Raw genomic sequence first — 230,686 nt, 5'->3', positions numbered from 1 at the left:
TTCCACCGTGTCCTTCATCAGCTTCAGCCCGACCCAGACCCCGGCGTGGCGCGACAGCCCGTAGCCGTAGGCGCCCAGGTCCAGGATCTCCTGCACCCCGGCGGGGCTGAGCACGGGCATACCGGCATCGATGGCGGCAAATTCGCTTTGATGCAGCACGGTGGAGCTTTCGCCGGTGTGATCGTCGCCCATCGCCATCAGCACGCCGCCGAAGGGCGCGGTGCCGGCGGAATTGGCGTGGCGCATCACGTCGCCGGAGCGGTCCACACCCGGCCCCTTGCCGTACCACAGGCCGAAAACGCCGTCGAAACGCCCCTCGCCGCGCAGTTCGGCCTGCTGGCTGCCCCAGAGCGCGGTGGCTGCCAGATCCTCGTTCAGCCCCTCCTGAAAGCGGATGTCCGCCGCCTCCAGCAGGGCGCCGGCGCGGTGCATCTGCATGTCCACAGCACCAAGCGGCGATCCGCGGTAGCCGGTGACATAGCCGGCGGTGTGCCGCCCTGCGGCACGATCGCGCGCCTTCTGCATCAGCATCAGACGCACCAATGCCTGGGTCCCGCTCAGCAGGACCTGGGGTTTCTCCAAATCGAACCTGTCATTTAAGCTGATCCGAGGTTGGGTCATGACTGGCCTCCTCTCGTCTTCATAAAGTCACAGGTGGCGCCGGATCGGGCGCAGGCCGCAGAAAATTCCCGCAACCACCTGTCCTTCCGCTATCATGCCCATTAAGAGACCTGCGACAAACCTCGGTGCAGTATAAATCCGAATTTTCGCGAATAGATCGGCAGATTGCTCAAAGATGGACTGGGACAAGCTTAGAATTTTCCACGCTGTCGCCGATGCGGGCAGCCTGACTCACGCCGGGGACGCCCTGCACCTGTCGCAATCCGCCGTCTCTCGGCAGATCCGCGGGCTGGAGGAAAGCCTCAACACCACGCTCTTCCACCGCCATGCGCGGGGCCTGATCCTGACGGAACAGGGAGAGCTGCTGTTCGACGCCACCCGCGCCATGGCCAAGCGCCTGGAAACCGCCACCGCGCGGATCCGCGACAGCGAAGAGGAAGTCTTCGGCGAACTGCGCGTGACCACCGCCATCGGCTTCGGCACCCTGTGGCTGGCCCCGCGCCTGCCCAAGCTCTACGAACAGTATCCCGATCTGAAGATCGACCTGATGCTGGAAGAGCGCGTGCTGGACCTGCCGATGCGCGAGGCCGACGTGGCCGTGCGCATGAAGGAGCCCAGCCAGGCCGACCTGATCCGCAAGAAGATCATGTCGATCCGGATGCGCTGCTATGCCTCCACCGGCTATATCGAGCGTTACGGCCGCCCCGAGAAGCCCGAGGATCTGAACCAGCACCGGCTGATCTGCCAGACCCCCGCCTCTCCGCAGGTGACGGGGGGCGCGATGCTGGTCAGCCAGCTGATGTCGCATGACGTGCGTTCGACCCTGACGGTGAACAACTACTTCGGCGTGCTGCAGGCGGTGGTCCATGACCTTGGCATCGGCGTGCTGCCCGACTACCTGATCGAGGAATTCCCGACCCTTCAGCGGATCTTCCCCGATGTGGAAAGCACCGAAGTGCCGGTCTTCCTCGCCTATCCCGAAGAGCTGCGCCATTCCAAGCGCGTGGCGGCCTTCCGCGACTTCGTGCAGGAGGAAATCCTGCTGCACCGCCGCACCATCCGCGAACTGCGCGAGCGCGACGAGACGGAGTGATCCGTCCGCGCGCCGGCAGGCCGCGAATCAAATCCCCCTTCCGAAAACGCGATTCGCTGCCCCGATTCGGGCGCGATTGCAACGAATGCATAGCTGCAATGCGGCTCTTGCGGGAAATTGGGACTTGATCGTTCACAGTCCGGCGCATATTTCAGCACTCGACGGTGATGCTGCCTTGCGGCACATCATCTTCATACCTCCCTGTTGGACCTGGCCGGACCTTGTGTCCGGCCTTTTTTTTGGCCCCGGGCGCTCCCCCCGCACTTTCTCCTGCACCAAGGCGGCAGCGCCCCCGACACGGGGCCGCATGTCGGCGGCTCCCGAAAAAATTCGCGGATCGCGGGGAACCAGGCGGCGCTCCCGATCATTGTCCTTTCGAAGCACTTAACGGCCACATGAAAGGAAAGACTATGAAAACCTTCGGTAAAATCGTCTCCGGTGTGACCCTTGCCACCGTTCTGCCGCTGTCCGCCATGGCACTGGATGCCCAGTCGAGCGAAGACATCGCTTCGGGCCGCATGGACACCGAGGAATCCATCGTTGCCTCCAAGCCGGCGATGGAGCCCGCCAAGATCCAGACCGAGGAAGCCAACTTCGATACCTTCCTGGCCGGCGCCACGAAGATCGAGTCCCCGCTTGACCGCACCAACGTCATGAGCACCGACAACCAGGTCGTCGGCTTCGTCTCCGACGTCTACAAGATGCCGGTCGGCCCCGACTACGCCCTGGTGAAGACCTATGCCAACGGCGACACGGTCGAACAGAAGATGCTGGTCCCGGTCGAGCACATGACCGCCGACGGCAAGCTGATGATGGAAGGCAACCGGGACGAGATTCGCCAGGCCCTGATCCCCAACGGCGACGAATCCTCGGACGCGGCCACCGATCCCAGCTGATCGCCACACCGGTCGCAGATCCTGGAGAGGGTGCGGAGCAATCCGCACCCTTTTCGCGTGACCCCGGGACGGCAGCGCTCTTTTTCCGTCGCCAGCCCCTTCCCCACCGGGCGGCAGTCGCGTAAATCGGGCCGCATCCAGCCATAGGGGATCCATATGCAAGAACCCGCCATCACCGAAGACCTGATCGCGAGCCACGGGATCAAGCCCGAGGAATATGCCGAGATCCTCAAGATCCTGAACCGGGAACCGACGTTCACCGAACTCGGCATCTTCTCGGCCATGTGGAACGAGCACTGCTCGTACAAATCGTCCAAGCGCTGGCTGCGCACCCTGCCGACCTCGGGTCCGCAGGTCATCTGCGGCCCCGGCGAAAACGCGGGCGTCGTCGATATCGGCGATGGCCAGGCCGTCGTCTTCAAGATGGAAAGCCACAACCACCCCTCCTACATCGAGCCCTACCAGGGCGCGGCGACGGGCGTCGGCGGCATCCTGCGGGACGTCTTCACCATGGGCGCACGGCCCATCGCGGCGATGAACTCGCTCTCGTTCGGGGATCCGGCGCTGGCGAAGACGAAACAGCTGGTGCACGGCGTCGTCGAAGGTGTCGGCGGCTACGGCAACTGCTTCGGCGTGCCGACCGTGGGCGGCGAAGTGCGCTTTGACTCGGCCTACAACGGCAACTGCCTGGTCAACGCCTTCGCGGCGGGCCTCGCGGATGCGGACAAGATCTTCTACTCGGCCGCCAGCGGCGTCGGTATGCCGGTGGTCTACCTGGGTGCGAAAACCGGGCGCGACGGCGTCGGCGGTGCCACCATGGCCTCGGCGGAATTCGATGATACCATCGAAGAGAAACGCCCCACCGTCCAGGTCGGCGACCCGTTCACCGAAAAGCGCCTGATGGAAGCCACGCTGGAGCTGATGCAGACCGGCGCCGTGATCTCGATCCAGGACATGGGCGCTGCGGGTCTGACCTGCTCGGCCGTGGAAATGGGCGACAAGGGTGGCCTGGGCGTGCATCTGCGCCTCGACGACGTGCCGCAGCGCGAAGTCGGCATGACCGCCTACGAGATGATGCTCTCGGAATCCCAGGAACGGATGCTGATGGTCCTCAAGCCCGAGCTTGAAGCCGAAGCCCGCGCCGTCTTCGAGAAATGGGACCTCGACTTTGCCATCGTCGGCAAGACCATCGCCGAGGACCGCTTCATCATCGAACATGCCGGCAAGGTCTGGGCGGATCTGCCGCTGTCGAAACTCTCGTCCTCGGCGCCCGAATACGACCGTCCCTTCGTGGACACCCCCGCGGTCGAGGCCCTGGCCGATGCCGACATCCCCTCGGTCGATCCGATCGACGGGCTGAAGGCGCTGATCGCTTCGCCGAACTACGCCTCCAAGCAGTGGGTCTACGAACAGTACGACTCCATGGTGATGGCCGACACCACCACCGGCCCCGGCCTGGGCGCGGGCATCCTGCGCGTGCACGGCACCGGCAAGGCGCTGGCCTTCACCAGCGACGTGACCCCCCGCTACGTCAAGGCGAACCCGTTCGAGGGCGGCAAGCAGGCCGTGGCCGAAGCCTACCGCAACCTGATCGCCAAGGGCGCGCTGCCGCTGGCGACCACCGACAACCTGAACTTCGGCAACCCCGAGAAGCCCGAGATCATGGGCCAGTTCGTCGGTGCGATCAAAGGTATCGGCGAGGCGGTTGCCGCGCTCGACATGCCGATCGTCTCGGGCAACGTCTCGCTTTACAACGAGACCGACGGCCGCGCGATCCTGCCGACCCCGACCATCGGCGCCGTCGGCCTGATCGCGGATGCAGAGCAGGCGATCACCGGCTCCGTGCGCGACGGCCATGTCGCCCTGCTGGTCGGTGCGCCCGGCACCCACCTGGGCCAGTCGGCCCTGCTGGCCGAGGTGTTCAACCGCACCGAGGGCGATGCCCCCGCCGTGGATCTGGCCACCGAGAAGCTGCATGGCGAGTTCATTCGCGCCAATGCCGCCTTCATCAAGGCCTGCACCGACCTGGGCGATGGCGGCCTTGCGCTGGCGGCCTTCGAGATGGCGGAAGCCGCGGGCGTGGGCGTCAGCCTCGACTCCGCGGACCAGCAGCAGCTCTTCGGCGAGGATCAGGCGCGTTACCTCGTGGCCTGCAACTTCGACGAGGCCGAAGCGCTGATGGTCGCCGCTGGCAAGGCGGGCGTTCCGGTCACCGCCGTCGGCAAGTTCGGCGGTTCGGACGTCAGCTTCGGCGGCGTCTCGGCCCCGCTTGCGGAGCTGTCGCAGACCTTCCGTTCGGCCTTCGGCGCCACTTTCGCCTGACCCGGTGATCCCGATTTCTGCAACGCGCGGAGCCCCATGGCTTCGCGCGTTGTCATGCGGGACGCTTGCGGGGCGATCCGCCCTGACCTACATTCAAAGAAAACGACGGAGACCCCCATGTCCCTTGAGGCCCAAGACATCGCCGCCCTGATCCGCGCAAGCTTCCCCGATGCAAAGATCGAGGTCCAGGGCGACGACGGCCAGCATTTCTCGGCGATGGTCGAGGACGAGAGCTTCCGTGGCAAGAACCGGGTCCAGCAGCAGCGCGCCGTCTATGCCGCCCTCAAGGGCAAGATGGACGGGCCCAACGGCGAACTGCACGCCCTGGCGCTGACCACCCGCGCGCCGGACTGATCCGCAGGGATCCCAGCCCGATCAACCTGTTGCGGAACGATCCCCGTTCCGCGCTGCGCAGTTTCATATCCGGCTGTGCAGCTGTTGCATCCCATGGCACACGCCTGCCACTGGATTCTTTGACGCTGTCATAGTATCCAGCGGTTCAAGGGATATTCCGATGACCGCCGCAAGGAGGCGACGATGACCACCGACGCAAAGAGCCGTATCGAAGACACCGTGAAAGCCAATGACGTGGTGCTCTACATGAAGGGCACCAAGGAAATGCCGCAATGCGGCTTCTCTTCCCGCGTGGCCGGCGTGCTGAACTACATGGGCGTCGATTTCGTCGACGTGAACGTTCTGGCAGACCCCGACATCCGCCAGGGCATCAAGGACTACTCGGACTGGCCGACCATTCCCCAGCTCTACGTGAAGGGTGAATTCGTCGGCGGCTGCGACATCATCACCGAGATGACCCTCTCGGGCGAGCTGGACACGCTGTTCGACACTTCGGGCGTGGCCTATTCGAAGGATGCCGCCGACAAGATCCGCGCCGCCAACGCCTGATCCGGCTCCGGGGTCTGCCCCCCGGCACCGGAACGCGCCTAGGGTGACGTCTTGCAGAAGGCGAAGAGGGTGACCTCTTCGCCTTTTTCCTTGTCCGTCACCGCCGGATCGAACCACGACAGCCGCGCGGTGTCGCCCTTGGACCACCACTGGTAGCCCGCATTCCCGCCGTAGCGCGCCCCCGAGGCCGACAGGACCTGCGGCAGCGCGATCTGGCGCCCTTCGGCCTGCAGCACCACGACCGAAGCCTCGCCCGCGTTGACATAGGTTGCCGGGATCTCGACGCCGCGCTCGCAGTGGTAGATCACCTGGATCAGCGCCGGGTCCCCGGCCAGCGCCGCGCCGCCGGAGGCCGACAGGGCCAGCCCCGCCGCCAGCAGGAGGCGCCGCGCGCTCATTCCGCCGTACCGGCCTTGGCGGCGATCTGGTGCGCCAGGTATTCCGCGCGCTCCGCCAGGTCCGCCAGCGCCTGCTGGACCGAGGGCGGCACCACTTCGCGCACCACCTCGACCTCGACCTCCTTGACCACCTCGACCTTCTCGGGCGCGGGGGCCGGCTGGTTGCGCAGGTTCGTCACCTCTTCCTTCAGCGCCTCGATCTCGTGCTGGAGGGTGGTGATGCGCTCCTCGGCGCGCCCGGTCCGGTCGGCCAGCATCAGCCCCGCCATCAGCAGCATCGTCGCCTCGGGAATGCGACCGGTCTGGCCCAGCAGCGCCTGGGCCTCCTGATCCAGCTGGTCCGCCGCATAGCGCAGGAAGCTTTCCTGCCCGGCTTCGCAGGCCACGTCGAAGCTGCGTCCACCGATCGTTACCGTCACATTGGGCATCATGCGTCCCCTTTCGCGACTTCCTCGGCCATCAGCGGCCGCAACACCGCCATGATCGAGGCCGCCTCGGCCCGTGCCGCGGCGTGATCGGCGCGCAGCGATTCCATCTCGGCCATCAGCCCCTCCGCCATCAGCTCGGCGCCGGCAGCCTCATGGGCCTCGCGCAGGGCACGGTTGTTGGACCGCAGCTGGTCGTTGACCGCCCGCAGCCGCTGCATTTCCTCTTCCATCTGCGCCAGCGCCTCCAGTGCCTCCGGCGCGACCGAGGTCTCGGGCTCGGTCGCGGCCTCGGGGCTGGCGGCAATGGCGGCCTCCAGCTCGGCGATGCGCTCCTGCTGGGTCGCGAGGCGCGCCTCGGCGGTCTCCAGGCCGGCACCCCGGGCCTCGGCGGCTTCCAGCGCGGCCTCCAGCGTCTGGACCCGGGCCTCAGCCGCGCTCAGCGCGGCGGCCTGGCCCGCGGTACCGGCCAGTTCGGCCTCAAGCGCGGCAATGCGGTCCCGCGCCTCGGTCAGCTCGGGCGGATCCTCGGGGGTGGTCGCCGCCTCCATGGCAGCCTCCAGCTCGGCCTTCTCGCCTTCCAGCGCCGCCAGCGTCTCCTCGAGGGCGGTGATCCGGTCGCGGGCGGCCTGCAGCGCCCCCTCCTGATCCGCCTGCCCCTCGTGCAGCTTCGCCAGCTCGGCCTTCAGCGCCGCCTTGCTGTCCTGGGCCTTCGCCAGCTCGGCCTCCAGGGCCGTGCGGCTGTCCTGCACCCGCGAAAGCTCGGCCCGGAGCGCCGCCTCGGCCTCCGGATCGGGCGTGGCCTGCGGCGCGGCAACCGGCCAGGCGTCAAAGCCGGTCTCAATCCGGTCCAACGCCGCCAGGATGCGTCCCTGCAATTCATCCAGCTCTGTCATCTGCTCTCTTCACTGCGGTTCAATCTTTACCTTTCGGGCACCTTATAGGGATCCTGTCCGGCCCGGAACGGCCCTTGTGGCTTCTCCCCGGGTCAGGGCGCGAATCGCGGCACCCCTGCCTGAAGACAGATCCTAGCGGAAACCCCTGAGAATTCCCAAACCGGCGCTATTTTCAGCCAATCGACGCCGGAACGCGCCTTGCTGCGCTTGCGTTTCACGTCTTGGCTGGTATGAGCGCTAACACTGCGGGCAGCCCGCCCGCCGCATCTTTTTGCCACCCCCGAAGGGAGACCCAAGTGGATATCGAGGCCCTGCGCAACGCACATCCCGAACACTGGTCCAAGGCCGCCGCGATCCGCGTGCTGACGCTCGACGCCGTCGCCGCCGCGAATTCCGGCCATTCCGGCATGCCGATCGGCATGGCCGACGTCGCCACCGTGCTGTTCGAAAAGCACCTCAAGTTCGACGCCTCCGCGCCCAACTGGTTCGACCGCGACCGCTTCATCCTGTCGGCGGGCCATGGCTCGATGCTGCTTTACTCCCTGCTGCACCTCACCGGCTACGAGCAGTTCCCGATCGAGGAAGTGAAGAACTTCCGCCAGTGGGGCGCCCGCACCGCCGGCCACCCGGAAAACTTCCTTGCCAACGGCATCGAGACGACGACCGGCCCGCTTGGCCAGGGCATCGCCATGTCGGTGGGCTTCGCCATGGCCGAAGCCATGCTGCGCGGCCAGCTGGGCAAGCGCCTGGTGGATCACTACACCTACGTCATCGCCGGCGACGGCTGCCTGATGGAAGGTGTCTCCGAGGAAGCGATCTCCCTCGCCGGTCGCCACGAGCTGGAAAAGCTGGTCGTCTTCTGGGACAACAACAACATCACCATCGACGGCACGGTCGACCTGGCCTCGCGCACCGACCAGGTCGCGCGTTTCAAGGCGAACGGCTGGCACGTCCAGGAAATCGACGGCCATGACCCGGAGGCCATCGACGCGGCGATCACCGCGGCGAAGAAGTCCGGCAAGCCCTCGATGATCGCCTGCAAGACGCATATCGCGCTTGGTCACGCGGCCCAGGACACCTCCAAGGGCCATGGCGCGCTGACCAACCCCGATCAGATGGCCGCCGCCAAGGCCGCCTACGGCTGGACCGCCCCCGCCTTCGAGATCCCGGCCGAGATCAAGTCCGCCTGGGAAGAGATCGGCCGTCGCGGCGCCGCCGAGCGTTTCGCCTGGGAAGAGCGCTTCGCCGCCCTCTCCGAGCGCAAGCAGGCCGAGATCACCCGCCGCATCAACGGTGAAGTGCCCCCCAAGCTGGCCTCGGTCGTGCGCGCCCTGAAAAAGCAGCATGCCGAAGCCCTGCCCAAGGTCGCGACCCGCAAGGCGTCGGAACTGGCGCTGGAAGTCATCAACCCGGTGCTGCCGGAAACCATCGGCGGCTCGGCCGACCTGACGGGCTCCAACAACACCAAGACCGCCGACCTGGGCATCTTCGACACCGACAACCTCAAGGGCCGTTTCGTGCACTGGGGCATCCGTGAACACGGCATGGCGGCGGCGATGAACGGCATGGCGCTGCACGGCGGCCTCAAGCCCTACTCCGGCACCTTCTTCTGCTTCACCGACTACGCCCGCCCCGCGATGCGCCTGTCGGCCCTGATGCAGGTCGCGCCGGTCTACGTCATGACGCACGACTCGATCGGCCTTGGTGAAGATGGCCCGACCCACCAGCCGGTCGAACATCTGGCGATGTGCCGCGCGACCCCCAACACCCTGGTGTTCCGCCCCGCCGATGCCGTGGAAACCGCCGAAGCCTGGGAAATCGCGCTGACGCAGACCTCGACCCCCTCGGTGCTGTCGCTGACCCGGCAGAACCTGCCGACCCTGCGGACCGAGTTCAAGGCCAAGAACATGGTCGCCCAGGGCGCCTACGTGCTGGCCGAAGCCGAGGGCAAGCGCCAGGCGATCCTGATGGCGACCGGCTCCGAAGTCGCCATCGCCATGGAAGCCAAGGCCCTGCTGGAAGCAGAAGGCATCGGGACCCGCGTCGTCTCCATGCCCTGCTTCGAGCTTTTCGCGCAGCAGGAAGAGAGCCTGCGCAAGCGCGTCCTGCCGGCTGGCCCGGTCCGGGTCGCCATCGAGGCCGGCGCCCGCATGGGCTGGGACCAGTGGCTGCTGGGCGAACGTGGCCGCGAGGCCAAGGCCGGCTTCGTCGGCATGGAGGGCTTCGGCGCCTCCGCCCCGGCGGAAGTGCTTTACGAGAAGTTCGGCATCACCGCTGCGGCCGTGGCCGACAAGGTCAAGTCGCTGCTCTGAGGCCTCCCGTAAGATCGACAAGGGCCGGCCATGCGCCGGCCCTTTTGCCCTTCGGGCAAAGCCTCCGGCGGGGATATTTGTGGCCAGATGAAAGAGCCGGGTCCCGTCCTGGACATTTTCTTGTTCCAAATACCTCGGGGGAGGCTCCGCAGGAGCCGGGGGCGGAGCCCCCTGACTCGCTTTCGGACAGGCGATTCTCAGGGTCCGAGACACCCGATGCTGCTGCGCAGCACAAGTTAGCGCCACCGGCAGCGCCAAGGTTAGCGCAACCATGGGCAGCGCCGTGATGTTTTCGCTAACATACTGGCAGAAAACAGAATTCCCCCTTACCCCGGGTCCCTCTTTGCCCTATCTAACCGACAGGTTCGTTAGCAGGAGACACGGGACATGACGGTCACTCTGGCAATCAACGGTTTCGGCCGCATCGGTCGCTGCACGCTTGCGCATATCGCCGAGGCGGCGCGCAACGACGTGCAGGTCGTCAAGATCAACGCCACCGGCCCGATCGAGACCAATGCCCACCTGCTGAAATACGACAGCGTGCACGGCCGCTTCGGCAACGAGGTGAAGATCGCCGGCAACACGATGGATATCGGTCGCGGCCCGATGGAGGTCTTCTCGACCTACAACCCCGACGAGCTGGACTGGGAGGGCATCGACGTCGTGCTGGAATGCACCGGCGTGTTCAACGACGGCAACAAGGCCAAGGTCCACATGGAGCGCGGCGCCAAGTCGGTCCTGATCTCTGCCCCCGCCAAGAACGTCCAGAAGACCATCGTCTACGGCGTCAACCACCGCGACCTGGTGGAAGGCGACACGATGATCTCGAACGGGTCCTGCACCACGAACTGCCTGGCGCCGCTTGCGAAGGTCCTCAACGATGCCATCGGCATCGAGAGCGGGATCATGACCACCATCCACTCCTACACCGGCGACCAGCCCACCCTGGACCGTCGTCACAAGGATCTTTACCGCGCCCGCGCCGCCGCCATGAGCCAGGTGCCGACCTCGACCGGGGCCGCAAAGGCTCTGGGGCTGGTGCTGCCGGAACTGGCCGGCAAGCTGGACGGTTCGGCGATCCGCGTGCCGACCCCGAACGTCTCCTGCGTCGACCTGACCTTCATGGCCGGCAAGGACGTCACCGTGGACGACGTGAACGAGGTCGTGCGCGAAGCCGCCGCCGGTCACATGGGTCATGTGCTGGGCTACGATCCCGAGCCCAAGGTCTCGATCGACTTCACCCATACCGAGCAATCCTCGATCTTCGCGCCCGACCAGACCAAGGTCATGGGCAAGCGCCTGGTCCGCGTGCTGGCCTGGTACGACAACGAATGGGGCTTCTCCTGCCGCATGGCGGATGTCGCTGCCGCCCTCGGCCGCCTTCAGAAATAAGATCCCGGCCCGTCAGCGGGCCGCCCCCCGACGAACCAACCTGCCCCGGAGCGTGCCCCGCACCTCCGGGGTTTTCACGTTTCACCCGATCCCGGGTCGGAGACGGGACGAGACACTGGACAAACTGTTAGCGCTAGCGGTATCAAGTGGTCAAATTTCCGGGCCACCGGAAGGGACTGCAACTGCAAGCGCACCGCGGGCGCGGTGCCGGGAGGATCACCATGGCTACCACTGTCGCGATCAACGGATTCGGACGCATCGGGCGCAACGTGCTGCGCGCCATCGCCGAGAGCGGGCGCACCGATGTCGAGGTCGTCGCCGTCAACGACCTGGCCCCGGTGGACACCAATGCCCACCTGTTCCGCTACGACAGCGTGCATGGCCGCTTCGCCGGAGAGGTCACCACCGGCGAGGACTGGATGGATGTCGGCACCGGCAACAAGATCAAGGTCACCGCGATCCGCAACCCCGAGGAACTGCCCTGGGGCGACGTGGACATCGCGCTGGAATGCACCGGCCTCTTCGTCAAGCGAGAGGCCGCCGCGCGTCACCTTGCCAATGGCTCCAAGCGCGTGCTGGTTTCCGCCCCCTGCTCCGAGGCCGATGCAACCGCCGTCTTCGGCGTCAACCACCTGAGCCTCAAGCCCGAGCATACCGTCGTCTCGAACGCCTCCTGCACGACCAACTGCCTCAGCCCCGTTGCCAAGGTGCTGAACGACCTGGTGGGCATCAAGACCGGCTTCATGACCACGATCCACTCCTACACCGGGGACCAGCCGACGCTGGACCGCACCCACAAGGACCTTTACCGCGCCCGCGCCGCGGCCATGTCGATGATCCCGACCTCGACCGGGGCCGCCAAGGCCGTGGGCCTGGTGCTGCCCGAGCTGAAGGGCAAGCTGGACGGCGTGGCGATCCGGGTGCCAACGCCCAATGTCTCCTGCGTGGACCTGACCTTCACCGCCGCGCGCGAAACCACCGCCGAAGAGATCAACGCCGCCATCATCGCCGCCGCCGACGGCCCGCTGAAGGGCATCCTGGGCTATACCGCAGAGCCCCTGGTTTCGGTCGACCTGAACCATGATGCCCACAGCTCCACCCTGGCGCTGGACCAGACCAAGGTTCTGGACGGAACCATGGTGCGGATCCTCAGCTGGTACGACAACGAATGGGGCTTCTCCAACCGCATGGCCGACATGGCCGCGCACATGGGATCCCTGATCTAAAGATACAGGTTCGTTTCCAAATAATCGGGGGCCGTTCAGGAGTTGTTCTTGAACGGCCCCTTATGCTTTGGCAGGATCGCGGTGGAGGGCATGGATGTCGAACAGGCTGGCACTGGTGCTGGGAAGCGGCAACGCCGCCTTCCTGGTCTGGGATCATCTGGCCCGGGAGGGCACCACCACGCTGTTTCTTCTGCGCAAGGGCGTGGATTTCATCACGTGGATCGCCTTCTGGCACTGAGGGGCCTGGCACGAAGGGAGACCGGGGCAGCATGAACGTCATTGAGATCGCGGGGATCGTCGCCGTCCTCTGCCTCGCGGCCCTGGGTCTCTACAGCCTGCTTTGGAAGCGCCGGGCAGAGGCGCTGGTGCCGCCACGCGGCCAGTTCACGACCCTGTCGACGGGCCGGCTGCATTATGTCGAGCGCGGCACCGGACCGGCAATCCTGATGCTGCACGGGCTGGGCGGCCAGCTGGGCAACTTCGACCTCGGGCTGATCGATGCGCTGGCCCGCGATCACCGGGTCATCGTGCCGGACCGCCCCGGCATGGGCTGGTCCGAACGGCCCCGCAAGGATCCCGCCGCCCCCGCCGACAATGCCGCCCGGATGCTGGAGCTGATGGAGGTCCTCGGGCTGGAAAAACCGCTGGTGGTGGGCCATTCGCTGGGCGGGGCGATCGCCCTGGCCATGGCCGCCGCCGCGCCGGAGCGGTTGCGGGGCCTGGCGCTGCTGTCGCCGCTGACCACGCCGGGTCAGCCGCCCTCTCCGATGTTCGAGCCGCTCGATATCCGCAGCGACCTGCTGCGCCGGCTCTACAGCTGGACACTGGCCACCCCGGGGGCGCTGCGCGCCACGCCGCAGATCCTGGCCGCGCTCTACGGTCCCGAGGCCCCGCCCGCCGAGGCGGCCCTGCGCGGCGGCGCGCTGCTGGGGCTGCGCCCGGGGCATTTCTATCACACCAGCCGGGAATACCGGGCCTCGACCACCGGGCTGACGGAGATCGCCGAGGCCAGCCGCCGCCTGACCCTGCCCGCCGGCATCCTGTTCGGCACCGGCGACCTGATCCTGGAAGCCCGGGTGCATGGCACGGCCTTCTGCGCCGAACGGCCCGGGATCACGCTGCAGATGGTGCCGGGCGGGCACATGCTGCCGATGACCCAGCCCGAGACCTGCGCCGCCTTCATCCGCGGCATCGGCGCGGCGGCCTGAGGGCGGCGCCCGCTCTCAGCGCTTGTCCAGCTTGGCGCGCAGCCGTTCGGCCACCGATTGGGTGACAAAATTCGACACCTCGCCGTCCAGCCGGGCAATTTCCTTCACCAGCTTGGAGGCAATGGCCTGATGATGGGTATCGGCCATCAGGAAAACCGTCTCGATCGAACTGTCGAGCATCCGGTTCATCCCGACCATCTGGAATTCGTATTCGAAATCCGTGACCGCCCGCAGCCCGCGCACGATGATCGAGGCACCGACATCATGGGCGCAGTGGATCAGCAGGTTCTCGAACGGATGGGCGACGATCTCGATCCCCATTTCCTCCGAGAGACGGGCGCATTCGGCCTCGATCATCTCGACCCGCTCCTCGAGCGAGAACAGGGGCCCCTTGTCGCGGTTGATCGCGACACCGATCACCAGCCGGTCCACCAGGGCCGAGGCCCGCCGGATGATGTCCAGGTGGCCAAGCGTGATCGGATCGAAAGTGCCGGGGTAAAGACCGATGCGCATGGGGGCCTCCTCGGGTTGCGTCCGGGCGGAAGCAACAATATCGCGCAAGGGTTTGCAACCCCCGGACGCCCGATTGCGGGCATTCGCCCCACCCTTTTGGCCGGGCGGCGCCCCGGCGGAAGGCGGATGGAAACCGCCCCGACCGGCGAAGAACATTGGATGCGTCTTCATGATGCCGGTCGAGGCGCCGGACGGGACGGTCCCGCATCCATCTCAGATGGCTCCCCAGCGTGAAATGACCGTCCCTCCCCTCCGGAAGCCACATCCGGTCACGGCTTCCGAACCTCGGGCCCGAGACCCGGACCCGTCAATGGCGAGGGCCCTAGTAGCCCATGATCATGCCTTCCAGCGCATCCTTCTCCATTGCCAGCTGGTCCAGCCGCGCCTTCACCGCGTCGCCGATGGTGACGATGCCCACCAGCTCTCCGTCCTCGGTGATCGGCATGTGGCGGAAACGCCCCTCCGTCATCCGGCTCAGCACTTCCAGCACCGGCATGTCCGGCGTGCCGCATTGCGGCGTGCGCGTCATCAGCGCCTCTGCCGGCAGATCCAGGATCGCCGCCCCGCGCGAGGCCAGGCCCCGCACCAGGTCACGCTCCGACAGGATCCCGTCGGCATGTTTTCCGGTATAGCTGATGACGACACCGCCGATACGATGCGCCTTCAGCAACTCCGCGACCTCGCGGATCGGCGTGTCCGGTGTCACCGTGATGACCCGCGCCTCCCCCTTGGCCTTGAGTATCTGCTGCACAAGCATCCGATTCCTCCCTCAAGATCTCCAGTCCTCCACCCTCAGCGTCGGTGACGGACCCCTGATCTGTCAAGGGATGGCTTCACGGCGCTGGATCTCTCCGCGCAGCCGGTCCGACAGCAGGGTGGCAAAACGGTTCATCCGCTCCAGCCGCGTGTCGTCGGCATGGCGCACCAGATAGAAGCTGCGCCGGAGCGAGATCCGCTCGGGCAGGACGCGCACCAGATCCGGCTGATGCGGCAGGGAAAAATCGTGGATGATGCCAACCCCCGCACCGGCGGCGATCCAGTTGAACTGCACCGAGACAGAGTTCGAAGCCAGCGGCACGCGCTCTGCGCCGACCTCTCCCAGGTAGTCCAGTTCCTTGTCGAAGATCATGTCGGGGATATAGCCCACGAGGCGATGATGTCGCAGGTCCATCAGCTCGCGGATCGGCGGGGTCCGGGCCAGGTAGTCCCGCGTCGCCGCCAGATGCAGGTGGTAATCCGAGATCTTCTTGACCATCAGCCGCCCCGCCGTCGGGGCCGAGACGGTGATCGCCACGTCGGCCTCGCGCTTGGTCAGGTTGAACAGCCGCGGCAGCGCGACGATCTGGATCTCAAGCTCGGGGTTCTCCTCCGAGATCGAGGCGCAGACCTGCGGCAGCAGGAAGTTCGCCACCCCGTCCGGCGCGCCGATGCGGATCTGCCCCGACAGGCCCGCCGCGCCCTGCCCGGCCACCTCGGCCTCGCCGGCGGCCAGCGCCGCCTCGGCGCGCGTCGCGTGGCCCATCAGCCGCTGGCCCGCCTCGGTCAGCGCATAGCCCTGCGGAGACTTGGCAAACAGCGCCGCACCCATGCTTTCTTCCAGCCGCGCGATGCGCCGACCCACCGTCGCCGGGTCGATGCGCAGCTGCCGGGCCGCCGCCGACAGGCTTTCCAGCCGGCCCACGGACAGGAAACATCTCAGGTCATCCCAGTTCATCTTGCATCCCTGCAAAGCCTATTTGTGGAATTTCCTGTTTATCGGGCAAATTTGCAAGGTTACAGTCTCTCCAAGTCCAAAGGAGGGTTTCCCATGCAGGAACTGACGCATTTCATCAACGGCCAGCACGTCAAGGGCACGTCCGGCAAGTTCACCGATGTCTCGAACCCCGCGACCGGCGAAGTCATCGCCAAGGTGCCGCTGGCCTCGGTCGAGGAAGTCGAAGCCGCCATCGCCGCCGCCGCCGAAGCGCAGGTCAAGTGGGCCGCCACCAACCCGCAGCGTCGCGCCCGCGTGATGATGAAGTTCGGCGCCCTGATCAACGAGCACATGGAAGAGCTGGCCGAGCTGATCTCGAAAGAGCACGGCAAGACCATCCCCGACGCCAAGGGCGACGTCCAGCGCGGTCTGGAAGTGGTCGAGGTCTGCATGGGCGCCCCGCACATGATGAAGGGCGAGTTCATGGACAACGGCGGTCCGGGCATCGACCTTTATTCGATGCGTCAGCCGCTGGGCGTCGTGGCCGGCATCACGCCGTTCAACTTCCCCGCCATGATCCCGCTCTGGAAGATGGCCCCCGCCATCGTCTGCGGCAACGCCATGGTGCTGAAACCCTCCGAGCGCACCCCCTCCTGCGCCCTGCGTCTGGCAGAGCTGCTGCAGGAAGCCGGCCTGCCCGACGGCGTGCTGCAGGTCGTCAACGGCGACAAGCTGGCCGTGGACACGCTGCTTGACAGCGAAACCATCCAGGCCGTCGGCTTTGTCGGCTCGACCCCGATCGCGCAGTACATCTACGGTCGTGCCGCCACCAACGGCAAGCGCGCCCAGTGCTTCGGCGGTGCCAAGAACCACATGATCATCATGCCCGATGCGGACATGGACAAGGCCGCAGATGCGCTGGTCGGTGCGGGCTTCGGCGCTGCCGGCGAACGCTGCATGGCGATCTCGGTCGCGGTGCCGGTCGGCAAGAAGACCGCCGACACGCTGATCGAAAAGCTGATCCCGCGCATCGAGAAGCTGAAGGTCGGCCCCTACACCGCCGGCGACGATGTCGACTACGGCCCCGTCATCACCAAGGCGGCTCAGGACAAGATCAAGGGTCTGATCACCTCGGGTGTGGACCAGGGCGCAACGCTGGTGCGTGACGGCCGCGACTTCACCCTGCAGGGCTATGAGGAAGGCTTCTTCGTCGGCCCGACGCTGTTCGACAACGTCACCCCCGACATGGACATCTACCAGCAGGAGATCTTCGGCCCGGTCCTGAGCCAGGTGCGCGCCGAGACCTATGAGGAAGCCCTCAAGCTGACGATGGACAACCAGTACGGCAACGGCACGGCGATCTACACCGCCGATGGCGACGTCGCCCGCGACTTCGCCTCCCGCGTCAACGTCGGCATGGTCGGCATCAACTTCCCGATCCCGGTGCCGCTGTCCTACTTCACCTTCGGCGGCTGGAAGAAATCGGCTTTCGGCGACCTGAACCAGTACGGCCCCGACGCCTTCCGCTTCTACACCCGCACCAAGACCGTCACCTCGCGCTGGTTCTCTGGCATCAAGGACGGCGGCGAATTCAACTTCAAGGCCATGGACTGATCCTTCAGGGATCCGTCGCAACATCGCGAAAGGCGGCCCCCCGGGGTCGCCTTTTTGCGTGCGGGGCCCACGCTTTTCTTGATCCCTCAGAGGTTCAGAGAAAGACGTGCTGCCGCGACGTCAAAAATAGCCTATCCAGTTCAGTCACTTGCGAATTTTCCCGCCATTTATCTCCAGTCCCGGGTGTGCAGAAAATTTTTGGAACGGAATCTACGGCCCCGTGCGTTCTATACCTGAACACAGCAAGAGACACCTTCCTGGAGGAAACGACATGACCATCAATCGCACCCGCCGCCCGCTGAGCGCCGCCCTGATCGCCTCCATGGTTCTGGGTCTGGCCGCCGTCCCCGGCATCGCCTCTGCCCAGGGGCATGACGGCCCGGGCAACTGCGCCCCCGGCCAGAACTGCGCCGGCCCGAAGAAATCGGATGACCACGGCAACCAGAAGGGCCATGCGCCGCAAAAACATGACGAGCGCCGCGCCGAGGCCCCCAAGGGCCATCAGGACAACGGGCGGGGTCCGGGCCGCGACCTGCCGCGCGTCGATGCCTCGAAATACAAGAAGCTGCCGCCGCTGCCGAAGGGCGAAAGCTACCGTCGCGACGGCGACCGCATCGTGAAGGTCAACGACAACTCGGGCGAGATCATCGCGGCCATCGGCCTGTTCGCTGCCCTGACGGCACTGGCCAGCCACTGATTGCCAGCCCCGCAGGCTGACGAAAACTTGAACCGCCCCGGAACCTTCCGGGGCGTTTCTTCGTTTTATCGGCAAGAAACAGCCGCCAGGACCCACACCGGTCCCAGCCCGGAGAAAGACAGATGACCCGCAAGATCGCGTTCGCCCTGCCCCTCGCACTGGCCGCCCTGCTGCCCCTCGCTGCCACGGCCAACACTCCCGAATCCGCTTTCCAGGCCGAACTTCTGAAGGTCGGCGCCCAGGGCTGCCCGCCCGGGCTGGCGAAGAAATCGCCCTCCTGCGTGCCGCCGGGGCTGGCCAAGAAGATGGCGCCCTATGCCGTCGGAGACCGCCTGGATCCGCGCCGCGACGGCATCTACCTGCTGCGCGACCCCTCGGTCTACGGGCTGGACCGTCACCGCACCTATTACCGCGTCGGCGACCACCGCATCGCGCTGGTCGACAACGACACGATGAAGATCCTGCGCCTGATCGACGCGGTGAACGACGTCCTGAACTGATCCAGACGGCCCGGGTGGAAACGCCCGGGCCTTTTTCAAACCGCCAGCCGAAGGAAGACCCCATGACACGCCTGTCACTGGGCCTGGTTCTTGCAGCCAGCGCCAGCCTGCTCTCTGCCCCCGTCGTCGCGCAGGACGCCCCCCTGGTCTCGATCAACACCGGTCCGGCACGGTTGACCGGCCCGAAGATCATCCAGGGCGTCGCGCCCGGCGATGTGCTGCCGATGAACTACATGGTGCTGCTGGGCACCGAGCGGCGCGGCCTCCCCGCACCCGCGAACGGCTGGGTATATTTCGATGTCGACGGCCAGGTGGTGAAGGCCGATCTTGCCACCCGCGAGGTCATCGGGAAGGTGATGCTCGAGGATGGCAAGACGATGATGATCCGCTGACCCCTTGGGGCCGGATCACTCGGCGGCGACGCGACCCGCCTTCAGCATGTCGACCAGGTAGCGGCCCGTGTGGCTGGCCGCGACCTTGGCGACCTCCTCGGGCGTGCCCTCGGCCACCACCTGACCACCGCCATCACCGCCCTCGGGGCCGATGTCGATGATCCAGTCGGCGGTCTTGATGACATCGAGGTTGTGTTCGATCACCACCACGGTGTTGCCCTGCTCGACCAGTTCATGCAGCACTTCAAGAAGCTTCCGCACATCCTCGAAATGCAGGCCCGTCGTCGGCTCGTCGAGGATATAGAGCGTCCGCCCGGTCGAGCGCCGCGCCAGTTCCTTCGACAGCTTCACCCGCTGCGCCTCGCCGCCCGAAAGCGTCGTCGCCTGCTGGCCGACCTTGATATAGCCCAGCCCCACCTGCATCAGCGCATCCATCTTCTCGCGGATGGAGGGCACGGCCTGGAAGAAGTCCTGCGCCTCTTCCACCGTCATATCAAGGACATCGGCGATGGACTTGCCCTTGAACTTCACCTCCAGCGTCTCGCGGTTGTAGCGTTTGCCCTTGCAGGTCTCGCATTCCACGTAAACGTCGGAAAGGAAGTGCATCTCGATCTTGATGACACCATCGCCCTGACAGGCCTCGCAGCGACCACCCTTGATGTTGAAGCTGAAGCGCCCGGGCTTGTAGCCCCGCGCCTTGGATTCCGGCAGCCCCGCGAACCAGTCACGGATCGGGGTGAAGGCCCCGGTATAGGTCGCCGGGTTCGACCGCGGCGTGCGCCCGATCGGACGCTGGTCGATGTCGATCACCTTGTCGAGGTGCTCCAGCCCCTTGATCGTCTCGCAGGGGGCGGGCGTCTGGCGGGCGCCGTTCAGCCGCATGGAGGCGGTCTTGAACAGCGTCTCGATGGTCAGGGTGGACTTGCCACCGCCCGACACGCCGCTGACGCAGACGAACTTGCCCAGCGGGAAATCGACGCTGATGTCGCGCAGGTTGTTGCCGCTGGCCTTCTCGATCCGCACCACCTTGCCGTTGCCGGCCCGCCGGGTCTGGGGCACTTCGATGGCACGCTTGCCCGAAAGATACTGCCCGGTCAGGCTGGCGCTGTCGGCCGCGATCTCCTCGGGCGTGCCCTTGGCGACGACATTGCCACCGTGCACCCCGGCGCCGGGACCGATGTCGAAGACGTAATCCGCCTCGCGGATCGCCTCCTCGTCATGTTCCACCACCAGGACCGAGTTGCCCTGATCGCGCAGGTTCTTCAGCGTGGTCAGCAGCCGCCCGTTGTCGCGCTGGTGCAGCCCGATGGAGGGTTCATCCAGAACATAAAGAACCCCCGTCAAACCCGAGCCGATCTGGCTGGCCAGACGGATCCGCTGGCTTTCGCCGCCACTTAGCGTACCACTTGAACGGGCGAGCGTAAGGTATTCAAGACCCACGTTATTCAGGAATCCAAGGCGCTCCCGGATCTCCTTGACGATGGTCCGCGCGATGGTCGCTTTCTGGGTCGAAAGCTGCTCCATCACGGTGTCGATCCAGGCGTAGCTCTCGCGGATCGACATGGCCGTGACCTCGCCGATATGCAGATGCGCGATCTTCACCGCCAGCGCCTCGGGCTTCAGGCGGTAGCCCTCGCAATGGCCGCAGGGACGGTTGTTCTGGTAGTTCTCGAACTCCTCGCGCACCCAGTTGCTGTCGGTCTCGCGATAGCGGCGCTCCATGTTGGGGATGACGCCTTCGAAGGTGCGGGTGACGTTGTAGATCCGCCCGCCCTCGTCATAGCGGAACGGGATTTCCTCGGTGCCGGAGCCATACAGGAAGACCTTCTGCACCTTCTTCGGCAGGTCCTTCCAGCGGGTGTCGGGATCGAAACCGTAATGGCGGCCAAGCGCCTCGATGGTCTGCAGGAAATAGGGGCTCTTGCCCTTGCGCCAGGGCGCCAGCGCGCCGTCGGCGATCTTCAGCTGGGCATCGGGCACCACCAGACGCTCATCGAAGAACAGCTCCATCCCCAGCCCGTCGCAATGCGGGCAGGCGCCGTCCGGCGCGTTGAAGGAAAATAGCCGCGGCTCGATCTCGGGAATGGAAAACCCGCTGACCGGGCAGGAGAATTTCTCGGAGAAGGTGGTGCGCTCGGGATCGCCCTCCTTCGGCGCGGTCTCCAGCACGGCGATGCCGTCGGCCAGATCCAGCGCGGTGCGGAAACTGTCGGCCAGCCGCGTCTCCATCCCGGCGCGCACGACGATCCGGTCGACCACCACGTCGATATTGTGGCGGAACTTCTTGTCGAGGCTCGGTACGGCGTCGACCTCGTAGAACTCTCCGTCCACCTTGATGCGCTGGAAGCCCTGCTTCTGAAGCTCCTGGAATTCCTTGCGGTATTCGCCCTTGCGGTCGCGCACGATGGGGGCCAGCAGGTAGGCACGCGTGCCCTCCTCCATGCCCATCACCCGGTCCACCATGTCCTGCACCTGCTGCGCCTCGATGGGCAGGCCGGTCGCCGGGCTGTAGGGCGTGCCGGAACGCGCGAAGAGCAGGCGCAGGTAATCGTAGATCTCGGTCACCGTGCCGACGGTCGAGCGCGGGTTCTTCGAGGTGGTCTTCTGCTCGATGGAAATCGCCGGAGACAGGCCGCTGATGTGATCCACATCGGGCTTTTCCATCATGTCGAGGAACTGGCGCGCATAGGCCGACAGGCTTTCGACATAGCGCCGCTGCCCCTCGGCATAGATCGTGTCGAAGGCGAGGCTCGACTTGCCGGACCCCGAGAGGCCGGTGATCACGACGAACTGGTCGCGCGGGATCTCCACGTCGATCCCCTTGAGGTTATGTTCGCGCGCGCCGCGCACCTCGATAAACTTCTGCTCAGCCATGACGCACCTCTGGGAGAAACCACTCCGCGAAGACATAGAGGAGCCATCGGCGCCGTCCAAGCGGAATGAGAGAACATTACGGAAACATTAACACCAGTGCGGAGGAATGCCCAGAGGCAACCGCCACGCCGGCCCGGAAGGAGGCATCCATGGTGCCCCTGACCGGTGCCGCCTGCAAGGGCGCCCCTGAAGCACCCGGGCCGCGGGCGCCCCCCCCTCGGATGCAAAAAGGGCGCCCCGCAGGACGCCCCTTCGCTTCAGCCTGCGCCGCGATCAGATGTGGATCGCGCGGCCATAGGCGTTCAGCACGGATTCGTGCAGCATCTCCGACAGGGTCGGGTGCGGGAAGACGGTGTTCATCAGGTCTTCCTCGGTGGTTTCCAGCTGGCGGCCCACCACATAGCCCTGGATCAGTTCGGTCACCTCGGCGCCGACCATGTGCGCACCCAGCAGTTCGCCCGTCTCGGCATCGAAGACGGTCTTGACCAGCCCTTCGGGTTCGCCCAGGGCCACGGCCTTGCCATTGCCGATGAAGGGGAACTTGCCGACCTTGACCTTGTAGCCGGCTTCCTTGGCCTTCGCCTCGGTCATGCCGACGGAAGCCACCTGCGGATGGCAGTAGGTGCAGCCCGCGATGGAGCCCGGCTTGATCGGATGGGCATGCAGACCGGCGGCATGTTCGGCGACCATGACGCCCTCGTGGCTGGCCTTGTGCGCCAGCCAGGGCGCGCCGGCGATATCGCCGATGGCATAGAGCCCTTCAATCCCGGTGCGGCAGAATTCGTCCACCACCACATGGGTGCGGTCGACCGTCACGCCCAGCTCTTCCAGGCCCAGGCCTTCGACATTGCCGACGATGCCGACCGCGGAAATCACGGTGTCGAACTCGGCCGTGGTGACCTTGCCGTCATGCTCCAGATGCGCCGTGACCTTGCCCTTGGCGCGGTCCAGCTTCTTGACCATGGTCTTTTCCAGGATCTTCATGCCCTGCTTCTCGAACTGCTTCTTGGCGAAGGCCGAGATCTCGGCATCTTCCACCGGCAGCACGCGGTCCATCACCTCGACCACCGTCGTGTCGGCGCCCAGCGTGTTGTAGAAGTTGGCAAATTCGATGCCGATCGCGCCGGATCCGATGACCAGCAGCTTCTTCGGCATCCGCACCGGCTTCAGCGCATGGCGGTAGGTCCAGACCAGATCGCCATCGGCCTCAAGCCCCGGCAGTTCCCGCGCCCGCGCGCCGGTCGCCAGCACGATGGTCTTGGCGGTCAGCTCCTCGGTGCCCTTGTCGGTCTTCACCGCCACCTTGCCCTTCGCAGCCAGAGAGGCGGTGCCCATGATCACCTCGACCTTGTTCTTCTTCAGAAGGTGCTTCACGCCGCCTTCCATCTGCTTGGCCACCCCGCGCGAACGGTTGACCACGGCATCCAGATCAAAGCCGATCTTCTCGGCGCTCAGGCCGTAATCCTTGGCGCGCTCCATGAAATGGAAGATCTCGGACGAGCGCAGCAGCGCCTTGGTCGGAATGCAGCCCCAGTTCAGGCAGATCCCGCCCAGGTGCTCACGCTCGACCACGGCCACCTTGAGGCCAAGCTGGGCCGCACGAATCGCAGCCACGTAGCCGCCGGGACCGGCCCCGATGACGATGAAATCGAAAGACTTGGCAGACATATGCCCCTCCGCCGGACGCTGAATTGCAAGTTAGTTTGACGTTAAACTACTTTTCGGAAGGCTTCAACAAAAGCAATCGGCCTGCCGCGCGATGTCGCGGTCGCCCCGCCGCTCCCCCTCCGGCCGCAGTTCCGTCTCCGATCCGCAGCATGCCCGCTCGCTGCGCCATTGTAAAACGGCGAAGGCCGGCGCCCTGCGGCCCCGGCCCCTCATTTTCTTGTCCCAAGTACCTCGGGGGTGAACCGGGCCGCGGGCCCGGGAGGGGGCAGCGCCCCCTGCTCACCCCTGCCGCCGGATCACTCCGCCGGGGTCAGCTTGCGCACGGTGGCGCCATAGCCGCCGTCGGCCATGTAGCGCTGCTCGGGCGCGCTGGCGCGTCGCGCCAGCGCCTCGTTGCGGTAGGGGAAGCGACCGAAGCGGCGGATCACCTCGCGATGGGCCTTGGCATGCAGCATGTTCGGCGCCCCGTGCTCCGGCATCCGCTCGGCCATCAGGCGCACGCAGCGGTCCTGATCGCAGAGGTTTTCCGAATGCATCAGCGGCAGGTAGAAGAACTGCCGTGCGGGCTCGTCGATGCGCATGTCCCACCCCTGGGAGATCGACATCTTCGCCGCCGCCAGCGCCACGCGGTCGCTGTCGAAGGCGCGGCCCTGGCCGCGGAACATGTTGCGCGGGAACTGGTCCATCAGGATGATGTAGGCCAGCGCGCCACTGGGGTAGGTCAGCCAGAGGCCGTAGGCCCCGTCGCAGGCATGTTCCCATGCCGATGCAAACCTGTCGCGGATCTCCTGGTCGAGCGCCTCGCTCGACTGGTACCAGCCGGCAGGCCCCACGTCATCCAGCCAGAACTTCAGCAGTTCGTCGGGGGCAATCATGGCGGTCTCCTCTCTGAAGCCAATGCGCCTGTCTCCCAGCCTGCCAGAGGTTGGGGATTGAGGGAATGATGGTGTCGCTAACGTCATGCGTTACCTGGTCGTTACATCCTGAGTGTCATCATTTGTCGCATCTTCGACACTGTCCTGTGCCCATTCCTGCGCCGCTTCCACGGCCACGGGGGTGGAGGACATCAGGATCGGGGCGAAGGGCCCGGTCTCGTCGACCGGCACCGCGGCCTTGCGACGGGTCATCCGGTAGATGGCGTAGAGAGCCATCAGGAACAGCAGTGCGGCGATGAAGGTGAAGAAGCCGCCCGAGCCGGTGGCGGTCATCACCCAGCCGGTGACCAGCGGCCCGCCGATGGACCCCAGCCCGTTGACGAAGAGCATCCCCGAGCTGCCGGCGGCCATCTGCTCGCTGTCCAGATAGTCGTTCAGATAGGCCAGCAGCAGCGAATAGAGCGGGTTGGTCATGCCGCCGACGATCAGCGCCGAGATCAGCAGCGCCACGTAGCTGCCGCCGAACATCAGCCCCAGCAGGGCCCCGGCCCCGCCGATGGCGGATTCCAGCGCGATCAGCACCCGCCGGTCCACCCGGTCAGACAGCCAGCCCAGCGGATAAAGCGTGATCACCGCGCCGACATAGAACATGGAGATGAAGAGCGAGATCTGCGGCAGGGTCAGCCCGGCCTTGGCCCCGAAGACCGCCGCCATGCCGAACTGCGCCGAATAGGCGCCCCCGATCAGGAAGACCCCGACGATGGAGAGCGGCGAGGCGCGGTAAAGCGCCACCAGCGACATTGGCTTGGTACTGGCAAAGGCCGGTGTCGGCGACACCGACAGCAGGATCGGCGCGAAGGAGATCGAGACCAGCACCGAGGGCACGATGAACAGCACGAAGCCCGCCGGATCGCCCAGCAGCAGGATGCCCTGCGCCGCCATGATGCCGATCACCTGCACGAACATGTAAAGCGCCAGCGCCTGGCCGCGGGTTTCGTTGGTGGCGGAGTTGTTCAGCCAGCTTTCCGCGGTCACGTAGACGCCCGAGAAGCAGAAGCCGATGATCATCCGCTCGACCGTCCAGGCCCAGGGCGCGGTATAGGCCGGATACAGGATCAGCACCGCCGAGATGAAGCTGGCCAGCGCGGCGAAGACCCGCACATGGCCGACCCGGCGGATCATCTCGGGGGCCAGCCGCGAACCGCCCAGGAAGCCGGCGAAATAGGCCGACATCACCAGCGACATCTGGAAGGTCGAAAAGCCCTCGATCTCGCCGCGCACGCCCAGCAGCGTGCCTTGAAGGCCGTTGCCCAGCATGAGCAGCATCAGGCCCAGAAGAAGGGCCCAGGAGGTTCCGAGAACCTGCATCATCCGCGTGTCTCCCGCTTTCTGCAATTCAGGTCAGAATTTGGTGTCAGATAGCGCGCGCGGCGCCGGTTTCTTCCTGCCTCTCATGTCCCGCTCAGGGGATCAACAGGGACGCATCTCCGTAGGAGAAAAAGCGGTAATCATGCTGAATGGCATGGGCATAGACCTGCCGGATGCGCTCGGGCCCAAGCAGCGCGCTGACCAGCATCATCAGCGTCGATTTCGGCAGGTGGAAATTGGTCATCAGCGCGTCGGTCACGCGGAACGCGAAGCCCGGATAGATGAAGATATCCGTCTCGCCCTGCCAGGGGGCGATGGCGCCGGTCGCGCGCGCGGCGCTCTCGATCAGGCGCAGCGCGGTGGTGCCCACCGGGATCACCCGGCCACCGGCAGCCTTGGTGGCCGCGATCTCGGCCGCGGCCTCCTCGCTGACCCGGCCCCATTCGGCATGCATCTTGTGGGTCGTCACGTCCTCGACCTTGACGGGCAGGAAGGTGCCCGCGCCGACGTGCAGCGTCACCTTGGTGAAGGTAACGCCCATCTCTTCCAGCCGCGCCAGCAGTTCTTCGTCGAAATGCAGCGAGGCGGTGGGGGCGGCGACGGCGCCGGTATTCTCGGCCCAGACGGTCTGGTAATCCTGCTTGTCCTGCGCATCGGGGGCGCGCAGCGCGGCGATATAGGGGGGCAGCGGCATGTTGCCAGCCTCGGCCAGGGCGGCGTCGAAATCGCCCACCGCCTCGAAGCGCAGCAGGCCCTGCCCGTCTTCCTTCGCCTCAAGCGTCGCCCAGAGCCGGTCCGAGAAGCGGATGACCTCGCCTTCCTTCACCTTCTTCAGCGGCTTCAGCAGCGCCGCCCAGCAACCCTCGGCGCGCGGTTCCAGCAGCGTGACCTCGATATGCGCCTCGGTCTCGCCCTGGGCAGAGGACCGGGCCCGGGTGCCCGACAGCCGCGCCGGGATCACCTTGGTGTCGTTCAGCACCAGACGGTCGCCCGGGCGCAGGAAATCGCCCAGATCGCGCACGATGGCGTCGCTCAGCGTGTCGGGGGTCGCCACCAGCAGCTTGGCCGAGGAGCGCGGCTTTGCCGGTCGCGTCGCAATCAGCCCCTCGGGCAGGTCGAAATCGAAATCGGACAGCTGCATCGCCCGCTCCTTCCAGTTCAAGGCCCCGCCGCTACACCCCATGCCCGCAAGACGCAATGGTCACTCTTCGACACCTTTGCGTGTATCCGGGGTTGCCTGTTCCTGCGCCCCGCTGGCGGGGGCCGTGCCGGGAGCGGGGGCCGTGCTGGGAGCGGGCTTGCGGAAAATCTCGCGCAGGAAGCCCGGCATCAGCAGCGACAGCGGGTTCACCTTCAGCTTCGGATTGTCCGAGGTGCCCCCCAGCGTGAAGGTCACTCCCATCAGCCCCTCGCCCTTGCGGGTCAGCACGCTGCCCACCCCGTTGATCAGGTAGAGCGGAGAGAACACCCCCTGCATGTCGAGCACCTTGCTGTCCATCCCGAAGGTGCCATCCAGAGAGATCCCCATGGAGGCCCCGGTGGCGCTGGCACTGCGCAGGGTCAGCAGGTCGGGGGTCAGGCGGAAATCGGCATCCACCTCGCCGAAATGCAGGCCCTGCCCGGCCATCTGCTCGAACAGGCCGACGACCGAGACCGCACTCAGCAGGTCGGCCAGCACCGGCGCATCCATGACCGAAATGTCGCGCACCTGCGCACGACCATCGTAGCTGCCCTTCGGCCCCAGCGGCTCCAGCGTCAGGCCCAGGGTGCCGCCCTTCGCCTTGCGGAAGATCCCCGCCGCCGCCAGCACGCCGCCGGCATCCTGCGACTGCAGCGCGACCCGCGTCCCCTTGGCCACCGTCGTCATCTGACCGGTGATTACCGGTCCGCCATTCAGCTTGCCGCTGAACGGGCCGCCCAGGCCGCCGTTGTCGGCGAATTCGCCCCGGAAGCCGGTCAGCTTCAGCGTCGGGCTGATGCGCACCTCGTCCAGCGCCACAGAGACCGGACCGTTGTCACCGCCGCCCTGCTTCTCGGGCAGCTTGGAAACATCGACCCAGCCGCCCTTCACCGCCACCCCCGGCGGCACGCCCTTGCCGCGCCCCACCAGATCGACCTTCGCATCCATCCAGTCGCCGGCCCGGATGCGATCAAACCGCGCCAGCTTCAGCCCGCCATCCGCGGCCAGCGAAATCGCCCCCTCGGCATCCAGCCCCGGGGCCTTCAGGGTCAGGCTGCGGATCTCGGCCGGAGTGGAGAGCGTGCCCGAAAGCGCCAGCGTGCCGGTGCTTGCCTCCGGCAGACGCCAGCCCAGGCTGTCAAGCCGCAGCCCCAGCCCCGCCAGATCCGAGGTCAGCGTGAATTCGGGCGCCGCGCCCTTGGGCAGGGTCACCTTCAGATCCGCCTGGGTCTGCCCGGACAGCGCATTGTCGGGCAGCGCCAGCCCGAAGGTCTGCGCCGCCTGCGGGCTGAGCGTCAGCCTGGCCTGCAACGTCGCCGGATCGGTCTCGGCGGCGGCGCCAAAGCCCATGTGGAAACGCCCGTCGAAGGGCACGCCATCGACATCGCCCTGCCCGCTCAGGCGCATGCCGGTCTTGTCGCCCTCTAGCCGCAACAGCGGTGCGGAAAGGTGCCGGTTCGCCACCAGATCGTCGCTTTGCACATCGCTCACATCGGCAGCGAAAGCGACCTTCAGCGCCTCCGGGTCCACCGGCTTTTCCATCGGCCAGGAGATCCGGGCGCGGGCGCGGATGTTGCCCTGCGCCAGGTCGGGGCTGCGCCCGGCCTTGCTGAGGAAATTCCAGGGATCGCTGTCAAGCGCCGCCAGCAGATCGGGCACCGCGCCGTTCACGTGCAGGTCAAGCTTCGCGGTGGCGGGCTTTTGGTGGATGTCGGGCACCGAGAACACGGTCCCCGCCACATCGAGCGCACCACCATCGGGCATGTGCACCTCTCCGGCGCTGGCGCGGATGGTGAAGCGGTTGTCCATCAGCGTCGCGGCGCCGCTGGCATGGACGGCGGGCGGCAGGTTCTGCAGCAGCCGCGCGGTCATCCCGGCAAAGCCGAAGGACAGGTAGACATCGGGCGCCGCCCCCTCATGGGCGCGCAGCGCGAATTGCAGGTCGTTCAGATCGGCGGCGCTGACATTCTGGCTGACCCAGTCGCGGGTCTTCTCGGCCATGCTGGCGGGCCAGTAGGTCAGCAGCGTGTCGGCACTCATGTCGCTGGCGCCCCCGGCGAGGCTCAGGTTCCAGCCGCCCGCATCGGTGCGCAGCTGACCCTGCAGGTGCAGGTTCTGCGCCCCGTCGCGCAGCGTCAGGCTGCCCAGCGTCAGGCGGAAGGGGTCCAGTTCCAGCTTCATGTCCAGCTCGGCACCGTCCAGCTTCAGCTTCTGCGGGAACAGCGCGCTCGGATTGGCTTCCAGCGCGGTCAGGCGCAGCTGGCCGACCATGGCCAGCGGCCCCCGGCCCAGATCGCTCAGCTGGGCCTTGCCCTCGGCGGTGGCGCGCAGCGCCGGGCTGTCGACCGAGAGATCCGAGAAGGTCAGCTGGCCGGCCTGCGGATCGTAGTCGAAATAGGCCGAAGCGGCGCTGAACGGAATCGGGCTGGCACTGTCTGAGGGGCGCAGCTCTCCGGCGCCGCTGCGCAGCGTCGCATGAAGCGGCCCAAGCCCGCCCTGGCTGTCCAGCGACATTCTGAGCGCCCCCGAAAGTGGCGCATCAAGCAGCCCCAGCCAGGCCAGCGCCGGGCTCTGGGTTGCCAGATCGCGCGACGGAGCGTCCTCGATGGTCAGCTGGAACTGCGCCGCCGGATTGTCGAGCGTGGTGACGTAGCTGGTCTGTACGGTGGTGGCATAGGAATGCGCCCCCAGCAGGGCGAAATTGCCCGCGAAGGTCAGGTTGCGGCCCCGCCGCTCCATCTCCAGCCGCCCGCCGTCGACCGTCCAGTGCCGCCCGGCGCGCAGGTCGTCATAGGTGACGGTCAGGTCTGTGGTCACAACGTCGCGCAACCGGTCGAGGCCATGCGACTGCAGGAGCGCCTTGAATTCCGCCATGGCGGCATTGGCCTCGCGGCCCGCCGCCTGAGGGCTGGGCGTGTCGCCCGGACGCTGCGAGAGCAGGTCGAAACTGCCGTCGGCCAGCCGCCGCAGCCGGATCCGCACCCCGGAAACCACGACCTGGCTGGGCTCTACCCGACCGCTCAGCAGCGGCCGGCGGGAGAAGCGGGCGCCGAGCCGGTCCACCGAGAGCTGCATCTTGCCGTCGGCAGCCGCCAGGTGCACGCCGCCGAGGCTGAGCCGGGGATGCCAGGAATGGCTGAAGGTCAGGGTCAGCCGGTCGAAGCCGATGGACAGGTCCGGCAGCTGGGCATCGAGGCGCGCCTCGATCCGGTCGCGCAGCCAGGGCGGGGCCTCGAAGCTGCGGTCGCGGGTCAGGAAGGCGCCGGCACCGCCCAGCACCGCCAGGAAGACCAGGAACAGGCAGAGCCGCAGCGCCGACATCAGGCAGGTCCGGCCAAGGCCGTGGCGGCGCCGGGGCATGCAGGATCCGGCCCCGGTCCCCCGGGGGCCCGCGCCGGACGCCTCGCTGTCCTGCCTCCGCGTGTTCTCGCGGCTGTGCTCGCTCTCGGCCATCCGGTCCCGTCGTACTTGCTGCCCCGGGCGGCGGCCTTGCGTTGCGGCAGCCCGGCCTCCCGAGGGTGCATTCTGTTACGAGGCTTCGTAAGATGGAAGACGGAGTTCCACATCGGAGACGCAAGATCATGCTGACTGAAGGCGACATCGCCCCGGATTTCACCCTGCCCGCGACCTCGGGCGGCACGCTGAGCCTGTCGGAGCTGCGGCCCGCACCGGTGGTCGTGTTCTTCTACCCCAAGGACGACACCCCCGGCTGCACCACGGAAAACAAGGATTTCACCGCGCTCGCCGCCCGGTTCGAGGCCGCCGGGGCGAAGGTTCTGGGCATCTCCAAGGACACGATCGCCAAGCACGGCAAGTTCCGCGACAAGCACGGGCTTGCGGTCGAGCTGCTTTCGGATGCCGAAGGTGACGTCTGCGAGAGCTGGGGCGTGTGGAAGGAAAAGAAGATGTACGGCAAGACCTTCATGGGGATCGAGCGTGCGACCTTCCTGATCGGCGCCGACGGTACGGTCGTGAAGGCCTGGCCCAAGGTCAAGGTCGCCGGCCATGCCGAAGAGGTTCTGGCGGTGGTCGAGGCCCTTTAAGGCGGGCGGGGGCCGGTGGCTGCCGGAGCCGGGGGGCTCTGCCCCCGCCGGCGCAGGGCGCCGGCCCCCCCGAGGTATTTGGAACAAGAAAAGGAAGATGGCGCATGGGCCCGAGTTTGAGCGAAATGGCCGTGGAGGTGCTGACCTGTGCCGACGGGCGCGAGAAGACGGCGCTGAGCCATGCCCATGCGGCGCGCTGGTTCGCCGCGCGCGCGGCCGGGGAGGAGATCGCCATCGGACGGGCCGCGCCGCCGCTGCGCCCCGCCCGCCCGGCCCTGCCCGAGCTGAAGGACCCGCGCGAGATGCCCAAGCGGCGCCCCGGCAGCCCGCACGGGCGCATCGCGCTGCTACACGCGGTCGCCCATATCGAGCTGAATGCCGTCGACCTGCACTGGGACATCATCGCGCGCTTCGCCCATGTACCGATGCCGATGGGCTTTTACGATGACTGGGTGAAGGCCGCCGACGAGGAGAGCAAGCATTTCAACCTGGTCTGCGACTGCCTGGAGAGCCTGGGCAGCTTCTACGGCGCCCTGCCCGCCCATGCCGGGATGTGGCGCGCCGCCGAGGACACGGTGGAGGATTTCTTCGGCCGCCTGGCCGTGGTGCCGATGGTGCTGGAGGCGCGCGGCCTCGACGTGACCCCGGGCATGATCGAGGTCTTCCGCAAGGCCGGCGAGGCGCAGGTGATCGCGGCGCTGGAGACCATCTATGCCGAGGAGGTGGGCCATGTCGCCTATGGCTCCAAGTGGTTCCATTTCCTCTGCGGGCGCGAGGGGCAGGATCCCAAGCCGCTGTTCCACGAGCTGGTGCGGCGCTATTTCCACGGCAAGCTGAAGCCGCCCTTCAACGAGGAAAAGCGCGCCGATGCCGGGCTGCCACCGGATTTCTACTGGCCGCTTGCCGAGGAGACGCCGGAGCGGGCGCGCTGAAAACGGGCGCTCCTGCCCGGTGCGGGGCAGCGTGGTGGCGGCAAACCGCGCATTTTCGCCGGGCTTCCGCGATCCGCCGCCGGTCGGGGGCGAAACTGTTGCCCCCTTGCATCGCGCTCGCTAACAGAACCGGGGGCGTGCCGGTGTGGGGACAGCGGGCGCCCGGGTAGACCGGGACGACAAGGACAAGACTGACGTGAGACGACGGAGCACGAGCCGCCTGCATCACCTGCTGGAGCGGTACTTTCCCGAGCGCCGCCTCTTCCTGAGATCCGAGACCGAGACACGCTTCATCCGGCTGAAGCCGGGGGTGCAGGTGCTTGGCCTTGCGGGAGGGGCTGCGGTCTTTGCCTGGACGATCATCGCCACGGCCATCCTGATGATGGATTCCCTGGGCGCGGGCAGCTACCGCGACCAGGCGGTGCGCGACCAGGCCAGCTACCAGCAGAGCCTCGATTCCATGGCCCAGGAACGCGACAGCCGCGAGGTCGAGGCGCTGGCGGCGCAGAAGCGCTTTTCCACCGCCCTGGCACGGGTGTCGGACATGCAGACCGAACTGCTGACCTCGGAGGCACGCCGGCGCGAGCTGGAGACCGGCATCGACGTCATCCAGTCCACCCTGCGCAAGACCCTGAAGGAACGCGACAGTGCCCGCGCCGCCCTGGCCGCCGCCCGGGACAGCGCCCCGGCGGAGGATGCCAGGGCCCTGCCGCCCTATGCCGACGAGACGCTCGACTACCTCAGCCAGGCGCTGACGCAGACCGCCGCCGAGCGTGACGACACGCGCTCTGATGCCGCGCGCGCCGAGGCCCAGGCCGACCAGCTGGAGAACCGCCTGGCCCTGATGCAGGACCAGAACGACGCGATCTTCCGGCAGCTCGAGGATGCGATGAGCCTGTCGATCAAGCCGCTGAACAAGATGTTCCGCGCCGCCGGGCTGAACCCCGACACGCTGCTGAAGAAGGTCAAGCGCGGCTATTCCGGCCAGGGTGGCCCGCTGCAGCCCATCGCCTACACCACCTCCGGGCAGTTCGCCTCTCCGGATATCGCGCGCGCCAACAGCATCCTGGCGCAGCTGGACGAGCTGAACCTCTACCGCATCGCCGCCACCGAGGCGCCCTTTGCCATCCCGGTCACCGCGCATTTCCGCTATTCCTCGCCCTTCGGGGTGCGCCACGATCCGAAGAACGGCAGCCTGCGGCATCATTACGGCGTCGATCTGGCCGCGCCCATCGGCACGCCGCTTTATGCCACCGGCGACGGGGTGATCACCTTCGCGGGCTGGTCCACCGGCTATGGCCGGCTGATCAAGATCCGCCATGCCTTCGGAATCGAAACCCGCTACGGGCACCTGTCTCGCATTCGGGTGAAGGTGGGACAAAGAGTCTCGCGCGGGGACCGTATCGGTGATATTGGCGTGAGTGGACGAGTGACCGGCCCGCATGTGCATTACGAAGTGCGCGTGAACGGCAAACCCGTGGATCCGATGACTTACATTAAGGCGGCAAAAGATGTTTTCTAAGAGCAAAATCAACGACTCCGGCAAGCAGACCTCGGAAAGCAGCAGCACCCCGGCACCGAAGACCGAAGCGCCCAAGGCGGCGGCTCCGGCGGATTACAAGCCGGTGGCACCCAAGGCGAAGCCGCCCGCGTCGGTGCTGTCCTCGGACCTGCACATCACCGGCAACATCAAGACCACCGGCGACATCCAGATCGAAGGCACCGTGGAGGGCGACATCCGTGCCCATCTGCTGACCGTCGGCGAAAGCGCCACCATCCGCGGCGAACTGACCGCCGATGACGTGGTGATCAACGGTCGCATCATCGGTCGCGTGCGTGGCCTGAAGGTGCGCCTGACCTCGACCGCGAAGGTCGAAGGCGACATCATCCACAAGACCATCGCCATCGAGAGCGGCGCGCATTTCGAAGGCTCCGTGCAGCGCCAGGAGGACCCGCTGTCCTCTGCCGGCAAGGCCGCCAAGCCGGCGACGCCCGCCACCTCGGCGCCGGCGCCCGTGGACACCCCCACCGGTTTCTGAGGCCCCGGCCTTTTTCCAGGGCCCGGCCTTCCTTGCCAGAATGCGAAAGCCCCGCCGGACCGGCGGGGCTTTTCCATGTCCGCCGACCCGTCGCCCCCCGGTCTTAGCCCTGGCCCTTCAGGCTGCGCCGTCCGGCCTCGATCCGGTCCAGGATCTGCTGCGGCAGCTGGCCGCCGGTCTTGTTCAGCTCCAGCGCCAGGGTCAGCAGGCGCCGCCCGCTGGCGGCCTCCCAGGCCTCGGGCGGGGCACCGCGGCGCTGCAGCGCCGACAGATCGCGCTGCAAGGCCGCCTCGGCGCGCCGCAGGGTTCCGGCACCGGGGCGCGGCAGCAGCAGGAAGCTCAGCACCATCAGCGCCGTGCCAAGCGCCATGCAGACCGAGATCACCGCCACCCCGCCCGCCGGGATCGCCGGTTCTCCGGCCTGGCTGGCCAGCATGAAGCACATGTTGGCATCCAGCGCGAAGACCGCCGTGCGCCGGTGCACCCGGGCCAGCGCCCCCAGGGCCACGAAGGGCGCCAGCGTCAGCACCAGCGATCCCCAGTCGCCGACATGGGGCTGCACCCCCAGCCGGTAGAGCGCGCCGAACAGCACGCCGCTGACCGCCCCCACCACCAGCTTTGGCGCCATCGCCTGCGGCAGCGGCACGGAGCCCAGCACCAGCGCGAAGATCGCCATGGAAAAGGCCGTCAGCTCGGCCGCGATGCTGTCGGTCAGCAGGATTGCAACCGAGCCGGCCAGGCTGGCCAGAACGGCCATCAGCGCCATCGCCGCCGCGCGCTCGGGGTTGCGCGGCGGCGGGATGTGCCGCGACAGCCGGCCCGGTCGGGGGTCGCGCAGGGCGGCGCAGGCTTCCTCCAGCCGGGCCTCGGCCCGCATCAGCCGCGCCCGGTCGCCCGAGGCCGGCTGCGGGCGCGCGGCCCCGGCCTGCAGCAGCGCGAGGCCGGCGGCGACCAGAGCATCGATACGCTGCAACTGGCGATAGCCATGGCGCGTGCCGGCGGCCATCAGCCGCGCGCGGCCTTCAAGATCGGCCAGGGCATGGAGGTCTTCCCCCAGGGCCGCAGGTGCGCCCGCCTGCAGCGCCCGGGCGGTCTGCGCCACCCGGGCCGCCAGGGCCAGCGCCTCGTCGCGGAACCCCGCCCCATCGGCGGGCGGCGTGAACAGCCCGACGATCACCGCAACCGAGAGCCCGCCGATCAGCGTACACCACAGCCGATCCACCGCCAGCCCAAGGCCCGCGCCGGGATCGTTCATCGCAGGGATCACCACCACGGCGATTGTGATCGCACTCATCAGCGGCAGGTAGCTGCGCACCCCCTGCCACAGGTGCAGCGCCGCCGCGAAACCGCCCAGCAGCGCCGCCATCACCAGCGCCGTCACCAGCGGCGCCGGCGACAGGGCCAGCAGCGCCAGCCCCAGCCCGCCCCCGGCAATGGTACCCAGCACCCGCCAGAGCGCGCGTTCCAGCAGCACGCCGCGCCAGGGCTGGGCCACCACCCAGACCGGCATGGAGGCCCAGAAGGCATGGTCGATCCCCAGCCCCGAAGCGACGGCGAAGGCGGTCCAGGCCGCCAGGCCCAGCCGCAGCGCATTCCACAGCGACGAACGTGACATCGCGGATCCTCCGGCCTAGCCCTGCGCGGCGCGCAGCGCGCCCAGGCTGTCTTCAAACCGGGTCAGCAGGCGCAGGGTGGCCTCGACCTCCTCCGCCGGGGTGCCTGCAAAGATCCGGGCCCGCAGCCGATCCAGATGGGCCGCGAAATCGCGCTGGAGCGCCAGCCCCCGGGGGGTGACCCGGACCTGCTTGGCACGCCGGTCCTGCGGATCCTCGACCCGCGCCACCAGCCCCATCGTCACCAGCTGGTCGAGCACCCGCACCAGGGTCGGCCCCTCGATGTCCAGCCGCTCGGCCAGGTCCTTCTGGCGCAGCCCCTCGGGATGGCGCACCAGCACCCGCAGCGGCATCGCCGCCGCATCGGTCAGCCCGAAATCGGCCAGCGCCCCATCCATGATCCGCCGGTAGCGCCGCGCCACCGTGATGAGCTGGAAGCCAAGCTCTTCCTGCCGGGAAGGTTCGTCCATCGCATCGCCCCTATTAGATAGTCAGGCTATCTAATAGGTCAGCTAATTCATGGCAAGACGGGTCCGGAACCGCAACAGGCCCGGCGGGGCCGGGCCTGTCGGGTAGTGCGACGCGGCGCGTCAGGCCGTGGGCAGCACCGAAAGCTCGGTCATCATGCCGTTGGCGAGGTGGCCCATGTGGTGGCAGTGCATCATCCAGCGCGCCGCCTGCCCGGCATCCAGCGCGACGGTCACCGTGCTCATGGCCGGGACCAGGACGGTATCGCGCAACGCCCCCCGCAGCCGCTGCGATCCAAGCGCCACGACCTGGAAGACATGGCCGTGCAGATGCATCGGATGGGCCATCATCGACATGTTGTGGAAGGTCAGCTCCACCCGGTCGCCATGGCTGGCCAGGATCGGCTGGTGATCGTCCCAGACCTGGTTGTTGATGGTCCAGCGATAGGGCTGCATCGTGCCGTTCAGCATCACCATGATCCGTCGCGTCACCGCGCGGTCAGGCAGCGGCACCTGAGCCCGCAGCGCCGCCTCAAGGCGCATGTCGTTGGCCACCGGCGCCGCCGCCTGTGCCGCCTCGAGCGGCAGTTTCGCCACGCGCGCCCCCGGCGGGGCCAGCACCAGGCCGGTCTGCGCCCGGCTGCCCTCGCGCAGGGCCAGCACCGGCAGGGCGGCTCCGTCCTTTGGCAGATCAAGCTCGATCTCCAGGCGCTGCGCCTGGGCCAGCGGGAAGCGGCGACCGGTGACCGGCTGCACCGGATCGCCGTCGACGGCCACCAGCCGGGCCTGTTCGCTGCCGGTGTCGATCCAGTAGGCCGTCATCGAAGAGGCGTTGACGATGCGCAGCAGCACCCGCCCGCCGCGCTCCACCGCCACGACCTCGGGGTCGTCGAGGGTGCGGTCGTTGGCCAGGTAGGCGTCGAACTCGTAATCATTGAGGTCCATGGTCATGCCCTGGCCCATCGCCATGGCGCCAGATCCCATGCCCGAGGCCATGCCCATGCCCGACCCCATGCCGCCAGAGCCGGAGGGCGCCATCTTCATGGTGCCGTGGTCCATGGCCATGCCGCCCCTCATGCCCCCCGACATTTCTCCGCTCATGCCGCCGCCAGAGCCGGCGTGATCGCCTTCGGGGGCCTGCAGCGCTGCCAGCACCGCCTCGGGCGGGGCGAAGGCGAAGTCGTGCAGGAACATCGTCACCTCCTGGCGGTCGCGGGTCAGGTCCTCGGGGCGGCGCACGATCAGCGGCGCCGCCAGCAGGGCGATTTCCTGCTGGGGAACGTGGCTGTGCATCCAGAAGGTGCCCGGGCGCGGTGCGAAATCATAGGCGCGGGTCTCGCCCGGGGTCAGCATGGGGTTGGTGTTGGGGGCCCCGTCCTGATCATTGGGCGGGATCTGCCCATGCCAGTGGACGATGGTGTTCTCGGACAGGCCATTGGTCAGGGCGACCTGGAAACGCTGGCCGGGATCCAGGGTCAGGCCCTGGCCACCGGCGCCATTGCGCAGGCCCATCACGGTGGCGGCGCGGCCACCGATATCAAGGGTGCGGGTCTCGGCCCGCAGGGTCATCCCGGGCTGGGCCGCACGCAGCGGCAGCGGGGAGATGAGACCGGCACACAGGCCGGCGGACGCGCCAAGGAACTGGCGACGCGACAGGGAAGTCATGGGAGGAAACTCCGATCAGATGCAGGAAAAGCGCGGCGGGGCGAAGGCCCGACGGCTCAGGCCCGCGGCGGCGGGTTCTCCGGTGCAACGGATCGGGAAGGCAGCCGGTCTCCGGCGGGCCAGGAAGGTGCCCTTCCGGACAGACGCCCGTCCAGGCTCAGCGGCGGGGCCGGCTGGCTGGCAGGGGTCGAATGGGCGCAGAAGACGGCACAAAGATCGGCGGCATGGCCGGCATCGCCCGGATCCGAGGGCAGATGGATCATGCCGCCCCCCGGGGCATCCGCCCCCTCGGACGGTGCCATCATCATCCCCTCGCAGTCCTGGGCCACCGCCATGGCGGCGGCATGGCCCGGCCCGGCCCCTGCCCAGGACAGGAGCGCCAGAGCCAGCAGCAGGCGCAGGGAGAGCACAAACGATCTCATCCCGTAATGTTATGCCCCGCCCCCGGGGCCCACACTTCACGTTTCCGTCATCGGGCCAGCCGGGACCAGCCCGGGGATCCCCGCCAGGTGGCCCCCCAAATGCTCACAGCACCCACCTTCTGTCACCGGGAGGGCACAGCCCGCCCGCGCCTCCGGCGTGAAAATTGACCCGGGCGCTGGCCCGGCGGAAGATTGGGCATCGAAACCTCTGGCGATCCTGCTCCCGTGCTGACCCATCACGACATTTACGACGCCGCGCTGGACGAAGCGCTGTTCAACAGCCTGCCCGGCCGCCTCGCCGCCGAGATCGACGCGCCCTCGGCGCTGTTCTTCTGGCTGCATCCCGGCAGTTTCCAGGAGATCGCCGCCGGCACCCAACCCGAAAGCAATCCCTATTACGACGAGGTGATGCAGCAGGATCCCTGGATGGCCCAGGTCAGCGACGACAAGATCGGCGCCGGTGCCTTCCGGCTGACCCGATACGTCGCCCCCGAGGCCTTCGAGGCGGGGGTCATGTACAACGAGTTCATCGTGAAGAACCGGCTGGACCGCTACTGGTGCATGGGGCTGGTGCAGGCGACCCGCGACGGCCAGGTGGTGACGGCGTTTCACAAGGGCAAGCGGGCGGGCGATTTCACCGACGAGGAACTGGGACGCATCAACCGCCATGCCCGCGACCTGGGCCGGCTGCACGCCGTGCGCCGGGAGCTGCTGCGCAACAGCATCCACGCCATGGCCGCTGCCGACCGCAGCCTGCTGAACGAGGTCCCGATGTACGAGCTGGACCACGAGGGCCGGCTGCTGCGCATGAACGGGCTGGCCGAGACGCTGCTGCACCTGCATCCGCTGCTGCTGCTGCGCTTCAACCGGCACCTGGCGGTGGCGGGCGCGCCGATGCAGGCCTTCCGCCGCGCCGTGGCGGCGGCCACCGATGCCTCCGAAAGCCGGGCCGGTGCGCTGGACCTGCCGCCGGGACGCGCCCGCGATGGCCGGCTGCTGCCCGACCTGCGGCTGAACCTGCTGCCCCGGAGCGAGGGCGGGCGGCGCGTGCTGGTCTTCGTCACCTCCGAGACGCCGGCGATGCTGCAGGGCCTGTTCGCCGCCCCAGCAGAGCAGATCCGGCTGACCCCGCGCGAACGGGAGGTGCTGGCCGGGCTGATCCGGGGCCGCCGGCGCGACCAGCTGGCCTATGATCTGGATGTCGCGGTGCCGACAGTGGATCTGCACAGCGCCAGCATCCGCCGCAAGCTGGGCGCGCGCACCCTGCCCCAGGCCATTGCCCTGGCGCTGAAACTGGGCGTGGCCTAGCCCCCGGTCCGCTCTGCCAGCGCCGCGAGGAAACCCTCCAGCTCGGCGCGCGGGGCGCCGGTTTCGAAATGGCGGGCAATCTCGGCCGGGGTCATCTTCATCAGCGGGAAGCGGGCGAAGGGCGTGTCCAGGAACTGCTGGCTGAGCGTGCCCAGCACCTGGCGCAGCTGGGCCAGCATGTCGTCGCCCCGGTGCGAGGCATGCAGCAGCGCCACCGGCTTGTCGATGATCTCGGGGCGCGAGACCAGCCAGTCGATGGCATTCTTCAGCCCGCCCGGCAGTGTCCGGACATATTCCGGGCTGGAGATCACCAGCACGTCGCAGGCCGCGACGGCGGCGGCGAATTCGGCCACAGCGCGCGGCAGCGGCTCCGCTTCCAGATCCGGGGAAAAGACCGGCAGCCCTGCCAGGGCGTCGAAGACCCGGACCTGGTGCGTGGGGGCCGCGACCCCGGCCAGGGCCCGCAGCAGGGCGCTGTTGGTCGACGCCGCGCGGGCGCTGCCGGAAAGGGCCAGGATGCGCATCGGGCGATGCTCCTCAGCCGGTCAGATCGGCAAGGGTGGCCTGAAGGACGCGGATTGCATCCTCCGGGGCAAGCTCCACCATCAGGCCGCGCCGCCCGCCGTTCAGGATCACCTGCGCATGGGCCCGCAGGCTGCTGTCGAAGACCACCGGAACCCGCTTCTTCTGGCCGAAGGGGCTGATGCCACCGACATGGAATCCGGTCAGCCGCTCGGCCTTGGCCGGGTCCATCATCTGGGCGCTCTTGCCGCCAAGCGCGGCGGCGGCCTGCTTCAGCTTGACGCTGAGCGCGACGGGGATCACCACGCAGCCGGGCTTGCCGTCGACCTCCAGCATCAGGGTCTTGAAGACCCGCACCGGGTCGGCGCCGATGGCGGCGGCGGCGTGCTCGCCGATGTGATGGCCGGATTCGTAGCCGTATTCGTGCAGCCCGAAGGCCACGCCCGCCGCCGTCAGGCGCTTGGTTGCCGGGGTCGTGCTGCTGGCCATGTCGGTCTCCGTTCTGATCGCCAAGGTTCTGGCGCGTCGCGGGCCCGGGGTCAACGCCCCGACCGCCCGACCGGCAGGCAGGCGGCGGCGGAAAAACCGGTTGCCGGAAGGGCCGACGGGAAATCCGACAAAAATCGTTTGCACCTGCGGCTGGCCATTGCCTAGCATCGCCGGCAACGCGGCCGCGCCCGGATCTGAGGCGCGACCGCAGGACCGCCCTGAAGACCTGCCCAGATACGCCATGCCCCTGCCCGAGACCCCGGAACTGATCGAGGCGCTGGTGCGCGCCCGGTTGCCCTCGAACGAAAGCGACCTGCTGATCCGCAGCATCATCGGCGTCTTCGCCCGCCCCGAGGCCCGGGCGCGCGGGCTGCTGCGCGCCGACCTGGAGGCGCTGCTGTCGCTGCTGCGCCCAGACAAGCGGACCCCGATGCGTGCGGCCCCGCCGGCGCCAAGGCCGCCGGGCAAGATCGGCACCGCCGAACCGCCCCCGCCCCGCGCGCCCTAGTGGGCCGATGCGCCCCCCGGACCCGGTCCGGAGGGCATCGCGCCCCGCGTCAGTCGCGGAACAGGTACATGGGCGAGGTCCAGGCCTGGTTTCCGTCCTCGAAGTTGACGCAGAGCCAGACCGGCGTGTCCCCGGTTTCGGCAATCGCGACCTCGGCCTCGAAGGCGGCGCTGCGGGGCAGCGGGCCATCGGGCAGGCGTTGCGCCACCAGCTTGCGGGCCAGGCCGCCGGCCTCCATCACCACCGGCGCGACCCCCATGTCGGAGGGCGAAAGGGTCAGTGCGCCGTGGTTGGTGGTCAGCGCCAGCGTGGCCGTGCTGCCCTCCAGCCACATGTCGCAGCCCATGCGGTTGCCGGTGGTGATGGTGTTGAAGATCGCGCTGTCAGAGCCGACCTGCTGCAGCGGCTGTTCCGGGTTCAGCCGGTTGACCGGCGCGAACCTTGCGATCTTTCCGTCCGAGACCTGCACCCGGCCCTGCCAGCGCGTGTTGCGGCCCCGGCCCCGGTATTCCGCCCCCGACCACATCAGCCGCAAACGATCCCCTAGGTCCTTGTCTTCATAGCCCCGCCACAGCGTGACCACCTCGTTGGCCGAGCGCAGCTCGATGCTCTCGATGCCCACGGGCGCCTCGACGGCGACGGACACCATGGCCTTGTCCCCCGCGCTGCGCACGATATCGCCCATGGTGCAGCGGGTGACCGTTTCGTGCTGACAGTCGGGCTGCGCCGCGGGGTTGCGGTGAAACAGCGTGCCGCCTTCGGGCAGCGTCGCCGTCACGTCGATGGCGACGCGCGGCCCCGAGGTGCCGTAGGTATGGCGACGGCGGATCGCCTCGAAGACGCTGTCGCGGGTGTTCTCTTCCATCAGGAAGCAGGTCAGCCCGCCATAGGCGCCGAAGAAGGACGCCCCGGGATAGGAGGCGCCGGGCCGCCCCTTGTGGCCGTCGGAATTCGCCACCACGCCGACGCGGCGGCGGATCGGGAAGCCGTCGGTCAGCACCCATTCGAAACTGCCCCAGGCCGAGTGCACCTCGACCGCGGCTTCCAGCTTCGGATCGTGGTCGTAGAAGATGTTGGCGTATCGGCCGCCGACATGGGCATACATCACCGCATCCACGGGTTCGGCATGCAGCTTCGCGTAGAGGTCGGTCAGGGTGTGCGCATCGGCATCCAGGTCGTCGTGCTCTTCCACCAGCGCGTGGGAGCAACGGTAGATGTTCGCCCCCTCCTCGCGGAAGAAGACGTTGTGATCGCCGCCGACTGCGGTGTTGCCGGACCATTCGTAGCCCGGCAGCACGGTGAAGACGCCGGGTTCGTTCACCTCAGCGGTCAGCCTGTTCAGCTTGTCCCAGAAGGCCGGCTTGATCTGGAAGTCGTTCGCCTGGTGGGATGTCACGTCCAGGAAGGACTTGTTGCGGGCAAAGTCGAAGTAATGCTCGATGGAGTTGGTGCCCACCGTCTCTCCGGTCTGGCCATGCAGATCGCCCCAGTAATGCGCCGCACCGTCGCGGATCTGGAGCGGACCGGCCTCGACCAGATGGCCCTGCTCGGAGGTCAGCCTGAGGGTCAGCAGGCCCTTCTCTGCAACGCTCAGCCCATCAAGCCGCAGCGCACCGCTTTCCGGGGCAAAGTCGATCACCTCGGGCAGCCCCGCCACCGGAACGGAGCTTTCGACGCGGAACCGGGTCGGGCCCTGGCTGGTCGGGTTGCCCCAGAGATCCTCGGCCTTCAGGCCCAGGCAGAAGGCCTCGCCCGGGCGGCGGCGGGTCGGCAGCACCCCCAGGTAGCGGTGCAGCGGGCCGGCGCCCACGGTGAATTCCAGCCGGGTGTCGGGCAGCGGGATGAAGTTGCCGGTGGCCTGCACGTCGGCCAGCACCCGGAACACCCGCGCGCCTTCGAAGAAGGTCGACATCAGCAGGCCCGGAGACCCCTGGGAAGTGTCGCCGAGGATGATCTCGATGGTTTCGCCCGGCTTCAGGTAGCCGCCGCGCTGGTAGATCGTCAGGGTCTCGTTCCAGGGACGCTGACCACCGTTGCGATCATATTTCAGCATCAGCTGCCCCTCGCCCGACGCGCGCGCGGTGACGTAGTTCGGCGCGGTCGGATCGCTGGTCTGCAGCGCCCCGGCATCCGAGATCAGCCGCAGCGCCACGCGGATCGCGCCGGTGTCGTCCAGGCCCAGCTTGCCGGTGGTATAGGTGATCCGGAAGGTCTGGTAGCTGCGCACCTCCACATGGGAAGGGCCATCCATGACCGCCGTGCCGAAAAGGGCGGGATCGGTGCCGGGAATCGTCCGCAGACGGGATTCGCCGATCAGTTCGGGGTCGACATCACGCTTGATGGTCATGGGGGCTCCTTGGGTGTTCCTGTCGCCTCCCTGACAAAACTGCATAGCAATGAACATCTGAAATCCGCACATCAGGGCCGGATTCGGGGTTTCGCGCCCTTCGACCGCTCAAAACACCATAGTTTTGATGAAAATATACGCAGCAGAGCTGACATTTTCGGGAATTTCGCCGATTTTTACCCCGAAACCACTGCGAGTCGTTGTCCGGATCCGCCAAACCCGCCCTAAAACTCCGAAGTAACTTCAGACACCAACAGGAGACCCCATGCTGTCGAAGCTCATCAAGGGCACCTGCGCCGCCCTGGCCCTGGTCCTTCCGGGGGCCGCCCTGGCCGCCGACTACCCGACTCATCCCATCACCCTGATCGTGCCCTACCAGGCCGGCGGCTCCATCGAGACGATGGGCCGCGTCTTCGCCGACGAACTGGGCCAGGCCCTGGGCGGCAAGGTGCTGGTCAAGACCCAGCCCGGTGCCGGCGGCAAGATCGGCACCACGGCGGCCGCCAAGGCCAAGGCCGACGGCTACACCCTGCTCTTTGCCCCGGACAGCACGGTCATGTGGCCGGCTATCGCCGAGGATGTCGACTATTCCCTCGACAGCTTCGAACCCCTGGCCGAGGTCGCGGTGCTCCAGCAGGCCCTGGTCACCTCCAAGGCCTCCGGCATCGCCACCTTCGAAGACCTGATCGCGGCCTCGAAGAAGGGCAAGCTGTCCTATGCCGACCAGAATGCGATCTCTCGGGCCTACGTGAACTACATCGCCAAGAAGGAAGGCCTGGACTGGGTCGCCGTGCCCACCAAGGGCGGCGGCGAGATGGTGCCCTTCCTGCTGGGCGGCAAGGTCGATTTCGCCTGGTCCGGCGGGTCGCACAACCGCTACCTCGACCAGATGAACGTCATCCTGGCGATGACGGCAGAGCCGCTGCAGACCACCCCCGACGTGCCGACGATCCAGTCGAAATACGGCGTTGCCATGCCGACCGGCGCCACCGTCTGGGCCCCCAAGGGCATCCCCGCCGAGATCCTGGCCAAGCTGACCGAAGCCTCCGTGACCGCAGCCAAATCCGAAGCCTTCACCAGCCTTCTGAACGACAAGCTGGGCTTCCCGGCCGTCGCCGTCAGCGGTGACCAGCTGCGCCAGGAACTGGATCAGGTCAACGCCGGCCTCAAATCCGTCTACGAGACCACCTCCAAATGAGTGGATCTTCCCCTCAGGATCGGGGCGCCCAGGGGCGCCTCGATTTCCTCATCGGGGCCCTGGCCGTGGCCGGCGCGCTGCTGAGCGTCTTCTGGATGATCCCGGCGCAGATCGCCCCGACCGCGGATGCCGGGCAGCTTTCGCCGCGCTTCTTCCCGACCCTGACCGCCACCGTCGTCGGCCTGTTCGGACTGGCCATGATGATCCGCAACCGGGCCTGGGCGCTGCGCCGCGTGCCCCATGCCGGCCCCCGCCTGCTGCGCGAGACCCTGGCCTGGACCGTCTGGGCCACGGCCACCCTGCTGCTGCTGACCTACGCCGGCTTCATCGTCACCGGGGCCCTGTCCTGCTTTGCCGCCATGCTTCTGGCCGGCCAGCGTCGCCACCTGCTGCTCTGCGCCCTGGGCTCGATCCTGCTTGCGGTCGCGATCCAGCAGCTGTCCTGGCACGCCTTCTACATCCAGCTTCCCTGAGGCCCCCATGTTCGATGTGATCCTTCACGCGCTTGCCGCCGCCGCCGCCCCGATGAACCTGGTGTTCATCGCCTTCGGCATCACCCTCGGCATCGTCATCGGCGTCCTGCCGGGACTGGGCAGCGTCACCGCCATGGCCGTGCTGATCCCGCTGACCTTCTACATGTCGCCGCTGGCCGCCATCGCCTTCCTCGTCGGCGTCAACAAGGGCGGCACCTCGGGCGGGGCCATCCCCGCCATCCTGCTGAATGCCCCCGGCTCTCCGGAAGCCGCCGCCACCGCCTGGGACGGCCATCCCATGGCGCGCAGGGGCCAGGCCTTCCGGGCCATGAAATTCGCGCTCTTCTCCTCGGTCACCGGCGACACGCTCTCGGATCTGCTGCTGATCGTCCTCGTGGTGCCCTTCGCCAGCTTCGCGCTGCAGTTCGGCCCCGTAGAATACACCGCCGTCCTGCTGTTCTCCTTCGCGCTGATCGCCGGGATCGCCGGTGACAGCCCGCTGAAAAGCGGCCTGGCGATCTTCTTCGGCCTCTTCCTGGCGACCATCGGCCTTGACCCGGTCTCTTCCACGCCGCGGATGACCTTCGGCCATATCGAGCTTTACGACGGCCTTTCGCTTTCGGCGCTGGCCATCGGCGCTCTGGCCCTCGGAGCCGTGGTCATGCAGGTTTCGGACCTCGCCAGCGGCCGGGCCGAGGACGATTTTGCCGCCAATCAGGCCGACACACCGGAGGGCCGCCGCCTGCCCGCGCGCGAATTCTTCTCGTACTGGAAGACCCTGCTGCGCGGCGCGCTTACCGGATCCCTCGTCGGGATGCTGCCGGGCCTCGGGGTGACGCTGGCCTCCTTCCTGTCCTACTCGGCCACCAAGCGCGCCTCGAAGACGCCCGAAAAGTTCGGCACCGGCATCCCCGAGGGCATCGTCGCCACCGAAAGCGCCAACAGCGCGGTCGTGGGCTCGAACCTGATCCCCACCATCGCCCTTGGCATTCCGGGCAACATCGCCGCCGCCCTGCTGATCGGCGCGCTGGTGATGCATGGCGTCGTCCCCGGCCCCTTCATGCTGCAGATGCATGGCGACCTGATCTACGGGCTCTTCGCCTCGATGATCCTGGCCAACCTGCTGCACCTGATCATCGGGCGCGCCGGCCTGTCGCTCTGGGTCCAGTTCGCCCGCATCCCGCGCCGCCTGATCCTGCCGCCCGTGCTGATGTTCTGCATCTTCGGGATCTACCTGCCCAACCAGTCGCTCTGGGACGTCGGCATCATGCTGGCCTGCGCCGGCCTCGGCATCCTGTTCACCCGCGCCGGCATCTCGGTGGTCTGCACCGTGATCGGCTTCCTGCTGGGCAGCATGTTCGAGACCTCGCTGCGCCAGGCGCTGCTGCTTTACCAGGTGGACGGCCTGAAGATCCTGCAAAGCCCCGTCGCCGCGATCTTCCTGCTGCTGGCCATCGCCGTGGTCCTGCGGGCCATCCGCAACGGTCGGAAGAAGGACAGCGCCGCGTGACAGCCCCCCCGAGCGAAGCCCCGGATCTTTGCGACGCGCTGCGCGAGCGGATGGAGCGCGAACGCGAACGCAACCCGCGCGAGACCAAGCGCAGCGCCCTGCGCCAGGCCCTGCTTTCGGCGCTGCGGGACCGCCTGGTCGGTCCCGGGGATCGCCTGCCCCCCGAGGCCGAGCTGGCCCGCCGCCTGCAGGTCTCGCTCGGCACGGTGCAAAGCGCCCTCGGCCAGCTTCAGGACCTTGGCCTGATCCTGCGGCGGCGCGGGGACGGCACCCGCGTTGCCGATGGCGAACCGATCGGCCCCAATATCTGGCACTTCCGCTTCCGGCTGCGCGCGACCGACCGACCGCTGCGGATCACCGACACGCGGCTGGAGATTTTGCGCACGAACGACACCGGCCCCTGGAGCACGCATCTGGGGCCCGGAACCCATACCGTGATCCGCCGCAGATTGTCCGGAGATGGCGTCAGCCTGGGCGCCGAGATGTACCTCAGGGCGGACCTGCTTCACATTGACGATATCGAGCTTTCCGAACTCGAGGGTGTCAATCTCAGGCGCTACCTGGAGGGCGTGCTGGGCCGTCAGGCCCAGAAGCCCGAAACCCGGGTCTCGGCGGCGGCCCTGTCGCTGCGCCAGGCGGCGATGTTCGACATGACGCCGGACATGCCGGTGCTGCGGATCGAGGCCAGCACCCGCTTCCAGGACGGCAGCCCCTTCTATCACCAGACCATCCACGCCCCCGCGCAACAGCTGATCCTGGAGTTCTGAAACGGCGTCCGGAGCGATCCCCCCGGGCGCCCTTCCTCAGGGCGTCACCAGCCAGAGCACCTCGGCATCCTCGGGGCCGACCGAGGTCCAGCAATGCTCTCCGCTGGCGTCGTAGTAGACGGAATCCCCCGGCCCCAGCTCCAGCGGCTCGTAGATCCGGGTGTGCAGCTGCATCCGCCCCGAAAGCACGAAGACGAAGATCTCGGCGTCAGAGCTGGGCCAGTCGGGATATTCGTCGGTGCTGCGCGCGGTGACCCGGGTGCGCGCCGGCACCATGCGCTTGTCGCGCAGGTCGTTGCACAGCAGGATGTTCTCGCAGGTGCGCGACAGCAGTTCCCGGGTGCTGGACTGATCCGCCGCCCGCGACACCGCCCGGCGCCCCTGCGAGGGCACGTTGGGCCGGCTCGAGGACAACAGCTCGGCGAGGTCGATCTCCAGACCCGAGGCGATCTTCTGCAGCGTCGTCAGGGTCGGCGACAGGTCGCGCCGCTCGATCTTCGACAAAGCCGAGGTCGAGACGCCGGTGATCTTGGCACAGTCCTGAAGCGTCAGCCCGCGGGCCTTTCGGATCGCGACGATTCGATCAGCGACATCGTCCGTGGAGACTGTCGTGCGGGCGGGCGCGAAAAGCTCCGACTGGCTGATAAGTGCTGAATTGGCCCCGGCCATCTGCTGCTCCTGACAGGTTTGCTTAAATTTGCGACATCCCCGCCGCGAGCGGCGGTTTTTACGGATCATGCCAACATTCCACTATGCGATAAAATCTACAAGACGTTGCGATGCCGCAGCGCGCGAAAGCGCCTGTACCGCCGAAATTTCACCTTTGTTTTGCAGGTTCATCGCTTCGCCGACTGCGGTCCGGAACAGGATGAGGGAAAAATATCGGATACGATAAAAGAATTGACGATAGGGGATTCTTCGGAAAGCTTGGCCCCAGTCACGGGCCGCACGCAGCGCCGTGAACCAACAAAAATGACCAACAGGACCCAGAATGACAAAGCTTTCCACGTTCGGCCGCCGCGCCGTCGCCGCCCTTCTCCTGTCCGCCCTGCCGGTCTTGGCACAAGCCGACGTGGTGCGTTTCGCCCATGTCGACGGCGAAGGGGACCTGCTCAAGAACCCCTACTGGACCTATACGGAGGTCTTCTCGAACGCGCTGGAAACCGCGACCGCCGGCAAGTACGAGGTCCAGGTCTTCCCCAACGGCCAGCTGGGCGACCTGGAATCCCTGGCCGAGCAGAACGCCCGCGGTTCGCTGCAGATGGTGGGCGGCCTCGGGGCCGGGCACCTCGCGGCCTATGCGCCGGTCGCCTCGGTGCTGGAACTGCCCTACAGCTTCCCCTCGCTCGCCGTGGCGCGCAAGGTGATGAACGGTCCCTTCGGCCAGAAACTGGCCGACCAGATCGCCGAGCAGTCGGGCATCCGCATCCTGTCCTACCTGCCCACCGCCTTCCGCAACTTCTCGTCCTCGACCAAGCAGATCAAGACGCCCGAGGACATGAAGGGCATGAAGATCCGCACCCAGCAGGTGCCGATCCACGTCAAGATGGTTGAATCCCTTGGCGCCTCGCCGACGCCCATCGCCTGGAGCGAACTTTACAGCGCCCTGCAGACCGGCGTCGTCGATGGCCAGGAAAACGCGCCCTACACGATGCTGATGGCGAACCTCCAGGAAGTGCAGAAGTACTACACGCTGGACCACCACCTGGTGAACATGGTGCTGATCACCATCAACGAGGATTACTGGCAGTCTCTGTCGGACGAGGACAAGGCCGCCTTCAAGGCCGCCAACGAGGAAGCCACCTTCGCCATGCTGGGGGTAATCACCGCCAAGGAAAGCCAGGACCTGGCGCAGATGCGCAAGGCCGGCGTGGAAATCTACCAGCCGACCCCGGCCGAGTTCCAGCAATTCGTCGATGCCGCCCAGAAGCCTGTTGCCGACCTGCTGGCCGAGAAGGTCGGCGAGGACGTCATCGACGAGCTGAAGGCCGCCGTCGCCGAAGCCCAGGCACAGTGAGACCGCACCGGGACGCGGGCCCAGCCCGCGTCCCGGTCGCCCCCTTTCCGGAGACCTCATGCTCATTTTCGTCGAACGCATCGCCGGCCTGCTCGGGGCCGTGGCATCCGTGCTGGCGCGGCTCTGCCTGATCGCCATCGCCCTTGTCCTCTTCGTGCAGGTGGTCCTGCGCTACGGCTTCAGCAGCACCCTGCCCTGGCCCGAGGAAATGTCCCGCTACCTGATGATCTGGGTGGTCATGCTGGCTGGCAGCCTGCTGGTGAAGGATGACCAGCTGGTCCGGGTCGACTTCTTCGACCGGTTCTGGCCGGAACGCCTGCTGCTGTGGCGCAACATTCTGTTCCGGGTCCTGCTGGCCATGCTGCTGGGGGTGATGGTCTGGAAGGGATACGAGAACGCGCTGTTCGGTGCCCGCCGCCAGGCGGTGACGCTGGGGATCTCCTTCTACTGGATCTACCTCGCCGTGCCGGTCGGCGCGGGGCTGATGATGTTCCACATGCTGGTGGCCGCCCTGCAGGACATCCTGCGCGGCCCCCGGCGCGCAGACCCCTCCATCCTCAACGCGGAGATCTGATCTTGGATCACCCCCTTCTCATCATCATCGGGCTCCTGCTGCTGCTGATGTTCCTCGGCAGCCCGGTCATCTTCGCCATCGGCTTTGCCGGCCTGGCCTACTTCTTCGTCAAGCCGGGCATGACCGCCATGCTCGACATCTACGCCCACAAGTTCTTCACCGGGATGGACGTCTTCATCTGGCTGTCGATCCCGCTGTTCATCGTCGCCGGAGAGATCATGAGCGCGGTGGGCATGACGGACCGGCTGGTCAACCTGTCCCGGCTGATGGTCGGAAGGCTGCGCGGCGGCCTGGCCTATGTGAACGTCGTGGGATCCATGATGTTCTCGGGCGTCTCGGGATCGGCGCTGGCCGATATCTCCGCCCTCGGTCCGGTCGAGATCGAGATGATGGAGAAGGACGGCTACCGCAAGGACTTCTCGGCCGCGCTCACCGTCAGCTCGGCGATCCAGGGGCCGATCATCCCGCCCTCGATCCCGCTGATCATCTTCTCGGCGCTGACCAACACCTCGGTCGCGGCGCTGTTCCTGGCGGGCGCGGTGCCCGGCCTGATGCTGGGCCTCGGCCAGATGGCGGTCGTCTTCGTGCTGGCCCGCAAGCACGGCTACAACGCCAACCCGATCAGGAACCTGACCTTCGCCAAGGCGCTCGGCATCTTCTACAACGCCTTCTTCGCGATCTTCATGCCGCTGATCATCATCGGCGGGATCATCTCGGGCATCTTCACCGCCACCGAGGCCGCCTCCGTCGCGGTGATCTACGCGATGCTGGTGGGGTTCTGCGCCTACCGCACCCTGACCCTGAAGAAGCTGTGGGAAATCCTGGACCGCTCGGCGCGGACCTCGGCCTCGGTCTACCTGATCGTCGGCTTCGCCACGATCATCTCGTGGATCCTGGCCAACGAACGGCTGCCGGTGCAGCTTCAGGAGCTGGTGACGCATTACGACCTGGCGCCCTGGGCCCTGCTGCTGGCGCTGAACCTCTTCTTCCTGATCAACGGGCTGTGGATCGGCGACTCGGTGCAGCTGCTGCTCTTTGCGCCGCTGTTCACGCCGCTGCTGGCCTCCATGGGCGTCGATCCGGTGCATTTCGGCGTGATCATGGTGATGAACGTGATGATCGGTCTGATGACACCGCCCTACGGGCTGGCGCTCTATCTCGGCTCCTCGATCTCGGGGGTGTCGCTTGCCGCCATCGTGCGCGCCAGCATCCCCTTCCTGCTGTCGAACCTCGTGGTGCTGCTGCTGGTCACCTACGTGCCGGCGATCTCTCTGACGCTGCCGAAACTGTTCGGCTTCCACTGACCCCTCCCCCTCCTGAACTCCGTCAAGGACAATACCCATGACTATCGACAAATCCTCCCTCGAAGGCCTGTTCACCGCCATCGTGACCCCCTTCGACGCCGACGGTGCCGTGGACTACCCGGCGCTGCAGGCGCTGGTCGGGCGCCAGATCGCCGCCGGGGCCTCCGGCATCGTGCCGATCGGCGGCACCGGGGAATACCCGACGCTGACCCGCGGCGAACGCGCCGGCATCGTCTCGGCCTGCGTCGAGGCCGCCGGGGGCAAACCGGTGCTGCCCGGCGTGCTGGCCACCGGCTACGGCGACGCGCTGGAGGCGGGGCGCGATTTCACCGCCGCAGGTGCTGCCGGCCTGATGCTGGTGACCCCGTTCTACGCCGTCGGTCCCCAGGAGGGGATGCGCGCCTATTTCGCCCGCTACCGCGAGGCGATCGACGTGCCGCTGATGGCCTACGAGATCCCGCGCCGCACCAATGCCGCCCTGACCGCCGAAACCTATGCCGGCATGGCCGAAGACGGCTCCATCATCGGCATGAAGTATTCCAGCTACGACATGCCCACCTTCCTGGCCGTGCTGCGCGAGGTCGGCGACAAGCTGGCCGTGCTCTCGGGCGAGGAGCCGCTGTTTGCCACCCATGTCGCTGCCGGGGCGACGGGGGGCGTGCTGGCCTCGGCCTCGCTGTTCCCGACCTTCTGGCTGGAGGTCTTCCGCAAGGCCCGTTCCGGCGATCTGCGCGGCGCGCTGGAGATGCAGTACCGGGTCGACGCCGCGCTGGCCGCCATCTACCGTGAGACCAACCCCGGTCCGCTGAAGCAGATCATGAAGATGGCCGGTCACGACATGGGCGGCGTGCGCCTGCCCCTGACCGAACCCTCGGCGGAAACCATGGCGATGCTGAGCGCGGTGCTGCCCGACCTGCCGCTGGAAACCGAACTGGCCTGAGGCGGAACGCACAGCATGTCCGACGCACTTCTTTCGACGCTTCTGGGGATCCTCGGGCCGCGCGGCCTGCTGACCGAGCCCTCCGAGATCGCCCCCTTCGTCACCGATTTCCGCGACCGGCGCACCGGCACGGCCCTGGCCGTGGCCCTGCCCGCCACGGTCGAGGAAGCCGCCGCCACCGTGCGCGCGGTGACCGGGGCGGGCCTGCCGGTCTTTCCCCAGGGCGGCAACACCGGGCTGTGTTACGGCGCGGTGCCGCGCAGGGGCGTCGTCATCGCGCTGCGCCGGCTGAACCGGATGCGCGAGGCGGATGCGGGCTCGGGCCTGCTGAGCGTCGATGCCGGCATGACCCTGACCGAGGTCCACGCCGCCGCCGAGGCGCTCGGGCTGCAGTTCCCGCTGCACCTGGGTGCCGAGGGCACGGCCCAGATCGGCGGCCTGATCTCCACCAATGCGGGCGGCACGGCGGTGTTCCGCTATGGCGCGATGCGCGATCTGGTGGCCGGGGTCGAAGTGGTTCTGGCCGATGGGCAGGTGTTCTCGGACATGAAGGGGCTGCGCAAGGACAACACCGGCTATCCCCTGTCGCAGCTTTTCTGCGGCGCCGAGGGCACGCTGGGCCTGGTGACCGGCGCCGTGCTGCGCCTGCACCCCCGGATGAATGCGCGCGCCCATGCCTGGCTGGCACTCGACACCCCCGAGGCGGCACTGGAGGCCGGCGCCCGCATCCGCGCCGCCTTCGGCACCACCGTCGAGGCGCTGGAACTGATCGACCGCAACGAGGCGCTTTACGTGCTGGCCCATGTCCCCGGCAACCGGCTGCCCTTCGACACCGCCCCGGCCTATTCGCTGATGGTCGAGATCGCCGGCAACGGCAGCGACAGCGCCCTGAGCGGACAGCTGGAAGAGGTGCTGGCCGGGATCTTCGAGGACGGGCTGGTCCGCGATGCAATCATCGCCCAGAACGAGAAGCAGGGCGCCGAGATCTGGCATTTCCGCCATTCGGTGACCGAGGCGAACAAGCTGAACGGCATCGGCGTGGTGCTGGACACCTCGGTGCGGCCCTCGGCCATCCCGGGTTTCATCGCCGCCGCCGATGCCGTCACCGCCGAACGCTTCCCCGAGGCCGAGCGCTGCATCGTGTGCCACATGGCCGACGGCAACGTGCATTACATCGTGATGTTCCCCTTCGAGGCCTGGGCCCGCTTTCCCGATGCCGAGGCCAAGGAGATCGAGGTCGAGGAGGCGATCCACGACGTCGCCGCGCGTTTCGGCGGCAGCTTCTCGGCCGAGCATGGCATCGGGCGCAAGCTGACCTCCGAGATGGCAAGGCTGGTCGACCCGCTGAAGATCGAGATGATGCAGCGCCTGCGCCTGGCCTTCGACCCCGAGGGGCTGATGAACCCCGGCGCGCTGCTGCCCCGCTGAACCTGCGCGGGGCGCCGGCGCCATACCTGCCGGTGCCCCGCCCTGCCCTGCCCCGACGCGCGATAACGTGTGCGTGAACGCACAAGGCGAGGGCTTGCCCGCCGACGCCCGCACTGGCAGCACGGAGGGGTAGTTCCGGATCGACCCTCTTGCGTTACCTGACCGTCCTTCTGACCCTCGCGCTTCTGGCGCTGCCCTTCGCCCTGCCGCTGCAGGTGAAGGCATCGGGCGGCTGCGCGTCCCAGGTCCACGCCCCCGAGGTCTGCCATGCCCCCGGCATGACACCCCGGGCAGAGCCCCCCGCAGGCTGTGTCGCCTACACCCTGCCCGAAGCCGGTCCGCAGCCGGATCTCCGGATCCTGCCGATGGCCCTCACGTTCCCGGATCCCGCCAACACTGTGCAAGGCCGCACGATCCAGCCGGACCGCCGCCCGCCACGGGCCTGATCTTCCTCTCCGACAATCCGGACGCCTGCGCGTCCCCCCTTTCCGCGGCGCCCTGAGGGCGACCGCATTCGATGGAGATCGAAGATCATGACCACCCAAACCAACCGTCCCGCCCTGCTCATCCCCGCGCTTGCCCCGGTCTATGCCGTGGCCGCACCGCTGGCCCAGCTCTGGATGCGCGTGATGTGCGGCGCCGCCCTGATGATGCACGGCTGGCCCAAGATCACCAACCCGCTCGGCGCCACCGACATGGTCGCGGGCATCGGCTTTGCCCCGGCCTGGGCCTGGTCCGTGGCCCTGTCCGTTACCGAGTTCGGCGGCGGCCTGCTGCTGCTGCTGGGCCTTGCGACCCGCTTTGCCGCCGCCGGCGTCACCGTCATCCTGCTGACCACGGTGCTGTTCCACTGGAGCCTTCTGGGCCAGGGCTACAAGGGCGCCGAACTGTCGCTGATCTGGTCCGCCGTGACGATCTACTTCGTCGCCAACGGCGGCGGGCGCTTCGCCCTCGACCGGCTGCTGAAGCGCGAGCTGTGATGCAGCGGCGCACCCTTCTGGCCGGGGCGGGCGCGGTTGCGCTGGCCTCGGCCCTTCCGCAGGGGGCGGCCGCCGCCAATTCCCTGCCGATGGCGGCACCGGTCCATGTCGGCACCGTCGGCCTGCGGGCCCGGAATGCCGAAGTGCTGGCGCGCTGGTACGCCGCCGCGGTCGGCCTGCGCGAACTGTCGCGGGACGGCGACACGATCTGGATGGGCGCCGGGCGGACCCCGCTGCTGGCGCTGCGCCAGCAGGAGGGGCTGGCGCTGGCCGCGCCTTCCGAAGCCGGGCTGTTCCACACCGCCTTCCTGCTGCCCTCTCGCCAGGACCTGGCCTGCTGGATCGCCATGGCAGTGGATCGCGGCGTGCCGGTGGACGGCACTGCCGACCATCTGGTGAGCGAGGCGATCTACCTGACCGACCCCGAAGGCAACGGCGTGGAGATCTATGCCGACCGGCCCCAGGACAGCTGGACCTGGATCGACGGCCAGGTCGAGATGGGCACGGAGGCGATGGACTACGCGGCGATCATGGGCTCTCTGGGGCTGATGCCGCCGGTCTGGAACGGCGCTCCGGCCGGCACGCGGGTCGGCCATGTCCACCTCAAGGTCGGCGCCGCCCAAAGCGCGGCGCGCTGGTGGCAGGACCGGATGGGCTTCGATGCCGTGCGCGCCCGGGCCTCGGCGGTGTTCCTGTCGACGGGCCATTACCATCACCACATCGCGGTCAACGAATGGCTGAGCGCGGGGGCGGGACGGCGTTCGCCCCGCCGTACCGGGCTCGACTTCGTGGCGCTGGCCCGGCGCACCCCCGCCCCCCCCGCCGTCTTCGAGGACGACTGGGGCACCACCATCCGCCTGACCTGAGCCCGCCGAGCGGAACGCCGGCAGCGCCGCCCGTCCCGGGGGGCGCTGCCACACTCCCCCCCGGCCTGCCCGCCGCCCAAGGCAGCAGCCCTTCCCCGGCCCTCTTGGGGCGTTCAATCCATGCGGCGCCATCCGTCGCCCATCACCTGCAAGACGGGCGCCTGGGCGCGGTCGGTCACGGGCCGGGCGCCCCCCGCGCCAGCCGGTGGCCAGGTCATCGGGGCAAGCGGGCCACCCGCCAAGGGATGCACCGCGCCCTGGCAGACATGAAGCAGCGACTGGGCGCCATTCCGACATCAAACAACCGCCCCAATCCCCACCCGAGGTGATCGGACCGCCCGCCTTTCCCATGCGCGACGCAGTTTGCGAAGAACTCGCGGGGGATCGTGCCGGAGGTCGGCGCACTTCTCTGGCCCGAAGATCGCCCTCCAGCCGTTGCGCCCGACCGCTCAGTCAGGCCTCCCGGTCCCCTGGCGCGCGGGGCGCCGGACGACTGCCCCACGGCGCGCAGGCTCCGACCGGAGGAGCGTCCATCCGGCGATCTGACCAGGGTCGACGCCAGGCTGATGACAACTCCCCTTGCCGTGCCCCCTGCTGCGGCGTGGCCCGCCAACGACCAGAGGGAAGCGCATGCCACCCGGCGCCACGTCTTGCCGCCCTGACGGAGCGGGGGCCGCCGGCCCCGATCCTTTTGATGGTTTCGGCAGGCTCAGCCGTCGCGGGTGGGCGGTTCTCCGCCCCGGCGCCGTTGTCGGACAGGATCAGGGTCTGGTCGAACAGCTTGGGCCGGGGCAACCCGGGGATCGGCCTCTTCCGGCGCCGCCGCCCAAAGCAAATGCGTCTCGGCCCGAAGGTGATCGACGAAGGCCTGCACCCGCGCCGGCCTGTAGCCCGCATCCGGGAAAAGCGCATGGACCTCCAGCGCCGGATAGGCGACCCCGGGCAACACCCGCACCAGACGCCCCTCTGCCAGCGCCCTGCGCACCAGCGGCATCTGCGCGCCCCCCAGCCCCAGCCCGGCGATCAGCGCAAGGTTCAGCGCATGGGCATTGTTGGCCTTGAACACCGTCGGCACCGGCACCTCCACCAGGCCCTGCGGCCCCAGCAGAGGGATCATGTCGCCGCCCGGCGCGCCGTTGAAACGCACCTGACGGTGCCGGCCAAGCTCTCCGATATCCGCCGGAACCCCATGCCGCGCCAGATAGGACGGCGCCGCCACCAGAACCCGGGTCAGAGTCCCCAGCCGCCGCGCCACAAGGCTGGAGGCGGGCAGGCTGCCGAACCGGATAGCCACGTCGATCCCCTCGGCGGTCAGATCGGCGATCCGGTCGTCCAGGATCAGCTCGGGCACCACCTCCGGGTGGTGCTTCTGGAACGAGATCGCGGCTTCGGCAATCTGCGCCTGCCCCAGGCCGACCGGCGCATGGATGCGCAACGGCCCCCGCAAGGCCCCGGACTGCCCCGAGGCGGCCTCGCGCGCCTCTGCCACCGCCTCCAGAATGCGCCGGGCCCGCTGAAAGAAGGCCTCTCCGGCCTCCGTCAGGGTCATCTGGCGGGTGGTCCTGCGCAGCAGCCGAGCGTCCAGATGCCGTTCCAGCGCCGCGATCTGCTGGCTGACCGCCGATTGCGACAGCCCCAGATCGCGCCCCGCCGCCGAGAGGCTGCCGGCCTGCGCGACCCGGACGAAAGTGGTCATCACGTTCAGCATGTCCATGGAATTCACCGTCCCTTCTTATGGATGTTAGAAGAATGACCCAACTACTCAGCGTCTCTCTGATAGGTGAACTGTTGCCGCAGGACTTTCAACGGAAACGGAAGCTGCAATGGCACGAACGAACAAGGTGGCGCTGGTGATCGGCGCGAACGGGGTGATCGGGGGCAACCTGATCCGCCATCTTCAGACCCTGGAGGACTGGGAGGTCATCGGCGTGTCGCGCCGCGGCGGCGTGCCCGGCGCGCGCCTGCGCTACATCCGGGCGGACCTGCTGGATGCCGAAGACACCCGGCGCAAGCTGTCGGGGCTGCACGGGGTAACCCATGTCTTCTACGCCGCCTATCAGGACCGGCCCGGCTGGGCCGACCTGGTGCCGCCCAATCTGGCCATGCTGACCCATGTGATCGACGCCATCGAACCGGTGGCGCCCGCGCTGGAACATGTCAGCCTGATGCAGGGCTACAAGGTCTACGGCGCCCATCTGGGCCCCTTCAAGACACCGGCGCGGGAAAGCGACGCCCACCACATGCCCCCCGAATTCAACATCGACCAGCAGCAGTTCCTGGAACGGCGCCAGCAAGGCAAGCGCTGGTCCTGGTCGGCGCTGCGCCCCTCGGTCGTGGTGGGCTTTGGCCTGGGCAATCCGATGAACCTGACCATGGCGATTGCCGTCTATGCCACGATGTCGAAGGCGCTCGGGCTGCCGCTGCGCTTTCCCGGTCGGCCCGGCGCCTATCACAGCCTGCTGGAAATGACCGATGCCGATCTGCTGGCCCGGGCCACCGTCTGGGCCGCGACCGAACCCGCCTGCGCCAACCAGGCCTTCAACATCACCAATGGCGACCTGTTCCGCTGGTCAGAGATGTGGCCGAAGATCGCCCGCGCCTTCGACCTGGAGGTCGCGCCGCCGCTGCCCATGACCCTGGCGACGATCATGGCCGACAAGGCGCCGCTCTGGGCCGATCTGGTGGCCCGCCATGGCCTGGCGGAACCCGACTATGCCCGGGTCTCGTCCTGGGGGTTCGCCGATGCGGTCTTCGGCTGGGATTACGACTTCTTCGCCGATGGCAGCAAGGCGCGGCGCCTCGGCTTCCACGATTTCATCGACACCGAGGCGATGTTTCTGGGCGCCTTCGACGAGCTGCGCGCGCGCCGCATCATCCCGCCCGCCGCCTAGTCCTTCGGAAAGCGGCGCGGTGCGGGCTGACCGTGCACCTGTTCCCAGAAACTGTCGGCGCGTTTCTCGAACGTGCCGGCATCGCGGGCGTCGCTCTGGTAGAAGCGGCCCGGCTCAAGGCCCGTGACGTAATCCTGTTCGACCCAGCCGCGCGGGTCGTCGTGGGGGAAGCGATAGCCCTTGTGGCCAAGCGCCTCGGCGCCCTTGTAATGGGCATCGCGCAGGTGCTTGGGCACCAGCGCCGGGCGCTCCTGCGTCACTGCCGACAGCGCCAGCCCGATGCCCCGGCAGGCGGAATTGGATTTCGGCGCCCGCGCCACATGCAGCGCCGCATGGGCCAGGATGATGCGCGCCTCCGGATAGCCGATCTTCTCGACCGCCGTGGCGGCGGCCACCGCCGTTTGCAGCGCGGTATTGTCGGCCAGCCCGACGTCCTCCGATGCATGGATCATGATGCGGCGCGCGATATAGCGGGGATCCTCGCCGGCATGGATCATCCGCGCCAGCCAGTAGAGCGTCGCATCGGCATCCGAACCGCGCATCGACTTCACAAAGGCCGAGACGATGTCGTAATGCTGATCCCCGGAACGGTCATGGTTCACCGCCGCCGAGGCATAGGCCTCTTCCAGCATCTCCTCGGTGATCTCGACCGGGCCGTCATGGCCGACTGCCAGGCTTTCCAGCGTTGTCAGCGCCCGGCGCGCGTCGCCTCCGGAGCGCCCGGCGATCAGCCGGATCTGCTCGGGCGTCATGGTGACGCCGATCCCCTGCCCCTGAAGATGCGCAAGGCCCCGGCGCACCACCTCCTCCATCTCCTCCAGCGTGATCGGCTCAAGCTGCAGGATGGTCGAGCGCGACACCAGCGCGGGCGTCAGCGCGTGGTAGGGATTGCCGGTGGTGGCGCCGATGAAATCGGCGGTGCCGTTCTCGCAGATCGCCAGCAGGTCGTCGGCCTGGGTCGAGGAAAAGCGGTGGATCTCGTCCACGAAGATCAGCAGCGGGCGGATGCGCGCCTCGTCGGAAAGCTTCCTCAGCTCGGCCACGGTGGCGCGGGTGGCATGAAGCTGGCAGAATTCCTTGCCCAGCATGTTGCCCACCGCCCGCGCGATCGAGGTCTTGCCGACCCCCGGCGGGCCGTAAAGGATGATGCTGCCAAGCGCGCCCGCCGCGATCCGCCGCCGCAGGATCGAACCGGGCCGCACGATGGCGCTTTGCCCGATCACGTCATCCAGCGTCTTGGGCCGCAGCACGGAGGCCAGCGGTTCATGCCCCTCGCGGGGGGCCGCGTCGAACAGATCGCTCATCCCAGGTTCCTTCCCATGCCGGCGCATCCCGGCCCGCCCTTCCTAAGCCCTGGCGCGGGAAATGCGAACCCGTCTGATGCATGGCTCTGTTAACCCGCCATGCGCTGACAGCATGGCGGATCTGCCGCCAATGCGATTGTTCTGCACCGCAGCATCCGCTATATCTTTCTTGTGGCGCTGAGAAGCGCCGGAGAGTTTCCTGGGTCTCCTCCTCCTCCCTGAGACCCGGAAATTGGCGGCGGCCCCTCTCCTCCTCCCTGGGGTCGCCGCAATCCTCTCACCCTTCCCCGATGATGAACGGATCGACAGGCCGCTGGCCCGTGAAGACGCCTTTGCGCCGGGGCAGCCACCGCCGGGCCTTGCAATTGCACGGGCAGATATATTCTGTCGCGATCAACACCATTCTGACCTCCGGGACCCGTCATGCTGGACCAGCCGAAACAGCCGCGCATCGTTACCCACTGGGGCAGCTACAACGCTGTCATGGAAAAGGGCCGGCCCGTGCGGCTGGACCCGGTGGGCATCGACCCCGACCCCTCGCCGCTGGCCGAGGGGATGATCGCGGCGCTGGATGCCCCGGCGCGGATCTGCCGCCCCGCCGTGCGCGCCTCTTTCCTGGCGGCGCGCGAAGCCGGTCGGATCGAGACCGAGGGCGCGGGCCGCGGCTATGAACCCTTCGTGGAACTGCCCTGGGACGAGGCACTGGACCTTGCCGCCTCCGAGCTGGACCGGGTGCGCCAAAGCTACGGCAACGGCGCGATCTACGGCGGCTCCTACGGCTGGGGCTCGGCCGGGCGGTTCCACCATGCGCAAAGCCAGATCCACCGCTTTCTGAACTGCATCGGCGGCTATACCCGTTCGGTTCAGAACTACAGCTATGCCGCCGCCGACATGATCCTGCCCCATGTCATCGGCACCCGCCGGGGCCTGTCGACGCACCATACCTCCTGGCCGCGCATCGCCGAGCAGACCGAGACGCTGGTGATGTTCGGCGGCGTGCCCGCGCGCAACGCCCAGGTCGGATCGGGCGGCATCGCCCGCCATATCGTGAACGAGAACCTGGCCGCGCTGCGCGAGCGGGGCGCGCGAATGATCTCGGTCTCTCCGATCCGCGATGACACCATCGTCGAGGGGGTCGAATGGATCCCGCTGCGCCCGAACACCGATACCGCGCTGATGCTCGGGATGGCGCATGAGCTGCTGGCGACGGGGCGCGCGGACCGCGCCTTCCTGGCCAGCCACACCCATGGCGCCGACCGGCTGGAGGCCTATGTCACCGGCGCCTCCGACGGCACCGCGAAGACCCCCGAATGGGCCGCCGAAATCACCGGCGTGCCGGCGCAGACGATCCGCGATCTGGCCCGCGACATGGCCGGCACCCGCAGTTTCCTGATGATGGCCTGGTCGCTGCAACGCGCCGATGGCGGTGAACAGCCCTACTGGATGGCGATTGCCCTTGCGGCGATGCTGGGCCAGATCGGCCTGCCCGGCGGCGGCTTCGGCTTCGGCTATGCCTCGGTCAACGGCATCGGCAACCCCAAGGCCGCCTTCGCCTTCCCGGCGCTGCCGCAGCGGGTCAACCCGGTGAAGGACTACATCCCCGTCGCCCGCATCGCCGATGCGCTGCTGCATCCCGGCGCCCCCTACACCTTCGACGGAGAGGACCGGACCTATCCGGATCTGAAGCTGGTCTACTGGGCCGGCGGCAACCCGTTCCACCATCACCAGGACCTGAACCGCCTGCGCGACGCCTGGCAGCGCCCCGAGACGATCATCGTCCATGATCACTTCTGGAACGCGTTGGCGCGCCACGGCGATATCGTCTTCCCGGCGACCACCCAGCTTGAGCGCAACGACATCGCGTTTTCCTCGAACGACCGCTTCCTGTCGCCCTCGCATGCGATCAGCGCCCCCCATGCCGAGGCCCGCGACGATTTCGCGATCTTCACCGCCCTGGCCGAGCGCCTTGGCGCCGCCGAGCCCTTCACCGAGGGGCGCGACGTGGAAGGCTGGCTGCGTCACCTCTATGCCCAGGGCACCAGGACCGCCGCTGCCGCCGGTGTCACCCTGCCCGCCTTCGACGACTTCTGGACCGGCGATCTGATGATGCTGCCCGAGGTGCCCGAAGCGCGCGAGGCCGATCTGCTGAAGGCCTTCCGCGAGGATCCGGTGGCGGCCAGGCTGACCACCCCTTCGGGCAAGATCCAGCTGTATTCCGAGAAGATCGAGGGCTTCGGCTACGACGACTGCCCCCCGCACCCGAGCTGGCTGCCGCCGCAGGAATGGCTGGGGGCCGAGGCCGCGCGCCGCTTCCCGCTGCACCTGATGTCGAACCAGCCGAAAACCAAGCTGCACAGCCAGTACGACCACACCGGCACCTCGCGCGCGGCCAAGCGGCAGGGCCGCGAGGTGATGCGGATGCATCCCCAAGATGCCGCTGAACGCGGGCTGGCCGAGGGCGATATCGTGCGAGTCTTCAATGATCGGGGCGCCTGCCTGGCCTCGCTCGCACTGGAGGAGGGGCTGCTGCGGGGCGTCGTGCAGCTGGCCACCGGTGCCTGGTTCGACCCGGAGCCGGTCGGCGCCTCCAGCAATGGCGGGCCGCTTGACCGGCAGGGCAACCCCAACGTGCTGACCGCCGACCGGGGCACCTCGAAGCTGGGCCAGGGCCCCTCCGCGCATTCCTGCCTGGTCGAGGTCGAAGGTTTCGACGCCCCCCTGCCCGAAGTTTCCGTCTTCGATCCGCCGCCCTTCGTGGAGCGGGGCTGAGGCCGTGCCGCGCCCTCAGCGGCGCGGCAGCAGGAAGCCTTCGAAATAAGCGGCAAGGCCCGCGTGATCATCCAGCGGCAGCAGCCGGGCGATATACTGGTCGGGACGCACAACGACCAGCGCACCGCGTGCGCGGTCGATGCCACGCAGGCCGAAGATATCGTCGCCGAAGCGGGCGCAGAACACCTTCTCGTAGTCGCGCAGGCCGAAGCGGCCCTTGCGCGGCACCAGAAGCCCGGGCATCGCCGTGATCTCCAGCGTCTCCCAGCCCTGCTGGAACACCGCCCTTAGATCAAAGAGCGCATCCACATCCGCGCCATCCGGCGTGAACCGGTTCAGCGGCGAGGCCGGATCGTCTTCAAGGTAGCGGCAGAGCGCGGCGATCTGGCCGCCCGGCGCACCGTCATCGCCGCCCGGCGCGAAGGCCAGCAGACGCCAGCGTCCGTCGGCCTCGATGACCTCGCCCAGCTGCATCTCCCGGGCATCGCCCAGACGGATCACCGGGGCGGAATGCAGCCGCATCCCCGGTTCGAACCCGCGGGCCAGGGCCTGATGTGCCGCATCGCCGGTCAGCAGGCCGGGGGCGTATTTCACCGCCACCCCGGCGGTATAGCGCCCCTGCTTGATGAAGTACTTCTGGAACTGCGGCGCCCCGGCCCCGCTGTCCTCGGTGCGCTCGCTGATGATGCGGGCCCATTCGCGGTCAAAGTCGATCAGGTCCTGCGCCACGCCCTGACGTTCCGCCGAATAGCTGTGCAGCAGCGCCGGCGCGGCCTGCCCCCGGATCACCGCCGCCAGCTTCCAGCCCAGGTTGAAGCCATCCCCCATCGAGACATTCATCCCCTGCCCCGCCTTCGGGCTGTGGGTATGGCAGGCATCGCCGCAGATGAAGACCGAGGGCGCCGGGCCGTCTTCGGTCGCGGCATTGTCGAACCTGTCGGTCAGGCGCTGGCCGATCTGGTAGACCGACCACCAGACCACGTCCTTCACCTCCAGCGTATAGGGATGCAGGATACGCTGCGCCTTGGCGACCAGCTTTTCGAAGGTGATGTCGCGGTCGGCGATCCGTTCACCGGGCTGCATCTTCTCCTGCTCGACATAGAGGCGCACCAGATAGCCACCCTCGCGCGGGATGATCAGGATGGTGCCCTCGTCCTCGGACTGGATCAGGGTCTTCAGGCGGATATCCGGGAAATCGGTCACCGCGAGGATATCCATCACCCCCCAGGCCTGATTGGCCGACTCTCCACGAAGATCGCGCCCGATGGCCTGACGCACGGTGCTGCGCGCCCCGTCGCAGCCCACCACGTAACGCGCCCGCACGGTCTCCTGGCGGGAACCATCGGCACTGCGCAGCACCACCGTCGCCCCCTCGGGCGTCGCCTCAAGCGTCACGACCTCCCGGTCATAGAACGGGGCCATGCGGGCGGGAGCGTTGCGCATCACTTCCAGGTACATGTCATGCACCCGCGCCTGGTTGAGGATGACATGGGGCATCTCGGAAAGCCCCTCCTCGACATCGCGGACCCGGCCCGTGCGGATGATCCGCGCGGGGTCCCCCGGTGCAGGCTTCCAGAAGGTGGTCTGGTTCACCCAATAGGCCTCTTCCTTGACACGGTTGGCAAAGCCGAAGGCCTGGAACATCTCCATCGAGCGGCAGGACACGCCATCCGCCTGGCCCTTTTCCATCGGCCCGGTCTTCTTTTCCACGATGCAGCTGCGGATCTCGGGGAAGGCGGCCAGCTGGGCGGCAAGGGTCAGCCCTGCCGGACCGCAGCCGACGATCAGCACGTCGACCTCGGGCGGCAGCGCGCCGGCTTCGCCCGAAAGCGCGGGCTGCACCCGGGGATCGCCCGGCCGGAATCCGTTGAGGTGATAGTGCATGGGTCCCTCCTCCTCAGGTCGCCATTTAGAAAGTATGCATATCATTAGTATGCTTATCACCTGCAGTCAAGAAAAAGGTAAGTGTACTAATCATGAAGCATCCGCTATCCTGACAAGGATCGGACAGGCAGGAGGATCACTTGGAAATCAAAGGCATGGCGGGGCACCTGATCCGGCGGCTGCACCAGCGCTCGACCCAGGTGTTCCTGCGCGAGGCCCAGCGGGCCGGGCTGGAGCTGACCCAGGTGCAGTTCGCGGCGCTGGAAACCCTGAGCCGCAACGAGGGAATCGACCAGGCCCAGCTGGCCGCCTTGATCGCCTATGACCGCGCCACCATCGGCGGCGTGGTCGAACGGCTGGAACGCAAGGCCCTGTTGCGGCGCGAGGTCAGCCCCCGCGACCGCCGCGCCCGGGTGCTGACCCTGACGCCCGAGGGCCGCGCCCTGATCGAACGTTTCCTGCCGGTGGTGGCGGGCCTTCAGGACGAGATCCTGTCGGAGCTGACGCCAGAGGAACGCCGCCAGCTGCACGCCCTGATGGGCAAGGCGCTTGGCCCGGACGCGCCCTAGGCGTCCCGGGCCCGCATCAGCATCCCGAACAGATCGCGCGGATCATCGGGATCGGCCATCAGATCAAGCGGTTCGTGGAAGTCGGTGCCGCGCACCTGATCGGCGACGTAGCGCAGGGCGCTGAAATCCTCGGTCGCGAAGCCGACGCTGTCGAACAGGGTGATCTGGCGGGCATTGCGGCGCCCCTCGACCGTGCCGCGCATCACCTGCCACAGCTCGGTCACCGGGTGGTCGGGATCAAGCTGCTGGATCTCGCCCTCGATCCGGGTCTGCTCGGGGTATTCGACGAAGATGTCGGCGCGCAGCAGGATGTCGCGGTGCAGTTCCGTCTTGCCGGGGCAGTCGCCGCCGATGGCGTTGATATGCACCCCGGCGCCGACCATGTTGTCGGTCAGGATCGTCGCGTACTGCTTGTCGGCGGTGCAGGTGGTGATGATCTGCGCCCCCTCGACCGCCTGGATCGCATCGCGGCATTCGGTGACGTCAAAGCCCTGCGCCCGCAGGTTGCGCGCGGCCTTCGCGGTGGCGCCCGGATCGATATCGTAAAGCCGCAGCGTGCCAATCCCGCACAGCGCCCGGAAGGCCAGCGCCTGGAATTCGCATTGCGCGCCGTTGCCGATCAGCGCCATGACCCGCGCCCCCTCCGGCGCCAGGTAGCGCCCCACCAAGGCCGAGGTCGCCGCCGTGCGCAGCGCCGTCAGCAGCGTCATCTCGCTCAGCAGCAGCGGATAGCCTGTCGCGACAGAGGACAGCACCCCGAAGGCGGTCACCGTCTGGTGCCCGGTCCGGGTGTTCTTCGGATGGCCGTTGACGTATTTGAAGCCGTAGCTTTCGGCATCCGCCGTCGGCATCAGCTCGATCACGCCATCGCGGGAATGGCTGGCGATCCGCGGCGTCTTGTCGAAATCCGGCCAGCGGCGAAAGTCCTCCTCGATATAGGCCGCCAGTTCGCTCAGAAAGTGCTCCGGGCCCAGGGAATGGACCAGGCGCATCATGTTGGCGACGGACACGAAGGGCACATAGGCCAGCGCGGAGGGGGTCGGGATCATCAGTAACTCCGGGTGATGCGATCCAGAACGCGGCGCCCGAACAGGCTGGCGGTCAGGTCGCACATCAGCTTGGCCGTGCGCCCGCGTTCATCGAGGAAAGGATTGAGCTCGACCAGGTCGAGAGAGGTGACAAGCTCGCTGTCGCAGAGCTCTTCCATGATCAGATGCGCCTCGCGGAAGGAGGCGCCGCCGGGCACGGTGGTGCCGACCGCCGGCGCGATCTCGGGGTCCAGGAAATCCACGTCGAAGCTGACATGCAGCAGGCCGTTGGCCGCGCGCACCCGTTTCAGGAAGGCGCGCAGCGGGGCCAGCACCCCGGTTTCGTCGATGGCGCGCATGTCGTGCACCTCGATCCCGATCTGCGGGATCAGCGCGCGTTCGGCGGCATCGACCGAGCGGATGCCCATCATGCAGACGTTTTTCGGGTCGATGGCATGGGCCAGCGGCGGATAGGCATCACAGCCGGGCTGGCCGGTGACATAGGCCATGGGCGTGCCGTGCAGATTGCCGCTTTCCGTGGTCTCAAGCGTGTGGAGATCGGGATGGGCATCGAGCCAGAGCACGAAAAGCGGCCGCCCGACCGAAGCCGCGTGACTGGCCAGCCCCGACAGCGTGCCTGCCGCCATGGCGTGATCGCCGCCGAGGAAGACCGGCAGGTCATGGGCGGCCTTGGCCTGTGTGACCGCGGGCGTCAGCGCCTCGATCCAGGCGCGGGTCTCGGCCAGGTCGTGGACGGCGGGGTTGGGATGGGCCAGCGGGGCCTGCGGCGGAATCGCCAGGTCGCCCAGGTCGTGCACCTCCCAGCCCAGACCCGACAGGATCTTCGCCAGCCCCGCCGTGCGGAAGCTGGCCGGCCCCATCAGGCAGCCGGGTTGCGAGGCGCCGGTCTGGACGGGCACGCCGAGGATCGCGCAGGTTCGGGTCATCAGGAACTCCTTTTCGGTCAGGATGACGGTCTGATCTGAAAATTTCGCTTGCCAAATTGATCATACCGGCACCATTTTTCGCCAAAATGACGGCTATGGTATACACTTCGCACATGACCCCACCGCTTTCCGACACCGACCGTGCCATCATCGCCGCCCTGCGCGAGGATGCCCGCCTGTCGCTGACAGAGCTGGCCCAGCGGGCGGGCGTGTCGCGCACCACCGCCAAGGCGCGGCTGGAGGTGCTGAAGGCCACGGGCCGCATCCGGCGCTTCACGATCGAGACGGATGTCGATGTCGAAGGCGAGATCCGTGCGATCACCATGATAGAGCTGACGGGGCGGATGTCCCGTGCGGTCATTCGCGCGCTGACCCGGATGCCCGAGGTGCGCACCGTGCATTCCACCAACGGCGCCTGGGATCTGGTGGTGGAAATCCGCACCGACAGCCTGCCCGCTTTCGACCGCGCCCTGCGCGAACTGCGCGAGATCCCCGGCGTGGTGAATTCCGAAAGCTCCCTGCTGCTGAGCCATGTGTCGGGCTGAAACGGCAACGGGCGCGACCTGCGCCGCGCCCGCACGCCATCCCGGGGGAAGGGTTACTCTGCCGCTGCGGCCCGGTGCGCCAGGGCCTGACGACGCGCCAGCACCATGTAGAACAGCGCGCCCAGGATGGCGCCGCAGATCCAGGCATAGCCCGACAGGAACGCCAGCACCGGCACCCAGACCGTCGCGACCGAGAACACCGCCGCCACCGCGAAGGAGATCAGCGCCGCATCGTTCCAGCCATTGCCGTAGTGATAGCGGCTGCCCGAGGCTTCATAGAGTTCATCCCGGAACAGCTTCTGTTTCCGCAGCACGTAGTAGTCGGCGATCATGATGCCGTAGATCGGCGCCAGCATCGCACCCAGCGTGTTGACGAAGCCCGCGATGCCGAAGCTGCTGATGAAACTGGTCCAGAAGCCGCCGATCACCAGCGCGAAGACCGAGGTGATCATGCCGGCGGTGCGGAAACTGATCTTCTTCGGCGCCAGATTGGCGATGCCGTTCACCGCCGGAATGAAATTGGCCACCAGGTTGATCCCCACCGTCGCGGCAAAGAAGGTCACGGCGGCAATCAGGCTCAGGACCACGCTGTCGGTGCGCTCAACAATAGCGGTGGGGTTGATGATCGCCTCTCCGTAGACCACGGCGGCGCCTGCGGTGGTCAGCAGCGCCAGCGCCGAGAACAGCACCATGTTGAACGGCAGCCCGGCCAGGTTGCCCAGCACCATGGCCCGCCGGTCCTTCGCGAAGCGCGAGAAATCCGAGAAGTTGATCATCACCGCGGCGAAATAGGCCACCATCGTGCCGACGATGGCGACGAAGCCCTTGAACTCGGTCCCGAAGGTGGCGTCGGGATTGGCGAAGATGGTCTGCGCCGCCCCCCAGAGCTGGCCGTCGGACTTGACCCAGAGCACGATCAGCAGGCCGATCATCACCGCGTAGACGAAGGGCCCGGCGATGTTGAGGAAGGTCTCGACCCAGGCCATGCCGCGCCAGAAGATGAAGATGTGCAGCGCCCAGACGATCAGGAAGGACACCCAGCCCAGCAGCGGCATGCCCAGGATCACAGGGCCGTTTCCGACGCCGGTCAGCGCATGGAGGAACAGGGTCAGCGCGGTCGAGGCGAAATAGACCTGCACCCCGTACCAGAAAACCGCGACCACGGCGCGCAACACCGCCGGCAGCTTGGCCCCCGAGGTCCCGAGGCTGGCGCGCGCCAGCACCGGATAGGGGATGCCGTAGCGTTCCCCCGCCGCACCCGAGAGGTTGACCAGGAACATCACCAGCAGCGCGGCGACGATCAGCGCCGCGAAGGCCGTCCAGCCGCCCACCCCGTAAGAGATGAACAGCGAGGCGACCAGCGAATAGCCCGCCAGCGACTGGATGTCGTTGGCCCAGATGTTGAAGATGGCGAACCAGCCCCAGCTTTTCTCGTGTCCGAGGACCGGTTTCAGCGGATCGGTGTCGTCTCCGGCACCGGCGTTCAAGTCTGACATTTCCCTCTCCTTTGCCCTGAAAGCGGGGCGTGGCCCGCAGCGCGGTTCGGGTCGGACGGGAGGGGCCTGCGACCTGCCCCGCCAAGGCCCGGTCCGGTGCGCTCAGGCTAGGAGGCCGGGCCCGATGCGTCCCCGGTGCTTTGTCACGTCACGTTGAAAAATGCATCGGGCAGTCGTCTTTCCCGGAGGGGCCGCCGCTTTTTTCGGCAGCCCCCCGGGCGGGCGCTCAGCCCTGATGGATCGGCTCCGCGCAGAACTTGCCCCCCTGGAACCGGCTTTCGGGGGCATCGGGCGCGGGCCGGGGGGCGGCGGCCTCAATCTCGGCGCGGAAGTCTTCGGCATTGTCCTGCGGGCGCCAGCCGATCAGCCGCGCGGTCTCGGTGTTCCACCAGCCCTCGTCATTGTCGGAGACGCCCCAGATCACCGGGCAGCCCAGCATCGGCACCCGGAAGACGCATTCGACCAGGCGCACGAAGTCATCCGGGCTCATCCAGGTGGCGAGCATCCGGCGGTCGCGGGGCTTTTCGAAGCAGGACCCGATGCGGATCAGCGCGCTCTCCTGTCCGAACTTGTCGTGATAGAGCCGCGCCAGCCCCTCTCCGAAGCATTTTGACACGCCGTACAGGCCGTCGGGGCGCATCGGGTCGGTGACATCCAGCACCTGATCCTGTTCATAGAAACCGATGGTGTGGTTCGAGCTGGCAAAGAAGATCCGCGGCATGCCGTGGGCGCGCGCCGCCTCGTAAAGGTTGTAGACGCCGGTGATGTTGGCATTCTGGATCTCGTCCCAGGGCCGTTCGACCGAGACGCCGCCAAGATGCAGGATCCCGTCGCAGCCCGCCACCAGATCCGCCACCGCCGCCCGGTCGCCCAGATCGCAGGGGATGACCTCCTCTCCGGGGCCTGCCGGGCCCATCCCGGCGATGTCGGACAGGCGCAGGATCTCGGCCAGGTGGCCCAGCCGCGCCCGGGCGATGCGGCCCAGGTTCCCCCCTGCCCCGGTGATCAGAAGGCGTTTCATCGTCATGGAAATCTCCTATTGCAACAGTCCCGGCAGGAACATCGAGAAGGCGGGCACGTAGGTCACCAGCATCAGGGCCACCAGGATCGCCAGGTAGAAGGGCCAGATGGTCTTTACAGCCTGGTCGATGCGGATGCCGCCGACGACGCAGCCGACGAACAGGCAGGCCCCCACCGGCGGCGTGCACAGCCCAAGGCCGAGGTTCATCATCATGATCACCCCGAACTGCACCGGGTCCATGCCGATCTGGGTGACCACGGGCAGGAAGATCGGGGTGCAGATCAGGATCAGCGCCGCCATGTCCATGATCATCCCCAGCACCAGCAGCGTCAGGTTGAGCAGCAGCAGGATGACAATCGGGTTGTCCGAGATATGGGTCATCGTGGTCGCCAGCGTCTCCGGCACCCGGTAGAGCGCCAGCAGATAGGCGAAGGAGGAGGCCGTCGCGACCAGCAGCATCACCAGCGCCGTGGTGCGCACCGCGCCCGCCACCGCCCGGCAGAAGCGGATCCAGGTCAGCTCCCGGTAGACGAAAAGGGTCACGACCAGCGCCCAGATCGCCCCGAAGGCGCCGCTTTCGGTGACGGTCATCACGCCGGACAGCACGCCGCCCACGATGATCACCGCCGTCATCAGCCCCGGCAGCGCGGCAACGAAGCTGATCAGCAGGGCACGCCAGCCCGGAAAGGCCTCGGACGGGTAGCCGCGCCGCACCGCGATCAGCCAGGCGACGAAGCCCAGGCACAGGCACATCAGCACGCCCGGGATCACCCCGGCAACGAACAGCTGGCTGACCGAGACGCCGCCGGCGGCCACCGCGTAGAGGATCATGTTGTGGCTGGGCGGGATCACCACCCCCGCGACCGAGGACGTGACCGTGACGTTGACGGCATAATCCGCGTCATAGCCCTTTTCCTTCATCACCGGCATCAGGATGGAGCCAAGCGCCGAGGTATCCGCCACGGCCGAGCCCGAGATGCCGCCGAACAGCATCGAAGACGCCACGTTGACGACGCCCAGGCCCCCCTTGCTGCGCCCGACGGCGCTGGCGGCCAGCCGTACCAGCCGCGCGGCAATGCCCCCCTGCATCATCAGGTCGCCCGCGAAGATGAAGAAGGGGATCGCCAGCAGCGAGAAGACCGAGATGCCCGAAAGCACCCTCTGGAAACCGATGAACATCGGCAGCCCCTCGTGCAGGAAGCCCGCCACCGTCGCCAGCCCCAGGGCGAAGGCCACCGGCATCCCCGAGATCAGTGCGAGGAAGAAGGTGCCGAAAAGGATCGCAAGGCCCATTCACGCCTCCATGATGTCTTCGCCGCGCGCCAGCGCCGCGAGGTGATAGAGGGAAAACACGACGCTCAGCGCGCCGCAGATGGCCATCGGCACCGCACGCCAGCCCTCGGCAATGCCCAGCATCGGGATGCGGCGCGCCCAGGTCTTGTCGGCCAGCACCCAGCCCTGCCAGCCCAGGTAGCAGCCGAAAAGGATCACCCCCAGAACGGCCAGCCAGCGCAGCGGATTGCGGATCACCGGCGGCATCATCTCTCGTACGAAGTCGATCGAGAGATGGGCCTTGTTCCAGACCCCGGCGGCGCCCCCCAGGAAGGTGATCCAGACCACCAGCACAAGGGCCGCCTGTTCGACCCAGGTCGGCGTGTCGTTCAGCACGTAGCGCCCGAAGACCAGCCAGCCGAAGATCGCGATCAGCGTGACAAGCTGTACGCCCGCCACCAGCATGCAGGCCCGCGCCAGCAGGTCCAGCACCCGGAACACGGGCCCCCTGCCCTGCCCCGCCTGCAAAGTTTCCGTCATTGCGTCCCCTCCTCCCAGGGTAAACCCGGCCCGCCTCCCGCGGACCGGGCGCAGTTCACTCCGTGGTCTGGATCGCCTCGACCAGCGGCTTCAGCTCAGGGTTCTCGGCCAGGAAGTTGGCGTAGACCGGCTTCATCGCCGCCTGGAAGGCCGCCGGGTCCTTGACCTGGTTGACCTTCACGCCCGCCGCCTCGACCTCTTCCTTGCTGGCCTCCGAACGCTTGGCCCAGAGCGCGCGCTGCTCCTTCGCGGCATTGATCGCCGCGGTCTTCACGATCTCCTGGTCGGCCTCGGGCGTGGCATCCCAGGTCGCCTTGGAAATGCAGATGCATTCCGGGATGATCAGGTGGTTGGTGACGGAATAGTACTTGGCCACCTCGTAGTGGTTCGAGCTGTCGAAGGAGGGATAGTTGTTCTCGGCCCCATCGATCACCCCGGTCTTCAGGGACTGGTAGACCTCGGAATAGGCCATCGGGGTGGCGTTGCCGCCAAGCGCATCGACCATGTTCACGTAGAGATCGTTGTTCATCACCCGGAACTTCAGCCCTTTCATGTCGGCGGGCGTCTCGATCGGGTGCTTGGTGTTGTAGAAGCTGCGCGACCCGCTGTCGAACCAGCTGAGCGCCACCAGACCCGCACTCGAGAGCGCATCCGAGAACTCCTGCCCGATGGGGCCGTCCATGACGCGGTGCATGTGCTCGACATCCTTGAAGATGAAGGGCAGCGACAGCACGTTGGTCTCGGGGACGATCTGGCCCATCGGACCCATGTTGAAGTTGGCGAAATCGAGGCCGCCGTTGCGGACCTGCTCGATCGCGTCGGGCTGATCGCCCAGAACCGCGTTGTTGTAGACCGTGGGCTTGATGCGCCCGTCGGTCTTCTCTGCCACCTCCTTGGCAAAGTCCTCCAGCGCGATGGTGTTGGGATAGCCCTCGGGGTGGATGTTCCAGCCCCGCCAGTCCTTCGCGGCCACCGGGGCCGCGATCAGGGCCGCCAGCGCGCCACACAGCGCGACAGTTGCGATTTTCATTCCAGTCTCCTCCCTGGTTTGGCGGCGAACAGGGCCGCCGACGCGCCCCATATGATGAATCATCTTACACATTGTCAACCTGTCTGATATGTTGGAGACAGATTTGACATTCCCGCCGCGGCCCCGCTTATGGTCGGGACTGAAGGAGCAAGGCATGGCAGAGATGAAAACCGGCAAACTGGCGGCAGCGCCCAGACGCAACCTGGTGGCAAACCTCGTCTCCGCGCTTCGGGACCAGATCGACGGCGGCAGCTTCCAGCCCGGCGACAAGCTGCCTTCGGAGGCGCAGCTGACCGATGCCTTCTCGGTCTCGCGCACCGTGGTCCGCGAGGCCATCGCGACCCTGCGCGCCGACGGTCTGGTCGAGCCGCGACAGGGCGCCGGCGTCTTCGTTCTGGAAAAAAGCGCCGAAGCGCCCCGCCCCTTCCAGATCGTCGATACGGCCAAGGTTTCCTCTATTGTAGAGATGCTTGAGCTTCGGATCGCCGTGGAAACAGAGGCCGCCGCCCTGGCCGCGACCCGGGTTTCCCCGGCCCAGGAAGAAGAGATCTACGAGGCCGAACAGGAGGTCCGCCGCCGCGCCGAAGCCGGCGAAAGCACCACCGATGCCGACCTGCGCTTTCACCTCGCAGTGGCCGATGCCACCAACAACCCCCGGTTCCGGGAATTCCTGGAAGTGCTGGGGCTGAACATCATCCCCCGCAACATGCTGCGCGAAGGCGGCACGCAACGCAGCCCCGACAGCTACATCGCCCTGATCTCGGGGGAGCACCGCGCCATTGCCGATGCCATCAGCGCCCGCGATCCAGAGGCCGCCCGGGCCGCAATGCGCGATCATCTGCAAGGATCGCGCGAGCGTTACCGCAGCCTGCTGCGCAGCTGACCGGACCTTCCGCGCCAACTTATCATACAACTTATTGACACCTGTCGGTCAGGTCGGCTAACTCGGGCTACACGCAACAAGTGGAGCCCGGACATGGACCCGACCGCCCTGAAATCCGCCCTGGGATCAGGCCTGCTTTCCTTCCCCGTGACGCCCTTCGGCGCCGACGGCAGCTTCAACCGCGCGGTCTACGAAGACCACGTGGGCTGGCTGTCGGGCTTCCCGGCGGCGACGCTCTTCGCCGCCGGCGGCACCGGAGAGTTCTTTTCCCTGAAACCCTCGGAGATCCCCGAGATCGTCGCCGCCGCCAAGGCCGTCTCCGGCGACGTGCCCATCGTCTCGGGCTGCGGCTACGGCACCGAGATCGCCGTGGATATCGCCCGCGCCGCCGAGAAGGCCGGCGCCGACGGCATCCTGCTGATCCCGCATTACCTGATCGACGCACCGCAGGAAGGCCTTTACGCTCATGTGAAGAAGGTCTGCGACAGCATCGGCATCGGCGTGATGGTCTACAACCGCGACAACTCGATCCTGCAACCCGATACGCTGGCGCGCCTCTGCGACGCCTGCCCCAACCTGGTGGGTTTCAAGGACGGCTCGGGCGACATCGGTCTGGTGCGTCACGTCACCGCCAAGATGGGCGACCGGCTGACCTATCTGGGCGGCATGCCCACCGCCGAGCTTTTCGCCGAAGCCTACCTGGGCGCCGGTTTCACCACCTACAGCTCGGCCGTGTTCAACTTTGTCCCGGGCCTCGCGATCGAATTCTACGACGCCCTGCGCGGCGGCAACCGCGCCCGTTGCGAGGAAATCCTGCTGGACTTCTTCTATCCCTTCATGGCGATCCGCAACCGCTCCAAGGGCTACGCGGTCTCGGCCATCAAGGCCGGTGTCCGGCTGCAGGGCTTCGACGCGGGCCCCGTGCGCTCGCCCCTGACCGATCTGACCCCCGAGGAGATGGGCATGATGGAAGACCTGATCGCCCCCTACAAGCGATGAAGATCGCGCATATCCGCACCCACCTGCTGGAGCACCGCCTGGAGGTCCCCTTCCAGAGCGCCTCCATGCGCTTCGACCGCCGCCAGCATCTGCTGGTCGAGGTGATCTGCGACGACGGCACCACGGGCTGGGGCGAATGCCTCGGCCCGGCAAAGCCCAACCGCGCGGTGGTGGAGGCCTATGCCGGCTGGCTGGTCGGCATGGACCCTCTGGAGACCGAGAAGATCTGGGCGGTTCTCTACAATGCGCTGCGCGACCAAGGGCAGCGCGGGCTGACGATCACTGCGCTTTCGGGGATCGACGTCGCGCTCTGGGACATCAAGGGCAAGCATTTCGGCGTCCCGGTCTCTACCCTGCTCGGGGGGCGGTTCCGCGACAGCGTGAAGGCCTATGCCACCGGCGCCTTCAAGCGCGACGGCGTCGACCGGATCGAGGACAACGCGACCGAGGTCGCCGCCCATCGTGCCGCCGGGTTCCACGCCGCCAAGATCAAGATCGGCTTCGGCGTCGCCGAGGATCTGGAGGTGATCCGCGCGGTGCGCGACGCCATGGGTCCGCAGATGCGACTGATGATCGACGGCAACCACGGCTACGACACGCAGGAAGCGATCCGCCTGGGCCGCGCCGCGGCCGAGTATGACATCGACTGGTTCGAAGAGCCGGTGACACCCGAGCACCTCTCGGCCTACCGGGAGCTGCGCCGCGCCCAGCCCATCCCCATCGCCGGCGGCGAGACCTGGCAGGGTCGTTGGGCGATGCGCGAACCCGTCGAGACCCGCTGCGTCGACATCCTGCAACCCGATCTTTGCGGCACCGGCGGTTTCTCCGAGATGAAGCGGATCGCCGACATGGCCGCGCTGCACAACATCCGCCTGGTGCCCCATGTCTGGGGCACCGCGGTACAAATCGCGGCCTCGCTGCAGTTCATGGCGGCCCAGGTTCCGAACCCGGTCCGCGTGACTCCCATCGAGCCGATCCTGGAATTCGACCGCACCCACAACCCGTTCCGGCAGGCCGTGGTGACCCGCCCCATCGACCACGTGAACGGCGTGGTCGCCATTCCCGACGGTCCCGGCCTCGGGATCGAGATCGACCGCGACGCCCTTGCCGCCTTTGCTCCCCGCGACTGAAAGGACCTTTGATGCACCGTCCCGTCACCGGCCCGGCGCCCCGCATTGCCCTGCCGAAGGGCGCTGTGGACTGCCAGTGTCACGTCTACCTTCCGGGCTTCCCTGCCCTGCCCGGCGGCCCGTCGAACCCGGCCCCTCCCCTGCCCGACCCGGACATGTATCGCCAGCTCATGGGCTGGCTGGGCATCGCGCGCACGATCGTCACACAGGGTAATGCACAACAGGCAGACAACAGTAACCTTCTGGCATCCCTCAATAATCTTGGGGAAATTGCCCGGGGTGTCGCTGTTATCACCCCTGAAACCACGGACAGGGAGATGCTGCGGCTCTCCGATGCCGGCGTTGTCGGAGCGCGCCTCATGGACCTGCCCGGCGGGGCTATCGGCCTGTCTGCGCTGGAGGAGACCGATTCGCGGACGGCGGCCCATGGCTGGGTCCTGGCGGTGCAGTTCGACGGCTCGGACATCCTCGAGCACGAGGCCCGCCTGTCGCGGCTGAAGTCGCGCTGGATCCTCGATCACCATGGCAAGTTCTTTCGGGGCGCCCTGCCCGAAGGTCCGGAAATCGCCGCGGTCAAGCGCCTGGTGGACCGGGGGAGCTGCTGGTTCAAGCTTGCCGGCTGCTACGAGAGTTCCCTGTCCGGCGGTCCCGACTATGCTGATATTGCTGCCGTGACCCGCGAGATGGCAAGCCATGCACCGGAGCGCCTGATCTGGGGCACCAACTGGCCTCATAACCTGGCGAAGACCGAAGCGGACTATCCCGATGACCGGTCACTGACGGACACGGTCCTGGGATGGCTGGATGCGGATCAGCGGGAGCTGGCGCTGGTGCGAAACCCGGAAGCTCTTTTCGGACTGCCTCCCGTGTGATCTCGAACAGGTCCGAAGGCCCAGCCCTGCCGGTTTCGGCGGGGCTTTTTTGTACCGCGGACAATTTGAGGCTTGGAAATGCATAACCCTAGGCAACATGGCGCGTGAGCGTTCACGCCGCTGAATGCGATCTTGTACCCCGGTACAAAACTGGTCACAGCCTTGCACTTTGTACCGGGGTACAAGGTTCCGGCACCGGACCCTTTGCTAAACATTTTCCGCTTTGCCTAGACGGCCGCCAAAGCGGGTCTTCCGGAGGGGGTCGCCGAAGACACCATCTTTCTCAGATAGCCGTTGGGGTTGCGGATCTGGTCTGCCTTCTCGATGAGATATTCCAGCGCGACCAGGCATTTTCGCCAGCCCAGTGCACTCAGGCTGCTGACAAGCGTTTCTGTCCTCAAACCCATGAAGGACCCAATATTGAAAATCGTTTCGGTCAGTTCACTGTCGTTGGTTGGCGGTTGCGGATAGAAGCTGGCGATATTGGGACAGCTTTGCCAGCTGCGGTGAACATCGCGCGGCGTGATGGGCTGGTCTTTAAATGTATCTATTTTTTTGGTCTCAATGTGCCGGACATTCTGTCCGTCTGCGGCGGACTCTTTCTCCGTTTCGATGCTCTCCTTGGCCGTTGGGACCGAAGAGGTCATGGGGGCCGGTTGGCTGGCTGCCAATGTGCTCAGCCCGTCAAGGATGTCCCGCAGCGTGCCCAGATCAAGGCTGCTCCGGCGCAGGGTGTTGCGCAGCGCGTCCAGGTCCGAGAGCTGGTCGCAGGAAAGGCGCTCTGGCGTCTTCAGGAGGGCGGCCCGCAGGGCCAGAGCCTCGGCGCGCAGGGCGCGGATCTCGGCCTGTTCCGCGCGCCGCGTATCGGCCAGCTCGAGGATCTCGGCGCTGCGGCAGAGCAGGGGGGCCAGATCCAGCCCGAAGGCGCTGCGGATCCGGCCCTCGGCGCGCAGGGGAAAGCGCTTGCCGGTGGCGCTGTCCCGGCGAGAGAGCAGCCCCAGCGACACCAGCCGGGCCACGTGCCGGCGCAGGACACGTTCATCCATGCCGTTGGCGCGGGCGCAGAGTGTCGCGTTCGAGGCGTAGATGATCGTCATCAGTCCGGCATGGACGGGGCCGTCGCGACCGGTCGCGGGATCCTTGCAGGGCAGGAAGCTGAGCAGGGTATCGAGGACCAGGAGGTCCCCGGTCGAAAGGCCAAGGGGACGGCGCACGTCCCGCAGCGCGCAGAGAAGATCCCGGCGCAGGACCGGCGCAAAGCCTGCGGTCTGAGTTTGGACACGACTTTCCCGTGCCCCGGCCAGGCTGGCCGCAGTCATGATGGTTTTCATGCAATTTCAGACGGCAAAAAGGAACCGTTCACCGAAATCGGTGTTGAAAACGAGTTGATTTTCGGGTAACCATCAAGTTGCTAGACAAGAGGGACCCTTCGGAAACGCCGTTTTCGGGGGGTTTCTTTTTGCTCTGGCGTCTGCCTCCTTTGCTCTGCCTCGGTGGGGTCTGGCCCCGGTTTGTCCGGTGATCCGGCCCTGTACCACGGTACAAGACCAGCATTTCTCCGGGTCTTATTCTTTAAAATTCAGCTACTTATCCTGAGTCCCCTCGGATTTCCACTGCTGGTACAGGGCCTCTCCCTGATCCGCCAGCCAGTCCAGGAAACCGCGATCGGCCTTGGAAACCTTCATGTCGATATGCGAGCCGCGCCGCGTCACCTGCAGCCGTCCCTCGGCAAGGCTGCGCGCCTCGGGCGCGCGCGGCGCCGCGGGGCTGACCTTGGTCAGGCGCGCCAGCACGCGGGCAAAACGCTCGGCACTGGAGGGTATGTCCTCGATCTCCTTCAGGGCGGTCTGCACGCGGCGCTTGTCGATGCTCTTGACCACCGAGGCCAGGCTGACCCACTGCCGCCGCCCGACGCCATGGGCGGGGCCGATGGCCGTCACCAGGTCCTCGGGGATGTCGCGGATCACGCCGGTCATCCGGCTGATCTCCGCCGCAGGGATCGAGAGGGATCGCTCGATGACCCGGGGGGCGATCCCGGCCTCGCGCAGCTGCACGATGAAGGCGGATTTCTCGATAAAGCTGTTCTCCAGCCGCTCGGCGTTCTCAAGGCCCTGGGCGACGATCATCGCCTCGTCGTCGACATCCGAGACATGGGCGCGCACGGGGATGCCGATGCGCCGGCAGGCGGCGATCCGGCGCCGCCCGTAGACGGGTTCGAAATCGAAGCCCGAACCTGCGGGTGCGGCGCGCAGCAGCACCGGGATCTGCTGTCCGGATTCACGGATCGAGGCGACCAGCCCGTCGATCTCGGCGCCGGGGTCGAAACGGTCCTTGAAGCGACCGACGCCGATGCGCGCGGTATCGATCTCCTGCACGGTTTCCTTGCGCAGGTCCTCGAAGGTTTCCTTGAAGCGCTTGACCGTCGGGTTGCCGGAGCGCGGCTGGACGTTGCGTTCCGGGGCAGGGGAGGGGGCCTGAACGGCCTCCGGCTTTTCGCTGTGGCCGGCGCCGGAAAGCGTCCGGTCCAGGCTTCTTGAAAGGATACCCTTACGCGCCATCACTCACGTCCCCAGGCTTGGTGGATCAGCCCTTCAAGTTCCGCCGTCACCCGCGCCACGCTGTCCCAGGCGCGCTGGTAGGTCTGACGGTGGAAGGTCGAGGGGTCGACCTCGACGATCGAATCCGAGGAAACGGCAGCGTCAGAGATCGCGGTGGAAAGGTAGAATTCGTTGGTCATCACCGAATCCTCCAGGATCGAGCGCAGATAGCCCGCCACCTGGACCGAGGGCTGGTCGGTCGGATTGTACCGGGTTATCAGGTACTTGATCCAGTCGTAGGGGCGCTCCCCCTGGCGCTGTTCGATCACCGACATCATCTCGCCGGTCATGCCGAGGAAGGTGCCCAGGCTCATCACGTCGACGAAGCTGGCGGTCACCGTGACCAGCAACGAGGTGCAGGTGAACAGCGCTGCCATCACCGCGAAGGACATTTGCGGCGGGCAGTCGAACAGGATCACGTCGTAATCGTCGCGGATCGGCGCCAGGGCCTCCTCGATGCGGATGAAGAACGGGTGACGGCGCTGGTCGCGACCGGCGGTCTCGTGCTCGAACTCCATGATCTGCATCGAACAGGGGATCAGGTCGAGGTTCGGCATATGCGTGCCGCGCACCACGTTGCGGATATCGACGGGCGCGTCCTCGGCATCGTCGTCCTCATCATGGTAGCGGATCGCGTGGTAAAGCGTCAGCATGTCCGGCTCGCGCTCGGGGATGATCCCGAACAGCTGGGTCAGGCTGGCCTGGGCATCCAGGTCGATCACCAGAGTCTTGTAGCCCCGCATCGCCAGGCCTTGCGCAAGGTGCTGGGCCGACGTGCTTTTCCCGACCCCGCCCTTGAGGTTGATCGAGGCGATCACGACGGTCTGCTCATCGCCCATGCGGCGGGTGATGTTCTCGGGCTCCAGCCGGTCGTTGGCGATCAGGTGATCGCGGATCGCGTGGATTTCTTCCGCCGCGAAATGCCGCCGGGTGCCCCGGATCAGCGTGCCCTGGGGCAGCGATTCGTTGGTCCGCAGCGTGTGACGCAGGGAATTTTCCTTCACACCAAGGTAATGGCATGCTTCCTTGAAGGAAAAGGACCGCAGTTCCTTGACCTTCTTGGGTTCCAGAAGCCTGTCACGATGCTGGACCAGCTGTTCCGCGATCAGGTTCGCATGTCGGTCCAGCGTGGCTGATCCGCTGACTGCCATGAATACTGCCCTCGATGAATTATCTTTTGGCTTGTGTAACACGTTTTTCCCCTCAGACCACAAAAAATGCGTGACGGCAGCAGGAAGGTTCAAAGTTGTCTCTGCCATGATCTTGGCAAAAAAGGCGTTGACGTCGCGCCTGAGAGGGGCTTTCGGCAAATGAAAAAGCGTTTTGAATTCAATGGCTAAAGGCATTTTCATCTGATCGGTGACGAAATCTCTTGGGGTTGGAACATCCGGGGCCATCCCCGCCGCTGTGGCTTCGTGGCCACGACGGGCGGTCCGAGGGGGCCAGGGCCTCTTGCCGGTGCAGCGCCGGATTCGAATCCCGGTTGAGGGAAATAGCGGCCCCAATCCCATCATCAGATGTTGATTTTTGAGGGGATTGGGGAGATCAATCGCCTCATGCAGATCTGGAACAGTCCCGCCTGGCCCCGCTTTACCCACGATCCCCTGGCGACGGAGGATCTTCTGGCCCGGGTTTCCGCGCGCCTCGGGGCCATTGGCGGCCTGCAGGCCGCGCTCTCGGCCGAAGAACGCCAGGAGGCCTTTTTGCGCGCCGTCACCGGAGAAGCCATGGCGTCTTTCGCCATCGAGGGGGCCAGCCTGCCCGCCGACCAGATCGAGGCCTCGGTCGTCGCCTCGCTGGCCTACCGGGGGGCGGAGCGGCCGCTGCTCAGGCGCACCGATGCCATTGCCGAGCTGATGCTGGAGGCGCGTGCCGGGGCGGCGCCGCTGGACGGGGCCCTGCTGCTGCGCTGGCATGACCTGCTGTTTCACGGCATCGAGGTCGAGGATCGGGGCCGCTGGCGCACCTTCCCGATGGAGATCGTCCGCGGCGCCACGGGCCGGCGAGAGGATGTCCTCTATGTCGCGCCGCCGCCGATCCGCGTGGCACAGGAAATGACGCGGTTCCTGGACTGGCTGGCCCAGGATCGCCATCCGGCTCCGATCCGGGCCGCGCTGGCGCATCTGTGGTTCGAATCCATCCATCCCTTCTCGGACGGCAATGGCCGGATCGGGCGGGCGATCATCGAGCATGTCTTTGCCCGCAGCGGGGCCGGGGCAGGGGAGGGGGCCCTGCCGTTCTCGCTGTCGCGCCAGATCGAGGCCGACAAGCGGGGCTATTACGCGGCCCTCCAGGCCGGGCGGCGGATCGTCGGCGACCGGCTGGATGCCACGCCCTTCGTCTGCTGGCTGCTGGAACGGATCCTGGCCGGAGTCTCTCTGGCCGAGGCAGAGGCGCGATTCCTGGTGCGCCGCAATGCTTTCTTCAGCCGCCATGCGGATCTGCCGGTGCGCGCGGACCGGGTGTTGCGCCGGCTTTTCGCGGAAGGCGAGGAGCGGCTGGCGCAGGGACTGAGCGCCGGCCCCTACGGGCGGATCGCCGGGGTTTCGGCGGCGACGGCGACCCGGGACCTGGCCGATCTGGAACGCCGCGGCGTGCTGCGCCGAAGCGAGGCCGGGGGGCGTTCGACCCGCTATTTTCTGCAGGACGAGGCAAATCCCGCCCCTGGGTGACCTAGTCACCGTCGCGGCGGGGCGACTCGTGCCAGAACACCTCCGGACACGTTTTCAGGAGGACGCGACATGCACGCTCAGTCCCAGACCCCGATCGTCACCGGCTTCTTCGATGAGGCCACGAACACCATTTCCTATGTCGTGAAGGACCCGGACTCGGACGCCTGCGCGATCATCGATTCCGTCATGGATATCGATTACGCCGCCGGGCGGATCACCTATGATCACGCCGACCGGATGATCGCCCATGTCCGCGACAACGGGCTGAAGCTGGAATGGCTGATCGAGACCCATGTCCATGCCGATCACCTCTCTGCCGCGCCCTACATCCAGAAGAAGCTGGGCGGCAAGCTGGGCATCGGTGCGAAGATCACCGTGGTGCAGGACACTTTCGGCAAGGTCTTCAACGAGGGGACCGAGTTCCAGCGCGATGGCAGCCAGTTCGACCGGCTGTTCGAGGATGGCGATACCTATACCATCGGCGGGCTGCGGGCGCGGGCGATTCACACGCCGGGGCACACCCCCGCCTGCATGACCCATGTCATTGGCGATGCGGCCTTCGTCGGCGACACGCTGTTCATGCCCGATGGCGGATCGGCCCGCGCGGATTTCCCCGGCGGCGATGCGGCGGTGCTGTATGACTCGATCCAGAAGGTGTTGGCGCTGCCCGACGACACGCGGCTGTTCATGTGCCACGACTACGGCCCCAATGGCCGCGAGATCCGCTGGGAAACCACCGTGGCCGAGGAAAAGGCCCACAACATCCATGTCGGCGAAGGCAAGAGCAAGGAAGACTTCGTCAAGTTCCGCACCGAGCGGGACGGGACGCTCGACATGCCGAAGCTGATCATCCCCTCGCTTCAGGTGAACATGCGCGGCGGAGAGCTGCCCCCCGCCGAAGCCGATGGGAAACGCTATCTGAAAGTGCCGGTAAACGGCCTCTGAGCGATCCTGAACCGCCCCGGGCGGGCCCCTTGCGGACCCGCCCGACCTTTTCTTTCTGCCTGAGGGAGGAAACATCATGGAAAGACATGACATCGAGAGCGGCCTGAGCGTGGGGCCGCAGATCCGTGGCGAGGACGTGCGCGTTCTGGCGCAGGACGGGGTCCGGGCCATCATCTGCAACCGGCCCGATGCGGAAGGGGCGGATCAGCCCACCCACGAGGAAATCGCCCGGGAGGCCGAGGCCGCCGGGCTGGAATTCCTCTATCTGCCGGTGACACCGGGGCTGGTCAGCGATCAGACCGCGCAGGATTTCGGCGCCGCCCTTGAGCGTCTGCCGAAGCCGGTCTTCGCCTATTGCCGCACCGGCACGCGTTCGACGACCCTGTGGTCCCTCTCCCAGGCCGGGCGCCGCCCCTTGCCCGAGATCCTCTCGAAAGCCCGCGCCGCCGGCTACGACATGAGCGGCGTGGTCCGCCGCATCGCCAATGGCGGCAAGACCCCCACGGATACGGGCGATGCCCATTACGCGGTGGTGATCGTCGGCGCCGGGGCGGGGGGCATCGCCGTCGCGGCCAGCCTGAAGGCGCGCGCGCCCGATCTGGAGATCGCGCTGATCGACCCGGCCGACATCCACTATTACCAGCCCGGCTGGACCATGGTCGGCGGCGGCATCTTCGAGGCCCGCCAGACCGCCAAGACCATGGGCAGCCTGATCCCGCGCGGCGTCACCTGGATCAAGGCCGCCGTCGCGGCCTTCGAGCCGCAGAACAACGCCATCATCCTGGACGGCTGCCGGGTGGTGAAATACGGTCGCCTCGTGGTGGCGCCGGGGCTGAAGCTGGACTGGTCGGCAATCGAGGGGCTGGAAGAGACGCTGGGCCGCAACGGCGTGACCTCGAACTACCGCTACGACCTTGCGCCCTATACCTGGCAGCTGGTCTCGGGGATGCGTGGGGGGCGGGCGGTGTTCACCCAGCCGCCGATGCCCATCAAATGCGCCGGGGCGCCGCAGAAGGCGATGTATCTCTCGGGCGATGCCTGGCTGCGGCGCGGCGTGCTGAAGGATATCGACATCCAGTTCATGAACGCGGGCGGCGTGCTCTTCGGGGTGAAGGACTACGTGCCGGCGCTGATGGAATACGTGGAAAGATACGACGCCACGCTGAACTTCTTCCATACGCTGACCGCCATCGACGGGCCGGCGCGTAAGGCGACCTTCCGCGTCAGCCCCCCCAACGAGGAGGTGCACACCCTGACCACCGACTTCGACATGATCCATGTCGTACCGCCGCAGAGCGCGCCGGATTTCATCCGCGTCTCGCCGCTGGCGGATGCGGCGGGCTGGGTCGATGTGGATCAGGCCACCCTGCGCCACAGGCAGTTCGACAATATCTGGAGCCTCGGCGACGTGATGAATGCCCCCAATGCCAAGACGGCGGCGGCGGCGCGCAAGCAGGCGCCCACGGTGGCGGAAAACCTGCTGGCCGATATCGCCGGGCGGGGTGCCGTGGCGCAATATGACGGCTACGGCTCCTGTCCGCTGACGGTCGAGCGCGGCAAGATCGTGCTGGCGGAATTCGGCTATGGCGGGGTGCTGAAACCCTCCTTCCCGAAATGGCTGGTCGATGGCACCCGTCCGACCCGCGCCGCCTGGCTGCTGAAGGAGAAGCTGCTGCCGCCGATCTACTGGCAGGCCATGCTGCGCGGGAGGGAATGGATGGCCAGGCCCGAAAGCCTGCCCCCCGCTGCCGAATGAGGCGGGGGCCTTCGGGCCCCTCCCTCAGCCCGCCGCCCGGGGCCGGAACGACACCTGAGAGATCAGCCAGTCCCGGAACCCCGCCACCTTGTCCTCGCGCCCCTCGGGGATCGCGAGGTAATAGGCCATGTCGGTGGAATGTGGCACATCCATCACCACCTCCAACGCGCCCGAGGCGATCTCTCCCTCGATCAGGTAGAGCGGCAGCAGCGCATAGCCCATGCCGCCCTTCACCGCCTCGATCGCAAGCGAGAACTGATCGACCCAATGGCCCGCGCGCCCCTCGGGCAGGGGCTGACCGAGCCGGGCGAACCAGTCCGGCCAGAGGGTTGGTCGGGCGCTTAGGTGCAGCTTCGGGGCCTCGGCCAGCCGTGCGGCATCCATGGCACGCCCGCGCAGCGCGCCGCCCGCCACCGGCACGACGATCTCGGAACACAGGTAGGTGCATTGCGCGCCGGGCCAGATCGGCTGGCCGTAATGGATCGCGATGTCGCATTGCGTTTCGGCAAAGTCGAAGACCCCGGGCCGGGTCGAGATGTCGAAGCGCAGGCCCGGATCGCGGGCCTGGAAGGCCGGCAGGCGCGGCATCAGCCAGCGTTCGGCAAAGGTCGGGATGGCGTTCACCGCCAGCACCCCTTCGCTTTGCGCACCGGCGCTGGCATGGCGCATCGTCGTCTCGGCCATGCGCATCAGGCGCTGGACCTCGGGCAGCAGCGCCTCGGCGGCGCGGGTCAGCACGACGCGGGCGCGCACCCGTTCGAACAGCGGCTTGCCGATCTGGTCCTCCAGCTCGCGCACCTGGCGGCTGACCGCGCTCTGGGTCAGCGCCAGCTCCTCTCCGGCGCGGGTGAAATTGCCGTGCCGGGCGGCGGCCTCGAAGGTCTGAAGCAGCCGCATGTCGGGCAGGTGTCGGCGTTGCAGGGTCATCGCGGCTCCGGACAGGCATGTGTTGGGCGCATCGATCTTAGCAGGATCCATGCGAAACCGGAATGGGGTCAGTCCGAACCATCGTTGGGCAAGCCCGGGGCAGGGGGCTAGGGTTGCCGTCAGAATACCCCCGAGGAGGTTCCGATGTCCCACCTTGATCCGAATGCGATCCGCACGCTGTTCTCGCGCGCCATGTCGGCGATGTACCGCGACGAGGTGCCCGCCTACGGCACCCTGCTGGAGCTGGTGCAGGCGGTCAACGACGTGATGCTGGCCGCCGATCCCGCCGCCACCGCCCGGCTACGGGACCTGGGAGAGCTGGAGCGCATCAGCGAGGAACGCCATGGCGCGATCCGCCTCGGCACCGCGCAGGAGCTGGCGACGATGCGCCGCCTCTTTGCCGTGATGGGGATGCATCCGGTCGGCTATTACGACCTGTCGGTCGCGGGGGTGCCGGTGCATTCCACCGCCTTCCGCCCGCTGGACGATGCCGCGCTGCGCGCCAATCCGTTCCGCGTCTTCACCTCTCTGCTGCGGCTCGACCTGATCGAGGACGCGCAGCTGCGCGCCGAGGCTGCCGAGGTTTTGCAGGCCCGCCGGATCTTCACCGACGACTGCCTGGCGCTGATTGCCCGGGCCGAGGCGCAGGGCGGGCTGGATGCCGCCGGGGCCGAAGCCTTCGTGGCCGCCGCGCTGGAAACCTTCCGCTGGCACCCGCAGGCCAATGTCGGCCATGCGCTTTACCAGCGCCTCCATGCCGCGCACCGGCTGGTGGCGGATGTGGTGGCCTTCAAGGGGCCGCATATCAACCACCTGACGCCGCGCACCCTTGATATCGACGAGGTGCAGCGCCTGATGCCGGACTGGGGCATCGCCCCCAAGGCGGTGATCGAGGGGCCGCCGGCCCGCCGCGTGCCGATCCTGTTGCGCCAGACCTCCTTCAAGGCGCTGGAAGAGCCGGTTTCCTACACCGACGGGGTGACCACCGTCGCCGGCCACCACACCGCCCGCTTCGGCGAGATCGAGCAGCGCGGCCTGGCGCTGACCCCCAAGGGTCAGGCGCTCTATGACCGGCTGCTGGCCCGCACGCGCGAGATCGTGCGCCCCGCCGCCGATGGCTCCAACGCCGCCGCCTACCGGGAGACGCTCTCGGCCATCTTCGCCGATTTCCCCGATGATCCCGACACCCTGCGCACCGAGGGGCTGGGCTATTTCCGCTACAGCCCCACCGGCAAGGCCGCCTCGGCCAGCGACCTGTCCCGCGATGCCGCCGCTCTGGTGGCCGCCGGGGTCCTGCGCGCCGATCCGATCACCTACGAGGATTTCCTGCCGGTCTCCGCCGCCGGGATCTTCCAGTCGAACCTTGGCGACGAGGCCACCCAGGCCTTTGCCGCCAACCCCAACCGCGCCCGTTTCGAAGCCGATCTGGGCGCCCCTGTCATCGACCTGCACCAGCGTTACGCCGAGGCCGAAGCCGCCTCTCTGGCCCGGGCGCGTGCCGCCCTTGGCCATGCCCACGCCTGACTTCCCGAAAGGACACCCGATGCTGAGGAAACCCCTCTCTGCCGTCACCGCCGACACCATGGAAGCCTGTTCCTCTGCCATCGCCCTTGATGTGGCGGGCGGCATGGCGGTGATCTCTCCGGTCACCGGCGAAACCGTCGCGACACTGGCCGAACATTCCGTCGCCGACACCGAGGCGGCGATCGCCACCGCCCATGCCGCCTTCCGCACATGGCGCCTGGTGCCCGCCCCGCGCCGGGGCGAGCTGGTGCGCCTGTTCGCCGAAGAGCTGCGCAAGTCGAAGGAAGACCTGGGCCGCATGGTCTCGATCGAGGCGGGCAAGTCGCCCTCCGAAGGTCTGGGCGAAGTGCAGGAGATGATCGACATCTGCGATTTTGCCGTCGGCCTGTCGCGCCAGCTTTACGGCCTGACCATCGCCACCGAACGCCCCGGGCACCGGATGATGGAAACCTGGCACCCGCTGGGCGTGGTCGGCATCATCACCGCCTTCAACTTCCCCTGCGCGCCCTGGTGCTGGAACGCCGCGCTGGCGCTGGTCTGCGGCGACCCGGTGATCTGGAAACCCTCCGAGAAGACCCCGCTGACCGCGCTGGCCTGCCAGGCCGTGCTGGAGCGCGCCATTGCCCGCTTCGGCGCCGAGGCCCCCGAAGGCCTGAGCCAGGTGCTGGTCGGCGGCCCCGCCGTGGGCGAGGCGCTGGTCGAAAGCGAGAAGGTCGCGCTGATCTCGGCCACCGGATCGACCCGCATGGGCCGCATCGTCGGGCCCAAGGTCGCCGCACGCTTCGGCAAGTGCATCCTTGAGCTGGGCGGCAACAACGCCGGCATCGTCTGCCCCTCGGCGGATCTGGACATGGCCCTGCGCGCCATCGCCTTCGGCGCCATGGGCACCGCCGGGCAGCGCTGCACCACCATGCGCCGCCTCTTCGTGCACGAGGGGATCTATGACCAGATCGTGCCGGCGCTGAAGAAGGCCTATGCCTCCGTCTCGGTCGGCAACCCGCTGGAAACCCAGGCGCTGGTTGGTCCGCTGATCGACAAGGCGGCCTTCGAGGGGATGCAAGCAGCGTTGCAAGAGGCCGCGTCCCTGGGCGGCAGCGTCCATGGCGGCGCACGCGAGACGGTCGGCCCCGACACCTCCTATTACGTGAAGCCCGCTCTGGTCGAGATGCCGGAACAGGCCGGCCCGGTGCTGCGCGAAACCTTCGCGCCGATCCTCTACGTGATGAAGTACAGCGACTTCGACGAGGTGCTTGAGCTGCACAATGCCGTCGGCGGGGGCCTGTCGTCCTCGATCTTTACCACCGACCTGCGCGAGATGGAGACCTTCCTGTCCGCCCGTGGCTCCGACTGCGGCATCGCCAATGTCAACATCGGCACCTCGGGCGCCGAGATCGGCGGCGCCTTCGGCGGCGAGAAGGAGACCGGCGGTGGGCGCGAAAGCGGCTCGGATGCCTGGCGCGCCTACATGCGCCGCGCGACCAACACCATCAACTACTCGCGCGAGCTGCCGCTGGCCCAGGGCGTCGTCTTCGATATCGACTGAGGCCGGTTCCGGTGACTGTCACCAACGGCCCGGTGCGCCAGCGCCGGGCCGTTTGCCGTTCCTAGGCGGGGCGCAGGGCCACCCGGGCACCGCCGGCGCTGGCACCCTGCGACAGTTCCGAGGCCCCGGCATCGCGGGTCAGCGTGTTGGGGTTGCCGCCAAGGTCCAGCAACCGCCCGTCGGGCTGGTGTTCCGGGCGATACCAGCCGCCGGTGGGCAGCACCACATGGCCGGGCATGACGCGCCCATCGGCCCGGGCCACGACCAGCACCGCGCCCCGGGGGTTCTCCAGCAGGGCGCGGGTGCCATCGGCCACGCCGGCATGGGCCATGTCGCTCGGGTGCAGGCGGGCAACCTCGCAGCCCAGCTGCCGGCTGGCCTCGGCGGCGGGGGCGCCGTCCAGCTGGCTGTGCAACCGGGTTTCGGGTTGCGGCGACAGCAGTCGCAGCGGCAGGGCGGGATCCTCTTCCAGATCGCTGGGCCGGGGCTGGCTGAGCGCGGAACCCAGGCGCATGTCGGGCCGGGTGACAAGGGCGGGCATCAGCTCGATCCGGCCGCTGGGCGTGGCCAGCGGATGGGCTTCGGGATCCGACAGGAAGGCCTCGAGCGGCTGTGTCACCTCTGCGGGTGCCGGATCGGCAAGCTTGGCGTGACCGGTGGCGCAGAAAGTCTCCCAGTCGGGCAGTTCCGGGAAGGCGGTGCGGTAGCCTTCGTAAAGATGGGCGATCCACCCGGCCTCACTCCGGCCCTCGGTGAAGGCGTCCTTCAGGCCCAGCCGGGCCGCGATGCGGGACAGGATCGCATGGTCGGTCTCGATCCCCTCAGGCGGCGCCATCACCCGGGAGGAGCGGACGATCCAGTCATCGCGCGAGCTGGCGGCGATGTCGTCGCGCTCGAACGGCAGGGCCGAAGGGAAGACGATGTCGGCATGGCGCGCGGTGGCGGTCCAGACGCTGTCATGGACGATCACGGTTTCGGGGCGACGCCAGGCGCGGGCCAGTCGGTTCAGGTCCTGGTGGTGGTGGAACGGGTTGCCCCCGGCCCACCAGACCAGCCGGATGTCGGGCAGGCTTAGCGTTTCGCCGTTGTAGGGGATGGTGCCGCCCGGACGTTCCAGCATCTCGGTGATGCGGGCGACGGGGATGTAGTCGGGCACCGGGTTCGGCCCCTGTTCGAAGGCCGGTCCGCGCAGCCGCCGCAGCGGGTTGCCGACCGAGGAGACCGCCGAAAGCCCGCAGGCGATGCCGCAGCCCGCCCGGCCAATCTGCCCCGCCAGCGTCGCCAGCACCACGGCGGCCCAATAGGGCTGTTCGCCCGCCACCGCCCGTTGCAGCGACCAGGCCAGGTTGATCAGCGCCGGACCTTCCGACAGCCTGCGGGCCAGCGCGGTGATCCTCTCGGCGGGCAGCCCGGTCAGCGCCTCGGCCCAGGCGGGGGTCTTGGGCTGGCCGTCCCCATGGCCCAGCAGCAGCGCGCGGATCCCGTCATAGCCCGCCGCGATGCGGCGCACGGCAGGTTCGTCCACGCGGTTCTCGACCAGCAGGACATGGGCCATGGCCAGCAAGGCGATGGCATCGGTCCCGGCGTTGAGGGGCAGGTGATCGCCCATCGGCGCGTCGCGGCCATCGGGGGACAGCGTCGTCATCTCGCCACCGGCGGCGGCGAAGGCCTCGATCCAGCTGCGGGTGCGGTGGGCGCCGGTGCCGCCGGCCTCGACCTGGGCATTGGCCAGGCGCATCCCTCCGAAGGACAGCAGGAAGGGCCGGGTGGCGGTGATGCGGTCCCAGCTGGGATTGAAGGCGCCGGGATCGGAATAGGCCGCCCCGACCAGATGCGGGATCAGCACCTTGGCGGTGCCGTAGCTGTAGGTGTTGCGGGCCGAGACGAAGCCGCCCGCGAGGTTCAGCAGCTTCTTCAGCTGGCTTTGCGGATGGTGGAACCGCCCGGCCGAGCCCCAGCCATAGGCGCCGCCGAAGATCGCCCGGTTGCCGTGGGTCGCGCGCACGCGCATGAGTTCCCGCGCGGCCAGCCCGCAGGCGGCCTCCAGGTCGAGGGCGACGAAGTCGTCATTGCCGCGTCCCGCGCCGCCGTCGCCGGCCAGCCAGCCGCGCCGCACCATGGCGCCGCGGATCCGGGTCGGGTGGTCGGCCAGGGCCAGGAACCCCGCGCCCACCTCCGAGGGGGCCGGGTCCAGCCGGAAGGGCCGCAGCTCCGGGCCGCCGGCGTCGCGCGCGATCTCGTAGGTGCCGAAATGACTTGCGAACAGCTCCATCGGGGGCTCCGGAGGGTATCTTGAAAAAAAGAGGCGGCAGGGGTCCGAGGACACCCCGCCGCCAGTCGGGGAGGTAAACTTACTGCGCCGGGGTCATGTCGAAGGCGCGCATCCAGTCATCGCCGCGCGGCGTGTACTTGACGCGGTCCGAGTAGCCGTAGGTCGCGGGCTGGGCATAGAGGAAGACCACCGGGGCCTCGTCGCACATGATCTCGGTCGCCTTCTTGTAGGCTTCCTTGCGCTTGGCCTCGTCGGTGGTGCCGTTGCCGGCCACCAGCTGTTCGTCGAAGGCCTTGTCGTTCCAGTAGGAGTACTGGTTGCCCGGCTTGAACAGGGTCAGCAGGCCGTCGGCATCCATGGTCGGCCAGGCCTGGCCCAGCAGCGACAGGCGGCCCAGGTCATGCGCCTTGCGGTACTTGTCGAGGTAGGTGCCGAATTCCATCGACTGGATGTCGGTCTTGACGCCCACGTCCTGGAACATCTGCGCCACGGCCTGGGTGACTTCCTCGCCCTGGAGGTAGGTCGAGGTCGGCAGTTCGAACTCGATCGGCTGGGACAGGTCGACGCCCGACTCCTTGATCAGCTCCTTGGCCTTCGCGGGGTCGTAGGCATAGGGCTTGAGGTCCGGGTTGTAGCCGAAATAGTCCGGCGTCATCACCTGGCAGGTCGAGACGGTGGCCTTGCCGTCAAACAGCGCATCGGCGATCAGGTCCTTGTCGACGGCATAGTTCAGAGCCTGGCGGAACTTCTTGTTGTCCATCGGCGGCTTCTCGGTGTTGAACTTGATGAACACCGAGCGCGTGCTGTCGACCGAGCCCGCATGGGCCTTGCCGCTGTCGTCGATCCGCTTCAGCTCGTTGGTGGGGACCTTGTTGATCAGGTCGACCTCGCCGGCCATCAGGGCGGCGATGCGGCTGGCGGTCTCGGGGATGACGCGGAAGGTCACGTGGTCGAACTGGGCCTTCTTCTCGCCCCAGTACTTTTCGTTCGGGACCAGCGTGATGTGGTCACCCGGAACGTAGTCCGACACCTTGTAGAGGAAGCCCGACATGGTCTCGGTCACCGGGTTGTGGTCCGCGGTCCATTTCGGCGGCAGCAGCATGAACATCGACAGCTGCGCGGGCAGGGCGGGGTAGGGGGTCGAGGTCTTGATCTCGAATTCGGTCGGAGAGATCACGTTGACGCCCGAGACCTGAGAGAACCAGGAGGAGATCCGCGTCGGATGTTCCTTGTCGGTCACCCGCTTGATGTTCCAGGCGACGGTGTCGGCATCCAGGGGCTCGCCGTTCTCGAAGGTGGCGCCGGGATGCAGGGTGAACTTCCAGGTCAGGTCGTCCACAGCTTCCCACTTGGTCGCCAGCGACGGCTGCAGGCTGTAGTCCGGCGCGCGCAGGATCAGCGTCGGGTAGATATGGCTGAGCACCGAGAGGTCGAGGCCCACCGAGGCGGAGCCATGCGGGTCGAGCGTGTTGATCGCCGAGGTCTGGGCGATGGTGACATCCTCCGCGAAGGCGGGGACGGCGAAGGCCGTTGCCAGGGCGGCGGAAGCGAGCAGTCGGGACATGTAGGTCATGGTGTTTCCCTGTCGTGGTAAGTCGTTGAGGCTGGACCTTCGGCCCGGTCTTCTGGGGGCGGTCCTATTGGATCGGGTGATCGAGGACGAAGTGACCGGGGGCGACCTCGGCCATCTGGGCTTCGCGGGGCGGAATGTTCCGGCTCACGTCGAAGGGGGGACGCGGCGGGCGGCGACGGTCCGGATCGGGCACCGGGATCGCGGCCAGCAGCGACTGGGTATAGGGGTGGCGCGGATCGCTGAAGATCTGTTCGGTCGGCGCGATCTCGACGATGCGGCCGCGCAGCATCACGGCGACGCGCGAACACAGGTAGCGCACCATCGACAGGTCGTGGGCGATGAACAGATAGGCCAGGCCCAGCTGATCCTGCAGGTCCTGGAACAGGTTCACGATCTGCGCCTGGATCGACACGTCGAGCGCGGTGATCGGCTCGTCCGCGACGATGAAGGCGGGCTTCAGAGCGATGGCGCGGGCGATGTTGATGCGCTGCCGCTGCCCGCCCGAAAATTCATGCGGATAGCGCGACATGAAGGCGGGATCGAGGCCGACCAGCCGGAACAGTTCCGCCACGCGGTCCTGCAGCGCGCTGCCCGACTCGGTGCCGTGCACGACCATGGGTTCGGCGACGAAGCGGCCCACCTTCATGCGCGGGTTCAACGCCGAGTAGGGATCCTGGAAGATCATCTGCATCTCGCGCCGGTAGGGTTTCAGAGCCTTGCCGGCGAGCGTCGTCAGTTCCTGCCCGCGAAAGCGCACGGATCCGGCATCGGGGGTCTCGAGGTGCAGTACGGCGCGCCCCGTGGTGGACTTGCCCGAGCCGCTTTCGCCGACCAGGCCCAGGGTCTCGCCCTCGGCGATCTGGAAGGAGACGTCGTTGATCGCATGGATCACCGGTTTTTCCTTTCGAAACAGGGTCTTGCCGCCGCCGTAGCTGCGCATCAGCCCGTTGACTTCAAGCACGGGGGGGGAGGTGGTCATTGCGTCTCCTCCTTCTGGGCCGCAAGCAGCGCGGGCAGGTCGTACCAGGCCGCGACCTTGTGGCCGGGCACGTCGCCGACCTCGCGCAGCGGCGGAACTTCCGCGCGGCAGCGCTCGGTGGCGAAGGGGTTGCGGGGGGCAAACGGGTCGCCTGCCGGGGGCTTGGCCATGTTGGGCGGGCTGCCGGGGATCTGGTAGAGCCGCCGCTGGGTCCGCGCCCCCTCGTCGGGAAGCGAGTTCAGCAGGCCCCAGGTATAGGCCGAGCGCGGATCGTGGAAGACCGGGCGCACCGGCCCGCGTTCCATGATCCGGCCGCCGTACATGACCTGGATCGTGTCGGCCAGTTCCGCCACTACGCCCATGTCATGGGTGATCCAGATGACGGTGGTGCCGAAGTCTTCCTTCAGCTTGCGCACCAGGTCGAGGATCTGCGCCTGCACGGTGACGTCCAGCGCCGTCGTCGCCTCGTCGGCGATCAGCAGGCGGGGATTGCAGGCCATGCCGATGGCGATCATCACCCGCTGGCGCATACCCCCGGAAAACTCGTGCGGATATTGCGACAGGCGCGCCTCGGGGTGGGGGATGCCAACGATATCCAGCAGCTCCACCATGCGGTCCTTCAGGGCGCGCCCGCGCAGGTCGGTGTGGCGCACCAGCACTTCCTTCAGCTGGCGGCCCACTGTCAGCACCGGGTTGAGCGAGGACATCGGATCCTGGAAGACCATGCCGATCTGGCCGCCGCGCACCTCGCGCAGGGCGCGGTCGGACATCGCCATCAGGTTCTGGCCGTCAAACCACGCCTCGCCCGAAACGATCCGTCCGGGCGGGGTCGGCAGCAGGCCCAGCAGCGCCAGGATATGCACCGACTTGCCCGAGCCGCTTTCGCCGACGATGCCCAGGGTTTCCCCGGCCTCGACGCTGTAGCTCAGGTCGTTGACGGCATGGACGACACCCCCGGGGGTGTCGAACTGGACCGTCAGGTTCTTGATCTCCAGGAGCGCCACGTCAGACCTCGATATAGCCGCCGCGCGACTTGGTCAGGTATTCGTGGCCATCCTCGGTGATCAGGATCGTGTCGCTGATCTGGGTGGCCACGCCCTGGTCGGGGACGCGCAGGTTGGGTTCCAGGGTGAACAGCATCCCCGGTTCAAGGATCACATCGGTCTTGCCGTCGAGCGAGAAATGCTCGTGCGCGCCGATGCCGATGGTGTGGCCGATGCGGCCAGGGATGTTGGCGTCGTAACCGGCCCTGATCAGCCCGGCCTTGGTGATGTTGTAAAGCTCGGCCAGCGGGGTGCCGGGCTTCATCACCGGGGTGATCTCCTCGCGGATCGACAGGATCGTCTCGAGCGCGCGGCGGCGGGCGTCGGGCAGCGGGCCCATGGCGACGGTCCGCTCGTTCTCGGCATGGATGCCGTTGGCCACGGTCCAGATGAAGATCGCCACGGTCTCGCCGGGCAGCGGCTTGCGGGCGATGGAGTTGTCGCAGTTGCGGAACATCCGCTCGCCGGACAGCACCCAGGTCGCCAGACCGTTGACCATGCCGCCTTCCAGGCCGCCGAAATCGGCCACCTCGATGCTGTCGGGCAGCGCGTGGGTCCAGTGGGTGTTCATCGCGAGCAGCGAGGCGGTGTGGGCCTCGCGCTCGGTCCCGCCGTCGGCCAGCGCGGCGATTGCCGCATCCATGCCGCGGTCGGCCAGGTCGGCGGCGACGCGGGCCATCTCGATCTCGTCGGGGTCCTTGATCAGGCGGCACCGGTCGATCAGCTTGGAACTGTCGGCAAGCGTGGCGCCCGGCACCAGACCCTGCACCTGCTGCCAGCGCGCCATGGGGGTGCTGTCGGCCTCAAGCCCGATGGTGGCGCCTTCAAGGCCCTTTTCGCCCAGGATCTTCTGCAGCGCCTCGGGCCAGGTCGGGCCCATGGTCTTGGTGGTGGACCAGACGCCATAGGCACGGGTGTCCTCGACAAAGCCCTCGGCCCGGCCATGGGCATCGCGCAGCGCATGGACCAGCAGGGTGGGTTCGCCCTCGGCCGGCAGGATCATGACCACCGGGTGCGAATAGAGCACCGGGTTGAAGCCCGACATGTAGAAGGTGTGCTCGGGCTTGAAGGAGACCAGCGCGTCGATGCCCTTCTCGGCCATCGCGGCCTTCAGGCGGGCAATGCGGGGGCGGGGGGCAGTGGTATCGAGGCTCATTTGGCGCTCCGTGTCTTGGGGTCGAAGTAGTCGCGCAGCCAGTCCCCGAAAAGGTTCACCGACAGCACGGTCAGCACGATGGCGAGGCCCGGGAAGGTCACCGTCCACCAGGCGGAAGAGAGGTAGACGCGGCCATCCGCCAGCATCCGCCCCCAGGAGGGCGTGGGCGGTTGCACCCCCAGGCCCAGGAAGGACAGCGCGGCATCCATGATGATGACCCGCGCCAGTTCCAGCGTGCCGACGACCAGCGCCGGCGTCAGCACGTTGGGGAGGATGTGGAGGAACATGATCCGCAGGGTGGAAGCCCCGATGGCCCGGGCGGACTGGACGAATTCGCGTTCCCGCAGGGAGAGGACCTGCGCCCGGATGATCCGAGCATAGCGGATCCACGAGGTCAGCGCGAGCACCAGCACCACGTTGGTGATCGAGGGGCCAAGCGCCGCGACGACCAGCAGCGCCAGCAGCATCAGCGGGATGGCCAGCTGGATGTCGACGAGGCGCATCAGGATCCGGTCGACAAGGCCGCCCTTGTAGCCGGCGAGGATGCCCAGGAAGGTGCCGACGATGCCGCCCAGCACCACGGCGGTCGAGGCCACCATCAGCGTCATGCGCGAGCCGTGGATCAGCCGCGAGAGGATGTCGCGGCCCACCTCATCGGTGCCCAGCGGATGGGCGCCGGGGCTGAAAAGCCCGCTCCAGGTGGGGCCGGCAAGGCGCGCGCGCAGGTCGCCCCGGGTCGGATCGGGCAGGTGCAGCAGCGGCGCGAAGAGCGCCAGCAGGACGATGATCGCCAGCAGCACCGCGCCGAACAGGCCGGCCTTGGAGCGGCAGAGATCCCGGAAGAAATGTTTCATCTTGGGCTCCTCAGCGGCGGGCGCGGATGCGCGGGTCGAGGATGCCGTAGAGCAGGTCGACCAGGAAGTTGATGAGCACGAAGATCGTGGCGATCAGCGTGATGCCGGCCTGGATCACGGGAAAGTCCTTGGCCTCGATGGCCTGGATGATCAGCCGCCCGATCCCGGGCCAGGAGAACACGGTTTCCGTCACCACCGATCCGCCCAGCAGTTCGCCGGTCAGGATCGCGGTCATGGTGACCACCGGGATCAGCGCGTTGCGCGCGACATGCCAGAAGAACACGGTCGAGCGCAGCAGGCCCTTGGCCTTGGCGGTGCGGATGTAATCCTCCTTCAGGATTTCCAGCATGGAGGAGCGCAGCAGCCGCGCGATGGAGGCCGAGACGAAGACCGCCAGGGTGAAGGCCGGAAGCACCAGGTTCTGCCAGCTGCCGTAGCCGCCGGTGGGCAGCCAGCCCATGTTCACGCCGAAGAACAGGATCAGCATGATCCCCAGCCAGAAGACCGGGGTGGCCTGGCCCAGCAGGGCCACGGCCATGACGACAAGCTCGATCGCGCGGCCGCGCTTCAGGGCCGCGACCGATCCGGCGATGCCGCCGATGATCAGGCCGAAGGCGATGGCGGTGAAGGCCAGCAGGGCGGTCGCGGGCAGGCGCTCCAGCACCACCTGCATGGCGGGGCGGCTGTGCTGGAAGGACATGCCGAAATCGCCCTGCACCGCATGGAGCAGGAACTGGCCGTATTGCACGATCAGCGGCTGATCGAGGCCCAGCTGGCTGCGCAGCTGCGCGATGTCGGCGGGGCTGGCGCCGATGGGCAGCAGCAGCGCCGCCGGATCGCCGAGGACGCGGGTGACGAAGAAGACGATGGTCACCACGCCCCACACGGCCAGAAGGGATTCGCCCAGGCGGCGCAGGATGAAGCCGGTCATGGGGTGGTTCCCTGCAGGAAGCTGCGGATGCGCTCCAGCACGAGGGCGTTCTTCTCGTGGTGGCAGGCATGGTTGGCGCCGGGCACCAGCCAGCCGGTGGCGTTCGGGCACAGCTCGGCAATCAGATGCGTCTGGCTGGGCGGGCAGATCCAGTCCTTCTCGCCGCAGAAGGCCAGCGTGGGCACGGTCATGGTCCTCAGCGCCTCGCGCAGGTCGTGCTCCTTCTCGCGGAACATCTCGTTATGGGTTTCCGCGTGCAGGTGCATGGTCCGGGTGCGCTCCAGCGCGCCGTTCGGATCGAAGACCTCGTAATACAGCGGCTGCAGCGCGAACCAGATCAGCCGGAACTCGGTGTCGTCGGTGATCGTGGTGCCGAACAGCTTGTCGATCATCTCGGGGCTGGCCGAGGGCACCTTGTCGATGCGCGCCTTGAAGGTCTCGATCGCCTCGGCCTCGTGGTGGTGGCTGGGGGCGGTGCCGCGCAGGATCAGATGCGTCAGGTGCTGCTGGTAATGCACCGCGTAGGTCAGCGCGATCATGCCGCCGAAGCTGCCGCCCTGCAGGATGATCTTGCCGTCCTCGCCGCAGAAGTGGCGGCGGAAGGCATCGACGTCATCGGCATACTGGCGGAAGTTCATCGGGTAGGCGATCTCGCTCAGGCCGCAGCCGCGCTGATCGTAGGCGATGACGCGGTAGCGGTCGGCCAGCGCCGCATAGGCGCCCCATTCGCCCAGGTGGTCGCCCGCGCCGCGCCCGCCATGCAGCAGGATGATCGTCTGGGCGTGCTCCTCTCCGGCGATGCGGTAGCGGAAGCGGCAGCCGTTGAGGGTGATGTAGTCTTCGCGTCCGGTCATCTTGGCGCTCATTTGGTGGCCTCCAGAAGGCTCGGGGTGCTGTCGACCCACTCGTCGCCCTGAAGCTCGGGCGTGTCATAGGCCTGAAGACCGGCGAAATGGATCTCCACGTCGGCGGTGAAGATCTCGGAGACGATGCCGCGCATCAGCCGGTCCGCCCCGGCCGAGATCGCCGGGATATCGCCCGACAGCTTGCCGTGGCTCAGCATGGCGGCGTCGTTGAAGCAGTGGATGCGGGCCAGCATCGGGCAGGCGCCGGGGGTCTTTTCCAGGAACTGGTAATCGTCGCCCAGGTAGGGCGCATCCACCATGAAGGGCACGGCGCGGCCCATGTCGGGGGTATAGACGCCGTCCTTCCAGGTCCGGATCGCCCCCGAGAAGGCGGCGAATTCCGGACGCCCGGAGAAATCGTTGCGGAAGCCCGTGGCGGCGATGACGAAATCGACCTCGAAATCGGCATGGGGCGTCTTCACGGTGATATGGTCGCCTGCCTCGATCACGTCCTCGACCGGGCAGCCCAGGAAGGTGCGGGCATTCGGATGCTCGGTGACGCGCAGGGTCGAGCTGCGCGGCGGCGGCACCTGCTGGCTGTTGACGTAGTCGTTGAAGCGGAATTTCCAGGCGTCGGGCAGGGCCCGGATGCCGTGGACCACGCCCTGGCTGGAGATGCCGGTCATCTTGTTGACGCGCGGCATTTCCTTGCGGCGGATCAGCATGTCGACCTGCGCCGAACCGGCTTCCAGCGCGGTGGCGGCATTGTCCATCGCCGAAGCCCCGGCGCCGATCACGATCACCCGCTTGCCCTTCAGGGTGGTGAAATCGATGTCGTCGGCGCTGTGTGCCCAGTAGCGGCGGTCGATCTTCTGGAGGAAGCCCGGCACGGCGCCGCCGCCCAGACCCGAGCGGCCGGTGGCCAGCACCAGGTGGCGGCAATGCTCGACCCGGGTGCCCATGGCATCCTGAAGGGTCACGGCGATCAGCCCCTCGCCGGCATCCTCGACCCCGCTCACGCGGGTTTCGTTGACCACGGGCAGGGCCAGCACGTCACGGTACCAGCGCAGGTAGTCCATCCACTGGCTTTTCGGGATCTTGCCGAGCGCGGCAAAGGCCTCTTCGCCCCACTGCGCCTCGAACCAGGCGCGGAAGGTCAGGGCGGGCAGGCCCAGGCAGGGCCCGGAAAGGGTTTTCGGGGACCGCAGCGTCTTCATCCGCGCGAAGGTGTCCCAGGGCCCTTCCAGTCCCTTCGGCGCCGCGTCGTAAAGGACGATGTTGTCGACCCCGGCCAGTTGCAGCTTGGCCGCCCCCGCCAGGCCGCACATGCCCGCGCCCACGAAGATCACGTCCCGCACCCGCGCCCCGTCGCGCATCCGCGGCGGCACCCAGGATTTGGCGGGCAGCTCCAGCAGGCTCAGGTCCTTGGCGAGCCGGCTTTCAAGGGCGGAAAGGCCACTTTGGGTCTGTGTCATGGGTCAGTCTCTGATCTTGGAATGAGGAGATCCGTCGAGCGGGCGGACCTGGGGGACCAGGGCGAAGAGCGTCTCCTCGCAGAGGTCGAAGAAATCCTGGGTGTCGCGGGCGGTGGCGGCGCCCTCGGCGGCGAAGAAGCCGAAGGTGAAATCGACGGTCTCGACCAGCGGGCGCAGGATCACGCCGCGCGGCGCGGTGCCGTAGGCGGTGATCGGCTCGACGATGGCGGTGGCGCCGGTCAGCCGCACGAACTGCAACGCCGAGACCGAGGAATTGGCCCGGATCGCCCGGGCGGGATGCACGTTGGCGGCATCCAGCGCCTGGCGGATGCGGCCCTGAAGACGGGTCTGGTCCAGCATCGTGACCACGGTGTCCGAGGCGACCTGGGCCAGCGACACCGCGACCCCTTCGGGAAATTCGTCGGTGCGGGCCTCGGGCAGGGCGGCGACCAGCGGCGCGCGGAACAGCCGTTCCGCGTTCACGCCCGGCACGTCCAGCGGCAGCGAGGCCAGGCCGATGCGGGCATTGCCCGACAGCAGGTCCTGGGCCACGGCATTGGGCGCGGCCTGCATCAGGCGGATTTCCTTCGGGCGGTCGGCCTCGGGCCAACGGGCCAGCGCATGGGGCACCAGCCCGGTGCCAAGCGCATAGGTGGCCGAGATCGACATCGGCCGCGCGGTGCCCTTGGCGCGGGCCAGGGTGCGGGCGGGAAGATCCTCGAACAGCGCCAGCAGCCGGCGGGCTTCTTCCTCGAAGGCGACCCCCTCGGCGGTGAGCGAGATCCGCCGCCCGGCGCGTTCGAACAGCGAAAAGCCCAGCGAGGCCTCCAGATCCTGAAGGCAGCGCGACACCGAAGGCTGGGACCGGCCCAGCATCTCGGCGGCCAGGGTGACGGACCCGGCTTCGGCGACTCGAAGGAATGTGGCGAGGTCTCTCTGATGCATGTCCCCATGAATCCTGAATTGATCGCTCGAATCAATTCAGAAATGACATACATCAAGTTTCAGCGTGCTTTTTTCGCGTAAAAGCCGATTCATGATGCCCAAAATGGCATGATGAAAATATTATCATTCATTCGGCGAAAGATGAACGTGAACGACAAAGGCCGGCACGCCCTTCGGCGTACCGGCCTTCGCTTTCCGGGTCCCTTGGTCGGGATCAGTCGGAATGTCCCAGCGGATGCATCAGCCGGTTGGCCCAGCCGAAGATCGCGATGGAATGCACGAGATCCTGGATCTCGGGGTCGCTCATGCCGGCGGCGCGCAGGGCGGCGACATGGCTTTGATCGGCGCAGGGCGGCGTGGCGGTCAGGGCTTCGGCAAAATCCATGATGGCCGCGTCGCGGGCGTTCAGCGCATCGCGGCGCCCGGCAAACAGCGCCGAGGTCGCGGCGGTGCCGTTCAGCCGCGCGTGCTGGCGGGCGTGCACGTTGGCACAGTACTGGCAGCCGTTGACCAGCGAGGCGCCAAGCGCGCCCAGCTCTCGGTCGGCGCGCTCCAGCCCGCCCTCGGCATACATGATGGCGTTGAACAGCACGGTGCGCGCGACATAACTGTCGGGATCATGCGCCAGCGTCCGCACATAGGGAGAGACCTTCTTGGCCGAAGGCGTAACCTTCATCGCCTCGAGTTGTGCGGGCGTGGCCTCGGCGATCTCGACCGGCGGCAGGTGCGGGGTCCAGGTCAGTGGCTTCAGCGTGATCTGGGGGATGTGATCGTTCATGCCGCGTCTCCCTTCAGCAGGGACAGGCCGGCGACCACGCGGATCTGGTAGCAGACATAGGCCAGCAGTTCCGACAGGGCGATGATCTGCGGCACCGTGTAACCCGCCTCCTGCAGCGCCGCGAGATGCGCAGCCGACGCGGCCCTGGGCGTGCGGGCAATCATGTCGGCATGGCGGGCCAGCGCGGCCAGCGCCGGGTCCTCGGGCGTCTCGCCCTCGGCCAGGGCGGCCAGCGCGGGATCGGCGGGGGCGGGGTAGCCTGCCAGCAGGCGGGGCATCTCGGCGGTGGCGGCAACGCGGCGGGCCACGGCCATGCGCAGCGCCGGCGACAGCCCCAGATCGGCGGCGGGCGTCAGCACCGCAGCCCGGCAGTCCTCGCTGCCCGACACGAATTCGGGACGCAGCGCGCGCAGGGCGTGCAGGCTGTCGGTCGGGGACAGGCCGATGGCGCTGTCGATGGCATCCGGGGAACCGGTCATGGCAGTCTCTTCTCTCTTCCGCCGACGGGGCGGGCGGCACGTTGTGCAAACCCGATCCCGGCGACTATGATGCGCCAAGAAGATCATCGAGGCTCTACTATGTCAAATGGAAATAATCCGACCCCCAGTATGCGTGATCTGGAGGCCTTCGTGTCGGTGATGGCCACCGGCTCGATGACCGGAGCGGCGCGCCAGCTGGGGATCGGGCAACCGGCGGTGACGCGGATGATCCGCGACCTGGAGGCCCAGGTGGGCTTTGCGCTGTTCGAACGCAACGGGCCGCGGATTTCCCCGACCGCCAAGGGGCTGCTGTTCTTCGAGGATGCACGACAGCTTCTCAGTTCCTTCACGCGGCTGTCGCGGCGCGCGGTCAGCCTGCGGGACGAGACGGTGGGCGCGCTGGCGCTGGCCGCGACGCCGACCATGGCGGCGGGCCTGGCGCCGGTGCTGATGGATCATCTGGGCGCGGGCCTGCCGCCGGCGGTGACGCTGACCACCATGGATGCCGAACACCTGGCCCGGGCGCTGCAGTCAGGGGCCTGTGATTACGGTCTTTCGGCGCTGCCCTTTTCCCATGCCGGGGTGGAGTGCCTGGCGACGGCCGAGGCCAGTTTGGTCGCGGTGCTGCCCGAGGCGCAGGCCGAAGACGCCGACAGGCCTTTCGAGCTGGCGCAGCTGGCCGGGCAGCGGCTGCTGACGGTGGGCAATTCCTACCGGGTGCGCCATGCCATCAATGCCGCCTTGCTGGAGGCCGGCGTGACCCCTGGGGCCGAGATCACCACCAACAGTTCCCTCAACGCGATCCTGTCGGCCCGGGCCGGCCTGGGGATCGCGCTGGTCGATTGCGTCTCGGCGCGGGGGGTGCCGGTTCCGGGGGTGGCGGTGCGTCCGCTGGCCCGGCCGATCCCCTATGCCTGGGGCCTGTTCCGGCGCGGAGCCAGCGCGGTTGCCGACCTGGAGGCGCTGCTGTGCGACGGATTCCGCCGGGCGTCGGAGCAGGTGGGCGGGGTCTGCGCAGTGTCGCGCTAGGGCTGCGGGTCTTCGGCCCGGCTGCGCAGGAAGGCGATCAGCCGCTCAAGCTCGGGACCGGGGGCGGGGTCCTGGGGCCAGACCAGATGGTAGAAGTTGCCGGGATCCTCGAAGGCAGGGCCGATCTGGCACATCCGGCCCGCGCGGATCTCGCGCGTGGCCAGGAAATCCGGCAGCAGCGCCGCGCCGCGTCCCGCCGCCACCGCCTCCGACAGGGCCATGAACTGATCGAAGAGCGCGCCCCGCAGATGGCCGGGCGCGACTTCGTGCTGAAGGAACCAGCTTTCCCAGGCCCCGGGTCGGCTGGTCAGGTGCAGCAAGGGCATTTCCAGAAGCTGTCGCGGCGGTGTTTCGGCGCCCAGCCCCGTGCCGGGCCGGGCCACCGGCACCAGCCGGTTGCGCGCCAGCGGCAGGGTGTCCACCCCCGGCCAGTCCGGCACGCCGAAATGCACGGCTGCATCGAATTTCTCGGTCGCGAAATCGACGGGGCCGTCCCGGGTTGCCTGGTTGATGTGCACCTGCGGATGATCGCACAGGAAGGCCTGCAGGCGCGGCGCCATCCAGTAGAGGCCGAAGGTCAGCGGAATGGCCAGGCTCAGCCCGTTGCGCTCTCCGGCGGCGCGCAGTTGCAGGCTGGCCTGCGCCAGGTCGTCCAGGCAGTCGCGCACCGAACGGGCATAGCTGCGGCCCGCCGTGGTCAGCCGCAGCCCCTTGCCGGCGCGCAGGAACAGGGTCACGCCCAGCTGCTCTTCCAGGCTTTTCAGCTGCCGGCTGACGGCGGAATGCGTCAGATCCAGGTCCTGCGCCGCCGCGACCGCGCTGCCCAGCCGGTCCACGGCCTCCAGGGCACGCAGGCTGCTGATCGTCGGCAGGAAGCGTCTTGGGATCGACATGTGACAAAAGCTCCAACCTAGGTGCGGACAAATCGCTTTTCGCAACGCTTTTGCTGCGGCACTTCTTATGAAATCCCCATGGCAGAGTGGATGCAATGCCCGGGGCCCCGATCCTTCGATATCTGCGCCGAACCCGTTGGTTGGCGCTTTTTGAAAATCTTCGGGGTCCCGCCGCATCCCGCTCTGCCTTCCCCAGGAGGCAGCAAGATGACCGCATCGGCAAATCTGTGGACCCATACCAATACCGAGGCAGTGGATGCGCGGCCGCTGGACGCCGATGCGTCGGCGGACCTGGTGATCATCGGCGGCGGATTTACCGGCTGCGCCGCCGCGCTGGAAGCGGCCCGCAGTGGCGCATCGGTGGTGCTGCTGGAGGCGCAGAGCGTGGCCCATGGCGGGTCGGGGCGCAATGTCGGTCTGGTCAATGCCGGGCTCTGGCTGCCGCCCGAGGAGGTGGTGGCGATCATGGGAGAGGCCGCCGGTCCCCTCCTGATCGAGGCCCTTGGGCGCGGGCCCGAGACGGTCTTTGCGCTGATCCGTGACCATGGCATCGCCTGCGAAGCGGTGCAGAACGGCACGCTGCACCTGGCCCATGCGCCCAGCGGTTTCCGGGACCTGGAGGAACGCTATCGCCAGGGCAATCGTTTCGGCGCTCCGCTGCAGCTGCTGGACCGGGCCGAGACGGCGCGGCGCACCGGCAGCGAACGTTTCCACGGCGCGCTGCTGGATCCGCGTGCCGGCACCGTGCAGCCGCGCGCCTATTGCACCGGCCTGGCCCGGGCCGCCGCCGGTCTGGGCGCCGCGATCCACGAACAAAGCCCCGTCACCCGGGTCGCGCGCAGCAACGGCGCCTGGCAGGTCGAGGCCAATGGCCACCGGGTCCGGGCCCGGCGGCTGCTGGTCGCGACGAATGCCTATCATGCCGGGGCCGAGGGGGCGTATCGTCCGCAATATGTCGCCGTCAGCTACTGCCAGTTCGCCACCGCACCCCTGACGGCGGCACAGCGCGCCATGGTGCTGCCGGGGGGCGAGGGGTGCTGGGACACCGCGCTGGTCATGTCGTCGATCCGCACCGATGCGGCGGGGCGGCTGATCGTCGGCGGCATGGGCAATTCCGAAGGGGCGGCGGGCGCGATCCATGCCGGCTGGGCGCGGCGCAAGCTGAAGGCGCTTTACCCGGCGCTGGCCGATCTGCCCTTCGAACACCACTGGCGCGGGCGCATCGCCATGACCCGGGACCATATCCCGAAGGTCGTGGAATTCGCCCCCGAAGCCTATGCCGTCTTCGGCTATTCCGGGCGCGGCATCTGCCCGGGAACGGTGCTGGGCACGGCGGCGGCGCGGGCGCTGCTGGGCGCGGGGGCCGAGGCGCTGCCGCTGCCGGTGCTCCCGGCCTATGCGGAGCGATTCACCACCCTGCTGGGCGGCTACTACGAATTCGGGGCCGCGCTGAGCCATGCGGCGGCCCCGCGCCTGCCGGTCTGATCGCGCGGCCCGGGCGCGCCGGGCTAGAGGATGTCGGCGCGGGTGATATCCTCGGCGGCAAAGTCGATCAGGGCGCGGATCTTGCGCGGCAGGGCGCGCCCTTCCAGATAGACGGCGGACACCGGCCCGCTTTCGCCTTCGTGATCGCCCATCAGGGCGGTGACCGCCCCCTCGGCCAGCGCCGCGTGCAGCGCAAAGCGGGGCACGTAGGCCAGGCCCATGCCCCGGCGCGCCAGCTCGACCGCCGCGCGGGCCGAATTCACATGGAAGCGCCCCTGCACCTGCCGCACGATCTGTTGTCCGTCGCGTTCGAACACCCAGCGGCGGGGCTGCGCGCGGTTGGTATCCAGGATGCAGGCATGGCCTTCCAGATCCTCCGGGGTCTGCGGGGCGCCGTTGGCGGCGATGTAGTCGGGGCTGGCGACCAGCACCGCGCGCCAGGCCCCCATGCGCTTCATCTTGAGCGACAGCATCTCGCTCCGCCCCAGCCGGAACGCCAGGTCGATGCCGTCGCTTGCCAGATCGACGTAACGGTCATCCAGCCGCAGGTCGAAGCTGAGGTTGGGATTGGCGCGGGCGAAACGTTCCAGCATCCCGGTCACGTAGACCTCTCCGAAGGTGACGGGGGCCGAGACCCGGATCACCCCCGAGAACCCCCGCGACCCTTCCGAGACCTCGCCCAGAAGCGCATCCAGATCATCCAGCAGCGCCGGCGCCCGGGCCAGCAGATCCGCGCCCGAAGGCGTCAGCCCGACCCGCCGCGTGGTGCGCTGGAACAGCCGCACGCCCAGCCGCGTCTCCAGCTCGGCTACGTATTTCGAGGTCAACCGGTTCGACAGGCCCAGCTGTTCGCCGGCCGCGGTGAAGGAACCCGCCTGCGCGGTGGCCACGAAGGCCCTCAGTTGGTCGACCAGATCCATGGCAGCCCCATTCGGAATGAATTGAGGATAGTCATAAACCAACTTCGCCATTTTGTGGAAGCCCCGGTTTCCCTAAGTTGGCTGCAACACAGACAAGCCGCGGCCAAGGCCGCGCCCGCACCGGAGAGATGACATGAGCACCGCTTCTGCCCTGAAGAAACTGGCCGAACGTTTCCCGGCCTCCGACCGCATGCCCCTGGTTTTCCTGGGCCACGGCAGCCCGATGAACGCCATCGAGGACAGCGCCTACAGCCGCGCCTGGACCAAGCTGGGCCAGAGCCTGCCGCGCCCGAATGCCATCCTGGTGGTTTCGGCCCACTGGATGACGCGGGGCACGACGCTGGTCGATGTCTCGGCCATGCCGAAGACGATCCACGATTTCTACGGCTTCCCCAATGCGCTTTACGCCCAGCAGTATCCTGCCAAGGGCGATCCGAAACTGGCGCGCGAGGTGGTCAGCCTGCTGGCCAGCCACCACGCCGAGGAGGACCACAGCTGGGGCCTCGACCACGGCGCCTGGACGGTGCTGAAGTTCCTCTATCCCGAGGCCGACGTGCCGGTCTTCCAGGTCTCCGTCGACATGGGCCGGGGGCTGGATCACCAGCTGGAAGTCGGTCAGGCGCTGTCGGTGCTGCGTGATCGCGGCGTGCTGATCCTGGGGTCGGGCAACGTGGTGCACAACCTCTCGGCGCTCAGCTTCAACGGCAAGCCGCAGGATTTCGCCATCGAGTTCGACGCGCTCTTTGCCGACCGCCTGGAAGATCGCGACTTTGCCACGCTCGCCAACCCGAAGAAACTGGGCAACCTGCTGCGGATCGCCCATCCCAGCCCGGACCACTACCTGCCGGCGCTGACCATCGCCGGCGCGGCGGATGCCCGCGACGACCTGACCTTCATGACGGACGCGATCGACCTCGGCTCGGTCTCCATGCGCTCCTTCGTGTTCCACGCCTGAGGAAAAGACCATGCTTGTAGACGGAAAATGGACGGCCGACTGGCAGCCGGTGCAGAAGAAGGACGAGAAGGGGCGCTTCGTGCGGCAGGTCTCGGGCTTCCGCAACTGGATCACGCCCGACGGCAGCGCCGGCCCCACCGGGACCGGCGGCTTCAAGGCCGAACCGGGGCGCTACCGCCTCTATGTCGCCTATATCTGCCCCTGGGCCTCGCGCACGCTGATGGCGCGCGAGCTGAAGGGCCTGCAGGAGATGATCCCGGTCACCGTGGTCAACCCGACGCTGGGCAATCAGGGCTGGGCCTTCGGCGGCTATCCGGGCGCCGAGGAAGACCCGCTGTTCGCCGCCGGCCACCTGCATGAGCTTTATACCCGCGCCGATCCGCATTACACCGGCCGCGCCACCGTGCCGGTGCTGTGGGACGAGAAGCTGGGCGTCATGGTCAACAACGAAAGCGCCGACATCGTGCGCATGTTCGACACCGCCTTCGAACACCTCGTGCCCTCCGATCTGCGGCTTTACCCGCAGGATCTGGCCGAGGAGATCGACGTGCTGAATCCGCGGATCTACGACCTGCTGAACAACGGGGTCTACAAGGCCGGCTTCGCCTCCACCCAGGAGGCCTATGACGAGGCGGTCGAGGGTGTCTTCACCATGCTCGGGGAGCTGGAAGAGCGCCTTGGCAACCAGGGCCCCTACCTGTTCGGTGAACGCCTGACCGAGACCGACATCCGCACCTTCGTCACGCTGATCCGCTTCGATGCCGCCTACCACGGCATCTTCAAGACCAACCGGCGCCAGATCGCGGATTATCCCCGGCTCTCGGCCTACATGGCGCGCATCCTGCACCTGCCGGGGATCATCAAGACGGTGAACATGGATCACATCACCCGCGGCTACTATTCCATCAAGTCGCTGAACCCCACCGGGATCCGGCCCACCGGGCCGGCCCATGTCGCGGCGCTGCTCGCTTCTGCTGCCGGCTGAGCCGCCATCGACGCACCGGGTCCTTCGCCTATCTTGTCCGTCACGGACAACCAGAAGGACCCGGAGCCGATGCCTCAGATTCCCTCTCTTCCCCTCAATGACGGGTACGCCCTGCCGCAGCTTGGCCTTGGGGTCTGGCAGGTGCCCGGCGACCTCCTGCCGACGCTGATCCCGCAGGCCGTGGGCCAGGGCTGCCGGCTGATCGACGGCGCCTTCATCTACGGCAACGAAGAGGCGATGGGCGCGGGCCTGCGCGCCGCCCCCGTGCCCCGTGAAGAGCTTTTCGTCACCACCAAGATCTGGAACACCGACCAGGGGTTCGACGCCGCCCGCGCCGCGCTTGAAGGCAGCCTGCGGCGCATCGGCCTCGACTATCTTGATCTGGTGCTGATCCACTGGCCCTGCCCGGGCCAGGATCTTTACGCGGAGACCTGGAAGACCCTCGTGGCGCCGCAGACCGAGGGGCTGGTGCGCTCCATCGGGGTGTCGAACTTCGAACCCGCGCACCTTGACCGCATCACCGCCGAGACCGGCGTGGTGCCGGCCCTCAATCAGGTAGAGATCCATCCCGGCCTTCAGCAAAGCTTCCTGCGCGCCGAGAACGCCCGGCGCGGCATCGTCACCCAAAGCTGATCGCCGCTGGGGCAGGGGGCGTATTTCGACGCCCCGGTGATCCGCGATGCCGCCGCGCGCACCGGCAAGACGCCCGCCCAGGTGATCCTGCGCTGGCACCTGCAACTGGGCGTCTCGGTGCTGACCCGGACCACCCGTCCCGAGCGCCTTGAGATGAACTTTGACCTCTTCGACTTTTCCCTGACCGCCGGGGAAATGGCCGGCATTGCAGAGCTTGACGAGGGTCGCAGAACCGGGCCAAATCCATTAACCTTTGAAACACCTTAGGAACGGAACGTGCACAGCCCTAGGGGCAGCCTGTTTTGCAGGCATGTCAGGTCCGGGCCTTGCTACGTTGGCGCTGCGAGGAGTTATCCACCGCCCTGTCCCCAGAATGCGTGGACAATTGCACGGCTTGTCCGAGAACAACGCCTTCCCAGAGACAATTAACCTTCGGCGCCCAAAACCGTGCTAAGGCTGCGCGAACAGGGGCGCCGCGGCGCCGTGCGCCGGCGGAGGGCAGCGATGGCAGAAGGACGGGTCCGCGCGGCGGGCGCAGGGGCGATGTGGCGGCTGGCGATGCTGCTTGTGACGCTGACGGCGCTGCTTTCGGGACCGTTGCGGGCCCAGGACCGACCGCAGCTGACACTGCCCTGGACGCCCTTCCCCGGTCTCTACGATGTCCGCCCCGACGGATCGGTCAGCGGCTTCTTCGCCGAGCTGGCCCGCGCCGTCGCCGACCGTGCCGGGATCGATCTGGTCTGGCGCGACTACCCCAGCCTGCAGGCCAGCTACCAGGCGCTGGCCCGGGGGCAGGTCGACATGATGGCCGGTGTCGTCCGGCTGCCGGCGCTTGGGCCGGAGGTGCTTTATTCCGATCCGCTGGCCGAAACCGCCGTCTATCTGTTCCTGCGCCGCGACGCCCCCCTGTCAGAGCTGCCGGACACGATGCAGGACCGCCGCATCGGCATGATCCAGGGCACTGCGGGCAGTGGTCTGGCGATGCTGGGGGGCCATAACCGCGTCGCCTCCTTCATGACCCCCGCAGAGGCCTTCGGCGCATTGCTGATGGGGCAGGTCGATGGTGTGGTGGCGTTGCACAAGGCGGCGCTCGACACGCTCAGCCGCGCCGGGCTGGAGCAGGACGTGCGCATCGCCGGGGAGCCCTTGCAGCTGGTCTCGCATTACGTGGCACTGGCGCCGGGCCGGGCGGCGCTGTTGCCCCGGATCAATGCCGCGATCGCGGCGATGCAGGCCGACGGGACGCTGCAGAAGCTGCTGGTGACCTGGAACATGGTGCGCCCGGCGCCGGTGCCGCCGGTGCTTGAGGTCGGGGTGACGGATTTCCCGCCCTACCAGGTGATCGGCGAGGACGGCAGCTTTTCCGGCTACGGCGTCGAGGCGCTGCGCGACCTGGCGGCGCGGGCCGGGCTGAAACTGCATTTCCGCCAGATCACCTCGGATGCCTGGGCCGAGGGGCCCAACTTCGGCTCCTACGACGTGCTGCCGCCGCTCAGCGTGACGGTGGACCGGCGCGAGAAGATGGATTTCACCATTCCGATCCAGCGCTCTCCCTATGCCATCTTCACCCGGGCCGGAGAGGCCGCGGGCATTGCCGGTCTGGCCGATCTGCGCGGGCACCCGGTGGGCGTCGTGGCCCGCAACGCTGCCCGCACCGAGGCCGAGGCGCGCGGTGACCTGGAGCTGCGGGTCTACGACAGCGCCGAGGCGATGCTGGCGGGCCTGCTGGAGGGGCAGGTCGATGCCATGCTCTATCCCACGGTGACGATGCGCGCGCTGCTGGAGGCACAGGGCCGGCAGGGCCTGGTCGCCGAGGTGCCCCAGCCGTTCTTCACCTTCGAACGGGCCATCGGCCTGCGTCGTGGCCTGGGTGACATCCGGGAGCGTCTGGATGCGGTGATCCCGGGCTACCTGAGCTCTGAGGACTACCAGGCGCTGCGGACGCGCTGGCTGTCCCCGCCGGTGTTCTGGACCGAGGCGCGGCTGCGGCTGGCGCAGATCCTGGGTGCGGGGCTTGCGGGTCTGGTGCTGCTGGCCTTCTTCTTGCAGGCGCTGCGGGCGCGGCGCCGGGCGGAACGGCTGGCGCAGTCGCGCCGGGTGGTGGCCGACCGGCTGGGCGCGGTCCTGGATGCCGCACGCAGCGCGATCTTCGGACTGCGCGGCGACGGCCAGGTGATCCTGGCCAATCCCGGGGCGCTGACGCTGCTGGGGCGTGATCCGGCCCCCTCCTTCGCCTGGCCGCCCGAGGTCCGCTTTCTCGACCGCTCCACCATGGAGCCGCTGCCGCCGCAGGAGGATCCCGTGCACCGCGCGCTTGGCGGCGAGGTGCTGCGCGGAGAGCCGGCGCTGCTGCGCTGCGCGCCGGACGATCCGATGCGCTTCGTCAACGTCTCCAGCTCGGTTGTGGCGGGGGCCGGCCCGCAGGAGATCTCGACCGTGCTGGTGATGGATGACGTCACCGAGCAGGAGCAGACCCGCCAGCGGGCCGAACGCTCCAGCCGGCTGGATGCCCTGGGCCAGCTGACCGGCGGCGTGGCGCATGATTTCAACAATATCCTGGCCACCATCGACTATGCCGCGCAGCTGGCCATGGACCACACGGACGAGACCGGCGCGCGCTACCTGCGCACCGCCGCCGCCTCGGTCCGGCGCGGGGCGGCGCTGACCGCGCGGCTGCTGACCTTCGCCAAGCGCCGCGCCGGAGAGGAGAAGGCGCATTCCGTCGCCGTCGTGCTGGAGGAGTTCCGGGCCCTCGCCACGCCGCTGATCGAGGAGACGATCACGCTCGAGGTGATCGAACCTGCGGGCGATCTGGTGGTCTTCTGCGATCTGTCCCAGCTGGAGAACGCGCTGCTGAACCTGGTGCTGAACAGCCGCGACGCGATCCTGGGCACCGGGCAGGGCGGCTGCATCCGGGTCTCGGTGCGGCAGGTGCGCGATCTGCTTGAGGCCGGTCAGTCCGGCCAGCCCCCGGGGGGCGCGCACAGCCGGATCGAATTCTCGGTCTCCGACGATGGCCCGGGCATGAGCGCCGAGGTGCGCGCGCGGGCCACCGATCCCTTCTTCACCACCAAGGGGGAACGGCGCGGTTCCGGTCTGGGGCTGTCGATGGTCTACGGCTTTGCCGAGCAGGCCGCTGGCCGCATGAGCATCTATTCGGTGCCCGGGCACGGCACCACGGTCCGGCTGTATCTGCCGGTCGCGGAGGATGGGGCCGAGGCCGAGGAGGACTCCGCGCCCGAGCCCCCGAAGCCCGGCAACCGCCAGCGCATCCTGCTGGCCGAGGACGAGGCCGATCTGCTGGGCCTGACCCGGGACACGCTGGTCCGGGGCGGCTACCATGTGGTCACCGCGCCCTCCGGCGATGCCGCGCTGGCGCTGCTGGAGGCGGGCACCCCGGTCGACCTGCTGCTGAGCGACGTGGTGATGCCTGGGCGGCTGGACGGGTTCGCCCTGTCGAAGGCGGCCCGGGGGCTGCGCCCGGGCCTGCCGGTGGTGCTGATGTCGGGCTACACCGGGCCCGCGCACCGGCCCGGCCAGGACAGCCAGGCGGTGGTGCTGCAGAAACCCTGCACGCCGGGCGACCTGTTGCGGGCGATCCAGGCGGCCCTGCCGGCGCGGCGGCTCTGAACCGCCCGGGGGCGGGGCTCAGACCCTCTGGGCCGTCAGGAACCCTGATGCGGCGCCGGTGCCCGCCCCCGGCCAGCAGGCCGCGCCGACCAGGTGCAGACCCTTCACCGGGGTGCGCCCGCTGGCGTAGCCGGGCACCGGGCGCATGGCGAAGTTCTGGTTCAGATGCGCCGAGCCGCCGGCCTGATCCCCCCCGACGAGGTTGGGATTGCCGGCCTCCAGATCCAGCGGGGAAACCACCTTCTGCCCAAGGATCAGCCCGCGCAGCCCCGGCGCCTGTTCCTCGATCAGGTCGAGGACCCGATCGGCATAGGCGTCTGCGATCTCGGACCAGTCGGTGCCGGTGATCTGCTTCGCGGCATCGCCCTTCACCAGCGCCGGCACCATGCGGACCTGCACCCAGAGGACCTGCTTGCCTTCCGGCGCGCGCGTGGGGTCGAAGACGCTGGGCTGGCCGACCACCACCACCGGGCGTTCGGGCAGAAGACCGGCGCGGGCCTGCTGGTAGGCCAGCGCGCTGTCGTCCATGCTGCGCCCGATGGTGACGGAGGCAAAGCGCTTCAGCGCCCCGGCCTGCCACGGCACTGCGCCGTCCAGCGCAAGGTGGATCATCATCGTGCCCGGGGCATGGGCATAGCGCGCAAGGCCCCGGTCGTAGCGGGGATTGCCGGTGCCCCCGGTCAGCCGCGCCAGGTGCCGCGGCGCCAGGTTTGCCAGCACGTGCCCGGCCTCGATTTCTTCGCCGTTGACCACCACGGCGCTGACGCGGCCATGGCTGTGGCGGATCGCGCTGACCTCGGCGTTGCAGCGCACTTCGCTGCCGTGATCCTCGATCATCGCGACCAGCGCGCGGGTCACCGTGTCCGCGCCGCCGCGCCCGATCACCATGCCGTCCTTCTGGCCCCCCATCCCCTCAAGGTAGGGCAGCGCCGCCCCGCCCGAGATGTCGGGGGCGAAATCCATGTTGAGGCCCGCCGCCGCAAGCGTGGTGCGCAGGCGGGGATCCTCGAAACGCTCCTCGACCCAGGCGCGCGGCGAAGAGAACAGGAATTTCGCCAGATCCTGCGTGCCGCGCCGTCCCAGCCGGCGCCAGGAGGCAAGGCCCAGTTTTGCCAGTGCCGGCGCCGAGACCGGCGCGGTGAAAAGCTGCCGCAGCAGCCCCGCGCGGTCCGGGTAGTCCGAGAGCATCTCGCGCCAGGCGGTGCGGTCGGCGCGGCTTTCGAAACTGGCCAGAGTCTCGTCCAGGCTGGTCGAAATGCCGACATGATCGCCCGGTTCCAGCGCCTGGGCGAAGGGGCGGTCGACCCGGACCAGATCAAGGCCGTTGCGCGCCATCACCGCACCGTGGCGCTTCAGGAAGTCCGAGGCCGCGAAGGCCGAAAGGTTCATCGCCGCCACGTCATGGCGGAAGCCCGGCAGGGTCAGCGCTTCGGTGCGCACGGCGCCCCCGGGGGTCGGCCCGCGTTCCAGCACCAGCACATGCTTGCCATTGGCGGCCAGATCCGCCGCGGCCACTAGCCCGTTGATACCCGATCCGATGACGACGATCCGTTCGCTCATGCGCCTGTTCACTCCGCTGTGGGGCCGCGGCTTCGTGCCCTGGCCCTGTCTCCCTTGCTGCCGGTCGCCTTCGTGCGGACGCGGCTGGGATCTAGCTATGCCTCCGGGCGGGGTGGTCCAAGTGGCGGGGGGAAAGCCGTCCGGGATGCCCCTCGGGCAGGCGGGATTTCGCCTGAAAATCCGTCTGGATAGCAAGGGCCCGCCGGTGTTCGCGCGATGCGGTCAGAGGCGGATTCCGTAGCGGCTGATCTTGTCGTTGAGGGTCCGGCGCGCCACGCCAAGCGCCCGGGCCGCGCGTTCGGTATTGCCCCGGCAGCGCTCCAGCGTGGTGCGGATCTCCCGGGCCTCGAAGGCGGCGACGCGTTCCGCCAGGGTATCGGCCTCGGCGCCGGGGGCGGGGGCGGCATCGGGCAGGTCCAGCCCCAGGGCCAGCCGTTCGGCGGCCGCCTTCAGCTCGCGGACATTGCCGGGCCAGGGGCGGCGCAGCAGCTGCTGGCGCAGCGCATAGTTCAGATCGGGCACCGCGCGGCCATGACGGCTGGCGGCCAGGCCCGCGTAATGGCTGAACAGCAGCACGATATCCTCTCCGAGCGCGCGCAGCGGCTCCACCGCGATCTCGGCCCCGGCAAGGCGCCAGAACAGGTCGGCGCGGAAACTGCCGTCCAGCGTCAGCGGCTTCAGGTCGGTCTTCGAGGTGGCGATGATCCGCAGGTCGAGCGGGCGCAGCCGGTTTTCCCCCAGCCTCTCGACCGCGCGTTCCTGAAGCGCGCGCAGCAGCTTCGGTTGCAGCGCGGCGGGCATCGCCTCCACCTCGTCCAGCATCAGTGTCCCGCCCGAGGCCGCCTCAAGCTTGCCGGGCTTGTCCTGCGCGCCGGGAAAGGCGCCGGCGACGTGGCCGAAGACCTCGATCTCGAACAGGCTTTCGGGCAGGGCCGCGCAGTTTACCGCAATGAAGGGGCCCCGGGCGCGGGGGCTGGCGTCATGCAGGGCGCGGGCGACCAGCTCCTTGCCGGTGCCGGTCTCTCCGGTCACCACGATGTCCAGGTCCGTGGGCCCGAGCGCGCCGATGCGGGCGCGCAGCGCGCTCATGGCGGCGGACTGGCCCAGCAGCCCGCCCGCTTCGCTGCGCTGGATGCGGTCCTGAAGCCGCCCGACCTCGGCGCGGGTGGCACGGGCGCGCAGGGCGCGTTCGATCACCATCATCAGGTGCATGCCGTCATAGGGCTTTTCCAGGAAATCCTCGGCCCCCGCGCGCATCGCCGCCACCGCCTGCGGCAGGTCGCCATGCCCCGAGATCAGGATCACCGGGCAGTCGGGATCGCGGGCGCGGGCGGCGGCCAGCAGCGCCTGGCCATCCATGCCGGGCATCCGCAGGTCGCTCAGCACCAGATCGGGGCGGGTCTGTGCGGCCATGGCCTTCAGCCCGTCGGCAAAGCCCTCGGCCCGGTAGCCCGCCGCCTGCACCAGATCGCAGAGCGCGGCAAGGTGGTCGGCGTCATCCTCGACGACATGAATGAGCGCGCTCATGCGGCGGTCTCCTCCTCCTGGCCTGTCAGCAGGGGCAGGACCACCGCGATCTCGGCGCCCCCGCCCGGGGCCGCGCCGATCTCCAGCGCGCCGCCGAATTGCTGGACCACCTCGGAGGAGATCGCAAGACCCAGGCCCAGCCCCTCGCCACCGATCTTGGTCGAGAAGAAGGGTTCGGTCAGGCGCGGCAGGATCTCGGGGTCGATGCCGGGGCCGTTGTCGCGCACGGCAATGCGCAGGCGGTGGTCCTGCGGTTGCAGCAGCAGCGTCACCTCGCCCTGGCCCGGCTCCACCGCCTCGATGGCGTTGTGCAGCAGGTTCACCAGCACCTGTTCCAACCGCACCTGCCCGGCCAGGACCCTGAGGGGCCCTTCGGGGGCGACAAGGCGGGGCTGGATGCCGGCGCGGTCGGCGCGCGGCTGCGCCAGTTGCAACGCAGAGCGTGCGACGGATGTGACCGAGACAGGCGCCAGCGGTGCCACCTCCCGGCGGGAGAAATTCTTGAGGTGCTTCGTCATCCGCTGCATCCGCCGGATCAGCCCGCGCGCCGATTGCAGCCGGGCGGCGGTCTGTTCGGGCGCGCGCGACAGGCTGAATTCGGCGGCGGTCAGGGTCGCCTCCATGGCGGCCAGCGGCTGGCTGACCTCATGGACGATGGCGGCGGACATGCGTCCGAGCGCCGCCATCTTCTCGGATTGCACGAGGGTCGCCTGGGTGGCGCGCAGATCGGCCTCGGCGCGGGTGCGGGCCTCGACTTCGCGCTTGAGGGCGGCGGTGCGTTCGCTCACCTTGCGCTCCATCACCTCGGTCTGGCGCAGGCGCAGGGCGATCAGGCGGCGGCGGTGGCGGCGCATGTCCGCAAGGCCCAGGCCCAGGATGCCCGCCAGCACCACCAGGGCGAAGGTGATCCCGGCGCCGGTGCGCGCAGGCCAGAGGGGCGCGGCGGTCATCAGCTGCCAGCCGTCCTCGACCTTCGGGCCGATCAGCGTGGCGCCGGGGCCGGCGCCGGCGATCATCACCCGCGCGCCGGGTCCCAGCAGCGGATCGGCCCGCCCGGGATCGGCCCCGGGATAAAGACGCGAGGCCTCGATCCGGGCCAGTGCGGCGTCCTCCAGCGGATGCAGCGGGCGGTAGCGCCAGCCGGGCTGGCCGGTCAGGAAGACCACGCCATAGGCATCGGTCACGGCGACCTGCTGGCCGGTCTCGGCCCAGGCGCGCTCCAGCGGACGCAGGTCGATCTTGACCACCATCACCCCAAGGGGGCGCCCCGCCGCATCCTCGATCCGGGCCGAGATGAAGTAGCCGGGCTCTCCGGTGGTGATGCCGATGGCATAGAGGCTGCCGCGCCCGTCCCGCAGCGCGTCGCGGAAATAGGGCCGGAAGCTGTAATTATGGCCGACGTAGCTGTCGGGATCCTGCCAGTTCGAAGAGGCGATGGTGACCCCGGCAGTGTCGAGCAGGTAAAGCCGGTCCGACCCGGCATGGGCGGTGACGGTCTGGAGGTAGCGGTTGGCGGCAGCGACCGCGCCGGCATCCCCGGGACGGGTCAGCGCGGCATGGACGCGGGCGTCCTCTCCGGCGACGCGGGGCAGGTAGCGGAAGCGGTCGATCTCGGTCCTGAGGGCGCGGTGGCTCAGCAGCTGGGCCTGTTCCAGCGCCTCGTGCAGCTGCATCTGGCCCAGCTGCCAGGCCAGCGTCGCACAAAGCGCGGCGCCGACGACCACCGCCGCGAGGCGCCGCCGCCAGACCGTGCGAAGGCGGCGGGCAAGGGCATGGCGCCGGGGCGCGCGGCTCATGATCCCGGGCAGGGGCTTAGGTGGATGGGGGTCTGCGCGGTGGCGCCCAGATCGGTGCAGCCTGCCTCGCTGCACAGGTGCCAGGCCGAAGGCGTGTCGCCCGAGGCCGCCAGCACCAGCGCGGGCACGGGCCCCAGCGTCGGCGTCCAGACCCACCAGCCATCGGCGAAATGGCCGCCGGGGCCGGGTTCCATCCCGGCGCCCGATCCCTTCACCGCGGCTTCGACCAGGTGCAGGCGGTTGGCCGCGGTCACTTCCCAGGTCTCGCGCCAGTCTTCACGCTCGACCGAATGGGTCCATTCCAGCGTGAACTGCCCCGAGGCGCCGAGGGCGATCATCATCGCCCCCGCCATCAGGCAGCTGCTCATGCCGCCACCCGCGTCCGGCGCTGCCACCACAGCCAGCCGCCGAAGAGGATCGCCAGGGCAAAGCCCAGCTCGTCCGTGATCGGCAGGGCCGCGACCAGCGTGAAGGCCGCCACCATTGAGACCGCACGTTCCCAAAGCCGCAGCGGGCGGCCCAGCCAGCCGATCACCGCGACGCCCCAGAGGCCAAGCGCCACCAGCGCCTTCGCGATCACATAGGCGACGGCGGGCCAGTAGCCGATGTCCGCAGCCAGGGCGCCACCGTCCTGAAGCATCAGCGCCGGGGTGTAGACCGCCATGAAGGGCACGACGAAGCCGGCGGCGGCAACCTTGATCGCCTCGAAGCTGATCTTCAGACCGCTTTCCTTGGCGATGGGGGCGGCGGCGAAGCAGGCCAGCGCCACCGGCGGCGTCAGGTCCGCCAGGATGCCGAAGTAGAAGACGAACATGTGGCTGACGATCAGCGGCACGCCCAGATCCAGCAGCGCGGCCCCGGCGATGGAGGAGGTGATGATGTAGTTCGGGATCGTCGGGATCCCCATGCCCAGGATGATGCAGGTGATCATGGTCAGGATCAGCGACAGGAACAGGGAGTTCTGGCCGACGCTGACGATGAACTGCCCGAAGGTGTTGGCGGCCCCCGTCAGGGTCATAACGCCGATGATCACGCCGACCAGCGCGCAGGCGATGCCCACGGGCAGCGCGGTCTTGGCGCCGTCCGCCAGGCTGTCGCGACAGATCGCCAGCGTCTCGCGTCCGCCCTTGTTCAGCGCGTTGATCGCCACCAGCAGCGCCAGCAGCAGCAGAAGCGCGTTGATGCCGAACTTGAAGAAGGCCGAGGCGCAGAGGCCAAGCGCCACCCAGAAGACCACGCGGATCACGGTCGAGGACATGCCCATCGCGACCGCCGTGCCGAGGATCAGCAGACCCGTCAGCGCCAGGCCGATGGTGCCCGCGAAAAGCGGCGTGTAGCCCGAGAACAGCAGCCAGACCAGCACCGCCAGCGGCAGGACCAGATACCAGCCCTCCTTCAGCGCCTTGCGGGCCGAGGGCATCTCGTCGGCGGAGAGGCCGCGCAGGTCACGCTTGCCGGCTTCCAGATGCACCATCCAGAAGGTCGCGGCAAAGTAGAGGACGGCCGGAACAAGGGCGGCCTTGACGACCTCGACGTATTGCACGCCCAGCGTCTCGGCCATGATGAAGGCGACGGCGCCCATCACCGGCGGCATGATCTGGCCCCCCATGGAGGAGGTCGCCTCGACGCCCCCGGCGAAGGCCGGGCGGTAGCCGAAGCGCTTCATCAGCGGAATGGTGAACTGGCCGGTGGTCACCACATTGGCGACGCCCGAGCCCGAGATCGTGCCCATCAGCCCCGACGAGAGCACCGAGACCTTGGCGGCGCCGCCCATCCGGTGCCCGACCAGCCCCAGAGAGACATCGGTGAACAGCTTGATCATCCCGGCCTTCTCCAGGAAGGAGCCGAACAGGATGAAGAGGAAGATGTAGGTGGCTGAAACATAGGTCGGGATGCCGTAGATGCCTTCGGTGCCATAGGCGATCTGCTCGATCACCTGTTCGAAGGCATAGCCGCGCGTCTGCATGGCGCCGGGCGCATATTGGCCAAGAAAGGCATAGGCCAGGAAGACGCCGCAGATGATCGGCAGGGCCGGGCCCATCAGCATCCAGGCGGCGGTGAAGACGCAGAGGATGGCGACGCAGCCCGCGATCAGGTCCGGCAGGTTCGGATCGCCGGCCCGAAACAGCAGCGGCGTGTATTCGATCCACTGGTAGGCGGCAACGGCGACCCCGGCGGCGGCCAGCGTCCAGCACAGGGCGCGGCCCACCGGCCCCATCTTCTTGGCGATGGCCAGCAGCGGAAAGCCGAGCGCCATCAGGAAGCCCACGTGGACCGCTCGCATCACCTGGCTGGGCAGGTCGATCACATGCGCCGCGATGGAGATCTGGTAGGCGGAAAAGACGACGGCCAGCCAGAACAGGAAGCGCCCCACGGCCCCGGGCGGAAAGCTTTCGGCCAGCGGATCGTGCAGCTCGGCGGTTTCCGCCGTGGCGGTGTCATGCGAATGATCGGTCATGGTGTTCCTCCCCCCGGAAGCGGAGACGGCGCGGGGCCGCCTCCGCCGGGTCGCGCCTTACATCAGGCCCTTTTCCTTGTAGTACTTGATGGCGCCCGGATGCATCGGGATCGGAGAGTTCTTCACCGCATTCGCGATGTCGATCGCCCCGGCGGCGGCATGGGCCGCCTTCATCTGGTCCAGATGTTCGAACAGCAGCTTGGTCATCTGGTAGGCCAGATCATCCGAGACGTCCGAGGAGGTCACCAGGATATTGGTGATCGTCAGCGTCGGGATGTCGGCCTCCTGGCCCGGGTAGGTGCCTGCCGGAATGGTGCCGGCGGCATAGGGCGCGCCCAGCTTCTCGGCCACCTCGGGGGGGACGGAAACATAGGTCACGTCCTGGGTCGAGCTCAGGTCCTTCAGCGCCGCCGAGCCCAGCCCCGAGGATTGCAGCGTCGCATCCAGCTGGCGGTTCTTCATCAGCTCGACGGATTCCGCGAAGGGCAGGTATTCGACCTTCCCGAGGTCGTCATAGCTCATGCCAAGGGCGCCCAGGATCTTGCGGGCATTGACCTCGGTGCCGGATTTCGCCGCGCCGACGGACACTTTCATGCCCTTCAGGTCGGTCACGGTCTTGGCGCCCGAGGCGGCGGTGGCGGCGATCTGGATGTAGTTCGGATAGATCGCGGCAATGGCGCGCAGCTTGGTCAGCGGCTTGGTGAAGCCCACGTCGGCATTGCCCTCATAGGCGTCCTTGACCGAGTCCCCGAGTGCAAAGCCGATCTCTCCGCGGCCCTGCTGGAGCAGGTTCAGGTTCTCGACCGAGGCCTTGGTGGACTGGACCTGGGTCTTCGCGTCCGGAATGTTCTGTGCGTAGATGTCCGACAGCGCCACGCCCAGCGGGTAGTACACGCCCGAGGTGCCGCCCGTCAGGACGTTGATGAATTCGGTGGCCATGGCGGCAGGTGCGGACAGCGCAAGGCTGCCGGCGAGCAGAGCGCCGAGCCCAAGGGTCTTGATCATGATTTCCTCCCAGAAACGGGTGCGCAGGGCGCACGTCGTGCGGGCATTGTTGGGCGGCGAAGGGCCGGGCGCAATGGGTTAATTTCCCGTTTCGGGCGAATTCATCGCAACGTTTCGCCCCGCCCCTGGCAGAATTTCGCCCCGCGTTCAGGCCGGTTCCGGCGCGAGGCGGCGCAGCAGCATCCCGTGATGGGGCAGCTGGTTCAGCATCTGGCGGGTCAGCGTCTCCATCGGCGCGGGGCAGGGCAGCGGACCGGGCGGTAGCCCCTCGGGGCGCCAGCCCATGCCGAGCAGGATGAACTCCCATGCCGCATGGGAAAACGGCGAGAAGCGCTGCGAGAAATCGGCGAAGGAGGGGGGCCGAAGTTCCCACAGCTCCAGCAGATGGGCAAGGCGGTCGGAGCGGCGTGCGGCCAGCGGCGCGGCGCGCCAAAAGGACGTGTCGCGCCGCTGCGCAACGGCGTAGTGCAGCCCAAGGAAATCGGCCAGATCGTCGTGCATTTCGCCCAGCAGCTGGTTGTAGCGGCGCGCAAGCGGCGCCATCGGGTGGCCCGGGGCGGCGGGAAACATCTCGCACAGGACGCGGGCGGCGTAATCGGCCAGATAAAGCCCGGTGCTTTCCAGCGGTTCAAGGAAACCGGCGGCAAGCCCGATGGCCACCACGTTGCCCTGCCAGGGGGCGGCGCGGCGCCCCGGGTCGAAATGGATCACCCGGGCGTCCTGCCCCTTGGCCTTGGGACCTTCCTCGGCGCGCAGCTCGGCTTCGGCATCGTCGTCCGACAGGTGGGCAGAGGCATAGACATAGCCGCGCCCGCGCCGCTGGCGCAGGCCGATGTCCCAGCTCCAGCCGGCGGACAGCGCGCGGGCGCGGGTGAAGGGGGCGGGGGTGAAGCTGCGCTCGGGCTCGGGGATGCGCAGGGTGACGGCGCGGTCGCAAAGCAGCCGGTCGCGATAGGAGATCCAGCCGCCGTCGTGGTTCAGCAGGGCGCGAAAGCCGGTGCAGTCGATCCAGAGGTCGGCCTCCAGCCGGGTGCCGTCCGCGCCGCTCAGCGCGGTGACAAGGCCGTTTTCGTCGCGTTCGATCCCCTGCACATGCAGCGATATCCGGTGCACGCCCCGCCCGGCCAGGTGCCCGGCCAGGTGTTCGGCGAATTTCTCGGCATCAAGGTGATAGGCATAGGGGATCGGGCCCGAGAAATCCGGACCGCCGGCGGCGCGGGGCGCCCGTCCGGCGTCGATCAGCGCGGGTTGCGCGCTGACGATTTCTGCAAATGGGGTCCGCCCGTCGCTTTCCAGCCAGCGCGCGGCGATGTCGCGGGGCAGGGCGTGGCGGTGGAAGGGATGCAGGCAGCGCGTGCCCGGCCCCGACCAGTCATCGAAGCGGATGCCATGCTTGAAGCTGGCGTCGCAGGCCGACAGGAAGGCCCGTTCCGACAGGCCGAAGCGGCGCAGCATGTCGCGGAAGGTGGGGATCGTCGCCTCTCCGACGCCGATCCGGGGGGTGTCGGGGCTCTCGACCACGCTGATCGAGACCGGCCCGGGGCCGGTCCCGTTCAGATGCGCCTGCAGGGTGGCGGCGGCGATCCAGCCCGCCGATCCCCCGCCGACGATGACGACCCGCATCAGGCGTCTTCGGTGACCAGGGGCGCGCCTTCGGCCTCGGCGGCGGCGGCCTTGCGGGCCATCGGCGTCAGGTTGTTGAGCGATTGCAGGTGCACGTAGCACAGCTCCAGCTCATCGGTTTTCGCCATTTCCGCCAGGGTCTCGGCCGGCAGCGCCTTCAGCTTGTCCCGATCAATGGTGAAGAAGCCGCCCAGCTGCGCCGACTGGCCGCCGGGCAGGCTGAACTGCGCCTGGGCGGGTTTCAGAAGGTCGTGTTCTTTCAGGCGCTTGCAGAAAAGCTGCGTGCGTTCGAACAGGCCCTGGTATTCCCGGGTGAAGGTCAGCATGGTCTCAAGGTAGCGGGTGCGCGCCCCCTCGGCGTCGAACAGCCGCTCGCCCTTGCCGTCCTTGTTGAACCCCTCGTATTCCTCGTCGATGCACAGGGTGAAGGTCTTGCCGTCGGCCCCGCGCGAGAAGACGAAGGGATAGCGGCGCAGGAAGGCGGGAATGTAGCCGCCGGTCCAGTTGCCCGCTGCATCGACATTGGCGTTCTCGTTGGCGCGCATCCCCAGGATCACCGTGGGAAAGATCGCCTCGGCATCGCCGGCGAAGACGATGGCATGATCCGTGGCGGCGGCGATGAATTCCGCCGCCAGCAGCGGGACCGAGTTCACCTCCTTCGCAAAGCCGTAGGCCCGCCCGGTCTGAAGCGACCAGTCCCGGTGCCGCTCGGACGAGACGGGCACGGCACGTTCGTAGATCATCAACTGCTTGGCCACGGAATCTTCCTCCCTCGAAATTCGTCAGCGTCTGGTGATGTGACCCGAGGCTAACCGCGAAGCGTGCACATGACCAGTCAAATTCAACCTTTCGGATAGGGGCGTAACAGCGCAGCCTCGTTCCCGAATTCGGCGACATAGGCGCGGGTCAGCCCAAGGCATTCGGTGGCGCCGCAGGCGGTGCGGTGCGGGCACAGGTGAAAGCCGTTGCGGTCGAATTCGCGCCAGAAGGCCGGGTCGATCATCAGAAGCGGCTGGGCATTGACCAGCGCATCGCGCAGATCCCCCAGCAGGCATTCGGGGACGTTCTTGACCTCGACGAAACGGCCCAGGGCGCGGGCCTCCCGGATCGCCTGCAGAAGCGGCGGCATCAGCGCCTCAAGCGGGACGGCCAGGTCCTTTTCATCGGTTTCGGCCATCGGGAAATAGTTCCAGAATTCCATCTGTACGAGGCGCTTCAGATGGGCCAGTTCGGCGACGATCTGAGGCAGCTCCCGGTAGCACAGCCGGGTCACCACGGTATTGGTCAGCAGGCGGACATCCGGATGCGCGTCGAGGATTTCGAGCCCCTTCAGCATCTTGTCCCAGGCGCCGGGGACCTGGGTGATGGCATCGTGCTGCGCTGCCCCGGCCCCGGCGACCGAGACGAAGAAGTCGTTCACCCCGGCCTCCAGCAGCCGCTCGGCATAGCCCGGGCGCGACAGGTGCATCCCGTGGGTCTGGATGCGGACGCGTTCGAACCCGGCGGCGCGGGCGCGCGCGGCAAGCTCTGGCAGGTCGGCGCGCAGGGTGATCTCGGACCCGGTCAGCACAAGGCCCTTCCAGCGATGATGGGTGCGCTGCTCGTCCAGCACCTGATCGAACAGGCCCATCGGGGTCGGCTGAAGCCGCTCCATCGTGCCCTCGATCATGCAGTGCACGCATTTGAGGTTGCAGCGGAATTCCATCGTCAGGCTGACATGGTCGGCGTGATCGCGCAGCGACAGGCGGGGGCCGTCCGGGGCGCCGGGGGTCGTGACCCCGGCCCGCACCCCGGGAATGTCGAGCGCCCGGCGGGCCGCCAGCGCGGGATCGGGACGCTCAGAGGAGGCCATAGACGCTGCCTTTCGTCCAGGTGATGCCCTGCGGCCCCGCCTGCCAGTCGTAGCCGATGTCGAACAGCAGGTGATCGAAACGCGCCCGGTTGCTGCGGAAGAAGCCGGTGATCGCCTCCGGGTAGCCCAGCCGCTCCAGGCAGGTCAGCGTCTGATCGGCGGGGATGCGCGAGAAATAGACCCCGTCGGCGGCGCGCTTGTTGGCCACCACCAGCGTCTGCGGCGTGATCCCGCGCCAGAGCCAGGGGCTGAGATCGGGCAGCGGCTGGCCGGCATGGGCGGTCTCGGCCAGTTTCTGGCGGATCTGCGGGGCCTCTGTCAGGGCGTTGAAGAAGAAGTAGAAATTCCGCATCTCCCAGCCCCGCGGGCTGAGGCCGTAGCAGATCCCCGAAGACACCGTGCTGCCGGGATTGCCAAGGTAGAGATCCAGCTGGTCGACGGGCGCGCCCGCCAGCTGGTCGGCGCCGATCTCGATCGAGAACATGAAATAGGGCCGGTCATCCCCGCTGAGCGGCGCGGTGATCGTCACCAGCCCCTCCAGCGCGCGGGCCAGCGCGCGGGTGTCGAAGCGGCGTTCCAGCCGGGTGTAATCGTAGAAATAGAACTCCCAGCTGAGGCGCCCGCCCGCGTGTTTCAGCCCCCAGACGGTGTTGAAGGGGCCGTTGGCGGCGATCAGCGCGTCGCAGATTTCCAGCATCCGGTGCGACAGCCCGGCGGTGGCGAAGGAATGGTACAGAAGTGCTGCGCCCTGCCAGCTGTCCCGCCCCGGCAGTCGCGGCGGATCATAGGGCCAGAGGCAGAAGTCCAGCGCCGGATCGGCGCGGCGCGCCGGGGCAAGGCGCGCGTCTAGGCACCAGTCCATGCGGCCTCCTTCAGGGATCCGTGCACCCTGTGCACCCCGTGATAGAGCGTGGCAAAGGCCTGTCCGTCCCGCGCCGTGCCGGCGGCGACGTGATCCAGCCGTGCGGCGCCCAGCCGCTCCAGCAGCGCCCCGGCGCCGGGCCCCAGCAGCGGGCGCAGCAGCGCGGCGTGATCGGCCACCCGCGCCGAAAGCGGCGTCAGGTTCAGATCCAGAGAACGCCGCGCAGAGCCGGGCTCCGTCACCTCCAGCAGCGTCAGATCGGCGGGCAGCCCCGCAAGTGTCTGAAGCGCATCGGACACCGGGCCTTCAGGCAGCAAAGCGCGGATGCGGGCCCTGCGTTCAGCCGGGCCCAAGGGGCCGGGATCGCGATAATCGCTCAGCACATGGGCGCGGGGCGTCCATTTCAGCGCCAGGAAGGCCTGGCCGGGGGCTGGCCGGTCATCGGCGGGAAATTCGAGGTAGCATTTAAGCACCTCCGCCCGGGCTTCGGGCTCATAGCCGAAATGCAGCACGCTGGCGCGCGATTGCAGCGGATCAAGCGCGGCGATGCCGGCATCGGGCGCGCCAAGGCGGGCCAGCATCCCCCGCAGCACCCGCGAGGGGCCGGGGCCAAGGGCGGCGCGCGGAAAGCTGACCAGAAAGCGACCGTCGCGGATTTCATCCCCGATCACCTTGACGGAATGTTCACGCAGAAGCGGGCGGCCGACCGGCTCCAGCACGTCGCAAAGGGTGTCGCGCAGGCTCATTCCGCTTCCCCCGAAACCGCCAGAAGGGTGCCCAGCCCCCGGTCGGCGGCCAGCAGGTCGTGGCGCATCCGGGCATGCATCCGCTCGACCCGTTTCTGCCGGGCGCGGAAGGCCAGCGCAGCGGCGCCGGGGCCCAGAAGCCACAGCAGGGTGGCGGCGCGGCGGCTCCAGCGGGCGCCCCGGCTGGCCAGAAGCTCGTCCTCCAGCGACAGGAAACGTTCGACCTGGCCGGGATCGCCCTGCCGCCCGCAGCGCCCCTCGAGCTGGCGATCGACCCGGCGGCTGTCATGGCGTTCGCTCAGGATCACGTGCAGCCCGCCGGTGTGCGCAACCTCCGGGGCCAGCTTGATGTCGGTGCCGCGCCCGGCCATGTTGGTGGCCACCGTCACCATGCCGGGCTGACCGGCGCGGGCGATCACGGCGGCCTCGTCGGCATCCTGTACCGCGTTCAGCACCTGGTGGGGCAGGCCCGCGGCCTCTAGCGCCGCGCCGATCCGCGCCGAAGCGGCAACCGAACGCGTGCCCACCAGCACCGGAACCCCCGAGCCGTGCAGCGCCGCGACCCGCGCCGCCACCGCCTGCCACTTGGCGGCCTCGGTCGCGAAGACCCGGTCGGGGGCAAAGCGGCGACGGTCGCCCCGGTGCGGCGGGATGCGCACCACCCCCAGCCCGTAGACCGAATACAGCTCCCATGCGGCATCAAGCCCGGTGCCGGTCATCCCCGAAAGCCGCTGGTAGCGGCGGAAGAAGCGCTGGTAGGTGATGCGCGAAAGGGTCTCGCGCGGGTCGCTCGGCGCGACGCCCTCGACCAGCTCGATCATCTGGTGCAGCCCCTCGGACCAGCTGCGGTCCTCCTGGATGCGACCGGTGTTCTCGTCCACGATCTGCACCTTGCCGTCGCGGATCACGAAGTCATTGTCGCGCCGGAACAGGTGCAGCGCCGAGAGCGCCTGCACCACCGCATGATCGCGGATGACCCCGACGCGGAAGGCGCCGGTGGCGTACTGTCCCATGATTTCAAGGCGTTCGGCGCCCTCTTGCGTGATCTCGACCCGCCGTTCATTGGCGTGGATGCGGTAATCCGTGCCCTCGGCCAGCGCCCGGGCGGCTTTCAGGGCGCGTTCCAGGAAGGCCGGATCCTGGCTGCGCGCGCCGGCCACCTGACCCGAGATCACCAGCGGCGTGCGGGCCTCGTCGATCAGCACGGAATCCGCCTCGTCGATCAGGGCGAAATGCAGGCCGCGCATCCGCAGCACCCCCTGCGGTCCTTCGGCCGAGAGCCGTTCAAGCTTGCGGCGCAGGTTCCCGGGGGTGCGGCGCAGCAGCATCCGGTCGCGCAGGTAGTCGAAGGCGATCTCCTTGTTGGCGGCAAAGACGATGTCGGCGCGGTAGATCTGCGCGCGCTCGGCCTCGGACTGGCCGGCCTGCACCACCCCGCTCGAGAGCCCGAGGAAATCGTAGAGCGGGCGCATCAGGTCACGGTCGCGCAGCGCCAGGTAGTCGTTGACCGTGATCACATGCACCGGCACCCCGGCCAGCGCCATGGTGCAGGCGGGCAGGGTGGCGCAAAGCGTCTTGCCCTCGCCGGTGCGCATCTCGGCCAGGGTGCCGCGCAGCATGGCAAAGCCGCCCAGCAGCTGCACCGCATAGGGCCGCATCCCGAGGGTGCGATGCGCGGCCTCCTGCAACAGGGCGAAGGCGGGGCCGATGGCGGGGGCCTCGGGCACCCCGCGGGCGAGCGCCTGACGCAGGGCCGGGCGCAGGCTCCGGGCCATGGCCCGCAGCTCCGGATCCGAGAGCGCGGCCATGGCGGGGGCGTGGCGGGCGGTCTCGGTCAGGATCGGGCGCAGGGCGTGACGGCGCAGCCCGGTACTGCGCGCCATCGCAAGCCCCAGCAGGCGGCGCCCGGCGCGCTCCAGCCGGCCGTCCTCGCTGTCGGGGCGTTCGGCATAGGCCGCAAGGCGGGGCAGGGTCAGCCGCGCGGGCGGGCGGATCAGGCCCAGGTCAGACATGGAACCGCTTCAGGAACAGCTGGCGCAGGGCGCGGCCCATGCGGGGGCCGACGGGTTCGTCGCCATGATCGAAGCGCACCCGCACCCGTTCGCCGACGAAGGGCAGGCCGGTGGCGTCCAGGGGCGCGATGTCGAACAGGAACAGCCGCTGCACCGTGCGCCGCCCCTCCGGATCGGCGGGATCGGTGGCGAAGGGCCCCCCGGCATTGGTCGAAAGCGCGCCGGAGGGCAGCTGCATCGTCCCCTCGGGCGCAAAGGCCAGCAGGCGGGCCGGGATCTCCTGTCCCGGTGCGCGTTCCAGACGCAGGCTGATGCGGTCGCTGGCGCGCACCAGCTCTGCGGTCTGCTGGGGCACGGCGACGCGGTAGCGGCGGGCGCCCTGCGGGACCAGATAGCCCAGCACGGCGCCCTTGCGCAGCATCCGTCCGGGCAGGTCTTCTGCGCCGGGGATCATCGCCATCCCGTCCCGGGGCGCGGTGATCCGCAGGGCCTCGGCGCGGGTGCGCAGCAGGTCCAGCTGGCCTTCCAGATGCAGCACCTGTTCGCGCAACAGCCGCGCCTGCACCGCATCGCGCCCGGCCACGCCCGCCAGCTTCAGCCGCATTTCCGCCAGCCGCGCCTCGGCCAGGCGCCGCTCCGAGGACAGGATCGGATCTTCGAGGCGCAGCAGCAGCGTTCCGGCGCTGACCGCGGCCTCCGTGACCGGGGCCTCGGCGACGAAGCCGTCGGTGGCGGCGCGCAGGATCTGGTCGTCCTGCAGCCAGACAACGCCCGGGGCCAGCGTGCGGTGCGGCACCGGCAGGGCAAAGACCGCCGCGGCGACCAGCGCCAGCGCCGTGCCCGCGACGGCGAAGGCGCGCCCCCGCCGCCCACGGAGGGAGCCGGAGGTCACGAGGAATTTCAGCCCCTTCCAGGCCGGCACAAGGAAGACATTGGCCAGCGCCCAGACCGCCAGAAGCACCCCGATGAAGAAGAACTTCGACGCTACCACCAGCGCGATGGTGACCGAGATCGAGATCCGGTAGCAAAACGCCGCCACCGCGTAGAACAGGAACCATTTCGCCTCGCCCCGCGCGGTGACGGGGCTTTCGGCGCTGCGGATGCCCAGCAGATGGCGTTGCACGAGGTACCAGAAATGCCCCGAGGCGCGCTGCCCGAGGTTGGGAATTTCCACAATGTCGGTCAGCACGAAATAGCCATCGAAACGCAGCAGCGGATTGCCGTTGAACAACAGCGTTGAGACGCCGCCGATCAGCATGACGTTGAAGGTGAAGGCGCGCACCAGCCCGGGTTCGACATTGATCCAGACGATCATGGCGATGGCGGCCAGAGCGAGCTCGACCATGATGCCGGCGCCGCCCACCACCGCGCGGCGCCATTTCTCCGGGAAGGCAGCCGAGGCCGAGGCATCGACGTAAGGCACCGGCACGAAGACCAGGAACATGGTGCCGATCTCGTGCACCTCGCCGCCCCAGACCTTGGTGGCATAGGCATGGCCCATCTCGTGGATCGCCTTCACCAGCGGGAAGGCCAGCGCGATCAGAACCAGGTTCTCGGCCGAGAGCACCCGGTCGATGACCCCGCCCAGCAGTTCGGAGCCATGCAGCACCGCCAGCGTCACGCCCGTGATCACAAGCGCCGCCCAGGCCAGGAAACCCCAGAGCGTGAAGAGCGGGCGCACCAGAAACACCGTCCGGTCCAGGAAGACATCGGGATCAAACAGCGGCAACCGAAGCGCCAGGGGGTTGCGCAGCCGGGCCATCAGCGCGCTGCGGCTTTGGTCGTGGTGACGCCGGCCCATCTCGGCGATGTCGGGGGCCATGTCGCCGGCGATCAGGTCCGATCCGTGCAGCTGCGCCAGAAGGCGGATCACCTCGGCCTGGGTCGGGGGATCTTCGTCGAAACGGGCGCAGGCGGCCTCCCACAGGGACTGGACCGTGCGCCGCCCGTCCATCAGCGACAGCATCAGGTTGGCGGCGGGCGAGAGGCGGTGATAGCGCCCCGAATGGCTGTCTTGCACCACGAACCAGGTGGCGCCGCGAAAGCGCTGGCGGTGGATCTCCACATGGGGGCGCAGGCGCGGCTTCAGGGGGGCGACGCGGTACCAGTCCTGGCTGAGAAAGGCTTGGGCCATGGTCTACTCCGGCAGCCAGCGCCAGGCCCAGAGCCGCGCCCAGTCGGTCATCGGGCGGGTCCAGATGGCAATCAGGCGCTTCTCTCCGGCGTCGATCTTGGCCACCCCCTCCATCCCCGGCTGCAGCGCGGCCGTATCGCCGGTGAAGCTGGCCTCGACCCGGAAGGTGGTGGCGCCGTCGCCGTATTCGGCCACCGGGGTGATCTGCGTGACCTCGAAGGGGAAGCCGTGATCGGGCAGGGCGGTCGGCACCAGCGTGCCGCTCTGGCCCGGATGCACATCGGCAATGCGGCGTTCATCCACATCGAGCCCGAGGCGATATTCCCCCGTGGGCGCCACCGTCAGCAGCGCATCCCCCCGCGCGACCGAGGCGCCGATGCTCTGGCTCAGATCGCCCGAGATCACCAGCCCGTCGAAGGGTGCGCTCAGCCGCGCGCGTTCCAGCTGCTTGTCGATCAGCGCGATCTCGGCCTCGGCCTGGGCGATCTCGGCGCGGCGGGCCTGGGCCTCGGCCCGGTCGCGGGCGGCGAGCGCACGGTCGTATTCGATCTGCTGGCGCTGGCGTTCGGTGACCAGCCGCAGCCGTTCCAGCGCCATCTCGCGATCATCCAGCTGCACCAGAAGCTGGCCCTGCGTCACCGGATCGCCGGCGCGGGCCAGGGCGGCGGCGATGAAGCCGTCATAGGGCGCGGCAACCGTGCGCTGCACCCGCCCCGCCACCTGCCCCTCGGCCGAGATCCGGTCTGCCCCGGTGGCAAACCAGAAGAACAGCCCCAGGCCCAGCACCGCGATCAGAGCGATCTTGCGCCCCAGGTAGCCGGGCCCGAACAGGCGGACGAACTGGCGCGTCCCGGCCTCGCCCAGCTTGGTGATCAGCCAGCGGTCGTTGCGCCGCTTTTCGTCCAGCACCGGGGCCAGCACGGTGGTCACGGCCTCCAGGATCTCCAGGTCGTCCTGGGTGAAGGGCGCCTCGGCGGGCCGCTCAAACGTGATGGCGCCGATGAAATGGCCCAGGGCATACAGCGGCACGGTGACGATCTGGCCCGCGCCCTGCGCCCGCGCCAGCTTCTCGTGGCGGTGGCTGGCGACCGGATCGGCGCTGTCCTCGGCGGGCCAGAGCACCGGGCCGCGCTGGTCGATCGCCTCGTCCATGGCGGCGCCCAGAAGCCGCACCAGGTTCATCTGCCGGGCGAACTGCGCGGAATGCGAGATCGCCACCACCTTCGAAGACCCGAAGCGGCGGAACCCGACCGAGACCCGGTCGCAGCCAAAGCGCGTCGCCAGATCGGTGGCGGCGGCGCGGGCGGCGGTGGCGATGTCGTCCCGCTCGGCCACGGCGATGACGGCGTTCAGCGCGGCGATGGCGTGATCGTAGCGCTGCCGGTCAGAGGCCATCGCCTCGCGCCGCACCAGATCGCGCATCCAGGCGGCGCCCCATTGCAGGCGGCGCATCGCCTCGCGCAGCTCGGCGGCATCGCGCGGCAGAAGCTCCAGCCCCACGGCGCCCTGCACCTGTCCCTCGACCGTGAGCGGCGTGGCCAGGGCGACCAGACCGCCGCTTGGGCGCCCGTCATCTCCGACTGCGCCGCGCACGACGCCCCGGTCGCTGTCCATCGCGGCCTCGGCGGCGGCCAGCATCAGCCCCGAGGGCATCCGGGCCTCGGGCCAGTGGGCCACGGCCCGGGGGCGCCCGCCCTCGGGATCGCGCAGGAAGACGCTCGCGCCCTCGCCGGTTTCGGCCTGGGCCAGCATCACCGGCGCCCAGGCCCGCGCGGCCTCGCGCAGGTCCAGGGCCCGGCCCAGCTGCCGCCACGGATTGCCCGTGATCGCCACGGGTTCGCTGCCCTGCGGATCCTCGGCGCCCGGCGCTTCCAGCCGGCCCTCCATCAGTCTTCGACCTTCAGTATCCCGTGCCGGGCCTCGTATTCGCGCAGCACGCCGGTCAGGATCTGGTGCAGCCGCTTGGCCGCGAAGGGCGTCATGATCACCCGGTTGGTCAGATCGACCCGCAGCGGTCCGGCATCCGCCGGGTTCCAGCTGCGGTTGGTGCCAAAGAAGACCTCGACCTGTTCCCGCGTGCCCTGGACGTTGACGACATTGGCAAAGCTGGTCGCCATCGCCTCGTCATTCCAGATCACCATCGACTTGCGGTCGCTGTCCTTCGTTTCGGTTTCGTCCTTCGCCATGTGGCCCCTCCCCGGTCATGATGGCGGCGGCCCCTCCCACAGGGCCGCCGACGGTGGTCATGTCAGCGGCGCGCCTAGTAGGCGCTGTTGTAATCGCTGACGAAGATCCAGTCGTCGGGATCATCATCGGCAAATCCGCCGTCATTCTCAAGAAGATCGTCGATCACCCAGAGCCCGCCCTTGCTGTCGATGTAAGCGAACAGCGCGCCGTCCTGATCCAGCAGCGTGTAGGCGCTGTCCGAAGGCGTGCCCTCGGGGTCCTTGTAGCTGATATCCTTGACGAATTCTCCCAGCTCCGCGTCGTAGACATAGGAGGCGGTGCCCTCGTTCTTCGCGGCCTGCTTGGGATGGAAGCTGATCACGATTTCCGAGGCGGCGATGGCGTCCTGGATCTGCGTCACGCTGGAGCGCTGCGCCGTGGTGGGTGTCAGGGTCGGCGCGGGCGCGGGGTTTGCCACGGTCGTCGTCACCGTGCCGTAATCGGCGGTGGGCGAGGGCGCATCGTTGCCGTCGCCGCTGGCCGCCGTGACCCGCACGTCGCGCTGCGCCGGGCCATTGCCGGGCTGCGGATCGGCGGGGGCACCGTGGGTGTCGGACCAGTCGGCATCGGACTGGGTGACGATGCCCATCTCGCCCTCGGGTTCGCCATGACGCGCCGGATCACTGCCGGTATCCAGCGCCCGGGTCGGATCGGCCCCGTCGGAGGCGCCCAGAAGGTACCAGAACTCGATCGCGGAGGGCGCCATCAGGCGGTTCACCGTGGGCGCCCCGAAGGGTTTGAAGGGCACGATGAAGCTGTTGTATTCGCCGGTCCAGTCATGCAGCCGGTCGCCACCGGTATTGGCGATCAGCACGTCGCGCCCGGCGCCGCCCAGCACGTAATCCTCGTAGCTTTCGTCGGTATCGGTGTCGTCATTGCTGTCGCCGGCGGTCTCCAGCACGTCATCGGCATTCAGCCAGTCATCGCCGTAACCGCCATACATCCGGTCGCGCCCCGTGCCGCCGGTGATCGCGTCATTGCCCAGATCGCCAAAGATCACGTCGTCGCCGTCGGTGGTGACCCCGCTGCTGCTGCGGGCATCCACCGGGCCTTCCTCGGCGATGTGGTTGAGGAAGAAGGTGCCGCCGTTCGGGGTGATCTTGGCCCTCGGGTTGTTTTCATCGTAATGGGCGAATTCCTCGACCGTCGCGTCATAGGCCAGCAGGTCTCCGGGGTTCACCGGCGTCTCCCACGAGACGATGGTGCCATCCATCGCCTGCGGGGCCAGCGCCAGCGACAGGGCCTCGGCGCCGCTGATCGCGTCATCGCCCGCGCCGCCATGCAGGAAATCGTCGCCCCAGCCGCCAAAGATCACGTCATCGGCGTATTGCGGATCGAATTCCTTGTCCTGCGTGGCCGCGGGATCCAGGTTGAAGGGCGTCAGGTTCACCGTCTTCTTCAGTTGCTGATCGACGTTGATGATGTAGCGGAAGTTGAAGCTGTTGGGGGCGGTGATCAGGTCATTCACGCTGGAAAGCGCGGCAATGCCATACAGATCCTCTCCGTAGCTGGTGGAATTGCGGCTGGTCATGATCCGGCCATCGTCGCCCAGCACCCCGTCCGATCCCGTCCCGCCCGAGATCCAGTCATTGCCCCAGCCGCCGATCAGATCGTCGTTCTGACCATCGCCAAAGATCACGTCAGAGCCAGTCTGGGCATAGATCACGTCATCGCCGGCCTCGCCATGGATCTCGTCCCCCGCGCCGTTATCGCTCAGCGCGGCGGGGGCGTAATCCGGGCCCCCCTCGGTGTAATCCAGAAGTTCGACCGCGCGCGGAATGATCCGTTCGCCCCCGTAGCTGTCGTAGGCGAAGGTCAGGTAGGCGCCGCTGTCGGTGCCGTAAGTGCCCACAATCCGGTAGATATTGCCGTTGTCACCCAGGATCGTGTCGGCGTCGCGGGCATGGCCGTCGGCGCCTTCATCGCCCAGATCGTTACGGGTTGCCGCCGTGCCGGAGCCGCCAAAGATCAGGTCGGCGCCATCGGGCCGCAGGCTCTCGTCGCCCTCCAGGCTGAACAGGGTCGAGCTGCCGCCGACGATATCGTCCTGCCCGAGGTTGCCGAAAATCACGTCCTCGCCGCCGTTGCCCTCGATATAGTCGTCGCCATCGCGGCCCGTCCCGGCGAAATCATCGACCGAAGCACCGGTTTCCAGCAAGCCGTTGATCCTTGCGGCAAAGACCGCACCCGGATCGGCGATGCCGTCGCCATCCAGATCGATCGAGCCGTCGCCCTGGATCACGTCATTGCCCAGCTGGCCGAAGATCAGGTCATCCTCGGCGCCCCCGGCGATGTAATCGTCACCGTATTCGGCCGCATCCTCGGTGTCCGAATGATCGAACAGGGTGATGTCGCGTTGCTGGGTACCATCGGGCCTGGTCATCGCCTCGCCCGTGATCTGCGCCACGCCCTCGGTGTCGTAAAGGATCCCTTCGGCCAGGGCGCGCATCCTGGCATCGACCGACTGCCCCGAGCGGTAGATCCGCCCGTTGTCGCCCAGGATCACGTCATCGCCCGCGCCGCCGTCGAGGACATCACCCGCGTCGAAGGCCAGCGCGCCCTCGTTGTCGGTATCAACATTGTGGCCGCCGATCAGGTCATCGTCGCCCTCCTCGCCAAAGATCACGTCGGCGCCCTGCTGGCCCATGACCAGATCGTCGCCCGCGCCCGCATAGATCGTGTCGGCCCCGCCCATCCGGTCGCCGCCGGTGTAGGTGGCCCAGACATCGAAGGGCCTCAGACCGGTGACAAGGGGCAGGGCGGTCTCATTAATGTCGCCCGCAAGGGTGGCATGGTCGCCCATCACCAGATCGTTGCCCGCGCCCGCCCGGATCACATCCGCACCGGTGCCGCCGATCACCAGGTCATTGGCGTCGCCTGTGGCAATCACGTCATCGCCGCCATGGCGCCAGTCGGTGGTCTCGATCAGTTGCGCCAGATCGGTCGAGCCGTCCTGTGCGTTGATCCAAAGGATCCGGCCCACATCGCCCAGCACGATATCCGCCGCATCGGCGCCGTCGCCCGCATTGGTCGTGATCACATCGCCTGCGGTGCCGCCCAGAACGATATCCTCGCCCAGTCCGGTTGTGATCACATCCGCGCCGCCATGGGCCTCCTGCGTGGTGAGGGCGCTCAGCAGTTCCAGCGGCAGGGTGCCGAGGTTTGCCGCCCCGGCGCCCGTCGTCACCGCGCCATTGTCGCCGAAGACAAGGTTCGCACCCTGACCTGCGTCGATCTGATCGGCGCCGAGGCCACCCAGGATCACGTCGCTGCCCGTGCCGCTCAGGATCGTGTCGGCGCCGCCCAGAAGCGTCTCCTGGCTGCGGATCGCGGCGATGGTCATCGCGAAGCCGGTCAGTTGCGGGGCGTTCAGGGTGGCATGGGCCACGACCTCGCCCAGGTCGCCGAAGACGATGTTCGCGCCACTGCCCGCATCAATCACGTCATCGCCGAAGCCGCCCAGGATCACGTCGCTGCCGTCTGCCGCGGTGATCGAGTCATTCCCCGCATCCGAGGCATAAGTGGTTTCGATCACGTCGAAATCCCCCTCGCCCTCGTCCAGGATCACCTTGTCGATATTGCCGTTGTCGCCGAACAGGATGTTGGCGCCGCCGGTGTCGGTCAGGCTGTCATCGCCCATGCCGCCCAGCACGATATCGTCGCCCATCCCGGCGAAAACGGTATCATTGCCACCCTCGCCCGGGTTGGTGGTGTAGACCGCGGTGACGAAACCGGTGGTGGTGATGCGCTGCGTGCCCGCGACCTGTGTGATCACGCCCAGATCGGCCAATACGATGTCATCCCCCGAACCCGCATCGATCCAGTCGCTTCCGGGGGTGCGCGTGTCGGCACTGTCGAGCGCCGGATCCAGGATGATATCCTCCGAAACCACCAGATCCCGCGCCCCCAGATCGACGCTGAAGCCGTTGTCGCCATAGATGTGATCCCTGCCCGAGAGGCCATGGATCACGTCATCCCCGGCGCCGCCTGCGATATGGTCGTCGCCCATCGAGCCGATGATCGTGTCATTGCCGATGCCGCCATAGATCGCCAGGCCCAGCTGGCCGGCGGTGCCGATGGCCGAGGCGTCGATCGTGTCTCCATGCAGAGCGGGATTTTCATGGCCGTCAAAGACCAGACCGCCGCCGGTGGGCGCACCGCCCAGGTAATCATAGCGCGCGCCGTAGGTGTCGGTATCGCCGTAGATCACCAGCAGGCTGTCGGGCCCGCCGCCGCCCAGCACTGTGATCACATCCGCGCCGCCGCCGCCGTGGATCGCCGTGATCGGCAGATCGGTGGTGTTGTCGGACATGGTATTGGTCGACAGAACGGTGAAACTGTCATCGGCATTGCCCAACAGGACGTCGATGATCTCCATCCGGTTCATCGTGATGCCCTGGGCATAGCTGACGATCTGCGATCCGTCCTGGGCGAGACTTTCGTCGAAATCGACGGTGCCGGTGCCCATGCCTAGCCCGTTGACCAGCAGCCGCTCGGTGCCGTCGGGCAGGGTGGTGGTGGTCATGAAGCCCGCCTCGCCGGTCACATCCGTGTCGTTGAAGATGTTGACGCGGTCGTTCTGCGCGGTCTCGTCGATGACGATATCAAGGGCGATGGGGCCGGGATCGCTTTCGCTGGGCAGCATCACCGGGGCCAACAGGGTGCGGTCCTCGGTCGGGCCGCCCTCAAGGATCAGGGGGCCGTAGAGCTTGGCGGCTGTGTGCTCTTCCGCCGGGAAGACCTTGGTGATGTAGTCGGTCGCGGCGGGGGTATAGCCGGGGTCGGCCTCCAGCGTGACCTCGACCGCCTCGTACCAGTTGGCGGTGGTGAAGGTGATCTGCGCGGCAGTGACGGTCAGCGTGGCGGGGCAGGTGGCGTCGGTCAGGGATTTCCCGCCCGAGAGGTAAAGCCTTGTACCATCGGCGGAAACCGCGCCGATCATCACCGCGCCGTCATTGCTGCCCGAGCCCGAGATATCCAGCGTCTGACCCGAGGCAAAGCCCTGCGCCGCCCAGCTGATGCCATCCGAACGCTCGATGTAATCGGCGCCGTCGCTGACATGGACAAAGCTGACGGCCAGCGTCTGATCGGCCAGCGTCACCCGCGTCACGCGGGCGCTTTCCACGATGCGGGTCTGGCCGTCGTCGAAGATCGAGATCGTCACATCCGCCGTCGGCGCCTTGGTCAGCCTGACAGAGTAGCTGTCGGTCTGGTTATAGGCATCGTCGCTGCTGTCGATGACCACGGTGTCGCCATCGCTTTGCCGGATCACCACGCCCGCATCATCGCCATCGATGGCGGTCAGCGTCAGCTCCTGCGCGCTGGCGGTGGCATAGACCGGGCCGTCGCTGCTGATCGTATGGGTCAGGGTGATGCGCTCGGCGTTTTCGACCAGCCCATCGGCCAGGGCGGTGACGGTCACGGTCTGGACCTGATCCCAATTCGTGGCATCGAAGGTAAAGACCGTCTGGCTATAGGCCAGATCCCCGGAATTTGCGTTGTCCGTCAGGGTGATGGTCACGGTTTCGCCTGGCCCGGGCGCCCGCGACAGGACCAGATCGTAGGTATCGGAAATCCCCTGCGCGCCTTCCAGCACGAAGGTATCGGCGCCCGACTGGGTGATTTGCAGTTCGGCCAGGTCATTGTCGCGGACCTCGGCCATCAGGTTCTGCACCTGCGCGCCGTCGAAAGCCGCGTCGCTGGAGCGGACCGAATGGCTGATCACCACGTTGCGGGTGCCCTCGGCGGCGGCATCATCTTCGGCGCGGATCGTGACTGTCTGCGCCTGATCCCAGTTCGAGGCATCGAAGCTGAGGACGATGGCATCGGCGAAGGTGGTGCCATCGGCGCTGACGCGGACCGAATCCGCCTCCTGCCCGGTCAGGGTCAGGTCGGTGGCGCCGGTCTGGGTGATGGCAAAGGCCCCCTCGACCACGATCTGCGTCGCCGAGACCGAGACGATCTTGTAGATCCGGTCGGCATCGCCATCGGTGGTGCCGCCAAGGCGGATCGACTGGGTGACGTCGAACCCATCGTCGAGGAAGCTGCCGCTGGCGCGGGTGAGGGTGCTGCCCCCGGCGGCAAAGCTGATCGCCGTGCCCGCCGCCATCCCCGGCAGCGCCAGGTTCCGGTCGGCGCTGGAAGCGCGGTTGGCCGAGACGGTCACATAGACCACGCCGGTCGGGATATCGGTCAGCCGGATCGCATAGATATCCGTCCGATCCCCTTCATTTTCAGACAGTTGCGTGACCCCGGGGGTGGCGTCGCCCGCAGCTCCCTGGCTGATGATCACGGCGCCCTGGTTGCCATCGGCGACGGTGGTTCCCAACCCCTCGATGAAGGTCTGGTCATAGGCGTCATCGGCGCTGGCCGCCTGATGGTTGATCAGACCCGACCGTCCCGCCAGATCGGCCGAGATGATGGTCTCGGTCACATCCCCCGTCACGTCGAACGTGTCCGAGCCCAGCCCGCCGATGATCCGCGTCACCGCATTGGCGGCGGTCGAGAGGATGAAGAAGCTGTCGTCACCTTCCAGCCCGTCGACCTCCAGCAGCTCCTCGGTGTTGGACAGGCTGACGTTCAGACCGGCGCCAAAGACGCCATCCTCTGTGATCACAAAGGCATCGTCGCCCTCGGTCCCCAGCACGATCACCTTGTCAAAGCCCGCGCCTCCGTCGATATCGAGCGGCGCGTTGATGTTGTAGCGGATCAGGTCGTCGCCTTCGCCCGCGTTCAGCTGGGTGTCGTCCTGCAGCGACGAGGACCCGTCATCCGCCAGCAGGAAGGCCCGCACGGTGAACTCGTCATTGCCGGCCTCGCCCTCCAGCTTCAGCTGGGCCCGGTTGGCGTAGACGGTGAAGCTGTCCTGCCCCTCGCCGCCGAAGGCCACGGTGGCAAAGCTGATCCCGTCCGAGAGCCAGCCGCGGGTGGTCAGCACGGCGTTGATCTCATCCCCCGCCGCGATGCCGTTATCACCGCTTGCCACGTTGGGATCATTGCCGAACAGCTGGCCGAACTGGAAGGTATCGTCGCCGAGGCCCCCGTCCAGCGTCATGATCGCGGCATTGTCGTCGGCGATGAAGGTATCGTCGCCCGCCTGCCCCAACAGGGTGACGCGGCCATTGATGGCGCGGTCGTAGTTGATCCGCTCCAGCGTCTGGGGGCGGGTCGGATCCGCGCCGCGCATCTGGTCGATATCGCCATGCAGCAGGGCGAAGAAGGAGGTCCGGCTGAGGAAGACGTCATCCTCGGTCGTGCCCAGCACGATCATCGCATCCACATCGGTGGGCCCGCCGCTGTCCCGCACGTCGATCACGTAGTTCACCGCGATCCCGCCGATGGACCCATGGGTCTGCACCGAGAGGTCGTCGGAGCCCGCGCCGCCATCCACCAGCAGGCTGTCGAAGGCGCCCTGGCCATCCAGCCGGACGATCTCGATCAGGTCATCGCCAAGGTCGCCGTAGATCGCCGCCGTGCCGTCGAAGGCCTGCGGATCGAGGATGCGGATCCGGTCGGCGCCTGCATCGCCATGGATCACCAGCGTGGTACCGGCAAAGACATCGGCGCCGTCAAAGACCATCTGGTCATCGCCCGTGCCCAGCAGCACGGTCAGGTCGCTTCCGGCCTCCAGAAGCCCGGTGACGGTCAGGAAATCGCGCGTCTCTTCGGTGTCGATCAGCATCGAGGTGCCGGCGCGCATCTCGCCCGAGACGGCGATGCGGTCCTCTCCCTCGTCGGTGCGCAGGATCATCGAGCTGCCGGCCAGCAGGACGCCGGTGATCGCCACCAGGTCGATCCCCGTGCCGGTGTCGATCAGCAGCGCCTCGCCCGCGTCGATCTGCCCCGAGAGGTCGGCCGTGTCCTGCCCCTCTCCGGTGATCAGGGTGGCATCGCCGATGGTGCCGATCAGCCCGGTCAGGGTGAACAGGTCATCGGCATTGCCGGTGTCGATCAGCACCTCGATCATGCCTTCCAGGATGCCGGTGATCTCGATCTCGTCGGCATCCTCGCCGGTGTCGATGCTGATGCCGCCGTCGCTGTGGTGGCTGCCGTCCATGTGCAGCGTGTCGGCCCCGGCGCCGGTGTCGATCACCGTGTCACCGCCGACGAAGACCACCGAGAGGGTCTGGATCTGGTCGGCGCCCTCGCCGGTCAGCACCACCATGTCGCCGCCGACGATCATGTTGTCGGCAATCAGCAGCACATCCGCGCCTGTGCCGGTGTCGATCAGCAGATCGCCCCCGATGGTGATCGGCAGGGCAGGGGACGGCGGTTCACTGTCGATCCACAGCTGGTCGATGCCGCCCGCCATCAGCAGAACCGCATTGCCGCCCACGTCCAGCTGGCCCCGGATCAGCAGGCTGTCACTGCCATCTCCGGTCGCGATCCACAGATCGCCGCCGACCTCGGTGGTGCCGGTCAGGGCGATGTCGTCGCCCCCCGATCCGGAGGTCATCACCAGGTTCCCCCCGGCGCGGATCAGGCCCTGGTCCTGGGTGAAGCTGTTGGTTCCCTCGCCCAGGGTCACGGTCACATTGCCGCTCTGGGCCTCCAGATCGGCGGCCAGGGTCACGGCGTCATTGCCCGCGCCCATCGACAGGGTCACGGCCCCGAAGGCGGTGATCTGTCCGGTCTCGCTCAGCGTCAGGGTGTCGTTGTTGGCCCCCGTGGTGATCCAGAGGCTGCCGCCCGCCGTGATCACACCGTTGATCAGGATGGCGCTGCCCTCGCCGTCAAGGCTGGTCAGGTCGCCGCTGATCCTCACGTCGCCGCCTGCCTGCAGCAGGGCGCCGGTGCCAAGGGTCACGTGATCGCCGGCGGTGACGTAGATGCTGCCGCCCGCGGTGACGCTGATCCCGTCCAGCACGGTGAAATTGTCGTAATCGGCCAGCGCCGTCTCGGTGGACAGATAGGTGATGTCGCCACCCGCCGTGATCGTGTTGGCGACCGTGATCGGGCTGCTGGCGGTGGTCTCCACATCGCCGCCGGCGTACTGGCCGGCGCCCGCGCCGCCATCCATGGTTTCCACCGTCAGCGCGCCATCGTTGGTCACGAAGGTCGAGCCGGTGGTGGAGAGCGATTGCAGCGATCCGATCTGGGTATAAAGGCGGTTGTCGGCGCTTCCGATATTGCCCTGGGCGATCAGGTAGGCCCGGCCCCCCAGCACGTTCGAACTGCCGCCCGGCAGCAGCGCGTTCCAGATGCTGCCCACGGTCGCGGTCAGATAGGCGGTGGCCAGCGCCGGGTTGGGCTGGGTCACCTCGACGGTGTTCAGATAGAGATCCCCGGCCTGTTCGATCAGGAAGGTGTTCTCCTTCGAGGTCACCGTCACCACGCCGGTGCCGCCGCGATGGCTGTCGATGTCCAGCTCATTGCCGAAGGCGCCGATATAGCCGAACTCCGCCGTGAGGGTGATGCTGCCCGCCGCCAGCACGTCGGCGGCCAGACGCGCTCCGGTGGTGGTGCCATCGGCGCTGGTCTCAGGCGCGGTCGGATCGACCAGATCGAGGGCGTCGAAGATCGACAACTGCGCATAAAGCACCACATCCCCGCCGCGCGAGAGCACGTTGCGGATGTTCATGTCGCCTTCCTGCTCGTAGACGATGACGTCGCCTGCGGCGGTCAGGGTCACGAGGCCAAGCGCATCGGGATCGCTCAGCCCGTCGCCGCGCGCCTCGATCTCCATCGCGTTGGTCTTCGTCCCGATGGAGCCCGTCTGGGCGGTCAGGGTGATATCCCGGGCCTCGATATTCACGAACTCGGTCGCATTGGCATCGAGGATCGAGCCCTCGGCCACCAGAGACACGTCGCCCCCCGCCGAATAGATGGTCGAGACGTTCATGTCGCCGTCACGCTCGGTCACGTTGATGTCGCCGGTGCCCCGCGCGGTCAGCTTGTAGCCCGCATCCTGATCGACATAGATCGTGCCGCTGCCGCCGACGCCGCCATCCCCGGCCTCAAGCACGAGGTCCTGGGAGGTGATGTTGGTGGCGCTGCTGCCGCCGCCGTTGGTCAGGTCGCCCTGGGCACGCAGGCGCAGATCGCCCGCGACGTTCAGCACGCCCAGCTTGATCGCGGATTCCGAGCCGATATAGGCCTGCCCGCCCGCCGTCACGTCCAGCTGGCCGGTGACGGTGATATCCAGATCCTCGCGCAGCTGGACCTGCACCATGGTCAGCTCGACGAACTGGTTCACGTCGAGGGTCACGCCGGTCTCGGTCGTCAGAACCTGATCCAGCACCAGCGTCGTCGCGCTGGCCGAGATCACGGTGTAAAGGCTGTCGGCATCATTGGCATTGGCCGTGTCGCCCGCCAGCAGCAGCTTCATCCCCGCCCGGTAGCCCGAGAAATCGCCGACCCCGCCGACCAGCGTCAGCGTTCTGCCCGCAATGTCGACCTCCATGTCCGACAGGTCGAGGCCGCGCGGATCCAGCGCCAGACCCGAGACATGCACCGCCACGTTGACCTCCGACAGGGTGAGGGCGACACGGCTGGTGTCCAGCACCAGCGTCAGCCCGTCAGCCGAGATGTGATCGACGGTGTAGAAGGGGCCTTCCTCGGTGGCGTTGGCGGAATTGCCCTCCACCTGGATGATCTGACCGGACAGGCTGCTGTCCCAGCTGCCCGAAGTGCGGGTGATGGTGCCGGCAGCGGCGTCGAAGGTCACCGTGGCGGCAAAGCGGTCCGTGGTCAGGAAGAACAGGTCGTCGCGTTCCGCCGCCGAGAGCAGCACGCGCTGATCCGGGGTCAGCGGGGTATCGGGGTCGATGGCAATGATCTCGAACCCGTCGGTGGCGCCGATCTGGCCCGAGACATCCAGCGTCACGTCGGCGCCGATGATATTGGCCTCTTCGATCACCGTATCGGTGTCGGTCACCGGCACCAGCAGGCCCGCCCCGATGGCGTTGATCAGCTCTTCTTCCGTCCAGATCTTGATCGAGGCGTCGATGGCCGCCGCCTCCTCTGCCGTCAGCTGGTAGCTCCAGCCGGCATCGTAGACATCGGCGGTCAGCGGATTGCCGGGCGTGCCCGTGTAGCTGCCCCAGATGGCATCAAGGCCACGGTATTGCGCGGTGCGCGCGGCCCGCAGGGTCAGGATCGCATTGGCGACATAGGCGGTGACATCCGCCGCGCCCTCTGCGGTGGCCTGGGCGGTGTAGAAGGCCTCGTAGTAGCTTTCCTCATCCGCGCTCAGCCGCAGCAGGGCGGCGGGGTCGTATTCGGGGGCCGAGGCGCGGAAGGTCAGGTAGAAGGCCGCCGCCGCCGCGTCGATGCTGGCCTGATCCCAGTCGGGATGCAGATCGGCCAGCTCCAGCGCATAACCGGCCTCCTGGGCGATGCGGGTCTGCCAGTAGCTGCGGTATTCCTGCGTCTTGGCATTGGCCAGGGTGTCCTTGGCATCCTGCACCTTCTGGCTGGCGGCGCCGGTCCAGACCTGGTTGCCCGCCTCGTCGGTCTCGTAATCGGTGAGGCTGAGGGCGCCCCAGACGCCGTTCCTCAGCTCGGAGACGGCGCGTTCATCGGTTTCCTCGGTCTGGTTGCCATCGACCAGATCGCCGGAGGCGACGCCGACATAGACCTCGTCCCGGGCATGGATTTGGTACAGCCGCAGATCGCCGTCGGTTTCGCGCACGGCGATGCTGCCCGACAGCGCGGTGGCGCTCAGCAGCGACTGGTCGCGGGTGCCGGTGTCCATCAGGATCGGCCGCAGCGCGCTGCCGATATCGCCGTCCTCGGCGGTGAGCGTGATCGCATCGGCGGTGATGCCGTGGCCGGTGGCCGCAGCCAGGATGCTGCCCGCGGCGGTGATCACCGCATTGCGGTCCCCCCCGCCGGCCGAGATCGTGCCCAGCACCAGATCGCCCGAGGTCTCGTACAGATGCACGATCCCCGCCGAGGCTGTGGCATCCAGGCGCTGCCCGGTGACGCCGGCGGCCTCCGACAGGTTCACCCGCAGGGCCTCGTAATCCGTGCCCAGGGCGCGCGCGCTCAGCGTCACGGTGCGGCCGCCGATCTCTCCCAGGATGGCACCGGAATTGGTGGTGGTGATGACCCCGGTGGTGGTGATCGAGGTCGCGCCGTAGGCGTTCCTCAGCGGCCCGTCGATGGTGATGTCGGAGGCCCCGCCGTCGATCACGATGGAACCCGCGGCATGGCCGATGAAGCTGATCCCGATCGGGCGGTCGGCCTCGATCGTGTGGGTCACGTATTCGACGCTGTCGGTGACGGTGGTGTACTGGAACCAGCTGTAATTGGTGCCGTACCAGGTGGACCAGTGTTCGTAGCCGGTGCGATAGGGGCCGTTCACATTGTCGGTGACGGTCACGCTGTCGAAGGTATAGGCGTCGCCGTCATGCGCGACATCCAGGTAGAAATAGTTGGAATCCGGGACAAGTTCCCCCGCAAAGGTGGTGGTGTCGGTCTTGTCGGGGGCGCGGCTGTCGGGCGCGAAGGCGTCGATGCCCAGCCAGTCGCCCTCGGTCCATTCCTCGATCAGCACCTCGCGGCTGCCCTGGGCCAGCATCCAGCCGTAGCGGTAGCCGGACTGCGGATTGTAGGTGAAATCCTTCGCCGCACCCTGACCGACATAGCCGCCGCCATTGTCGCTGACCTCAACCTCTCCGGCGGCATTGACGCGGTAGATCGTGGTGTAGGGCACGCCGTTGGTGGCCTGTTTCGCCAGATCCTTGATGATCAGCTCACCGGTGCCGCGGGTGGTGGCGTCCAGCTCCTGCACGATGATCTCGGGGGTGTAGCCGGCATAGGCGCCGGTAAAGACCATGTTGTTGACGATCTCGATCTCGGGGTAGCCGCCGTAGACGATGATTTCGCCATTGCGGGTGTTCATCACCCGCGCGGTGATGTCCACGTAGCCGCCGCCCGGGGTCAGCGGGGTGACCAGCACGGCGCCCTGTCCGGCATTGGCGGTCGGATCGAAGTAGATCTGGAAGTCGGAATTCGTCGTCGGCAGCAGGATCACGGTCGAGGAGCCGCTGGCCTTGTGCGCCGCGATCTTGTCGCGGGTGGCGTCGTTCAGCGTGACCTGGAAGGTCTCTTCGCCCGACTGGATGATGCCGTTGATGTTGAGGTACTGGCTTTCGATGTAGATCCGGTCGCCGGTGATCGAGGGGGTGGTGGGCTGCACCGACAGGAAGGCGTCGATCGCCGCCTGAGAGATCCGCTCGGCGTTCAGCATCCCGGCGGTGCGGTCGGCGTAGTTGTTGCCCGTCAGGTCGGCGGTCTTCCACTTCGAATAGGGTTCGCCCGCGAGATGGTCCTGGGTGGCGCCGGTATCCAGAATCGTCGTCCCGTTCGAGCGGATATAGACGTTCTGGCCGTTCACATCGGCATAGACCAGCACCGACCCGTTCGAGGAGCCGTAGTTGGAATTGTTGTCGATGGTGATGTCGCCGCGCAGGTTCAGCACCGACCCGTTGATGATCAGGTCGGGCCAGACGGCGGTATTGGTGTTGGGATCGCCATCGTTCAGCACCGCGCCAAGGGCGTCGTAATCGATGGTGATATTGATCTCGGGCACCCCGCCCGAGGGGGTGGTGGAGGCCGCCGAGAAGGAGAATCCGGGCGTGATCGGGCTCCAGTAACCGCCATCCTTCGCAGTGACCTCGCCATTCTCGTCCAGGATCGCGGTGCCGGGATTGGCCGCCAGCGACACGTCGTTGCCGTTGAAATAGACCCCGCCGTTGACCTCGGGGATCTCGGCGCCGCCGATCACCAGATAGGCGGCGGTCTGGTTGGTGATGTTGATCGAGCTGTCGCGCGGCGTGTCGAAGGTGCCGGACCCATAGAGCTGATCGGCCAGAACCTCGACCAGGCCGGCCTGGGCGAAGACCGGATCGACCTCGATGATCTGGACGGTGGGCAGCAGCGGGATCAGTTCGCCCTGGTCGATGTCGACCACGCCGTCATTGTCGTAATCGTACCACTGGGCTTCGCCTGCGGCGAGCATCTCGTCCAGGATCCGTTCGATCTGGTCCTCGTAGAACTGCACCAGGTCGGGGTTCACGATGTTCCCGTCATCGTCGCGGACATTGTAGAGCGCAAGGTTCTCCCGCGCGATGTCCAGCTGCGCGGCACGGTTGCTTTCGACCTGCTCCAGCTTGACGGTGAAGGTGATGTCGCTGTCCTGGCCATTGGTGGTCAGCAGGAAGGTGCCCGGATCCGAGGGCCCCGAGACAGAGCTGGCATCGAAGGTCCAGGTCTGCACGCCCGCGCTGGTGGTCGAGGTGCCGATGAAGGCGCCGGTCGCGGCGTCGAAGCTGATCGTCAGATCCTTGTGACGCTCGGCCCCGGTGCGGATCAGCCCGTCGTTGACGACGCTGCCCCGCGCCAGCGCCCGCCCGAAGCCCGGCCCGAGGTTGGCATTGTTGCCGCCAAGGGCGCTGTCGATGGCATCTGTCACCGCCGAGGTCCAGTTCACCGCCTTGGCCTTCACGTCCAGGTTCGCCACCCCCAGCTCATCCGCGAAGAGGTTGATGTTGGCAAAGCCCTCCAGCAGGGCACCCGCGCCCACGGTGATCGTGTTGTCGGTGATCACCACCGCGCGGGTTTCCAGATCGTCGATCGGGATCAGGGAGCCGGCGAAATTGTCGACATAGGCTTTCAGCTCATGGGCATAGATCGTGCGGTCGGCATCGGTGCCGGCGGTCAGGTGGATGTCGCGCCCGGCGGTGACGCTGCCCGAAATGGTGATCAGGTTGTCCGGCGCCAGGTCGATCTTGGCATGGCCCACGGCGACGGTGCCCAGGCCGTAGGTCTCGGACTTGGAATGCAGATCGACATTGTGCTGGCCATTGGCCTCGAAGATCAACTCTCCGGCGGCGTCGATCACGGCGCCCGTGCCCACGGTGATCTCGGCCAGCAGGGTATTGGCGGTCAGGTCGGTGAAGGCGCCCGCGCCCGAAAGCGCCCCGGCAGTGAACAGCGCCACGTCGTCGCTGATGTCGAGCGCATTGAAGGCCCGGGCGGTAAAGCTTCCGGTCGCGTCGGTGGCGGTGATCGTGCTGTGATCGTCGATGTCGATCCGGGTGCGCAGCGCGATTTCCATGTCTGAGGACGACAGCGCGCCGCTGGCCAGCCCCCCCGCATCGCCATCAAGGTGATTGCCGCTGACGGCGGCCTTGATCACCGTGCTGGTGGCTGCGGCATAAAGGCTTTCGGCGATCACTTCGGCGCCGGTGCCATCGCCGTCCTGGCTGCCGAAGCGGACCACCACATCGGCATCGACGCCGATGTCGGAGTCCGCGCCATTGCCGGCAATCAGCCCGAAGCTGGAGGCGGTGACAAAGGCGTTGGGCCGCGCGGTGAAGGCGGCGGTGATGTTCAGGAAGCCCGGGATTTCGTCAATATTGCCCGCATAGTAGTCGATGATCGAAGCATTGTTGGTCGCCACCTCGATGCGCGCGCCATCGCTGATCTGAGCGCGGATATCGGCGTCGATCTGCACCGTGGGGGCGGCGCCCGCCCCGGCCACCGCCCCGCCCGAACCTGCGGTGGTGTCGGCCACCGCCTCGGCGGTGCCGCCGGCGCTGATGTTGACCAGCGCCGCCGTCACATCGGCATTGGTCCCGACCGTGGCATGAGAGGTCACATCCGCCGTCGCCTCGGCCACCGCGGCGCCGATGCCGACGATCCCCACCGCTGCCGCGAGGGCATCGGCATATTGCGAACTGTCGGCCACGGAGGCGATGTTCACATCGACCAGCGCATCGATCTGCGCGCCGCCGGCGATCTGCGCGGTCACGCTGTCGCCGACATGGGTCGTCGCCAGGGTCGAGGTCGCGCCGATCAACCCGCCCGCCGCCGCATAGGTGGTGGCCGTGGCATTGGTCTGGTTCTGGTATTCCGCCGTGCGCGCGGTGACATTCAGCGTGTCGACATCCATGGTGCCGCCCGCCGTGGCGGCAACGTCGCTGGCCAGCGTCACCTCGACCACGTTGGCCGAGGCCGCAAAGCCCGTCGCCAGCGACAGGCCCACCGCCAGGCCCGAGGCGCGGGCGCGGCCCGTGGCCTCGATGGTGACGTCATCGGCATTTGTGATCACGCCCGTGACCGAGGCCGTGACCTCGGGCAGGGCGGTGACCTCGACAGAACTGCCCGCCGCGCCGAAGGCGGCAAAGCCCACGGAGAGGGCGGCGGCGACGGTTTCGGCCTCCAGTCGGGGGCGGGCCTCTGCGGTGACGCTCAGGTCGCCGGAGAGTGTGATCACATCATTGTTGCCGGTGCCCGAAACCAGCGCCTGGGTGCGCGAACTGTTCGTGGCCAGCACCTGCGTTCCCGCCCCGGCCACCGAGAACCCGAGCGAGATCGAGGCCGAAACCGCGGCTGCGGCTGCTGCGGCATAGGTGTCGCTGTCATCTTCGGCATTCACCACCAGGGCCCCGGCGGTGATGTCGGAATTGTCGACCTGCGCGCGGATCGTGTTGTCGACGCTGTTCTCCGACAAGCCCACGGCGATGGCGACCGAGCCGCCCACCAGACCGGCAGAGCCCGCGACGCTGGCCGCGCCCACGAAGCTGTCGATGACCGAATGATCCGTTGCCTCGACCGTGACGGTATCGCCGGTTGCGGTTACCGCGCTGTCGTCGATCTGCGCGATCACCGCATAGTCGAGGATGTTCACCGCGTCCGAGCCGCTGCCCGCCGCCGCCCCTGCCACCGCGCCGCCGGCAATCGCCACCGAAAGCGCCACGACCGTCGCGTCGATCCGCGCCTCGTCCATGGTGGCCAGAACGTCGATAGCGCCGCCTGCCGTCACCGTGCTGTCGTCGATCGTGGCAAATACGCCCGTACTGTCGCCGTTTCCGATACGGTTCTCGGCCAGGCTGGCGCCGATGGAGGCGCCAAAGCCGCCCGCACCCACCCCAATGGCCGCCGAGGCCGCCAGCACGATGGCGTCGATCCGGGCCTCCCCCGTGGCCTCGACCCGCAGATCATCAGCCGCGGTGACACTGGCATCGGCGATGCGCGCGGTGGTGGCTCCGGTGATCTCGTTCTGGGCAGAGGCGCCGGCGCCGGCAAAGCTGACGCCCACCAGCCCGCCGGAAACCGCCAGCGCGGCGGCGGCGGTGGCGGCCCGGATCTGCGCGCTGTTGCTCGCCAGGACCGCGATGTCCCCGACCGTGCTGGCGACGCCGCTGTCAGCATTGCGGATCTCGGCCAGGACCTCGCTGCCGATGGCGTTGAAGCCGATGCCCACGCCTGCGGAAACCGCGACCCCCACCATGCCGAAGCCCGCCGCCACCGCGACCGATCCGCCGAAGGCGTCGATCCTCGAGGTATCGCTGGCCTCGACCGTGATCACATCGGCGCTGATGCCGGTGCCGTCGCCATCGATCCAGGCGCCCGTGGTGGCGTCGATGACGTTTTCCGCATAGGCCCCGGAGCCCGCGACGCCCACGCCGACCTGACCTGCCGCCACAGCTGCGGCGCCGGCGAAGGTCAGCGCCCGGATCCCCTGGGCGCTTTCGGCGGTAATCGTCAGATCGCCGGACAGATCCATGCTGCTGTCTTCGGCATAGGCCTGCACGACACCGCGTCCGGCCACCGGAGCGCCCGTCAGATCCCGCCCGATGACGTTGCGCGCCACCGAGACGCCGATGCCGACCCCCACGCCGACCTGGCCCGCTGCCACCGCCGCCGACACGGCAAGCACGGCGGCGTTGATCTCTGTGTCAGAGCGCGCGTCGATCACCAGATCGCCGCCGCCCGTGGTCGTCAGATCGGCATCCACGACCGAAGCCTCAACCGCGGACTGGATGGAGTTCAGCGCCACGGCGCCCGCGCCGGCAATGCCGACCCCCACCTGGCCCACCGCGACCGAAAGCGCCGCCGCCCCGGAGACCGCGTTGATCGCCGCCTTGGCCGCGCGGATCTGGCCGCCCTCCAGGCGCAGCGCGATGGAGGAGCCTTCGGCATCGACCACGGTCCAGCTCTGGCCCTCTTCCAGGGCTGCGACCTTGACCGTCCCCAGGACCTCGAAACCGGCGCTTTGAAGGGCGCTGGCCAGCGATGCGGCCAGCGCCGCATCGCCCGCAAGGTCCGTCGCATCGGGGGTGTCGCTGTCGATCATGTCGGCCACGGCCAGATCATCCAGCGTCCCGACCGAGACGGACACCACCGCATCCGAGGCGCTGCTGCCCAGCGGCAGCTCGGGCGTGGAGGCGCTGACGGTGATCCCCTGCGCGCCCATGGTCGTCACGCTGGCCTCGCTGATCGTGGCCCCGACATCGCCCGCGATCTCGTTCAGCGCGATGGATACGCCGAGCGAGACCGCGACCCCCGCCTGCCCGAAGGCGACAGAGACCGCCATCGCCGCCGAGACCGCGTCGATGGTGGAAATGTCGTCGGCATTGACCACTACGTGATCCGCCTGCACGTCGCTGCCCGCCCCGGCGATCCGGGCCGTAACATCCGTGTTGATGCGGTTTTCCACCGCCGAGCCGCTGCCCGAAACCGCAACGCCGGTCTGCCCGCCGGCGACCGCGACGGATCCCGCAAGGCTGGCCGCCTTGATGGCCTGAAGGCTGCGGGCATCCACCAGCACCCCGCCGCCAGCAGTCACGTCGCTGTCGGTGATGGCCGCGTCGATCACGGCGGCGCTGTCCGTCAGGTTCACCAGCTCCCACAGGTCGGTATTGCCGTAATCCTGCGCATTCAGGGCGAAGGGCGCGGTGGCGCCGCTCTCGTCGATCACGTTGTCGGCCTGGGTCACCGTGTCGCCGATGTAGCGATAGATGTCGCCCGCCCGGGCGCCGGCCTCGATCCGCACGGTGGTGGCGTTCTGCGTCAGCTGGGTGACGCTGTCGGCGGTGGTGTGACTGTAGGGCGTCGTGCCCTGGCCATAGCCGATCAGGTTGCGCGACACGGCCACGCCGATAGAGGCTCCGACGCCGGTCTGCCCCACGGCCACCGCCGCCGAAGCCGCCAGCACGATGGCATTGATATCGCCCGACGCTTGCGCCGTGACATCCACGTCGCCGGTGCTGCTGACGGTGCTGTCCTCGATCAGCGCCTGCGTCCGGGAGGTGATGCGGTTCGTCGCCTCGGCCCCCGCGCCGCTGACCGCGATCCCGGTGCGGCCGAAGCCCGCCGCGATCGAGGCGGCGCCCGCGAAGGCACTGATGGCGGCGGCATTGTCGGCGATGACCGAAAGGCTGCCGCTGGTGGTCGCCACATCGGCGCCGCTGAGCCGGGCGATGACGCTGCCGGCGATTTCGTTCTGGGCCAGGCCCAGCCCGATGGAGACCGCGACCCCGGTCGATCCGAAGGCCACCCCGACCGAGGCCGCCCCCGCGAAGGCTTCGACCTCCGAATTGTTCAGGGCGGTGACGGTGATGCTGTCCGCCGTGGTCTGGCCGGCGTCGCCGTCGATGGCCGCCAGCACGTCGACATTGATCAGGTTCTCGTTCCACACGCCCGAGCCCGAGACTGCGACGCCTGTCGAACCGCCTGCCACCGCGACCGACCCGGCAAAGGTCAGGGCGTGGATCTGCTGTGCGGCCTCGGCTGTGATCACAAGGTCGCCGCCGCTGGTGATCCGGCTGTCGGTCACGGTCGCCATGACCTCCATCGCGCCGTCATCGCCCAGCAGGTTGCGCGCGATGGCCGCCCCGATCGAGACGCCGACGCCGGTGGAGCCCGAGACCGCCACCGCCGCCGAGGCGACCAGGACCGCCGCGTTGATGGTGCTGTCGCCATAGGCCTCGATCACCACGTCACCGGGGGCGCTGACCGTCGTGCCCTCCAGCCAGGCCAGCGCCGAGGCGGTGACGCTGTTTTGCGAAAACGCCCCCGCGCCGCTGACTGCTATGGCACTGGAAGAGCTGACGGAAACGCTGACCGCTGCCGCCGCCGAGATCGCGTTGATGGTCGAGCGGTCGACCTTCAGCACATTCCCGTCGAAGGAAAGGGCAAAGCTGCGCCCCGATCCCTCTCCGTCGCCATTGCTGTCCTCGACCACCGCCAGCCACTGCCCGAAGCCCGCCTTCGAGACCCGCAGCGTATCCGTGGCCGAGATCTGGTCCTGCGGATCCAGCTGCCCGTTCAGGGCCGTGCGCAGCGCCGCCAGGATCGCCGCATCCGCTGCCGCATCGGTGGCGTCCGGCGTCACCTCGTCATCGGAGGGATCCTCGGTGCCCTTGTCGTCGTTCCCCATGTCGATCTGGGCCGCATCGTCCAGGTCATCGCCATCGAAGCCGGGGGAGGCGAGGGTAAAGCTGTCCCCCGCCGAGGTTTCCGCCGAAACGACCAGAGAGTTGCCCTGATCGCTGCCCGTGATCACAAGCGCGGCGTCCTCGACCCAGGCTTCGGTCCGGTTCGACACCTCGTTCAGCGAGGCAGCGATGCCGATGGCGACCGAGACGGCGGTCGAAGAGGTGCCGACCCCCACCGCGACCGAGGCCGCGCCGGTCACGCTGTCGATGGAGGAGCGGTCCAGCGCCACGATCCGGCCATGGGCCAGCTGCAGCGGCGTGCCGCCGTCGCCCAGCACATAGGCCGCCGCATCCGAGGCGATCCGGTTGCGCGCGAAACTGCCGGTGCCGCCCACGGCGATCCCCGACTTGCCCACCGCCACGGCCACCGCCCCCGCCAGCACGAGAGAGGTGATGGTCTGTTCGCTCAGCGCCTCAACCTCAAGCCCCGCATCGGCGCCGAGGCTGGTGGTGATGGTCGAATTGTCCAGATGCGCCGATGTCAGAGCACCTTCGCGCGACAGGCCGACTTCCTTCCAGGCCTGAAGGTCGCCGTAATCGGCGATGGAAAGATCCGTCGTGTCCGTGCGACTGGTTCCCACGTATTCGTAGAACCGTCCCCGATAGGCCCCTTCCGTCACCGCGACCACATCGCCGGTTGTCAGGATCACCGACTGGTCGCTGGCATGATCGGGGCTCACGGCGGCATCCTGCCAGCCGATCTGGTTGTCGGAGATCGAGGCACCGATGCCCACCGCCGTGCTGTCACCCGATGCCGAGACCGCGACGGAAACCGCCGCCGCCGCCACGGTCGCGTCTATGCGCGAGGTGGATTCTGCATGGATCTCAACTGCTTCGGCGACAAGGCTGCTGTCTTCAACGCTGGCCTCGGCGGCGCCGAAGAGGCGGTTCACGGCCACCGCGCCCCCGACCGAGACGCCCACCGCATTGCCATCCGCCGCGCCCGAGACGCTGGCGGCCACGGCGGCGGCGGTGCTTTCGATGACCCCGGCGCGGCTGGCGATGACGGCGATGGTGCCGGTGGTCGCCTCGGCGTCAGAGGCCAGGATGCCGGCATCGACGACGCTGCGCAGGGTGTTGCGCGCAATGGACGTGGCCACTGCGACCGACAGGGACTTGCCGGTGCCCACCGCGATGGAGGCGGAAGCGGCGATGTTCTCGGCATGGATCAGGCTGGTGTCGAGGGCCGCGACGGTGATGTCGCCGCTGGCGGTGGCAACGTCGGCATCGCGGATCTCGGCCGTGGCCCCGGCGCTGCCACGGTTCAGCGCCACGATGGGCGCCACGGTGATCGAGGTGTTGTCCTTCAGCGCAATGGAGGTCGCCAGCGCCGCATTGACGATATCGGCGTTCAGCACCATGGCATTGGTGGCCTGCACCGTGATCCCGCTCTGGGCATCGACATCCGAGCGCAGGATCACCGCCGTGGCCATCGCCGGATCCTCATCCGCCGGCAGCAGGCCGAACAAGGCGTCAATGGTGTTGAACAGCACGTTCTGGCTGCTGACGCCGACCGAGTTGAAGGCCAGCGTCACGCCGATGCCGTAGCTTTCGCCGCCGCCCTCGGCGGTGGTGGACATGTCGATATCGCTGTCGAGCGTCGCGGTATTGTCGGCCTGGACCACCACGGCACCGCCACTGCTGTCCAGGTCGCTGTCCTGCACCAGCGCCTGCGCCGTCGCCAGAACCACGTTGGTGGCGATCAGCGCATTGACGGCGAGGGTCGTTCCGCCCTCTCCGAAGGCGGAACCGCCATCGGCGGCCACGTCGCCGACATTATGCGCCTCGATCGAGGCATCCTCGGTCGCGGTGACGGCAATGTCGCCGCCCGTGCTCAGCTGCGCCTCGGCGATACGGGCGATCACGGCGCCGCGCACATCGTTCATCGCCACCATGCCGCCCCCGGCGGTGGCATCGGATTCCGAGAAGTTCAGGTTCACGCCCGGCGGCAGCAGGCTTTCGATATCCAGCGGGTCGATCTTCACCCAGTCGTCGGAGGCATCGTAATCCACCGCCCCCAGATCGACATCCTGCCCGACCCTGCTGTCGCCGACATAGAGGTAGAGCGCCCCGCGTTCCGCCTTCGCCGTGTCGTAATCATCGGCGATGTAGATCTTCTGGCCAAAGCTCAGCCCGCGCTGAACGCCGGATTTCGTCGTGTAGGCATAGTCGTTGGCGACATTCTCCAGCGTGGTGAAGATGATTCCGAGACCCGCGTCATTGGTGACGGTCGTCGTCACCGTCAGGGTGTTGTCGGCCCGGATCGCGTTGCTGTCCGTCGCGGCGACCCGCAGGCCACCGCCCGCCTGAAGATCGACCGGCAGCCCCGCATCATCGCCGACCAGCGTCCAGTCGGCCCCCGAGAAATCCTCTCCGGCCAGGGCGATCACCGCCTCGGCGCCGGAATATTCGTAGACATTGCCGGAGTTTGCCAGAACCCGGTCGCCGGTCTCGACCCGCTGGGTGCCGTCGGACTGGCGCAGCTTGGCGATATCGACATAGGCCCTGGCGGTGCCCGACAGCTTGTTGGTGGCAACGATGGCCCCAACGGCGGTGCCCGAGGCGTCCTGCAGCGCCGCCGCGGCCGAGGTGGTCTCGTTCGCGGTGCTGGCGCTGACCTCTGCGTCGTTGCTGGCCAGCACCTCGATCTTGCCGGTGGCGATCAGGGTGCTGTTCAGCACGAAGGCCTCGGCATCCACGGGCGCCTCGCCGTTGAAGGCGGAAGAGATCAGCGGATCGCCCAGGATCCCGTCGAGCGTGTTGAAGAGCACGTTCGAGGGCTCCCACCCGACCGAGTTGAAGGCCAGCAGGATGCCGACGCCGGTGTCGCCCGTCCCGACGAGGGAGGTGTTGTCGGCCAGCAGCTGCGCGCTGTTCGTCGCCTCGACCAGGATGTCGCCGGCGTGAAGGGTGCTGTCGATCACCCCGGCATCGGCGCCGCCCTGCAACACGTTGGTGGCAATGATGCCACCCACCGCGACCGAGGTGCCCTCGCCCAGGTTGGAGCCACCCGAGGAGGAGGTCGCGGCATCGGCCAGCGCCTCCATCACCGCCTCTTCCGTGGCTTCGACCGCGATGTCGCCCGCCGTCACATCGGCGCCCCGGATCACCGCCGCCACGTCCGAACGCAGGTCGTTCAGCACCACCAGGGCGCCGACGCCAACGGAATCGCTTTCCGAGACATTGCCGAAGCTGGGGATGCCCTGGGTGGTCAGAGTGGGGCGCCAGAGGTTCTTGTCCTCATAGTCCACATCATTGATATCAATGACATCTTCCGTTCCAAGGTATTCGTAGACCCCGCCCGCCGTGCCGCCGTTGCCATAGCTGTCGTCCAGCCGCACCAGATCGCCGAACTGCACCGTGACCGATTGCGTGCCCGCGCCCAGGGCCAGCCAGTCGGCCTGCTGGGCATCATTGGCGGTTTCGGCAGCGACGGCCTGACCGCCGTCATTGGTGGTGGTGGAAGAGCTGACCAGCTTGGAATTCGACCACAGGCCGATCTGGTCGCTGGCCCGCACCGCCAGCAGCCCGCCGGCGGTGATCGTGGCCGCCGGGGCGCCGCTGCTGTCGATCTCGGCATAGGCGCGGCCGCTGACCTTGTTGGAGGCCAGCACCACACCGACGCTCTTGCCGCTGGCATCGGTCTGGGCCGAGGCCGCCGAGACGGTGGAATTGGACACGGTGGCATTCAGTCGCTCGCGCGAGGTCGCCTCGACCGTCAGATCGCCGGTCGCCTCCAGGCTGCTGTCGATCACCGAGGCGCGCGCCATCGACGGAACTTCGCCGTTCATCGCCTCGGAGATCAGCGGATCGCCGAGCAGCGCATCGACGGCGTTGAACAGCAGGTTGGAGGCCTTCCAGCCCAAAGTGTTGAAGGCCAGCGTGACGCCGACGCCGACGCCGGTATCGCCGGTATTGGTCTCGGTCTGGGTGGTGGCATCCAGCACGGCGCTGTTGTCGGCGGTGACGCGGATCGCGTCGCCGGCGCTCAGGTCGCTGCCGGTGACCGTGCTCGTCGCGCTGGCGCGGACCATGTTGGTGGCGATGGTGGCATTGACGGCGAGCGACTCTCCGGTGCCCCAGGCGCTGCCACCGGAGGAGGTGACATTGGAGGCAAGCCGCGCCAGGATCGTCGCATCTGCCCGCGATTGCACGGCAATATCGCCCGAAGTCGCGGTGATCGCGATATTGGTGACCTCGGCCTGCGATTCGGAGCGCACGTCATTGGTGACGACGATCCCGCCCACCGCGCGGGCGTTGCTTTCCGCGAGGTTGCCGAAGTTGGGGAAGATGTCCTGCGGATCGACATCGCCGTTCAGCAGCGTCCAGGTGCTGTCATCCGCCAGCCCCAGCCCCGCCACATTGGTCAGGTCGAAACTGCCGCCTTCCCCCGCGTACTGGTAATATTTGCCCGCCTCGGCGCCCCCGTTGGAGCCGATGTAGATCACGTCGCCCTGCGCCAGATCCTGCGTGCCGGAGAAGGAGGTATAGGCATATTCGTTCTGCAGCGCCTGGTTCGCCAGCGCCGTGAAGGCATCCATGTTGTTGGTGACGACGGCCGAGATCTCGATATTGCTGTCGGCGCGGATATGGGCGGTGTCCGAGGCGCTGACCGTGACCGCGCCCCCGGCACTGACCGAACCCTGGGGCAGGGTGCCATCGCGCAGCTGCCAGGCGGCATTGTTGGCATAGTCCTGCACCGCATCGGAGAGGTCGATCGCCAGCGGCGCATTGCCCAGGGCGAAATCGCCCGGCTGGGCATCCAGCACGTCGAAAAGGCTGATCAGCGCGTAATCCACCGCCCGCGGATCGGTCTGCGCGGCTTCCAGCGTGGCGCCGGAATAGACCAGGATATCGCCCTCGGACCAGGCGCCGTGATCCTCATGCAGGCGAATGCGATCACCCGCCTCCAGCCGCTGCACCTCGGACCGGGTGGTGTAGAGGAAGCTTTCATCGGCCCCGAGATCGGCGCCGATGTATTCATATGTATCCGTAGCAACCGTGACCGTCTCCCCGGAGGTGAGGGTCGCGACGGTATCGGTCGCGGCGTGATCGGTCGTCGTGGTGTTGAGGATGCGCGCCGAGGTCTGGCTGGCGATCCGGTTGGTGGCCAGCAGCCCGCCCCCGGCGGTACCATCGGCGCCGTATTTCAGATCCTTCAGCCCCTTGCCGGCATTGTCCTCTTTCGAGCCCTCGACATAGGCATCGAAGAGCGCGCGGTTGTTGGTGGCGATGGCCGAGGCCTCGTTGCCGACGCGGGCGTCCAGCAGGTTGGCGACCAGCAGCACCAGCGTGCCGTCGCGGTTTTCGATGATCCAGGTGCGACCGATCTCGTCCGTGATGTACCAGCGGAACTGCACCTCCAGCGTCTCGACCGAAAGGCTGCCCTCATAGCTGATCCCGGCGGCTTCGAACTCGGCCTGAAGCGCGGCCAGGGCGGCGGCATCGCCGGTGGCGTCCACCTCGTCCAGGGGCTTGGCCTCGGCCATGTCGTCCAGCAGCTGGGCGGTGGTATCGGTGAAGGCGATGTCGGCGTTTTCTTCCGAGGTCTCGGCGGTGACGGTCACGTCGCCCGAGGCGACAATCACCGAATCCGCGATCAGCGCATCGGCGCCCACCGGCGCGGCCTCGATCAGGTAGTCAGAGCCCAGCAGCGCGTCGATGGTCTGGAACAGCACGTTCGATCCGTCGAAACCCACGCTGTTGAAGGCCACGACCACGTTGATCGCCTCCGACACGCCGGTCATCGCGGACAGCGTCGTCGCATCCATCACCGCAAGGTTCAGCGCCGAGACATCGACATCCCCGGCGGTGGCGGTGACGGCGCTGTCGGTGATGCGCGCCTCGGCCCGGGCGTTCAGCGCATTGGTCACCATCAGCCCGCCATAGGTGTTCACGGCGTTGATCGTGCTGGCATCCAGCGCATTCAATGTGGCCTGTTCGCGGGCCTCGACAACGATGCCCCGGGCGGTGACGGCGTAATCGTCGATATAGGCCTCGGCGCCGCCCTCGGCCTCGTTGCGGCTGACCATGACGTAATAGGCCTTGGCCGATCCGGTCTGGATCTGGGCGCCCTTGGCGGCGACGCCGATCAGGGCAGGGGGGATGATGTTGGTCTCGTCCAGCTCTTTCCAGAGATCCATGTCGGCATAGATCGCGCCGTTCAGCGCCACCGCCGCATCGGTGCCCATGTACTGGAAGACCTTGCCGTGCAGATCCGCATCGCCGTGGTTGGTGCCGATGAAGACGCGATCCCCGAAGCTCAGGGTCTGGGTGCCGGACTGGGTGGTGTACTGGTAGGTATCCATCAGCTCCTGCGCGAGGGCATTCAGCATCCCGAGGCCGAGGTCGTTGGTGCGCGAGGCACCGGTGTCGATCACGGTCTGGCTTTTCAGCACGGTTTCATCGCTGGCGCGCACCGCGACGATCCCCTCCGGCGCCTCGACGGTTTCATCCGAGGGCGTATCGTCACTCTCGTCGATCAGGGCAGAGGCCTTGCCGGCCAGCATGTTGGAGGCCAGAACCCCCTGCGCGGCCATGGCCGAGGCGCCCTGCATGGCGGCCGTATCGGTGCTGACGGCGGTGCCGATGCGGGCCTGAAGTTCGGCGGCATTGAGGGCGGTGACGCTGACGCCGGTCTGGCCGCTCACGTCGCTGTCGAGGATGCGCGCCACGGAATCCGAGGGGGTCTGCGCGCCGATATCGGTACCGATCAGCGCGTCGATGGTCTGGAACAGCAGGTTCTCGGCCGCGTAGCCCAGGGTGTTGAAGGCCACCACCACGCCGACGCTGTCGCCCGCCGCGCTGATCGCGGTATCAAGCTGCGCCTTCAGGCTGGCGATGTTGCGCGCCGCCAGGCTGACCTTGCCGGCGGTGGAGGCCACGTCCGAGCCCTGCTCGACCGAGGCCAGCGCCCCGGCATTGGCGGTATTGACCACGATCAGCGCCCCGACGGCCAGGCTGTCGCCCTTGTCGCCCTGCACCGATCCCCCGCCCGAGGACGAAACCGCCATGTCCCCGGTCGAGGTCAGCGTGGCATTTTCCAGCGCGGTGATGCTGACATCGCCGCCCGCTTCCAGGGCCGACCCGATCACCCGGGCAATGGCCTGGGCATCGAAGAGGTTGCGCACCGCCATGCCGCCGACGCCCACGCTGTCGCTCAGGTTGGTGCCGGTGGGCAGCAGCTCGGTCTCGGGGACGCGCTGCCAGAAGTCGGTATCCTCGAAATCGGTGTCCAGCAGGTCCAGGCTGACCGGGGTGCCGCCCATGTAGCGATAGATCGTCCCGGCCTCGCCATTGGCATTGCCCTGACCTTCCCAGTCGTGGTTCAGCGCGATGCGGTCCCCGAAGGCCACGGACCAGCTGGCCCCCGCGACCTCGGTGCCGGTGCCGTCATAGACCTTGTCGCCATCGGTGTTCAGATCCGAGGGCAGGATGGTGCCAAGCGCCGCATCCACCCCCGAAAGCCCGCCGTCATTGGTGGTCACCGAGGCAGAGGTGACCTTGGCGTTGGAGGCCAGAGTCGTGGTATCCTCGGCCGCGATCTCAAGCGCGGTGCCGCTGGTGACGGTGCCAAGGGCATTCACCACCTCGGCCACCGCATCCGAGGCGATCTTGTTGTTGGCCAGGATCAGCGCGAAGCCCATGCCGCGGGCATCGTAAAGCGGGTTCGCGGTCGCGGAATCCGAGGCATGGGAGGTCGCGGCATTGGTCACCGTGGCGTCGATCAGGCTCTGGTTCTTCGCGGTGACGCTCAGCGCGCCGGCCGCAGCGACCTCGGAGGCGGTGACATGGGCATGGGCGTTCGAAGGATCCTCGTTGCCAAGGTACTCGTTGATTCCGATCAGCGTATCTAGGCCAAGCGCGAAGGCATCCAGCACGTCGATGTCGAAGCCCACGAGGTTGAAGGAAATGCTGACGCCGACGGCGGAATTGTTTCCACTGGTGACCTTGGTCGAGGCTTCGGACAGGCTGTCGAGGATCGCCGCATTGGTGGCCCCCACCGTGATCGTGTCGCCCGAGACCTGGGCGCCGCCCCGGATCGCGGCCTCGGTCGTGCCGCGCATCTCGTTGAAGGCAAGGGTGCCGCCAAAGCCCACCGTCTTGGTGGAGGCGATCAGCGTCGCCGTGGAGGGCGTGCTGCGGGTGTCGCGCAGGCTGAGCGCGGCTGCGCGCGAGATCAGCTCCTGCTCGTTCGAGGCGGTGACAGTCACATCGCCCGCCGCGCTCAGGTCGGCGCCGTCGATGGCGGCCTCGACATCCTTGTCCATCTCGGACACGGCGGCGGCGACAGAGATCTTGCTGCCGTCGCTTTCGCTCAGCGTGATCTCGGTCAGCTCGTCCAGATAGGCGTCGAATTCGCCCGAGAGCGCCTGAAGCCGCGTCTGGTCCAGCGCCAGGACCGTCAGCCCGCCGGAAAGGGTCAGCGTGCCGCCCTCGACCAGCGCGCGGGTGCTGCCCGAGATCGTGTTGACCGCGATCTTCGCCATCACCTCGTAGCTGGAGGTATTGCGGGCGCTGACCGAAAGGTCGGTGCCGGTCACGTCGCCGGTGACCTTCGCCAGGACGGTATCGCTGGCGTTCAGGTAGGTGGCACCGATCAGCGAGGCGCTGACCTTGTTTTCAAACGTGCCGGTATTGCTGGCCTCGACCGCGAAGGCACCCTGGGCGTCGATCGTGCCGCCGACCAGGGCCTGGGTGTCGCGGGTCACGGTCAGAATGCCGATCGATACCTCGAAGCTTTCCAGGGCATTGCCAAGGATGCCGGTGGAATCCGCGCCCTCCGTCCCGTCTTCGTCCGGGGTTACGTCCAGGATCACCGAGGAGGCATCGCTGGCCCGCACCAGACCCGAGACGGTTTCCCCCTGCAGCGTGTCGCTGCCCACCGAAACCTCGGCCCCCGAGGCGATGCTGGCATGGGCGGTGATATCGGCCACGACCGCATTGGCGATGGAGCCCAGCACCGACTGGCTGCCGTCGATCTGCACATCAAGCAGCGTCGAGGCCTCAAGCCGGAAGGCCCCGCCCGAAATCACCGAAGCGCCCCCGACAGAGGCGGAGGCGTTCAGCGTGGGCATCTGCAAGGGATTGATCCCGCTGAAACTTTCCAGAGAGAAATCACCCGTGGCCGTAAGCACCCGTTCGGCATGGGCCGAAAGTTCCACCGCGCCGCTGGAATGGATGGCGCCCTGCACATCCAGCAGCGCCGAAACCGGGCCGATGCCCGTCAGCTGCACCAGGCTCAGCCCCAGTCCGGAGCCGCTGCTGGAAGCCTCCAGCGTCACCGACTTCACCGGGTTTGCCAGCGTCCCCACCGAGACGCCGGCATCCAGCATGATGGATTCCGTGCGCACGGTGAAATCCATTCCCGTGGTATCGCCCAGCACCCAGTCGGTGATCGTCAGGCCGACATCGGGATCGAGCAGCCCGTCGCTGTGGATCACAAGGCTGTCGGTGGGCACCAGGAAGTCTATGCTTTCGAAGCCCGGCCCGTCGACAATGAAGCGTTCGTTGCTGGCATTCCCCTTGTTGAGAACCGAAAGCGTCGCCTCATGGCTGCCCACCAGCCCGCCCAGATCGGCGGTATAGCTTGCAAGCGCCCCGGCGATGCTGACCGGCTCCAGCCCGGTGAAGCGCAGCGCGCTGCCGTCCAGGGTGATCAGGCCGCTGGTCTCGTCCTGGGCGGTATAGGTCAGGCTGTCGTGATCGCCCTCGATGATCAGGCTGTCATAGCCCCCCGCGCCGCCGTCCAGCCCGCCCGCAAGCGCGCCGCCCGCGCCCAAGGTAAAGGTGTCCCTGTTGTCATCGGCGCCGGTCAGCCATTCGACCCCGGCGAAATCAAGCCGCAGGAAACCATCATTGGCCAGACCGGCGTCAGGGGCACCGATGGTCCAGCCGGTGTCGCGGGCGGTGTCGAAGGTCACGCCATCCTCGCCCGCGCCGCCGTCGAAATGGAAGTTCAGCGGATGCGCATCGCCAAAGCTGCGCCCGTCGAAGGTGATCAGGTCGCGCCCCGCGCCGCCGGTGATCGAGACTCCGGTGATCTCGCTCAGGTCGCCGAAGCTCAGCACCGTGCCGCCCGCCCGGTCGAGGATCTGCACGCGCTGCACCTCGGTCGCGCTCTCGCCCTCGCCCTCGATCTGCTGATGCAGCTGGACCAGCAGGTCGGTGTCGCGGTTGTCCTGGTAATAGGCCGCCAGATCCAGCGCCAGCACGTCGGCGTTCAGCAGCACCCGCTGTTCCAGCGGATCCAGCATCAGCCGGCGGGCAGCGCGCTCCAGCGCGGCGAAACGTCGTTTGTCCCGTCCCCGCAGCCGCGACCGGGTGCGGCGGTTGTAGGGAATATGCGGCAGCTGGCCGCGGCTCTGATGAGCAAACGGAAACGACATGACAGACTTCCAATCTCTGGGGCGGAGGTCCCGGTCCTCCCGAAGACACGCGCTGGAAGTACGCGCCCGGGACAGCCGCCATATGCAAGAATTGCCAGATGACTATGGAAGGGGGATTCCCGTTCAAGCAACTGCTAATCACGCTTAAAGAGATAGTTTTTAGTTAATATAACAATTCAGGGTTTATCCCTGCATATCGCTGCAGGCCCGAATTAGGCTGTCCAGGCAGGCCGAGGCGGAGGCGGTGCCGTCGATCCGGATCGGGCAAAGCGGGGCCAGCCGTGCGGCCTGAACGCCACAGGCCGGGCGCACGATCTCCTCGTAGGCCGCCAGGTATCCGCCCAGCCAGCCCCGAAAGGCGGTCGCCTGGCCGGGCTGAACCGAATCGTTCAGTTGCCGCAGTTTCCGGGCCAGCGCCAGATCGGCGGGCAGGTCGATCCAGGCGGCGCGCACGGCCCGGCCGCGCAGCGCCGGGTCGAGCGGCCCGAGCGGCGTATCAAGCACCAGGCCCCGCCCACGGGCACATTCCGCGGCAATCGCCCCGGCCAGGCCCGGGGCCTCCATCTCGGCATAGGGGGCGCCGCGTGCCAGCCAGGCGGCAATGGCGGCGGGGGGCTGGCGGGTGAAGACCTCATGGTCATCGTAATGCACGACACCCAGGCCCAGATGCCGCGCCAGCCCCCGCGCCAGGGTGGTCTTGCCGCTGCCCGGCGGACCCGAGATCGTGATCACCGGCGGGGTCAAGACGGGGCCTCGGCGACCAGGACGTGAAAGGTCATGTCCAGCGTCACCTGGCGCGCGGGCCAAAGGCGCAACCCGGCGGCTTCCAGCACCGCCGCATAGGCGGCAGGCGCGCGGTAGAAGGGCGCGAAGACCAGGTTCGCCGCTGCCGACAGGCCCCGGGGCGGCGGGTCGTCCCGCAAGGCACCGCGTTCGCAGACCACGATCCGCCCGCCGGGGCGCAGCGCGGCAATGGCCCGCTGCAGGAGGGCGGTGGCCTCGGGCAGGGTCCAGTCATGCAGCACCGACTTGAACAGCACCGCATCGGCGGCGGGCCAGGGCAGGCTGCGGGCATCGCCGGGCAGGAAGTCCAGCCGGTCGGCCTGCGAACGGCCCCGCATCCGCGCCCGCCCCAGGTGGCAGACCGCCGGCAGGTCCAGCACGCAGGCCCGCATCCCGGGATGTGCCGCCAGCAGGGTTTCGGCCATGACGCCGGTATTGCCGCCGATCTCCAGCAGGTCGGCGCAGCCCGCGAGCGGCAGCAGCGGCGCCAGATGCGGCGCCTCGCGCCGGCTGAGCGCGGTGACATAGGCGACCCAGGGGGCGGTATCCTCGATCTGGGCGGCGCCGGTGCCCCGCGCCCGGTCGTAGCGGAAGAAGCGAAAGGTCTCGGCCCGGGCCAGAAAGGCGGCGGGATCGCGGCTCATCAGGGTACCATCGCGCAGCAGGTCGCTGGCGGCACGGGCGATGAAATCGGCCCGCACCGCCAGATCCCCCGGTGGATCGAGCAAGGCGCGCATGGCAAGGGTCGGCTGCCAGCCGGAAGCGCCGCGTTCCAGCGCCCCGAGCGCCAGAAGCGTGTCGGCGACCCAGCCCGCCTCCGGGGGCAGGGGGCCGCCCGCGAACAGGCCGCAGGCCAGCGCCGTGCGCAGCGCCACCAGCGCCGGCAGGTCATCCAGCAGCGCCGCTTCCAGCCGCGCGCCCGCGCGGATCCCCTCTGCCGTCATCCCGTCCCCTCCGTTGCTGCAAGCTTGCGCCAGACAACCGGGGCGTGCAACATGATCGCGCATCTTGAGGAGAGGAGACGGGATGCCCCCCTGCCGAACGATCTTTGCCCTGCTGCCGCTGCTGCTGGCCGCGCCGCTTTCGGCGGCCCCGCTCGACTGCGTGATCGAGCCGCGCGCCACCGTCTCCCTCACCTCGACCGAGCAGGGCCGGATCGAGGCGGTCCTGGTGCGCCGCGGCGATACCGTGAGCGCCGGACAACCGCTGCTGCGGCTGGAGGACCGGGTCCAGCAGCTTCAGCTGCGCATGGCCGAGGCCAAGGCCGGATCAGAGGCAGAGCTGGCCGCCGCCCGCGCCCGCCTGAAATTCCGCGAAGAGGAACTGGCCCGCGCCGAGGCGCTTTTCGAACGCAAGGCCGCCAGTTCGACCGCGGTCGAGGACAAGCGGATCGAGGTGACGCTGAGCCAGCTTGCCCTGGACGAGGCCGAAGCCGGGCGCCGCCGTGCCGCCCTGGAACGCGAGCTGGCCCAGGCCATGCTGGAGCGCCGGGTGATCCGCAGCCCCGCCGACGGCATCGTCCTGTCGGTCGAGGCGGCCGCAGGCGAATATGCCACCGATACCGCCGAAATGCTGGTCCTGGCCGAGATGGATCCCCTGCTGGTCGAGGTCTTCGTGCCGCTGGACTACCATGACCGGATCGCGGTGGGCGATACCTACGAGGTGGCGCAGGCCGCACCGCTGACAGGGCGCTTCAGCGCCAGGGTGCGCACGGTGGACCGGGTGTTCGACGCCGCCTCGGGCACTTTCGGCGTGCAGCTGGAACTGCCCAACCCCGGGGCGGCAATCCCCGCCGGCACCCGCTGCCAGGTCGATTTCGATGCGCCGGGCCAATGAAACGCCGACCTGCGACGCGCGGGCGCATGACGGCAGGATGTCTGGGGGGAAAGGGAATATGCCGACGCAGGGGCGGGACAGCCCTGGCGCCGGCATTCGGTACTCCTCCGCCGGGACATGGCGGCACTCGTCTTCCATCCGGGCCCTGTGGGGACTGTGGCGCCGGACGGCACTCTCAATTGGCGCACCATACCCAAGCTGCTGCGCCCCGCCTATGCGCGCCTCTGCCTAGGCAATATTGCCTATAGCTGCCCGATTCCGCCCCCGGTCGCCGCGTGGAGGTTGTGCCGGTGCGGCGGGTTTCCTACGACTGCGCAGGACGGGCGCGCTGAAGGGGCCGGATGGTGACGAAGACTTTGGGGGTGCCCCTGTTCCTGGGGCTGGCCGGGCTGCAGCTCGTGGCGGTGCTGGCCATCGTCTTTTCCTCCTATGTCACCTCCGAAAAGGTGCTGATGTTCCACGCCCGCAACCTGCTGCGCAACGTGGGCTTCAACACGATGGAGCATTCCCGCAGCTTCCTGAAGCCGGCCCATGACGGCGCCGAGCTGGCCGTGCGCCTGGCGCAGAACGACATCATCGCCAGCGACGACCCGGTGCTGATGGAGAAGCTGCTGTTCCAGCAGCTGCAACTGGCCAGCCAGGTCTCGGGGATGTATTTCGGCGCCACCGACGGCAGTTTCGTCTTTGTCATGCGCGACGGGACCACGGGGAATTTCCGCTCCAAGATCATCACGATGACCGGCGGGCAACGGAAGGTCCACCTGATCTGGCGGGACAGCAACTTTAACGCCCTGCACGAACTCTGGGACCCGGCTGACGATTTCGACCCGCGCAGCCGCAGCTGGTACCAGCGCGCCCGCGCCGCCTCCGGGGCGACCTGGGCCGATCCCTACATCTTCTTCTCCTCCCACGAACCTGGCATCACCCTGGCCGCCCCGGTGCAAGAGAAGGGCCGTTTCAGCGGCGTCGTCGGTGTCGACATCCAGATCGACGAGATCTCTCATTTCATGTCCCGGCTGGTGATCGGCAAGACCGGCCGTGCCATCATCATCAACCAGAACGGCGATGTCATCGCCGGCCAGAACGAAGGCCTTCTGAAGGCCAAGGACGCCTCCGGAAACCTGCATTTCTATCGGATCGACAGCTATGGCGACCCGATCGCCCGGGCCGCCTTCGCCAACCTGTTCGGCCCGGACACGGGCCCCCCCGCCCAGGAGGTCGACCGGCATTTCACCTACCAGGGACGCGACTACGTGGCCCTGGCCATGCCGATGTCCAGCGAGGACCTGCCCTGGACCATCGGCGTCTATGCCCCCGAGGATGACTTCATCTCGGAGATCAAGCACAACCGGACGACCAACATCTGGATCGCCGTCGCCGTGGCACTGTGCACCGGCCTGGCCGGGCTGGCGCTGGCCAACCGCATCCACCGTCCCGTGCGCGCCTTTGCCGTGCGCTCGGCGCTGGTCGCCCAGGGCGAAATCGACCCCGACGCCCCGCCGCCGCGCACCTACCGGGAGCTGGAGGCGGTCAATGCCGCGCTGACCCAGCAGATCCGCGCCCGCCGTGAGGCCGAGCGCCAGTACGGCCTGACCTTCGAGATGTCCTCGCGCGGGATGGCGCAGCTCGATCCGGTCTCGGGGCGCTTCCTTAGGGTCAACGCGCGGCTCTGCGACATTGCCGGACGCAGCGCCGAGGCGCTGTCGCGGATGACGCTGGCCGATCTGGTGCTGCCGGCGGATCGCCGCATCCTGCCCGCCGGACCGGAGCTGCCGGCCAGCGATTTCTCCACCAACCAGGAACTGCGCCTGGCCCGTCCGGACGGCACGGTGGTCTGGGTGCGCCTCAACGCCATCAGCATCAGGGACAGCGCCGGCAAGGCACTGCATGCGATGCTGACCCTGGAAGACGTGACCCACGCCCATGAACAGGAAAGCCAGCTGACCCAGCTGAGCCGGGACATGACCGCGCTGGTGCGCGACAACACCATGAGCCAGCTGGCCAACGGCCTGGCGCATGAACTGAACCAGCCGCTGGTGGCCATCGCCCAGAATGCCGGCACCGCGCTCTACCTGCTCCAGCAGCGCGGCGATCCGCCCGGCCCTCTGCAGGAAACCCTGGTCGAGATCGAGGGCCAGGCCCTGCGCGCCGGAGAGGTGATCAATGCCCTGCGCGCGCTGCTGCGCCCCGATGCCGGCACCAGCGCCCCGTTCCGCATCGACAGCCTGGCCGGGCAGGTGCTGTGCCTGATCCAGCACGAGGCCGACGATGCCGGCGTGGCGCTGCGGCTGGACTGCCCGGGGCCGCTGGCGGTGATGGGCAACCGGGTGCAGATCGCCCAGGTTCTGGTGAACCTTCTGCGCAATGCGGTGGAAGCCTTCGCCGGCACCGACATCCCCGAGCGCAGCGTCAGCCTCCAGCTGCGCTCGCTCGGCGGGCGGATCCGGATCGCCGTGCAGGACAACGGCCCCGGTGTGCCGCGCAACCTGACCCTGTTCAGCCAGTTCGAGACCAGCAAGCCCGAGGGGCTGGGGCTGGGCCTGTCGATCTGCCGGACACTGGTGCAGATGAACGGCGGCCTGCTGTGGCACGAAGGTCCCGCTGGCGGCGGCGCCCGTTTCTGCCTGACCCTGCCGGCGGCGGACCTGCCCGCCCCCGATGCCACGCAGACCGAGGACACAGCATGAGCGACGCCGATTTCACCGTGCACCTGGTCGATGACGACCGCGACGTGCGCCGCGCCCTGTCCCGGGCACTGCTTGCACGCGGAATGCCGGTGCAGGACCATGCCAGCGCCGAGGCCTTCCTGGCCGCCTATGATCCCGCCCGGCCGGCCTGCCTGATCCTCGACTACGGGTTGCCCGGCATGTCCGGCCTCGATCTCCAGGCCGAGATCGCCCGGCGCGAAGATATCCTGCCGATCATCTTCATCACCGGCCATGGCGGCGTTGCCGAAGCGGTGCGCGCGATGCGGGGCGGCGCCATAGATTTCCTGGAGAAGCCGTTCCGCCAGGCCGCCCTGATGGAGCGGATCGACACCGCCCGCAGCACCGCGCTGCGGCTGCGCGCGGCCCGGGATCACCAGGCCGCCATCGCGCAGCGCTTCGCCCGCCTGACCGAGCGCGAGGCCGAGATCGTCCGCCAGATCTTCGCCCATCCCGCCGAGACCTCCAGCAAGGAACTGGCGCGACGGCTGGACATCAGCCCGCGCACCGTCGACCACCACCGCGCCCGGATTCTGGAAAAGCTGAACGTCGCCTCGGTCAGCGGCCTGTTCGGGCTGGTGGCCGAGCTGAGCGGCCCCGGGCCGCTCGACCAGCTCATCGGAACGGCAGCGCAGGCCACGCCGGGGCAGGGGCAGGGCGAAAGCGCTTGAACTGCGCCCGGCCTGCCTCTACTTCGGAAATACATTAGAACGATTCCAAGGTTTGCGCCGTGCTCCGATTCCTCACCTCCAAACGACGCTTCTCCGAGCTTTCCGAACAGGAAGTCCTCGCGCTGGCGATTTCCTCGGAGGAGGATGACAGCCGGATCTACCGGGGCTTTGCCTCAAGGCTGCGGGCCGATTTCCCGGCGACCGCGCGGATCTTCGATGCCATGGCCGAGGAAGAAGAGACGCATATGCAGCGCCTCATCGACCGCCACAAGATCCGCTTCGGCGACACCATTCCGCTGATCCGGCGCGAACATGTCTCGGACTACTATTACCGCAAGCCGGACTGGCTGACCGCGAACCTCTCGCTTGAGGACATACGCGCTCAGGCCGAGATCATGGAACGCGATGCGCATCGCTACTACGTGACCGCCGCGCAGCGCAGCACCGATGCCGACACGCGCTCCCTTCTGCATGAACTGGCCGCCGCCGAGGCCGGCCATGAACGCCGCGCCGAGGAGCTGACGGAACACGAGCTGACCGGAGAGGTCCGCGCCAGCGAGGCAGAGACCGAGCATCGCCAGTTCGTGCTGACCTGGGTGCAGCCGGGTCTGGCCGGGCTGATGGACGGATCGGTCTCCACCCTGGCGCCGATCTTTGCCACCGCCTTCGCGACCCAGGATCCCTGGACGACCTTCCTGGTGGGCCTTGCGGCCTCGGTCGGGGCGGGGATCTCCATGGGCTTTACCGAGGCGGCCTCGGACGATGGCCAGATTTCGGGGCGGGGATCGCCGCTCAAGCGGGGCATCGCCTCGGGGGTGATGACGGCGCTCGGGGGGCTGGGCCATGCGCTGCCCTACCTGATCCCGCATTTCTGGGTCGCCACCTCGATCGCCTTCGTCGTCGTCTTCTGCGAGCTTTGGGCGATCGCCTGGATCCAGAAGCGCTACATGGACACGCCGTTCTTCCGCGCCGCATTGCAGGTGGTGCTGGGGGGGGCGCTGGTGCTGGGCGCGGGCATCCTGATCGGCTCGGGCTGAACTGTCGCTGCGGCAGCGCCCGGATCACCGGCGCGTGAGCCGAAATGAAGACATGTGAACCCCACGCATTCGCAGCCTAAATGCCTGCAATCACTGATCTTGATGGGTCCTGCCCCCCGGGCAGGGCCCGGCCCGCCCGGGGCCACCCCCTTGCCGTGCCCCAAGCCAGCTTTCAATGGAACCCGATACGAGTTCCAAACCGGAGGCTGCGCATGGCAGACACCACCTTCTCACAACAGGGCGACGGGGGGCTGCGGCGCGATGCCGGCAAGCTGGCCCTGCTCTTCGTCTCGACCACCTCGATGGTGGGGTCGGGCTGGCTGTTCGGGGCCTATCACGCCGCCAAGATCGCCGGCCCCTACGCGATCTGGAGCTGGATCGTCGGCGCCGCCATCGTGCTGCTGATCGCGCTGTGCTTCGCCGAGCTTGCGGCGCTGTTCCCGCGGTCCGGCGCGCTGGTGCACATGAGCCACGCCAGCCATGGCGCCGGTCTGGGACGGATCTGGAGCTGGCTTCTGTATCTGGCCTATGCGCCCGTGGCGGCGGTCGAGACCGAGGCGGTCGTGACCTATGCCAACAACTACCTGCCCTTCCTGCTGAAACCGGGGGGCGATGGCACGCTGACCATCACCGGCTTCGTGGTCTGCGCACTGCTGCTGCTGGTGATCGCGGCGCTGAACCTGCAGGCGGTCAGCGCGCTGATGAAGGTCAATACCGTGGTGACCTGGTGGAAGATCGCGGTGCCGCTGGTGACAGTGGTGGCGCTGATCGCGGGATCCCATCACTGGGGCGTCTGGCAGGCCGATCCCGAGCCCGGCCAGTTCGACGGCATCTTCACCGCGCTTCCGGCGGCGGGCATCGTCTTCAGCTTCCTGGGCTTCCGCAGCGCCATCGACATGGGCGGCGAGGCTGCGAACCCCGGTCGGGCGATCCCGCTGGCGGTGATCGGCTCCGTGCTGCTGGCGGCGGTGCTTTACGTGCTGCTGCAACTGGCCTTCATCCTGGCGCTGAGCCCCGGTGACCTGGCCAATGGCTGGGCCAGCCTGAGCTTTGCCGGCGATGCCGGTCCCTTCGCCGGGCTGGCGGCGGCGCTTGGCTTCGGCTGGGTGGCGGCGCTGCTTTACGTCGATGCCTATGTCTCTCCGGGCGGGACCGGGCTGATCTACCTGACCGGCGGGTCGCGCATCCTCTATGCGGTGGGCGAAACCGGCACCGGCCCCGCGGCCTTCGCGAAACTGTCGAAGAACGGCGTACCCTGGGTCGCCATCGCGGTGATGTGGGTGACCGGCGTGTTCTTCCTGCTGCCCTTCCCGGCCTGGCAGAAACTGGTGGGCTACATCACCTCGATCACGGTGATCACCTATGGTCTGGGCCCGATCGTGCTGCTGGTGCTGCGCCGCAACCAGCCCGAGGCGGAGCGCGCCTTCCGGCTGCCCTTCGCGGGCGTGCTGGCGCCGCTGGCCTTCATCTGCTCGAACCTGATCATCTACTGGACCGGGTTCCAGACCAACTCGGTGCTGTTCCTGCTGATGATCGTGCTCTTCGCGCTTTACGCGGGCCATCACCACCTGTTGCGGCGGCGGACGGCGGAAAGCTTTGGCTGGGGCCGGATCGGCTGGCTGCTGCCCTGGTTCGGCGGCATGTGGATCCTCTCGGCGCTTTCGGACGTGGGCGGCGGCCTTGGCCTGCTGCCGTTCTGGCCCGGGGTCGTGCTGACGGCGGTCTGGAGCCTGATCGTGGTGCGCCTCGCGCTGCGCGCGGCCCTTCCCGCGGAAGAGACCGCGCGGGTGCTGGCCGGCCCCGAAGAGGGCTTCCCGCAGGACCTCTAGGCGCGGGATGGAGACGGGGGCGGGGGCTCTGCCCCCGTCTCCTGCGGAGACTCCCCCGCCATATTTGTGGAAAGATGAAGGCCGCTCAGCTGCTCTTGGCCCGGGGCGCGCAGAAATCGATGAAGGCCTTCAGCGCCGCCGAGGCATTGCGCCGCGACGGGTAGACCACGCTGATCGGAATGTCGGGCAGGCTGTATTCGCACAGGAGCGCCTTCAGGCGGCCCTCCTGGATATGTTCGCGCACCAGGAAATCCGGCAGGAAGGCGATGCCCAGCCCATCCAGCGCGGCAGTCGCGATCAGCTCACCGTTGTTGGCCGAGAAGACCGGGTGGATCTTCTGGTAGAACAGCTCTTCGCCGCGCTTGAACGGCCAGGTGCCGGCGCCGCGCATGTTGGCGTAATAGAGCGTGCGGTGATGCGAGAGATCCGAGGGCACCTCGGGGGTGCCGTTTTCCTCAAGATATCCGGGCGAGGCCACCACATGGGTGCTGACATGGTGGAACTGGCGGGCATGCATCGAGGTATCCTCGAGCTCGCCCACGCGGATCACCGCGTCGTAACCTTCGGAGATCATGTCATGCAGCTTGTCGTCGAGCGAAACTTCCAGCTGGATCGCCGGGTAGTCGCGCATGAAGCGCACCAGGTGCGGGCGCAGGATCGACAGGGTGTAGGAGACCGGTGCGCCGATCTTCAGCCGGCCGGCGGCGGTGTTGGTCTCGGTCTTGACGCTCTCGTTGGCCTCGTCCAGCAGGTCGAGGATCTTGCGCACCTTGGCATAGTAATCCAGGCCAATGCCCGTGGGCTTGACGGAACGGGTCGTGCGGGTCAGCAGGCGGGCGCCGAGATTGGCTTCTATGTCGTTGATATGCTTGGAGCACATGCTCCGGGAAATGCCGAGGCGGTCGGCAGCGGCCGAGAAGGAGCCTTCCTCGACGATGAGGGCGTAGGTGCGCAGCGCGATCGTATCCATCGAAACCGTCTCACTGGTATGACGACCGCGTGACGGCCGTGTGAAGGGACTGCTTAGATAGGATAGTCCGGCGTCGGTTTGAACTCTTTCTTTGCGCACAATTCCTTGCGCCCCTGCGCCCAGATCGCAGGGCGGGCGCGGGGTCCCGGAAGGCCCCCCGAACAAAAACAGGCCCCGACCTTCACCCGTGCCCCCCCGGGTTGGGGGCGGCACGGGGAAGGACCGGGGCCTTGTGCCGGAACCGGCGTCAGGGCGTATGCGCCGGTCGGCTCAGGCGGTCGGGATTACCGGCCCGAGCTGGCCAGCAGCGGCACGTCGGCGCGCGGGAAGCTGGTCACCGTGACGGTGTCGTTCGAGGCCAGGCTCTGCGAGCGCTGCATCGAGACCGGCAGGCGGGTTGCGGGAATGTCGCGGTTGGTACCCGAGGTCAGTTCGACCTGGCTGGTGACGATGCCGGTGTCATCGCCTGCGGCGTAGACGGCGTCGGTCGGCACCAGGACAGTGGTCGATTCCGGGGCGGCGGTGTTTGCGAAAGCGGCGCCGGCGGAGGTTGCGACGAGAAGTGCGGTGAGGGCAGTTGCTGCGAGTTTCATTATTATTCTCCTTCGTACGTTCGGGTGACGCGTCTGTCTGCGTCTTGTGACGGGGAGATAGTTCCCGAACGCCAGGAACATTAGGTGTCATTTTCCGTTTACACTTTTCGCTCTGAATGCACAATTGAGCGGCGCTCTGCTGACGGATCACATGCCCAAAAGGATACATGACCTTAGGTCATCATTGACGCGAATGTGGCGGCCCCGGCAGGGACGGCGCCTTGCTGTGCAGGGGTCTGCGTTCGTTCCGGATGCTGCGACGCGGCGGTGCGGGACGGGCCCCGGAGCCGGGATCCGCCCGCGGCGAGCGGACCGGCGGGCCCGGGACCCGCGCCGCCTCAGTCCTCCTTCAGGATCAGCTGAGAGACCACCGTCAGCGCCTGCCAGGCCTCTTCGAAGGCCAGATCCAGCGGCCTGTCGGTCTCCAGCCAGTGCTGGATCGCCGTCCAGGACATCGACAGCAGGCTGTGCGCCAGGATCGCCAGGAAGATCGGCGTGCTGTCGCGGAAGCGCTGCGACAGCAGCTCTGCCAGGGCGCCGCCGATGATCTCGCGCTGCGCCATGTAGATTTCCATCATGCGCGGCTGGGTCTGCACCAGCGACACGATCAGCTTCAGCTCGTCGCGCCGCTCTCCCGCCTTCAGGGTATGGGCCCGCATCAGCCGGTAGAGATCGCCGCGCTCGGGGCCACTGCCGCTCAGGAAGGCCTGGATATCGGCGTCCGGCAGGCTCGGCACCTCGCCGAAGATCGCCGCTTCCTTGTTGGGGAAGTAGTTGAAGAAGGTGCGCGGACTGACCCCGGCATGGCGGCTGATGGCCTCCGAGGTGACGGCATCGAAGCCCTGTTCGTTGACCAGCTCAATGGTGGCCTTCTGGATCATCCGTGCCGTCTCGGCACGGCGGCGCGCCCTCAGATTCGACATCTGCCCTCCCGTTTCGCGCGGTTCTACACCGGGACACGCCCGGGTTGAACCGCGACTTGACAGCCTTCCGCGCAGGGGGCAGCGCGCGCGGCAAACGCCCAAACCGGAATTTTCAATACAGAAAAACCGCTTCTTAACGCCCCCTCAAGTGAATGTCAGACATAACACGATTTACACTGACCGCAAACTTTGCACACTCTGCAAGGATTCGCTATACATGCCACATGGCACGATGCGATGTGTTGCCGGAAAACACGATCAGGAACGGATTTTTGATGACAAGTACACACGGGCAGGGGCTCCGGACGCTAGCTCTGACGCTGGCCCTGGTGACCCCCTCGGCCCTGCTGGCGCAGCAGGGCGGGATGATGACTCCGCAAGTCGGCTACGTGACCCTGCACGCAGGCCAGGTTGATCAGACGGTCGAGCTGCCGGGGCGCGCGGTGGCCTATGAACAGGCCGATATCCGTCCGCGCGTGGACGGGATCGTGATCAAGAAACTTTACAAGCCGGGCTCGGACGTCAAGGAAGGCGATCCGCTGTTCCAGCTTGACGATGCCAGCTACCAGGCAACCGTCGAGGCCGATGCCGCCTCGGTTGCCGAGGCCGAGGCGGACCTGCCGGTGAAACAGGCCGCCTATGACCGCGCCGTCAAGCTGGAGGGCTCGGGCTATACCGCCGCCGATGTCGATACCGCGAAGTCGGACCTGGCCTCGGCCAAGGCGACGCTGCAATCCGCGCAGGCGGCGCTGAAATATGCCCGCATCCAGCTGGGCTGGACCACCATCCGTTCGCCCATCGACGGGGTGGTCGATGTGGCCGACGTTTCGACCGGGGATCTTGTCACCTCGGGCCAGAGCGACGCGCTGACCACCGTGACCACGCTTGATCCGATCGACGTGGAGCTGCTGGAGCCTGCCGCCGACATCCTGTCGATCCGCAAGAAGGTCCAGAGCGGCGATCTGAAGCTGTCCGATCAGCTGCAGGCCAGCCTGATCGTCGAGGGCGGCGAAACCTACGAAACCAAGGGCGAACTGGTGACCCCCTCGCCGACGGTGTCGACCACCACCGGTTCTGTCACCGTGCGCTTCCGCTTCGACAACCCCGACCACGTGATCCTGCCGGGCATGTTCCTGCGCGGCACCGTCACCCTGGGCAGCCGCGAGGCCTTCCTGGTGCCGCAGCGCGCCGGCGAACATGATGCCAACGGCAATTTCAGCTTCTTCATCGTCGGGGACGACGGCAAGGCCAAGAAGGTCAGCGTGCCCACTGATGGCAGCCAGGACAATGCCTGGATCGTCACCTCGGGGCTGGAGGACGGCGTCAAGGTGATCGTCGACGGCCAGAAGAACCTCCAGGACGGGGCCGAGGTCAAGGCCGTGCCGGTGACCATCACCGAGGACGGTACGACCCAGGACGCAGCTGGCGCCAAGGGAACGGAATAACCGCTCATGGCCCAGTTCTTTATCCGTCGCCCAGTCTTCGCCTGGGTCCTCGCGATCCTGCTGATGATCGCCGGGGCCTTCGGTCTGAAGTCGCTCGCCATTTCGCAATATCCCGAAGTGGCGCCCACGACCGTGCGCATCTCGGCCACCTATACCGGGGCCTCGGCCCAGATCGTGGCCGACAGCGTGACCTCGGTCATCGAGGACGGCATGACCGGCCTCGACGGCCTGCTCTACATGACCTCGAACTCCAGCGAGGGGTCCTCCCAGATCTCGCTGGTCTTCAACTCCAGCACCGATGCCGACATGGCCCAGGTGCAGGTGCAGAACAAGCTCCAGCTCGTCCAGAGCTCTCTGCCCACCGCGGTCACCCAGACCGGGGTGTCGGTCACCCGTTCGACCAGCTCCATCCTGATGGTGGGCGCGCTGGTCTCGGATGACAACTCCATGTCCAACGTCGAGCTGGGGAACTACTTCTCCAACTCCATGGAGGACACCGTGCAGCGTCTGGAGGGCGTCGGCTCCATCCAGATGTTCGGCTCCGAATATGCCATGCGGATCTGGCTCGATCCGGCCAAGCTCTACAAGTACGGGCTGACGCCGTCGGATGTGACCAGCGCCGTTTCCGAACAGAACACCAACGTCACCGTCGGCTCGCTCGGCGATCTGCCCAGTGCCCAGGGCCAGCAGGTCACCATCTCTCTCAAGGCGCAGTCGCAGCTTTCCACCGTGGACGACTTCCGCAAGATCGTCCTGACCACCACCGATGACGGGTCCTCGGTCTATCTGGGCGATGTCGCCCGCATCGAACTGGCCGACGATTCCTATTCCGTCCTCGGCCAGTACGACGGCAAGAACGCCGTCGGCTTCGGCGTCAACCTTCAGAACGGCGCCAACGCGGTCGCCACCTCCGAACGCGTGCATGCCGCCATCGACAAGCTGAAATCGGCCCTGCCCGAAGGCGTGTCGGTGGTCTATCCCTACGACACGACCCCCTTCATCCAGGAGTCGATCAACCAGATCTACCATACCCTGATCGAAGCCATCATCCTGGTCTTCGTTGTGATCCTGGTCTTCCTGCAAAGCTGGCGGGCCACGATCATCCCCTGCATCGCGGTGCCGGTGGTTCTGCTGGGCACCTTCGGGGTACTGGCGGCAACCGGATTGTCGATCAACACGCTGACCATGTTCGCCCTGGTGCTGGCGATCGGCCTGCTGGTCGATGACGCCATCGTCGTGGTGGAAAACGTCGAGCGGGTGATGGAAGAGGAACACCTCGACGCCGTTGCCGCCACCGAGAAATCCATGAAGGAGATCTCCTCGGCGCTGGTCGGCATCGTGGTGGTGCTGTCCTCGGTGTTCCTGCCCATGGCCTTCATGTCGGGATCGACCGGCATCATCTACCGCCAGTTCTCGGTCACCATCATCTCGGCGATGGTGCTCTCGCTGCTGGTGGCACTGATCCTGACGCCTGCGATGTGCGCCAGCCTGCTGAAGAACCAGCACGGCAAGAAGAAGATCTGGCCCGCCCGCAAGTTCAACAGCGGCATGGACCGGCTCAACACCGGCTACACCGGCACCGTGGCGCGGCTGATGAAGCGTCCCTTCCGGATGCTGATCGTGGTCGCCGCCGTCGGCTTCGGCATCTATTCGGTCTACGAAAAGCTGCCCTCCAGCTTCGTGCCGACCGAGGATCAGGGCGTGCTGATGTCCTCGATCTCCCTGCCGCAGAACGCCACCCGGGCCCAGACCAAGAAGACGGTCGAAGCCATCACCGACTTCATGGAGACCAACTACAAGGACCAGATCAAGGGCGTCTTCTCGGCCATCGGCTTCGGCTTTGACGGTGAGGGGCAGAACAACGCCATGCTCTTCGTCAAGCTGAGCGACCTGGAAGAGCGTCCCGGTGTCACCGCGGCCTCCATCGCGATGGCGGCGAACATCCACTTCGCTTCCGGGCGCTATGGCCAGGTGTTCTTCTTGCAACCGCCGCCGATCCAGGGCATGGGCTCCTCCGAGGGCTTCTCCATGTACCTGATCGACCAGGGCAACCACGGGCTTGACGCGCTGCGCGAGACCGCCGCCAAGGTCGCACAGCAGGCGCAGGCCTCGGGTCTGGTGACCTCGGTGCGCGGCTACGAGGCGAATGCCAAGACGCAGCTCTCGATCGACCTCGATCCGCAGAAGGCCCAGGCGCTTGGCCTGACCATCTCGGACATCAACGACAACCTCTCGACGATCTTCGCCGGCAGCTACGTCAACGACTTCACCCTTGATGGCAAGCTGCGCGACGTGCGGGTCATGGGCGATCAGCCCTACCGGATGCAGCCCGGCGACATCAACGACTGGTACATGCGCAACTCCGATGACGAGATGGTGCCGCTTTCGGCCTTCTCGACGCAGACCTGGGGCAAGACCTACACCAAGATCGCCCGCTACGGCGGCGTCAACGCGCTGGAGCTTCAGGGCTCTGCCGCTTCCGGTGTCAGTTCCGGCGATGCCATGAACGAGATGCAGAAGGTCGTCGATGAGATGGGCAACGGCTACCAGCTGGCCTGGACCGGCCTCAGCTATCAGGAACAGCTTTCGGGCAACCAGGAGCCGATGCTTTATACCCTGTCGGCCGTGGTGGTGTTCCTGGCGCTGGCGGCGCTTTACGAAAGCTGGTCGGTGCCCTTCGCGGTCATGCTGGCGGTGCCGGTGGGCCTGCTGGGTGCGCTGGTCACGGCGCTGTGGTTCGGCCAGTCGAACGATGTCTACTTCAAGGTGGGCATGCTTACGACCATCGGCCTGGCGGCGCGCAACGCGATCCTGATCGTGGAATTCGCCGAGAAGCTGAGGGAAGAGGGCATGGAGCTACTGGAGGCGGTCAAGACCGCGGCCCGGATGCGTCTGCGTCCGATCCTGATGACCACCTTCGCCTTCGGTCTGGGCGTGCTGCCCCTTGCCACCGCCAGCGGCACGGGGGCAAATGCCCAGAACTCGATCGGGATCGGGATGCTCGGGGGGATCGCCTTCTCGGCTGTCTTCGGCATCGTCATGGTTCCGGTTCTCTACGTTGCAGTCCGCCGCATGGTCGGCAGGTCCAAGGGCGGCAAGGGCCGCAAGGAGACGACAGCATGATGCAATTGATGAAACTGGCCCCGCTGGTGCTGGTGGCGGGCTGCGCTGCGGTCGGGCCGAACTACAAGGCGCCGGACGTCGCGGTGACGCGCCAGTTCGTCGGCGGCGACAGCGGGCCTCTGGCCCAGGTCGCCTACCGGCCCTGGTGGCGCGACTACAAGGACCCGATGCTGAACGAGCTGGTCGAGACCGGCATGAAGCAGTCCCTGTCGATCCTCCAGGCCCAGGAGCGGATCCGCCAGGCGCGCGCGCAGCTGCGTCAGACCGGAATCAACTCCGCGCTCAGCGGCTCGGCCGAGGTCGACAAGACCCGTGCCGGGACCGATGGCGGCACCGCCAGCTGGAGCACGACCTCCTCTCTGGGGGCAAGCTTCGTGATCGACCTCTTCGGGGGCGTGCGGCGGGAACAGGAGGCCGCAAAGGCCAACCTGGCGGCCTCTCAGGCCAATGTCGGCACCGAGCGGCTGGCCTGGCTGGCCGAGCTGGTCGCCGATTACGCCGATGCGCGCTACTACCAGCAGGCACTGGAGCTGACCCGCAAGACCATCGAGACCCGCAAGGGCACGCTGGACATCACCCAGCAGGAGCTGAACGCGGGCGCGGCCACCGATTACGAGGTGGCCGAGGCCCAGGCGGCGCTGCAGTCGGCCCAGGCCGATCTGCCCAGCTACCTGGCGCAGTTCCGCGCCCAGGTCTTCGCCATCGCGACGCTGCTGAACGTGCCCGCCGGGCCGCTGATGCAGAAGATGGAGAAGGGCGCGCCGCAGCTCTCGATCCCGGGCACCATCGCCACCGGCGTGCCGGCGGATCTGCTGCGCAACCGTCCCGACGTGCGCTACTACGAGGCGGTGCTGCATCAGCAGGTCGCCGATGTGGGCGTCGCGCAGGCCGATCTCTATCCGTCGCTGACGCTCTCGGGGACGGTGTCGGGCACCAGCTCCACCACCAGCTGGAGCTTCGGACCCTCGATCACCCAGGCGATCTTCAACCAGGGATCGCTGCGGGCGGCGCGCGATGCGCAGGTCTCGGCCGCAAAGCAGGCCGAGATCGACTACCGCTCCACGATCTCCGGCGCGGTCGAGGATGTTCAGGTCGCGCAGTCGAACCTGAAGCAGTACCGGGCCCAGGCGGCCCAGCTGCAACAGGCCGCCGACAGCTACTCGCGCGCGCTTGGACTGGCACAGACCACCTACCGCAACGGTGCGATGACGCTGCTTGACCTGCTCGATACCGACCGTTCCGAGGCTTCGGCGCGGATCTCGGCGGCTTCGGCGCGCAATCAGGCGGCCCAGCAATGGGCGACGCTGCAGATCGCCATCGGCGCGGGCGCCGGCTATGCCGAAAGCCCCGAAGAGCAGCCGCTGCCGCCCAAGGCCCCGGCCAAGTAAGCGGCGGCCCGCAAGATGCAGAAAGCCCCGGACGGTCGCACCGTCCGGGGCTTTTTCGTTCCGGGTGCGTTGTCTCAGCCCAGAACCTCGCTCACCGCGCCCTTCAGCTTGCCGACGATCTCGTCCGCCTCGGCCTCGCTCAGGCAAAGCGGCGGGGCAAAGCCCAGGATGTCGCCCTGCGGCATGGCCCGGCTGATCACGCCGCGCGCCAGCAGCGCCGTGTTGATCGCAGCCCCGACGCCCTTGGCGGGAGCAAAGAAGGTGCGGCTGTCGCGATCCTCGACGAATTCCACCGCGCAAAGCAGCCCCTCGCCGCGGATGTCCCCGACCATCGGGTGATCGCCAAGCGCATCCTTGAGCGCTGCCTTCAGGTAGGCGCCGGTGTCGCGCGCATTGTCGACCAGCTTCAGGCTGTCCACCAGCTTCAGGTTGGCCACCCCGGCGGCGGCCCCGATCGGATGCGCCGAATAGGTCCAGCCATGGCCGATCGGGCCGAACCGGTCGGTGCCCTCTTCCAGCACCTTCCACATCCTGTCCCCCACGATGGAGCCCGACAGCGGCGCATAGGCCGAGGTCAGCCCCTTGGCGATGGTGATCAGGTCGGGCCGCATCCCGTAGTGATCGGAGCCGAACATGGAGCCGAGCCGCCCGAAGCCCGTCACCACCTCATCCGCGACCAGCAGGATGTCGTGCTTGTCGAGCACCGCCTGGATCGCGGGCCAGTAGCCCTCGGGCGGGGGCACCAGGCCGCCGGTGCCAAGGGCGGGTTCGCCGATGAAGGCGGCGATGGTATCGGCCCCCTCACGCGCGATCAGCGCCTCAAGTTCGGACACGCAATGGGCGACGAAATCGGCTTCGGACATGTTCAGGTCGGGACGGCGGTAGTAATAGGGTGCCTCGGTGTGGATCACCCGGTCCAGCGGCAGGTCGAATTTCTGCTGGAAGGCCGCCAGCCCCGTGAGCGAGCCGGTCATCAGCCCGGACCCGTGGTAGCCGCGCCAGCGCGAGATGATCTTCTTCTTCTCGGGACGGCCGAGGATGTTGTTGTAGTACCAGATCAGCTTGACGTTGGTCTCGTTCGCATCGGACCCGGAAAGGCCGAAGTAGACCTTGCTCATGCCCTTCGGCGCGCGGTCCAGCACCATCTTCGCCAGCGTGATCGAGGCCTCGGTGCCATGGCCCACATAGGCGTGGTAATAGGCCAGCTCCTTCGCCTGCTCGGCGATGGCCTCGGCGATCTCGGGGCGACCGTAGCCGACGTTTACGCAGTAGAGACCGGCGAAAGCATCCAGCAGACGGTTGCCGGCGCTGTCCTCGATATGGACTCCCTTGCCGCCGGTCACGACCCGCTGGGGCAGGTTGCCGCGCGCGAATTCCGCAAGATGGGTCGAGGGGTGGAAGAAGTTCGCGCGGTCCCACTCTTCCAGATTGGTGTTCTTCAGCATGATCCGTCCTTTCGTTATGCTTTGGCCGCGGCGGCAGGGTCCTCAGGACCAGTCGCGGCAGAGATACTTGACCTCGGTGAAGGCCTCCATTCCGAGCCGGGCACCCTCGCGGCCCAGACCCGATTGCTTCATCCCCCCGAAGGGGATCGGTGCGCCGGTGACCTTGGTGCGGTTGACCGCCACCATGCCGAAGCCGAGCGCGCGCGAGGCGCGGTAGATCCGGCGGGGATCGGCGGTGTGCAGATAGGCGATCAGCCCGTATTCGGTGGCATTGGCGCGGCTGATCGCCTCGTCCTCGGTGTCGAAGGGGGCCAGGGCCGCGACCGGGCCGAAGGTTTCCTCGGACATGATCCGGGCCTCCTGCGGCACCCCGGCCAGCACCGTGGGGCGGTAGAACAGCGGCCCTTGCGGATCGCGGCTGCCGCCGGCCAAAAGCGTCGCGCCCCGGGCCAGCGCATCGGCAACGTGCTCCTCCTGCTTGGCCACGGCGGCCTCGTTCATCAGCGGGCCAAGGTCGCGGTCCTCCATCCCCGGGCCCAGGGTCAGCTTTTCGACCGCGGCGGTGAACCTGGCGCAAAAGGCCTCGTAGAGCGGGCGTTCGATCAGGAAGCGGTTGGCGCCCAGGCAATCCTGGCCGGTGGTGGCGAACTTGGCCTTCACCGCCTCGGCAACCGCGCGGTCCAGGTCGGCATCGGCGAAGACCAGGAAGGGGGCATGGCCGCCCAGCTCCAGCACCAGCCGCTTCACCGTGTCGGCGCTCTGGCGGTACAGCAGCTTGCCCACCTGCGTGGAGCCGGTGAAGGACAGGGCGCGCACCCGGGCATCGACGGTCCAGGCGCCGACGATCTCCGGCGCCTCGCCGGTCACGACGTTGAAGACCCCCGGCGGCAGGCCCGCCCGCTGCGCCAGTTCCGCCAGCGCCAGCGCCGACAGCGGGGTTTCCGCCGAGGGATGCGCGACCACCGTGCAGCCCGCCGCCAGCGCCGCCCCGGCCTTGCGCGTCAGCATGGCCGAGGGGAAGTTCCAGGGCGTCACCAGCGCCGCAACCCCCACGGGTTCGCGCCACAGCTCGACTTCGGCGTCGGGCAGATGGCTGGTCACCCCCTCGATATTCGGGCGGCGGGCCTCCTCGGCGTAGAATTCCAGGAAGGCGGCGGCATAGTCGATCTCTCCGCGCGCCTCCGACAGCGGCTTGCCCTGTTCCAGGACCATCAGCCGGGCCAGGTCTTCCCGGTGGGCGATCATCAGCGCGTACCAGCGGCGCAGGACCTGCGCGCGCTCCTGGGGCAGCAGGCCGGACCAGCCCGCGAAGGCAGCCTGGGCGGCATCCACGGCCCCGCGCGCCTGGCTGGCCGACAGCGCGGCGACACGCGCCAGCAGCGTGCCGTCGGCCGGGTTCGTCACGGCGATCCGGCGGTCGCCCTTGCCGCTGACCCATTGGCCGTCGATATGGGACGCATCGCGAAACAGCGCGGCGTCAGAGCAGATGCGGGATCGGATGTCGGTCAGTTGCATGGCGCAGGCTCCCTCTCGGTTGGTCCCATGCTGGCATCTCTGCACAGCAGGGTTGGTCCGAAGAAGGCGCCGGAACAGCCGGTCCGGTCTGCCCGAGGGGGGCGGAACAGTCCGGGCGGACTGTCAGCGCATCAGCAGGTCCAGCGGCGGCAATGCCGGTCCCTTCACCGGCTTGGTCACCACGTAGGTAAAGTAGCGCGCCAGCCCGATCCGCGCCTCCAGCATCTCGTCGATCAGGATCTGGTAGCTTTCGATGTCGCGGGTGACGACCTGCAGCAGGTAGTCGAAGCCGCCGCCAAGCGCCCAGCAGGCGGTGATCTCGTCGAAGCGGGTCATGGCCTCCTCGAAGATGCGGAAGCTGGCGGCGTTGTGCTCGGCCAGCTCGACCGAGACGAAGACGGTGACATGCGGGGCGATCTTGCGCAGGCTGATCCGGGCGCCGTAGCTTTCGATGATGCCCGCGCTCTCCAGCCGCTTCAGCCGGGTCCAGCAGGGTGTCGCCGACAGGCCCACCTGCGCGGCAAGTTCGGTCTTGGTCAGGCGGCCATTGGCGGAAACGGCCTTGAGGATGGCAAGATCTCGCGCATCGAGGGGGTGCATGGGAGGCGGGGTTCCTTGGCCGGGGCAGGGGCCCGCCCTTCCTGCCACAGTTCCCGCCCCGAGAGTAGACCCGGCGCCTGCCGAACGGGCCGGGACGCGGAGCGGGGCGGAAATTCCGCGCGAAACGGCGGGGCCCGGCGCCAAGAGGCTTGGCCCGGGGCGATATTCAGATGTACTCAAACAAAAACGCCGGCAGGCGGCGGCAAGGAGAGAGCGATGGAAATCAAGGTGCGCAAGATCATGTGCCGGGTGGACGAGATCCTGCACGAAGGCGGCCCGGTGGCCGAGGTGCCGCAGAAGAAGGGGGTGATCATGGCGGTGATCGCCAACCCCTATGCCGGGCATTACGAGGCCGACATCACCCCGATGATGAAGGCGCTGGAACCGCTGGGCGCTGAGCTGGCGGATCGTCTGGTGGCCGCGCTTGGCGGCGATCCGGCGCGCATCGAGGGCTATGGCAAGGGCGCCATCGTCGGCGTTGAGGGCGAGCTGGAGCATGGCGCGCTCTGGCATGTGCCGGGCGGCTACGCGATGCGCGGCGCCCTGGGCGAGGCGCTGGCCATCGTGCCCTCGACCAAGAAGGTCGCCCCTGCGGGGACCGAGATCGACCTGCCGATCACCCATGTCAACGCCTCCTACGTGCGCAGCCATTTCGACACCGTGACCGCCGGGATTTCCGACGCCCCGAAACCCGATGAGATCGTGGTGGCGCTGGCGATGACCACCGGCCCCCGGGTCCATGCCCGCGTCGGTGGTCTGAAGGCCGCCGAGATCAGCAAGAAGGACGGGCTGCGGTGAAGATCCGGACCCTGGTCACCTTCGTCGAGGACACCCTCTCGGAGCAGGACGTGGTGCTGAACGCGCCGCTGCGCCGCGCCGTCGCCATGGCGGTGATCGAGAACCCCTTCGCGGGGCGCTACGCCGGGGACCTCTCGGAGCTGATCGCCATGGGCGAGGAGCTGGGTGATCTGCTGCCGCGTCGCGCGCTGGCGGCGCTTGGTCCCGATGCGCGGGCGGAAAGCTTTGGCAAGGCCGCGATCGTGGGCACCGACGGAGAGCTGGAACATGCCGGCGCGCTGCTGCACCCGAAGCTGGGCGCGCCGTTCCGCGCGGTGCTGGGCGGCGGCCCGGCGCTGATCCCCTCGGCCAAGAAGCGCGGGCGGGCGGGCACGGCCATCGACATCCCGCTGGGCCACAAGGACGACGCCTATGTGCGCAGCCATTTCGATGCCATCGAAGCGCATATCCCCGATGCCCCCCGCGGCAACGAGATCCTGATCGCGGTGGCGGTGACCGATGGCAGTCGCCCGCTGCCGCGCATCGGCGGCAAGAGCACCGCCGAGCTGTGATCCCTTGGCGCCCCCGGCCCGGACATGCTAGCCCGGGCCGGCAAACAGGAGAGCGCCATGACCGCCCCCCGCCGGATCGTCGTGATGGGCGTGACCGCCTGCGGCAAGACCAGCCTGGCACAGGCGCTGGCCGGGCGGCTGGGGCTGCCCTTCCTTGAGGCCGACCGCCTGCATCCCCCCGAAAACATTGCCGCAATGAGCCGTGGCGTGCCGCTGGACGATGCCATGCGCGCGCCCTGGCTGGATGCCGTCGCCACCAAGATGCGACAGCTTGACCAGGACCGGGGCGGAGTGGTGGTGGCCTGTTCGGCGCTGAAACGGCGCTACCGCGACCGGCTGCGGGCGGACGGGCCGGTGTTCTTCCTGCACCTGGCGATCGGGATCGCAGAGGTGCGCCGCAGGCTGGCCCTGCGCGAAGGGCATTTCATGAACCCGGTGCTGGCCGACAGCCAGTTCGCCGCGCTGGAACCGCTGGGGCCGCAGGAGGCCGGCGGCACCCTGGATGCCACCATGGCGCCGGAGGCGCTGCGGGCGGCGGCGCTGGCGCGGCTGGGCTAGCTATTCGGCTGCATCGCGATCCGCATCCGTCGCGGCGACCGCATCGGCCCGGGCGGCGTTCAGCAGGGCATTCAGACCCAGTTCCAGCGCCGCGCGTTCCTCCGGCGACAGCCGCCCCAGGATCGCCTCGGCCCGGGCCGCGACCCGGGGATAGGCCTCTTCGAACAGCGCACGCCCCTTCGGGGTGCAACTGTAGATCCGCAACCGCCGGTCCTGAAGCGAGACGGTCCGGCGGATCAGCCCCTTCTGCTCCAGCCGGCTGGCAGCGCGGCTGACCTGCACCCGGTCCATCGACGACCGCCGCGCCAGGTCCAGCGAAGACAGGCTCTCTTCCCCGGCCAGCAGGAACAGGAACCGCCATTCCTCGCGGCTGAAGCCGTAGTCATGCTGATACACCTCGACCAGGTGGCGCGAGAACGCCTCGGCGGTGACCGCAAGCTGGTAGGGGAAGAAGGTCTGCAGCATGACGGAGCATCCGGAGGTGAAAAGATCCCCCGGTATACGAGAAAAATCACCCGTTTCAAGCCCCGGGCGACGGTGCCCGGGGCCCTGGCCCGGCGATTGCCTCAGGCCGGGCGGCGCCGGGCCAGGGCGTAGAAGCCCGCGCCCAGCAGCGTCGAAAGCCCGACCAGCAGGTATTGCCATTCGGTCCCCAGCTGCAGGAAGGAGGTGGCCGAGGCATTGACCTGCACCAGGATCGCGCCGAACAGCGTCGCAAGGAAACTGCCCCGCCCGCCGCTGATGATCGCGCCCCCCAGCACCACGGCGGTGATCGACATCAGGCTGTAGTTGATCCCCGTGGTCGGAGAGCCAAAGCCCACTTCCCCGGCCAGGATCAGCCCGCCGATGCCGGTCAGCAGCCCGGCCAGCGCGAAGACCGCCGGCACCGTCACCGTGCGGCGCAGCCCCAGCCGGAAGGCCGAGGCCCCGTCCGAGCCGATCGCGCGCAGCGCCCGCCCGGTGCGGCTGCGGAAGGTCATCCATTCGAAGCCCAGGCAGGCCAGCAGCGCCAGCGCCGCCGCCACCGGCAGCAGAACCAGCTTCGAGGTGAAGAAGGTGCTGAGATCGAAGGCGATGGCCCCGTCCGGAAGCGGGCGCAGCAGCAGCGACACCCCCTGAAGCCCGAAGAAGGAGGCCAGGGTCACCACGATGGACGGCAGCCTGAGCCAGATGATCAGCAGCCCCTGCACCGCGCCGATCAGCGTGGTCAGCGCCAGGATCCCGACCGCTCCCAGCCCGAGCGCCCCGGCGCCATTGCCATCCGGCAGCCAGAAGGAGGCGACCACCACCACCAGCCCGGCCATGGGACCCAGGGAAAAGTCGATCTCTCCGACCAGCATCACCGCCAGCTGCGCGAAGGAGATGAAGGCCAGAACGCTCAGGAACGACAGGAAGATGCCGATGTTGTAGGCCGACAGGAAATTGCCGTTCGCGCTGCTGGCCCAGACCGAAATCGCGGCGGCCAGCACCGTCAGCACCAGCACCGGGAAGTGATCGTGCCCGGCGATGCGCGCACGCAGAGAGGGGCCGCGCCGCGCCTCGGCCCGCCCCTCCCGGCGGGAGGTCGATTGCAGGTTGGCGGCGGTGATCGCCTCGTCATTGACCTGATCGCCCGACAGCTCGGCGCTGATCTGACCGCGGCTGAACACCAGCACCCGGTCGCACAGCCCCTCCAGCTCCACCCCGTCGGAAGAGGCGACCAGCACGGCGATGCCTTCTGCCGCGAGGCGGCGCAGGTGGAAGTAGACCTCGCTTTTCGAACCGATGTCGACGCCCTTGGTGGGTTCGTCGATCAGCAGGACACGGGGGGCGGCCAGGACCTCCCGGGCGATCAGCACCTTCTGCTGGTTGCCCCCCGAGAGCGCGGAAACCGGCGTGCCCCGCCCCGGCGTCTTGATCGAGAAGTCGCGGATCGCGCGGTCCGCCAGCCGGGCCTCTGCCGGCCCCGCGACCAGCCCGCCGGGGGCCAGCGCGTCCATGTTGCCAAGGCCCAGGTTCTCCTGCACGGAGAGCGACAGGAACAGCCCCTCGCTGTGGCGGTCATCGGGCACGAAGCCGATGCCGGCCTTCTGGGCACTGTCGCGGCTGGCGCAATCGACCGGCACCCCGGCAATGGCGATCCGGCCCGAACGCGCCTGCTCCAGCCCCGCGAGCGCACGCATCACCTCGCGCTGGCCCTGCCCCTCGACCCCGGCCAGGCCCAGGATCTCTCCCGGGCGGATCTGCAGGGAGACATCGCGAAAGCCCGGACCGGACAGGCCGGAAACCTCGAACAGCGGCGCCGCGTCCGCATCGGCGGGGGTCTTCGAGGGGAACACCTGGCCCAGGGACTGCCCGACGATCAGCGCGACAACCTCGTCATGGCTCAGCTCCGCGGCGGGGCGTGTGGTGATCATCTGCCCGTCGCGCAGCACCGAGAGCGTGTCGGCAATCTGCGCCACCTCGTTCAGCCGGTGCGAGATGTAGACGATGGCCAGCCCCTCGGCGCGCAGGCTGCGGATCACCTCGAAGAGGGCGCGCACGTCCTCGTCCTTGAAGGGTTCGGTCGGTTCGTCCAGCACCAGAACGCGGGGGTTGCTGGCCAGGGCGCGGACGATCTCGGCCACGTGCTTCTGGCCAAGGGACAGATCGGCCACGCGGGCGGTGGGCGCCATGCGCAGGCCGGGGGCGGCGACCCGCTCGATCAGCGCGCGGGCACGCTCGGCGCCGCCGGGGCGCCCGTAGTCGGGGTTCACCAGCGCCAGGCATTCCAGCACCGTCAGATGCGCGGGCAGGGCGGGGTGCTGGTAGGCCACCGACAGGCCGAGCCGGCGCATGGTGACCGGATCGGGATCCGGAACCGGGGTGCCGTCGACCTCGATCGTGCCGGCGCTGGCGCGCAGCACCCCGGCGGCGACGTTGATCAGGGTGGACTTGCCGGCGCCGTTCTCGCCCACGACGGCATGGACTTCGCCGGGCCGGATCGACAGGTCGACACCATTCAGCGCGACGGTGCGCCCGAAGGTCTTGCGGATGCCGCTCAGGCGGATGACGGGGGTCTGGGTCATTGCAACCTCCTCTCAGCGGGTGGTGCCGCGGAAGGCGGCGGGCAGGGCCACGCCCAGCAGGATGATGGCGGCCTGGGTGATGTTCTGGATCGACTGCGCGAAGCCCAGAGAGATCACCAGCTGGTTCAGGTAGGTCAGGAACAGCGCCCCGATCAGCGTTGCGGGCAGGCTGCCCTTGTCGCCGTTCAGCGGATTGCCCCCGACCACCACGGCCGCGACCGTGGTCAGCATGTAGGGCACCCCGCACAGCAGCGTCGGCGTGGTCAGAAAGCCCGAGAGCAGGATCGCCGCGCTGGCAAAGCCGAACCCCGCCAGCGCATAGGTCATCACCTGGTAGCGTGCGACCGGAAAGGCCAGGGCGCGGGCGGTCGCGGGGTTCACCCCCACCGCGATGAACTGCCGCCCCATGCGGGTGCGCGCCAGCACGAAGACCGCCACCGCCAGCATCACGAGGGCCAGCAGCGCGATCTGCGGCACCCCCAGCAGGCGACCGTTCATCAGCCCGACCAGCACCGGATGCGCCGAGACGGGCACCCCGTTCGACAGCCCGTAGGCCAGCCCCAGCATCACCGCGTTCATGCCGATGGTGGTGACCAGCGGCGTGATCCTGAGCGCCCGGATCAGCAGCCCGTTCACCAGCCCGGCAAGGGTGCCAAAGGCCAGCGTCGCCAGCACTGCCAGCCCCAGGCGGCCACTGCCGCCACCCGCCGCCAGCTGCGTCACCAGCACCGCCGAAGCCGACATGATGCCGGCGACCGACAGGTCGAAGCCGCGCTGCTGGATCACCAGGTGCTGGCCGACCGACGCCACGCAGAGCACCGCCGCGAAGGGCAGCATCGTCAGCAGCACCGCCGGCGCGACCGAGCGCGGCTCAAGCAGCGCGCCGATCAGCAGCAGCGCGGCAAGCCCGGCCAGCGCGCGCCCCAGCGGGCGGCGAAAGAAGGCCCGCAGCCACTGTCCGCTGTCCGCCGCATCGGCGGTTCCGGAACCCGACAGGGCCCTTGTCGTCTGGTTTGTCATGTTGTCCTCCCTGGGGTGCGCCCCGTCCTCCCGGGGTGCGAACGGGCCCCTGTCGGACCCGGCATGATCTGCAAGGCTAGCCCTGAGGTTGTGGCCCCGCTTGTCTGGCGCCGTCATTCCCTTGACTGGCGCGGACAGCCCTCCGGACCATACGCAAACGTATTTCCCGCTCTGCGAGATTGGCCGCCGCGATCAAGCGACTGTCGGCGTCAGTCAAGCGCCCCGCCCCCGACCCGCACTAGCGTCAGGAGGCAGCCGCATCCCGGCCTTCCCAAAAGCGGAGAGCCGAAACGCTCTGGAGGAGCCGCGAAGCGCCGGGGGCTGCCAATGCAACGGGAGGAACCACCATGACATCCATTCGCCGGACGGGCCTTGCGCTCGGCTGTGCCACCGCCGCCCTTCTGGCGCTCGGACCGGTCCAGGGCCGCGCCCTCGACCTCGCGCCCGACAAGGTCGGCACCGAGGCCGAGTTCCAGGACATCAAGCAGTTCTGCGGCACCAAGCCGATCCGCGTCGCCCTGTCGGACGGCTGGGGCGGCAACACCTGGCGCAAGACCGCCCGAGCCGAGTTCGAGGACGAGGCCGCCAAGTGCCCCAACATCACCCAGGTCGCCTATACCGATGCCGGCGGCAACCCCGAGCAGCAGATCCAGGACATCCAGTCGCTGACCGCGCAGGGCTACGACGTGATCCTGGTGTCCTTCGACTTCGTGCAGTCGAACCTGCGGGCGATGCAGGCGGCGCGCCGGGCCGGGGCTTCTGTCGTGCTGTACAACACCGGCACCACGCTGCCCGCGAAGCTGGGGGTGAATTACGATTCCCGCGTCACCCTGGACCTTGAGGCCGAGGGCAAGCTTTGGGGCGAATGGGCCGTGAAGTACCTGCACGGCAAGGGCAACGTCCTGCCCTTTGGCGGCACGCCCGGCGCCCAGCCGACGCTCAGCTACCGGGAGGGCTGGCAGCCGGTCTTCGATGCGAACCCCGATATCAAGGTGCTTCAGGACCCGGTGGTGACCAACTGGGATCCGGCGCAATATACCTCGGCCACCTCGGCGCTGCTGGGCAAGTACGACCATATCGACCTTCTGCTGTCGGATTACATCACCGGCGTCATGGGGGCGGTGCGCGCCTTCCAGAATGCCGGGCGCCCTCTGGTCGCCGTCACCGGTGTTGATGCCAACGAGGTGCACTGCTTTTACGAGGACGTGAAGGACAAGGAGCCCGGCTTCCAGTTCCTGACCCTCAGCGGCGGCACCTGGCAGACCCGTCTGGCGCTGCGCAAGGGCCTCGCCCATCACAACGGCATCGACGACACCGAACCCAGCATCATCGAACCGACGGTGATTGCCGACAGCCTGTCCGACGATCCCGAACTGGCGCCGCATTGCGACCGCGATCTGCCGATGGATGCCTCTTTCGGCTCCTCCTACCTCAGCCGTGAGGCCTTCAAGGCGATGCTGGGCCAGTAGGCCCCGCAGTCGGTCCCTTCGGGGGCCGGATGCCCGGGCGCCCCGCCCCCTCGGGGCTGCCCGGGCCCCATCCCGAAGGAGGATTTCATGAGCGACGCAAGATACGACTACATCGTGATCGGATCGGGGGCGGCGGGCAGCGTCGTCGCGGCCCGCCTGGCCGAGGATCCCGGCACCCGCGTGCTGGTGCTGGAGGAAGGCCCCGACGACCGCAGCCTGTTCATCAAGGCCAATGGCGGCTTCTTCCGCACCCATGGCACCGAGCGCACCTTCCTGTTCCACACCGAACCCGAACCCGGCTGCCACGACCGCGAACTGGTGGTGATGCAGGGGCGGACCCTGGGCGGGGGCACCTCGGTCAATGCGATGTGCTATTCGCGCGGCCAGCACGCGGATTACGACGACTGGGCTGCAATGGGCTGCACGGGCTGGAGCTACGAGGAGGTGCTGCCCTATTTCCGCCGCTCGGAAAGCAATGCCAGGCTGTCGGGGCGCTATCACGGCGCCAGCGGGCCGATGCGGGTTTCCGACGGGGTGCATCGCCATGTCCTGACCGAAGCCTTCGTGCGCGCCGCCCAGGAAACCACCCTGCCGGGGCGCAACCAGCTGATCCCGTTCAACCATGATTTCAACGGCGCCATCCAGGAGGGTGCGGGCTACTACCAGACCATGAGCTATCGCGGAGAGCGTTCCAGCACCGCGCGCAGCTTCCTGGCGCGGGGCGGAGAGAACCTTGTGGTGCGCCCCTCGTCCCGGGTGAACCGCATCCTGCTGGAGGGGCGGCGGGCGGTCGGCGTGGCGCTGCACCGGCCCGATGGCTCCGAAGAGGTGGTGCGGGCGGCGCGCGAAGTGATCCTGAGCGCCGGCACGCTGATGACCCCGAAACTGCTGATGCTTTCCGGGATCGGCCCGGTGGATCAGCTGAAGCGCCACGGCATCGAGGTCCGCGTGGCGTCCGAGAACGTCGGGCGCGGCTACCAGGATCACTCCATGGTGCCCTACGACATGACACTGAAGCAGCCGGTCAGCCTCTACGGGCAGGACCGTGGCTTCAACCGCATCCGCAACGGGCTGGAATGGCTGCTGTTCCGGCACGGGCCGCTGGCCTCCAACGTGGTCGAGGCGGGGGGCTATTTCGACTTCGACGGCGATGGCCGCCCCGAGATCCAGCTGAACGCGCTGGCGGTCTCTTCGGCAGGCTGGGGCGATCCGATCCCCGAGGATCACCGCTTTTCGCTCGCGCCGCTGTGCCTGACCTGCCATTCGCGCGGAGAAATCACCCTGCGCAGCGCCGATCCCGCCGACATGCCGGTGGTGCGTACCAACTTCCTGCACGAGACCGACCTGACCGCGCTGGTCAACGGGATCGAGCTGTCGCGGCAGATCTGCGCCGCGCCGTCGCTGCAAGCCTATGTGGACAGCGAAAGCCTGCCCGGCCCGGCGGTGGGTGCGGATCGTGCGGCAATCGCCGATTACGTGCTCGATCACGTCAAGATCGGCCTGCATCCGACCTCCAGCTGCGCCATGGGGTCGGGGGCGGATACGGTGGTCGATCCGGAACTGCGGGTGCGCGGCACCGAGGGGCTGCGCATCGTCGATGGCTCTGTCGCGCCGATCATCCCGCGCGGCAACACCACCGCCCCGATCATCATGATCGCCGAGAAGGCGGCGGACCTGATCCGCGGCCGCTCCCTGCAAGGCGAGGCCCCCGCGCCGCGCTTCGAAACCGCCTGACGGACAAGACCGGAGGATCCCATGAGCACCTATTTCGACACCCTGAAGATCGGCGACCTGGAGCTGCCCAACCGCATCGTCATGCCGGCGCTGACCCGCGCGCGCGCCAGCCGCGAGGGCGTACCCCAGCCGATCATGCGCGAGTACTACCGCGCCCGTGCCTCGGCCGGACTGATCATCAGCGAGGGCACCTATGTCAACGCCGAAACCTGCGCCTTCGAATACGCTCCGGGCATTTACACCGATGCCCAGGTCGAGGCCTGGAAGCCGATCACCGAGGCCGTGCATGACGAGGGCGGGCGGATCTTCTGCCAGCTCTGGCATTGCGGGCGGGCCGGGGCGGCGGCGCTGCTGGGCGGGCAGGCGCCGCTGTCGCCCAGCGGGGTGAACGATGATCCGGGCATGGTGGATGTCTATGCCGGGCTGGCGAACGGCAGCTATGCCAAGATCATGGCGACCCCCTCGCGTGCCATGACCCTGGACGACATCCACCGCACCATCGCCGATTTCGGCCGCGCCGCCGCCCGGGCGAAGGCTGCCGGCTTCGACGGGGTCGAGATCCACGCCGCCAACGGCTACCTGCCGCACCAGTTCCTCTCGGGCGTGCTGAACACCCGCGAGGATGCCTATGGCGGCTCGCTGGAAAACCGCGCCCGCTTCCTCACCGAAAGCTTCGCCGCCATCGCCGAAAGCTTTGCGCCGGGCCGCATCGGCATCCGCGTATCGCCCTATGCGGCCTACAACAACACCCGCGAAGCCGACCCCCACGCCACCTACAGCGATCTGGCGCAGCGGATGCAGGGGCTGGGTGCGGGCTACATGCACTTTGCCGACATGAACGGCTGGTTCGGCAACCCGGCGCGCGACCGGATCCTGGCGGCGCTGCGCCCGCATTTCGCCGGGCCGATCATCGGCAATGGCGGCCTGACCCCGGAACAGGGCAGCGACCTGCTGGCCACCGGACAGGTGCAGGCCGTGGCCTTCGGGCGCGGCTTCCTGGCCAATCCCGATCTTGTCACCCGCATCGCCAAGCGCGCCCCGCTTGCCGATCCGCGCCCCGAGGGCTGGTACGCCGCCGGCGCGCTTGGCTACACCGATTACCCCGCGCTGGCCGAGACCCAGCCCGCCTGAGGCGGCCCGCGCAGCAGACCATCCAAGGAGGAGTATCCCATGACCACGCAGACCATGGCCGACCGTGCCCTGATGACCGAGGCCGTTGCCCGCTATGCCTGGGGCTATGACATGAACGATTTCGACATGCTGGGCAGCGTCTTCACCGAGGACGCCACCAGCGGCGGCGTCGTCACCGGCACCGACATCAAGTGGGGCCCGATGCAGGGGCGCGACCAGATCGTCTCGATCCTGAAGTCGATCCGCGACGCCCAGACCGATCAGCGGCGACACAATACGATGAATGTCATCGTGCGGGCGCAGGACGACAGCAGCGCGAGCCTCGTGTGCAACGTCGCCCTGTCCTCCAGCGAGGGCGGCCAGACCAAGCTGCTGACCGCCGGCTATTACGAGGTCGACCTGACCAAGCAGGGCGACGCCTGGCTGATCACGCGCCTTGACGGCGTGCTGGACAGCCCGTTCTGAACTTCGAGGGAGAGAGCAGAGATGAAGGATTTCGAAGACAAGGTCGCGCTGGTCACCGGCGGCGCATCGGGCATCGGGGCCGCCACCGCCAAGCTTCTGGCGCGGCGCGGGGCCAGGGTGGTGCTGGCAGACATGAACGCCGAGAAGCTTTCCGTCGTGAAGGCCGAGATCGAGGCCGAGGGCGGGATGGCCACCATCGCGGTCTGCAACGTCACCAGGGACGAGGACATTGCCGCCGCAGTCACCACCGCGGTCGAGACCTACGGCAAGCTTGATTACGGGGTGAACAACGCCGGGATCACCGGCCCGATCGGCCCGCTGGTGGACTATGACCTGGAGGCGGCGCGCAGCATCGTCAACATCGACCTGATGGCGGTGATCTCCTGCATGAAGGAAGAGCTGAAGGTGATGGTACCAGCCGGTTGCGGCGCCATCGTCAACACCTCCTCGATCTGGGGGCTGACGGCGGGGGCGAACTTCGTCGCCTATACCGCCGCCAAGCACGGCGTCTCGGGGGCCACCAAGGCCGCCGCCCTCGAGGTGGCAGAGCAGGGCATCCGCATCAACGCCATCGCGCCGGGCTTCACCTACACGCCGATGATCTCGGACCAGGGGCTGTCGATCCAGAAGGACAGCGAGGCCTACAAGGCCGGCGCCGCCAACCACCCGATGAACCGCTGGGGAGAGCCCGAGGACATGGCCCAGGGCATTGCCTGGCTGCTCTCGGATGCGGCCTCTTTCACCACCGGCACCATCCTGTCCATCGACGGCGGCTTCGTCGCCCGGTGACAGGACGCCCCGGGGGGCCATCCCCGGGGCCTGTCCGGCCCCTGCTCCCGGGCCGGACAGCCTTTCGCAACATGCCAACAGGCGCCGCCGGATCGCTCCGGGGCGCCTCTTGGCATTGCGGTGGATGGCTCAATGCAGCGGCGCGACCTCGGGGCAGCGCCCCTCGCCCAGGGTCGCGCTTGGCGTCTGGCCGTAGCGCGCCTTGAAGGCCCGGCTGAAATGCGAGAAATCGTTGAAGCCGCATTTCATCGCCACCTCGGAAACGCTGTGGCGCCCGTTGCCGGTACGCAGCATGGTGCGCGCGGCCTCCAGGCGCTGCCCCCACATCCATTTCGCCGGCGTGATGCCCCGCTGGGCAAAGGCCCGGCTGAGCGTGCGCGCCGAGACCCCGATCGCCGAGGGCACGCAGGCCACGTCGAAATCGGGATCGAACAGGCGCTCCCGGATCATCGCCTGGGCCTGTTCGACGATGCGCCCGTAGCGCCCGTCGCCCTCGCTGATGCCGTTGAAGCATTCGTCGAAGGCCAGTGCCACCAGGTCGATCAGCGTCGAGGACAGCATGAGCGGAGCGCTGTCATTGCTGTCCACCGTCTCCATCGTGGCGCGCAGCATGGTGGAGGCAAGCCGCGCATAGCGCCCCGCCGCCGCCACCCGCATCGCCGAGACCGCCTCGGCGCGGGGCAGGCGCAGGTCCAGCTCGGCGCGCGGCACCTTGAGATGCAGCGCCTCGTAATCCTCGCAGCTGAGGTCATAGGGGCGGGCGGTGTCGATCAGGCAGAGATCGCCGGCCCCCAGGCGGGTGGTGCGCCCGGCCTGGGAAAACGCCTGCTGCCCCTTCAGCGGCAGCGCCAGCAGGTAATCGTCGGTCTGGCTGGTGCGGATATTGTCCGGGGTACGCCGGTAAAGTGCATCGCTGGAACGCACCCGGGTCAGGCTGGTGCGCCCGATCTGCTTGATGTCGAGACGCGCCGCGAAGGGGCGGTCGGTGGGAAAATCGGCCGTCACCGGCGCATAGGTCCGGCAGACCACGTCGCTCCAGTAGGCCAGGATGTCCTTGGACGGTATTCTTTGCGTGCTGAGACTTTGCACTGTTTCCTCCCTCAGTTCCGTGCCGGCCCGTGTGGTCCGGCGAAAAGAGCCGCAGGGGATCCTCCTCATCCCCTGCGACTCTCTGTCATCTTATGCCATTTTTGCGACCTGTAATGCCTCTTCGAGGATCGCCTGGGCGCCGACGTGATTGGCCAGCGTCAGGATCAGCCGGGCATTCAGGGCCTGGCTCTCTTCCTCGCTGCGCTCCTCGTGGACCGCCAGAAGGCAGGCGTAGAATTCATCGGGCTGCTCGAGGTTGGGGGTGGTGATCAGACCGCTCATGGCTCAGGCCTCCTTGCCGCAGGCCCGGCGCAGGGCGGCGCGCAGGGCGGTGTCGTCGTAATGGTCCCAGCGGGCCACGACATGCTGGTCGGGGCGCACCAGATAGACGCCCGAGGGCGCATCGCCGAGGTAGCGCGCGGCCAGCGCGCCGCTCGGGTCATCGCTGGCGGACAGCGCGAGGCGGGTGACGGTGACGCCCGCCTCGAGGATCGCGTCGGGGGCCTCGGCATCGATGGTCAGCAGGCTGAAGCCGCCCCCGCCCATCCGGCACAGCAGGAAGCCGTTGCCAAGCGGCGCATCGGGGCAGGCGCTGCCGGGACGGGTGCGCGCCGGGGCGCCGGGCAGCGCGTCCTCGCCGTTCAGCGACAGCCCGTCATAGGTGCAGGGCACCGAGAGGCGGCCCGAGTTGACGATCGGGCGGGCGAATTCGTAACGCTCGGCCAGATCCAGTACGGCGTTGCGGAACATGTGGCTGATCTTCGACTTCGGGGTGATGAAATCGGTCGAGCGGGTGGAGTTGCGGATGTTCTCATCCGCACCGAAACGGCGTTCCTCGTCGTAGCTGTCCATCAGCGCCTCGGGCGCCTCGCCACGCAGCACCATGCCCAGCTTCCAGCCCAGGTTGTCGACATCCTGCATCCCGGAATTCGCCCCGCGCGCCCCGAAGGGCGACACCTGGTGCGCGCTGTCACCGGCAAACAGCACCCGGCCATGGCGGAACTTCTGCATCCGGCGGCACTGGAAGGTGTAGATCGAGGACCAGACGATCTCGTAATCCACACCCTCGCCCAGCATCGCATCCAGACGGCGGCGGATGTTCTCTTCCTTCATCTCTTCCTTGCGGTCGATGTCCCAGCCGATCTGGAAATCGACCCGCCAGACGTCATCGGGCTGCTTGTGCAGCAGGGTCGAGGCGCCGGACTTGAACCAGGGTTCAAACCAGAACCAGCGTTCCGTCGGGAAGGTGCCGTTGGTCATGCGGATATCGGCGATCAGGAAGCTGTCCCTGAACACCCGCCCCTCGAAATCGAGCCCCATCATGGAGCGCACCGGAGAGGAGGCGCCATCGCTGGCGATCAGCCAGTCGGCCTCAAGCCGGTAGGGGCCCTCCGGGGTCATCACCTCCAGCGCGACGTGATCGTCGAAGGTCTCCACCGCATCGACGCGGTTCTTGCCGCGGATCTGGATCGGCGCGCCCTTGGCCTGTTCCTCGACGATCTGCTCGAACAGGAAGCGTTCGAAATAGGGCTGCTGGAGGTTGATGAAGGCCGGATACTTGTGGCCGTCCTCGGGCAGGAGGTTGAATTCGTAGATCTGGCGGTTGTCGTGGAACACCTTGCCGAGGTTCCAGACCACGCCCTTCTGGACGATCGGGTCGCCGCAGCCGTAGCGGTCGGCGATCTCCAGGCTGCGCTTGGCAAAGCAGATCGCGCGGCTGCCCATGCCGATGCCTTCATGGTCGTCCAGAAGCACGACGGGAATGCCCTGCCGCCCGAGATCCAGCGCCGAGGCCAGACCGATGGGGCCGCCGCCGACGATCACCACGGGATGGCGCACCGGGATCCCGGCCTCCTGATCGGCCGAGCGCATGTAGGGGTAAAGCTTGAAGGCCAGGCTGTATCTGTCCTGAAACACGGATCGGGTCCTCCCATTGGACATGCCGGAAGAGGCCGCTGGCGGGCCGCCCGGCGTCTAGGCCGGAGCGCCGCAGCGCTCCGGGTCACTGTCTGATCATCCTCGCGGCAGGGATCCTCAGCCCTGCAGCGCGGCCCACATCTGCTGGTCGCGCTCGGCGGTCCAGACGCGGGGGGTGTCGATGCCGCGGGCCTCGTCATAGGCGCGGGCGACGTTGAAGGGCAGGCAGTGTTCGTAGATCGCATAGTTGGCGAACTTCGGATCGCATTCCGCGCGCACCGCGTCCCAGGCCTCTTTCAGGGTGCCGCCCCGGGCCACCACGCGCGCCACCGGCTTGTAGGTGCTGGAGACGAAATCGGCGGTGTTGGCGATGGCATCGGCCACCATCTTTTCCCCCACCAGCGCGTCGCCCCGACCGGGCGCGATGGATTTCGGCTGATAGGCGGCGATCTTCGCCAGCGTCTCGGGCCAGTCGCGGAAATGGCCGTCGCCGCAGTAGCAGGCCGAGTGGTATTCCACGATGTCACCGGTGAACATCACCTCCTGGTCGGGCACCCAGATCACCGCATCGCCGGCGGTATGGGCGCGGCCCGGGGTCATGATGTCGACCCGGCGCTTGCCCAGATAGACCGTCATGCGGTCGCTGAAGGTGGTGGTGGGGCGGGTCAGGCCGGGGATTTCCTCATGGCCCTGGAACAGGCGGGGGAAACGGCCGAACTCGCTGTCCCAGTCCTCCTGGCCGCGTTCCTCGACCTGGGCGGCGGCGGTGTCGGACATGATGATCTCACGCGCGCCGTAGGCGCTGGCGCCCAGCACGCGGACGGCGTGATAGTGGGTCAGCACGACATGGCTGATCGGCTTGTCGGTGACCGAGCGCACGCACTCCATCACCTTGCGCGCGAGCCGGGGGGTGGCCTGGGCCTCGACGATCATGACGCTGTCGTCGCCGATGATGACGCCGGTGTTGGGATCGCCCTCGGCGGTGAAGGCATAGAGGTCGTCGCCGACCTCGGTGAAGCTGATCGTCTTTTCGGCCAGGTCGCCCTGGGATGCGAATGCTTTTGCCATGGTGTCAGTCCTTCAAGGTTAGTGCGCCCAGTCGGGCAGGTCGATGGCGGGCAGCACCTTGCCGGTGCAGGCGCCGAAGCCGATGCGGTAGCCGTCCCCCTGCGCCGCGCCGCGCAGGGTCAGCGTGTCGCCGTCTTCCAGGAAGCTGCGGGGGGTGCCGTCGGGCAGGGTCAACGGTTCCTTGCCGCCCCAGCTGAGTTCCAGCAGGGAGCCCCGGCTGTCCTTCGTGGTGCCCGAGATCGTGCCCGAGCCGAGCAGATCGCCCACCCGCATGGAACAGCCCGAGGTGGTGTGATGGCAGAGCTGCTGCGCGGCGGAGTAATACATCTGGTCGTAATTGGTCCGCGCGATCACGGTTTCCGCGCCGCCCTCGGGGGTCAGCGAAACCTCCAGCGCGATATCGTACAGCATCGGGCCGGGTTCGCTGAGGTAGGGCAGCAGGGGACGTTCGCGTTCGGGCGTGGCGGTGCGGAAGGGCTCCAGCGCGGCGCGGGTGACGATCCAGGGGCTGATCGTGGTCGCGGTGGCCTTGGCCTGGAAGGGGCCGAGCGGCTGGTATTCCCAGGCCTGCACATCGCGCGCCGACCAGTCGTTCAGCAGCACGTAGCCGAAAATCATCTGATCCGCCTCTGCGACCGACACCATGCCCGAGGAAGGCTGGCCGACGATCGCGCCCATCTCGAGCTCAAGATCGAAGCGGGCGCAGGGGGCGAAACGGGGCAGATCGTCGTTCGGGCCCTTCAACTGCCCCCAGGGGCGCACCACGTCGGTCCCCGAGACGACGACGGAAGAGGCGCGCCCGTTGTAGCCGATGGGGATCGACAACCAGTTCGGCGGCAGCGCGTTTTCGGGGCCGCGGAACATCGTGCCGACATTCATCGCATGGTTCTTCGAGGCGTAGAAATCGGTGTATTCGGTGACGGTGAAGGGCAGATGCAGGGTGGCCTCGGCCTGGGGCACCAGCAGGTCCGCCAGCGCCTCGGCCTCGGGGGCGCCTTCGGCCAGAAGGGCGCCCAGGCGGTCGCGCAGCGCTTCCCAGGTGGCCGGCCCGGCGGCCATCACCGCGTTCCAGCTGCCCGCCTGCAGCAGCGGACCGCCCGGCAGGGTCAAAAGCCCGAGGGTTTCGGCGGTGGCGGCATCCAGGATCATGTCGCCGATCGCCACGCCGCAGCGCGGGGCCGCGCCGGCGCTCGAGAAGACGCCGTAGGGCAGGTTGTCGAGGGGGAAATCGGTCCGGGCGCTGTTGGCGCTGGCGACCCAGCTGGTCTTGAAGGGCATGGTTCGGTCTCGGCTGTCTTGGGAAAGGGACAGGCCCCCGGTCCGGCGCCGGAGGGGACTCCGGGCCGGGGGCCTGCGGGCTGGGGCAGGTGGGTGAGAGGGTTACTTGCCCCAGTTGCCTTCGGGCGTGCCGTCGAAATGCTTCGTCAGGCTGTCCCAGCAGTCGATGTAATCGTCCTGAAGCGGCGCCTCCTGCGCCGCGAAGGCGGTCAGATGCTGCGGGAAGCGGGTCTCGAACATGAAGGACATGGTATTGTCGAGCTTGTTGGGCTGAAGATCCGCGAAGGTCGCCTTTTCAAAGGCCTCGTTGTCGGGGCCATGGGGCAGCATCATGTTGTGCAGGCTCATGCCGCCGGGGGCAAAGCCGTTGGGCTTGGCGTCGTATTCGCCGTAGATGTTGCCCATCAGTTCCGACATGACGTTCTTGTGGTACCAGGGCGGACGGAAGGTGTCCTCCATGGTCATCCAGCGCTCGCGGAACAGCACGAAGTCGATGTTCGCGGTCCCTTCCACGCCGGAAGGCGCGGTCAGCACGGTGAAGATCGAGGGATCGGGGTGATCGAACAGGATCGCGCCGATCGGGCAGTAATTGCGCAGATCGTATTTCACCGGCGCGTAGTTGCCGTGCCAGGCCACCACGTCGAGGGGCGAATGGTCGATCCAGGTCTCATGGAACTGGCCCTGCCATTTGATCACCACGCGGCTTTTGGCATCGCGGTCCTCGAAGGCGGCGACGGGGGTCTTGAAGTCGCGCCGGTTCGCCATGCAGTTGGCGCCGATGGGACCCCGGCCGGGCAGGTCGAACTTCTGGCCGTAATTCTCGCAGACGAAACCGCGGGCGGGGCCTTCGACCAGTTCGACCCGGTAGAGCAGGCCGCGCGGGATGATCGCGATCTCCTTGGGCTCCAGCTCGATCACGCCCAGCTCGGTCGCCAGCCGCAGCCGGCCCTCCTGCGGGACGATCAGCAGCTCGCTGTCGGCGGAATAGAAGTATTCGTCCTGCATCGAGGCGGTGACCAGGTAGACATGCGCGGCCATCCCCACCTGGGTATAGACATCGCCCGCCGTGGTCATGGTGCGCATCCCGGTGATCCAGGTCAGCTTGTCCTCGGTATGGGGCACCGGATCCCAGCGGTACTGACCCAGGGAGGCAACCTTGGGATCGACGTTGGGCGCCGATTTCCAGTAGGGCACGTCGATCGGGGCGAAGCGGCCCGTATGCTTGACCGAGGGGCGGATGCGGTAGCACCAGGTGCGTTCGTTCTGGTGGCTGGGGGCGGTGAAGGCGGTGCCCGAAAGCTGCTCTCCGTACAGACCATAGGCGCATTTCTGCGGGCTGTTCATGCCCTGGGGCAGGGCGCCGGGCAGGGCCTCGGTTTCAAAATCATTGCCAAAGCCCGGCATGTAGCCGGTCGTGGTGACGGTGCTGCTGTCGGCACGTTTCAGTTCGGAATGATACACTTTTACCTCCCAGTTCAGTGCGGTTCCGGGCGGGCCATGCGGCCCCGGTCCTGATGGTTCGAGTATTTCATTGCATTTGCAATGATGTCAATCTATTTGTTGCAAATGATATGAGTTTCGCGCAACCTCATGGAATACCGTGAAAAGGGACAGACCTGCATGACCGAGATGAACGGCAAGCCCCTTCCCGAATTCGATCTGGACGGCTATCTGCCCTACCGGCTGGCGGTTCTGGCGACCGATCTGTCGAAGGACCTTGCGGACCAGTACCGCGCGCGTTTCGACATTTCGGTGGCGGAATGGCGGGTGCTGGTGAACGTGGGCTATGCCGGCACCCCCTCGGTGCGCGACATCGAGCGCCGGGTGAGCCTGGAAAAATCCAAGGTCAGCCGGGCCGCCGCTCGGCTGGAGGCCGCCGGATACCTGGCGAAATGCACCGATCAGGCGGACCGCCGGCTGGTCAAGCTGTCGCTGACCCCGAAGGGGCGCGCCCTGCTGACCGAGATCGTGCCCCTGGCCGAAGCCTACCAGCAGCAGATCCGTGACATGCTGGGCCCGCATTACCAGGCCCTCCAGGATGCGCTGACCACCCTCATGGAGAAGAAGAATCTATGATCACGCTCTACGACTACTGGCGCTCTTCGGCGAGCTACCGGGTGCGCATCGCCCTGGGCCTGATGGACGAAGCCTGGAGTGCCGTGCCGGTGGATCTGGTGAAGGGGGAACAGAGCGCGCCCGCGCATCTGGCGCGCAATCCGCAAGGTCTGGTGCCGGTGCTGGATATCGACGGTCTGCGGCTGACCCAGTCGCTGGCGATCCTGGAATATCTGGACGAGACGCGCGACCTCGGGCTGCTGCCCCAGGCCCCGGCCGAGCGCGCCCGGGTGCGCGCCCTGGCCCAGGCCATCGCGATGGAGATCCACCCGGTCTGCAACCTGCGTGTCGCCCGCCATGCCTCGGGCCATTCGGGCGGCGAAATCACCATGGAAAGCTGGATGCTCCGGTTCATGACCCCGGGCCTGCTGGCCTTCGAGGCGATGCTGGAGCCGGGCAGCCGCTTCTGCCATGGCGACCGGCCCGGGCTGGCCGATCTCTGCCTGGTGCCGCAGCTCTACAATGCCGACCGCTGGGGGGTGGACCTGTCGCCGATGCCGCGCATCCGCGCGGTGGCCGAAGCGCTGAACGGGATCGAGGCCGTGCGGGCCGCCCACCCCGACCATTTCCGCAGCGCCCTCGCCTGAGCGTCCCGCGCCGCGGCAGCCCCCCCGCAAGAGCGTCCCCGGGATGGGCGCCGCGGGCCGGACCTGCGGAACGGCCCGGCCTGGCCTCAGCAGGCTGCGGGGCCGCGCAGGATCGGGCAGGCGAAGGGGCAGGAACATCGGGCACGCATCCTTCTGAGAAAACACCCTATCTTGCCCCCGCCCCGGCGTCCGGCAAGCGCCGGTCCGCATATTGGCACTGCCGGTCAAGGAATTGGCGTGGCCAGTCAAATCCGAACGCGGCGACCGACCACCGCCGCGCGGTGACAGTCCGACGCATCGAGCGGCAAATCCATAATGTTGCTACGATGTTTACCACCTTTGGTATATTCAGGGTGGGGACGATCTCTTCGCGTGGACCAATGCCTGGACATTTCCAAATCTTGACCGGTCTGCCACGAGCACGCCGCCTGCGGTACTACGCCATCCGTCTCGGAGGCCTGCTGTGCCTCGCGGTCGGATTGTGCGCGCTCACGCTCAGCCTGGTTCACTGGGCCACCGGGCGGACCGACCTTGCGACCTCGGACTGGCTGCGTCGCTCGATCGCGAACGAACTTGATCAGGTGCAGGCGCAGATCCTGCACGAACAGGCCAGCATCACCCCCTGGGACGATGCCTATGCCGCCGTGGCCCGACCCGAGAATACCGACTGGCTCGACAACAACCTGCTCGAATGGCCGCACGACTATTTCGACTACCAGGAGGTGTTCCTGCTGGCCCCGGGGCCCAGGCTGATCCGCGGCTGGTCGGATGCCGGTGCGGTGCTGGCCCCCCTTTCCGCGGCGCGGCGGGCGCTGCTGGCACCGTTCGCCGCCCGACTGCGCGCGCGCCCCGCCGATGATTTCGCCGCCGGCCTGACCGAAATCGCGCTGCTGGAAGGCGCCCCCGTGGTCATCAGCCTCAGGCCGATCCTGCCCGAGAGCCGCGACGTGCTGCCCTCGGACCGCGACGATGCCGTGCTGCATGTGGCGATCTACAACCTCGCCAGGGACTTCCTGCCGAAGATCGAGGCGTCGCGACCCGGCGTTACCACCAGGATCCTGCCCGCCGGCGCCCCCCATGGCCCCGCTGCGCTGCCCTTGCAGAATGCCAATGGCCAGGCCCTGGCCTATGTCACCTGGAATGCGCCCCGCCCCGGCGACCGGGTCTTCCACGACATCCTGCCGATCCTGCTGGGCTTCATGGCCGCCGGGCTGATCCTGGTCGGCGTCGCCGGCTGGCTGATCCTGCGCGCCCGCCAGCGCGAACGCGCCGACATGGCCCGGATCGAGACCATGGCCAGGCACGATTCCCTGACCGGCCTATGGAACCGCAGCGGCTTTGCCAGCAGCGTCGATGCCCTGCTGCGCGCCGCTCCGGAGCAAGAGGTCGCCATGCTCTACATCGACCTCGACCGGTTCAAGCTGGCCAACGACACCTATGGCCACCATGTCGGGGACGAGCTGCTGCGGCAGGTGTCCCGCAGGCTGACCCAGACCGCGCCGGGGGCCCGGATCGCCCGGCTGGGCGGCGACGAATTCATCATCTTCCTGCCCGATGCCTCCGATCCGCAGGCCGTGGCCCAACAGGGAGAGCAGCTGCTGCGCGCCCTGCAGCCGGCCTTCGAGGTCAAAGGCCACAGCCTGCGTCTGGGGGCCAGCCTGGGCTATGCCTGCGACCGCGCCGCCATTGGCCGCGAAGAGCTGGTGCGCCGCGCCGATGCCGCGCTCTATGCCGCCAAGGCGGGCGGACGCAACCGCGCCGAACCCTACGATCCCCGCCTCGACCGCGAGATCAGCTTTCGCAAGCGGCTGGAACAGGATCTGCGCGCCGCGCTGGAGGCCGGCGGCGAGGGGCTGGAGCTGTATTTCCAGCCGGTCTACGCCACCCGCGACCGCAGCCTCGTTTCGGTCGAGGGGCTGATCCGCTGGACCCATGAGCGGCGCGGTCGCCTGCCGCCCTCTCTCTTCGTGCCACTGGCCGAGGAAAGCGACCTGATCGTCGAGCTGGGACGCTACGTTCTGCGCGAGGGCTGTCGCGCCGCGCGCCGCTGGCCGGGCGTGCGGATCGCGCTGAACGTCTCGGTGCGGGAACTGAACCAGCCCGGCTATGCCGACGGCGTCCGCGCCGTGCTGGCCGAAACCGGGCTGGAGCCGCACCGGCTGGAGCTGGAGATCACCGAGACCCTGCTGGCGGAAAGCCAGGATCCTTCCTTCCAGACCCTGCACGAACTGCGGGCCCTGGGCGTGTCCCTCGCACTGGACGATTTCGGCGTCGGTTTCTCGAATTTCGTGCGCCTGCGGGCGATGAAGGTGGACCGGATCAAGATCGACCGCAGCTTCGTCTCTGGGCTGCTGCTGCGCCCCGAGGACCTGGCGGTGGTGCGCAGCATGATCGAGCTGGCCCGGGCCTTCGGCCTGCAATCGACCGCCGAGGGGGTCGAGACCGAGGACCAGGCCCGGATCCTGACCGAACTGGGCTGCACCGACATGCAGGGCTTCCTGTTCTGCGCGCCGCAACCCGCCGGAGACCCGTTCCCGGCCCAGGCCCCGAACCGGTCGCGGACCTGATCAGCCCGGCGACAGGGTAATGCCTGTCAGTTTCCAGACCGACTCGCGCCCCTGGCAATCGGGCAGCGGACTGCAGCGCAGCGTCACCTCTCCGCGGCGTTGCAGCGCCTCTCCCCTGCGGGTCAGCGCGACCTCTACCGGAACCCGCGCCAGCAGATCCATGCCGGAGGCGCCGATGCGGATCGGGCTGAGCGTCCGGGCGGCGACCGCCTGATAGGGCTGCATGGCCTGGGCGAACCGTTCCGGCCCGTCGCGGTGCATGGCCGTGTCTGCGGCCCAGAACGCGAAGGCGGCCTCGTACCGGCCGGCGCCAAGCGCTTCGTAATAACGCCCGACCGTCGTCACCGGAACCGGCACCGTTGCGGGACCGGGCGCCGGAAGACATCCGGCCGTGAGCAGCATCAGCAGGGCAGGCAGCAGGCGGCGGGGCATCGCGGATCCTCTTTGGTTCCCGGTCAGCCTAGCGGGAAGACCTTACCAGTTCTGCCCCCCGAACATGAAAAACCCCGGGTCCCGCTTCCGGTCCCCGGGACTTTGGGGCAACGGAACGGGATCCGGGGGTCTTGGCTTGAGCCTCGCGGCTCAGGCGGGGCGATCAATGGGGCGATCAGCGGCCCGAAGTGGCCAGCAGCGGCACATCGGGGCGCGGGAAGCTGGTGACATTGATCTGGTCATCGACCGTCAGGCTGCGGCGCATCCGGTCGGCGGTGTTGAGCACCGAGGCATCGGCCAGCGTCGTGGTGCCGGAGGTCAGCGTCACCGTGGCAGAGGCGATGCCTTCGTTTTCCGGCGAGGCGTAGACCGAGGCGGCGGGCACCTGGACACTGCTGTAGGCGGCGTCATCGACATTGGCGAAAGCGGCACCGGCGGTGGTGGCGGCGATCAGGGCGGTAAGGGCGAAAGTTGCGCGTTTCATGTCTGTGTTCCTTCCTGTCTAGAGGTTAACGCCCGGGGCTCAGCGGCCCGAGGTGGCCAGCAGCGGCACATCGGCGCGCGGGAAGCTGGTGACATTGATCTGGTCGCCGACATGCAGGCTGCGGCGCATCCGGTCGGCGGTGTTGAGCACCGAGGCATCGGCCAGCGTCGTGGTGCCGGAGGTCAGCGTCACCGTGGCAGAGGCAATGCCTTCGTTTTCCGGCGAGGCATAGACCGAGGCGGCGGGCACCTGGACATTGCTGTAGGCGGCGTCATCGACATTGGCGAAAGCGGCACCGGCGGTGGTGGCGGCGATCAGGGCGGTAAGGGCAAAAGCTGCGCGTTTCATGTCTGTGTTCCTTCGTTTGCGTTTGGGGCGACGCGGTCGTTTGCGTCTGATGCAGCTGAGATAGACCCGGACGGTTCCGGTGATTAGCCGCTGTTTGTTGATAGGACTTTTTCGCACTGATGCACAATTTGCCAAATTATTAGAGCTCATGTGCAATTTCGCACATTATGGGCATATTCAGCACCTCTGCGAACGGTCCTTTTTCTTTTTTTCAAACAGTTGCCTTAGGTCCGGAGCCGGCCGGGCCAACGCGTCCAAAGCGCGCCGTCCCGACTGGGGCGGACGGATCGGCGCATCGGAGAAGCGGCCCGGCTTGGTCGCCCGGGCCAGGATCTTGCTCTGGGTACGGCTTATACGGATGACGGCCGCAGGGCCTATGCCCCCGACCGCATCCGAACGCAGTGACTGCGACGACATCCATCGCCGAGGTCCCTTCGGGCAGGCGGGCCGGCCTGCGACGGCGCCCTCCGTACCCGGATCGTCCGGGTGTCCGGGCCGATCCTCGTATTAACATAAGCTGAATTATCGAGTCGTTCAAGACGACGAAGAACCCGACCCGCGTCCGGCGGGCCGCGCCTCGGCCCCGGATCAGCGCTGGATCACGCCTTCCGTCGGGCGAATGCCCGAACCGTCGCTGAACCGGTGCAACCGGAACGGCGCCGGATCGACGATCGGAGCGGCGCCGGTGATCAGGTCGGCAGCCAGCCGCCCGGCCCCGGTGCCCAGCCCGAAACCGTGCCCCGAGAACCCGGTCGAGACGTAAAGGCCCGGAATTCCGCCGCGCACCCCCTCCGTCCCGGAGATCACCGGAATGATGTCGGGCAGGACGTCAATGTAGCCGGCCCATTTCTGCGCCACGGTGGCAGTGCGGAACGGTTCATAGGCCTCCCGGATGACCTCGAGCGCGCGGTCGATCTGCGTCTCGTCCGGCACCGGATCCAGGACGCGCGCGCGTTCGAAGGGGCTGACCTCGGTCGCGCTCCAGCGGCGCGGGGTGCGCAGCGCCTCGAAGAAGGCCGGACCCAGGCCCAGGCTGACATTGCGCCATTCGTTGCGCAGCGTCGGCAGGAAGGCCTTCAGCAGGCGGAAGCTGTCGGGCGTCAGCTGGTAGCGGCTGGGCAGCGCCGAGGCGATGGTATAGCCGCCATCGGCGCGCCGTCGCATCGTGAAATCGCGGAACTTCAGCGTCCCCTCGGGCCCGTCCGGCACCGGATCGGTGCGCAGCACGTTGCCCTTGGTGCGCAGCTGCGGCAGCGCGATCCCCAGGTTGCCCAGGAACAGCCGCGACCAGACGCCCCCGGCAACCAGCACGGCCGAACAGGCGATGCGGCCCTTTTCCGTCACCACGCCGGAAACCCGCCCTGCGGCGGTTTCGACCACGCGCACCGCGCAGTCCTGATGCACGCTGCCACCCCGCGCCTGCACCGCCCGAGCCATCGCCGGCACCGCCTTCTGCGGCTCGGCCCGCCCGTCATAGGGGTTGTGCAGCGCCCCGGTTATATCAAGCGAAAGGCCCGGGAACTGGGCCAGCGCCTCTTCGCGGTTCAGCAGCCGGGCCGGGATCTGGTAGGGCTGCAGGTCTTCCAGCGCGGACCGCTCGGCCTCGAAGGCCTGGGCGGTGGCGGTGGTATAGGTGACGCCGCAGCGCACGTAGCCGGTATCGGCGCCGATACGCGCATCCATCGCCTGCCACAGGCGCTGCGCTTCCACCATCAGGGGCAGTTCGCGCCGGTCACGATGGGTCAGACGCACCCAGCCCCAGTTGCGGCTGGATTGCTCTCCGGCAATATGGCCCTTCTCGCACAGGGCCACCTTGAGGCCGCGGTCGGCCAGTTCCAGCGCGGTGGCGACGCCGGCAATGCCGCCGCCGATGATCACCACATCGGCGTGCGCCGGCAATTCGGGGGTGTTGACGACCGGATCCGGCTTCGGTCCAGGCATGGGTCTGCTCCTTGGTTCGGCGCCACGCGGGCGCCCTGGGTCTTGATCCTGAAATCAGGCATGGGGCGGCAGCGGCGCCTTCTGGCGCAGCGCGCGCAGCCTGTCGCGCAGACGGTAGCCGCGCAGGGCGGCCTGCGGCGCGACGCTCATGTAGAGCGGCTGCCGGCTGAGCGGTTCGAGCCGCAGGTCGAGATCCGCCTCGGGCCGGCCAAGCGCCCAGTCCGACAGGATGCCGCCCAGCATCGAACCGGTGGGCACGCCGCGCCCCGACAGCCCGGTCATCGCCACCACGCCCGGCGCCAGCCCGTAGAGGCGCGGCACCGTCAGCCGTTGCATGTCAAGCTCTCCGTACCAGAAGAAATCCCACCGCAGCTCTTCCTTCAGGCCGGGATGCAGCCAGCGCAGCCGGTCCGACAGCACCTGCCGGGTATAGGCCGGATTGCGGCCCCGCGCGCCCATCGGGAACATCGAGGCGACGATGCGGTTCTCGCGGTTGTACTTGTAGACGTAGATGTCGCCGCGCCCGTCCTGGATGGTGGTGCGCCTGGGCAGCACCGCCGCCTGGCTTTCCGCGGACAGCGGCTGGGTCGCGGCCACGAAGACGCGCATGATGCGGAAGGTCTCTTCCAGTTTCGGCCAGCCGGCGACGGTATAGGCCCCGGTGGTGTAGATCACCTTTTCCGCCAGCACGGCCCCGCCGGGCGTGGCGACGCGCCAGGCGCCCTCCGCCCGGGTACAGCCGGTGACGCCCGACCCGGTGAAGACCTGCCCGCCCTCTTCCAGCACCGCGCGCCCCAGCCCGCGCGCATAGGCCAGCGCGTTGACCCCACCGGCTTCCTCGTGCAGCCAGCCGCCGTAGAAACGGGGCGATCCGGTGATCGCCTCCGCCTCGTCGCGGTCCAGCATCCGGGTCCGGGCGCCGACCGCGTTGTAGCTTTCCATGTGGCCGCGCAGGGTCTTCAGATGCGAGGGGAACAGCGCGCCCTGCACATAGCCGTTCTGCTCCCATTCGCAGTCGATGGCATGGCGCTGCACCATCTCCGCAACCTTGTCATTGGCGCGGGTCTGGCGCCGGATCAGCCGCTCGGCCCAGGGGGTGCCCAGCACCTTGCGCAGCTCCGGCAGGCTGAAATGGGTGAAGGTGGGCGTGCAGTGCCCGGCATTGCGCCCCGAGCCGCCGAAACCCAGCTCTGCCCGCTCCAGCACCACCACCGAGACACCCTGCCGCGCCAGCTCAAGCGCCGTGGTCAGGCCGGAATACCCGGCACCGACAATGCAGACATCGGCGCGCAGCTCGCCCTGCAGGGGGCCGGTTGCCGGGGCGGCGGGGGCAGTGGCGTACCAGAGCGTCGCGGTGAAGTCGGAAAACCGTGGCGCCATCTCAGTGCTCCTGCGTGCGGCTGTCGAAGGCATCGCGCAGCCCGTCGCCGATGAAGTTGAACCCGGTCACCGCGATGGTGATCGCAAGGCCCGGCACGATCGCCAGCCAGGGCGCCGATTGCAGGTATTGCTGGGCGCCGTTCAGCATGTTGCCCCAGCTGGGCAGCGGCGGCTGGATGCCGTAGCCGAGGAAGCTGATATAGGCCTCCAGCAGGATGGCGCGGGCCACCGTCAGGGTGGCGGCGACGATGATCGGACCGATGGCGTTGGGCAGCAGTTCCCGGAACATGATCCAGCGGCCCGTCAGGCCCAGCATGTGGGCGGCCTGCACGAAGTCCTGGTTGCGCAGCGATTTCACCTCGGCCTCGACGATGCGGGCCACTTCCATCCAGCTGGTCGAGGCGATGATCAGCGCGATCATCACCGGCCCCGGCTGGATGAAGGCCGCCAGCGCCAGCAGCAGGAAGACCGAGGGGAAGGACAGGAAGGCATCGACGACCCGCATCAGCACGGCGCTGGTCCTGCCGCCGTAATAGCCCGAGACCACCCCGATGACGGAGCCGAAGCAGGTGGCGATGATCATCACCGAAAAGCCCACCGCCATGGAGATCTGCCCGGCATGGAACAGCCGCGCGGCAATGTCGCGGCCCAGCGGATCGGTGCCGAAGATATGCGCCCCGCTGAAGGGCGGCGCGAAACGGGCGCGCAGGTCGATCGACAGTTCGTCATAGGCCAGCAGGTGGGGCCCCAGGAAACAGGCCGTGCTCAGCAGCACGACCATGACCAGGCCCACCAGCGCCAGGCGGTGCCGGACGAAACGGCGCAGCGCGCGGGATTTCAGGAACGGAGGGCGACGGGCGGGTTCGGTGGTCATGGCGGTCATGTCAGCCTCCTTCAGTCCAGCAGGATGCGCGGGTCGATCAGCGCGACGATCAGGTCGGCGGCCAGGTTGCCCAGCAGCACCAGGATGGCCGAGGCCATCAGCAGCCCCATCACCACCGGGTAGTCGGAATAGCCGAGGCTATCGAGGAACAGCCGCCCCATGCCCGGCCAGGTAAAGACGGTCTCCGTCACCAGCGCGCCGCCCAGCACCGTCGGCAGCTGCAGGCCCGCCAGCGTCACCATGGGCACCAGCGAATTGCCGACGATATGCCTGAAGAGGATGCGGCGCCGGGTCAGCCCCTTGGCCCGCGCGGTGCGCACGAAGTCCTGATTGATCACCGTCAGCGTCGAGGTCCGCATGTAGCGGCTCCAGACCGCGACATCGACCAGCGCCAGCACCACCGCCGGCAGGATCAGGTGGCGCAGGTAATCCAGCACCGATCCGTCGCCCACGGTGTACATGTTGCCCGCCGGCAGCCAGCCCAGCTGCAGCGAGAAGGCGTAGATCGCGATCAGGCCGAACCAGAAGGTCGGGATCGACAGGGCCACCATGGCCAGAACCGCCATGGTGTAGTCGAAGGCGGTGCCGCGCCGCAGGGCGCTGGCGATGCCGATGGCGCTGCCCAGGCTGACCGAGATCACGGTGGCCGTGCCCATCAGCAGCAATGTCGCGAACAGGTGGCTGCCGATCACCGCCAGCACCGGCTGGCCGTCGCGGTAGGAGGTGCCCCAGTCGCCCACCACCAGGTGGCGCAGCCAGTCGAAATACTGCACCGGCAGCGGCCGGTCGAGGCCCATCTGCGCGGCGATCTTGGCGATCTGTTCCTGAGTCATCCCCGGGCTCAGCGCGAATTGCGACAGCGGCCCGCCCGGTGCAAGGGTCAGCACCGCGAAGCCGATGAAGGAAACGATGACCAGCAGGATAAGGCTCTGGCCGAGCCGGGAGGTGATATAGCGCAACATGCCGGATGCCCTTTGCGACGTGGGGTGGCAAGGCGGGCCGCCGCCCGGAAACGGCGGCCCCGGGCGCGCGGGTCAGGCCCCGCGGCGCCCAGCGTCGGATCGGATCAGCTGCGCTTCCAGTCGCGCACGTTCCAGGTGTCGATCCGGTTGTTCACGTTCGGCTCCACCCCGCTGACATCCGATTTCCAGCCCTTGATCAGCGCGTACTGGAAGACCGGCAGGAACGGCAGGTCGTCGCGGATGATCTGCTGGATCTCCTGGTAGATCGGCTTGCGCTCTTCGGGCACGAAGCTGGCCGCGCCCTTGACCAGAAGTTCGTCGACCTTGGGGTTCTGGTAGGCGAAGGTGTTCTGCCCCGAACCGCCCCGGATCGGCGACATGGTGGACATGAAGTAGTCCGAGGTGTCGGGATCGGCACCGGCCAGACAGTTCAGCCCGACCACGACAGAGTCGAACTCGGAATTCATCCAGTAGTCGCCCCACATCACGGCCGGCGGGAAGTTCTTGATGGTGACCTTGACGCCGATCTGCTCAAAAGTCTGCTGGAAGAACTGCTGGGCCTGTTCGCGCAGGTGGTTGCCGGCGGTGGTGGAGTTGGTGAAAGCCAGCTTCACGCCGTCCTTTTCGCGGATGCCGTCGGCCCCCTTCTTCCAGCCGGCCTCGTCCAGCAGGGCATTGGCCTTCTCGATGCTGAACTCGTGCTTGGGCAGGTCGGGATTGTAGTAGAAGGACTGCTGCGGCATGTAGGTTTCGGTCGGTTTCGGCACGCCGTAATAGAGCGCGTCGATGATCGAGGCCTTGTCGAGCGCCATGTAGAGCGCCTTGCGCACCGCCGGGTCCTGGAACTGCGGCTTGGTCATGTTCAGGCCGATGGATTCGAAGGTCGCGGCACCGGCCAGCTTGACCACCTTGCCCGGCAGCTTTTCCGCCTCGCCCAGGTGGTCGGGGCTGATGTACTGCAGGCCGATCACGTCGATGTCGCCCGACTTGAACTGGGTGTACATGACGTTCAGATCCGGCACGTACTTGATGATCAGCGTCTTCAGGTAGGGGCCGTCCATGTGGTAGTCGGTATTGGCCTCGAACTCGATGTGATCGCCGGCCATGCGCTGCTTGAACTTGAACGGCCCGGTGCCGATCGGCGCATTGTTGAACGGCGCGGTGTTCTTGTCGGCCACCCCGTCGAAGGCATGTTTCGGGATGATGTAGGTCGAGGCCAGAATCGCCGCCATCGGCGCGAAGGGTTCGCTCATTTCCCAGGTCAGCTCCGTGTCGGAAACGGCGGTGATGTTCTGCATGAACTTGTAGCCGGTCGAACGGAACGAGCGGAAATCGGGGTCCATCGTCAGCTCGAGCGAGAATTTCACGTCCTCGGCGGTGAACGGCGTGCCGTCATGCCAGGTGACGCCCGGCTTCAGCTTGACCTTCCATTGCAGGCCATCGGCCGAGATGCCGCCATTGGCGACCGTCGGGACCTCGGCCACCAGGATCGGGAAGAAATTGCCATCGGGATCGAAATCGAACAGCGGATCGAAGACCGCGTAGTAGACCCCCTCGTCGACCTCGATATGCGGCATCAGGGGGTTGAAGACGGTGGGTTCCTGAGAGAAGGCCAGCGTCAGCTGGCCCGACGGATCGGCATTGGCGGCAAAGGCCTTGTCGCGCCCGATCATCGCCGGCGCCATGACGCCCGCCGCCCCGAGGAGAGAGATCGCCTGACGGCGGTTCATGAAGGTCGCATTCTTCTTCTCTGTCATTGTCGCTTTCCCTGTTGGCATGCGGGTTTTGTCTGCCCCCGGCCCCCGCCCGCTTTCAGGCGCCGGAAGGATGCCGCCCCGAGGGGGGCGGCACCGGGTTCAGAAGCCGCTGATGATCTCGATCTTCGAGCCGTCGCTGAAGCGCGAGAAGCGGAAGGGCGCGGGATCGACCACCGGGGCACGGGCGCTGACCAGATCGGCCGCAAGCCGTCCCGCCGCCGGCCCGATGCCGAAACCGTGCCCCGAAAAGCCGGTGGCGATGAAGAAGCCCGGCACGCTGTCGATGCCGGAGATCACCGGCACCGCATCGGGCGTCACGTCGATGGCACCGGCCCAGCGTTGCGCGATCTCGGCCTTTTCGAAGACCGGGAAGGCCTTGCGCAGGTTGTCCAGCGCCTGGTCCTGAAGGTTGAACGCAGGTTTCGGATCCAGCACGCGGCAGTATTCGAAGGGGCTTGCCTCATCCAGTTTCCAGCGGTTGGGGATGCGCGCCTCGTCGAAGAAGCGCCCGCCGGCGCGCAGCAGCAGCGATTTCCATTCGGCGCCAAGCGCGGGCATGAAATCGCGCATGAAGCGGAAGCTGTCGGGCACGATGTCGACCACGTTGCGGAAGCCGTCGGCGATGGTATAGCCGCCGTCGGAGCGCTTGCGGATCGAGAAGCCCTCGTTCCACAGCGCCACCTCGGGCCCGCCTTCCAGCGGCTTGGTGCGGATGACCGAGTTCTTCACCTTGAGCTGCGGCAGCCGCAGCCCGGTGTTGCGGGCAAAGAGGCTGGACCAGGCACCGCCCGCCAGCACCACCTGTTCGCAGGCGATCTCTCCGCGTTCGGTGACCACGCCGCAGACCTGGCCGGCCTGGGTCTCGATCCCGCGGACGGCACATTCGGTCATCACATGACCGCCACGGTCGCGCACCGCCTCGGCAATGGCCGGGGCGGCCCATTGCGGTTCCGCCCGGCCATCGGCGGCGGTATAGAGCGCGCCGCTGATCTTCATCTTGTTGCCGGGGAACAGGTCTTCCAGCTCCTGCCCCGTCACCATGCGGCTTTCGATCTGGTAGTCCTGAAGGTTCTCCAGCCATTTCTCGTGCTGGGCAAAGTCCTTCTCGGTGGCGCAGGCAAAGGCGATGCCAGACCGGCGGTAGCCCAGGTCGCGGCCACAGCGTTCCGCCATGCCGGGCCAGAGGCGCAGGGCCTCGGCCATCAGCGGCACTTCGCGGGGGTCGCGGCGGGTGATGCGCACCCAGCCCCAGTTGCGGCTGGACTGTTCGTGACCGATGCCGCCCTTTTCGCAGAGCGCCACCTTGAAGCCGCGTTCGACCAGTTCAAGCGCGGTCGAGGTGCCGATGATGCCGCCCCCGATGACGACCACGTCGACCTTTTTCGGCAGGTCGGTATCGCCGTGGAACGGATTGACAAAGGGACCGGGCATTTCAGAAGGACTCCTCGATCTGGCAGTTAACGCAGAACTCCGCGACACTGGCCTCGTTGGGCAGGTCGATCAGCATGTGGATGACCCGCGCCAGATCTTCCGGCTGGGTCATGGTTTCAGCGGGCCGGTCGGTGATCCCGGCGGCCATGTCGGTGGCCACGAAGCCCGGGCAGACCGCCACCGCGCGGATGCCGCGTTCGAACCCGGCATGGCGCAGGGCATGGGCCAGGCCGACGACGGCAAATTTCGACACCGCATAGGCGCCCGAGCCCGGCGATTTCACCCGCTTGCCCGAGAGCGAGCCCAGCAGCACCACCCGCCCCCGGCCCGAGGCCGCAAGCGGCTCCCAGCAGGCGGCGGCCAGGCGGCGCGGCGCCTGCACGTTCACCTCCAGCAGATGCGCCATTTCCGCATCCGTGACCTCGACCGCGGTCTTCGGCACCATGACCCCGGCATTGGCGATCAGCGCATCGATCCGACCGAACCGCGCCATCACGTCGGCGGCCCATCCGGTGGCGGCGCCCGGGTCGGTGGCCTCGTAGGCAAAGCAGTGCACACGTTCGGGCGCGGCGGCGGCCCAGTCCGGCATCGCGGGCCGGCGCATCCCCAGGGACACCACCCAGCCGGCCTCGAACAGGGTCCGGGCCGCGGCGGCGCCGATCCCGCGTCCGGCACCGGAAATCAGGGCAACGCATTCGGAATTCAGTCCCATTTGGTCCTCATCTTCAGGTAGGCGCGCTTGAGCTGGCGCATGAACTGATCGCGGTCCTCCGGCTCTATGAAGTCGAAGAACTCCTCTTCCTGGCAGCGAATGATCTCGCGCACCTCGTCGGCCAGGGCATGGCCCTTGTCGGTGATGAACAGCGCCTGGGCGCGCTGGTCGTCCTGGGCGGCCTCGCGTCGAATGGTGCCGGCATCCACCAGCCGGTCGATGATCCGGCCCGTGGCGGGCCGGTCACGCATCAGCACGTCGGCGATCTGCGAGGGGCGGATGCCGGGATAGTCGTCAACCAGCAGCAGCGTCGTGATCTTGCCCTTGCCGCGCGCGATCTCGAGATGCGCCATGCGGCGATCCAGATCGCGCGAGACCACGGCATCAAGCGTGCGGATGTACCAGCTGAAGGCACCCTCGAGGATGTCGATCCTGAGGCCGCGGATCTCGATGTCGGGATCGTCGTCAGGGGGGTGTTCGGGGGTCATGGGAGAGGATCTCCGTATCATGTTGCTGTCATGACGACCGATAGCCCATGCGCCTGGCAAGCATAAGGTTGCATTTCACAACCATCTAATTGTGAAAAACAACCAAAGCGCAATTTTCGCGCAAACCGGCGGCCTTCGAGGCCGCAGGCGGCAGGGTGGATCCGTCCCGGGTCCCGACCGGACGACTCGCCCCGGCCGGGGCCGGGCGGCCTCAGGCCGCCGCCGCCCCCGGGATCGCCGCGACCAGCGAGCGGGTGTAGTCATGCCGGGGCGCATGGAAGATCTGCGACGGCGGCCCGTATTCCACCATCCGACCCCGGTGCATCACCAGGATCTCGTCGCTGATCTGGCTGGCGACCCGCAGGTCATGGGTGATGAAGATCATCGCCAGGCGGCGCTCTTTCCGGATCCGGTCCAGCAGTTCCAGCACCTGCGCCTGGATCGATACGTCCAGCGCCGAGACCGCCTCGTCCGCCACGATCACCTCGGGATCGAACATCAGCGCCCGGGCGATGCCGACGCGCTGGCGCTGCCCGCCGGAGAATTCGTGCGGGTAGCGGTCGAAGGCCGAAGGATCGAGCCCCACCTGTTCCAGCAGCCCCTCCGCCTTGCGGCGGGCATCGTGCCGGGTCAGCAGGCGGTGCGCGGTCGGCCCCACGGTCAGCGCCTGACCGATGGTGAAGCGCGGGTTGAGCGAGGCATAGGGATCCTGGAAGATCATCTGGATGCGCGGCCGCAGCGGGCGGAAGGCGGCCTCGTCCAGCGCCAGCGTGTTCTCGCCCTGAAAGCGGATCTCTCCGGCATCCGCCGAGATCAGCTTCATCAGAACCTTGCCCATGGAGGACTTGCCCGAGCCGCTTTCGCCAACGATGCCCAGGGTCTCGCCCTTGTGGAGGGTGAAGCTGATGTCGTCCACCGCCTTCACCTCGCGCATCCGGCCCAGAAAGCCGCTGCGGGTACGGTAGGTCTTCTGCAGCCCCTTCACCTCCAGCGCGACGGGGCGCGTCTGCGCGCGGTCGCGGTCGGTCTCGCGCATTGTGGGCACGGCGGCGATCAGCTTGCGGGTATAGGGATGGGCCGGGGCCTGCAGCACCGTGGCAGCGGTCCCCTGCTCGACCAGCCGGCCCTTCTCCATCACGATCACCCGATCGGCGATCTCGGCCACGACGCCGAAATCATGGGTGATGAACATGACGCTCATGTTCTTGCGCTTCTGGATCCGGCGGATCAGCTCCAGGATCTGGGCCTGGGTGGTGACGTCCAGCGCCGTCGTCGGCTCGTCCGCGATCAGCACGTCGGGATCCAGCGCCAGGGCCATGGCGATCATCACCCGCTGGCGCTGCCCGCCCGACAGCCGGAACGGGTATTGATGCTGGATCAGCGCCGGATCGGGCAGGCCGACCTCGCTCAGCATCTCCACCACGCGGGCGGCGCGGACCTCGGGCGATCCGACGTCATGGGCGTCCAGCACCTCGCGGATCTGGTCGCCGATGGTCATCAGCGGATTCAGCGCCGAGAGCGGGTCCTGGAAGATGATCGACACCGCGCGCCCGCGCAGCCGGCGCAGCGCATCCTCGGGCAGCGACAGCAGCGCCTGGCCCCGGAAATCGATGCTGCCCCGCGCAACCGTCATGACATCGGGCAAGAGCCCCATGACGGTATTGGCGGTGACGGATTTACCCGAGCCGCTTTCGCCGATGATGCACAGGATTTCTCCGGGCATCAGATCGAAACTGATGTCCTGGACGGCAAAGGGTCGGTCATGGTTGCCCGGCAGCGCGACAGAGAGGTCGCGCACCGAGAGGACGGGCGCGGGGCCCGTGGCATTGGAGGTCATCGGATACTCGTCGTCTATTGTTATTATGCCCCGCCAGCCAAGGCCGCCCGGCCCGCGATGGCAACGGGCGCCTGCGCGGCACGCCCCGGCGCGGCCCCGCCCGCCCGCGAATGCGGCACCGGAGGGCGGATCGCCGAAAAATGCCTCAGCCGGACCCCGCCGGGCCGGCCTGCCGCAGTGACCTTGCCGCTTGCCCCGGCGGGCAGATCCGGGGCGCGCCCTTCCCTGCCGCGGCAAACATTGCCGCCCCGCCAGGTTGATGGCATCTAGATCCCCCAGAGCCCGGACAGCCCCAGGCCACCAGGAAGAAGGACAGCGCCGCGTGACAGCCCCCCCGAGCGAAGCCCCGGACCTCTGCGACGCGCTGCGCGAGCGGATGGAGCACGAACGCGAACGCAACCCGCGCGAGACCAAGCGCAGCGCCCTGCGCCAGGCCCTGCTTTCGGCGCTGCGGGACCGCCTGGTCGGCCCCGGGGATCGCTTGCCCCCCGAGGCCGAGCTGGCCCGCCGCCTGCAGGTCTCGCTCGGCACGGTGCAAAGCGCCCTCGGCCAGCTTCAGGACCTTGGCCTGATCCTGCGGCGGCGCGGGGACGGCACCCGCGTTGCCGATGGCGAACCGATCGGCCCCAATATCTGGCACTTCCGCTTCCGGCTGCGCGCGACCGACCGACCGCTGCGGATCACCGACACGCGGCTGGAGATTTTGCGCACGAACGACACCGGCCCCTGGAGCACGCATCTGGGGCCCGGAACCCATACCGTGATCCGCCGCAGATTGTCCGGAGATGGCGTCAGCCTGGGCGCCGAGATGTACCTCAGGGCAGACCTGCTTCACATCGACGACATTGAGCTCTCGGAACTGGAAGGCGTCAATCTCAGGACGTATCTTGAGGCACAGCTGGGACAGCGGGCGCATCTTCTGACCACCCGCGTCTCCATGGAGCCCCTGCCCCTGCGCCAGGCGGCGATGTTCGACATGAAACCCGAAGCGACGGTCTTCCGGATCGAGGCGCGCACCGCGCTGAGCGACGGCAGCCCCTTCTATCAGCAGGCCATCTTCGCCCATGCGGACGATGTGCTGCTGGAATTCTGAGAGTACAGATGCCCAACTTCCGTTCCCCGATTTCCCTCTACGATGCCCAGGGCCTGGCCTTCGGCATCCTGCTGACCAGCCTCGGCGTGTCCTTCCTGAAGGCCTGCGGCCTGGTCACCGGGCAGACTGCGGGCCTGTCGGTGCTGCTGTCCTACCTGCTGCCGCTGAACTTCGGGGTGCTGTTCCTGCTGGTCAGCCTGCCGTTCTTCTGGCTGTCCTGGGTCCGCCGCGGCGCCACCTTCACCCTGCGCACAATGGTCGCGGTGATCGGCATCGCGGTGCTGACACCGCTGCTGTCGCGCACCATCACCTATGACCACCTGCCGCCGCTCTTGGCGGCGATCCTGGCCGGCAGCTGCTGCGGCGTCGGGCTGATCGCGCTGTTCCGCCACAATGCCTCGGCCGGGGGGCTGGGCATCCTGGCACTGGTGATCGAGGAAAGGACCGGCTTCAAGACCGGCTGGTTCCAGATGTGCTTTGACGCGGTGATCTTCCTGCTGGCGCTGATCTTCCTGCCGCTCGGCGCGGTGATCTATTCCTTCATCGGCGCCGTGGTGCTGAACGCGGTGATCGCCTGGAACTTCCGCATCCACCAGGTGCAGGGCAAAGCTGCGGCCGAAGCCGCCTGATCCCGCGCACGCCGCCCTGGATCCGGGCCGTCCCTTCGGGGGCGGCCCTTTTCGTGGCGCCCCCCCTGGGAGCCCGCGCGGCGCGCCTCAGGTCTGCTCCAGCTCGGCATCCCAGTAGAGATAGTCCATCCAGCTTTCGTGCAGATGGTTGGGCGGGAACTTGCGGCCCTGGTTGCGCAGCTCGTCGGCGACGGGCGCGCGCGGCGGCTTGCGCAGCGACATGCCGGCCTTGCGCAGGCTTTTCGAGCCCTTGCGCAGGTTGCAGGGCGCACAGGCGGCCACGACATTCTCCCAGGAGGTGATGCCCCCCGAGGCGCGCGGCACGACGTGATCGAAGGTCAGATCGCCCTTCGATCCGCAGTACTGGCAGCGGAATTCATCCCTCAGAAAAAGATTAAAGCGCGTGAAGGCCACGCGCTTTCTGGGTTGGACGAAATCTTTCAGGACGACCACCGAGGGGATCCGTATCTCGGTACTGGGGCTTCGGACCCAGGCATCGTATTCGGCCACGATGTCGACCCGGTTGAGCCAGGCGGCCTTGATCGCCTCCTGCCAGGGCCAGAGCGAGAGGGGATAATATGACAGGGGGCGGTAATCCGCGTTCAGCACCAAGGCCGGGTGCTGTTTCAGAGCCGCTGGCTCTCTCACGAATTCCGTTCTGAAATCTCCGTCCATCTGCGACTCCGTTCCTGCCCTGTCTGCCTGCATTGGCACCAGAGCGGGGAACCCGCCCCAGCTTGGTTCAACTATATATCGCGGCAATAACCTGACAAGCCTCATGATATATAGATATCCGCAGGAACACCTATCCTCCCCTGGTAACGCACAAATGACAAACGTTCCGGTAATGCGCATGTCCCGGGGGCTGAAATGCCCGCTGTCCCGCCTACATCAGGAGCAGTTTGCCAGGAGACGCTGCCATGACCGAGACGATCCCTGCCCCGCAGGCCCTGCTGGAAGCCGCGCTTTACGCCGACGACCTGGGCGCGGCCGAGAATTTCTACGGTACGGTCCTGGGCCTGCAGCGCGTCACCCGCGCCGAGGGGCGCCACGTTTTCTTCCGCATCGGGCCGATGATGCTGCTGATCTTCCGGGCCGATGCGACGCAGCTGGGCGCCTCGGACCTGTCGCTGCCGGTGCCGCCGCATGGCGCCACGGGCGAAGGCCACGTCTGCTTCGCCGCCACCGCCCCCGAGATCCAGGCCTGGGCCGATCGCCTGTCGGCCTGCGGCATCGCGATCGAGGCGGATTTCCATTGGCCGAACGGCGCGCGTTCGATCTACTTCCGCGATCCCGCCGGCAATTCGCTGGAATTCTCGGAACCGCGCCTGTGGTTCCCCGATGCCTGATCCCTAGGCTGCGCAGGCAAACCGGCGCAGCTAATCCGCCGGGCCCGGGTCCGGATCCAGCCGCAGGACATCGCCGCGCCGCATCAGCAGCGCCATGGCGGGTTCGGACAGGGTGCCGGTGATGTGGCGCAGGGTCCGCACCGTGACCTCCAGGTCCTCGGCCGAGACGCCGCGCATCGTGTGGCCGTCCAGGTAGCGGGCCAGCACAAGCAGCTCGTCCATGGAAGAACGGCCCTTCTCCGTCAGCTGGGTCACCCAGCGGCGCCGGTCCCCGGTGTCCTGGTTGCGGCTGACCAGCCCCTTGCGCACCAGCCCGTCGAGGATCCGCGTCACCGTGGTGCGATCGCGTGCCGTGGCCTCGGCCAGTTCGCTGGCGCTGCGCTCGCCCTCCACCGACAGGATCAGCAGGTAGACCCATTCCTCATGGGTCACGTCATGCCCGTTGGCACCGAAAAGCTCGGCCATGTGCTTGCGCGACAGGAAGGCCACGCTGTTGATCCAACGGTAGAGGATGGTATCCAGGTTTATCGTCATGCGGGAGTTCTATCCCCGGCCCGGACACCGTGCAACAGCGCCGTACCCCCGCGGCGCGGCGGCCGCGGGATCACCGGAAAGCGCGGCTCAGAAGCCGCACTTGTCACGCAGGAAGGCAAGCGCCACCGACAGCCCGTCCGGGGCGATGCCATGGCCGGTGCCCTTCTCGACATGGGCAAAGACCTCCTTGAAGCCGGCACCCTGAAGCGTCTCGATGGCCACGGGCAGGTTCTGCGGCGGCACCACCTCGTCCATGTCGCCATGCACCAGCAGCACCGGGAAGGTCGATTGCACCTCGTCCTCCAGCAGTTCCGGGCGCAGCACCCGCCCCGAGAAGCCGACGACCCCGGCCAGCGGATCCTCGCGGCGCGGCGCCACCTGCAGCGACATCATCGTCCCCTGCGAGAAACCCACCAGCGCCACCTGTTCGGGCAGCAGGTCCTCGTCCACCATCAGCGCATCGAGGAAGGCGTTCAGGTCCTCGACCGCCGCCAGCAGGCCGCGCTCGGATTCCTCCTCGGAGGAGCCATCCATCCAGGGGATCGGGAACCACTGGAAGCCGAAGGGCGCACCGGGCACGCTTTCGGGCGCGTCGGGGGCGATGAACATCGTGTCGGGCAGGTGTTCGCCCAGCGGATCGGCCAGGCCCAGCAGATCGGCGCCATTCGCCCCGTAGCCATGCAGGAAAACCACGGCCGAGCGCGTCTCTCCCGATAGTGCCTCGCGTCTTTCCGCGTTCAGAACCCGTGTCATTGCAGCCCTTCTCTTTTCGTTTCGGCCCGGTACCAGCTCCAGAGCTGGCGGGCGGCGATGCTGCGCCAGGGCGACCACAGCAGGCCGCGCGCGCGCAGATCGGCCTCGCCCGGCCGTGCGTCCAATCCGTAGAGGAGGCGCGTGGCCTCCTGCAAGGCCAGATCGCCCGCCGGCAGCACATCGCCGTGGCCAAGGGCGCTCAGCGCATAGATCTCGGCCGACCAGCGCCCGATGCCGGGAAGCGCGATGAGCGCCGCGATGACCTCTTCCCCGGGCTGCCGGGCGAGGGCGGCGAAATCGGGCGCGCGTTCGGCAATGGCCAGGGCATAGCGGATCTTCGGGCGCGACAGGCCGCAGCTGCGCAGGGCCTCCTCGCCGCCCTTCAGAACCTCATTCGGCTCGGTCAGGCCGGCGTCCTCCAGCCGCGCCCAGATCGCGGCGGCACTGGCGGTCGAGACCTGCTGCCCGGTGATGATCTGCAACAGCGCCGCATAGCCCGGCGGGCGGCGGCGCAGCGGCGGCAGCGGCAGGGTTTGCGCGATCCGCGCCATGCCGGGATCGCGCGCGGCCAGCCAGGCCACCCCCTCGGCGACATCCTCCAGCGTCTCGATCCGGGTCATGGCAGGGCCTCCAGCCAGTGCAGCGCGCTCTCCACGTCACGGAAGAGCGGCACGCCCGGCGGCTCGGGCGGACGGTTCAGCAGCACGACACCCAGGCCGAGCTGCCGCGCCGCGTCCAGCTTGGCCCGCCCCGACCCGCCCGACTCCTTCGCGACGATCCAGTCGATTCCCAGATCGCGGAACAGCGCCACTTCGGCGGCTTGCGTGAAGGGCGGACGCGCCACCAGCCAGCGCCCGTTCGGATGGGGAAAGGGATCGCCCCGGTCCTCGACCACCCGCACGGTCAACTGCCGCCCCGCAAGCCCCGCAAAGGCCGCCAGCCCCAGCCGCCCCGACGCCAGGAAGACATGGGCGGTCTCGGGAATGATCCGCGCCGCCTCCTCCGCACGGTCGATCCGGTGCCAATGATCCCCGGGGCCTTCCTGCCAGCCGGGCCGCGACAGCCGGGCATAGGGCAGGCCCAGATCGCCGCAGATCCGCGCCGCGCGCGCGGTGATCCGCGCGGCAAAGGGATGCGTCGCGTCCAGCACCGCGCTGATCCGCTCGGACATCAGGTACGCCGCAAAGCCCGCATCGCCGCCGAACCCGCCGATCCGTGTGGGCAGGGGCTGGGGGGCGGGGCGCAGCACCGCCCCCGCAAGCGAGACGACGGCGGGCCTGCCCGCCTCGGCAAGCTTGCCCCCCAGCACCCGCGCCTCTGCCGTGCCGCCCAGCAGCAGGATCATCCCGCGCGCCCCACGATGGTTCCGGCCCGGTCGATCGCCACCACGTCGGCGGCAATTCCCGGCCCCAGCCGCCGCCGCACCTCGCCCAGGGCCCCTTCGGCGACATAGGCCCCAAAGCCCGGCACCGTCTCCAGCACCTCCAGCGCGGTGCGCATCCCGGCCACCTCGGCCACGCCCAGATCCGCTGCCAGCCGCGCGAAATCCACCTGAGAGCGCCCCGAATGCAGATCCCCCGCCCCCTGCGCCAGCTTCACCAGCTTGCCGACCCCGCCACCGATGCTCACCCGCGCCACCGGATGCGCGGCCACGTATTTCAGCAGCCCCCCGGCGAAATCCCCCATGTCCAGCATGGCGATCTCGGGCAGGTCATGCAGCCCCCGCACCACCCGCTCCGAGGTCGCCCCGGTACAGCCCGCCACATGGGAAAGCCCCGCCGCCCGCGCCACATCCACCCCCCGGTGGATCGAGGCGATCCAGGCCGAACAGGAAAACGGCCGCACCACGCCCGTGGTCCCCAGCACAGAAAGCCCGCCCAGGATACCGAGGCGCGGGTTCCAGGTCTGCGCCGCGAGCGCCGCGCCGCCGGGGATCGACACGGTGATCTCCGCATCCAGATCCCGGCCCCGCGCCGCCGCCAGATCGCGCAGCACCTCTTCCATCATCTGCCGGGGCACCGGGTTGATCGCCGGCTCGCCCACCGCCAGCGGCAGGCCGGGGCGCGTCACCGTGCCCACACCTTCGCCGGCGCGAAACCGGATGCCCGCGCCCCCCGGCACCACCCGCACCCGGATCAGCGCCCCATGGGTCACGTCCGGATCATCGCCCGCATCCTTGACGATCCCCGCCTCGGCCCAGCCCGGCCCCTGACGCAGCTCGGCCACGTCGAAAACCGGCACCTCGCCCCGCGGCAGGGTGATCGAGACCCTGTCCGGCGCCGCGTCCCACAGCGCCAGCAACGCCGCCTTCAGGGCAGCGGTGGCGCAGGCGCCCGTGGTCCAGCCACGGCGCAGGGGGGTCTGGGGCATCCGGCTCATCGGGCGCGATCATAGGGCGCGCCGCCCCGGACGCCACGGGAATCTGGTCCATCCCGGCTCTGACCTCGGGATCATCCTCCCGGCGGGACAGCCGAGCCGGGGCCCGATCTCCCACGCCGCCCCAAGCCCCCGGACCCCAAGACTTATTCCGCTCCCCCTCTTTCCCGCGCCGGCGCCCGCGCGCATAATCGCACCATGAACGACTCGATGCTTCCCTCCGGCGCCTGGCCGGTCCTCGAACCCGGCTGGGTCTGGCTCTGCGGGGCCGGTCCCGGCGATCCCGGCCTGCTGACGCTGCATGCGCTGAACGCGCTGCGCCAGGCCGATGTGGTGATCTACGACGCCCTGGTGTCCGAAGAGATCCTGTCCTGGGCCCCGAAGGCCGAGCATGTCTACGCCGGCAAGCGCGGCGGCAAACCCTCGGCCAAACAGCGCGACATCTCGCTGCATCTGGTGGAACTGGCCCGCGCCGGCAAGCGCGTGCTGCGCCTCAAGGGCGGCGATCCTTTCGTCTTCGGCCGCGGCGGAGAGGAAGCCCAGACGCTGATCCAGCACGGCGTGCCCTTCCGCATCATCCCCGGCATCTCGGCCGGAATCGGCGGGCTGGCCTATGCCGGCATCCCGGTGACCCATCGCGACGTGAACCAGTCGGTGACCTTCGTCACCGGCCATGACCAGTCCGGCGAAACCCCCGGATCGCTCAACTGGCGCGCCATTGCCGAAGGCGCCCAGGTGCTGGTGATCTACATGGGCATGAAACACGCCCGCCGCATCGCCGAGGCGCTGATGGACGCGGGCCGCCCCGCAGAGGAGCCCGCCGCCGTGGTCTGCAACGCCACCACCCCCAATCAGCAGGTTCTGGAAACCACGCTGGGCCGGCTGGCGGACGATATCGACAGCTCCGGGCTGGAGCCCCCGGCGATCCTGTGCATCGGGCGCTCTGTGCTGATGCGTCAGGTGCTGGACTGGCAGGCGCTGGCGGCAGGCGAAAGCCCCCGCAACCTCGATCCGCTCGGACGCGGCCTGCCGGCCGAGACCCTGTGAAGGGGCTGATCCTCGCCGCGCCCTCCTCGGGCGCGGGCAAGACCACCCTGACGCTGGCGCTGCTGCGCCATCTCGCCCGGCAAGGGCTGAAGGTGCGCGGTGCGAAATCCGGCCCCGACTACATCGACCCGCGCTTTCACGAAGCCGCCTGCGGCACCCCTTCGCTCAACCTCGATGCCTGGGCCATGGCGTCCGCCCGCATCGCCCAGCTCGCCAGTGCCGATCCCGCCGATCTTCTGGTGATCGAGGGCGCCATGGGCCTCTTCGACGGCGCCCCCCCCGAGGGGCGCGGCGCCGTCGCCGACCTCGCCCGCCAGTTGGGCCTGCCGGTGGTGCTGGTGGTCGATGCGGGCCGCATGGCGCAAAGCATCGCACCGCTGGTCGCCGGCTTTGCAAACCATGACCCGCAGGTTTGCATAGCGGGCGTCATCCTCAACCGCACCGGCTCCGCCCGCCACGTGGCGATGCTGCGCAAGGCCCTGGCCCCGCTGGGCCTGCCGGTGCTGGGCACCCTGCCACGGCGTGCCGACCTGGCCCTGCCCTCGCGCCACCTGGGCCTCGTGCAGGCGGAAGAGACCGGAGACCTCTCGGCCTTCCTCGACCGTGCTGCCGACGCCCTTTCCGAAGGCACCCCCGGCGACGCCCCCTTCGACACCGATACCCTGCGCGCCCTCGCCCGGCCCCTGCCCGACGCCCCCGAAGCCCCGCTGCTGCCGCCCCCCGCCCAGACCATCGCCGTGGCCCGGGACGCCGCCTTCGCCTTCGCCTATCCGCACCAGCTGCGGCACTGGCAGGCCATGGGCGCCACGCTCTCCTTCTTCTCGCCGCTCGCCGACGATCCCGTCCCCGACGCCGATTTCGCCTTCCTCCCCGGCGGCTACCCGGAGCTGCACGCCGGCCGCCTTGCCGCCAACAGCACCACCCTCGACAGCCTGCGCCGCCACGCCTCCACCAAACCCCTCTACGGCGAATGCGGCGGCTACATGCTGCTGGGCGAGACGCTGACCGATGCCGAAGGCACGACCCACCGCATGGCGGGCCTGCTGCCGCTGGACACCAGCTTTGCCACCCGCCGCCTGCACCTGGGCTACCGCACCCTGACAACGACCCAGGCGCCCTTCGCCGGCTCCTGGGCGGGGCACGAGTTCCACTATGCCACCACGCTGCGCGCCGAAGGCACGCCCCTCTTCCAGGCCCGCGATGCCGAAGGCACGCCCCTCCCGCCCATGGGCCTGATCCGGGGCCATGCGATGGGCAGCTTCGCCCATCTCATCGACCGCCGCTGACACCCCGAACCACCCCGGCTCTCTCATCTGGCCAAAAATATCCCCGCCGGAGGCTGGCGCGCCCCGGCGCGCCATTCGCCGCAGCCCGCGCAACGCCCGCCCCTTGCCGCAGTGCAAAACCCGGGCTAGGCCTTGGCGCATGACCGACGCCGCCCTCCTCCCCGACGATACCCGCGCGAAGCGCAACGTGGCCGTCCTCGTGCTCGCCCAGGCGATCCTGGGGGCGCAGATGCCGATGATCTTCACCATCGGCGGCCTTGCGGGCCAAAGCCTGGCCGGCAATCCCTGCTTCGCCACCCTGCCGATCTCGCTCATCGTGCTGGGCTCGATGCTGGCGGCGACGCCGGTCTCGGCCCTGATGCAGCGCTTCGGACGCCGCGCGGGTTTCCTGACCGGCACCGCCTTTGGCTGCCTCGGGGCACTGGTGGGGGCCATCGGGCTCTACCTCGCCTCCTTCCCGGTCTTCCTGCTGGGCTCGCTGCTGACCGGGGTCTACATGTCGACCCAGGGCTTCTTCCGCTTCGCCGCCACCGATACCGCCTCCGAAAGCTTCCGCCCCAAGGCGATCTCCTACGTGATGGCCGGGGGCCTCGCCGCCGCGATCATCGGGCCGCAGCTGGTCAAGCTGACCGCCGACATGATGGTGATCCCCTTCCTCGGCACCTACCTCGCCATCGTGATCTGCAACCTGCTGGGGGTGGGGCTGTTCATGGCGCTCGACATTCCACGCCCCGACGCCCCCAAGGCCGGCACCCCCACGGGCCGGACCCGCCGCGAACTGATCGCCACCCCGCGCATTGCCGTGGCGGTGATCTGCGCCATGGTCTCCTATGCGCTGATGAACCTGGTGATGACCTCGACGCCGCTTGCCGTGGTCGGCTGCGGCTACGGGCGCGACACCGCCGCCGACATCGTGACCTCGCATGTGCTGGCAATGTACATCCCCAGCTTCTTCACCGGCGCGCTGATCACCCGCTTCGGGGTCGAGAAGATCCTGGGCATCGGCCTGGCAATCCTGGCCGGCGCCGGTGCCATCGCGCTTCAGGGGGTCGAGGTCGCCAATTTCTTCGGCGCCCTCGTCCTGCTGGGCATCGGCTGGAATTTCGGTTTCATCGGCGCCACCACGATGCTTGCCGCCTCCCACACCCCCGCCGAACGCGGCCGGATGCAGGGCCTGAACGACCTGATCGTCTTCGGCGGCGTGACGCTGGCCTCGCTGGCCTCGGGCGGGCTGATGAACTGCTCGGGCGGCAGCCCGCAGGCTGGCTGGACGGCGGTCAACCTGGCCATGGCGCCGCTGATCGCGCTGGCGGGCGGCGCGCTGATCTGGCTTGTGCTGCGCCCCAAGGACGAGGCCCCCGCACGATGATCCTGGAAATCACCCTGTTCTGCGCCTCCCTGGAAGAGGCCGACCGGATCTCCTCCACCCTGCTCGAGGCGCGGCTGATCGCCCAGGCATCGCGCGGCATGGCCCAGGCGGCGCTGTTTCGCCGCGATGGCAGGATCGTGCAGGAAGAGGAGTTCCCCCTGACCCTGCTCACCCGGCCCGCGCTGGCGCGCGAGGTCGAGGCGGTGGTGCGCAGCCTGCATTCCTACGCCATTCCCGCGCTGCAGCACTGGCAGGTCGAGGCCAATCCCGATCACGAGGCCTGGGTCCGCTCCGAAACCCGCGACCCGGCCTGATCGCGTGCCCACCCTAATCACGCCTCCGCCCTGATCGCGCCCCCGCCTACCAGCCCCTTCGCCCTACCAGCGCCCGAAGGCGCCGGCCTTCAGTAACCCCAGCTTCTGCGCGAAGGGCGCCACCTCGAGCGCGCCATCCTTGACGCGCGCGGGCGTGCGCACGACCAGCTTCAGCACCGCCTCGGCCATCGGCAGGCCGAACATCAGTGGCGCCGCCGCCCGGTCCACCTGGCCGCGCGCCGCACGCAGGTCCTTCAGCGCTGCCAGAGCCTCCTGCGCCAGTTCCGCCACATGCCCCTCGCGCCCATCGACCAGCGGCTGCCGCCCCGAGCCCTCCAGCGCGGGCACCGCGCGGAACCAGTTCGCCAGCCCCAGCACGAAGCCGGCCTGCCGGGCCTGGGCCTCGGGCAGATCGGCGCGCAGCATCCCGGCGCCGGCACGCAGCAGGTGCCCGGAGGTCGCATCCAGATAGTCGCGAAAGGCCGCCTCGTCCTCGAACGGGTCCTTCCAGACATCCCAGATCCGCGCCACGATCAGACGGTCCAGCAGATGCGCCCCGGTGGCATCCAGATGCAGCGCCAGCGGCGTCACCACCTCGTGCCGGCGGATGCCACTGCCCTGCCCGATCTCCTCCAGCGCATCACGCCACCATTGCAGGCGCATCTCGGCGATCATCGGCTCCTGGGTGACCCAGGGGGCGCGGCTGACCTCGATGTTGAAGGCATAGAGCGGAAACAGCACCGCGCGCGCCGGCACCGGGGCGGCCATCACGGCGCGGAACCGCTCCGGATCGCCACGCTCGACCAGCTCGGCGCAGGCGGTCAGATCATCGGTCCACTCAGTCGTCGTTTCGGATGCGGTCAAGGAACTCTCCGACCAGTTGCGCCACCGGCGGGGCCTCGACCAGATCGAGATGCCCCAGCCCCGGCAGCAAGTGATAATCGCCCCGCCGGGTCACGGCGGACATCGCGGGGGCATAAAGACCGGCCCGGAAGGCCTCGTCCTTCTCGCCCGCCAACAGCAGGAACTTCGGCAGCGCCGCCACGTCGCGGGTCCAGTCCCGGCGCGGCCCGTAGGACAGCACCATGCGCCAGGAATAGGCGGTGCGCGCCAGATCGCGCTGCGGCCCGTTCAGCACCTCCTCCGGCATGTCGAGCTGCAGCACCGTCAGCCGGTCGAAGGCATGGATACGGAGGGCATTCAACATGCCAAGGCCGATCATCCGCCGCGGCATGGCCCGCGTCCAGCCCCCCGAAGCGGGCCGCGCCGTGGGTGCCTTCCATCCCAGATAGGGCGCCAGCAGCACCGCGCCATGGATGCGGCTGCCGAAAGC

At 67.8% G+C, this 230,686-nt stretch carries 181 protein-coding genes (2 of these 181 running past the window's edge); 78 read left to right on the top strand and 103 right to left on the bottom strand.

Going from position 1 to position 230,686, the window contains the following annotated elements; genetic code table 11:
• Positions 1 to 621, bottom strand: the 5' portion of a protein-coding gene (locus KM176_RS11350) for an indolepyruvate ferredoxin oxidoreductase family protein (protein ID WP_160896766.1). The gene continues 2,790 nt to the left of window position 1, outside the view; 621 of the gene's 3,411 nt are visible here — the first part of the coding sequence; it begins with the start codon at positions 619 to 621; its stop codon lies beyond the left edge, outside the window.
• Positions 622 to 796: 175 nt separating this feature from the next.
• On the opposite strand from KM176_RS11350, the gene KM176_RS11345 reads away from it, so the two are divergent.
• The 5 genes from KM176_RS11345 (at position 797) to grxD (ending at position 5,835) form a co-directional block, all read left to right on the top strand.
• Positions 797 to 1,714, top strand: coding sequence for a LysR family transcriptional regulator (locus KM176_RS11345; protein WP_160896767.1), 918 nt, complete (start codon positions 797 to 799; stop codon positions 1,712 to 1,714).
• Positions 1,715 to 2,124: 410 nt separating this feature from the next.
• Positions 2,125 to 2,610 carry a hypothetical protein gene (locus KM176_RS11340; RefSeq protein WP_160896768.1) on the top strand — a complete coding sequence of 162 codons (486 nt, stop codon included), beginning with the start codon at positions 2,125 to 2,127 and terminating at the stop codon, positions 2,608 to 2,610.
• Between the two features lie 156 nt (positions 2,611 to 2,766).
• Positions 2,767 to 4,932 carry a phosphoribosylformylglycinamidine synthase subunit PurL gene (gene purL / locus KM176_RS11335; RefSeq protein ID WP_160896769.1) on the top strand — a complete coding sequence of 722 codons (2,166 nt, stop codon included), beginning with the start codon at positions 2,767 to 2,769 and terminating at the stop codon, positions 4,930 to 4,932.
• Positions 4,933 to 5,049: 117 nt separating this feature from the next.
• Complete coding sequence (locus KM176_RS11330; RefSeq protein WP_160896770.1) at positions 5,050 to 5,286, top strand: BolA/IbaG family iron-sulfur metabolism protein; 237 nt, start codon at positions 5,050 to 5,052, stop codon at positions 5,284 to 5,286.
• Between the two features lie 183 nt (positions 5,287 to 5,469).
• Positions 5,470 to 5,835 carry a Grx4 family monothiol glutaredoxin gene (gene grxD, locus KM176_RS11325; protein ID WP_160896771.1) on the top strand — a complete coding sequence of 122 codons (366 nt, stop codon included), beginning with the start codon at positions 5,470 to 5,472 and terminating at the stop codon, positions 5,833 to 5,835.
• 38 nt (positions 5,836 to 5,873) lie between these two features.
• Here grxD and KM176_RS11320 read toward each other — a convergent pair whose 3' ends face one another.
• From KM176_RS11320 to KM176_RS11310, 3 genes are read right to left on the bottom strand one after another with little or no spacing between them, the layout of a single operon-like run.
• Entirely contained in the window at positions 5,874 to 6,233 is a 360-nt protein-coding gene (locus KM176_RS11320) for an MliC family protein (protein ID WP_160896772.1), read from the bottom strand.
• On the bottom strand, positions 6,230 to 6,661 hold the full coding sequence (locus KM176_RS11315; RefSeq protein ID WP_160896773.1) for a cell division protein ZapA: 432 nt from the start codon (positions 6,659 to 6,661) through the stop codon (positions 6,230 to 6,232). Before KM176_RS11315 ends, KM176_RS11320 begins: the two co-directional genes overlap by 4 nt.
• Positions 6,661 to 7,554 carry a coiled-coil domain-containing protein gene (locus KM176_RS11310; protein ID WP_160896774.1) on the bottom strand — a complete coding sequence of 298 codons (894 nt, stop codon included), beginning with the start codon at positions 7,552 to 7,554 and terminating at the stop codon, positions 6,661 to 6,663. The genes KM176_RS11315 and KM176_RS11310 overlap by 1 nt, the downstream gene beginning before the upstream one ends.
• A 296-nt stretch (positions 7,555 to 7,850) precedes the next feature.
• Here KM176_RS11310 and tkt point away from each other — a divergent pair, with 296 nt between their 5' ends.
• The 5 genes from tkt to KM176_RS11285 all read left to right on the top strand — a co-directional run bounded on the left by tkt (position 7,851) and on the right by KM176_RS11285 (position 13,692).
• Positions 7,851 to 9,866, top strand: coding sequence for a transketolase (tkt, locus tag KM176_RS11305; RefSeq protein WP_160896775.1), 2,016 nt, complete (start codon positions 7,851 to 7,853; stop codon positions 9,864 to 9,866).
• 387 nt (positions 9,867 to 10,253) lie between these two features.
• Entirely contained in the window at positions 10,254 to 11,258 is a 1,005-nt protein-coding gene (gene gap, locus KM176_RS11300) for a type I glyceraldehyde-3-phosphate dehydrogenase (protein ID WP_160896776.1), read from the top strand.
• A 221-nt stretch (positions 11,259 to 11,479) separates the two neighbouring features.
• Complete coding sequence (gap, locus tag KM176_RS11295; RefSeq protein WP_160896777.1) at positions 11,480 to 12,484, top strand: type I glyceraldehyde-3-phosphate dehydrogenase; 1,005 nt, start codon at positions 11,480 to 11,482, stop codon at positions 12,482 to 12,484.
• A 94-nt stretch (positions 12,485 to 12,578) separates the two neighbouring features.
• Entirely contained in the window at positions 12,579 to 12,722 is a 144-nt protein-coding gene (locus KM176_RS11290) for a hypothetical protein (RefSeq protein ID WP_160896778.1), read from the top strand.
• A 31-nt stretch (positions 12,723 to 12,753) separates the two neighbouring features.
• The gene (locus tag KM176_RS11285; protein ID WP_160896779.1) at positions 12,754 to 13,692 is read left to right on the top strand and encodes an alpha/beta fold hydrolase; all 939 of its coding nucleotides are present in this window, start codon (positions 12,754 to 12,756) and stop codon (positions 13,690 to 13,692) included.
• Between the two features lie 15 nt (positions 13,693 to 13,707).
• Here KM176_RS11285 and coaD read toward each other — a convergent pair whose 3' ends face one another.
• From coaD to KM176_RS11270, 3 genes are all read right to left on the bottom strand, one after another.
• The gene (gene coaD, locus KM176_RS11280) at positions 13,708 to 14,205 is read right to left on the bottom strand and encodes a pantetheine-phosphate adenylyltransferase (protein WP_160896780.1); all 498 of its coding nucleotides are present in this window, start codon (positions 14,203 to 14,205) and stop codon (positions 13,708 to 13,710) included.
• A gap of 322 nt (positions 14,206 to 14,527) precedes the next feature.
• Positions 14,528 to 14,962 (bottom strand): CBS domain-containing protein, encoded by a 435-nt coding sequence (locus tag KM176_RS11275; RefSeq protein ID WP_160896781.1) that lies wholly within the window; start codon positions 14,960 to 14,962, stop codon positions 14,528 to 14,530.
• Positions 14,963 to 15,025: 63 nt separating this feature from the next.
• Entirely contained in the window at positions 15,026 to 15,919 is an 894-nt protein-coding gene (locus KM176_RS11270; RefSeq protein WP_160896782.1) for a LysR family transcriptional regulator, read from the bottom strand.
• Between the two features lie 93 nt (positions 15,920 to 16,012).
• On the opposite strand from KM176_RS11270, the gene KM176_RS11265 reads away from it, so the two are divergent.
• The 4 genes from KM176_RS11265 to KM176_RS11250 all read left to right on the top strand — a co-directional run bounded on the left by KM176_RS11265 (position 16,013) and on the right by KM176_RS11250 (position 19,101).
• A complete protein-coding gene (locus tag KM176_RS11265; RefSeq protein ID WP_160896783.1) occupies positions 16,013 to 17,512 on the top strand; it encodes a CoA-acylating methylmalonate-semialdehyde dehydrogenase in 1,500 nt (499 codons plus the stop codon).
• Positions 17,513 to 17,783: 271 nt separating this feature from the next.
• Entirely contained in the window at positions 17,784 to 18,209 is a 426-nt protein-coding gene (locus tag KM176_RS11260) for a hypothetical protein (RefSeq protein ID WP_160896784.1), read from the top strand.
• Between the two features lie 122 nt (positions 18,210 to 18,331).
• Entirely contained in the window at positions 18,332 to 18,709 is a 378-nt protein-coding gene (locus tag KM176_RS11255) for an excinuclease ABC subunit A (protein WP_160896785.1), read from the top strand.
• Positions 18,710 to 18,771: 62 nt separating this feature from the next.
• Positions 18,772 to 19,101 carry a hypothetical protein gene (locus KM176_RS11250; RefSeq protein WP_160896786.1) on the top strand — a complete coding sequence of 110 codons (330 nt, stop codon included), beginning with the start codon at positions 18,772 to 18,774 and terminating at the stop codon, positions 19,099 to 19,101.
• Between the two features lie 15 nt (positions 19,102 to 19,116).
• Here KM176_RS11250 and uvrA read toward each other — a convergent pair whose 3' ends face one another.
• From uvrA to KM176_RS11220, 6 genes are all read right to left on the bottom strand, one after another.
• On the bottom strand, positions 19,117 to 21,975 hold the full coding sequence (gene uvrA / locus KM176_RS11245; RefSeq protein WP_160896787.1) for an excinuclease ABC subunit UvrA: 2,859 nt from the start codon (positions 21,973 to 21,975) through the stop codon (positions 19,117 to 19,119).
• A gap of 273 nt (positions 21,976 to 22,248) precedes the next feature.
• A complete protein-coding gene (lpdA, locus tag KM176_RS11240; protein WP_160896788.1) occupies positions 22,249 to 23,643 on the bottom strand; it encodes a dihydrolipoyl dehydrogenase in 1,395 nt (464 codons plus the stop codon).
• A gap of 296 nt (positions 23,644 to 23,939) precedes the next feature.
• Positions 23,940 to 24,518, bottom strand: a complete 579-nt coding sequence (locus KM176_RS11235) for a DUF924 family protein (protein ID WP_160896789.1) — start codon at positions 24,516 to 24,518, stop codon at positions 23,940 to 23,942.
• 90 nt (positions 24,519 to 24,608) lie between these two features.
• The gene (locus KM176_RS11230) at positions 24,609 to 25,889 is read right to left on the bottom strand and encodes an MFS transporter (RefSeq protein ID WP_160896790.1); all 1,281 of its coding nucleotides are present in this window, start codon (positions 25,887 to 25,889) and stop codon (positions 24,609 to 24,611) included.
• Between the two features lie 91 nt (positions 25,890 to 25,980).
• Positions 25,981 to 27,027, bottom strand: a complete 1,047-nt coding sequence (gene queA, locus KM176_RS11225; protein ID WP_160896791.1) for a tRNA preQ1(34) S-adenosylmethionine ribosyltransferase-isomerase QueA — start codon at positions 27,025 to 27,027, stop codon at positions 25,981 to 25,983.
• Between the two features lie 60 nt (positions 27,028 to 27,087).
• Positions 27,088 to 30,426, bottom strand: a complete 3,339-nt coding sequence (locus tag KM176_RS11220; protein WP_160896792.1) for an AsmA-like C-terminal region-containing protein — start codon at positions 30,424 to 30,426, stop codon at positions 27,088 to 27,090.
• A 221-nt stretch (positions 30,427 to 30,647) separates the two neighbouring features.
• On the opposite strand from KM176_RS11220, the gene KM176_RS11215 reads away from it, so the two are divergent.
• The 4 genes from KM176_RS11215 to KM176_RS11200 all read left to right on the top strand — a co-directional run bounded on the left by KM176_RS11215 (position 30,648) and on the right by KM176_RS11200 (position 34,080).
• Positions 30,648 to 31,109 carry a peroxiredoxin gene (locus KM176_RS11215; RefSeq protein ID WP_160896793.1) on the top strand — a complete coding sequence of 154 codons (462 nt, stop codon included), beginning with the start codon at positions 30,648 to 30,650 and terminating at the stop codon, positions 31,107 to 31,109.
• A 104-nt stretch (positions 31,110 to 31,213) separates the two neighbouring features.
• Positions 31,214 to 32,041, top strand: a complete 828-nt coding sequence (locus KM176_RS11210; protein WP_160896794.1) for a ferritin-like domain-containing protein — start codon at positions 31,214 to 31,216, stop codon at positions 32,039 to 32,041.
• 196 nt (positions 32,042 to 32,237) lie between these two features.
• Positions 32,238 to 33,563 carry a DUF5930 domain-containing protein gene (locus tag KM176_RS11205; protein WP_311136198.1) on the top strand — a complete coding sequence of 442 codons (1,326 nt, stop codon included), beginning with the start codon at positions 32,238 to 32,240 and terminating at the stop codon, positions 33,561 to 33,563.
• Positions 33,553 to 34,080: a bactofilin family protein gene (locus KM176_RS11200; RefSeq protein WP_160896795.1), complete on the top strand. Its 528-nt coding sequence runs from the start codon at positions 33,553 to 33,555 to the stop codon at positions 34,078 to 34,080. The genes KM176_RS11205 and KM176_RS11200 overlap by 11 nt, the downstream gene beginning before the upstream one ends.
• A gap of 103 nt (positions 34,081 to 34,183) precedes the next feature.
• Here KM176_RS11200 and KM176_RS11195 read toward each other — a convergent pair whose 3' ends face one another.
• From KM176_RS11195 to KM176_RS11180, 4 genes are all read right to left on the bottom strand, one after another.
• Entirely contained in the window at positions 34,184 to 35,695 is a 1,512-nt protein-coding gene (locus KM176_RS11195) for an FUSC family protein (protein WP_160896796.1), read from the bottom strand.
• Positions 35,696 to 35,710: 15 nt separating this feature from the next.
• On the bottom strand, positions 35,711 to 36,163 hold the full coding sequence (locus KM176_RS11190) for a MarR family winged helix-turn-helix transcriptional regulator (protein ID WP_160896797.1): 453 nt from the start codon (positions 36,161 to 36,163) through the stop codon (positions 35,711 to 35,713).
• A gap of 120 nt (positions 36,164 to 36,283) precedes the next feature.
• A complete protein-coding gene (locus tag KM176_RS11185; protein WP_160896798.1) occupies positions 36,284 to 37,825 on the bottom strand; it encodes a multicopper oxidase family protein in 1,542 nt (513 codons plus the stop codon).
• Positions 37,826 to 37,881: 56 nt separating this feature from the next.
• Positions 37,882 to 38,247 carry a hypothetical protein gene (locus KM176_RS11180; protein WP_160896799.1) on the bottom strand — a complete coding sequence of 122 codons (366 nt, stop codon included), beginning with the start codon at positions 38,245 to 38,247 and terminating at the stop codon, positions 37,882 to 37,884.
• A gap of 192 nt (positions 38,248 to 38,439) precedes the next feature.
• Between KM176_RS11180 and KM176_RS11175 the strand changes: the two genes are divergently transcribed.
• Complete coding sequence (locus KM176_RS11175) at positions 38,440 to 39,555, top strand: LuxR C-terminal-related transcriptional regulator (RefSeq protein WP_160896800.1); 1,116 nt, start codon at positions 38,440 to 38,442, stop codon at positions 39,553 to 39,555.
• Here the strand turns inward: KM176_RS11175 and KM176_RS11170 are convergent.
• Together KM176_RS11170 and ybaK are read right to left on the bottom strand one after the other, a co-directional pair.
• Positions 39,552 to 40,079 carry an NADPH-dependent FMN reductase gene (locus KM176_RS11170; protein ID WP_160896801.1) on the bottom strand — a complete coding sequence of 176 codons (528 nt, stop codon included), beginning with the start codon at positions 40,077 to 40,079 and terminating at the stop codon, positions 39,552 to 39,554. The genes KM176_RS11175 and KM176_RS11170 overlap by 4 nt on opposite strands.
• A gap of 13 nt (positions 40,080 to 40,092) precedes the next feature.
• On the bottom strand, positions 40,093 to 40,566 hold the full coding sequence (gene ybaK, locus KM176_RS11165; RefSeq protein ID WP_160896802.1) for a Cys-tRNA(Pro) deacylase: 474 nt from the start codon (positions 40,564 to 40,566) through the stop codon (positions 40,093 to 40,095).
• Positions 40,567 to 40,807: 241 nt separating this feature from the next.
• Here ybaK and KM176_RS11160 point away from each other — a divergent pair, with 241 nt between their 5' ends.
• Positions 40,808 to 41,074 carry a hypothetical protein gene (locus KM176_RS11160; protein ID WP_160896803.1) on the top strand — a complete coding sequence of 89 codons (267 nt, stop codon included), beginning with the start codon at positions 40,808 to 40,810 and terminating at the stop codon, positions 41,072 to 41,074.
• Positions 41,075 to 41,123: 49 nt separating this feature from the next.
• Here the strand turns inward: KM176_RS11160 and KM176_RS11155 are convergent, their stop codons facing one another.
• The gene (locus KM176_RS11155; RefSeq protein ID WP_160896804.1) at positions 41,124 to 43,421 is read right to left on the bottom strand and encodes a DUF3604 domain-containing protein; all 2,298 of its coding nucleotides are present in this window, start codon (positions 43,419 to 43,421) and stop codon (positions 41,124 to 41,126) included.
• A 265-nt stretch (positions 43,422 to 43,686) separates the two neighbouring features.
• Between KM176_RS11155 and KM176_RS11150 the strand changes: the two genes are divergently transcribed.
• The 4 genes from KM176_RS11150 to KM176_RS11135 are packed head-to-tail and all read left to right on the top strand — an operon-like array spanning position 43,687 to position 47,369.
• On the top strand, positions 43,687 to 44,619 hold the full coding sequence (locus KM176_RS11150; protein WP_160896805.1) for a Bug family tripartite tricarboxylate transporter substrate binding protein: 933 nt from the start codon (positions 43,687 to 43,689) through the stop codon (positions 44,617 to 44,619).
• On the top strand, positions 44,616 to 45,092 hold the full coding sequence (locus KM176_RS11145) for a tripartite tricarboxylate transporter TctB family protein (RefSeq protein ID WP_160896806.1): 477 nt from the start codon (positions 44,616 to 44,618) through the stop codon (positions 45,090 to 45,092). Before KM176_RS11150 ends, KM176_RS11145 begins: the two co-directional genes overlap by 4 nt.
• A gap of 7 nt (positions 45,093 to 45,099) precedes the next feature.
• Entirely contained in the window at positions 45,100 to 46,602 is a 1,503-nt protein-coding gene (locus KM176_RS11140; RefSeq protein WP_160896807.1) for a tripartite tricarboxylate transporter permease, read from the top strand.
• Positions 46,599 to 47,369, top strand: coding sequence for a GntR family transcriptional regulator (locus KM176_RS11135; protein WP_215558779.1), 771 nt, complete (start codon positions 46,599 to 46,601; stop codon positions 47,367 to 47,369). Before KM176_RS11140 ends, KM176_RS11135 begins: the two co-directional genes overlap by 4 nt.
• Before the next feature lie 36 nt (positions 47,370 to 47,405).
• On the opposite strand, the gene KM176_RS11130 is transcribed toward KM176_RS11135, so the two are convergent.
• Together KM176_RS11130 and KM176_RS11125 are read right to left on the bottom strand one after the other, a co-directional pair.
• The gene (locus tag KM176_RS11130) at positions 47,406 to 48,038 is read right to left on the bottom strand and encodes a helix-turn-helix domain-containing protein (protein WP_160895978.1); all 633 of its coding nucleotides are present in this window, start codon (positions 48,036 to 48,038) and stop codon (positions 47,406 to 47,408) included.
• Positions 48,039 to 48,119: 81 nt separating this feature from the next.
• Positions 48,120 to 48,377, bottom strand: a complete 258-nt coding sequence (locus KM176_RS11125) for a hypothetical protein (RefSeq protein ID WP_160895979.1) — start codon at positions 48,375 to 48,377, stop codon at positions 48,120 to 48,122.
• Here KM176_RS11125 and KM176_RS11120 point away from each other — a divergent pair.
• The 8 genes from KM176_RS11120 (at position 48,361) to KM176_RS11085 (ending at position 55,478) form a co-directional block, all read left to right on the top strand.
• Positions 48,361 to 49,386, top strand: a complete 1,026-nt coding sequence (locus tag KM176_RS11120; protein ID WP_160895980.1) for a TRAP transporter substrate-binding protein — start codon at positions 48,361 to 48,363, stop codon at positions 49,384 to 49,386. The two genes, KM176_RS11125 and KM176_RS11120, sit on opposite strands and share 17 nt — an antisense overlap.
• A 58-nt stretch (positions 49,387 to 49,444) precedes the next feature.
• The gene (locus KM176_RS11115; protein WP_160895981.1) at positions 49,445 to 49,960 is read left to right on the top strand and encodes a TRAP transporter small permease; all 516 of its coding nucleotides are present in this window, start codon (positions 49,445 to 49,447) and stop codon (positions 49,958 to 49,960) included.
• Positions 49,961 to 49,962: 2 nt separating this feature from the next.
• Positions 49,963 to 51,264 (top strand): TRAP transporter large permease, encoded by a 1,302-nt coding sequence (locus KM176_RS11110; protein WP_160895982.1) that lies wholly within the window; start codon positions 49,963 to 49,965, stop codon positions 51,262 to 51,264.
• A 37-nt stretch (positions 51,265 to 51,301) separates the two neighbouring features.
• A complete protein-coding gene (locus KM176_RS11105) occupies positions 51,302 to 52,204 on the top strand; it encodes a dihydrodipicolinate synthase family protein (protein ID WP_160895983.1) in 903 nt (300 codons plus the stop codon).
• 15 nt (positions 52,205 to 52,219) lie between these two features.
• Complete coding sequence (locus tag KM176_RS11100; RefSeq protein ID WP_160895984.1) at positions 52,220 to 53,632, top strand: FAD-binding oxidoreductase; 1,413 nt, start codon at positions 52,220 to 52,222, stop codon at positions 53,630 to 53,632.
• Between the two features lie 149 nt (positions 53,633 to 53,781).
• Positions 53,782 to 54,078, top strand: a complete 297-nt coding sequence (locus KM176_RS11095) for a hypothetical protein (protein WP_160895985.1) — start codon at positions 53,782 to 53,784, stop codon at positions 54,076 to 54,078.
• Between the two features lie 87 nt (positions 54,079 to 54,165).
• Positions 54,166 to 54,612 carry a DoxX family protein gene (locus KM176_RS11090; protein WP_160895986.1) on the top strand — a complete coding sequence of 149 codons (447 nt, stop codon included), beginning with the start codon at positions 54,166 to 54,168 and terminating at the stop codon, positions 54,610 to 54,612.
• Entirely contained in the window at positions 54,612 to 55,478 is an 867-nt protein-coding gene (locus KM176_RS11085) for a VOC family protein (RefSeq protein WP_160895987.1), read from the top strand. The genes KM176_RS11090 and KM176_RS11085 overlap by 1 nt, the downstream gene beginning before the upstream one ends.
• Positions 55,479 to 56,187: 709 nt before the next feature.
• Here the strand turns inward: KM176_RS11085 and KM176_RS11080 are convergent.
• On the bottom strand, positions 56,188 to 57,192 hold the full coding sequence (locus tag KM176_RS11080; RefSeq protein ID WP_160895988.1) for a LysR family transcriptional regulator: 1,005 nt from the start codon (positions 57,190 to 57,192) through the stop codon (positions 56,188 to 56,190).
• Between the two features lie 109 nt (positions 57,193 to 57,301).
• On the opposite strand from KM176_RS11080, the gene KM176_RS11075 reads away from it, so the two are divergent.
• On the top strand, positions 57,302 to 58,369 hold the full coding sequence (locus KM176_RS11075; RefSeq protein ID WP_160895989.1) for an SDR family oxidoreductase: 1,068 nt from the start codon (positions 57,302 to 57,304) through the stop codon (positions 58,367 to 58,369).
• Here the strand turns inward: KM176_RS11075 and KM176_RS11070 are convergent.
• The gene (locus tag KM176_RS11070) at positions 58,366 to 59,673 is read right to left on the bottom strand and encodes a replication-associated recombination protein A (protein WP_160895990.1); all 1,308 of its coding nucleotides are present in this window, start codon (positions 59,671 to 59,673) and stop codon (positions 58,366 to 58,368) included. The two genes, KM176_RS11075 and KM176_RS11070, sit on opposite strands and share 4 nt — an antisense overlap.
• Positions 59,674 to 60,096: 423 nt before the next feature.
• On the opposite strand from KM176_RS11070, the gene KM176_RS11065 reads away from it, so the two are divergent.
• Positions 60,097 to 62,442, top strand: coding sequence for a molybdopterin-dependent oxidoreductase (locus tag KM176_RS11065; RefSeq protein ID WP_160895991.1), 2,346 nt, complete (start codon positions 60,097 to 60,099; stop codon positions 62,440 to 62,442).
• 15 nt (positions 62,443 to 62,457) lie between these two features.
• Here KM176_RS11065 and KM176_RS11060 read toward each other — a convergent pair whose 3' ends face one another.
• Entirely contained in the window at positions 62,458 to 64,326 is a 1,869-nt protein-coding gene (locus tag KM176_RS11060; RefSeq protein WP_160895992.1) for an FAD-binding monooxygenase, read from the bottom strand.
• A gap of 140 nt (positions 64,327 to 64,466) precedes the next feature.
• Here KM176_RS11060 and KM176_RS11055 point away from each other — a divergent pair, with 140 nt between their 5' ends.
• Positions 64,467 to 64,895, top strand: a complete 429-nt coding sequence (locus KM176_RS11055) for a MarR family winged helix-turn-helix transcriptional regulator (RefSeq protein ID WP_236045279.1) — start codon at positions 64,467 to 64,469, stop codon at positions 64,893 to 64,895.
• On the opposite strand, the gene KM176_RS11050 is transcribed toward KM176_RS11055, so the two are convergent.
• Together KM176_RS11050 and rocF are read right to left on the bottom strand one after the other, a co-directional pair.
• A complete protein-coding gene (locus KM176_RS11050; RefSeq protein WP_202397970.1) occupies positions 64,892 to 65,944 on the bottom strand; it encodes an ornithine cyclodeaminase in 1,053 nt (350 codons plus the stop codon). The genes KM176_RS11055 and KM176_RS11050 overlap by 4 nt on opposite strands.
• Positions 65,944 to 66,870 carry an arginase gene (gene rocF, locus KM176_RS11045; RefSeq protein ID WP_160895993.1) on the bottom strand — a complete coding sequence of 309 codons (927 nt, stop codon included), beginning with the start codon at positions 66,868 to 66,870 and terminating at the stop codon, positions 65,944 to 65,946. Before rocF ends, KM176_RS11050 begins: the two co-directional genes overlap by 1 nt.
• Before the next feature lie 95 nt (positions 66,871 to 66,965).
• Between rocF and KM176_RS11040 the strand changes: the two genes are divergently transcribed.
• Positions 66,966 to 67,415, top strand: a complete 450-nt coding sequence (locus KM176_RS11040) for an Lrp/AsnC family transcriptional regulator (RefSeq protein WP_236045278.1) — start codon at positions 66,966 to 66,968, stop codon at positions 67,413 to 67,415.
• A 53-nt stretch (positions 67,416 to 67,468) separates the two neighbouring features.
• On the opposite strand, the gene KM176_RS11035 is transcribed toward KM176_RS11040, so the two are convergent.
• From KM176_RS11035 to KM176_RS11015, 5 genes are all read right to left on the bottom strand, one after another.
• Positions 67,469 to 68,911, bottom strand: coding sequence for an NCS1 family nucleobase:cation symporter-1 (locus KM176_RS11035; protein WP_160895994.1), 1,443 nt, complete (start codon positions 68,909 to 68,911; stop codon positions 67,469 to 67,471).
• Between the two features lie 226 nt (positions 68,912 to 69,137).
• Entirely contained in the window at positions 69,138 to 69,938 is an 801-nt protein-coding gene (locus tag KM176_RS11030) for an NAD-dependent epimerase/dehydratase family protein (protein WP_236045277.1), read from the bottom strand.
• 9 nt (positions 69,939 to 69,947) lie between these two features.
• On the bottom strand, positions 69,948 to 71,225 hold the full coding sequence (locus tag KM176_RS11025) for a TRAP transporter large permease (RefSeq protein WP_160895995.1): 1,278 nt from the start codon (positions 71,223 to 71,225) through the stop codon (positions 69,948 to 69,950).
• Positions 71,226 to 71,744 (bottom strand): TRAP transporter small permease, encoded by a 519-nt coding sequence (locus tag KM176_RS11020; RefSeq protein WP_160895996.1) that lies wholly within the window; start codon positions 71,742 to 71,744, stop codon positions 71,226 to 71,228.
• Between the two features lie 55 nt (positions 71,745 to 71,799).
• A complete protein-coding gene (locus KM176_RS11015) occupies positions 71,800 to 72,774 on the bottom strand; it encodes a TRAP transporter substrate-binding protein (RefSeq protein ID WP_160895997.1) in 975 nt (324 codons plus the stop codon).
• A gap of 154 nt (positions 72,775 to 72,928) precedes the next feature.
• Between KM176_RS11015 and KM176_RS11010 the strand changes: the two genes are divergently transcribed.
• From KM176_RS11010 to KM176_RS10995, 4 genes are all read left to right on the top strand, one after another.
• Positions 72,929 to 73,657, top strand: coding sequence for a FadR/GntR family transcriptional regulator (locus tag KM176_RS11010; protein WP_236045276.1), 729 nt, complete (start codon positions 72,929 to 72,931; stop codon positions 73,655 to 73,657).
• A gap of 93 nt (positions 73,658 to 73,750) precedes the next feature.
• Positions 73,751 to 74,656: a 5-dehydro-4-deoxyglucarate dehydratase gene (gene kdgD / locus KM176_RS11005; RefSeq protein WP_160895998.1), complete on the top strand. Its 906-nt coding sequence runs from the start codon at positions 73,751 to 73,753 to the stop codon at positions 74,654 to 74,656.
• Complete coding sequence (locus KM176_RS11000) at positions 74,653 to 75,786, top strand: mandelate racemase/muconate lactonizing enzyme family protein (protein WP_160895999.1); 1,134 nt, start codon at positions 74,653 to 74,655, stop codon at positions 75,784 to 75,786. Before kdgD ends, KM176_RS11000 begins: the two co-directional genes overlap by 4 nt.
• A gap of 11 nt (positions 75,787 to 75,797) precedes the next feature.
• Entirely contained in the window at positions 75,798 to 76,658 is an 861-nt protein-coding gene (locus KM176_RS10995; RefSeq protein ID WP_202397971.1) for an amidohydrolase family protein, read from the top strand.
• A gap of 227 nt (positions 76,659 to 76,885) precedes the next feature.
• On the opposite strand, the gene repC is transcribed toward KM176_RS10995, so the two are convergent.
• The 3 genes from repC to repA all read right to left on the bottom strand — a co-directional run bounded on the left by repC (position 76,886) and on the right by repA (position 80,406).
• Positions 76,886 to 77,989 (bottom strand): replication initiation protein RepC, encoded by a 1,104-nt coding sequence (gene repC, locus KM176_RS10990; RefSeq protein ID WP_160896001.1) that lies wholly within the window; start codon positions 77,987 to 77,989, stop codon positions 76,886 to 76,888.
• A 252-nt stretch (positions 77,990 to 78,241) separates the two neighbouring features.
• Entirely contained in the window at positions 78,242 to 79,216 is a 975-nt protein-coding gene (gene repB, locus KM176_RS10985) for a plasmid partitioning protein RepB (RefSeq protein WP_160896002.1), read from the bottom strand.
• Positions 79,216 to 80,406 carry a plasmid partitioning protein RepA gene (gene repA / locus KM176_RS10980; RefSeq protein WP_160896003.1) on the bottom strand — a complete coding sequence of 397 codons (1,191 nt, stop codon included), beginning with the start codon at positions 80,404 to 80,406 and terminating at the stop codon, positions 79,216 to 79,218. Before repA ends, repB begins: the two co-directional genes overlap by 1 nt.
• Before the next feature lie 405 nt (positions 80,407 to 80,811).
• On the opposite strand from repA, the gene KM176_RS10975 reads away from it, so the two are divergent.
• The 3 genes from KM176_RS10975 to KM176_RS10965 all read left to right on the top strand — a co-directional run bounded on the left by KM176_RS10975 (position 80,812) and on the right by KM176_RS10965 (position 84,628).
• A complete protein-coding gene (locus KM176_RS10975; protein WP_236045275.1) occupies positions 80,812 to 81,927 on the top strand; it encodes a Fic family protein in 1,116 nt (371 codons plus the stop codon).
• A gap of 69 nt (positions 81,928 to 81,996) precedes the next feature.
• Positions 81,997 to 82,872 (top strand): MBL fold metallo-hydrolase, encoded by an 876-nt coding sequence (locus KM176_RS10970; RefSeq protein ID WP_160896005.1) that lies wholly within the window; start codon positions 81,997 to 81,999, stop codon positions 82,870 to 82,872.
• A gap of 76 nt (positions 82,873 to 82,948) precedes the next feature.
• Positions 82,949 to 84,628 (top strand): bifunctional protein tyrosine phosphatase family protein/NAD(P)/FAD-dependent oxidoreductase, encoded by a 1,680-nt coding sequence (locus KM176_RS10965; RefSeq protein WP_160896006.1) that lies wholly within the window; start codon positions 82,949 to 82,951, stop codon positions 84,626 to 84,628.
• A gap of 24 nt (positions 84,629 to 84,652) precedes the next feature.
• Here KM176_RS10965 and KM176_RS10960 read toward each other — a convergent pair whose 3' ends face one another.
• Complete coding sequence (locus tag KM176_RS10960; protein ID WP_160896007.1) at positions 84,653 to 85,555, bottom strand: LysR family transcriptional regulator; 903 nt, start codon at positions 85,553 to 85,555, stop codon at positions 84,653 to 84,655.
• Between the two features lie 144 nt (positions 85,556 to 85,699).
• On the opposite strand from KM176_RS10960, the gene hglS reads away from it, so the two are divergent.
• Both hglS and amaB read left to right on the top strand, forming a co-directional pair.
• A complete protein-coding gene (gene hglS / locus KM176_RS10955; protein WP_160896008.1) occupies positions 85,700 to 87,079 on the top strand; it encodes a 2-oxoadipate dioxygenase/decarboxylase HglS in 1,380 nt (459 codons plus the stop codon).
• A 19-nt stretch (positions 87,080 to 87,098) separates the two neighbouring features.
• Entirely contained in the window at positions 87,099 to 88,622 is a 1,524-nt protein-coding gene (gene amaB / locus KM176_RS10950) for an L-piperidine-6-carboxylate dehydrogenase (RefSeq protein ID WP_160896009.1), read from the top strand.
• A 61-nt stretch (positions 88,623 to 88,683) separates the two neighbouring features.
• On the opposite strand, the gene KM176_RS10945 is transcribed toward amaB, so the two are convergent.
• From KM176_RS10945 to KM176_RS10890, 12 genes are all read right to left on the bottom strand, one after another.
• Positions 88,684 to 90,894 (bottom strand): molybdopterin-dependent oxidoreductase, encoded by a 2,211-nt coding sequence (locus KM176_RS10945; RefSeq protein ID WP_160896010.1) that lies wholly within the window; start codon positions 90,892 to 90,894, stop codon positions 88,684 to 88,686.
• Between the two features lie 79 nt (positions 90,895 to 90,973).
• On the bottom strand, positions 90,974 to 92,467 hold the full coding sequence (locus KM176_RS10940; protein WP_236045274.1) for an ABC transporter substrate-binding protein: 1,494 nt from the start codon (positions 92,465 to 92,467) through the stop codon (positions 90,974 to 90,976).
• Between the two features lie 64 nt (positions 92,468 to 92,531).
• The gene (locus KM176_RS10935) at positions 92,532 to 93,446 is read right to left on the bottom strand and encodes an ABC transporter ATP-binding protein (protein WP_160896011.1); all 915 of its coding nucleotides are present in this window, start codon (positions 93,444 to 93,446) and stop codon (positions 92,532 to 92,534) included.
• Positions 93,443 to 94,450 carry an ABC transporter ATP-binding protein gene (locus tag KM176_RS10930; RefSeq protein WP_160896012.1) on the bottom strand — a complete coding sequence of 336 codons (1,008 nt, stop codon included), beginning with the start codon at positions 94,448 to 94,450 and terminating at the stop codon, positions 93,443 to 93,445. Before KM176_RS10930 ends, KM176_RS10935 begins: the two co-directional genes overlap by 4 nt.
• 1 nt (position 94,451) lies before the next feature.
• Positions 94,452 to 95,645 carry a M24 family metallopeptidase gene (locus tag KM176_RS10925; RefSeq protein WP_160896013.1) on the bottom strand — a complete coding sequence of 398 codons (1,194 nt, stop codon included), beginning with the start codon at positions 95,643 to 95,645 and terminating at the stop codon, positions 94,452 to 94,454.
• Complete coding sequence (locus KM176_RS10920) at positions 95,642 to 96,499, bottom strand: ABC transporter permease (RefSeq protein WP_160896014.1); 858 nt, start codon at positions 96,497 to 96,499, stop codon at positions 95,642 to 95,644. Before KM176_RS10920 ends, KM176_RS10925 begins: the two co-directional genes overlap by 4 nt.
• A gap of 10 nt (positions 96,500 to 96,509) precedes the next feature.
• The gene (locus KM176_RS10915) at positions 96,510 to 97,430 is read right to left on the bottom strand and encodes an ABC transporter permease (protein ID WP_160896015.1); all 921 of its coding nucleotides are present in this window, start codon (positions 97,428 to 97,430) and stop codon (positions 96,510 to 96,512) included.
• The gene (locus KM176_RS10910; RefSeq protein ID WP_160896016.1) at positions 97,427 to 98,284 is read right to left on the bottom strand and encodes an alpha/beta fold hydrolase; all 858 of its coding nucleotides are present in this window, start codon (positions 98,282 to 98,284) and stop codon (positions 97,427 to 97,429) included. The genes KM176_RS10915 and KM176_RS10910 overlap by 4 nt, the downstream gene beginning before the upstream one ends.
• A gap of 8 nt (positions 98,285 to 98,292) precedes the next feature.
• Positions 98,293 to 99,750, bottom strand: a complete 1,458-nt coding sequence (locus tag KM176_RS10905) for a flavin-containing monooxygenase (RefSeq protein WP_160896017.1) — start codon at positions 99,748 to 99,750, stop codon at positions 98,293 to 98,295.
• Positions 99,751 to 99,753: 3 nt separating this feature from the next.
• Complete coding sequence (locus KM176_RS10900) at positions 99,754 to 100,695, bottom strand: LysR family transcriptional regulator (RefSeq protein ID WP_160896018.1); 942 nt, start codon at positions 100,693 to 100,695, stop codon at positions 99,754 to 99,756.
• A 214-nt stretch (positions 100,696 to 100,909) separates the two neighbouring features.
• Positions 100,910 to 101,473, bottom strand: a complete 564-nt coding sequence (locus tag KM176_RS10895) for a peroxidase-related enzyme (RefSeq protein ID WP_160896019.1) — start codon at positions 101,471 to 101,473, stop codon at positions 100,910 to 100,912.
• Complete coding sequence (locus KM176_RS10890) at positions 101,470 to 101,952, bottom strand: hypothetical protein (RefSeq protein ID WP_160896020.1); 483 nt, start codon at positions 101,950 to 101,952, stop codon at positions 101,470 to 101,472. The genes KM176_RS10895 and KM176_RS10890 overlap by 4 nt, the downstream gene beginning before the upstream one ends.
• Positions 101,953 to 102,081: 129 nt before the next feature.
• Between KM176_RS10890 and KM176_RS10885 the strand changes: the two genes are divergently transcribed.
• Positions 102,082 to 102,981, top strand: coding sequence for a LysR family transcriptional regulator (locus tag KM176_RS10885; protein WP_160896021.1), 900 nt, complete (start codon positions 102,082 to 102,084; stop codon positions 102,979 to 102,981).
• Here KM176_RS10885 and KM176_RS10880 read toward each other — a convergent pair.
• Complete coding sequence (locus tag KM176_RS10880) at positions 102,978 to 103,874, bottom strand: LysR substrate-binding domain-containing protein (RefSeq protein ID WP_160896022.1); 897 nt, start codon at positions 103,872 to 103,874, stop codon at positions 102,978 to 102,980. The two genes, KM176_RS10885 and KM176_RS10880, sit on opposite strands and share 4 nt — an antisense overlap.
• A gap of 207 nt (positions 103,875 to 104,081) precedes the next feature.
• Here KM176_RS10880 and KM176_RS10875 point away from each other — a divergent pair, with 207 nt between their 5' ends.
• Positions 104,082 to 105,359, top strand: a complete 1,278-nt coding sequence (locus tag KM176_RS10875; protein ID WP_160896023.1) for an NAD(P)/FAD-dependent oxidoreductase — start codon at positions 104,082 to 104,084, stop codon at positions 105,357 to 105,359.
• A gap of 23 nt (positions 105,360 to 105,382) precedes the next feature.
• Here KM176_RS10875 and KM176_RS10870 read toward each other — a convergent pair whose 3' ends face one another.
• A complete protein-coding gene (locus tag KM176_RS10870) occupies positions 105,383 to 106,279 on the bottom strand; it encodes a LysR family transcriptional regulator (protein ID WP_160896024.1) in 897 nt (298 codons plus the stop codon).
• A 133-nt stretch (positions 106,280 to 106,412) separates the two neighbouring features.
• On the opposite strand from KM176_RS10870, the gene ygiD reads away from it, so the two are divergent.
• The 5 genes from ygiD (at position 106,413) to KM176_RS10850 (ending at position 112,482) form a co-directional block, all read left to right on the top strand.
• A complete protein-coding gene (gene ygiD / locus KM176_RS10865) occupies positions 106,413 to 107,234 on the top strand; it encodes a 4,5-DOPA-extradiol-dioxygenase (RefSeq protein WP_160896025.1) in 822 nt (273 codons plus the stop codon).
• A gap of 10 nt (positions 107,235 to 107,244) precedes the next feature.
• The gene (locus tag KM176_RS10860; protein WP_160896026.1) at positions 107,245 to 108,219 is read left to right on the top strand and encodes a glutathione S-transferase family protein; all 975 of its coding nucleotides are present in this window, start codon (positions 107,245 to 107,247) and stop codon (positions 108,217 to 108,219) included.
• A 69-nt stretch (positions 108,220 to 108,288) separates the two neighbouring features.
• Positions 108,289 to 108,852 (top strand): aldo/keto reductase, encoded by a 564-nt coding sequence (locus KM176_RS10855; protein ID WP_236045273.1) that lies wholly within the window; start codon positions 108,289 to 108,291, stop codon positions 108,850 to 108,852.
• A 36-nt stretch (positions 108,853 to 108,888) separates the two neighbouring features.
• Positions 108,889 to 109,119 carry an aldo/keto reductase gene (locus KM176_RS25360; protein WP_375372134.1) on the top strand — a complete coding sequence of 77 codons (231 nt, stop codon included), beginning with the start codon at positions 108,889 to 108,891 and terminating at the stop codon, positions 109,117 to 109,119.
• Between the two features lie 237 nt (positions 109,120 to 109,356).
• Positions 109,357 to 112,482, top strand: a complete 3,126-nt coding sequence (locus KM176_RS10850; RefSeq protein ID WP_160896027.1) for a transporter substrate-binding domain-containing protein — start codon at positions 109,357 to 109,359, stop codon at positions 112,480 to 112,482.
• Positions 112,483 to 112,500: 18 nt separating this feature from the next.
• On the opposite strand, the gene KM176_RS10845 is transcribed toward KM176_RS10850, so the two are convergent.
• The 18 genes from KM176_RS10845 to KM176_RS10760 all read right to left on the bottom strand — a co-directional run bounded on the left by KM176_RS10845 (position 112,501) and on the right by KM176_RS10760 (position 164,629).
• Positions 112,501 to 114,042, bottom strand: a complete 1,542-nt coding sequence (locus KM176_RS10845) for a phytoene desaturase family protein (protein ID WP_160896028.1) — start codon at positions 114,040 to 114,042, stop codon at positions 112,501 to 112,503.
• A 222-nt stretch (positions 114,043 to 114,264) separates the two neighbouring features.
• Complete coding sequence (locus KM176_RS10840) at positions 114,265 to 115,569, bottom strand: sigma-54-dependent transcriptional regulator (protein ID WP_160896029.1); 1,305 nt, start codon at positions 115,567 to 115,569, stop codon at positions 114,265 to 114,267.
• Positions 115,566 to 117,365, bottom strand: coding sequence for a sensor histidine kinase (locus KM176_RS10835; RefSeq protein ID WP_160896030.1), 1,800 nt, complete (start codon positions 117,363 to 117,365; stop codon positions 115,566 to 115,568). The genes KM176_RS10840 and KM176_RS10835 overlap by 4 nt, the downstream gene beginning before the upstream one ends.
• Positions 117,362 to 117,733: a DUF1850 domain-containing protein gene (locus KM176_RS10830; RefSeq protein ID WP_160896031.1), complete on the bottom strand. Its 372-nt coding sequence runs from the start codon at positions 117,731 to 117,733 to the stop codon at positions 117,362 to 117,364. Before KM176_RS10830 ends, KM176_RS10835 begins: the two co-directional genes overlap by 4 nt.
• Positions 117,730 to 119,823, bottom strand: coding sequence for a TRAP transporter permease (locus tag KM176_RS10825; protein WP_160896032.1), 2,094 nt, complete (start codon positions 119,821 to 119,823; stop codon positions 117,730 to 117,732). The genes KM176_RS10830 and KM176_RS10825 overlap by 4 nt, the downstream gene beginning before the upstream one ends.
• 57 nt (positions 119,824 to 119,880) lie before the next feature.
• Entirely contained in the window at positions 119,881 to 120,828 is a 948-nt protein-coding gene (locus KM176_RS10820) for a TAXI family TRAP transporter solute-binding subunit (protein WP_160896033.1), read from the bottom strand.
• 147 nt (positions 120,829 to 120,975) lie between these two features.
• Complete coding sequence (locus tag KM176_RS10815; RefSeq protein WP_160896034.1) at positions 120,976 to 122,451, bottom strand: tryptophan halogenase family protein; 1,476 nt, start codon at positions 122,449 to 122,451, stop codon at positions 120,976 to 120,978.
• Positions 122,451 to 123,209 (bottom strand): SapC family protein, encoded by a 759-nt coding sequence (locus KM176_RS10810; protein ID WP_160896035.1) that lies wholly within the window; start codon positions 123,207 to 123,209, stop codon positions 122,451 to 122,453. Before KM176_RS10810 ends, KM176_RS10815 begins: the two co-directional genes overlap by 1 nt.
• Before the next feature lie 83 nt (positions 123,210 to 123,292).
• Positions 123,293 to 124,303, bottom strand: a complete 1,011-nt coding sequence (locus KM176_RS10805) for a radical SAM protein (RefSeq protein WP_202397972.1) — start codon at positions 124,301 to 124,303, stop codon at positions 123,293 to 123,295.
• Positions 124,290 to 125,165, bottom strand: coding sequence for a hypothetical protein (locus KM176_RS10800; protein ID WP_160896036.1), 876 nt, complete (start codon positions 125,163 to 125,165; stop codon positions 124,290 to 124,292). Before KM176_RS10800 ends, KM176_RS10805 begins: the two co-directional genes overlap by 14 nt.
• Complete coding sequence (locus tag KM176_RS10795; RefSeq protein ID WP_160896037.1) at positions 125,150 to 125,911, bottom strand: hypothetical protein; 762 nt, start codon at positions 125,909 to 125,911, stop codon at positions 125,150 to 125,152. Before KM176_RS10795 ends, KM176_RS10800 begins: the two co-directional genes overlap by 16 nt.
• On the bottom strand, positions 125,908 to 127,923 hold the full coding sequence (locus KM176_RS10790) for a preprotein translocase subunit SecA (RefSeq protein ID WP_160896038.1): 2,016 nt from the start codon (positions 127,921 to 127,923) through the stop codon (positions 125,908 to 125,910). The genes KM176_RS10795 and KM176_RS10790 overlap by 4 nt, the downstream gene beginning before the upstream one ends.
• The gene (locus tag KM176_RS10785; protein ID WP_160896039.1) at positions 127,916 to 130,057 is read right to left on the bottom strand and encodes a PqqD family peptide modification chaperone; all 2,142 of its coding nucleotides are present in this window, start codon (positions 130,055 to 130,057) and stop codon (positions 127,916 to 127,918) included. Before KM176_RS10785 ends, KM176_RS10790 begins: the two co-directional genes overlap by 8 nt.
• A gap of 3 nt (positions 130,058 to 130,060) precedes the next feature.
• On the bottom strand, positions 130,061 to 131,944 hold the full coding sequence (locus KM176_RS10780; RefSeq protein WP_160896040.1) for an HlyD family efflux transporter periplasmic adaptor subunit: 1,884 nt from the start codon (positions 131,942 to 131,944) through the stop codon (positions 130,061 to 130,063).
• On the bottom strand, positions 131,944 to 132,243 hold the full coding sequence (locus tag KM176_RS10775) for a DUF3467 domain-containing protein (RefSeq protein ID WP_160896041.1): 300 nt from the start codon (positions 132,241 to 132,243) through the stop codon (positions 131,944 to 131,946). Before KM176_RS10775 ends, KM176_RS10780 begins: the two co-directional genes overlap by 1 nt.
• Positions 132,244 to 132,317: 74 nt before the next feature.
• A complete protein-coding gene (locus KM176_RS10770; RefSeq protein WP_160896042.1) occupies positions 132,318 to 162,902 on the bottom strand; it encodes a beta strand repeat-containing protein in 30,585 nt (10,194 codons plus the stop codon).
• 183 nt (positions 162,903 to 163,085) lie between these two features.
• Complete coding sequence (locus KM176_RS10765; protein WP_160896043.1) at positions 163,086 to 163,646, bottom strand: AAA family ATPase; 561 nt, start codon at positions 163,644 to 163,646, stop codon at positions 163,086 to 163,088.
• Positions 163,643 to 164,629 carry a methyltransferase gene (locus tag KM176_RS10760; RefSeq protein WP_160896044.1) on the bottom strand — a complete coding sequence of 329 codons (987 nt, stop codon included), beginning with the start codon at positions 164,627 to 164,629 and terminating at the stop codon, positions 163,643 to 163,645. Before KM176_RS10760 ends, KM176_RS10765 begins: the two co-directional genes overlap by 4 nt.
• An 82-nt stretch (positions 164,630 to 164,711) precedes the next feature.
• Between KM176_RS10760 and KM176_RS10755 the strand changes: the two genes are divergently transcribed.
• From KM176_RS10755 to KM176_RS10735, 5 genes are all read left to right on the top strand, one after another.
• Positions 164,712 to 165,521 carry an efflux RND transporter periplasmic adaptor subunit gene (locus KM176_RS10755; RefSeq protein ID WP_160896045.1) on the top strand — a complete coding sequence of 270 codons (810 nt, stop codon included), beginning with the start codon at positions 164,712 to 164,714 and terminating at the stop codon, positions 165,519 to 165,521.
• A gap of 344 nt (positions 165,522 to 165,865) precedes the next feature.
• Complete coding sequence (locus KM176_RS10750; RefSeq protein ID WP_160896093.1) at positions 165,866 to 168,208, top strand: ATP-binding protein; 2,343 nt, start codon at positions 165,866 to 165,868, stop codon at positions 168,206 to 168,208.
• Complete coding sequence (locus KM176_RS10745) at positions 168,205 to 168,897, top strand: response regulator transcription factor (protein ID WP_160896046.1); 693 nt, start codon at positions 168,205 to 168,207, stop codon at positions 168,895 to 168,897. Before KM176_RS10750 ends, KM176_RS10745 begins: the two co-directional genes overlap by 4 nt.
• 59 nt (positions 168,898 to 168,956) lie before the next feature.
• On the top strand, positions 168,957 to 169,934 hold the full coding sequence (mbfA, locus tag KM176_RS10740) for an iron exporter MbfA (RefSeq protein ID WP_160896047.1): 978 nt from the start codon (positions 168,957 to 168,959) through the stop codon (positions 169,932 to 169,934).
• 212 nt (positions 169,935 to 170,146) lie between these two features.
• Positions 170,147 to 171,763 carry an APC family permease gene (locus KM176_RS10735; RefSeq protein ID WP_160896048.1) on the top strand — a complete coding sequence of 539 codons (1,617 nt, stop codon included), beginning with the start codon at positions 170,147 to 170,149 and terminating at the stop codon, positions 171,761 to 171,763.
• Between the two features lie 85 nt (positions 171,764 to 171,848).
• On the opposite strand, the gene KM176_RS10730 is transcribed toward KM176_RS10735, so the two are convergent.
• From KM176_RS10730 to KM176_RS10720, 3 genes are all read right to left on the bottom strand, one after another.
• The gene (locus KM176_RS10730; protein ID WP_160896049.1) at positions 171,849 to 172,733 is read right to left on the bottom strand and encodes a LysR family transcriptional regulator; all 885 of its coding nucleotides are present in this window, start codon (positions 172,731 to 172,733) and stop codon (positions 171,849 to 171,851) included.
• Positions 172,734 to 173,017: 284 nt separating this feature from the next.
• Entirely contained in the window at positions 173,018 to 173,326 is a 309-nt protein-coding gene (locus KM176_RS10725; RefSeq protein ID WP_160896050.1) for a hypothetical protein, read from the bottom strand.
• Positions 173,327 to 173,664: 338 nt separating this feature from the next.
• Complete coding sequence (locus KM176_RS10720) at positions 173,665 to 174,249, bottom strand: TetR/AcrR family transcriptional regulator (protein WP_160896051.1); 585 nt, start codon at positions 174,247 to 174,249, stop codon at positions 173,665 to 173,667.
• A 275-nt stretch (positions 174,250 to 174,524) separates the two neighbouring features.
• Here KM176_RS10720 and KM176_RS10715 point away from each other — a divergent pair, with 275 nt between their 5' ends.
• Genes KM176_RS10715 through KM176_RS10705 form a run of 3 tightly spaced genes read left to right on the top strand, consistent with a single transcriptional unit; the run spans position 174,525 to position 180,205 of the window.
• Entirely contained in the window at positions 174,525 to 175,694 is a 1,170-nt protein-coding gene (locus KM176_RS10715; protein WP_160896052.1) for an efflux RND transporter periplasmic adaptor subunit, read from the top strand.
• Positions 175,695 to 175,700: 6 nt separating this feature from the next.
• Positions 175,701 to 178,817, top strand: coding sequence for a multidrug efflux RND transporter permease subunit (locus KM176_RS10710; RefSeq protein ID WP_160896053.1), 3,117 nt, complete (start codon positions 175,701 to 175,703; stop codon positions 178,815 to 178,817).
• Entirely contained in the window at positions 178,814 to 180,205 is a 1,392-nt protein-coding gene (locus KM176_RS10705) for an efflux transporter outer membrane subunit (RefSeq protein ID WP_236045272.1), read from the top strand. Before KM176_RS10710 ends, KM176_RS10705 begins: the two co-directional genes overlap by 4 nt.
• A 74-nt stretch (positions 180,206 to 180,279) precedes the next feature.
• On the opposite strand, the gene KM176_RS10700 is transcribed toward KM176_RS10705, so the two are convergent.
• The 3 genes from KM176_RS10700 to KM176_RS10690 form a co-directional block, all read right to left on the bottom strand.
• Positions 180,280 to 181,650: an aspartate aminotransferase family protein gene (locus KM176_RS10700; protein ID WP_160896054.1), complete on the bottom strand. Its 1,371-nt coding sequence runs from the start codon at positions 181,648 to 181,650 to the stop codon at positions 180,280 to 180,282.
• A gap of 42 nt (positions 181,651 to 181,692) precedes the next feature.
• Positions 181,693 to 183,165: an NAD-dependent succinate-semialdehyde dehydrogenase gene (locus KM176_RS10695; RefSeq protein ID WP_160896055.1), complete on the bottom strand. Its 1,473-nt coding sequence runs from the start codon at positions 183,163 to 183,165 to the stop codon at positions 181,693 to 181,695.
• A gap of 123 nt (positions 183,166 to 183,288) precedes the next feature.
• Positions 183,289 to 183,765: an Lrp/AsnC family transcriptional regulator gene (locus KM176_RS10690; protein ID WP_160896056.1), complete on the bottom strand. Its 477-nt coding sequence runs from the start codon at positions 183,763 to 183,765 to the stop codon at positions 183,289 to 183,291.
• 216 nt (positions 183,766 to 183,981) lie between these two features.
• On the opposite strand from KM176_RS10690, the gene KM176_RS10685 reads away from it, so the two are divergent.
• Genes KM176_RS10685 through KM176_RS10675 form a run of 3 tightly spaced genes read left to right on the top strand, consistent with a single transcriptional unit; the run spans position 183,982 to position 185,672 of the window.
• Positions 183,982 to 184,563 (top strand): amino acid synthesis family protein, encoded by a 582-nt coding sequence (locus KM176_RS10685; protein ID WP_160896057.1) that lies wholly within the window; start codon positions 183,982 to 183,984, stop codon positions 184,561 to 184,563.
• Positions 184,560 to 185,114: an amino acid synthesis family protein gene (locus KM176_RS10680; RefSeq protein ID WP_160896058.1), complete on the top strand. Its 555-nt coding sequence runs from the start codon at positions 184,560 to 184,562 to the stop codon at positions 185,112 to 185,114. The genes KM176_RS10685 and KM176_RS10680 overlap by 4 nt, the downstream gene beginning before the upstream one ends.
• 57 nt (positions 185,115 to 185,171) lie before the next feature.
• The gene (locus KM176_RS10675; protein ID WP_160896059.1) at positions 185,172 to 185,672 is read left to right on the top strand and encodes a gluconokinase; all 501 of its coding nucleotides are present in this window, start codon (positions 185,172 to 185,174) and stop codon (positions 185,670 to 185,672) included.
• Here KM176_RS10675 and KM176_RS10670 read toward each other — a convergent pair whose 3' ends face one another.
• From KM176_RS10670 to KM176_RS10660, 3 genes are all read right to left on the bottom strand, one after another.
• Complete coding sequence (locus KM176_RS10670) at positions 185,673 to 186,137, bottom strand: MarR family winged helix-turn-helix transcriptional regulator (RefSeq protein WP_160896060.1); 465 nt, start codon at positions 186,135 to 186,137, stop codon at positions 185,673 to 185,675.
• A gap of 101 nt (positions 186,138 to 186,238) precedes the next feature.
• Complete coding sequence (locus KM176_RS10665; RefSeq protein WP_160896061.1) at positions 186,239 to 188,719, bottom strand: ATP-binding cassette domain-containing protein; 2,481 nt, start codon at positions 188,717 to 188,719, stop codon at positions 186,239 to 186,241.
• Between the two features lie 12 nt (positions 188,720 to 188,731).
• Positions 188,732 to 189,739, bottom strand: coding sequence for an ABC transporter permease (locus tag KM176_RS10660; protein WP_160896062.1), 1,008 nt, complete (start codon positions 189,737 to 189,739; stop codon positions 188,732 to 188,734).
• Positions 189,740 to 190,086: 347 nt separating this feature from the next.
• On the opposite strand from KM176_RS10660, the gene KM176_RS10655 reads away from it, so the two are divergent.
• From KM176_RS10655 to KM176_RS10635, 5 genes are all read left to right on the top strand, one after another.
• Complete coding sequence (locus tag KM176_RS10655; protein WP_160896063.1) at positions 190,087 to 191,208, top strand: substrate-binding domain-containing protein; 1,122 nt, start codon at positions 190,087 to 190,089, stop codon at positions 191,206 to 191,208.
• Between the two features lie 87 nt (positions 191,209 to 191,295).
• On the top strand, positions 191,296 to 192,942 hold the full coding sequence (locus KM176_RS10650) for a GMC family oxidoreductase (protein ID WP_160896064.1): 1,647 nt from the start codon (positions 191,296 to 191,298) through the stop codon (positions 192,940 to 192,942).
• A gap of 21 nt (positions 192,943 to 192,963) precedes the next feature.
• Complete coding sequence (locus KM176_RS10645) at positions 192,964 to 194,073, top strand: alkene reductase (RefSeq protein ID WP_160896065.1); 1,110 nt, start codon at positions 192,964 to 192,966, stop codon at positions 194,071 to 194,073.
• A gap of 39 nt (positions 194,074 to 194,112) precedes the next feature.
• Positions 194,113 to 194,538 (top strand): nuclear transport factor 2 family protein, encoded by a 426-nt coding sequence (locus KM176_RS10640; protein ID WP_160896066.1) that lies wholly within the window; start codon positions 194,113 to 194,115, stop codon positions 194,536 to 194,538.
• Positions 194,539 to 194,559: 21 nt separating this feature from the next.
• Positions 194,560 to 195,327 (top strand): SDR family NAD(P)-dependent oxidoreductase, encoded by a 768-nt coding sequence (locus KM176_RS10635; protein WP_160896067.1) that lies wholly within the window; start codon positions 194,560 to 194,562, stop codon positions 195,325 to 195,327.
• Between the two features lie 129 nt (positions 195,328 to 195,456).
• Here the strand turns inward: KM176_RS10635 and KM176_RS10630 are convergent, their stop codons facing one another.
• The 6 genes from KM176_RS10630 to hmgA all read right to left on the bottom strand — a co-directional run bounded on the left by KM176_RS10630 (position 195,457) and on the right by hmgA (position 202,083).
• Positions 195,457 to 196,416 carry an AraC-like ligand-binding domain-containing protein gene (locus tag KM176_RS10630; protein WP_160896068.1) on the bottom strand — a complete coding sequence of 320 codons (960 nt, stop codon included), beginning with the start codon at positions 196,414 to 196,416 and terminating at the stop codon, positions 195,457 to 195,459.
• A 90-nt stretch (positions 196,417 to 196,506) separates the two neighbouring features.
• Positions 196,507 to 196,698 (bottom strand): DUF2783 domain-containing protein, encoded by a 192-nt coding sequence (locus tag KM176_RS10625; protein WP_160896069.1) that lies wholly within the window; start codon positions 196,696 to 196,698, stop codon positions 196,507 to 196,509.
• A gap of 3 nt (positions 196,699 to 196,701) precedes the next feature.
• Positions 196,702 to 198,288: an FAD-dependent oxidoreductase gene (locus tag KM176_RS10620; protein WP_236045285.1), complete on the bottom strand. Its 1,587-nt coding sequence runs from the start codon at positions 198,286 to 198,288 to the stop codon at positions 196,702 to 196,704.
• A gap of 162 nt (positions 198,289 to 198,450) precedes the next feature.
• The gene (locus KM176_RS10615; protein ID WP_160896071.1) at positions 198,451 to 199,401 is read right to left on the bottom strand and encodes an MBL fold metallo-hydrolase; all 951 of its coding nucleotides are present in this window, start codon (positions 199,399 to 199,401) and stop codon (positions 198,451 to 198,453) included.
• 18 nt (positions 199,402 to 199,419) lie between these two features.
• Complete coding sequence (gene fahA, locus KM176_RS10610; RefSeq protein ID WP_160896072.1) at positions 199,420 to 200,679, bottom strand: fumarylacetoacetase; 1,260 nt, start codon at positions 200,677 to 200,679, stop codon at positions 199,420 to 199,422.
• Between the two features lie 102 nt (positions 200,680 to 200,781).
• Complete coding sequence (gene hmgA / locus KM176_RS10605; RefSeq protein ID WP_236045284.1) at positions 200,782 to 202,083, bottom strand: homogentisate 1,2-dioxygenase; 1,302 nt, start codon at positions 202,081 to 202,083, stop codon at positions 200,782 to 200,784.
• A gap of 216 nt (positions 202,084 to 202,299) precedes the next feature.
• On the opposite strand from hmgA, the gene KM176_RS10600 reads away from it, so the two are divergent.
• The 3 genes from KM176_RS10600 (at position 202,300) to KM176_RS10590 (ending at position 205,948) form a co-directional block, all read left to right on the top strand.
• A complete protein-coding gene (locus tag KM176_RS10600; RefSeq protein ID WP_236045270.1) occupies positions 202,300 to 202,755 on the top strand; it encodes a MarR family winged helix-turn-helix transcriptional regulator in 456 nt (151 codons plus the stop codon).
• On the top strand, positions 202,752 to 203,381 hold the full coding sequence (gene maiA, locus KM176_RS10595; RefSeq protein ID WP_160896073.1) for a maleylacetoacetate isomerase: 630 nt from the start codon (positions 202,752 to 202,754) through the stop codon (positions 203,379 to 203,381). Before KM176_RS10600 ends, maiA begins: the two co-directional genes overlap by 4 nt.
• 401 nt (positions 203,382 to 203,782) lie before the next feature.
• Complete coding sequence (locus KM176_RS10590; RefSeq protein WP_160896074.1) at positions 203,783 to 205,948, top strand: putative bifunctional diguanylate cyclase/phosphodiesterase; 2,166 nt, start codon at positions 203,783 to 203,785, stop codon at positions 205,946 to 205,948.
• Here the strand turns inward: KM176_RS10590 and KM176_RS10585 are convergent, their stop codons facing one another.
• The 12 genes from KM176_RS10585 to KM176_RS10530 all read right to left on the bottom strand — a co-directional run bounded on the left by KM176_RS10585 (position 205,949) and on the right by KM176_RS10530 (position 218,603).
• Positions 205,949 to 206,380 (bottom strand): nuclear transport factor 2 family protein, encoded by a 432-nt coding sequence (locus KM176_RS10585; protein ID WP_160896075.1) that lies wholly within the window; start codon positions 206,378 to 206,380, stop codon positions 205,949 to 205,951.
• A 175-nt stretch (positions 206,381 to 206,555) separates the two neighbouring features.
• Positions 206,556 to 206,864 (bottom strand): hypothetical protein, encoded by a 309-nt coding sequence (locus tag KM176_RS10580; RefSeq protein WP_160896076.1) that lies wholly within the window; start codon positions 206,862 to 206,864, stop codon positions 206,556 to 206,558.
• 39 nt (positions 206,865 to 206,903) lie between these two features.
• The gene (locus KM176_RS10575; RefSeq protein WP_215558778.1) at positions 206,904 to 207,212 is read right to left on the bottom strand and encodes a hypothetical protein; all 309 of its coding nucleotides are present in this window, start codon (positions 207,210 to 207,212) and stop codon (positions 206,904 to 206,906) included.
• Between the two features lie 588 nt (positions 207,213 to 207,800).
• Positions 207,801 to 209,153 (bottom strand): NAD(P)/FAD-dependent oxidoreductase, encoded by a 1,353-nt coding sequence (locus KM176_RS10570; RefSeq protein WP_160896078.1) that lies wholly within the window; start codon positions 209,151 to 209,153, stop codon positions 207,801 to 207,803.
• Between the two features lie 54 nt (positions 209,154 to 209,207).
• A complete protein-coding gene (locus tag KM176_RS10565; protein ID WP_160896079.1) occupies positions 209,208 to 210,533 on the bottom strand; it encodes an NAD(P)/FAD-dependent oxidoreductase in 1,326 nt (441 codons plus the stop codon).
• A 1-nt stretch (position 210,534) separates the two neighbouring features.
• Entirely contained in the window at positions 210,535 to 211,416 is an 882-nt protein-coding gene (locus KM176_RS10560) for an ABC transporter permease (protein WP_160896080.1), read from the bottom strand.
• A gap of 11 nt (positions 211,417 to 211,427) precedes the next feature.
• A complete protein-coding gene (locus KM176_RS10555) occupies positions 211,428 to 212,378 on the bottom strand; it encodes an ABC transporter permease (RefSeq protein WP_160896081.1) in 951 nt (316 codons plus the stop codon).
• A 104-nt stretch (positions 212,379 to 212,482) separates the two neighbouring features.
• Entirely contained in the window at positions 212,483 to 214,135 is a 1,653-nt protein-coding gene (locus tag KM176_RS10550) for a peptide ABC transporter substrate-binding protein (protein ID WP_160896082.1), read from the bottom strand.
• A gap of 99 nt (positions 214,136 to 214,234) precedes the next feature.
• Positions 214,235 to 215,566, bottom strand: a complete 1,332-nt coding sequence (locus tag KM176_RS10545; protein ID WP_160896083.1) for an NAD(P)/FAD-dependent oxidoreductase — start codon at positions 215,564 to 215,566, stop codon at positions 214,235 to 214,237.
• Between the two features lies 1 nt (position 215,567).
• On the bottom strand, positions 215,568 to 216,278 hold the full coding sequence (locus tag KM176_RS10540; protein ID WP_202397978.1) for an SDR family NAD(P)-dependent oxidoreductase: 711 nt from the start codon (positions 216,276 to 216,278) through the stop codon (positions 215,568 to 215,570).
• Entirely contained in the window at positions 216,269 to 216,766 is a 498-nt protein-coding gene (locus KM176_RS10535; protein WP_160896084.1) for a MarR family winged helix-turn-helix transcriptional regulator, read from the bottom strand. The genes KM176_RS10540 and KM176_RS10535 overlap by 10 nt, the downstream gene beginning before the upstream one ends.
• A gap of 211 nt (positions 216,767 to 216,977) precedes the next feature.
• Complete coding sequence (locus tag KM176_RS10530) at positions 216,978 to 218,603, bottom strand: ABC transporter ATP-binding protein (RefSeq protein ID WP_160896085.1); 1,626 nt, start codon at positions 218,601 to 218,603, stop codon at positions 216,978 to 216,980.
• Between the two features lie 322 nt (positions 218,604 to 218,925).
• Here KM176_RS10530 and KM176_RS10525 point away from each other — a divergent pair, with 322 nt between their 5' ends.
• Together KM176_RS10525 and KM176_RS10520 are read left to right on the top strand one after the other, a co-directional pair.
• On the top strand, positions 218,926 to 219,696 hold the full coding sequence (locus KM176_RS10525; RefSeq protein WP_215558777.1) for a GntR family transcriptional regulator: 771 nt from the start codon (positions 218,926 to 218,928) through the stop codon (positions 219,694 to 219,696).
• A gap of 8 nt (positions 219,697 to 219,704) precedes the next feature.
• A complete protein-coding gene (locus tag KM176_RS10520; protein WP_160897003.1) occupies positions 219,705 to 220,325 on the top strand; it encodes a YitT family protein in 621 nt (206 codons plus the stop codon).
• 87 nt (positions 220,326 to 220,412) lie between these two features.
• Here the strand turns inward: KM176_RS10520 and KM176_RS10515 are convergent, their stop codons facing one another.
• Entirely contained in the window at positions 220,413 to 221,000 is a 588-nt protein-coding gene (locus KM176_RS10515) for an HNH endonuclease (RefSeq protein ID WP_160897002.1), read from the bottom strand.
• A 245-nt stretch (positions 221,001 to 221,245) separates the two neighbouring features.
• Here KM176_RS10515 and KM176_RS10510 point away from each other — a divergent pair, with 245 nt between their 5' ends.
• Positions 221,246 to 221,674: a VOC family protein gene (locus tag KM176_RS10510; protein ID WP_160897001.1), complete on the top strand. Its 429-nt coding sequence runs from the start codon at positions 221,246 to 221,248 to the stop codon at positions 221,672 to 221,674.
• Positions 221,675 to 221,704: 30 nt separating this feature from the next.
• Here KM176_RS10510 and KM176_RS10505 read toward each other — a convergent pair whose 3' ends face one another.
• From KM176_RS10505 to KM176_RS10485, 5 genes are all read right to left on the bottom strand, one after another.
• Positions 221,705 to 222,208, bottom strand: a complete 504-nt coding sequence (locus tag KM176_RS10505; protein WP_160897000.1) for a MarR family winged helix-turn-helix transcriptional regulator — start codon at positions 222,206 to 222,208, stop codon at positions 221,705 to 221,707.
• Positions 222,209 to 222,295: 87 nt separating this feature from the next.
• On the bottom strand, positions 222,296 to 222,961 hold the full coding sequence (locus KM176_RS10500; RefSeq protein ID WP_160896999.1) for an alpha/beta hydrolase: 666 nt from the start codon (positions 222,959 to 222,961) through the stop codon (positions 222,296 to 222,298).
• On the bottom strand, positions 222,958 to 223,581 hold the full coding sequence (locus tag KM176_RS10495; RefSeq protein WP_160896998.1) for a DNA-3-methyladenine glycosylase family protein: 624 nt from the start codon (positions 223,579 to 223,581) through the stop codon (positions 222,958 to 222,960). The genes KM176_RS10500 and KM176_RS10495 overlap by 4 nt, the downstream gene beginning before the upstream one ends.
• On the bottom strand, positions 223,578 to 224,306 hold the full coding sequence (locus KM176_RS10490; protein ID WP_160896997.1) for a cobalt-precorrin-6A reductase: 729 nt from the start codon (positions 224,304 to 224,306) through the stop codon (positions 223,578 to 223,580). The genes KM176_RS10495 and KM176_RS10490 overlap by 4 nt, the downstream gene beginning before the upstream one ends.
• Positions 224,303 to 225,340, bottom strand: coding sequence for a cobalt-precorrin-5B (C(1))-methyltransferase (locus tag KM176_RS10485; RefSeq protein WP_160896996.1), 1,038 nt, complete (start codon positions 225,338 to 225,340; stop codon positions 224,303 to 224,305). The genes KM176_RS10490 and KM176_RS10485 overlap by 4 nt, the downstream gene beginning before the upstream one ends.
• 195 nt (positions 225,341 to 225,535) lie before the next feature.
• Here KM176_RS10485 and cobA point away from each other — a divergent pair, with 195 nt between their 5' ends.
• The 4 genes from cobA (at position 225,536) to cutA (ending at position 229,353) form a co-directional block, all read left to right on the top strand.
• Positions 225,536 to 226,384 (top strand): uroporphyrinogen-III C-methyltransferase, encoded by an 849-nt coding sequence (cobA, locus tag KM176_RS10480; RefSeq protein ID WP_160896995.1) that lies wholly within the window; start codon positions 225,536 to 225,538, stop codon positions 226,382 to 226,384.
• Positions 226,381 to 227,670 carry a cobyrinate a,c-diamide synthase gene (locus KM176_RS10475; protein WP_160896994.1) on the top strand — a complete coding sequence of 430 codons (1,290 nt, stop codon included), beginning with the start codon at positions 226,381 to 226,383 and terminating at the stop codon, positions 227,668 to 227,670. The genes cobA and KM176_RS10475 overlap by 4 nt, the downstream gene beginning before the upstream one ends.
• Before the next feature lie 139 nt (positions 227,671 to 227,809).
• Positions 227,810 to 229,039, top strand: coding sequence for an MFS transporter (locus KM176_RS10470; protein ID WP_160896993.1), 1,230 nt, complete (start codon positions 227,810 to 227,812; stop codon positions 229,037 to 229,039).
• Positions 229,036 to 229,353, top strand: a complete 318-nt coding sequence (gene cutA / locus KM176_RS10465) for a divalent cation tolerance protein CutA (protein WP_160896992.1) — start codon at positions 229,036 to 229,038, stop codon at positions 229,351 to 229,353. The genes KM176_RS10470 and cutA overlap by 4 nt, the downstream gene beginning before the upstream one ends.
• Positions 229,354 to 229,416: 63 nt before the next feature.
• On the opposite strand, the gene KM176_RS10460 is transcribed toward cutA, so the two are convergent.
• Both KM176_RS10460 and KM176_RS10455 read right to left on the bottom strand, forming a co-directional pair.
• Positions 229,417 to 230,217 carry a squalene/phytoene synthase family protein gene (locus tag KM176_RS10460; protein WP_236045269.1) on the bottom strand — a complete coding sequence of 267 codons (801 nt, stop codon included), beginning with the start codon at positions 230,215 to 230,217 and terminating at the stop codon, positions 229,417 to 229,419.
• Positions 230,192 to 230,686, bottom strand: partial view of an alpha/beta hydrolase gene (locus KM176_RS10455; RefSeq protein ID WP_160896991.1) — the end only. Its footprint extends 495 nt past the window's final position; only the last 495 of its 990 coding nucleotides appear in the window; the start codon falls outside the window, past its right edge; its stop codon occupies positions 230,192 to 230,194. The genes KM176_RS10460 and KM176_RS10455 overlap by 26 nt, the downstream gene beginning before the upstream one ends.

The organism is Pseudooceanicola endophyticus, assembly GCF_018760365.1.
Taxonomy (GTDB): Bacteria; Pseudomonadota; Alphaproteobacteria; order Rhodobacterales; family Rhodobacteraceae; genus Pseudooceanicola; species Pseudooceanicola endophyticus.
The sequence above is the reverse complement of the archived record's forward strand: the minus strand, read 5'-3'. Positions and strand labels throughout refer to the sequence as shown.

Coding starts and splice junctions, on each gene's coding strand:
- KM176_RS10530 (WP_160896085.1), bottom strand. CDS start 218,603: ATGACCTCCAATGCCACGGGCCCCGCGCCCGTCCTCTCGGTGCGCGAC.
- KM176_RS10665 (WP_160896061.1), bottom strand. CDS start 188,719: ATGACCCAGACCCCCGTCATCCGCCTGAGCGGCATCCGCAAGACCTTC.
- KM176_RS10795 (WP_160896037.1), bottom strand. CDS start 125,911: ATGAGCCTGCGCGACACCCTTTGCGACGTGCTGGAGCCGGTCGGCCGC.
- hglS (WP_160896008.1), top strand. CDS start 85,700: ATGTCCCACCTTGATCCGAATGCGATCCGCACGCTGTTCTCGCGCGCC.
- KM176_RS11030 (WP_236045277.1), bottom strand. CDS start 69,938: ATGACGATGAAACGCCTTCTGATCACCGGGGCAGGGGGGAACCTGGGC.
- KM176_RS11145 (WP_160896806.1), top strand. CDS start 44,616: ATGAGTGGATCTTCCCCTCAGGATCGGGGCGCCCAGGGGCGCCTCGAT.
- KM176_RS10695 (WP_160896055.1), bottom strand. CDS start 183,165: ATGCAACTGACCGACATCCGATCCCGCATCTGCTCTGACGCCGCGCTG.
- KM176_RS10845 (WP_160896028.1), bottom strand. CDS start 114,042: ATGAGCGAACGGATCGTCGTCATCGGATCGGGTATCAACGGGCTAGTG.
- KM176_RS11150 (WP_160896805.1), top strand. CDS start 43,687: ATGCTGTCGAAGCTCATCAAGGGCACCTGCGCCGCCCTGGCCCTGGTC.
- KM176_RS10945 (WP_160896010.1), bottom strand. CDS start 90,894: ATGGAGCTGTTCGCAAGTCATTTCGGCACCTACGAGATCGCGCGCGAC.
- KM176_RS10850 (WP_160896027.1), top strand. CDS start 109,357: ATGGCAGAAGGACGGGTCCGCGCGGCGGGCGCAGGGGCGATGTGGCGG.
- KM176_RS10760 (WP_160896044.1), bottom strand. CDS start 164,629: ATGACGGCAGAGGGGATCCGCGCGGGCGCGCGGCTGGAAGCGGCGCTG.
- KM176_RS11115 (WP_160895981.1), top strand. CDS start 49,445: ATGCTCATTTTCGTCGAACGCATCGCCGGCCTGCTCGGGGCCGTGGCA.
- KM176_RS10705 (WP_236045272.1), top strand. CDS start 178,814: ATGATGCAATTGATGAAACTGGCCCCGCTGGTGCTGGTGGCGGGCTGC.
- KM176_RS10585 (WP_160896075.1), bottom strand. CDS start 206,380: ATGCCCCGCCGCCTGCTGCCTGCCCTGCTGATGCTGCTCACGGCCGGA.
- KM176_RS11260 (WP_160896784.1), top strand. CDS start 17,784: ATGACCATCAATCGCACCCGCCGCCCGCTGAGCGCCGCCCTGATCGCC.
- KM176_RS10565 (WP_160896079.1), bottom strand. CDS start 210,533: ATGGCGCCACGGTTTTCCGACTTCACCGCGACGCTCTGGTACGCCACT.
- KM176_RS10520 (WP_160897003.1), top strand. CDS start 219,705: ATGCCCAACTTCCGTTCCCCGATTTCCCTCTACGATGCCCAGGGCCTG.
- uvrA (WP_160896787.1), bottom strand. CDS start 21,975: ATGGCTGAGCAGAAGTTTATCGAGGTGCGCGGCGCGCGCGAACATAAC.
- KM176_RS11075 (WP_160895989.1), top strand. CDS start 57,302: ATGGCACGAACGAACAAGGTGGCGCTGGTGATCGGCGCGAACGGGGTG.
- KM176_RS10900 (WP_160896018.1), bottom strand. CDS start 100,695: ATGCATCAGAGAGACCTCGCCACATTCCTTCGAGTCGCCGAAGCCGGG.
- KM176_RS11180 (WP_160896799.1), bottom strand. CDS start 38,247: ATGAGATCGTTTGTGCTCTCCCTGCGCCTGCTGCTGGCTCTGGCGCTC.
- KM176_RS10825 (WP_160896032.1), bottom strand. CDS start 119,823: ATGACCGATCATTCGCATGACACCGCCACGGCGGAAACCGCCGAGCTG.
- KM176_RS11220 (WP_160896792.1), bottom strand. CDS start 30,426: ATGCCCCGGCGCCGCCACGGCCTTGGCCGGACCTGCCTGATGTCGGCG.
- KM176_RS10645 (WP_160896065.1), top strand. CDS start 192,964: ATGAGCACCTATTTCGACACCCTGAAGATCGGCGACCTGGAGCTGCCC.
- KM176_RS10820 (WP_160896033.1), bottom strand. CDS start 120,828: ATGATCAAGACCCTTGGGCTCGGCGCTCTGCTCGCCGGCAGCCTTGCG.
- KM176_RS10840 (WP_160896029.1), bottom strand. CDS start 115,569: ATGAGCGCGCTCATTCATGTCGTCGAGGATGACGCCGACCACCTTGCC.
- KM176_RS10715 (WP_160896052.1), top strand. CDS start 174,525: ATGACAAGTACACACGGGCAGGGGCTCCGGACGCTAGCTCTGACGCTG.
- KM176_RS10920 (WP_160896014.1), bottom strand. CDS start 96,499: ATGAAACATTTCTTCCGGGATCTCTGCCGCTCCAAGGCCGGCCTGTTC.
- ybaK (WP_160896802.1), bottom strand. CDS start 40,566: ATGGCCAGCAGCACGACCCCGGCAACCAAGCGCCTGACGGCGGCGGGC.
- repC (WP_160896001.1), bottom strand. CDS start 77,989: ATGAAAACCATCATGACTGCGGCCAGCCTGGCCGGGGCACGGGAAAGT.
- cobA (WP_160896995.1), top strand. CDS start 225,536: ATGAACGACTCGATGCTTCCCTCCGGCGCCTGGCCGGTCCTCGAACCC.
- repA (WP_160896003.1), bottom strand. CDS start 80,406: ATGGCAGTCAGCGGATCAGCCACGCTGGACCGACATGCGAACCTGATC.
- lpdA (WP_160896788.1), bottom strand. CDS start 23,643: ATGTCTGCCAAGTCTTTCGATTTCATCGTCATCGGGGCCGGTCCCGGC.
- KM176_RS10940 (WP_236045274.1), bottom strand. CDS start 92,467: ATGACCTACATGTCCCGACTGCTCGCTTCCGCCGCCCTGGCAACGGCC.
- KM176_RS11050 (WP_202397970.1), bottom strand. CDS start 65,944: ATGATCCCGACCCCCTCCGCGCTGGCCTATGTGCCCTTCGTGTCCGTC.
- KM176_RS10640 (WP_160896066.1), top strand. CDS start 194,113: ATGACCACGCAGACCATGGCCGACCGTGCCCTGATGACCGAGGCCGTT.
- KM176_RS11215 (WP_160896793.1), top strand. CDS start 30,648: ATGCTGACTGAAGGCGACATCGCCCCGGATTTCACCCTGCCCGCGACC.
- KM176_RS10545 (WP_160896083.1), bottom strand. CDS start 215,566: ATGCCCGGTCCCTTTGTCAATCCGTTCCACGGCGATACCGACCTGCCG.
- KM176_RS10890 (WP_160896020.1), bottom strand. CDS start 101,952: ATGACCGGTTCCCCGGATGCCATCGACAGCGCCATCGGCCTGTCCCCG.
- KM176_RS11230 (WP_160896790.1), bottom strand. CDS start 25,889: ATGATGCAGGTTCTCGGAACCTCCTGGGCCCTTCTTCTGGGCCTGATG.
- KM176_RS11290 (WP_160896778.1), top strand. CDS start 12,579: ATGTCGAACAGGCTGGCACTGGTGCTGGGAAGCGGCAACGCCGCCTTC.
- KM176_RS11100 (WP_160895984.1), top strand. CDS start 52,220: ATGTCCGACGCACTTCTTTCGACGCTTCTGGGGATCCTCGGGCCGCGC.
- KM176_RS10550 (WP_160896082.1), bottom strand. CDS start 214,135: ATGACAGAGAAGAAGAATGCGACCTTCATGAACCGCCGTCAGGCGATC.
- KM176_RS10540 (WP_202397978.1), bottom strand. CDS start 216,278: ATGGGACTGAATTCCGAATGCGTTGCCCTGATTTCCGGTGCCGGACGC.
- queA (WP_160896791.1), bottom strand. CDS start 27,027: ATGCAGCTGTCCGATTTCGATTTCGACCTGCCCGAGGGGCTGATTGCG.
- KM176_RS10635 (WP_160896067.1), top strand. CDS start 194,560: ATGAAGGATTTCGAAGACAAGGTCGCGCTGGTCACCGGCGGCGCATCG.
- gap (WP_160896777.1), top strand. CDS start 11,480: ATGGCTACCACTGTCGCGATCAACGGATTCGGACGCATCGGGCGCAAC.
- hmgA (WP_236045284.1), bottom strand. CDS start 202,083: ATGCCGGGCTTTGGCAATGATTTTGAAACCGAGGCCCTGCCCGGCGCC.
- KM176_RS10655 (WP_160896063.1), top strand. CDS start 190,087: ATGACATCCATTCGCCGGACGGGCCTTGCGCTCGGCTGTGCCACCGCC.
- KM176_RS10935 (WP_160896011.1), bottom strand. CDS start 93,446: ATGACCACCTCCCCCCCCGTGCTTGAAGTCAACGGGCTGATGCGCAGC.
- KM176_RS11070 (WP_160895990.1), bottom strand. CDS start 59,673: ATGAGCGATCTGTTCGACGCGGCCCCCCGCGAGGGGCATGAACCGCTG.
- KM176_RS11235 (WP_160896789.1), bottom strand. CDS start 24,518: ATGATTGCCCCCGACGAACTGCTGAAGTTCTGGCTGGATGACGTGGGG.
- KM176_RS10670 (WP_160896060.1), bottom strand. CDS start 186,137: ATGCTGCAGACCTTCTTCCCCTACCAGCTTGCGGTCACCGCCGAGGCG.
- KM176_RS11330 (WP_160896770.1), top strand. CDS start 5,050: ATGTCCCTTGAGGCCCAAGACATCGCCGCCCTGATCCGCGCAAGCTTC.
- KM176_RS10570 (WP_160896078.1), bottom strand. CDS start 209,153: ATGCCTGGACCGAAGCCGGATCCGGTCGTCAACACCCCCGAATTGCCG.
- KM176_RS10620 (WP_236045285.1), bottom strand. CDS start 198,288: ATGCGCTCGGCCGATCAGGAGGCCGGGATCCCGGTGCGCCATCCCGTG.
- KM176_RS10755 (WP_160896045.1), top strand. CDS start 164,712: ATGCCCCCCTGCCGAACGATCTTTGCCCTGCTGCCGCTGCTGCTGGCC.
- KM176_RS10785 (WP_160896039.1), bottom strand. CDS start 130,057: ATGGCCCAAGCCTTTCTCAGCCAGGACTGGTACCGCGTCGCCCCCCTG.
- KM176_RS10790 (WP_160896038.1), bottom strand. CDS start 127,923: ATGTCTGACCTGGGCCTGATCCGCCCGCCCGCGCGGCTGACCCTGCCC.
- KM176_RS11130 (WP_160895978.1), bottom strand. CDS start 48,038: ATGGCCGGGGCCAATTCAGCACTTATCAGCCAGTCGGAGCTTTTCGCG.
- KM176_RS11285 (WP_160896779.1), top strand. CDS start 12,754: ATGAACGTCATTGAGATCGCGGGGATCGTCGCCGTCCTCTGCCTCGCG.
- KM176_RS10470 (WP_160896993.1), top strand. CDS start 227,810: ATGACCGACGCCGCCCTCCTCCCCGACGATACCCGCGCGAAGCGCAAC.
- KM176_RS10660 (WP_160896062.1), bottom strand. CDS start 189,739: ATGACAAACCAGACGACAAGGGCCCTGTCGGGTTCCGGAACCGCCGAT.
- fahA (WP_160896072.1), bottom strand. CDS start 200,679: ATGCCCTTCAAGACCAGCTGGGTCGCCAGCGCCAACAGCGCCCGGACC.
- kdgD (WP_160895998.1), top strand. CDS start 73,751: ATGGACCCGACCGCCCTGAAATCCGCCCTGGGATCAGGCCTGCTTTCC.
- KM176_RS11080 (WP_160895988.1), bottom strand. CDS start 57,192: ATGGACATGCTGAACGTGATGACCACTTTCGTCCGGGTCGCGCAGGCC.
- purL (WP_160896769.1), top strand. CDS start 2,767: ATGCAAGAACCCGCCATCACCGAAGACCTGATCGCGAGCCACGGGATC.
- KM176_RS11200 (WP_160896795.1), top strand. CDS start 33,553: ATGTTTTCTAAGAGCAAAATCAACGACTCCGGCAAGCAGACCTCGGAA.
- KM176_RS11170 (WP_160896801.1), bottom strand. CDS start 40,079: ATGCGCATCCTGGCCCTTTCCGGCAGCGCCCGCGCGGCGTCGACCAAC.
- KM176_RS10615 (WP_160896071.1), bottom strand. CDS start 199,401: ATGGCAAAAGCATTCGCATCCCAGGGCGACCTGGCCGAAAAGACGATC.
- KM176_RS11035 (WP_160895994.1), bottom strand. CDS start 68,911: ATGTCAGACTTGAACGCCGGTGCCGGAGACGACACCGATCCGCTGAAA.
- KM176_RS10860 (WP_160896026.1), top strand. CDS start 107,245: ATGCTTGTAGACGGAAAATGGACGGCCGACTGGCAGCCGGTGCAGAAG.
- KM176_RS10885 (WP_160896021.1), top strand. CDS start 102,082: ATGCGTGATCTGGAGGCCTTCGTGTCGGTGATGGCCACCGGCTCGATG.
- KM176_RS11040 (WP_236045278.1), top strand. CDS start 66,966: ATGGTATACACTTCGCACATGACCCCACCGCTTTCCGACACCGACCGT.
- KM176_RS10925 (WP_160896013.1), bottom strand. CDS start 95,645: ATGAGCCTCGATACCACTGCCCCCCGCCCCCGCATTGCCCGCCTGAAG.
- KM176_RS10910 (WP_160896016.1), bottom strand. CDS start 98,284: ATGACCGGACGCGAAGACTACATCACCCTCAACGGCTGCCGCTTCCGC.
- KM176_RS11105 (WP_160895983.1), top strand. CDS start 51,302: ATGACTATCGACAAATCCTCCCTCGAAGGCCTGTTCACCGCCATCGTG.
- KM176_RS10535 (WP_160896084.1), bottom strand. CDS start 216,766: ATGACCCCCGAACACCCCCCTGACGACGATCCCGACATCGAGATCCGC.
- KM176_RS10875 (WP_160896023.1), top strand. CDS start 104,082: ATGACCGCATCGGCAAATCTGTGGACCCATACCAATACCGAGGCAGTG.
- ygiD (WP_160896025.1), top strand. CDS start 106,413: ATGAGCACCGCTTCTGCCCTGAAGAAACTGGCCGAACGTTTCCCGGCC.
- KM176_RS11210 (WP_160896794.1), top strand. CDS start 31,214: ATGGGCCCGAGTTTGAGCGAAATGGCCGTGGAGGTGCTGACCTGTGCC.
- KM176_RS11310 (WP_160896774.1), bottom strand. CDS start 7,554: ATGACAGAGCTGGATGAATTGCAGGGACGCATCCTGGCGGCGTTGGAC.
- KM176_RS10560 (WP_160896080.1), bottom strand. CDS start 211,416: ATGACCGCCATGACCACCGAACCCGCCCGTCGCCCTCCGTTCCTGAAA.
- KM176_RS11085 (WP_160895987.1), top strand. CDS start 54,612: ATGCAGCGGCGCACCCTTCTGGCCGGGGCGGGCGCGGTTGCGCTGGCC.
- KM176_RS11060 (WP_160895992.1), bottom strand. CDS start 64,326: ATGCACTATCACCTCAACGGATTCCGGCCGGGCGATCCCCGGGTGCAG.
- KM176_RS11250 (WP_160896786.1), top strand. CDS start 18,772: ATGACACGCCTGTCACTGGGCCTGGTTCTTGCAGCCAGCGCCAGCCTG.
- KM176_RS10725 (WP_160896050.1), bottom strand. CDS start 173,326: ATGAAACTCGCAGCAACTGCCCTCACCGCACTTCTCGTCGCAACCTCC.
- KM176_RS10600 (WP_236045270.1), top strand. CDS start 202,300: ATGACCGAGATGAACGGCAAGCCCCTTCCCGAATTCGATCTGGACGGC.
- KM176_RS10675 (WP_160896059.1), top strand. CDS start 185,172: ATGACCGCCCCCCGCCGGATCGTCGTGATGGGCGTGACCGCCTGCGGC.
- KM176_RS11195 (WP_160896796.1), bottom strand. CDS start 35,695: ATGTCACGTTCGTCGCTGTGGAATGCGCTGCGGCTGGGCCTGGCGGCC.
- amaB (WP_160896009.1), top strand. CDS start 87,099: ATGCTGAGGAAACCCCTCTCTGCCGTCACCGCCGACACCATGGAAGCC.
- KM176_RS10895 (WP_160896019.1), bottom strand. CDS start 101,473: ATGAACGATCACATCCCCCAGATCACGCTGAAGCCACTGACCTGGACC.
- KM176_RS11015 (WP_160895997.1), bottom strand. CDS start 72,774: ATGAAAATCGCAACTGTCGCGCTGTGTGGCGCGCTGGCGGCCCTGATC.
- rocF (WP_160895993.1), bottom strand. CDS start 66,870: ATGACCCGAACCTGCGCGATCCTCGGCGTGCCCGTCCAGACCGGCGCC.
- KM176_RS10770 (WP_160896042.1), bottom strand. CDS start 162,902: ATGTCGTTTCCGTTTGCTCATCAGAGCCGCGGCCAGCTGCCGCATATT.
- KM176_RS11000 (WP_160895999.1), top strand. CDS start 74,653: ATGAAGATCGCGCATATCCGCACCCACCTGCTGGAGCACCGCCTGGAG.
- KM176_RS11090 (WP_160895986.1), top strand. CDS start 54,166: ATGACCACCCAAACCAACCGTCCCGCCCTGCTCATCCCCGCGCTTGCC.
- KM176_RS11320 (WP_160896772.1), bottom strand. CDS start 6,233: ATGAGCGCGCGGCGCCTCCTGCTGGCGGCGGGGCTGGCCCTGTCGGCC.
- KM176_RS10855 (WP_236045273.1), top strand. CDS start 108,289: ATGCCTCAGATTCCCTCTCTTCCCCTCAATGACGGGTACGCCCTGCCG.
- KM176_RS10575 (WP_215558778.1), bottom strand. CDS start 207,212: ATGAAACGCGCAGCTTTTGCCCTTACCGCCCTGATCGCCGCCACCACC.
- KM176_RS10905 (WP_160896017.1), bottom strand. CDS start 99,750: ATGACACAGACCCAAAGTGGCCTTTCCGCCCTTGAAAGCCGGCTCGCC.
- KM176_RS10700 (WP_160896054.1), bottom strand. CDS start 181,650: ATGCTGAAGAACACCAATCTGGAAGAGTGGGACCGCGCGAACTTCTTC.
- KM176_RS10870 (WP_160896024.1), bottom strand. CDS start 106,279: ATGGATCTGGTCGACCAACTGAGGGCCTTCGTGGCCACCGCGCAGGCG.
- KM176_RS10775 (WP_160896041.1), bottom strand. CDS start 132,243: ATGGCGAAGGACGAAACCGAAACGAAGGACAGCGACCGCAAGTCGATG.
- KM176_RS10745 (WP_160896046.1), top strand. CDS start 168,205: ATGAGCGACGCCGATTTCACCGTGCACCTGGTCGATGACGACCGCGAC.
- KM176_RS10495 (WP_160896998.1), bottom strand. CDS start 223,581: ATGACCCGGATCGAGACGCTGGAGGATGTCGCCGAGGGGGTGGCCTGG.
- KM176_RS10995 (WP_202397971.1), top strand. CDS start 75,798: ATGCACCGTCCCGTCACCGGCCCGGCGCCCCGCATTGCCCTGCCGAAG.
- KM176_RS11315 (WP_160896773.1), bottom strand. CDS start 6,661: ATGCCCAATGTGACGGTAACGATCGGTGGACGCAGCTTCGACGTGGCC.
- KM176_RS10880 (WP_160896022.1), bottom strand. CDS start 103,874: ATGTCGATCCCAAGACGCTTCCTGCCGACGATCAGCAGCCTGCGTGCC.
- KM176_RS10805 (WP_202397972.1), bottom strand. CDS start 124,303: ATGGCCTCCTCTGAGCGTCCCGATCCCGCGCTGGCGGCCCGCCGGGCG.
- KM176_RS10730 (WP_160896049.1), bottom strand. CDS start 172,733: ATGGATACGATCGCGCTGCGCACCTACGCCCTCATCGTCGAGGAAGGC.
- KM176_RS10510 (WP_160897001.1), top strand. CDS start 221,246: ATGACCGAGACGATCCCTGCCCCGCAGGCCCTGCTGGAAGCCGCGCTT.
- cutA (WP_160896992.1), top strand. CDS start 229,036: ATGATCCTGGAAATCACCCTGTTCTGCGCCTCCCTGGAAGAGGCCGAC.
- KM176_RS11275 (WP_160896781.1), bottom strand. CDS start 14,962: ATGCTTGTGCAGCAGATACTCAAGGCCAAGGGGGAGGCGCGGGTCATC.
- KM176_RS10960 (WP_160896007.1), bottom strand. CDS start 85,555: ATGACCCTGCAACGCCGACACCTGCCCGACATGCGGCTGCTTCAGACC.
- KM176_RS11340 (WP_160896768.1), top strand. CDS start 2,125: ATGAAAACCTTCGGTAAAATCGTCTCCGGTGTGACCCTTGCCACCGTT.
- KM176_RS10830 (WP_160896031.1), bottom strand. CDS start 117,733: ATGAGCAGCTGCCTGATGGCGGGGGCGATGATGATCGCCCTCGGCGCC.
- KM176_RS10735 (WP_160896048.1), top strand. CDS start 170,147: ATGGCAGACACCACCTTCTCACAACAGGGCGACGGGGGGCTGCGGCGC.
- KM176_RS11270 (WP_160896782.1), bottom strand. CDS start 15,919: ATGAACTGGGATGACCTGAGATGTTTCCTGTCCGTGGGCCGGCTGGAA.
- KM176_RS10500 (WP_160896999.1), bottom strand. CDS start 222,961: ATGACACGGGTTCTGAACGCGGAAAGACGCGAGGCACTATCGGGAGAG.
- grxD (WP_160896771.1), top strand. CDS start 5,470: ATGACCACCGACGCAAAGAGCCGTATCGAAGACACCGTGAAAGCCAAT.
- KM176_RS10685 (WP_160896057.1), top strand. CDS start 183,982: ATGGAAATCAAGGTGCGCAAGATCATGTGCCGGGTGGACGAGATCCTG.
- KM176_RS10710 (WP_160896053.1), top strand. CDS start 175,701: ATGGCCCAGTTCTTTATCCGTCGCCCAGTCTTCGCCTGGGTCCTCGCG.
- KM176_RS11185 (WP_160896798.1), bottom strand. CDS start 37,825: ATGACTTCCCTGTCGCGTCGCCAGTTCCTTGGCGCGTCCGCCGGCCTG.
- KM176_RS11010 (WP_236045276.1), top strand. CDS start 72,929: ATGGCAGAGATGAAAACCGGCAAACTGGCGGCAGCGCCCAGACGCAAC.
- KM176_RS10625 (WP_160896069.1), bottom strand. CDS start 196,698: ATGAGCGGTCTGATCACCACCCCCAACCTCGAGCAGCCCGATGAATTC.
- KM176_RS11265 (WP_160896783.1), top strand. CDS start 16,013: ATGCAGGAACTGACGCATTTCATCAACGGCCAGCACGTCAAGGGCACG.
- KM176_RS10720 (WP_160896051.1), bottom strand. CDS start 174,249: ATGTCGAATCTGAGGGCGCGCCGCCGTGCCGAGACGGCACGGATGATC.
- KM176_RS10975 (WP_236045275.1), top strand. CDS start 80,812: ATGCAGATCTGGAACAGTCCCGCCTGGCCCCGCTTTACCCACGATCCC.
- KM176_RS10490 (WP_160896997.1), bottom strand. CDS start 224,306: ATGATCCTGCTGCTGGGCGGCACGGCAGAGGCGCGGGTGCTGGGGGGC.
- KM176_RS10650 (WP_160896064.1), top strand. CDS start 191,296: ATGAGCGACGCAAGATACGACTACATCGTGATCGGATCGGGGGCGGCG.
- KM176_RS11020 (WP_160895996.1), bottom strand. CDS start 71,744: ATGACGGAAACTTTGCAGGCGGGGCAGGGCAGGGGGCCCGTGTTCCGG.
- KM176_RS10815 (WP_160896034.1), bottom strand. CDS start 122,451: ATGCGGGTCGTCATCGTCGGCGGGGGATCGGCGGGCTGGATCGCCGCC.
- KM176_RS11160 (WP_160896803.1), top strand. CDS start 40,808: ATGCCCCTGCCCGAGACCCCGGAACTGATCGAGGCGCTGGTGCGCGCC.
- KM176_RS10580 (WP_160896076.1), bottom strand. CDS start 206,864: ATGAAACGCGCAACTTTCGCCCTTACCGCCCTGATCGCCGCCACCACC.
- coaD (WP_160896780.1), bottom strand. CDS start 14,205: ATGCGCATCGGTCTTTACCCCGGCACTTTCGATCCGATCACGCTTGGC.
- KM176_RS10965 (WP_160896006.1), top strand. CDS start 82,949: ATGGAAAGACATGACATCGAGAGCGGCCTGAGCGTGGGGCCGCAGATC.
- KM176_RS10505 (WP_160897000.1), bottom strand. CDS start 222,208: ATGACGATAAACCTGGATACCATCCTCTACCGTTGGATCAACAGCGTG.
- KM176_RS10515 (WP_160897002.1), bottom strand. CDS start 221,000: ATGGACGGAGATTTCAGAACGGAATTCGTGAGAGAGCCAGCGGCTCTG.
- KM176_RS10970 (WP_160896005.1), top strand. CDS start 81,997: ATGCACGCTCAGTCCCAGACCCCGATCGTCACCGGCTTCTTCGATGAG.
- KM176_RS11190 (WP_160896797.1), bottom strand. CDS start 36,163: ATGGACGAACCTTCCCGGCAGGAAGAGCTTGGCTTCCAGCTCATCACG.
- KM176_RS10485 (WP_160896996.1), bottom strand. CDS start 225,340: ATGAGCCGGATGCCCCAGACCCCCCTGCGCCGTGGCTGGACCACGGGC.
- KM176_RS11345 (WP_160896767.1), top strand. CDS start 797: ATGGACTGGGACAAGCTTAGAATTTTCCACGCTGTCGCCGATGCGGGC.
- KM176_RS10690 (WP_160896056.1), bottom strand. CDS start 183,765: ATGCACCCCCTCGATGCGCGAGATCTTGCCATCCTCAAGGCCGTTTCC.
- KM176_RS11065 (WP_160895991.1), top strand. CDS start 60,097: ATGCTGGACCAGCCGAAACAGCCGCGCATCGTTACCCACTGGGGCAGC.
- KM176_RS11025 (WP_160895995.1), bottom strand. CDS start 71,225: ATGGGCCTTGCGATCCTTTTCGGCACCTTCTTCCTCGCACTGATCTCG.
- KM176_RS11120 (WP_160895980.1), top strand. CDS start 48,361: ATGACAAAGCTTTCCACGTTCGGCCGCCGCGCCGTCGCCGCCCTTCTC.
- KM176_RS10915 (WP_160896015.1), bottom strand. CDS start 97,430: ATGACCGGCTTCATCCTGCGCCGCCTGGGCGAATCCCTTCTGGCCGTG.
- KM176_RS11155 (WP_160896804.1), bottom strand. CDS start 43,421: ATGACCATCAAGCGTGATGTCGACCCCGAACTGATCGGCGAATCCCGT.
- KM176_RS10555 (WP_160896081.1), bottom strand. CDS start 212,378: ATGTTGCGCTATATCACCTCCCGGCTCGGCCAGAGCCTTATCCTGCTG.
- KM176_RS11140 (WP_160896807.1), top strand. CDS start 45,100: ATGTTCGATGTGATCCTTCACGCGCTTGCCGCCGCCGCCGCCCCGATG.
- KM176_RS10780 (WP_160896040.1), bottom strand. CDS start 131,944: ATGGAGGGCCGGCTGGAAGCGCCGGGCGCCGAGGATCCGCAGGGCAGC.
- KM176_RS11255 (WP_160896785.1), top strand. CDS start 18,332: ATGACCCGCAAGATCGCGTTCGCCCTGCCCCTCGCACTGGCCGCCCTG.
- KM176_RS10835 (WP_160896030.1), bottom strand. CDS start 117,365: ATGAGCCGCGCGCCCCGGCGCCATGCCCTTGCCCGCCGCCTTCGCACG.
- maiA (WP_160896073.1), top strand. CDS start 202,752: ATGATCACGCTCTACGACTACTGGCGCTCTTCGGCGAGCTACCGGGTG.
- gap (WP_160896776.1), top strand. CDS start 10,254: ATGACGGTCACTCTGGCAATCAACGGTTTCGGCCGCATCGGTCGCTGC.
- repB (WP_160896002.1), bottom strand. CDS start 79,216: ATGGCGCGTAAGGGTATCCTTTCAAGAAGCCTGGACCGGACGCTTTCC.
- KM176_RS10800 (WP_160896036.1), bottom strand. CDS start 125,165: ATGGACTGGTGCCTAGACGCGCGCCTTGCCCCGGCGCGCCGCGCCGAT.